Here is a 230,686-nt window from a genome sequence, read left to right as displayed (position 1 = left end):
GGTCAATCAATAACAAAGAAGGCGCCCTGAGAAGGCGCCTTTTTCATTTATGTTTAATTAGCAGAAGCCACCGTAGCCGCCGCCGCTGCCACCGCCACCGAATCCCCAACTGCATCCAATGATGATTAACAAAATGAATAATACGATCAGTAAAGCAAATCCGTTATCGAAGCCGCCGTAGCCGCCACAATCATTACCATTTCCACCCATTTAATTTCCTCCTCATACATTTTATAACTTACATACCTAGCAAAACATCTTCACCGGGAATACTTCATACTATGTATTCTAGGCCGAAGTGTTTGCTGATTCTTTAAAAATGGGCGTGTGCAGATCAGGGGAAATAAGCCCGAATATTTTTTTGATTCCGGTTTAAATGTTATAATATACCATACGGATGATGGGGGAAGGGGATGACATTAGTTATGAAAGTTGCGATTATTACGGATGTCCACGGGAATGCCTCGGCGTTGAATGCCGTCCTTAATGAAATAGATCAAATGGATGAAATAGATCATATCTATTGCTTAGGGGATATGGTGGGCATTGGCCCGGATACAAATGAAGTCCTTGAGCTTTTATTTTCAAGGAACGATCTATCGATGCTCACTGGAAATCACGATGAAGCTGTGCTGGCCATCATTAAAGGGGAGCCACATCCTGACGGACACATTCATGTCAGGGAGCATCATGAGTGGATAGCGAAAAGAATGCATCCAAATTTCATAACCAAGCTTGAAGAGTTGCCCCGCACAATTGAGCATATCATTCATGATCACTCCGTTTACCTCACTCATTATCACATGGAATCTAATAACATGGCTGAGCATATAAGTAAGAACCCATTTAGTAAAATCGTTGAACCCTCATTACACAATTTAGAAAAACTTTTTAAAGATCAACATCACGAACTAATCGGATTTGGACATCATCACCCTACACATCATTTCAAAAATGATCGTACAATATTCCTCAATCCAGGATCGCTAGGCTGTACGGTTGAACCAATGGCTCCGTACGCGATTGTCACGATTGAAAAAACAGGGATTCAGATAGATCTTGAAAAGGTTTCCTATGATAATTCATCGTTCCTGTTGTCATATAAAAGCATGCAAGTTCCAGAGCGAGACTTCATTATTCAAGCCTTCCATGGAGGGCAGAAGGTGTGATGCCTTTAAGCATTACCATCGGATAGGGGCAATTGTTAAAGCATAAAGGTACATGCCTGTGGATACGATAATAGGCAAAACATTGTTATGCTGGAGGTAGGTCATGAAGGAAAAAGGATCGGTAAGAAATTCAGAGCAAGAAGAGATGGAACAGCATAGTCTTGTCTGCAATAATGAATTGTTCAATAAAGATTTGTATGCCATAGTCGATGATACGATGAAAGAGGAAGAATAAATGGGTAGACAACGCTGCAGGAAATGTCTGTAGCGTTTATTTTTAACTTTTGAACGGTTGGAGGCAAAGTAATCATTTGAAACACTTCTGAATTTATCCCATACTATATATAAGTTTTAAATCCGGGAGGAGGGATGGGATGGGACAACATCATGGGCACTCTCATGAGCATGGGCACGGTCACCACCATCATCATTCAAATAATAAAAAAGCATTGTTGGCATCCTTCATATTGATCTCCACATTTATGGTAGTGGAGGTTATTGGCGGATTCCTGACAAATAGTCTGGCATTATTGTCGGATGCAGGTCACATGCTTAGCGATGCCGCAGCTTTAGGGCTGAGTTATACAGCCATAAGGCTTGGTGAGAGAAAAGCGACATCATCCAAATCATATGGATATAAACGGTTTGAAATCATCGCTGCCTGCTTAAATGGATTGACCCTGATCGTGATTTCCGTATTCATTTTTGTGGAGGCGATCAAGAGGTTCGTGAATCCACCTGAGGTGCAAAGCCTGGGAATGCTGATGATTTCAATTATTGGTTTACTCGTTAACGTCATTGCCGCATGGATTTTGATGAGCGGGGATAAAGAAGATAATTTAAATGTACGAAGTGCCTTTTTACATGTGATTGGTGATATGCTTGGATCTGTCGGCGCCATCGCTGCTGCACTGTTGATATATTTATTCGATTGGGGAGTGGCAGATCCGATTGCCAGCATCATCGTTGCATTTTTAATTATTATTAGCGGTTGTCGGGTAGTGAGGGATTCCTTCCATATTTTGATGGAGGGTACACCCTATCAAGTTGATGTTGATGATGTAAAAACATCCTTGCTTGGATTGGGCAGTGTAACAAATGTCCATGACCTCCATATTTGGACGATTACCTCGGGTTTTTTGACAATGAGCTGTCATGTTGTCATAGATAAGAGCGGCAATCACGATACAGTTTTAGCGGAAGCGCAAAAGCTGCTTCACGATCAGTTTGGAATTGAACATAGCACGATACAAGTGGAAAGGCAGGAAGCGGGCTGTCCGAATCCACACGAGACTTGCAATTAAACGGGTGGCTGGCTCTAACCTGAGCCGGTCTCTTAAAGTTGTCTTAAGTAATGGGACATGGAGTCACCTTGTACGATTTGTGTTTATTCAATAAATTTTGCCACGAACATATTCCTGACACATTAAAAGGATAGGATGGAGGAAAAAAGCGCAATCGTTACTATAAATAAAACGATTCCACTATAATTCAGGAAGGAGGAATCCTTAAGTGAAGAAAATTCTGATTGTAGAAGATGAAATATCCATTTCAATGGTGTTGAAAGCATATTTAGAGCGTGAAGGCTTTACTGTGATCCAGGTGTACGATGGGCTTAAGGCGATACCGGTTTTTGAGGAAAGTGATCCAGATCTTGTTCTGCTTGATGTCATGCTGCCAGGAAAGGAAGGCTGGGATATATTGAAGGAAATTCGCGAGGATGATACATGCCCGGTTATCATGTTGACGGCACTTAACGATGTTGATTACCGATTATCAGGATTCAAGTCAGGTGCGGATGATTATATCTCCAAGCCCTTTGTAGCAGAGGAAGTAGTTGCACGGGTGCATGCCGTTTTAAGAAGATCGCATATGGTCGCAGAGGATGCTGGACATGTCCAGCATGTACATGAATTTGGGAGTTTAACCATCGATGATCAGTCTTATACGGTGCAATTGAATCAGGAAGAGATAAACTTGACGCCACGTGATTTGTCGCTACTCATTTTTTTCGCTAAACATCCCAATCAAATCTTCACGAGAGAGCAGTTGCTCGATCAAGTATGGGGGATGGATTATGATGGCAGTGACCGTGCCGTCGACCTTGCGATCAAACGAATCAGAAAAGCCATCGATGCATGGCCTGCAACGGAGGGGGAAATCAAAACGTTGCGTGGATTGGGGTATCAATTAAGTGTCTATGAAAACTAAAAAAAGAACGACTTTACAACGCTATTGGACGAAAAGATACGTATTGACCTTGATTTCAGGTTTGATATTATTGTCTGTTTTTTCCTTGTGGTGGATGGAAAAAACAGCATTGGAATATAGGCTTAGCCTCCTTAAGTATTTAGCTGATGAAACATCCGACAGGGCGATAAAGGAAAATGGCCAAATCGTCGTGGGTCCGGTCCTTTCGGAGATTGTTGAGGAAAGGGAGAAAATCCTTCACTTGAACCAGCAGCCAATCATCTATATCGTCGACCCTGATGGCAGCATCATTTATACGATGCCTCAATTGTATATCGATCCAGATGAAAATAAACTTCCTGACGTCATCATGAAAAACAGGGAACTTATTCAGAAGGTCAAGATTTCCGACAATAAAGTGTATGTCGTCAAATCTCCGATCACCTTTGATGATGAAACGAGAGGTTGGGTGGTCATTGCCCAGGAAGAAGGAGCTTTAAAGGAAATTAACCAAGATCATGGCTTATTGGCAATCATGATTGGGGGGTTGTTAATTTTGGGGACGGGAGTCATTTATTATCTTTCGCGGCAGATTTCAAGACCTATCCAAGATGTAGCGAACGCAGCCGTCCAAGTCCGTGAAGGCAACTATGATATCCACTTCAAAGAGGAAGAGGAAATCAAGGAAGAAGAAATCTATGAACTCATAAAATCTTTCAGGGAAATGACGAATCGATTGAAGGTGATGGAGAAGTTGCGGGCAGAATTGCTTGCAGGTGTAACCCATGATTTAAAAACCCCGGTCACCTCCATCAGCGGGCTTATACAAGCGGTTAAGGATGACGTCGTCACGGGAGAGCAGAGTAAGGAGTTCTTGGATATTTCCTTAAAGGAAACCCAACGCCTCCAAGGTATGATTGAAGATTTGCTTAATTATAATGCCATCTCGGCAGGCGCATTTAAAATTCGGGTGCAAAAAGAAAACATAAATATATTCGTTCAGGAAATCGCCTATCGCTGGAAGGTGACTCAGGATGATGAGCAGGCCTTCTCGCTTGATATAAAAGTTCCTGATGAACCTCTCTTTGGTCAAATAGATTCATTACGAATGCAGCAGATCGTCATTAACCTTTTGAATAATGCGAGACATGCACTTGATGGCAACGGAAAAATAACGATAGACCTTTATGAAAAAGATGACAACCGAATTTGTATGGATGTACAGGATAGTGGTCGAGGAATCCCGGAACATGAACAGCAGTATGTGTTTGAACCTTTTTACCGAGGTGAAAACAAAAAGTTGAAGGTGCGTGGTTTAGGCTTGGGACTGCCATTCAGTAAGATGTTAGCCAAGGCACAAAAAGGTGATCTCATACTGAAGGATAGCAACCAACTGGGTACCACCTTTACGATCATCCTTGAGAAGGCGGATCAAGGATAAAAAAGGGTTGTCCAATTCAATGGACAACCCTTTTAGTTAAGTTATGGTTGTGGTGTGTTGCTTATGCCAGCTGGCTGATTGCCCTCCATAATTGTACATGTCTGACCTTCCTTGGGAGGAAGCGCCCCATTTCTTCTTCGTTATAACCTGCGTGCAGGTTCTTATGGTCGAAGATGATCGGACGGCGAAGTAAATCCGGGTTATCTTGAATGAGCTTGCAAAGATCATTTAGTGGAGTATTATTTATATCGATATTCAAGCTTTTGAATTTTTTGGACCGGGTCGAAATGATTTCATCTGTTCCGCCCTCCGTCTTACGTAAAATCTCTTTAATTTCTTCTATAGAAAGAGGTTGAGAATATAGGTTGCGTTCATTGTAGGAAATTTCGTTTTTCTTAAGCCAAGCTTTTGCTTTACGACAGGCTAAACTGCTTGGAGTAGTATAAATTGTTACCATATAAAATCGACTCCTTCAAGGTTTCAAAGTGTATTGGTTAAAAATTATTTTTGTATTTGTGATACTCTTACTTTAACGTTCCTATGTGTCAGTAAGATGTCAAGGAAAATAAACTTAAAAGTTATTTCAAAAAGAAAGGGAGAACTTGAAATGAAATCTGCTCTTACAGAACAGAATTCCGAATGGTCGGGAATGGCGTATAAGGACTTACATAAGCTGTTAATCATTGATATCAAAGCGTGGATAGAAGCATGACAAAGGAATTTTGGTCACCTGTTCAGCTATCGATACAGGTGACGGGTCTCTCTGGTATCCTTGTTTTCATTTTAGGGATTATCCTGGCTCGAATCATGGCTAGAAAGAAGTTCAGGGGGAAGGTCCTGCTGGAAACCGTATTTTTACTTCCGCTTGTTTTGCCGCCCTCTGTCGTTGGTTTTTTACTGATCGTCGTCTTTGGCAAAAATGGACTCCCAGGCAAATTCATTGAAACCATCTTCAATCAGCCTTTAATGTTCACGTGGTGGGCGGCGGTCATTGCCTCTTCGGTGGTTGCTTTTCCACTTATGTACCAATCCGCAAAAACAGGGTTTGAAGGTATAGATGAAGAAATTGAACATGCAGCAATGGTTGACGGGGCAGGGCAGTTGACGTTGTTCCTGTTCGTGACACTTCCCATGACGGTCAGATCGATCGTTACAGGAATGATATTGAGTTCTGCACGAGCATTGGGGGAATTCGGGGCGACGTTGATGTTTGCCGGAAACATCCCCGGACAGACACAAACGATTCCTACCGCGATATATATCGCCATGGATTCCGGGAATATGATATTAGCTTGGCTGTGGGTAGCCATGATCATTGTCATTTCCTTCATTATGCTTTTTGTCGTGACGTACATTAAATGAGACGAATTTTTCCTAAGCTTAACTAGAAAGAGGCTGTCAGTATCCGGAATTAAAGTTCCCGCTTACGCTTACCTGGAGGGAGATTATTGTTTCTTATCAGTCTGTGTTATAATCGACAAACAAGATGAACTAATGAAATGAGGAAGAAATTTGTTAACATTTGAAGAAAAATTAAGCATTATCGAAACTTTCCCGGAATTACAGCGAAAAGACGTTTCATTGGGGCGTGTGAACTTCCATTATCCAGAAAGCGTCCAGGAGAAAAAGATTGTCGTTCAGCACTTGCATCCCAATGGAAATGGTTTCGTTTACGCAGGACATATGAGAAAAAAAGACACAGACCGTAAAGGGTTTATCAATATACGTGACTATGATGAAGCGGAATTAAAAGAGTTGATCCAGAAAAGCATGGACTACCTTTCTGAACCTGCGGTTGAAATCCCAGAAGAAGAAAACGAGTTCGCTAGGCTTGAAGGAACATGGATTGGCAAGGACAAACAGGAGCTTACGCTTATTAGGGAAGATCAACTCTGGAACGTGTACTCTGGTTCGAATTTAGAGGAGTGTTTTGAGAGCCCGATCGAGGCAGAGCGCTACTTGCTCGACGAAGGCTTCCGTCAAAGCAGGAAGCGAAAAATGTAGAAAATTAGGATAATTTGTCGCTTGAATTACGGCGATAATCTTGTTTTTTTAGGAATTTCCATGATATAATATGGGTAATTATTTTTGTTTGTTCGGAATAAGTTTGATAGATGGATTTACTGTTATAGGATTCCTATTGAAACATATCCAGAACCAAAAATAGTAATAAAATGGATTTTTCCAAACACAGGAGGAACTATCATGGTACAAGGTAAAGTAAAATGGTTTAACGCAGAAAAAGGATTCGGTTTCATCGAAGTTGAAGGCCAAGACGATGTATTCGTACATTTCTCAGCTATCCAAGGCGAAGGCTTCAAAACTCTTGAAGAAGGCCAAGAAGTTTCCTTCGAAATCGAGCAAGGCGCTCGTGGACCACAAGCAGCTAACGTTCAAAAATAATTGAACGCCTATAAAAAAGACTCCGATACTGGAGTCTTTTTATTTTTTTTCCATGTTCAATCTTCTTTATTCCTCGACATTTCCTTTAATACTTTATCCAGTTTTTCTTCAATTCGTTTGGAGATTAAAATGTCCGGACAGGTAAAACACGATGAATATAACGAATACAACCAAAATTAGCATAAAAACGATCGGCAAAAACTGAACAATATTGGCAGCCATAAAATCTCCTTTTTCCTTTCATTATACATGAGATTGCCCTAAGTATTACCAAATGAAAGGGGGCATGCAAAACGCATGTCCCCTTTCATTCAATTTAGGAATAATGAGGCGAACTTTCGTAATCTGAGCAAGTCCGATTCTTGATACATTTGTTCTATCTTCAATGTAACCAATAACTGGCTCTTGGCAAATAACATGTCCCGAAAATGATCGACCGCCCCACAAAAATGATTGTAGTTCGTTTCGCCAGTTCCAAAGACCCCTGTTTTTAGGGAAGCAATCGGGAGCTGTTCGAGTTGTTCATAAAGGGCGGCCGATTTAGCCGGAAGCTCGCCATTTCCCCATGTATAGGTGCCGACGATCAAGGCATCGTAATCCGGCAAGGTTACTATATCGAATTCATTCATCCGATATAGGTCAGCTTCAGGTAGTAGGGAAGCGATGGCTTCAGCAAGCGCTTTTGTATTGCCGCCAGCAGAATGATAGACAATGGCAATCCTATAGCTCATCGAACCCATTGCTGGCATTTACTTGGCTATATGTCCTGGACTTCTGCTCGAAGAAATCGGTTTTCGTAAGGCCGATGGATTCATCATCGAATGTTTTGATCCATGGCATCGGGTTTTCGTCATACTCTTTGTATAGATTATCCAGTCCTAGCATGCGCAGCCGTTTGTTGGCGATATATTCGATGTACTCATTGAATTCTTCCAAGTCGAGATCAGCTTTCGTTTGGATGTCCTCAAGCATATATTCAGACCATTCCTTTTCAAGCTCGACGGCTTTTTCAATCGTTGTATAGATGAATTTCTTGTTTTCTTCATTATTCAATTCAGGGTATTCATACATCAGAATTTGAATGAGCATGCCAATGAAATCGAAATGGACCATTTCATCACGATGGATGTACGAAATCATCGTAGCAGACCCGGTCATGATGTTTTGCCTTCCTAAATTATAATAAAAGGCGAATGCCAAGTAGAAATAAATCCCCTCGAGGTTTGTTGAATGGATCAGTGCCTCGAAAAGATGCTGAGGGCTTGGATCGTCCACGAATGTTTGATAGGCATCCACAATCGGCTGATTACGCTTTATCACTTCCGGATGCTCTTTAATGCGGTCAAAAAGCTGTTTTTGCTTGCCTACCGGGATCAAGGAAGCAAGGATATACGAATAAGATTCATTATGGATCGATTCCTGCTGGGCCATATTGGCCAGGATTGCCTTTGCCGCAGGGTCCTTGATGTATCGAAGGATCTCTACCAAGGTAGGTGTTTGCAGGCTGTCCATACCGGCAATCATCGTCAAGATATCGAGAAAAGCATCCTGGATATCCTCATCCATTTCTCCCCACTGTTTTTTATCCTGAATCATGTTGACGCTCGAAGGCTTCCAAAAGTTATTGATGAGCTGTGTGTAAGTATCATAGAATTTTTCATACTGAATGTCATTCCAAAGGAGAAAGCCTGAAGCTTCTCCTTTGAATACACCGGTCGCTTTAGTTGGATGCGTAGGTTCGAGCATCCGGATTTTTTTTATATGGTTGGCCATTCGTGAAAACTCCTTTAAAAATAGATTACTGGATTAGATTGAATGTTAACTTGAGCAGCTTTCGCAAGCATTGTCATATTCGGAAGAAGTCGAACGAACGTAATACGTTGATTTCAAACCGCTTTCCCAAGCCGTTAAATGGATATCCAATAGAACCTTCGCCTTGATCGTGTTGTGAACATACAGATTAAAGCTGATCGCTTGGTCAATATGCCGTTGACGGGCCGCATTTTGCCTAATGCTTTCCAGTTGATCCAAATTAAAACGCGTCTTTTTATAATATTCATACGTATTGGGCGTCAATCCCGGTGCCGTCACCTTGAATTTGAAGTTTTTCTTTTCTTCATAAAATTCGATTTCGTACAATGGATCGATTCCATCGGTGGAATTACCGATTTTAGCGGTTGATGAATTAGGGGCAATGGCCATTAAATAACCATTACGAGTTCCATGCTCCTGCACGTTTGCTTTTAAGTCGAGCCATTTTTGATCCGTATAGTCACGCAGCTCGAAATATTCACCTGTATGCCAATCCGATCCTTCAAAATATGGGTATGATCCTTTTTCCTTTGCCAACTCGTTGGATGCCTTGATTGTTAAATAAGCGATCTTTTCGTACAAAGCATCGGCATAGTGAACGGCCTCGTCGGATTCCCAATAAATATTTTCTGTGGCAAGTAAATGATGCCATCCAAACGTTCCTAAACCAATTGCCCGGTACCGTTTATTCGAAATCGATGCCTGCTTGACCGGAAGATTATTCACATCAATGACGTTATCTAGCATGCGGACCTGAATCGGAATCAATCTTTCCAAAACATTGCTGCTAACTGCACGGGGCAAGTTAATGGATGAAAGGTTGCAGACAACGAAATCACCGCTTTTACGGACGACGACGACATCGCCATCTTCTGTTTCGTATTCATCCGTGATCGTCGAAGGACTTAGGTTTTGAGCAATCTCTGTGCAAAGGTTAGAGCAATAAATCATGCCTTTATGCTTATTCGAGTTTTTCCGGTTCACTTCATCGCGATAGAACATATATGGAACGCCTTCTTCTAATTGAGAAATCATGATGCTTTTCATGATGTCCATCGCATTAATTTTTTCAAAGCTATAGTTTGGCAGCATACCATTTTCTGCAGCCTCGACAGCAAGTGCATAATGATCCCTGAAGCTTCCTTCGCCTTTCTTCTCGTCATAAAAATCTTCAAGTGAGAAGCCAAGGGTTTGCTTGACGGTATGAGGATCGAAAAGATACCATTCTTTTCTGTCGCGTACAGCCTCCATGAACAAGTCAGGAATGCACACGCCTGTAAAAATATCATGGGCTTTTAATCTGTCATCCCCGTTCTGCGTCTTTAAGTCAAGAAAGCTCATAATATCTTTATGCCAAGCATCTAAGTATATCGCTATCGCACCTTTACGCTGACCTAATTGATCGACACTGACGGCTGTCTGGTTGAATAGTCGTATCCAGGGAGTCGTGCCTGAACTATTTCCCGAGAAGCCGCGGATATCGGAGCCAAGCGAGCGGATCTTCCCAACGTATAGGCCGACACCACCGCCGAATTTAGATACTTTTGCGGCATCGTAGTTAGCTAGATAGATGCCGTCGATGGAATCTTCAATGGCGTCGATAAAGCAAGAGCTTAATTGACCATGCGTTTTACCGGCATTTGATAATGTAGGGGTGGCAACGGTCATATAAAGATTGGACATGGCCCAGTAAGCTTCTTTTATAAGTTGCAGGCGATGCTCCGTTTCTTCCAAGCGCATGATTTCCATTGCGATGATCATGAAGCGCTCTTGGGGCAGTTCATAGACCTTGTCCTTTTTGGGGCGGGCCAGGTAGCGATCGTTTAGTAAGTAGATGCCTATGTAAGAAAATAGTTTATCTTTTTCAGGATCGATCACGGAACCCAGTTCTTGGATTTCGGCTTTAGTATAAGAAGCTAGCAGTTCAGATTTATAAATTGGATAGCGTTGACCTTCTTGCAGTTGCGACAGCTTCTCTATCAGTTCATAGAATGGGCCATAACTCATGCCTTCATAGCCTCGATTGGCTTGTGCATCCCGATACATGGTATTCAATAGCTCTGCCGAAGCAACGAATGTCCAATCAGGAGCATCGATGTCCACACTTTCAAGAGCGAGCTGAATCAGTTTTTTTGAAGCTTGTTCGTCGGATGAATCACTTTTGCGATCAAGCCATTTCGTAAAACGCTTTTTGAACTTCTCCATATCGAGGCGGCCCTCGAATTCCTTCGATAGCATCTCAAGCTGAAGGGAATTCGTTTCAGTGTCACTTTCGCTAATGGTAGAGTTATATGTTTGAGTCATTAATATTCCTCCTTGTAAACTTCCGGTAATAAAAAAAACCGCCCAACGAGTTGAGCGGATCAAACGACAGCATAAAGGAGCCATGAAAAAATAGGCGTTATACTATCGTTTCATCATCTCAATCCCCGAAGAATAAGAAACGTGAAAAATTCAAGGCAGGTCTCCTGACTCATGATCATCCTACTTTTGAGTCCTTCCCGTATAGAGAGCTATACAGTGGTTCCTCATTTCGTCACATTCACAGTTGCGGGGACAGTTCCGGGTTTACACCGGATTCCCTTTTCAGCCATCACTGGCACCTTGGATTATAAAATATTCTATATATAGTTATTTGTGTTGAATTAATAATCAATATCTAGTATTTCTGCTTATATTATCGTAAGCCATCTGCGGTGATAATTCAACTAATATATTTGAGAAAAACCAACCCTTATCTATTGACAAAGTGAAGCTAGGGGGAAGAAGAACGAAAGATTTTCTACGGGAAGTGGCAATTCAAGCACTGAAATTAACCAATTCTGTGTTAAAATAAAGTGTAGAGTTAAGGTGGCTTCCCCTTCATGCGATGAGGGGATTCCCGGAAAAATATTTATGAAAAAGGGGATAAAATCTTGGAAAAAGTATTAGTTTTTGGACATAAAAACCCGGATACAGACACAATCTGTTCAGCAATTGCTTATGCAGACCTGAAAAAGCAACTTGGTATCAATGCTGAGCCCGTTCGTCTGGGTGAAGTGAATGGTGAAACTCAATATGCGTTGGATCAATTCAAATTCGAAGCTCCTCGCCTTGTCGAAACAGTGGCAGGAGAAGCGGACGGCGTAATCCTTGTCGATCACAACGAATTCCAGCAAAGTGCTGATGATATCGACCAAGTCCGTGTGCTCGAAGTAATCGACCATCACCGCATCGCTAACTTTGAAACAAGCGAGCCTTTATATTACCGTGCTGAACCAGTTGGCTGTACGGCAACTATTTTAAATAAAATCTATAAAGAAAATGGAATTGAAATCCCGAAAGCGATCGCAGGACTTATGTTATCTGCCATCATTTCCGATTCTTTATTGTTCAAATCCCCGACCTGTACGGAACAAGACGTTGCAGCAGCTATGGAGCTGGCTGATATTGCCGGAGTCAACGCTGAAACCTATGGATTGGAAATGCTGAAGGCAGGAGCTGATTTGAGCGACAAAACGATCACCCAATTAATCACGCTTGATGCTAAAGAATTCAGCATGGGACTGGCTAAAGTGGAGATCGCCCAGGTCAATGCTGTAGACCCGAATGAAGTTCTTGCTAAGCAAGCTGAATTGGAAGCGGCCATTGAAGCGGTTATCACTGTGAAGGAATTGGATTTATTCCTATTCGTCGTTACGGATATCCTGACAAATGATTCCGTAGCCTTGGCACTTGGAAGCGCAGCGAATGCCGTCGAAAAAGCCTATAACGTTTCATTAAACAATAACATTGCCGTATTAGAAGGTATTGTATCGCGTAAAAAACAAATCGTGCCAGTCTTAACGGACGTATTCAGTAAATAAGTATGTAAAAAGGGTGCTTTTGCTCCCTTTTTACATGCACACAAAAAGACGCAAACATTACGAGTGATAATGTTTGCGTCTTTTTTGCTTAATTCAAGGCTTCCTTCTCTTTTTCATAAGCGATGACAATGAGCTCTTTATTCGCTTCCTCGCCAAGTTTACTTTCAAAGCTTTTCAATTCATTCAATAAATCTGGTGACAGATTCGCTGCCGTATAATCCTGCTCGGGTATCATGTTTTTTCGCTCCCTTCCAAAACGACATATTTCCTGTTATTTATTTTGTCGGTTTGAACAGTTTCTATTCAGCAGAAAGAACCTTCATCAGAGTATTTTACTTTTAGAAGTGGCAAGAGTATCAAGCAATATAGAGCTTTCCAGATCGAGGCCTTGTACATGGACGGCTATGCCTTGATGATGGTATTTAAGGACTACCTTATCGACAGCTCCGACTGCAGATGTATCCCATATTTTGGAACGGGAAAAATCAATGATGATCGTCTCTGCTTCATCATTAACATCGAATCTTGAAACAAAGTCTTGCACCGAAGCGAAAAAGACTTGTCCTCGGACCTCATAAACCATTTTCTTATTCGTTATGTCTGTCTTTTTTTCAACTGTCACCTTGGATATCTTGGCCGAGAAGAAAATCATACTCAATATCACCCCGGCAAAAACCCCTTTCGACAAATCATGCGTATAAAGGACGATGATGACCGTCACGATCATGACGGCTGCATCCGTCTTTGGAGCTACCTTGAGCCTCTTTAACGAAGACCAGTCAAATGTGCCGATGGAAACCATGATCATGACAGCGACAAGTGCAGCCATGGGTATTTTTATAAGGACGTCATTCAATGCAACAATCAATACCATAAGGAAAGCGCCAGCCACAAATGTGGAAAGTCTGCCTCTGCCACCTGACTTGATGTTGATTCCTGATTGTCCGATCATTGCACATCCAGCCATTCCTCCAAAACATCCGGCTATGATATTGCCTATGCCCTGGCCTTTAGCTTCCTGATTTTTATTGCTAGAAGTGTCAGTCAGCTCATCGACTATTTGGGCCGTCAATAAAGATTCAAGCAGCCCTACAAATGCAAGTGCTATTGAATAAGGGAAAATGATAGCCAGTGTTTCAAAGGTCAAAGGGATGTCTGGAAGCATGAATATCGGGAGTGCTTCGGTCAATTGCCCCATATCCCCAACCGTACGTACCGTCGCCCCGGTGGAAATGGCGGCAATCGTCATTAAAACGATGGCAACGAGCGGAGAAGGGATGGCCTTTGTTATCAGCGGAAAAAGATAAATGATCGCTAATGAAACGGCGGTCATGACATACATGATCCAAGATTCACCCACGAAATGGGTGAGCTGTGCAGTGAATATCAAAATGGCTAAAGAATTTACAAAGCCAGTCATTACTGGCTTAGGGATAAATTTCATTAATTTCCCAATTTTAAGGACACCTAATACAATTTGCAGCAAACCAGTCAATATGGTTGCAGCAAGTAAATAGTCAAGGCCGTGATCTTTAACAAGATTGACCATGACAAGTGCCATTGCTCCAGTGGCAGCCGATATCATTCCCGGCCTACCGCCGACAAAAGAGATGACGATGGCAATGCAGAATGAGGCGTATAGACCAACCATTGGGTCAACACCAGCAATGATCGAAAACGCAATTGCCTCTGGAATCAATGCCAGGGCAACGACAATACCCGAAAGAACATCTCCGCGAACGTTGCCGAACCATTCCTGTTTGTATGCAGATATATTCACTGAAACGCTCCTTTTGCTTTATAAATGGTTATTATTTTTTCACGCACTAAATTATAGCATGAGTATATCTTTCTATCTATTGATTATTAATCCGGATCAGGGTCTAGGGTTATTCTGAGCGTATTAAACCTAATGACTTAAGAAGGACATTAACAAAGGGGTGTAAGAAGCTCCACTAATGGAACAAAAAAATGATGGATTTAAATGGGAGTATTCTCTGGATGATTGATCCAATTTCGCCAATAGAAACTTGTTTTTTTGCAAGCAGGGGTTGCTTCCATGAATAGGAGTGAAGAGAGAACGTAATTTGAGGAAAGAATCATCATTTATTCAGGATTGCAAAAACCGGTGAAGCTGATGATCGTATATGAATAACTAAACATTTTCACAGGTGAGTTCACGAAAGCATTTGATGAGTGATCATTAAGGAGTAAAGTAACTAAATTCACGGCTAAGGCGCCCAGATTCAAAGAGAATTTCTGCATTTTTGCCTATGAAGTATCTGATAAGGTTACTTTACATACTGGATTTTAAAGATGTGAAACGCGAAGAAAGAATTATATCAACTCTTTATCGAGGGTAGTGAAACCTAAAGAAGATGCCGCCTGCAAAATACAGACAGCATCTCCTTCAAGTTGCCTAGCTTTCTTTAAGGTCCCGCTTTAAATGGGAAACAGGCCTTTATAGTGGTATTAATGGGAACGTGCCAATTCTGGATTTCGGTTCATCGCGAAATAAAGGACAAGTCCGGCGATGAGAAGCAAGGTGCTGGTCGTGATGAAAACGCTTGAGAATCCATAGAAGCCAGCAATCATTCCGCCCATTGCCGGTCCGATGATATTGCCTAAAAAGCGTAGACTCGTATTGTAACCAAGTACTTCACCCTGCATGGCAACGGGTGCTTCTTGGCGAATGTAGGCAATCCTTACGGGGATGATCCCGCCTATGGCTATTCCTAGAATGAATCGGACAAAAACAAGCTGCCAGAAATGATTGATGAAGGCACCAGGCAAGTAAACAAGTGCAGTTAGAAAAAGAAGCAGCACAAGAATCTTCACATGTCCATGCTTATCCCCTATCTTGCCCCAATGACGGGCCATCAATAAATTTCCTAGTCCTGCTGCAGAAAAAGCGATGCCGGAATACAATCCAAGGTTGGAGGTACCATGCAACTCGGCAACATATAAAGAAAGAATGGGCTGGATGCTAAAGTGGGCAACTTGAACGAGTGTGGAAATGAGCATGACATTCACCAGGATGGGATTCCGGACAATATGGGTGAGAACCTCTTTGCTGGTATAGCTCGATTTTGTTCCTTTTTGCCGTTCCATTTGGTATTCCTTGGTTGCAAAAACGAGCAGACCAGAAATGAAAATGGTGATTGAGGTGAATTTAAAGGCCGTTGAATAGCCTAGTGTGTCTGCTAGTATGCCACCAAGCAATGGTCCAAACAGTGAACCAGTTATATTTCCCGTTTGCAGTGTTCCGAGAACGCGCCCTGCAATTTCTTTTGGGGTCTGGGTTGATATGAAGGCCTGTGACATCGAAATGAAGCCGGTGAATATCCCCATGAACATCCTTAAGATGAATAGCTGCCAAACATTTTCAACAAATCCCATCAAGAAAATGGACAGGCCCATACCAAAGGCACAGGCGATCAAGATTTTCTTTCTTCCATAACGGTCACCTATCCGTCCCCAAACAGGAGAAAATAAAAAGGCAGTCACAAAAGTGATTCCGAATGTCCAACCGGACCAATGCTGGATATATTGGGTCGAATAATCTCCGAATGTACCGATGTATAAAGATATGAAAGGAAGAACCATCGTCATGCTGCCGCCGATGAAGAAGTTGGCAAACCACATGATGGACAGGTTTCGTTTAGCTATTTGATGTTGTTTCATTTACAATCAACACTTCTTTCCTCCGAAAAATACTTCGGGTTCCTAAATAATAGTATACAGAATTTAACTAATTTAATAAACAATTTTGATTTTGTTGTTAAAAAATGGTTATTTAATAAAAGTGCAAATGGTATAATGTGATATATTATTTTCAGAAAAGTCAGTTAAAAACAGGAGGTGTAGTATGTTAACGATTTTAGGATTTTGCATGATTTTAACGTTCCTTGTTTTAGTTATCACGAAACGCCTATCCGTAGTCGTCGCGTTTATTTTCACGGCAATCATTTTTGGTGTGATAGGCGGGTTTGCATCCGAGATGGGAGATATGATGGCGGCAGGGATTTTAAAGGTCGCACCAACGGCTGTCATGATCGTTTTTGCTATTTTATATTTCGGTTTAATGATTGATGTAGGTTTATTCGAGCCCATGATTGCCAGAATACTGAGTTTTGTAAAAGGCGATCCGCTTAAGGTAGTCATGGCAACAGCCATTATTACCATGTTGGTAGGTTTGGATGGAGACGGGTCCTCCACATTCATGATAACCGTTTCCGCCTTGCTGCCGCTTTATATGAAACTAGGGATGAATAGGCTTGTATTAGCCTGTGTCGTCGGCTTAGGAGCGGGTGTCATGAATATGATACCTTGGGGAGGTCCCTTGGTAAGAGCGGCAGCCAGCCTCCATGTTGAAGTAATGGATCTATTCATACCGCTCATTCCGGTTATGATTTGCGGACTATTATGGACACTTTTTTCGGCGTATATTTTAGGTAAGAAGGAAAGGGAGAGGCGGGGAGTTGGTACGTTGGAGGCGGACATGCCACCGGGAGTGAGTGAGCAGGCTGCATCCGTCGAAACCAGTTCCCTAAGACAAGCCAGGTTATTTTGGTTTAACTGGGTCTTGACGATTATATTGATGGCATTTTTGGTGATGGAAGTGCTGCCAATCCAAATCTTATTTGCCTCGGCGTTTGCGATTGCTTTATTCGTTAATTTCCCAAATCCGCAAGAACAGCAGGAAAGGATTTTAAGTCATGCAAATAGTTTCGTAATGATTTGTACACTCATTTTCGCTGCAGGGATCTTTACAGGCGTATTCACTGAAACTAAGATGATGGACTCAATGGCGGCTTCCATCGTAACCGTCATCCCTGATTGGCTTGGGGCACATTTGCCATTGGTGGTAGCGCTGACGGGCATCCCAATGGGGTTCATTTTTTCACCTGATGCCTATTATTTTGGGATACTGCCCATCATCAGTGAAACGGCCTTGAACTTTGGCATTGCTCCTGCAGAAATAGGAAGGGCGGCTTTGCTAGGTCATTCAACCACAGGGTTCCCATTATCCCCGTTGGTTCCTGCAACCTTCATATTGATTGGCCTTGTTGGCGTGGATTTTTCCGATCATCAAAAATTCCTGTTTAAATGGGCGTTTGGGACAACCATCATCATGACAATCGCAGCCATTACCTTTGGTGTCATCCCATTGTGAGCACATTAAGCTATGATGCAAAAGCTCTACTGAGAATTTAGTAAGGCATTTAGACTAACCTGCACAATCGATTTTACTATTTATCCCTCTTTTTGTTTATTCTTCCATAATAGTGGAAAGTAATAGAGAAAGAAACATAACGGAAAGAGAGGGACTGATCATGAACTATAAACGAAAACTTATACTGCCTATGTGTGCTTCCTTTTTACTGTATGGATGTAGTTCTGCGGATGATTCAAATCAGGCCGAAAACGCTGCCGAGGATATGAATACGGTTGGACAAGGAACAGAAACAGAGGTAGATCCGCAGGTTAAAGCGGAAGTTAAAGATGTAGAAGGTAAAACACTAGGCACTGTAAACTTCACGGCTGAAGACAATACTGTAGTGATCGAAACAGCTTTGGAAGGCCTTGAGCCAGGCTATCATGGATTCCATGTTCACGAAAACGCAACATGTGAGGTGGATGCGAAGGATGGTCCTTTCACAACAGCGGGAGGCCATTTCAATCCCACTGATGAAACGCACTCAAAACATGCAGGAGACATGCCCCCATTATATGTAAAAGCAGATGGGACGGCAAAATATACGGCAACATTGGATAACATGACGGTAGATCAACTGAAGAAGGAAGAGTTGGCTGTCATCGTTCATGCAAATCCAGACAACTTTGCCAATATCTCTGACCGTTATGAAGCAAATGGAGAAAAAGGGCCGGATGAAGATACAATGAAAACCGGGGATGCTGGCGATAGGCAAGCTTGCGGAATTATTGTGAGCGCAGAAGAGAAATAACCATTGTTTGAAGCAAGGTTTGACAAAAAGGCTTCGGAAAGTTCCCATTCCGAAGCCTTTTTGATGTAAAGCAGGTTTTTTCTATATTGATATAGAAGTAAGAGAGTAGTGTCTGATCTGAAAAAATTCACGAGATAATGCACCAAACTGAATGAAAAATACGCCATTGTCTTATTAAAAAACCCGAATAGGGATCATGTCCACTAATTCGGGTTTGCTTAATCACCTTGTCGTAATCGCGTCTTCGATTCGCTGTAATCTTTCAGCGACTTCTTCTTTAGAAAGGTTATGCTCGACTATATAGCGGTTACGCGGGTGCACTCGGCATTCGTGGGTACAACTGCGCATATGTTTGTGCTCGTTCTCTTCACTGCAAAGGATTTTCTTGTTGCATTCAGGATTGGCACAATTGACATAGCGTTCGCACGGTTCGCCGGAATAAATATCACGTCCGACAATGACATGTTCTTTTTGATTGATGGGAACGGCGATTCTTTCATCGAATACATACATTTGGCCATCCCAAAGATCACCTTGAACCTCAGGGTCCTTGCCGTATGTTGCGATGCCGCCATGCAGCTGGCCTACATCCTCAAAGCCTTCTTCGACTAGCCAGCCGGAGAATTTTTCACAGCGGATGCCGCCTGTACAATACGTTAGGATCTTTTTACCTTCGAACATTTGTTTATTTTCCCTGACCCATTCAGGAAGTTCGCGGAAATTCGTGATTTCTGGCTTGATTGCTCCCCTGAAATGGCCTAAATCATATTCATAGTCATTTCTGGCATCAAGGACGATTGTATCTTCATCTTGCATTTGTTCGAAAAATTCCTTTGGACTTAAGTACTTGCCCGTCGTCTCAGTCGGGTTGATGTCATCTTCCAAGCGAAGCGTGACAAGTTCATTACGTGGGCGAACATGCATTTTTCTGAATGCGTGGCCGTCCGCTTCATCTATTTTGAACACGATATCGGCAAAGCGGGAATCGCTTTTCATCATGTCGATATATTGGTTGGTTTGTTCAAGCGTACCTGAAACAGTACCGTTGATTCCTTCCGATGCCACGAGAATCCGGCCCTTTAGTTCAAGGGCTTTACAAGCCGCAAGATGCTCGACTGCGAATTGTTCGTGATTCTCGATAGGTACATACAAATAGTAAAGTAATACTCTATATGGTTTTGTTTCCATTTTTATTTACCACCTATGATTTATATTTGCAAGATATAAAGGGTGATCATCTAGACACTTTTCTCTTACAGACAATCATTATACCAAGAAAACGTAAAAATGATAAGAGCATGAAGAAAAATCAAAAGGAGTTGTGTGGAATGTTCAAAGCTTTATTGAGATCTCCCATCATCCAAGCACCGATGGCAGGAGGAGCATCGAATCCTAGGCTTGCGGCTGCAGTATCGAATGCGGGAGGGGTGGGGTTTCTTGCAGCTGGCTATAAGACGGCAAAAGAGATGAAGGACGAGATAGAACAGACTCAGCAAATGACAAAGCACCCATTTGGTGTAAATCTGTTTGTCCCGGGTAATGAGGAGGTGGATGAAACATTATTATTTGCCTATCGTGAAAAAATTGAAAAAGAGGCCAAGGGTTTAGGGGTTTCGATTGGGGAAGCAGAAATGGATGATGACGATTGGGAAAATAAATTGACTGTATTGAAAGTGGCTCAGGTTGATCTCGTCAGTTTTACATTTGGGTGTCCTGAATCAAGTGTAATAAAGGACCTTCGAAGCGCGGGATCGCTCATTGCCGTGACAGTGACCAACCTTCAGGAAGCAAAAAAGGCTGCAGGTGCAGGTGCCGATGCTTTATGTGTTCAAGGGATTGAGGCCGGGGGTCATCGAGCCAGCTTTGAAAACAGGACGGAGGACGATTATGGCCTGTTAGTATTAATAAGGATGATTGAAACGGAACTGAAGTTACCGATCATTGCCGCAGGAGGATTGATGCATGGCAAGGATATCGCAGCGGTGCTTGCTGCGGGAGCAGTGGCGGCACAATTGGGGACGGCATTCCTTCGCTGTCCAGAAAGCGGGGCAAGTCCCGTCCATAAGGCAGCCCTCAATAATCCCCAGTTTAACCAAACTGCCATCACCCGGGCATTCAGCGGCAGGAGGGCACGCGGGCTGGTGAACCATTTCATGAAGGAAAATGATCACGCTGCTCCAGCCGCCTACCCATATGTCCATCACATGACGAAGCATGTGCGAAAAGCGGCAGCGCAAAAAGGCAATCCTGACTTGATGGCTTTGTGGGCAGGACAAGGGTATAAGCTTAGCAGGGAGATTCCTGCAGCTGAATTGGTCGAGCTTCTTATGGAAGAACTGAAATGGGGAGGAGTGGATGGGAATGGAGATAAGGAAGTTATTCATTGGTGAATCCCCGCCATTGCATTTGTTGCTTTTGGCAGATCCTTCAAGGGAAATGGTGGAGGAATACTTGGAAAAAGGAACATGCTTTGTTGCGGAGCGAGATAGGCAAATCCTCGGGGTATATGTTTTAATGCAAAAAGGACCGGATATGATGGAGATAAAAAACATTGCAGTGGATGAAAACCATCATCGAAAAGGAATTGGAAGGCAATTGATAGGACATGCCGTTGGCTATGCAAGGGACCAAGGGTCTGAATTGCTGGAAATCGGCACCGGGAACTCGAGCATTGGACAGCTTGCACTATATCAAAAATGCGGATTCAGAATAGTTGGCGTCGATGTTGATTTTTTTACAAACCATTATTCGGAGGCAATATTCGAAAATGGGATTCAGTGCCAGGATAGGATTCGCTTATCACGAAGAATTCGATGAACGGTTACTGTCTAAATGTGAAGGCAAAAAAACTTAGATACACTTCCGGCATGGTTGTCCATTAGCAGGGGGGTTGTTAAATGAGGAGGGATAAGACTCTTTAACGAAAATCGACGAGGGGGGGTTCCGTCACGCTGCTCATTTGGATGCAAATGATGGACAGCCAATCTACTCCTCAACTTATTGAAAACCATTCATATAACCAAATTAGCGTATGATATATGGTATTTATTCAAAAAGCTGGCGCATTTATCAGGTAAACGGATACAAACAGACGGTTTCTGGAGTAACTCTGGAACTGTCTTTCTTTTTATGGCAAATGACATGAGGAGCGCCATCTGAATAAAAATACGTACGATTTATCGTTAAGAGAATTAAGTGTTGCAGTGAGCTAGCATCATCGTGCAGCTTGAAATGGTTAAGGCTTACACATTTTGTTAGGCGTATCCGACAGCAGCAGTGAGTCAGGGGCATTCATATGACTGCATTGTTGCGGGCAGGACTTGTGAATTCCGTTTTATCTTTCAAAGAAGCAAATATAAATCCTAGGTTTCAGTTTCTTATATTGTTGAGTATTTTAAGAACGGTCTGGAAAAATAGTTCCTGTTCTTCTTCCGTAATGCCCTCTAAGGCTTTTCCTTCAATCTTTTCTGCGATTTTAAGGCATTTTGTATGTACTTCCTTGCCCCGGGAAGTCAGTTCAATTCTTTTTTCCTGTTCATCTTTTCCAGGTACTTGCTTAATCATATTATTCTGTTCCATACTGTTGACCGAACGCGTGATGATAACACTGTCAACATCCAAGTAATTGCATATATCGGGTATGGTGGAATATCCACAGTTCTTTAAGTAATTCAATATTGTCCACTGATTATGATAAATTTCAAGAGATGTAATTTGCTCATTCATTTTGCTGACTAATGAGCGGGAAACTTGTAAATATTGATGAAATAATTGAGTAGGGTTCATATGATTCTCCTTTATAATGGTCGACCAATCCATTATATTCTTTAATTCTTAAAAGTCTATTGTAAAGAATCATTCATATCAGTCAATGTTTATTTTTGGAATAAAGGCAAGCAAAGGAGAGGGGATTTATGGGATCATTGAATTTGCTGGGAATTCAATCTCCTGAATCATTTCGAAATGGCGCTTAACAAAATGAGAACTGGAAAAATAGCTGGCGAATATTTATTTTTGCGTGTCAATGAAAAGCGAATGGCACGAAAAGGGCTAATGGGATGGAGAGACTATGACAAGCTCCTAGACCGGGCCTTAGAATGGTTTATTTCCTTCAAGGAAAAAAGGCAGCGAGAAGGCTGTTGGAATTGGCATGGACATACCGTGGCAGCAGAATTACGGTAAAATCAAAACCAGCCTGTAATCGGCTGGTTTTGGTGACGTATTAGAATTTCTCACTGGTGGAGCGATGCTTCGTTTCCTTTTTGTTTCGTTCTTCTTGTCGTTCATATTTAATTTCATCGATTGGTAAATCTTCGATGGGCATGACGACTTGGTCACGTTCTAGCTGCTTTTCTTTATTTTCTTTGAATGCCTTGGATTTATCGTTACGCTCTACAAGATACTTTTCCTTATCTTTGTTATCCATAGCCAATCCCTCCATCTCGTTTTAATTCTTTTTCCCTTAAATTAGAAAATAAAACGTGTAGGCGAAATATATGTGATCCCGTTTCATAAATATAAGGAGAACAAGAAAGTGCAAGGAGGGTTTGTTCCGTGAATGTTGCTGTTTTTTTTCGCTGGTTTTGGAGAGGTATTTTCCTCTTGGGTATAATAATCGTTATTCCGTATTCATGGGCTTTAGTTTTGGCGTTACTCACTGCGATTCTTTTGGACGGATCAGTCCGATTCATCAGTGAAACGGCAAAGCTGCATCGCTTATGGGCCGTCTTGATTTCATTCGTTATATATGTAGGCGGACTAATAGGCATCACTTATTTTGCCTTTTCGGTTTTAATCAAAAAAATCATTGTTTATTCCGAGGAACTTCCTGGATTGATACGCGAAATGTATTTGACGGCATTATTGCCTGTCATAAGGCAATGGGAGCAATATTCCCAAACGCTGCCGCCAAATCTCATTCAATCTGTAGAACAAACGATGGAAAAGGGCGTCAAGGCTCTTGAAGGGTTCACGGAGGGCTTTGTTCAGGATATGGTCCAATTCGTTACACTAATTCCGGGTTTATTCATTGATTTTCTCGTTTATTTAATCGCGTTATTCTTAATTAGTCTGGAATTGCCTAAGTTAAGGAAAAAGGCAGTTCAATACTTAAAGACTTCCACCTTTCAAAAGATATCGCTAGTTTATCAAGATTTAAGCATGGCAGCAATTGGCTTCATCAAAGCACAAATCTTGTTGAGCCTAATTACGTTCTCCATGGCATATGGCGGGTTATGGTTGTTGAATGTGAGATATGCAATCCCATTGGCTCTGTTAATAGTAGTAGTGGACATTCTTCCCATTTTGGGTACGGGATCTGTCCTCGTTCCTTGGGCAGCCATCGTTTGGGCGCAAGGAAATCATCATTTAGGGATTGGTCTGGTTATCCTGTTCCTGGTCATTACGATTATTAGAAGGACAATCGAACCAAAAATCTATGCAGCAAATATGGGGTTGTCCCCATTGGCTTCGTTGGTCAGTCTTTATTTAGGATTTAAAATGCTTGGCTTCGTTGGGCTTTTCCTTGGACCTTCGATACTGATTGTATATGATACGTTAAAGAAGGCAGGTGTCATCAAATCCAATTTTAAATTATAAAGTACTGGTTAGAGGTTTTTCGCATGGTTTCTAATATTGGACATATCTTTTACCGCTTTGCCTTGGCCTTGGCAATGAGAACAGTCCCGGGAAAAGAATTGCAGATAGCGGGTTCTCCCTTTCCCTTTGCAGTGCTGGCAAATGGTTATGAGTTTCATAATTCTTCACTCCTTCATAAATATTGCTTTTTTAACAGTATGAAACAATAAAGGTTGAACTATACTCGTTGTTATCAATCAATCTACATGCGATGGTTTTTTATATTATGAATCATGTGAACCGATTATAATAAAAAAATCCCCTCCGCCTCTCAAGTAAGATGAGGAGCGGGGGGGATTATCATGAAACGATTTCAGTTTGAGAGATCATTGGGAATTCTTTAACTTCGCTTACCATTTTTGCTGGCTTATATATTTCAATATAGCAAATATGGTGATCTTCCATTTCTTTTATCCTAAAATTATATGGTCCAAAAGTGAGGACATCACCTTGCTTTGCCTCGTAATTCTCGGTAAGGATCCATCCACCCATCGTATCGATATCTTCATCATTTATATCCAAACCGAGTAAGTCATTCACTTCACTGACCAATACCTTCGCATCGATAATATAGTGATCTTCTTTTAGTTTGCGTACATCAGGCACTTCATCCAGGTCAAATTCATCCCGGATATCACCGACGATTTCTTCAAGGATATCTTCAACGGTTACCAAACCTGATGTTCCGCCGTATTCATCCATGAGGATAGCCATGTGAATACGCTCCTTTTGCATTTTTAAAAGCAAATCGTGAATCGGGATGCTGTCAATGACGCGGATGATCGGACGAACATATCGGTTGATCGTTGCAGCCGCGTGATTGCTCTTGTCTATCATTTCAGTGAATAGTTCCTTGATATTGACCATTCCGATGACGTGATCCTTATCGCCATCAATGACAGGATAACGGGTGAAGTTATCTTCCGCCATGACGGTGAAAAACTGCTTGATCGTATCATCCTTGGATACCGTTGCGATTTCAGTACGCGGAACCATGATTTCTTTTGCAATTCGATCATCGAATTCAAAGATTTTATTCACGTATTTAAACTCAGATTGGTTAATTTCGCCACTTTTATAGCTTTCGGAAACAATGATGCGCAGCTCTTCTTCTGTATGAGCCAAATCATGTTCGGAAACTGCTTTTAATCCCAGCATTTTTGTCAGCGTCCTTGCAGAGCCATTCAGTACCCAGATGAAAGGATACATGATTTTGTTAAAACCTATTAAAGGTTTGGAAACCAATAATGTGACCTGCTCGGCTTTTTGAATCGCCAACGTTTTCGGTGCCAGTTCCCCAATGACGACATGGATGAACGTTATGGAAGTAAAGGCAATTGCAACTGAAAGTACATGTGAAGCCGAATGAAGGTTTAATTGAATGAAAAGTGGCCGCAAAATGTTTTCAACCGTCGGTTCTCCAAGCACCCCAAGCCCTAAGGCGGTAACGGTAATTCCGAGCTGGCAAGTTGAAAGGTATTCATCCAGATTGGATATGACCTTCCTTGCTGAAAGAGCATTCGGTTTCCCTTCTTCAATTAATTGATCGACCCTCGTGCTTCTCACTTTAACAATCGCAAACTCCGAAGCTACAAAAAATGCTGTTAAAGCAATTAAAATGGCAATAAGAACCAAGTTTATTATGTCCAAATAGTCTCCCTTACATCGTCTTCGAGACGAATAAGGAGTCCACCTCCTACATTTTTAAAATATACAAGTATATTTTTTTTGTCTTGCCGAATTTTTTGGGGCCAGCTTGAGGCCCAATTTCCATTTGATTGATGAAGAAAATAATAGTATATGCCGGGTAGCGATGCGTAGACGGGAAATAGAAGAATTCCTGCATAAAGGCTTGCATCCATTTATCAGAAGTATGCACATGTCCGTTACGCAAAATAGCGTCCGTCCGTCAAAACGAACATTCTTTAATGCCCCATCAAATCACCTCAATTAATTAATTTAAATACTTTCATTATAAAAAGAGATAATCATTCAGTCAAACAGCTTACAGCTCCTTAAAACAGGTAAATTGCTTGTAAAGAGTCATTTTGAGCTAATAATTAGCGGTTTTTGACTGTTTTCTCTACTTTATTGCATTATATGGTTGAATATTCTGAAAATTAATGGGCTTATTCATAAATAATTGTTGTTTTCATTATTTTTTTGACCTTATAATCATATTCTTTAGAAACGGGACAGGTTTTATGCCGCATAATAGGGGGACAGTGATGATAATAATGGAAAGGGTGGCGGCGGTTCTTGCCGGCAGCATGCTTGTAGGCGTGGGTATCAACTTCTTTCTGATACCATATCAATTAATGGATGGAGGCATGATCGGGATTGGTCTGATTTTTCATTACTATATCGGACTTCCGACAGGGTTGGGGATAATCCTGAGCAGTATTCCACTCTATCTGTATGCTTGGCACTTTGAGAAGAAACTATTTTTGAACAGCTTGCATGGCTTGCTATTTTCCTCATTATGCATTGATATTTTTTCCGATGCCATCACAGGATGGAATTTACCCATATATGTTAGTGCTGTAATTGGTGGAGCATTGATCGGACTTGGGATTGGCTTGATGCTTCGATATGGAACCTCTACAGGCGGAACGGATATGCTGGCACAGATCATTTCAAGGAAGAGTGGAATTAACGTCGGCTTGCTGATTTTCTTCATTGATGGGTGCGTTCTGCTTTTCGGACTGAGTGTTGTAGATACTTCTGTCTTTTTTTATTCATTTTTAACGATCATTACGGTAGCCATGCTGACTTCAGTCACAGTCATGCGAACGACTTAAAGTTAAGTCATGTATAAAAATTTGAATAAGGGAAAGGATGGGCAATATGAATAGGACGTAGTTTTAGTCTAATAATTGCTAAGGGGAAGGACTCATGAAAAAAATCTATATGTGTTCTGCTTTGTTATTTATGTTGGCTGGCTGTCAACAGACAGAAATGCAAGAGGATAAAGAAGTGAACAGTGCCGTTCCGGAATCCATGGAAGCATCGATCGCCATTAAAGGGACCTTGGATGAGGGAAAAGAAGTTATACTTGAAACGACAGTAAAACAAGGAAGCCAATTAGTCAATGAAGCTGATGAGGTTTTGTTTGAAGTGAGAAAGTCTGGACATGATAAACGGGATATGCTTGAAGCAAAGAATACGGGGAGTGGCAAGTATCAAGTGATGCATACGTTTACGGAGCAAGGGAAATATATTGTAGTTGCTCATGTAACGGCCAAAGGCCTTCATGTGATGCCTGAAAAAGAAGTTGTCATCCCAGAACATGAAGCACAAGGTGCATCGGTTCATCCAAGTACGGATGTATCGATTGAATTCCAAAGCAATCCTGTAAAAGCCGGAAGCAGTTCGATGTTTGCGGCGACCGTAGAATTGGATGGGAAGCCACTGACAAATGCAGACGTGAATTTCGAAGTGTGGAAGGATGGCAGTGAGGAAAGCCATTTCACCAAGGCTGAGGACGATGGAAATGGGAGATACGAAAATAAGGTATCATTCGTTGAAGCGGGTACCTATAAGGTGCAGGTGCATGTAGAGAAAGACGAGGTTCATGAACATCAGTTGCAAACGATTCAAGTGAATTGACAAAGAAATTGGAATAAAATGCTTTTGTTGAAAAAATCGATATAAATAGGTTTTATCCATATTTAATATGGGAAGGTAAAGGATAACGACGATATGAAGAAAAGGAGGGTGAGCATGAAGAACCGAATCATCAATAAGTATCGAGATCTCGGGATTCATATTGAAAAAACGAAATCACGTCAGGAGATATTCACCAATGTTTCGCAAACAGATTCATCCTTACTCACCACAGTTGCTTTTTCACAATTCTCCCCCAAAACGGGTGCTAAAGGAATATTGATGCAATAAGAGACCGGAGCACATATTTGCTGGTCTTTTTTTTGTACCTTAGACAAGGAAGTAGATGGGGCAGAATATGAAAAATCGAATAGATCGTTATGAGCTGAATAGGATATAAGGACAAACATTTTGAAATTGGCGCTAAGGGGAGTCCGATTGCATGGTATCACAGCTTATAATGACGATATTGGATTGGTTTGCTGAAATGGGGTATATGGGGATATTACTGGGGCTGATGGTTGAAGTCATTCCAAGTGAGCTTGTTCTCGGATACGGCGGATATTTGGTAGGCCTGGGAAAAATGAATTTTTGGGGAGCCGTCCTTGCAGGAGTAGCAGGTGGGACGATGGCACAATTATTTCTCTATTGGGCTGGGTACTATGGCGGACGACCTTTTCTTTTGAAGTATGGAAAATATATTTTAATTAAGGAAAATCATATTTTTATGGCCGAAGGATGGTTTCAACGTTATGGGGTAGGGGTCATTTTCACGGCCCGATTCATTCCGGTCGTTCGTCATGCCATTTCCATCCCAGCCGGAATAGCGCGGATGTCTGTATGGAAGTTCATCTTTTATACGATTGCGGCAGTGATACCCTGGACCATTTCGTTTTTATCCTTGGGCAGGATACTAGGCGAGAATTGGCATCAAATCAGGGAAATTACTGCCCCATATGTAATTCCGGCAGTCGGTTGTTCCTTTGTTCTCATCATGCTTTATATCATATGGAAAAAGAAGAGCCCCCCTCCGATCGTATCGGTCAAAAAAATAGGCAGGTTTCCCGATAAATGAATACAAAAAAACAGCCTCGTATTTTTCACGAGGCTGTTTTTCATCTATGCTTGGGGTAGGTTTTCTTCGAGTGGAAGCTTAACGATCTTTCTTGTCACCTCGATAGAACGAATGGCGCGATCTTCCATTTTAATCACCTTAAAGCAAAACCCGTCCTTCTCCATGATATCCCCGACATTCACATCGTAATTTTCTGTAAGTACCCATCCGCCTATAGTATCGACGTCGTCTTCTTCCAGGTGAATGCCAAGCAAATCATTCACTTCCTTTACAAGAAGCTTCGAATCTAAAATATAGTGTCCATCTTTAATTTTCCTAACGGATGCAACTTCATCGATATCGAATTCATCACGAATTTCACCAACGATTTCCTCGAGTATATCCTCGACTGTGACAAGGCCGGAGGTGCCGCCGTATTCATCCATCAAGATAGCCATATGGATGCGTTCCTTTTGCAGCTTCAACAGCAGATCATGTATAGGTATATTCTCCATGACGCGAATGATGGGACGTGAGTAATTTTCTATCGCTTTGGATTGGATTTCGGGATGGCGAATAAGATCCGAAAAAACTTCCTTCAAGTTCACTAACCCGATAACATGATCCTTATCTCCTTCGACAACAGGATATCGTGTATACTTCTCCAATTTTGCTACATCGACGAATTCCTGTACCGTTTCATCTTTGGATATGGTCATGATTTCTGTCCTTGGAACCATGATTTCTTTGGCAACACGGTCATCGAAGTCAAAAATGTTGCTTACATATTTAAATTCCGATTGATTAATTTCTCCGCTTTTATAACTATCGGAGAGGATGAAACGCAATTCTTCTTCTGTATGGGCTATTTCACTTTCGGAGGCGGGCTTGAAGCCAAATAACCCGACAACGAAACGAGAAGAATGATTCAAGACCCAGATGAAGGGAAAAGCAATCTTATGGAAAAAAATCAGCGGGCTGGCAATATTCAGGGCAACCTGTTCCGCCTTTTGGATGGCGACTGTCTTTGGAGCCAATTCACCTACAACGACATTCAGGAATGTTATCAGGGAAAATGAAATGACAAATGTCAGAATGCTTGTAACTTCTTGTGGTAAATGTAAGGCTTTGAATAAAGGTCCCACCAATGTGAGAACGGTCGGTTGTCCAAGCCACCCCAATCCTAGCGCAGTCACAGTAATGCCGAGCTGGGTCGCGGAAAGGTATTCATCAAGATCGGATGTAACCTTCTTGGCCGCAATGGCTTTTTTGTTTCCTTCCTCGATCAACTGATCGATCCGCGAGCTGCGAACCCTAATGATCGAGAATTCCGAAGCTACAAAAAAGGCAGTTAAAGCGATTAAAATAATGACTAATATAAGACTTAATATGTCCAAATAGTGTGGGATTCCGTTGAATCGTCCTTTTAGCCGGACGACTTAATTATCCCAGTCACCTCCCAAAACCAATAATGAATGAAATAATTGTCTTTTATGATTGATGATAAGTACCGGGTTATCTGTATGGAAATTTTTAATCTAGTAGGACATTCACCTCAGCCAGTAGTGGAGCCTATCTATTAGTATAAGTAAACTGACATCAATCAGTCAAAAATTTCACACGAAAAACCAAGGAAAATAAGGATAATTATTCATTATTTAGTTTGCAGTTGTATTGAAAAGGTCGTTAGGAAATCGGTTGAGTGACAAGATAAGGTTCCTTTATGTTTTAAAACGATTTCTTTACAGACGAATAGACCCAATCCCGTCCCCCTTTTTTTTGTGGTGATGAATGGTTCAAAAATATTCGGGAGGACCTCTTTAGGTATTTTCGGACCATTGTTGGAAATATTTAAGGTGAGAATGCCGGGTGGTGATTCAGAGCCGGATATATATATGGATGGGGAAGGCATCCCGGCAACTACATCAAGAGCATTTAAAATGATATTCAACAAAACTTGTCGGAATTCCTCTTCAGAACCGGTGATGACGGCATCATCGGCAACATTACATGTGATGGCAGCGTTCACTTCCAAAATGCTGGGATATAAAAATTCAATAACCTCATTAACCAGTTGAGAAATGGAAAACAGTTCAAATGGCGATTCTGAAGTTTCCTTTTTGGACATATTGAGGAATTGTGTAATCCGGTAATTGAGCTGATCCAACTCCTTTGAAATGATATCAAGGTATTTAATTTCAGATTGTTCCGCCTGTAACAATTGAATGAAACCCATGATGGAAGTCAAAGGATTACGGAACTCATGGACAAAGCTTGAAGTCATTTGGCCTAGTAGCGTCAGACGGTCTTTATGATTTGGGCTGATGAATTTATATCGTTCATCAAGCTCCTGCGTTTTCAACTCGGTATAATGGGATAATGCAAACTGAATGAGTTGATCGAAGTAAATGTTGATTTGTTTGATGAGGTCGGATATTTCTTCTTTAGGTACCTTGGAATTTAAGACGTGTTCAATGATAAGCGATCTCCCGATGGTTACTGAGGAGAAAAAGATTTCCATATTTAACTGCTTAGTAACTCGGTCGTACGCAATTTTTTTCCCAATTACCTTCAATACATCTTCTATGTCAGTATCTGATTTTCCAAGTTGATCCATCAGTAAATTAAAAATATTTTCAACTTCTCCCTTGAAGTAACCTATATATCCATCCGGTAAATGCATCAGCTCATCTTTCCATTTGGAAATGATCGTGATTCTTTGAGAAGATAAAAAGTGAATGGTCATTTCTCGATTAGATACCATTTTGCCCTCCATACTGTAGGAAAATGAATTTACTTTTAACCCAGTAATGTATTTTTTGGCTGTTTTCGCATACTTTTGCTATTCACGAAGTAATGCTGTGTGGTTGATTTCCCTCCGATGCTCAAGCTTATTTAGAGGGAGCCGTGAGCCTCCTCGACGCCTGTTAAGGTCCCACCTGTCCCGCTGAGTCTCGCAATCTGCTCCAATCAACCTTATATCGTTTCGGTTTAAAAACAATAATCCTTACGAAAAGAGCCATTTTTTTAGAAATTACAAAATATCAAAATAATTACATTATTTGTTTATGATAACAGATTAGTGAGGGTTATACATGTGTCAATTGGATAAATATTCGGCAATTAATCGAAGAATACCTTCTTTTGAGCTGGTTTTATCATTTCCCGTCAGAATACCTCTTCTTCAAGTGCCTGAAGTGAGAGAGCATGACGGCAAGGGGAGATGGATGGTGGTTGTCATAAGCCAGAGGGGATGCCAGGAAACGTAAGTTGTTTGGCAGTTACTACCTATGAGGGGGAAGGGGAACCCAATGGTCCTAAACAAAGCTTGAGAAATTCAACTAAAGGCTATATCCTTCCTTAAAACGATCCCATGCTGCCGTTTTTACTATAACCACCAAAGGTAAACAAAAGGACAAAGCTTTTGAGAAAGCTTTGTAAGTCAATGGCGGTTACCTTTTTTGTGAAAGGCAAACGGTTCGGTGTGTACGATTACATGCTGGATGTTATATTCTTTTAAAAGGTTCTCTTCAATTTTTACCGTAATATCATGACCTTGGATGACGGTCAAAAGAGGGTTGACGTGAACGGTGGTTTCGAGTAGGATTTCGTTTCCGTGCATACGAGCCTTAATTTGACTCATTTCTTTAACACCCTCTGTCAATAAAATGGTTTGACCAATCTTTTGCAGGAGTTGATCGTCGAAGCCATCGGTTAAAGAAATCGAGGCATCACGAAATATACCCCATGCCGTTTTGCAGATGATGATACCCACAACTGCAGCTGCTACCGCATCTAACCAAGCAACCCCCAGCTTAGTACCGAGGATTCCAATAAACGCACCGATACTGACAAGGGCATCAGAGCGGTTATCCTGTGCAACCGCGTAAATGGAAGAGCTGTTTATTTTTTTACTTAACGCTAAATTGAAACGATAGATACCGTACATGAAAATGGCAGAAAAAAGGGCGACATATGCGGTCAGCATATTGGGGACGGCTGTTGGATCTGACTGGAAGAAGGATTTAATCGCACTGAATACAACCTGCAGCCCCACGGTTATCATGATGAAGGCAGCCACTAGCGATGCTATCGTTTCCGCCCTTAAATGTCCGTATGAATGATTATTATCAGGTGGTCGCTTTGAAATTTTCAAACCGATCAATACCCCAATCGAGGCGATGATGTCGGTCGTATTATTTAAACCATCAGCCCATAGGCCTTTTGAATCACCGAAATAGCCAAACGACAATTTAAGAGCCGACAAGAATATGTAAGCGGCAATGCTTATGTAGGCGCCTTTTTCCGCCGAAATCGAATGTTTATCCATGTCTATCCCCTTCCGGATGTAATTAGGATTATCAAGATGCTACAACAAACCTTATTCAGCTATACAAACATGGTATTGAAAAGTTGGTTGGATGAAAGGGTATATCCAAACTGTTGCAATCATGTGTTGCTTTCATTCCTTTATGGAAACTAATAGTATATTCTAACCGAGGATCGAAAATTAAATACTTCGAGTTGTGTTGCCAAAAAGGCTGCGAGTGAACGGTTCTTCGTTCAGACGCGGTTTTGGTTACAAGAAATTTTTTGCTTGCTCATAAGGGTCAGAAAAGGGACAGGCTTAACGGTCCATTGATTAATGGGACTAACGAAGATGCCTTTGTTCGACAGCTTAATAGTCAATACAAAAAATACCAATAAAAAAACCGGATTCTCTATGGAATCCAGCTTTATCGGAAAAAGGCAAAATGAGTTGTTCATTTTGCAATGAATACCGAACAAGGGGCGTTTTTTGCAATGGAACTGCTTGTGCTGCCAAGAAAGAATTTTTCCAGCCCGCTTTTGTCGCTATTGCCGACGATGATGAGGTCAGCTCCAATTCTTTGAGCGTAGTCACAGATGCTATCTGGCGCATGTCCTTCCAATATTTCAAACTTCCCCTGCACTTGGTATTCACTTAGCAGCCTCAATGTATTGCTTTCAGCATTTTGGACACTATTATCGACGGTAGAGTGGGACACGGTTTCTTTATGTCGTTCCGGTTGTTCAACTTCAACGACGGGATGAGTTTGGAGGGGATCGACATAAAATCCAGCTGTAGGGACGAAGCCTGGAGCCGATGCATTTCCCATGATGCGCTGTTCCACCTTATTATTTAAGACGTGAACTACGGTAAGCTCAGTTTCCGGAAAGGCCTTTTTCAATGTTGCCCCATACTCAACAGCCCGTTTACTCTCCTCGTTACCATCAAAAGCGACGACAATATGCTTGAAGTTTTTCATCGATATCAACTCTCCCCATTTGGATGTCTTTAAAGTGTTATACCCACTTTCAGAACCATTAAGCCTTTTCACCGGAATAATGATTGACAAAGGTGGGTAAAGGATAGGTACGAACATTCTTTTTTTCGCTTGCCGGATCCTGGATACATAGCAAAATGAATAATCAATGAGTTTTCTTTCATAAAAAGGGTAAAATATTTTTAATGAATTATGACGCAGACGGGAAAATGGGGGTCCAAATGAGAGGGTTATTGAAATTAGGTCTACTGATTATAGTGGCAGCAGTGGTTGTGGGTGCCGGTTTTCTAATTTACTTCAGGCAGGGTGCAGATATAAGCCAGCTTGAAAATCACCTTCAGCAGCCTACGGGAATTTATGACTTGGATGGGAATTTAGCTAGCACGGTGACTGCCAATAAATCTGAGGGTGTTGCGATAAATGAAATCCCTGAACATATGAAACAGGCGGTGGTTTCCATTGAGGATCACCGTTTTTATGAACATCACGGCGTAGATTACCAAGGCATTTTGAGAGCCTTGGTCATAAATGCGAAGGCAGGCAGCGTAGTTGAAGGAGGGAGCACGCTTACGCAGCAGCTTGTGAAGATTACGATGCTTGAGTCGAATCGAACACTGAAAAGGAAGATGGAAGAATTCTTTCTCGCGCAGGAAGTCGAGGATGAATATACAAAAGATGAAATCTTGGAAATGTATTTGAATCAAGTATATTTTGGCCATGGGGCTTGGGGCATCAAAAAAGCAGCCAATGTTTATTTTTCCAAAGAAGTTTCCGAATTGAGCGTTTCCGAGAGTGCTTTACTGGCAGGCGTCATTAACCTGCCTTCCAAACTTGATCCATACAAGAATATGGATGGGGCAATGAAACGGAGAGATCTAGTTCTTTCAAGAATGGCGGAACATGGTTATTTGACGAAAGATGAAGAGGCAGCCGCTAAAAAAGATACAGTGACACTCATAATGGGGGAAAAGGAAACGGATCCACTTAAGGGGAGGTACCCTTATTTTGTCGATCATGTTTTAACGGAAGCATCCACTAAATACGGAATCAAGCTTGAGGATTTACTTACTAAAGGCTATAAAATTTATACGACATTGGATCAATCCATGCAGCAGGCGACGGAATCCGTATATGAGAATGATGCCAATTTCCCCAGCGGAACGAGTACGGAAGAAATGGTACAAAGCGGTTCCGTCCTTATGGATCCGAAAACAGGAGGAATAAACGCACTTGTCGGCGGGAGAGGAAAGCATCAATTCATGGGATATAATCGTGCTACCCAGCTGAGCAGGTCTCCAGGTTCAGCCATTAAACCACTTGTTGTGTACACGCCGGCAGTTGAAGCGGGTTATGATATAAACTCTCCTTTAAAGGATGAAAAAATGAGCTTCGGTGAATATGAGCCAACCAACTTGAACGGTCAATATAAAGGGGAGGTACCGATGTATGAAGCGGTGATGGACTCCTTGAATGTACCAACCGTTTGGCTATTGAATGAGATCGGCATCGATAAGGGTCTTGATTCACTTAAACGGTTTGGAATACCGTACGAAAAGGAAGATCGGAATTTAACGCTCGCTTTGGGCGGAATGAGGAAGGGAGTGTCACCGTTGCAGATGGCTGATGCCTTTTCCGCATTCGCCAACAACGGTGAAAGGATCGAGCCGCATGTTATAGTGAAAATTGAAAATCACGAGGGAAAAAAGACTGCCTCTCTGAAGGAGAACAGCACGAAAGTAACCTCTAAAGATGTTGTCGATAAAATGAATGCGATGCTGCTCGGTACAGTGGAATATGGCACAGGGAAAAACGCGGCGGTTTTTGGTCATGAAATCGCTGGGAAAACAGGGTCGACGCAAGTTCCGATAGAAGGAGTATCGGGGGTTAAAGATCAATGGTTCATAGGGTATACACCATCGTTGGTCGGTGCCGTGTGGGCTGGATACGATAAGACAGATGAAAATCATTATTTAACGACACATAGCAGCGAGGGAAGTGCGCTCATTTTTCAAAGGATAATGGCAAAAGCGCTCCAAAACCAAGCTGCGCAATCTTTTAAAGCACAAGACATCGGGCCGTTCATAGCTGAGCAGCAGGCGATCATAACGGAGCAAAAGGAAAAAGAAGAAGCAAAAGAAAAAGAAGATAAACGAAAGCAATATTGGATAGATAAAGGAAATGAAATAAGAGATGGCTTGAACAAATGGAGGGACTGGGAGGTACCGTGGTAATTTCCTGGCAAGGTGGATCGTTTGCATGCTTGACCTCGATGAAAGTAAACAACAAAAAGCCTGTAGGCAAGCTCGATCTTTATCGAGTTTACCTACAGGCTCTTCATCAGCATTAAAAAATGAAATTTACAATTATGCCGATCACGACGATCGCGCCAATCACCATTAAAATGGTTCTCATACTAAACACCTCTTCCATACGTAATGTAGTTCGAATCATTTATATATTAACAGTTTGGTTCGAATGAAAAGCGAATGAACTTTCATCATTCTCTTTACAAATATCCTGTACTTTTTCGAGCATAGCATGTACATTCTCGCCTTCAAGAATGACCTTCATGTTTGCACATTCCTGAAGGATGAGCACAAAAGATACAAATGTCGAAAGCTTCTTGGCATCGACCAATTTATGGTTGCAGATAAAATATATATTCCCTTTAAATTCTTTAGTAACTTGATATAAGTTCATGATTTGACGCATCGATAATCTTTTATTCGTTTTAATGTCAGAAGAAATCACTTTATTCATGTCGTTTACTCCTTTAGTTTTTATACTTTCAAAAAAAAGCATAATCAAGATGTCGGTTCAGCTACCATTTTTTTATGTAATTGTTAGCGTGTTATGTTGTATATTTACCCGTGTAAACGGATTTGAAACCTATTTGGCATGAACATTTTTGAAGGGAGAAGAAATGATGCTAACGCTTATAAAAAATGGGGAGGTTTATGGCCCGGAATATATGGGGCATAAAGACATCCTCTTGGTTGGAAGGCAAATCGGCTTCATAAAGGATAATATTGATGCACCTGCAAATTTCGTTGAATTGAAAGTGATTGATGCGAGCGGCCAAATCGTAGTTCCGGGGTTTATAGATGCACATGTACATATCATCGGTGGAGGCGGGGAAGGAGGCTTCAAGACGAGGACACCGGAAATCCAATTGACGGATGTGACGCTGGCAGGGATTACGACATTGGTCGGAGTGATCGGAACGGATGGAACGACAAGGACGATGCCAGCATTGATTGCTAAAGCGAGAGCGCTTGAAGAGGAAGGGATAAGCTGCTTCGTTCAGACCGGTTCTTATCAACTTCCAGTCAAGACGTTAACCGGGGGTGTCGAGGACGATTTGATTCTTGTCGATAAAATCATCGGTGTCGGAGAAATTGCCATAGCGGACCATCGTTCATCGCAGCCGACTGCTGCAGAACTTGCCAAACTTGCTTCACAGGCTCGAAATGGAGGTCTGCTTTCCGGGAAAGGCGGAATCGTGAACATTCATGTGGGCGACAGTCAAAATCTATTGAAGGTTATAGAAGAAGTCGTCGAAACCACCGATATACCGATAACTCAGTTTTACCCGACACATATTAATCGAAATCCGCACGTTTTCAAAGCAGGGTTGTTATATGCAAAAAGAGGCGGCTATATCGATTTTACGACAAGTACGGTCAAGAAATTCCTGGAAGAAGGCGAAGTGAAAGCAAGTACAGCAATAAAAATGGCACTCGAAGCAGGCGTTGATATCAAGCAGATCACCTTAACTTCAGATGGTCAAGCAAGCCTCCCCGACTTTGATGATGACGGGAAACTGCGAGGATTGGGCATAGGTACATGCAAGTCGCTTTATGAATCCGTGGTCGAGGCAATCCTGGAGGATGATGTGGCCACGGCTGATGCGATACAAGTCGTGACGGAAAATCCGGCAAATATCTTAAAACTCGCAAACAAGGGGCGGCTTAAGGCTGGGAATGACGCAGACTTGATCATAATGGATAAGCAGACGTTTGAAATCGATACCGTTATCGCGATGGGGCAAATCATGGTTAAAGAGGGAGCCGCGGTCGTGAAAGGAACATTCGAAAAATAGTTTTCTTCCATTATGAAGAAATCTAGTATATTAAGTTTCAGGTTGTTGAAAAAGTTTCGTAATGTCTCAATTCCGAATATTGGATATGATGCAGTTATAGCGAGAATACGGATAAAGCTGTAGGTCAATCGAGGTTTCAGCTACGTTTTCATTAAGATTGTAATGAAACAGTAAAATTCTACAAGCCTAAAAAGACCCATTATATGATGGGTCTTTTTAGGTTGGAAACGAACGAGGATATTTGGAGATATGCTTGTTCCACCCATGGACAGACAGTGTATTGGAGCAAGTTAAGGTCCCTATAACGCCAAAGATACACTTAAGTATGGATTGAGATTTCTTGAAGTTTTCCTGTTGATTTGGCATATTTTCAAAATGAAGGCGAAGCGGCAGAAAAGACATGCTAAAAAAAGGCAAAAAACGGAAAATTCATGCTATTTTACATATTATTAAAACGACCGATGTATTATCCTTTTATATAAGGAAATGCAATTTTCGAAAAAGCATTCATTTACAGCATAAAGGCCAATGAAACCGTTTTGGGCTGTTATTTCATGACTGTTCAAATCCTTGGTAAGGTTGCGAAACAAATCTATCTTAAGGGGAGAAATGATATGGAAAAGACGGGAAATCCAATAATGAAAGCGCATTCAAATGGTGACGAGCCAGAAATGTATCGTGTTTTGACTCCCGACGGAGAATTCATGGAAACCATTGATGAAAAAATCGATAAATCACTGATGCTGAAGATGTACGAAAGCATGCTTTTGCTCAGAACCTTTGACCGTAAATCAGTTAATCTCCAGCGACAAGGAAGAATGGGGACGTATGCGCCATTCGAAGGACAGGAGGCAGCCCAAGTAGGGAGTGCATTAGCGTTGTCGGCAGGGGATTGGATGTTTCCCACATACCGTGATCATGGGGCGGCAATCATCCACGGACAGGAATTGTATCGCGTTTTCTTATACTGGATGGCGCACTTGGAGGGATCGGTCTGCCCGGAAGGAAAGAGGATACTGCCCCCTAGTGTTCCCATTGCCACTCAAATGGTTCATGCGGTAGGAACAGCTTGGGCAAGTAAGCTTAAAGGGGAAGAAAATGTAAGCATTGCTTATTTTGGTGATGGAGCCACTTCTGAAGGGGACTTTCATGAGGCGCTGAATTTTGCAGGAGTCTATAAAACCCCGACGATCTTTTTTTGCCAAAACAATGGCTACGCGATCAGTGTGCCGTTTGAAAAGCAATCCGCCTCTAAAACAATTTCCCAGAGGGCTTCCGCATATGACATTCATGGGGTTCGAGTGGATGGGAATGATGTTATCGCCGTTTGGCTGACGGTGAAGGCGGCTGTCGAAAGAGCCCTCAAAGGCGACGGACCCACTCTGATTGAAGCGATTACCTTTCGCTATGGGGCCCATACTACGGCAGATAACCCGAACATATACCGGAATCAGGACGAAATCTCAGCATTTTGGAGGGAAAACCGTGATCCAATAACCCGTCTTAAAAAGTTTTTGTGTAAAGAAGGTCACTGGAATGAGGAACAGGAAGAAAAGATCATCAAGCAGTTCAATGAACAAATAGAAGCCCATCTACAAAAAGCGGAAGCATATCCGAAATCGGACCCTCTTGAAATGTTCAATCATGTATATGCAGGGGAGTCATGGCATCTAAAGGAGCAGCAGCAAGAATTGAGGCAAATCCTGAAGAAAGGTGTGAGGAAATGATGGGCAAAAGCTTAACGATGCTCCAGGCCATTACGGAAGCGATGAATCAAAAGCTTGATCAAGATGATCGTGTAATGATTTTGGGTGAGGATATTGGGGTGAACGGTGGGGTTTTTAGATCGACGGAAGGGCTTTATGAGAAGTATGGGAAGGATCGCGTTGTCGATACTCCATTGGCTGAGTCCGGAATCATCGGTTCTGCCATTGGGTTATCCCTTAATGGAATGCTGCCGATAGTGGAGATTCAGTTTCTTGCCTTTATTTATCCTGGATTCGAACAGCTCGTTTCACATGCAGCCCGTATGAGATATCGGACCCGCGGGCAATTCTCGGTGCCGCTGGTGATTCGTACGCCATATGGAGCGGGAATAAGAGGTCCGGAACTTCATTCCGAGAGTGTGGAAACCTTCTTTGCCCATACCCCTGGATTAAAGGTGGTTGCACCAAGCAATCCATACGACGCGAAGGGGCTGCTCATTTCTGCCATTGAAGATCCCGATCCGGTCATCTTCTTGGAACCGACTAAATTGTATCGGGCCTTTAAGGAACAAGTACCGGAAGAAATGTACCGAATACCAATTGGTCAGGCAAAAGTCGTCCAGGAGGGAAGTGACCTGACCATTTTTGCCTGGGGGGCCATGTTAAGGGAAGCGTTGAATGCCGCGAAAAAAATTGAAAAAGAAAAGGGCTGGAAGTGTGAAGTTGTCGATCTGCGGACATTGTACCCTTTGGATCGGGATACGATCGTACAATCCATTAAAAAAACAGGTCGTGCACTGATAGTTCATGAAGCCCATAAGACAGCTGGATTAGGTGCAGAAATCATCTCGATCATTAATGATGAAGCACTTATTTACCTGAAAGCACCGATTAAGCGTGTTACTGGGTTCGATGTACCGGTGCCACCGTTTTCAATAGAAGATCATTATCTGCCAACTGTCGAACGTGTTAAACAAGGGATTGTCGAAACGATTTCATTCTAATTGAGATTAGGAAGGAGAGGAAGATGCATGATTGAATTCAAACTTCCTGATGTAGGGGAAGGCATGCATGAAGGGGAAATCATCCAATGGCTAATCAAAGAAGGGGATGCGGTGACGCAGGACCAACCGATCGTTGAAGTGCAAACGGATAAGGTCAATGCCGAATTGACGGCCCCTATAACCGGAGTCGTCAAGAAAATCCTTTTTTCGGCAGGCGATACCGTGGAGGTGGGAACGACCATATTCACCATTCAAGAAGAGAACGAAATGTCTTTACCGGAAGCGGTCAGTGATGAAGGTGATAACAGCCTCGAGGAACCTGGTGATGGAATAGGAACAGATCGAATGAGTAAACGGCAACTTGAAGCAGGACGTGTATTGGCTACACCATTCGTGCGTCAAATGGCGAGGGAAATGAAGGTTGATATTCAGCAGGTTTCAGGTACGGGACCTGCTGGGCGAATAATCGAAAGTGACCTAAAGCAATTTGTAGAAACAAATTCGGTTTTGCAGGAACACCACAATCACGGCAATGACACGCTTCTTCGGAAACGGGACCCAATAAAGGATGCCAATCAGGCTAAGAATGCGGTAGCTGAGCCGGAGGAGCGCATCCTGCTCAAGGGGATCCGTAAGAAAATCGCTGAACATATGGTAAAGTCGGTTTCCACCATTCCTCATGTCACCCATGTCGATGAATTGGAAATGAATGCATTGAAGGAATTTAAGGATCAATTAAAGGCCTATTCCGAAGACAAAGAGATTAAATTGACTTTTTTACCGTTTTTCGTCAAGGCCATCGTCATTGCCTTAAAGGAGTTCCGCACTTTAAACGCTTCAATAGATGAAAAGACTAAGGAAATCATCTTGAAACACTATTATCATATAGGAATTGCCACGAATACGAATGAGGGTCTCATGGTACCAGTCATTAAACATGCAGATCAGAAAACGATTTTTGAATTGGCGGATGAAATCAGGCAGCTGGCAACCGATGCCAGGGAGGGAAAGCTGAGCCTGGAGCAAATTACAGGAAGTACCTTTACGATAAGCAATGTAGGACCGATCGGAGGGATACATGCGACCCCGATCATCAACTATCCGGAAGCGGCGATATTAGCGCTGCATAAAATGGAGCCGCGCATGGTCGTTCGGGATTTGGAGGGGGTGATCCGCTTGATGATGAATATGTCTTTATCCTTCGATCACCGCTTGATTGATGGTGTTATAGCTGTACAGTTTACCAATCGGATCAAGGAACTGCTGGAGAATCCAATTCGTTTAGTTGTGGAGATGAGATAATGGTAGTAGGGGAAGTTGCTGTGGAAACCGATGTTTTAATCATAGGAGGTGGTCCGGGGGGATATGCTGCGGCAATCCGTCTCGGACAGTTAGGGAAAACGGTCGTATTGGTTGAAAAGGATAAGCTCGGCGGAGTTTGTCTCAATAGGGGGTGCATCCCTTCGAAGGCTTTGATACACACGGCTGACCAATTCCACAAGCTTACCGATTTAGGAAAGATGGGAATCAAGCTTCCCGAGGAAAGCATCACGATGGATCTTAATGCGTGGCAGGGTTGGAAGGGTGGAGTTATTTCCCAGTTGACTCAGGGGATAGCCCATTTGTGTAAAGAAAATGGTGTAACCGTGGTTCAAGGTCAAGCGACCTTTTTATCCGATGACCGTGTTAGTGTGGAAACTGAGGGCGATTTTGAAACCTACAAGTTTGAACACGCAATCATTGCGACGGGGTCGAGGCCCTTCATTCCTTCATTCATCGAAGTGGATGGAGAGTATATACTGGATTCGACAGCCTCCTTGCAGCTGCAGGAAGTTCCAGCTAGCTTGTCGATCATCGGCGGGGGCTATATCGGAATCGAATTGGGCATGGCCTTTGCAAAGCTAGGAACTAAAGTGACCATCATCGAGATGGCTGACCGCATCCTCCCGCAGGTTGCCCAACACCTGGTCAAGGAGGTTATCCATAATGCGCAGAAGCTTGGTATGAATATAAAAACATCAGCCAGGGTAGAAAAGGCGAGTGTAGTCGATGGTCAGGTTTATCTTCATATTCACTCTGAAAAACTGGGTACGGAAATGATCGTCAGTGAAAAGTCGCTTGTTACAATCGGGAGAATTCCTAATACGGAAGAGTTAGGCCTGAATCGTGCAGGGGTCAATGTAGGTGGAAAAGGCCATATTACAGTAGATATGGAATGCCGGACTAATGTGCCGCACATCTTTGCCATCGGAGACATTACGCCTGGTCCGGCCCTTGCTCATCGGGCTTCCAAACAGGGAGTGGTGGCAGCGGAAGTGATCTGTGGGATGCCTAGTGCTAATGATTCACCCTATGTACCATATGTCATCTTCTCGGAGCCGCAAATAGCAGGAGTCGGTATCACTCGTGAAGAAGCCGAGCGACAGGGCTACAGCGTCAAGACCGGCAAATTCCCTTTCAGTGCGAATGGCAGGGCACTTGCAACGAATGAAATGAAGGGGTTTGCTGAAGTGATCGTGGATGAGGATAGCCACATATTGCTTGGCATGCATATGGTTGGTCCCGATGCCTCCAACCTGATAGGAGAAGGTGTTCTTGCCCTTGAATTGGCAGCACGGGTCGAGGACATAGCCCTTAGCATCCATCCGCATCCAACTTTATCGGAAGTATGGATGGAAGCGGCGGAGGCTACGTTAGGTCATGCGATTCATATCATAAATAATTAAAATATTCTTAATACATGGGGATTACCACTGTAGTCCCCTGCAAGACTAGTGAAATCAGCATTTTGACCCTGTTTTTTGGCGAATTAACCACGAAAAAACGATGTTTGTGCATACAGGAACTGTAAAAGCTTACAATGTTTCCTCTTGTAAAACTACCTGCATATTGATATATTTTTATCTTGGTGAAGAAGTGGTTTTCAAGCAAGCAGTGCCTGCTTCCACGCTTTTTCCATAACGGTTGATGAGAATCTAACCTATCAAGTCGCCATTCGCTTGTTGCATGGGGATTTTGACTTTTTATACGTAACATTATGGAATGAAGGAGGCAGATGCAAATGGAATCAAATGGTGGGTCACTTCAAAAGAGATTGCTGCCGCGACATATTAGCATGATGGCTATGGGAGGGGCAATCGGTACAGGGATTTTTCAAGGAAGTGCCGAAACCATATCATTAGCAGGACCAGGCGTTATTTTTACTTATATTTTTGCAGGACTATTACTTCTTGTCGTTATGGGAGCCATAGCGGAAATGGCAATCGCCTACCCAAATACGAATATGAAAGGCTTCATTCAAAAAGCATTCGGCAAGCGCAGTTCCTTCATTATCGGCTGGATGTATTGTTTCATGTGGCTGTCCGTGTGTGTCATCGAGGTAGTGGTGGCAGGAAGCTTCTTGCAATACTGGCTCCCGGGAATCCCGCTATGGGTATTAAGCTTGGCGTGTACAGCCTTGATCATTGGGGTCAACATGATGAATGTGAAAAACTATGGTGAATTCGAATTTTGGTTTGCCGGCATAAAAATTGCAATGATCATCTTATTCATTATTTTGGGAGCTTGTATTTTATTTGGAATCATCCCAAGCGGCGGATCTAATTATCTGCACAATTTTACAGGACATGGCGGTTTCTTCCCTAATGGGTGGCTGTCCATCCTTTCGGCCTTACTGATCGTAATGTTCTCATATGGCGGTTCCGAGTTAATCGGATTGACGGTAACGGAAGCAAAGGATGCAGAGCGCATCTTGCCGAAGGTCATCAAAAGCTATATTTGGAGAATCATTTTATTCTTCACCTTGCCGATACTTGTAATCTGCGGGTTGATCCCATGGAACGAGATTACCGACCAATCAAGTCCTTTTGTCCAAGTTCTATCGATGTCCGGCTTTCAAGGGTCTGCCCACATCATGAACTTCATCCTAATAACGGCTGTCTTATCTGCCGCTAATTCCGGAATATATGGGTGTACCCGGATGTTGCATTCATTGGCTGCAGAAGGGGAAGCGCCCAAAGCGTTCTCATATGTTTCTGAAAATGGCGTTCCCATGTATAGTTTGGTGCTAAGTGCCGTTGTTTTGGTGGCTGGTTCGATGATCACCTACGTTGCACAGGACAAAGCATTTATTTTATTAATGGCGATACCGGGCTTTGTCGTTTCACTAGTATGGATTAGCATTTGTTTAGCGCAGCTAAAACTTCGCCGTTCATATACTAAAATTCCGAGCTTTAAAGTGTGGGGGTTCCCATATGTAACCTCATTTGCAGCCATCACCTTAAGCATCATTAGCCTCAGCTTCGTGTTTAGTGAACAGAATCGGATCAGTATCATTACTTGTCTTTTAGTCTTGGCTGTCTTAACCGTTATTTCAATCTTTAAATTTAAAAGAGTGGATGGTAACCAACCATCTTAAAAAAGGATTCCATTAAATGAATCTATGTAAAAGATACGTCATGGACGACGAACGTCCATGACGTATCTTTTTTTAGATCAAACACTAGCCGTTTCATTGGTTGCATTTTGCAAGCATGTTATGAACTTCTCATTTCCAAGCGGAGTGCCGATGGTCACACGAATAGTATCGGCATAACCAAGCAAATGACCGGAGCGGGTTATGACACCGGAAGTCAATAGCTTCTCGAATACACTCTTGCCAGGCTGGTTCAGCTTAATCATTAAGAAATTGGCATGTGAAGGAAAGAATGCCAACCCCATCCTGCTCAGTTCGGTTTCCAAATATTTTCTTCCTTCCTCGTTCCTGCGGGCGCATTGCTCAACGAAAGCATCGTCGTCCAACGAGGCGAACGCTGCAGCTTGAGCAAGCCGGTTCGTATTGAATGGTTCTTTCACTTTATTGAGCTCTTGGATGATGGAGGCGTCCATTATACCGTATCCGATCCTTAATGCAGCCAAGCCATGGATTTTTGAAAACGTACGTAAGATGACAAGATTTTCATGATTAGCTAAAAGGGGCAAGGTTTCCAAATAGTCTTCATCATTGACATACTCATAGTAAGCTTCGTCAACAATCAGTAAAATATGTTTCGGTACGTTTTCGATAAAGGCTCTTAACCTTTCCTTTTCAACGATCGTTCCTGTCGGATTATTGGGATTACAGATAAAAATCATTCTCGTATTTTCCGTTATGGCACCGTACATCGCCTGAAGGTCATGCGCGCCATTCATGAGAGGAATCTTGACAGGCGTACCGCCGTCGATCAAAACATTCGTTTCATAGCGCGGAAAGGTAACATCAGCCATGATGACCTCATCTTTTTGTTGGATATACGTTCTTGTTAACAGGCGAATCACTTCATCCGATCCATTCCCCAAGATGATTTGATCTTGTTTAATGGATAATTTCCTTGCTAGTTTTGCCGCTAATGACGGAGCCGTACTTTCAGGGTAAAGTGATGCTTGCTCCATTTCGGCAATCATGGCTTCTTTTGCTAGAGGTGAGCAGCCGTATGGATTCTCATTGGACGCCAATTTGACGATCGTTTCCAGACCTAATTCGCGTTGCACTTCTTCGATGGGTTTACCGGAAACATAAGGGCTTAATTCCTCAATTTTTTTTCGAACCGGGATTTTGCCAAAGGTCAATGCATGTTCCTCCTTTTTTAAATTCAGAATTTTCTTTTTCTATTTTGGTAATTTTAATGATAGAATATTAACTGTCAAAATTATATACAAAAAAGAACGTATTTACTGCTTACCATCCACCATTTTAAAGAAATATAGCCTTATATTCCTTCATTATGAAAGGCGGTTTGTTTCATGGATGAAATAGATGTCAGTTTACTAGAACTTTTACAAATGAATGGACGGATGACGATAAGTGAACTATCAAAGAAATTGGCCTTAAGTCGACCTAGCATTTCTGAACGTATGTATCGCCTGCAAGAAAAGGGAATCATCGAGGGCTTCAGTGCAAGGGTCTCCCCACCCGCAATCGGAAGAGGGGTGCTTGTGTTCATTCAAGTGAGTGAACTTAAGGTTTCCGTTTCCGACTTTGAGCAATTAGTGATAAATGATTTTGATATAATTGAATGCCATCGGGTAACGGGGACAGTAGGCTATTTCCTGAAGGCGGCATTAACTGATATGGATAGCATGAGGTTACTGATAGATCGTTTAATTCCCTATGGGCACCTGAATACTTCCATAGTCTTGACATCCCCTGTACCTTCACGTTCCATACTTCCAAAAATCAGTCAATGAAAGGATGACATCAGAATGGAACAGGGTTAGACCACTGTTCCTTTTTGGTGTTATTTTAGCTCCATCAGTGCCCCGAAATATTGTTGGGCGGTTGTAAAGCAAATAAAAGCCAATAGTTCCGAAATTTCTTCATCCGTAAGCGCTTCTTTCAACACTTGGAAAAATTTATCCTCCGTTTTTTCACGCTGGGTTAGGAATACTTCTGCAAACCCAAGAGCATGGCTTTCTTTTACCTCGCTTGGCTTTAGTGGCGTTCCTTTTGCCTGACAGTAAGAGCAGCCGTTACCGAATGCCAGCACCCTCCTGACACTTTCCTTCAATTCCTTCGAGAGCTTCCCATCTACAGATACACACTCTGAAAGGTCTGACCATTTTTGCAAAATACCTTCGGAATGAAATAATCGTTGAAACGGACTGGTCCCAAGTTCTGAATTTATTATTCTTGTCATGAACATCTCTCCTTTGAGATAATCTTAATATAAAAATATCGTCATTTTAATTTCGTTTGTAATGTTATTTTGCATAAATATAATAGATTGTAAAGAAAAGAAAGGGAATGTTATTCAAATGAAAATCGATGAAAAAGATAGGCACATCCTTGCTGAATTAACGTTGAATAGCCGGGTCTCAATGAGGGAATTGGCAAAGAAGATAGGACTTTCTGCTCCCACTGTTACCGAACGGGTCCGGCAAATGGAGTCGTTCGGCATCATTAAAGGATACGTTGCCGAGATTGACCATAAGAAGATTGGTTTTCCGATTGAGTGTATCGTGGAAGCAACAATAAAAAATGGGGAATATGAGAAATTCAAAAAGTATATTTCCACGCTGCCGAACGTTGACTTTTGCTATCGGATTGCCGGGCAGGCTTGCTTTATGCTAAAAATTCGCAGTGAGAGCCTGGAAAAAGTCGAGGAATTCATCAATCAAACCATTCACTTTGCGGCAACGGTGACGCATGTGATCCTTTCGGAAGTTGAGCGGAAACATGAATGATGATTTTTTTCATCTTTCGTGAACGAATCCTTCTTCCCAAACGTCAAATTAATATAACGGGTAGGGAAATGAGAGTGGGTGATTCTAGGTGGACGAGAAAAATCTAATTAAAGCGGCAAAAAAGGGGGATGACGGAGCTTTGGCGGAATTGTTTCAAAGTTCCTATCCTTTCCTGCTTAAATATTTATTGAAATTGACCTTTAATCTCCAGAATGCGGAGGACTTGGCTCAGGAGACCTATTCGAAGGCCATCGAAAATCTTTCAAGATTCAAGGGGACTTCAAAATTTTCCACTTGGTTGATTTCCATTGCAACACGGCTATATTTGGATCAAGAACGGAAGCGGAAACGCGAATTCAACTGGATGAAACAAGAGCAGTCAGTGCGCAAGCTGAAATGGGAGGCACAAAGCAATAACCAAGTATGGGATGATGTGTTGGAGGCGTTAGGACAGTTGAATGATGGTTTGCGGGTGCCGGTCATATTGAAGCATTACTATGGTTTTTCTTACGAAGAAATAGCGGCAATAATCAGCATTCCGGAAGGGACGGTAAAATCCCGTGTCCATAAGGGCATCAAAGTCATAAGAAAGGAGTTGACACCGATTGATGAAGGATCAGTCAGGATATCCAAAACGCTCAGCCAAGAATGATCAGGATGTAGTCGACCAATTGAATCAGAGCCTGGAGAAATTTGATGTGGCGATTTCTTTTGAGACCCCACATCCGTCGCATTTTAAAGAGAAAATTAAAATTCAGCGTGCAGAGTCTAAAAAAAAGCGGTTGCGAGAGCTGCTTATCTTTACAGTAACTGCTGCAGTCATTCTATCTTTCCTGTTTTTTGCGCTATATCTTCAGCCGGAAATGTTCCTATTGCTCCAGGTGCTGACCGTGGTGTTCATTTGTTGTTATACGGTACATGTGAAAAGGAAGGTGAAGATGAGTCATGAGTAATCTTGAGATATTTGCTTTAGTTGTCTGTGGGCTGATTTTACTAACCCAAAGCATTTTTCTATTCACCGATGCCAGGAAGAATGGATTCAACCAATGGATGTGGGGGATTCTTGGGTTGATTCAAGCCCCGGTCCCGATAATTTTTTATATGATCGTTAAGAAAATCAGAAAAAAGGAAGAGGATGAATTATATGATTATCGTGACTACTAATACTGTTCCTGGTAAAGAAATCAAAGATTTAAAGGGGCTTGTTAAGGGGAACTGTGTTCAATCCAAACATATCGGAAAAGATATCCTTGCTGGATTAAGAACAATAGTCGGTGGTGAAATCAATGAGTATACCGAAATGACGAAAGAGGCCAGGCAAAAAGCAATTGGCAGGATGGTGGAAGAAGCGAAAGAAAGAGGAGCGAACGCCATCGTTGCCATGCGTTTGGAAACTTCAGCCATCATGCAAAACACTTGTGAAATCATCGCTTATGGCACTGCCGTTCATGTGATATGACAAAAAATATAGGTCCACTAAGATACTTTCTTTTGTTCTTTTTGCTATGTATCGTATATCCTTAAACTCATAAGAGGAGGAATGAAGAGTGGGTATTTATGAATTTTCAGCAACACGTATCAATGGGAAGGAAGTTTCTTTGGAGGAATATAAAGGAGACGTCCTCATTATTGTCAATACGGCAAGCGAGTGTGGATTCACTCCGCAATACGAAGATCTTCAAAAGCTTTATGATCGATATAAAGATAAAGGACTTAATATTTTAGGCTTTCCCTGCAATCAATTCGGTGGTCAAGAGCCTGGAAAAAATGAAGAAGTAGAGACGTTTTGCCAATTGAATTACGGCGTTAGCTTCCCATTATTCAATAAAGTCGATGTAAGAGGAACCCAAGCACACCCTTTATTCCAATATTTAACCGATCAAGCCCCGTTTACTGGACTTGACAAAAAACAAGGCGACGGAAAAATGATGCAAGCAATGTTGCAAGAGCATCATCCGGAATTTATGAAAGATGATTCAATTAAGTGGAATTTCACCAAGTTTTTAATTGATCGTGATGGAAATGTCGTGAAGCGTTTTGAATCGGTCGAAGCCCCTTTCGAAATGGAAAGTGATATTGAAAAGCTTCTTTAGGTCTTGATACGTAATTTGATCTGAATATAATTGGTCGGCAGGGTGTAGATAAACTTGAACTGCCCCGTACATGTTAGACACAAAACTAACATGTACGGGTTTTTTGGGTTTAAAATTGCCCGCAGTTTTGGAAGATTTGTACTTAGCCCGTTTCATTGCACTGCAGGTGCTTAGCTTTCCAGAGGCGGTCAGGGAGCCTTGCGTCTGTTGATGTTGAGATTGTTTCCTTACTCATGAATTTCGCTGCTTTACTCGCGAATTGAGTGCTCGACTCGTTTTTTAGCTGTTTTCTATCCAACTTAAAGGATAATTCGACCTGTGCGGAAATAATTCGACCAACTCAAAGAATAATAATGGTCTCCCGTGACGCGCAATTCCCGCAGGAGTCTCGCGCCTTGCATTGCATTCCACTTTGAGTGAAAACTAAGTTTGTAGACTGCTTGCACACAGTTGGAGAATTTGAACTTGAAGCGTTATTACCTTCCACTGCAGGTACTGAACTTTCCAGAGGCGGTCAGGGAGCCTACTAGGCACCTGCGGGGTTCTCCCTAGACGCGTTTTTTCTAACAAACTGATGTCCGAATAGATTCCAGGGTTAATTTAGATTGTACTTGTAAAAATTATTCGAATGCAAGTTTACCTTGAATAGGCTAATGGAATAATGGGTACAGGTAATAGTGAATTTGAATAGATGGGGTGAGATGCAATGGAGGGAAAGGACAACTTAAAACCAGAACTAGCCAGTGAGGCGGTTGATGCGATTGAAAAAGTAGTTGGAACATATCCGGGCTACCGTCGGGCACATGCGAGGGGATATATGTTTAAGGGGGTTTTTACGCCGAACGGAAAAGCATCGCCGTTAACGGTGGCTGCCCATCTTCAGGATGAAGCCGTGCCTGCGGTCATTCGGTTTTCCAATAGCTCACCGGTCCCAAGTCATACTGATGCCCATTCACCTGTAAAAGGCATGGCCGTCAAGTTTCAATTGCCAGGTGGGGAGGAAACAGATCTCATTACGGTGACCATTCCGCTCTTTTTTGCGAAAACGCCTGAAGCCTTTGTTGATATTGCTCACTTTATCAAATCTGCAAAAGACGGTTTCCCTAATCTGAAGGAGCTGGGGAAAATTCTGTTGGAATACCCTGAGAGCAAGGCAGGCTTGGAAATGCTTAAAGAAATGCGTTCTCCAGCCAGTTTCGCAACGTGTCAATATTACTCTATACATGCTTTCTACTTCATGAACGCACAAGGAAGGCGTCAGGCGATCAAGTATGAATGGGTACCTGATGCAGGCCTTAGCATGCTGGCTAAGAAGGAGGCAGCGGAGCATCCGGCGGATTATTTGAAAGAAGAAATGGAAGAAAGGCTCAAGCAAGGACCAGTAGGCTTTAAATTGAACATTCAAATAGGAGGAGAAAATGACCCGACTGACGATCCGACCATCGCTTGGTCGGAAGACAAACAGGTAATTACCGTCGGTCATTTAATGATTACTGATAGAGTGGAATCTTCTGTAGATCACCTGCTGTTTGATCCCACCAATATCCCTCAAGGAATTGAGTGCTCGAATGATCCAATCCTGCATTTTCGACATCGCGCATATGCCGTTTCATATGAGCGTCGCACACATGGCCAATGAATGACAAAGAGCAAAGCCCAAAATCAAGGGTTTTGCTCTTTCTTTTGTACGTTTACATTTTCCCCGATCTGAAAATGGTGTAAAGCATGAACAAAAACATCAGGGTGGCAACGACAAATCCAATTTCGATCACCGGGATTTTCCATAGCAGCAGCGTTTCCCCGCCTATCGCCGAGCCGATAATGAGACCGACCATGATAATGCTGAAGGCAAGCAGGATGATACTGAAGGAAAGGCGGTTCGAGATTTGATCAAGCTTATGTAAAAAAACTTGAAGTTCGGGAATGTTGATATCCAAGCGTAATTTCCCTTTTTTGATGATGCCTGTTACTTCCCTGATATCCTTCGGAAGTTCAGCGATGGCTTCAGCCGACTCGATAAATTGGCTCCACGTGTTCCTTGCAATGTTTTTCGGATTGTAGCGTTCCTTGAAAAGCCTTTCCCCAAAAGGTTCGGCGGCCTTCATGATGCAAAAATGAGGATCCAGCTCCTCGACTATTGCCTCCATCGTAAGCAAAGCTTTACCGAGCATGGTGAATTCCGGGGGAATTTGAATATGATGCCGATTGGCCACCGTGAACAGATCATTGACCGCTCCGCCTAAGCTGATTTGACTTAATGGGATATCATAATATTTATTTCGCAAATCATCAATATCACCCCTCAATGCAGCCATATCGGTTTCGTCCGTCAGAAGCCCCATATCGGAAAGCGTTTTGATCAGGCCATTGGTACTTCCGCGTTTCAGATTGATGACAAGCGAGGCAAACTGATACTTCATTTCGTCCTCCAATCGTCCCACCATACCGAAATCCATGAGTGTAACGACATTCCCCGGCAAAATGATGATATTGCCAGGATGGGGGTCGCCGTGGTAAAAGCCATCGATCAAAATTTGCTGAAGCATCGAATTCGTTAATCTTTCGGCGATTATTCTTCGATCATAACCTTGTTCATCAAGCTGTTTATAGTGATTGATCTTTATTCCTTGGATGAAATCCATCGTCAAGATTCTTTTGGTCGAATACTCCCAATGAATTCTCGGTATCTTCAGCCCCTGATCATGAATGAATTGCTTGGCTATCCTCTCCCCATTGCGGCCCTCTGAATTATAATCGAGTTCTGCGCGAAGAGATTTAGCGAATTCATCAATCATTTTCCTGATTTGGTAGCGCCTTGCCCAGGAAATGCGCGCTTCCATCAGTCTAGCCAGATCATCGAGGATTTCCAAATCCGTTTCCACTGTCGGCATAATATCGGGACGCTGGACTTTGATCGCTACAACTTCCTGTGATGGAAGCCGTGCAGCATGGACCTGTCCAATCGAAGCGGTTGCAAGCGGTTTTTGTTGAAATTCGAGAAAAAGGTTTTCCAAAGAGTCACCCAATTCTGCTTCAACTATTTTGCGAACCTTATCAAAAGGAAAGGGGGCGACCTGGTCCTGCAGTTTTTCCAGTTCCCGGACAATTTCTTCCGGAACGAAATCACGCCGAGTACTTGCAATTTGTCCAAGCTTAATGAAAGTAGGGCCCAGGCTTTGTAATATCGTTTGCAGCCTCTCTCCGATCGAGCGGAGGTTCAAGTTTTCATCGGGCTGGAGGTTCGATGCTGCCTTGCTTTCCGATAACCCGAGACGATAGATGAAGTATCCAAAACCATTTTTCAAAAAGGCATTAATGATTTCTTGGTAACGATGTGCGTGTTTGAGTCGTTTTCCAAACATTATAGTACCTCCAGATCATGGTTGTGTGTGTTGGTTTTGTTGCTCTAAAATGGCGATTCGCCGCTCCAACTCCCGAACTTCTTCTTTCGTTGCCAAATTTAAGTTGTTGAGTGCTTGAGTGACTTTGAGCTTGACGGACTCATCCAGTTGTTTTTGCGCTTGCTCCCCTTTTTCCACCCACTGCTTAACCAGAACCTTGGAGTCTTCTTTACTGATATCGCCCTTTTTTACAAGCGAGTCCACTGCTTTTTCAATTTGTTCCTTTGTAGCAGCGGCAGCACCTAATCCTAAAGAGAACACATTTTTTAATAAGTCCATTGTTCATCCCTCCATACATTGTTTACTATGTGGGCTACCTTCACCCGGGTTCATTCATGTAGTTACCATTATCATACATCATTGAAGCCCACTGCAAAAATATAATGGGTTCTACTGACCGAGTTTGAAGTGAGGAGTAAGGGATGATGGATAAATCTCCAAATTCGTAGATAAAACAGAAGAATTGATAGATAAATCTCCAAATTCGTAGATAAAACAAAAGAATTGATAGATAAATCTCCAAATTCGTAGATAAAGCAGAAGAATTGATAGATAAATCTCCAAATTCGTAGAAAAAACAAAAGAATTGATAGATAAATCTCCAAATTCGTAGAAAAAACAGAAGAATTGATGGATAAATCTCCAAATTCGTAGATAAAGTAGAAGAATTGATGGATAAATCTCCAAATTCGTAGACTAAGCAGAAAGATTGGATGATGAATCTCCAAATTCGTAGAAAAAACAGAAGAATTGATGGATAAATCTCCAAATTCGTAGATAAAATAGAAAGTTTGATAGATAAATCTCCAAATTCGTAGAAAAAACAAAAGAATTGATAGATAAATCTCCAAATTCGTAGATAAAACAGTGTTTTTCTTCGCTCCTGAACAACGGCAACATACCGAGTTGGGTGGAGCATCGTTACCTTGACATGCACTTGCCGCGTAACTAAGCAAAGCGAACATTACCGTTCATTCGATATGGGTTGAAACGGGAGAGTATGAAGCGTTATGGGATAGTTGACAGCATTTTCTAAACGGGACGGAAAACCGGGAGATATCCTATTTGATGGACGCGGAAAATGATTTCGTTACGGGTGTTAACTTTATCGTCGATGGAGGATGACTAGAAAAATGATGTACGAAGAGTGAGTTCATTTTTTTCGATAAAGATATTGCAGTTCAGTTCCAAGCTCCCTGTTGAGCAGTCGTTCCATTTCTTCGAGCTCTTCAATGCCGATTGGAGCATCGGCTGCTGTCCAGTGGATGGTATAAACAAAATAGTAATCTCTTATTTTTCGGAAAATAACAGGAGAATTCGGGAATGAATCAAAAATTGCCCTAATATTATAGCGTCGCATGTAGGACCACTTAACAAGCTGCATGTAGCTACCCATCCTTTTCAAAGAGATCAATGGCTGCCCTGGTGCAGCCATTGATCTTTTCCTTATTTATCGTTGAATAAATTGAATAAACCCTTAGCAACACTGCCTTCTTCAGAAGATCCCCCGTTCTGCGGCGCTGCCGCAAATACACGGCTTGCAAGGCGGCTGAAAGGTAAAGATTGCACCCAGACGGTTCCAGGACCTTTCAATGTGGCGAAGAATAAACCTTCGCCTCCGAATAAAGCGGTTTTCACGCCTTTTACGAATTCGATATTATAATCTACCCCGCCAGTCATTGCGACTAAACACCCTGTATCCACACGTAGAATCTCACCTGCAGCCAATTCTTTTTTGTGGATCGTGCCGCCAGCATGGACAAAGGTCATTCCGTCACCTTCGAGCTTTTGCATGATGAAACCCTCGCCGCCAAAAAAACCTGTTCCTATTTTTCTCTGAAACTCGATTCCAATCGAAACTCCTTTGGCAGCAGCCAGAAAGGCATCCTTTTGGCAAATGACTTTGCCGCCGAGCTCGCTTAAGTCCAATGGAATGATTTTTCCGGGATAAGGTGAGGCGAAGGAGGCATGCCGTTTATCTCTTCCTTCATTCGTGAACGCCGTCATGAACAGGCTCTCCCCGGTAAGAAGCCTTTTGCCTGCACCAAATAATTTGCCCATCATTCCGCCGTCACTATTATGTGAACCGTCACCAAAAATGGTTTCCATCTTGATTTGATCTTCCATCATCATCAAGCTTCCAGCTTCGGCCACCACCGTTTCCTGTGGATCCAATTCCACCTCGACAAACTGCATGTCATCACCATATATTTTAAAATCGATTTCATGATTATTCATTTGCCATTCCTCCCATCATTCTTGTTTCATTGTAAAAGAAAATCTTTCAACCTGCCAATATTTTTCAAGCTGCCTGTCTCTTATTCGGGAGACATTTAGCCGAATTCTTATCAAGTCTGGAAAAAGGCAGTTCAGACAGCAAGGGTTTTTAAATAGAATAAGTTAGGGTATGGAATAAGAACGTCGAATGTATAAAAAGGGGTGGTTGATTATGTTAGTGAAGGACTTGATGATACGCGAAGTTTACGTTGCCCGTCCTGAATTTACCTTAAAGGAAATTTTGCGAATCTTGATAGAAAATAAAGTGGGTGGGGTCCCGGTTGTCGATGAAAACGATAAACTATTGGGAATGGTGACGGACGGGGATATTCTTCGTTATTTGACACCTGCGGAAGAAGCCATCATCGGATATTTCACATACATCACAATCCTTCCCGGTGAGGAATTGGATGAAAAGGTCACATCCAAAATGAACGACAAAGTTTCACAAATCATAAGAAATAAAAGAATTGCTAAGCTATCTCCAGAAGATCATTTAGATGAATTGATAAAGGTGCTTTCCAAGCATCATTTCAAGAAAATTCCCGTCGTGGACAAAAATGATAAAGTTGTCGGAATCATCAGCAGGGGAGATGCACTAAGGGCCCTATATAAGGAATTCGTTCAAAAACTGGAATAGTGGCATGAAAAGGCCTACTCGAAATCGAGCAGGCCCAGCTAGTATTATTGAGTGTTTTCCGCTATCTTGTCTGAATCGGACTTACCTTTTGATCGATCTTCCTTTAATTTAAAGTAGGTGTCCATTACTTGCTCACCGATCCGTTTGTTGATATCGTCAGCTGGTTTGCCTTGATATACCCATGGCACGACGACAGAGAATGCCACTTCCGGATTATTGTTAGGTGCATACCCTGCAAGCGTCAGATTGATGGTCGGGACGGGAGCACTATATTGACTCCTCCGCGGTCCGTCGTAAAAGGCTTCCGCGGTCCCCGTTTTCGCTGCAGCACGGTAGGATTTGCCGCCGAAATAATTATACGCCGTCCCGCCAGGCTCCTGGGCAACCTGCCGGAAACCTTCCTGGACACGCTGAATCCAAACATCCTTCCCGCCTAATTCGTTCAGCACTTTGGGGCTCATCGATTTAAAAACGCTGCCCAATTCGCTGTGTTCATCGGATGGGTTCCTGATTTCCCTGACCATCCGCGGTTCCAGCCTTTTGCCGCCATTTGCAATCGTTGATGCGTATTGTGCCAATTGCATCGGTGTATATGTATCATACTGCCCGATTGATAAATCCAGCAGCAACCCGTCCGTTGACGTATCGACTCCTTTAAACCCGACCGATTCATTCGGCAGGTCGATGCCTGTACGGACACCCAATCCGAATTGGGCATAATGATTGCGCATAATCGCATAAGCTTCCCGGTTGATACCTAGCGGTTGATTTGGAATATAATGACCGCCGGCAATTTTGATTGCCGTCATGAACATATAGACATTCGACGATTTCTTTAACGCGGAGACATCGGTTACATATCCTAAAGGGCTATAAGATTTCTTGGGTTTGGCACCAGCTAATAAAAGTGGATGGTCAAAAAACGCTGACCCCGGTGAAATGGCTCCCGTCTGAAAGCCCGTGTATACGGTAGCCCCTTTAACGGATGACCCTATCGTGTACGAGGTCGTAATGTTCCCAAGGGCAAAATCATTCATTTCCGTCAAGCCGGTTTCACTGTTACGTCCATATTGCCGGCCGGCCATCGTGAGCACCTCGCCAGTGTTCGGGTCCATCAAGACGACGAAGGCGCGATCCAATAAGTAGGTATTTCCTCTGGCTTTCGCCCTCCACAGTTCGCTTTCGATGATTTTTTCGACCTTTTGCTGAAGCTCCATATCAATGGACAGGATCAAGTCTTTTCCGCTTTGCCCTTCCGTGAGGGTATTCGTTTGGATGACTTCCCCTTTGCTCATCACATTTTCTATTCGCGTCTTTTGACCACGCAGGACATCTTCATATTGTTTTTCGATATAACTTTTTCCGACCCGGTCATTCCTGGTGTAGTCACGTGCCAGATAATAGTCGATATTCTCACTCGGAATGCCCTCTTCGGAAGAAGAGACCTTGCCAAGGACCGAGCGAAGGGTCTCGTCATACTTATAGGTCCTTTCCCAGTCCGTCGTTACGTCCACGCCTGGCATTTCGTCCAAATGCTCACTAACCCTGGCGTATTCTTTTGTGGAGACATCTTTATTCTTCACGATGGAAGGTGTGAGGGCATAGCCGCTATTGAATTCCCGGAATATGGCTATCACTTCCAATTCATCCTTGGTGAATTCGTTGATATTCTCTTCGGTGACACGCTCTAACTGGAGCTTGTATAAATCCTTTTGCTCTAATTTCTTTTCGGTAACTTTCTTGTTCTCGGCCTTGGTGATCAGCGCCTCGGCTTCTTTCGGATGCTTTAAGATCCAAAAATCCTTTTTATCCGGTGTCGTTACCTTTTTCGTATCTTTTTCGATCAAGGTAGCAAGAACCTCAGCCGTTTTCACCATATCGGCGGTTTTCGTATTCGGGTATTTCGTATAAGTGATGGCATTGCGCGGCTCATTATCAACGACCGGATTAAAGTTACGGTCATACATCTTTCCACGCGGTACAGGGGTATTGGCCACATCGTTTTCCGTTCGGTCAACTTCACGAAGGTAGTCATCCCCATACACGATTTGGACGATGCCAAGCCGGATTATTAAGCTTGAAAATAAAATGAATATTAAAAAGAACAAGAAGTTCAGTCGGAAAGGAATTGGGTTTTTTTTCTTTTTTTCTTTGGCCATCAGTAACATTCCTTTCTAGTAAAAGTAAAAAATAAGAAAATTCCTATCTCTAATGATATATAAAATTAACTTATTTTTCTATGCTTTATCCGTAAATTTATCTATATTTCCAAAACAATGTTATATAGTTATATAATTCCTCATAATCTTAAGATTGGGAAAATTACTAGAGTGAAGATTCTGATAGAAGGGAAAGCGGAGGAGGTGCTATATGGAATGGCTCACGTGGAAAGCAAGCGGGAGAGCTTTGGTAAATGGCGAACCATAAGCTCCAACAAAATTGATAATTAGTTGGCTTCATATTTCTTGATGGGGGATGGAGTGGAAACACTGATGATCTCTTTGAAATATCTTCTTAGCTCAAGCCATTTTTCTGGGTAAATATAGATGAAACGTTCCATCGTTTCGATAGAGTGCAGCACAAGGCAATCGATTTGATCGGTTTTTTTATTCTGTAAGTTGGATAGCAGCTCATGCGGGATCGTGTAATAGAGATGGAGCTGATAAGGATTTAGTATGACCGGGGAAATATTGTTTTCTTCCAAATATCTGTCTGTCACAATCTTTTGGATTGCAAAGCTTTCCGTCATATGTAATTCTCCGATCGTATAGTTCGGATTCAATAATACGATGCCTCTCATTTGCTTCACCCATTCTTTTTGCTAACCATTCTTGCCAAATGAAGGGTGGGATATTCAAAGTAAGAGGCTTGATTCTGCTAGAAAAGGGCTTTCAGCTCGTTGATGGCTTTGAGTTGTTTGACATTTTCGAGCACCTTGTTGGTCAAATCCACCTTTTTTATGATTGGTTTGCTTTGTAAATCCTCGATAAAGCTTTCTTTTTTATACCAATCAATCGATGGGGTAGGAAAGAAAGTATGATCTGCCCATGCATCTTGAAGGAGAGGGCTATAGACTTTATCATCTTTTGCAAATGCATCGGAGGAATAAATGCTTTCCCAGTAATCCATTCTCGAGCCAGTGTGTGAAACATCGTTTGTAAATTCTTCAACACCATGAAAAACAGACGGGTGCTGAAAAAGAAGCTCATATAGGAATTTACCCGTTTCAATTCGCTGTCGGGGATTGGCAAAGCGTTCCACGGTAAGGCCAGTTAAGGAACGGAGTCCGTCTTGCTTATTTACGTAAGGGAAGATCACATTTGTGAAGCCTAGAAATTCTTGAAGCTGAAAATCGAGCCTTAAAAGGATTTCACCATGACGGGTACGATTTAATATCCGTTCTTGAATCATTCTTTGCTCATTTATGATAAGGGCTGTCGTCAAAAGGGGCGAATGGGGTTCATTTATGAAGTATTCCCAAATAGGGGCCATGAACCTTGATATATGGAAGAGGGGGAAATACTTTTTTAATCGAAGCTCCTTTTGTTTAGTTTGTTCATATAGAAGGAGCTGAGGAAAGGCATCGGCAAATATCGCTGAATTGGCACGTTCCAGGAAAAGGAAAAACTTCTGCCGTTCCGCTTGGCTAAGCAGCTGGGTCATGGACGAGCTTTTCAGGTCGGTCATATGGTATCCCCCATTTCTCGAAACCATATGTGCCAAAAACGCCCAATGAACCTCTGGGTTACGATGGTAAAAGTCAAAATATGCTTGCGTTCTCGTTATATTATTACGGTTCAAGGCAGCCGTTTCGGTCCGAATGCTTTTTACAAGAGCGGCTTCCTCTGGAAAAAATACCTTTGACTCTTCGTCAGGCTGAAAAAGTTCTTTTTGTAATTGAGTTTTTAGCAGGCGGAATTTTTCAGAATCAATGATTGGTTTCGTTTTGACAGGGGATGTTGCTAACAGCTTCTGTACAAATTGGGAGAACATACGGATCACCACGAGTGTTTTTTCGATCATTATATGCAGCGCGGTCAAGAAAGGGGCTTTGCATTTGCAACGCCCTAAAATTGATTGCTTATGAAAATTTTTTCTTCATCTTTTATTTTTCTTCTTCTTTTCCCTGTTCAATAAAATATAATAAACTATCCAGAAAAGTAACACGGGAATGAAAGATAACGGCCTATATTGAAGCGGTACGGCGAATAAGATGAAAATGGCCAGAAATAGGAACGGAACCGCCAGGAGTATATATTTTCTCCAATCCATACTAAAACCTCCTTATGTAATGTCATTCTTATAAGAATAAAGGATTAGTCAGCAATAATCTAGAAAAGTCACAATTGACAAAAATATACTCACGTAGTAATCTTTAAACACGAGTTAAAAATTACCATTATTAATGAGGAAGGAGGCGAACGTCATGACTAAATCAAATAAGCAAATAAAAGCTAAAATTGAATATTTTCATGCGTCCGCCTGCCCTGATTATACGTCTTTCTAGACACATGATCAAAATGAAGCTCATTAATCATTTTCAAGCGCAGGTTGTGGATTTTTTGCGGCCTGCGCCTTTATATGTGTTCTCTTACGCATCTAAAAAAAGCTTCCGCTAATTGGCGGAGGCTCTTTGGCATTGGGGATTTGAGGAGCATTAGCATCCTTTCCATATGATAGATAGGGGGAAATATGAATGAGACAAAATAATTTCGGAGTCATCCAGCAGCCAGGAGATCCAGAAAGCGGTTAGCGAAGAGAAAACAGATTTGAACAAAAGGGAGGGGAATCGATGTTTGCAATTTTCAAGAAGCTGTCCTGGTTCTTTAAAGAACAGTGGCAGCGTTATACCTGGGCGATTTTATTTCTATGCCTGGTGAATATTTTGGAGGTTATTCCGCCAAAGCTCGTCGGGAACGCCATCGATGATATGAACAATGGCAACATGTCTCAGGATGCAATCATGAAATATGTTATGTATTTGCTGCTGGTGCTGTGTGGTAGCTACCTGTTTGGGTATATATGGAGTTATCTGTTATTCGGCGGCGGAAACTTGGTTGAACGAAAATTAAGGTCAGGGTTCATGGGTCATTTACTGAAGATGACGCCGACATTTTATGAGAAAAACCGGACAGGGGATTTAATGGCGAGGGCTACCAATGATTTAAAAGCAATTTCGCTTACAGCTGGTTTTGGGATATTGACCCTTGTTGACTCGGTGCTGTTCACCATTACGGTCGTGGTCATGATGGGTGTAACCATCAGCTGGGAGTTGACGATTGCGGCGGTTCTGCCGCTGCCGATCATGGCAGTAATGATGCAAATCTACGTGAAGAAAATATATAAGCGCTTTACGGATGCACAGGAAGCATTCGGTACGTTAAATGACAAGGTCCTGGAATCGATTTCCGGTGTCCGTGTCATCCGCGCCTATGTCCAGGAGCGGGAGGATGAAAAAAGATTTGATGAAATGACAGAGGATGTCTATCGCAAAAACCTTGCTGTGGCAAGAATTGATGCCCTCTTTGATCCAACGATTTCAATCATCATCGGCATCAGCTATTTAATCGGGTTAGGCTATGGGGCCTATCTTGTTTTCCAGCAGTCGATAACTCTTGGCGGCCTTGTGTCGTTCAATGTGTACCTTGGCATGTTAATTTGGCCGATGATCGCGGTGGGTGAGCTGATCAATGTCATGCAAAGGGGAAATGCTTCGCTTGACCGAGTTCAAGATACGCTTTCATATGAAAGGGATGTAAAAAACCCATTGGGGCTGGAGAGTATTCCGAACCCGGAAGATATCTCTTTTCAACAAGTGTTTTTTACATATCCATCTTCATCAGTAGTGAATCTATCCAATATATCCGTGCACCTTGAACGTGGGCAAACGCTAGGGATCGTTGGAAAAACGGGAAGTGGAAAAACGACCTTTGTGAAGCAATTGCTCAGGGAATATCCTTTAGGTAAAGGGAAGATCTCTTTTGCCGGCATACCGTTGGAGCAATTGGATCTTGAACAAATTCGCTCGATGATCGGTTATGTTCCTCAAGACCATTTTTTATTCTCACGGTCTGTGCGGGAAAATATTTTATTCGGAAAAATGAATGCTTCTGAAGAAGAACTGGCTGAAGCAATCAGGCTTGCCGATTTTGAGAAGGACGTCATGATGCTGCCTGATCGGCTTGAGACGCTCGTTGGTGAAAAGGGTGTTGCCCTTTCTGGAGGTCAAAAGCAGAGGATATCGATTGCAAGGGCCTTGATCAAAAATCCGCAGATTCTTATCTTGGATGATTCCTTATCAGCCGTGGATGCCAAAACCGAAACGACGATCATCGAAAACATCCAAAATGAACGGGCAGGGAAAACAACCATCATCACGACGCATCGCTTATCAGCCGTGCAGCACGCGGATACAATTATCGTTTTGGACAGCGGAAAGATCATCGAAGAGGGTACTCATGCGGACTTACTTCAGAATGATGGCTGGTATAGGGAGCAATATGAGCGGCAGCAGGTTGACGAAGGAACGGAGGTGAGGGCATGACGGTCGTGAAGAAACTATTTCATTATGCTGCCCTTTATAAAAAATTGATCATTTGCGCCTTGATCATGCTGGCGCTTTCGGTAGCAGCCGATTTGACGGGCCCGTTCGTTGCAAAAAAAATCATCGATTCACATATCCTCGGCATCGAAACGTCCTGGTATGAAACGGAAAAAGGAAAAGATGCGGTTAAGTATAATGAAAATTGGTATAAACGTGCGGATTACTTTACGGAAGGGGAGAAGAAAGGCAGGGAAGTCCACGTGTTCCAGGTGGGCAATCAATTTGTTTTCGTTAATGAAGCTGTACCTACGGATGGGCGCAGAACTTTGGAAAACCAAACGTTAATCATCAACAAAGACGGGGATGAGCACCAAGCTCAAATAGTGAAATTGACGAGTCAGGAAGTGATGGGATTTTACCAGCCTGAAATTCCACGCATCATAAAGCTAGTCGCTTTTTACTTTGGGCTTGTGATCATTTCTTCGATCTTTCAATATGGGCAAAGTTTCTATCTACAGAAAGCGGCAAACCGGATCATTCAAAGAATGCGAAACGATATTTTCACGCATATTTCCCGTTTACCGATCCGGTATTTCGATAATATGCCAGCGGGGAAAGTGGTAGCCCGGGTCACTAACGATACAGAGGCGATCAGGGAATTGTATGTAACGGTGCTCGCCAACTTCTTTTCGAGCACGATCAATATCTTCGGGGTTCTCATCGCTTTGTTCATTCTGGATGCACGTGCAGGAATGATGGGCCTTTTACTTATTCCAATCATCGTTATCTGGACGAAAGTTTATCGTAAATTCGCCTCGAAGTACAATCACATCATACGGGAACGGATAAGTGACATCAATGGCATGATTAATGAATCGATTTCTGGAATGAGCATCATCCAGGCATTTGGACGTGAAAAGGAGACGAAGCAATCCTTTGAGAATTTGAACCGGGAGCATTATTCCTATCAAAATAAAATGCTGCATTTAAATTCATTGACAGGCGGAAACTTGATCGGTGTCATTAAGGTTTTGGCGTTAATTGCATTTGTCTGGTATTTCGGTGGGATGTCCCTAACCGCGAGCTCCGCCATTTCTTTAGGGATGATGTATGCCATCGTCGATTTGATCAGCCGGCTGCTCCATCCACTTCACGGAATCGTTAATCAATTCGCCAACCTCGAACAGGCACTTGTTGCAGGGGAGCGGGCATTCAGCTTAATGGATGAGCAGGGGGTGGCAGTCAGTGATGAAAGCATAACCAGATACAAGGGAAATGTAGAATTCGAACATGTTTCTTTTGGTTATAAGGAAAATGAATATGTGTTAAAAGACATTACCTTCTCAGCTAAGCAAGGGGAAACGGTCGCCTTGGTCGGGCATACAGGCTCAGGTAAAAGTTCGATAATGAATTTATTGTTCCGTTTTTATGATAGCAGTGAAGGGAAAATCAAAATAGATGGAAGAGATATATTGGATATCCCTCATCAAACACTCAGGGAGCATATGGGAATCGTCCTTCAAGATCCCTATTTATTCACTGGCACCATCGCATCCAATATTAGCCTCGATCATAACGGCATTACGAGGGAAATGGTTGAAAAGTCATTAAAGGATGTTGGCGGGGACAAAGTGCTGAAGCATCTTCCTTTAGGGTTGGATGAACCGGTTATTGAAAAAGGGGGAACGCTGTCTTCCGGACAGCGGCAGCTAATCTCTTTTGCCCGTGCTCTAGCATTCAATCCGGCGATATTGATTTTGGATGAGGCGACAGCAAGCATTGACACTGAAACGGAGGCAATAATTCAGCGGGGGATGGACGTGCTGAAAAGGGGAAGAACGACCTTCATCATTGCACATCGACTTTCCACGATCAAAAATGCCGATCAAATTCTTGTCCTTGATAAAGGAAGGATCACCGAGAAAGGCACACACGAGGAGTTAATGGAATTAAGAGGGAAGTACTACCAAATGTATGAACTGCAGATTGGTCCGCAAAAAGGGATGACAGGTTGAAATGAATAAGCGTAATCATTGAGATGAAAAAATGCTTGGGTGGGCCAATTTTGACCACCCAAGCATTTTTGTTGATAATAGTAATCATTACGTTTAAGATAGTGTTATCCTAACAATGAGGTGATAATAGTGAAACAAAATATTCATCCTGATTATCAACAAGTAGTATTTATGGATACGAACAGCGGATATAAATTTTTTACTGGGTCCACGAAAACGTCAAACGAATCGATTCAGTGGGAAGACGGTCAAACGTATCCATTATTAAAAGTCGAGATAAGTTCAGATACGCATCCTTTTTATACAGGGAAACAAAAGTTCGCTGAAAAAGGCGGACGAGTGGATCGCTTTCTGGAAAAATATAATAGGAAGAAATGATAGCAGGACCATCGATCACTCGATGGTCCTTATTACTTGTATTGGAATGAAACAAAGGGCTTCCATGAAAATAGGTGCCAACCATTCTTTCATTATTTTGCAGCAAGAACTTCCCCTTTGGGAATGGTTATAAGGGCGGCATCGAAATCCTTGATCAAATCGTCCGGGTTTTCAAGTCCGACCGAGAGACGAAGCAGGCTGTTGGATATGCCCCGCTTTTCCCTTTCATCTGCAGGCATCGCAGCATGTGACATTTTAGCCGGGTACGATAAGATTGATTCGACAGCTCCAAGACTTACAGCAAAAACAGGAAGTTCAACAGTGTTCACGAAGGAGCGGAAAATTTCCTCGCTTGCCAATTCAAATGACAGGACCGCGCCTGCACCAAGCGATTGACCTTTCTGGATGGCATGCTGTGGATGATCGGCGAGTCCAGGATAATAAACCTTTTTCACTAAGTGATGGTTCTCCAAGTAGGCAGCAATTTTTTCTGCTCCTTTTTGGGAGTGCTCCATTCTTACCGACAAGGTTTTCAGTCCTCTCATGACAAGCCAGGCGTCCTGAACGCCAAGTACAGCTCCAAAGGAGTTTTGGAGGGCACCGAGTCTTTGCGCCAATTCAGGATCCTTCACCACTGCAAGCCCCGCTACTACATCACTATGTCCGGATAAGAATTTCGTCGCACTATGAAGGACGATATCAGCCCCAAGTTTCAAAGGCTTTTGCAGTGCCGGTGTCAAGAATGTATTATCGACAAAGCTTAAGGCACCAATTTTTTTGGCGATATCACATACGGCAGAAATATCCGTCACTTTCAGCAATGGATTTGAAGGCGTTTCGATGTAAATGGCCCTCGTATTTGGCTGAACGGCAGCCTCAATGCTTTCAAGGTCCGTCATATCAACGAAAGTATGCTCAATATTGAAACGGCTCAGTACAGTGGTGACCATCCTGAACGTTCCCCCGTACACATCTTCGGAAATGATGATATGGTCCCCGGCAGATAACAGCAGAAAAGCAGTTGAAATGGCTGCCATACCTGAAGAAAAGGCAAAGCCATGTGTGCCTTCTTCAAGTTCGGCAATGATCTCTTCCAAGGCCTCGCGAGTCGGATTTCCGCTTCGGCTGTAATCATATTTGCCGAATTGATCGATATCGGATTGATGGAAAGTCGATGCATGTTGAATGGGTACGCACACACCGCCCGTTGCCGGATCGAATTTATGCTGATTATGAAGTAATTTGGTTTCGAAGCTAAAATCATGTTCCGTCATCGTAGCGCCTCCCTTTTTACCTGTGCGAATGCTTGCTGCAAGTCAGAAATCAAATCACCGCTATCCTCGATGCCAACGGAGAAGCGGAGCAGGCGATTACAAACCCCGTTTGCCGTCCTGACTTCAAGCGGAATATCGGCATGTGTTTGTGTGGCGGGATAGGTGATGAAGCTTTCAACTCCGCCAAGGCTTTCCGCAAAAGAGATTAATGAGAGCGATTGTAAAAATGGGTTGACCGCCGCTTCATCAATGATACGGAATGAAATCATGCCGCCCCTTCCGGGATATAATACATCCGTAACACAATCATGTTCCAATAAGTAATCTACAAGTATCTTCGCATTCTTTTCATGGCGTTCCATCCGAAGTGCCAGAGTCTTCATGCCCCTCATCAACAGCCAAGAATCGAAGGGACTCAACACAGCGCCAGTGCCATTATGATGAAAGGCGAGAGATTCACATAATTCATGCCCACTAGCCACAATCAGTCCGGCGAGTACATCATTATGACCACCAAGATACTTGGTTGCACTGTGAATCACGATATCCGCGCCAAGCAGGATGGGTTGCTGAATAAGAGGCGTATAAAAAGTGTTATCAACAATTAACAATACATTGAATCGTTTTGCCAGTGCGGCAACGGCGGCAATGTCCGTTTGCTGCATAAGAGGGTTAGTGGGAGTTTCGATGAAGATGGCTTTCGTGTGAGGAGTGATGGCATTTTCAATATCCTCCAAACAACAAGTGTTTACATAGTCACAGTGTAATCCCCATTTCTTAAAGCCTTGTTCCAGCAGACGATATGTACCGCCATAAAGATCTTCACTGACTATCCATGCATCACCAGATTTGAATAATGCCAATATCGTGGAAATGGCGGCCATTCCTGAACTGCAGGCATATCCTTGGTCGCCTTTTTCGAGATCGGCAATCGATCGTTCCAATAATTGGCGTGTCGGATTACCTGTCCTTATATAATCGAATCCAGTTGATTGGCCAATTCCTTCGTGACGAAAAGCTGTAGAGAAGTAGACGGGAGGATTGACCGCTCCTGTCGTTGTTTCACTGCGATTTCCTAATTGCGCAAGATATGTTTCAGTTTTATACATAATTTTCCACTGCTCCTTTTCGTTATTAAAATAAAAAAAGCCTTCTTGTAAGAAGAAGACTTTTGATTAAGTGAGGATGAGTCATTCTTCTTATCTTCCAAGTTCTGAAACTTGTGGAATTAGCACCTTTTCATTGGTTTTAAACAAATGAAGGTTGCTGAGGTGTCATCGGGCCATTCCCTCTACCTCTCTCGATAAGAGTTTAGATTATTCAATTTCTTTTGAATTTACTATATATACAAAAAACTGTCAAGGACTAGTTGGAAAGATATTGCTTGGTTAGGAAAGGGATTATCTTGTTATAGCCCAGCGTGTCAGCAATTTGCGTTTTCATAAAAAAATTTAAAACTGTATTAGCCGATCATAGCCATGTGACCAATTAGGAAAAAGAGGAAGTGCTGGCCGGTTATTTTTGCTTTAAAATCATAAAATTTGTACAATGAGTGGAGAGAAAGAATAATACGACATTATTCATTTCAAATACATAAGGTCTTCGATGAATAGTGCAAATATAGGAGGAGAACACATGGATTACAGAGTAGAACGAGATACGATGGGTGAAGTGAAAGTGCCTGCTGATAAATATTGGGGAGCGCAAACGGAGAGAAGCCGTAACAATTTCAAAATCGGAAACGAAAAAATGCCGCTTGAATTGGTACGTGCATTTGCTTATGTTAAACAAGCTGCGGCAAAGGTGAACTATGATCTTGGTGATCTCTCGGAAGTGAAAAAAGATGCTATCGTAAAGATTTGTGGCGAAGTCCTGGAAGGTACGCTTGATGAACATTTCCCGCTTGTGGTTTGGCAAACGGGAAGCGGCACGCAAAGCAATATGAACGTGAACGAAGTGGTCGCTAACAAAGGGAATGAATGGTTGCAAGAAATTGGGGAATCGGAAGCCCTTCATCCGAATGATGACGTTAACAAGGCCCAAAGCTCCAATGATACATTCCCGACTGCCATGCATATTGCAGCCTTCATGGAAGTTGCTGAAAAGTTGGTCCCTGCCATCAAGGTCCTTAGAGATACGTTGGATGTGAAAGAAAAAGAATTTTGGGATGTCGTGAAAATTGGTCGGACGCATCTTCAAGATGCAACTCCGTTAACGTTAGGACAAGAAATATCCGGTTGGAAAGCGATGCTTGATAAAGATTTGGCGATGATTGAGGAAAGCAGCCAAAAATTATTGAACCTAGCTCTTGGCGGAACGGCAGTAGGAACCGGAATCAATACAAAAAAAGAATTCCCGGAGCTTTCTGCAAAACAAATCGCAGCGGACACTGGACATCCTTTTATCACATCGGATAATAAGTTCCATGCACTGACAAGCCATAATGAAATTGTATATGCCCATGGAGCATTGAAAGCATTGGCAGCGGATTTAATGAAAATTGCGAACGATGTTAGATGGTTGGCAAGCGGACCTAGAAGCGGAATCGGTGAAATAGCCATTCCGGAAAACGAGCCCGGCAGCTCCATCATGCCAGGGAAAGTCAATCCAACCCAAAGCGAAGCGCTTACCATGATTGCTACACAAATCGTCGGTAATGATGCCACTATTGGCTTTGCAGCCAGTCAAGGGAACTTCGAATTAAACGTATTCAAGCCGGTCATCATCTATAACTTCTTGCAAACGGTTAAACTATTGACGGATGGCATTCACTCTTTCAACGATAATTGTGCAGTTGGAATCACCGCCAATGAAGAAAAAATCAAAGAAAATGTGGATCGTTCCCTTATGCTGGTAACGGCATTAAACCCGCATATTGGTTATGAAAAAGCGGCCAAGATTGCCAAAACTGCATTCAAGGATAACTCTACATTAAAAGAAGCCGCTTTGAAATTGGGATTCCTGACTGAAGATGAATTCAAAGCATGGGTCGACCCTGCTAACATGGTTAATAAATAATTCCATAAGAGTGCCCTTCCAATGTTTTTTGGGAGGGTGTTTCAATGTGTTAAAATGGTTGAAACAACCAATACTAAGGATCATAGGCTGGAAATGGAGGAAACATAATGTCTTTATGCCCGCTTTGCAACGGTCTGAGAAAAATCCATGTCAATTGCCCCAAATGTGGCAGTGATCTTGATGATAAAGGGAAATTCATGGATTACGCTGATGAATATAGTGCTTATATGGATATCGATACGCTTAAGCTCAATGACGGATACCCGCAATCCCTAAAAAAAGGCCAATGCCCGCACCTGATGAAATGTTCTGCATGCGGTCATGATGAAGTGGTGTTAGTGCAGGAATAGAACGGGGCATACATGCAAAAAAAGACCCATTTAAAAAACGGGTCTTTTTTGCGTTTAATTTGCAGACAACTTCAAGTCTTCAGCAATCATTTCATCTTGTTCAATTAGAATGCGATGTTCGGTGCCTTTATCAAAGAAGTGTGCTTTATTCATGTCGACGGCAAGGTCGATGATTTCGCCCGCTTGGATAATATTTTTCGCATCGACCCGTGCAACGAAGTTCTGTCCCTCTAGTGTGGAGTAAAGCATGATCTCCGCGCCCATGAGTTCGGATACATCAACTTGGGTTTTGAACATAGTATTAGGTGACTGCGTGAAGTAAGCTCCTTCATTATGGAAATCTTCGGGACGGATGCCAAGGATGATGTCTTTTCCGACATAGCCTTGGTCACGCAGCATTTTCATCTTCATTGCCGGTATTTCAAGCGTTTGCTGCCCGATTTTGATGCTGTCTTCTTTCAATGTTCCGGTGAAGAAGTTCATGGCAGGTGATCCGATAAAGCCACCGACGAAAACGTTTACAGGTTTCTCGTACACGTCTTTTGGTGCCCCCACCTGCTGGATGATACCATCCTTCATTACGACAAGGCGTGTCGCCATGGTCATTGCTTCTGTTTGATCATGTGTGACATAGATCGTTGTTGTATCAAGCCGTTTATGAAGTTTAGCGATTTCGGCGCGCATTTGTACCCGTAATTTGGCGTCGAGATTCGATAATGGTTCATCCATCAAAAACACTTTTGCGTCCCTTACAATGGCACGGCCAAGAGCGACACGCTGGCGCTGACCACCTGAAAGCGCTTTAGGTTTTCTGTTTAAATACTCTTCAAGTCCGAGGATCTTCGCTGCTTCAGTGACTCTTTGCTTGATTTCCGCTTTTGGCGTTTTCCGAAGCTTCAATCCAAAGGCCATATTGTCATAGACGGACATATGAGGATATAAAGCGTAGTTCTGGAAAACCATTGCAATGTCTCGATCTTTAGGAGGAACATCATTGACGCGCTTGCCGTCTATAAATAAATCCCCTTGTGAAATGTCTTCGAGACCGGCAATCATCCGTAATGTCGTCGATTTTCCGCAGCCGGATGGGCCAACGAAAACAATGAATTCCTTATCGTCAACACGAAGGTTAAAATCTTTAACAGCTGTCACCTTTTTATCATAAATCTTGAAAATATGATCTAATACTAACTCTGCCATGAAAAAATCCCCCTTTTAAACTTGATTGCTTGTACTAATTAACTATAGTCTAAGCTATCAGTTTAGAAAAAAGTATAGGCACATTGCACAAAAAAGGATGATAATTCCGAAAAATTAAATTAATCATTCAGTAATAGAATCAAATAAGATGTCAAGGCATGACGAAAGTTTCTTATATCGAGACCTGTTCTTTCGCTGAATTTATCTATTCTGTATTGTAAGCTGTTCCGATGGATATAAAGCTGCTTGGCCGCATATGTGGCATTGGAGTTGCACTCGATATACGTTTTAATCGTTTTGATAAGTTCGGTATCCTGCTGTGTCTGGCCGAGGATCTCATTGATATACCACTTTTTATTCAGAAAAGATTTGTCATGTAATAGTGAGTGAGGGAGGATGTCTGCCAAATCAGACACCTTTAAATCCGGCAGATGCACCTGTGCCAAATCAAAACATTTTTTCTCCTGGTTCCTGTGATGATGAAGGTCTAGATTTACAGGATGAAAGCGCCCGGTGAACATACGCGTCTTTACATAAAAATCACTTTCCAGCGTGGTTGATATGGCGATCAGGTCTTTTTTTGATAAAGATTCTTCCTTGTCGGTTTCCATTAAGATTCCTGACGTTTCATTTTCCCAGACGAAGGCTGCCTCAGCTGGTACGAAGGCAAGGAAAGCGTCTTCAAAATCGGTGATGGAAAAATCCGCATGAGACAGTTTGAAATGAATGAAGCGAATATTCTCCCAGCTTGTTAAAGGCAAGGGTGTATTCGGTTCGGATAAAAAAGTTTTCCAGGATGGTTCTGCCTGTGTTTTGAGGATATCTTGGTTATTTAAAGGAGCAAAAAGCAACTCCAATAAACGAATTTCTTCTGCCGTTATATCTGAACGGGGAATACCAATTGTACTTCCCATGAAGTCCTCGAACCATATATATTTATAATCTTCACCATTTTCCATCTTATTGGAAAGAGCGTTCGGGAATTTCTGTTTAAGCTTTTCAAGCACGGTTTCCACCTTCTTTCTCTCTCTACCTATCATTATAGCGAAAAAGAATAAAGTGGAAAAGAACAAGTATCATACTGAATTTCAGAAAAAAACGCTAAATGATATTCATCGTTAAATAATGGAAAAAGATGCATGTATTGTTAATTTTAGGAAAGGATACTGCGTATGCTTTATGGAATAGATTGATAAAAAGAGGAGGAGATTTTATGAAGATTTTAATATTGGGCGGGACACGGTTTTTGGGGCGCTTTTTAGTAAAAGCTGCGATAGAGAAAGGACATGATGTCACACTCTTTAATCGTGGAAGCGATCCAGATATTTTTCGCGAAATAGAACAGATAAGAGGGGACCGTGATGGAGGTCTGGAAACGTTGGAGGGAAGACAGTGGGATGCAGTCATTGACACGTCGGGTTTTATCCCTCGAACTGTATCAAAATCGAGCAGGTTGCTAAAACAGGTTAACCATTATACATATATTTCAAGTATCTCAGTTTATAAGGATCCAATTAACCCCGGTATAGATGAAAATGGGGAGGTTCAAACCCTAAAAGATGAAGATGTAGAAGAGGTAACCCGGGGCACAGCTGGACCAATATATGGTGAATATTATGGTCCATTAAAATCATTGGGTGAAAGAGCAGCTGAAAAAGAACTACCAGGAAAAGTCTTGTCAATTCGTGCGGGCCAAATAGTAGGTCCATATGATTACACAGATCGATTGCCGTATTGGATCAAAAGAATAGCGGAAGGGGGAGAAATCTTATCCCCTGGCCGCCCTGACCGTCCAATCCAGATTATCGATGCAAGAGATTTAGCGCAATGGATCATCCAAATGATTGAAAAAAATATAACAGGTGTATTTAATGCAACTGGACCAGATTACACACTTACTATGGGGCAATTACTTGAAAACTGCAAAAAGATAACCAGAAGTAATGCTGATTTTACATGGGTATCTGAAAAGTTTTTACTGGACAATAAAGTCGAGCCGTGGGGAGAGATGCCTTTATGGATACCAGAAGATTTTCCTTTAGCGGGAGGTAAGGAACCTTTGAATGGTTTTTTGGCTGTTGCTAACAAAAAAGCCATCAATAATGGACTGACTTTCCGTCCCCTTTCAGAAACCCTTGAAGATACTTGGAATTGGGAAAAAGGTCGTCCCGAATCTGCTAACAGAAAGGCTGGTATGCACATAAAATATGAGCATGATCTTCTTCGGTTATGGAATCAGACAGTTGGATGAAACGAATAAAGAAGGACAGCACATTTAGTTTGAGGTGCTGTCCTTTGTTGTTAATATAATTTAGTTAGAGATAACGATGGTTTGGGACTATTAGCAGTAGTCTTGGAACACGTATGAATTTGTAAATAGTCATAAGTAAACGCTCCAATTCACGAGTAATGGCGATACTATTTGTCATTGGGATTATTGTCAATGAATTCTGTAATTTAGGAATATATTTTTTTTGCTTATTTCATTTTACCTTGTCAAACGAGGGGAATGGTATTACATTTATTGTAATAACTAGAAATGACGGATTATGACTATCTTATACAATGAAGGGTGTGCAGCTTCATGATAGAGGTTAAGAAGGTAAATGATGTGGTTTGTGTGCACGGAACTCCGGGGGGAGTCAGGTCGGGGATGAGCGTTTATGTTTTTTTAACGGACGGTCTTTTGATTGATACGGGCGCACAGATCTTATTGGACGAACTTACTCCATTTTATGAGTCCGCCGACTTCGATTCAGTGGTCCTTACGCATTATCATGAGGACCATACGGGAGGCGCGTCCTGGATCCAGCAACATAAAGGCGTCCCGCTATTCATTCATCCGATGTCGGTTGAGGCTTGTGCTAAGGATGCTGATTATCCCGCTTATCGTAAAATGTTTTGGGGAAGGAGGGATGCTTTCAAAGCTGAGCCGCTTGGAGAGGCCGTTCATTCCCGCAGCCAGACATGGGAGCCGATTTACACCCCCGGTCATGCGCATGACCATATGGTGTATTTGAATCGCAGTACCGGCATGCTTTTTTCAGGTGATCTTTACGTCACACCAAAAACAAAACTTGTTCTGCGGGAAGAGTCCGTTCCCGTAATGATTAATTCCATAAAAAGCTTGCTTCAATATGACTTTGGTGAGATCTTTTGTTGCCATTCAGGGCATGTTAGGAATGGAAAGGAAATGTTCAGAAAAAAACTCGATTATTTGGAAAACCTCCGTGGTGAAATTTTGCTTTTGCATGGACAAGGGCGGACGGTTCATGAAATCCAGCAGCTCGTTTTACCCAATCGGTACCCTCTTATCGAGATCTCGGAGCATGAATGGGATTCGGAGCATATCATTACATCGATTTTGAATGAAAATGTTTTGAAGGGAAGCAATATTTAAAGAAAAAATGTCTATGAAAGGGTGACTTAAGAAATGTTCGGGGAAACAGGGGAAGCGTGTTCCAAAAAGAGCTCCCTTACAAGAGAGCTCTAGACATGCGGTCGTCTATTTATTGATGTTAGGATCTGTCTCGTCATACAAATCATGTGCTTCTTCAATGTTTCGAAGGTCAACGGTCTCATATACATTCCCGCCTGCCAATCCTTCATTGATATAGCGGTCAATATCGAGGAAGGCGGAGTCCCTTCCATCATACTCGCTATCCTTTAAAAAAGTCATTTTATCTTTGTCCAAAATAAATCCCTCCTAGCCTTTTCTATAGTTTAGGCAAAGAAGGGATTTTTATTCTTTTTCAGGTATTCCAAAAAGATATTTGACGATAAGGTTTATTCATAAACATGATAGACCATTAAGTCATGTATCATGGTTTTGAGCTTCGGTTCATCTTCTTTTGCAGGTGGGTTGGCTGTCCATTCGATGGTTCCATCTTTATGGTATAAGCCTTGGATAGCCTGCTTGTTGAAATAAAAGGAAATTTTCCATCCTGGCAAATTCTTATGCAGTGGTGCCCATTGAAAGTGACTGATCATATGTATTACCTCCATATATGCTGTCTCACATTACATTATAATGGAAAACGGCAGCAGGAGGTGTTATTTTATTATCCTGTTGGAAAAAGTTAATTCAATGAAAAGATTTTTTAAATGTAAAAGTCGATTAGCCTCTATTTCCTTTTCGTCAAACTGCATAGGCTTGGAGTTCACTTCGTATATGAATAACGAGCCAGATTCGTCTTCACCGATATCCATGGAAAACTCTCCGAAAAAGCCCGATTTTTTTGAAAGGATTTCCCCGCATTTTTGGGCAATCTTCGCCAATGTTAGATTCAGTCTTCGTGTTTGCAGGTTTTGATAAGGGTAAAGCTTACCACCTCGTGGAGTGTGTGTAGTGATTTCCTGTGTTTGTGACATCCTTACAGCATTGCCGGTCACTTTATAAAAACCTTTTTCATAATGGACGAGAATCCTGTAATCGTATCGATGACCAAGCAGTTTTTTTGGAATGACCGCCCGCTGAGCGAGGTAATTTCTTTTTAATAAGTCCTTTTTTTTTGTTTCCCAAAAAGAATCGAAATTCGAGAATGTCTCACTACGTATCAGGCTGCTAAACAAAAGGGTATCATCAGGATTTTTGCAGATGGTGTAAATGCCTTTTCCTTGGCTTCCTTTACAAGGTTTTAAGTAGATGTGCCGATGTGTATCAAGGAACGACTCAAGGCAAGCTCGGTTCTGCAGGATCGTTGTTGCCGGCAGGTGCTTGGCAAGGGAACCATCTTCCAGCAAAGTTTCATGCATTTCATATTTATCCAAAAAACCCGGGTTGAATATGGTCACATTGTGCTCATTAAAGTGTTTCGTGAGCGATTGATATTCTGCAGAAGCCTCATAGCCCCTTGAGGGGATACGATTATAGACAATGTCAGGAAGCGGCATCTTACACTCAATCCACTCGTTTGCATCGGATGAAAAAACATAACCTTTCATTGAACCAGAAGTAAGTTCCTTTCCCGTGAATGCATAAGCTAGGATTCCATGTTGAAAAAGATACAATGATAAATCCCGAAACAGGGACACGTTACCGCCCAAACCTGCTTCTTTTTTATGATTGAACGAAGTCAATATTCCAACAACAAGCACACGGTTGCCTGGGAATTTAGTGATTGGGCATAGAATTTGATCTGAAAGCTCTTTGTTATAGCTTAGCTCTTCTTCTTCGGCTCCTGCAAAAAGTACAGCATCCTTTTGATCATGGCACCACGTTTCCGAAGCGCTATCATAAAAAATATTCATCGCTGCACACTGATTGAATTTGTAATCGTCTGTTCTGTCAAATAAATGGCATAATCGAGGCTCAGCTTTCTTGTTAACAATTCGAATTCCTTAAGTTTAGGATGAGAGAAGATTGAGCGTCCTGGCTTGGAATTTGCTTCAAACATCCAGACCTGACCTTTTTTATCCAATCCGAAATCAAAACCGATTTCTGCAATAATGCCATCGAGATGCTTTTCGATGCTATCGCTTAATATCAGTGCTGCTTCAGATAGCTTGCGTTCGACTTCTTTTGCCTCATCGTCATCTCCAAACAATTCGGCAACGGTTTTGATGACTCCGCCACTTTTAATATGGGTCGTGACACTGCCTGCTCCGGCTATTTTTGCGGCAATCGCGGTTACCTGCCAAACTCCATTACTGTCCTTGTTCGTATGCACCCGGAAGTCGACTGGTCGCTTTTCGGAGCGAATGAGCGAGATGCCCTGCTGGACAATGAGATTTTCTAGCGGTCGATCATGAAAAAGGTGTTTAACGATCGATTCGAGTGTGGAGAATTTTTGTAATTTATTCTCCCTTGCTTCATTTTTATAGCGGCAATAGTAAACATTTTCATGCTTATCATAAAGAATTTGGTGAATGCCTAGCCCAAGGCTGCCATGGATGGGTTTGATATAAACTTGACGATAATGGGAAAGAAGCGTCTCTATGACAGATATGGATTGAAATGGATAGGTTTCAGGTAGATATGGCAGGGCCCGCTCATCTGCACATAACCTTTCGTTTACGTCCCATTTATTGAAAAAACCCGGATTGAACCATGGAATGGTATAGTCTTTTTGGAATTTCTGTTTCACTTCCTTAGGGCCGTCGCGGTTTTCGGTCAACCGATTGGGCAGCCGGTCATAGATGACGTTTGGAAACGGAAATTCATGAATGTGCCAATCATCGTCCTCGAACACATATCCCTTGATTGTTTCTTCATCCCAGTTGATGACATTTTCTCCGAAAACGAAGGGGATGCAGCCTGTTGTGCCGCTAAGGGATAGAAGCTTTGAAAAAAATGGCGACCTTTCACCTAATGGTTTGTTTGACAAGCCAGTGAAACCTGAAGAAAAAATGCCTACTAACGGGCCGATATGGATGGTCTTGCCGTATATGAATAAATGGAGGGGGATATCGGTGGGATCGAATTTCAGCGATTCCGCGAGACTCTCCGATAGGACAATGGATTGATTGATGGCCGGGTTTTGTTTCACACTGGCAGGACATGAATGCTGCCCGAAATAGATTAATTCGATTTCTCCCAAATCTCCAAGTTCTGAAGGATAAAAGAGAGCATTGCCAGGGATGACGGCAATCTCGGCAGGATAAGTCTTTCTCATTTTCATTCACCTGCCTTTTGAAGATGATCGGCTAAATATTGACTATATTGAAACGGTGCTCGGTGAATGTCCCTCATGGTCTCCGGGTGCAGTACCTGGATGATTTTCCTGCCGGGTTTTGAATTAATGTCCATGATCCATAACTGTCCCTTTTTATCGATGCCTAGATCGATGCCCAACTCGAATAGCCTATCAAAGACAGCCTCCGTTTCGGCAGGGAGGGAACGGAGAATATGCTGGATCTTTTGTTCGACAGCAATCGATATGGTTTCCGGGTTCTTTTTGATGAAGGCATCCAATGTAACGGCTTCCCCGCCTGTTGCTAAATTCGAGGTGATTCCAGCCTTTTGGCCAGTGCGAATCCCGCGGCCCCGTTCCATCCATTGGTTCTTCTCGTTTTTTTGCAGCAGGATGCGCAAATCGAATGGTTCATTTTCTAAGGTGCAAAGTTCCAAATATGGCTGACAAAGGTATTTGTATCGATTTAATAAATGCTGCAGCCATTTGTTCAGCTGTGATGTTGAGGTGAATTGACGATCGTATTTAGTTCCTTTTTTTGTCATGGATACTAAAGTGCCCTCATCGTTTTTGCAAAGAAGGTAAATGCCCGTACCGCCTGCACCGAATTCAGGCTTGATGATGATTTTATTCAGGCGCTCCAAATGACCGATAATATCTTCGGATGCCGATACTTGATGGGTCTCTGGAAAAAACGCTTGAAGAAGGGGGTGTTTTTTCAGGGATTGATAAACTTCCCACTTTCCAGGAAGTCCAAGTCCCAAGAAGGTAGAATGATCTTTTAACCAATTAATTTTAATTCGGGTTTCCGATTGTTGCCGAGAAAGTCCATGGAAACAACGATCATATATAAATTCAGGTATATCAAAAGATGAAGCAATCCACATTTCCCTTTCGGAATCAAATCGTTCGCCCCGTACTTTCTTAAGGTCACGATCGATATTTTCCGGTGTGAATTTACAAACGTTCATATTGAAAGATTTTGCCGTTTTGGCTAAATCGGTGAAATAGTGGTTTTCATGTGTATCCGCCGTTGCCATTAATCCAATTAACACGTGCTAGCAACTCCTTTTATTGATGTTTTTCGTAGTTAAGGGTCAGCATGAAATCTATGATGGATTTTACTGATGGGCGAAAGGTTTCATAATTGCCTTGAAATTTTTTCGAAGGTTTGGAATTTACCTCGATGATCCATGGATGGCCATCTTCATCAAGTGCTACATCTATTCCCAGCTCCCCGAAGGATTCGTCATGGTGTTCAATGATTGCTCTCGCTGTGTTTTTAGCAAGCCGGATCAGCTTTTGATACAAGCGGCCAGCCTCAGGGTAATCAAATACTTCCTTGAGGAAATCCGAGCCATTTTTCATCAAACCACCTTGAGCAAGATTGGAAACGATGGCACCTTGCTCTCCAATCCGGGCAACCATTGAAGAAATTTTCCATTTAAGCTGATCATTTTGGTGAAGGAGTATGCGGAAATCAACTTTCCTTTGGTCGGTTTCGAACAAGGAAATACCTTGTTGCAGAATGAAGACTTGTTTTTTGGAAAATCTTTTTAAAGTATTGAACAACTCCTCAACTGAGTCAGCAAAATAAAGTTCCTGTTTTTTCCCCGAGGGCTCGATTTTCCATTTTCCAGCTACTTGGGTTAACCTGCATATATTTTTACCTTGACTGCCTGAAGCAGGTTTAAAATATATAATTGAATGCTTTTCTATGAAGGGAAGGAATGCTTCCCTTTCGCCGAAAAGTATCGTATCAGGCAAACTTGGCAGTAACTCATATTCTTGGTTCAGTAGCTGATGAACACCATATTTGGAAAGGAACCTTCCATTGAACATCGGTATCGCTCGAGCCTCGAGTTCAATTTTAAACAGCTCGAATGAATGCGAAGCTTCAAGCTTTCGTGAATGTATCCGGTTATATAGTACATCAGGAATGGGGAGAGTTACTGTTTCCCAACCATTTTGTCCTGTCATCAAGCCTTCGATAATCCCTTCTTGAAGAGACTGCAGTTTCACTAAGTAAAAGGGGATGCCTTGCTGATTGCAGTAAGATGTCATTTCCTGATAAAACCTTTCCATCTCTCCTAGTGTCCCATCTTGCAACGGAGTTTGATTCGTCAGTGCAGCGAAGAAAGGGCCTATTTGAATAGTTCTTCCTTCCGGATGAAAAGAAACGGAAATTGAATCGGAAAAGGCAGGCAGGGATAAAAATTGATTCATGTCATATGAAAGTTTCAATGTAGGATTTGATGCAGGAAATGGTTGGACAAGGACTGGGATGGAACGACATCCAGCGATGATCCTAACGGGCTCTCCGAAATGCAGGCCCCATTCCCCAAATAGGTTTTCTTCAATAAACAGGAGAGCCTTCTTTCTAGTCTCTGCAGGGTTAACCGTAATGAAAACTCTCTGATGGTTCATGTTCATATTCATTCCCCGTTTGCACTAAGATTGTAATCGTTTTTCAATTAAATGATGGGCAAAAGTGGATAACACATTCTATGTTTTTGTTAATAGAAGGTGTCATTAGGCCATCGTTTCATACAATAAAAGCTAAAAATCACATGTCAGTGCCCGCTGATGTCCTCCAGCAAGGTATGCGATGCTTCTTTACAGAATATGAAAAAAACCGTTGAGACAGAAGTAAAGAAGCGTTTCCATCAGAAAATATTACCGCTTAAATGTCATTGTAGATTGAATCGGTGCCCTGAATCGAGAAGAGATTCTGCCTGATATCGTTTCCTTTTCGTTCGTTCACGAAAAACTTGTTATAGAATGTTCAAACGGTTGCTGCTACATATGGCGAATTTCTTTGAATCATAAACTGTTTTAATTCACATGCGGATTTGTTATAGTGGAAAAGGTGTAAGGAATACAACGATACCGGGAGGGAAAATACATGAGTAACGTATATGATGCGGCGTATGAAATGGAAAAGGCGATTCGGGCAAGTAATGAATATGCTGACTTGCAACGATTATATGATCTTGTCAATTCCGATGAAGCAACAAAAGGAATGTTTGAGAACTTCCGTAATCTGCAAATGTCATTGCAGCAAAAACAAATGATGGGCGAGGAGATCGCTCCTGAAGAAGTGGAACAAGCACAAAAAACGGTACAGCTTGTTCAACAAAACCCAACCATTTCTCAATTGATGGAAGCCGAGCAACGAATGAGCATGGTCATCGCAGACCTTAATAAAATTATCATGAAGCCGCTTGAAGATTTATACGGCTTGCCTGAACAACAGCAATAATATTCCAGTAGCTTCCAACCTTTAATTAAGGTTGGGAGTTTTTTTATGTGCACCACTATTTGTTCTACTCTTTAAATTTTAGTCATAAATTTGAAAGAGGATATTACAGATGGGGGAGAGATCAGCATGGTATATCGTCTACTTGCGGTCAATATCGACGGGACATTGCTCCAGACTAATGGCCGTTTAAATAAATCGACTAAAGAAGCAATCGATTATGTGCACCAAAAAGGTGTCCATGTTGCACTTGTGACATCAAGAAACTATCACTCAGCAAAAAAAGTGGCCAAAGCCTTAAAAATAAATCCGATGATCGTTGCCCAGCAAGGAGCTTTTGTGGGAGCTTCCATCGAGAAGCCCATGATGGTAAAAAGAATTTCAGAAGAACTGACGCTTGAGATTGTGCAAATGCTTGAAAAGACCGTATGCCAAATTTTGCTCATTCATGAAAAATACTCGCTTGGCAATCGAGTGAACCTTCCGGAGAATCTGCTTGGCAAAACGGTCATGTATTTGAATGAACAAAATATCTATGCTCAAAACTATGTCGATGATATCAGTGAAGAGCTGATGGCTAAGCCTATGGCCCCTACAAAAATGGATATTATATTCTCAGAGCAAAGCGATCGAAATGATATGCTGAAATTGATAAGAGAAATGTTCCCCGAGGTGGACGTGATGTTATATCCAGGCCATAAGATGACCATTGTTCCAAAGGGTGTTTCAAAATGGAGGGGTGTGCTATATCTGGCCGACCATTTAGAGGTGAAAAGAACGGAAATCGTCTCGATTGGCGATGGATTGGATGATATGGAGATGATTGCCGGTTCCGGACTCGGAGTTGCCATGGGCAATGCCGATGCGGAAGTGAGGAAAGTGGCCAAATGGGTCACTCGCTCCAACGACCAAGATGGTGTTGCTTATATGTTAAAGGAATTCTTCCGTAAGCAGCATCCAATCGAATTTCTGCAGAAGATGAATATGCTCAAATGAAACTTGAGGCCCCTTCATAAAAGAAGGAGCCTCATTCATATATTTATCTCAAAAAGCATTTAGTATTATTTCATAAATAATTCTCCTCACCTTTCCATAAACTATAGAAAATCAGCTAAGGAAAGGAAGAATCCAATGGGAGTTATCAATGCGAAAGAGGTACAAGTCGGAGATGAGGTATTTGTGATTTATAATAATCCACATGTTCCTACCGTTTCAAATATTAGGGCAGCGGAGATCGTTCCCCATCCGAAGGATCCCAATGCAGTCGCTTTATTCTTAAACGATACATTCCATACGATTGAGGATGATGATGCCTTGTTTTCCTCGGAAGCCGCTGCCGAACAAGCTTATAATGATTTTATCGAAAACCAGGATCAGTTGACTTAATGTAATGACTGAACAAAAACAGCCCCCTCCTTTCTTGGAGGGGCTGTTTTTGATCTGCTTAAAAAAGGGCCAACCTACGGATAGCGCACCAACTCGCGAGTTGAATCGTACCATTTTTTATATAAAAAAGCTGTCATTCATTTTGAGATAAATGAGTGACAGCTGGTCGTGTTATTGTTTAGTTTTGAATGATGAGTTTCATTGCGTGAATTTGGCCAATATGATTCGCTTCGTGTAAGACTACGAAATTGACGAATTCGCCAATTGTTTCCATTCCCATGAACGGTTGTGCTGCTTTTTCTGTAAGGCGTTCTTCGGGAATTTCAAGCAGGCGACCAAGTTGTTCTTGCAATTGCTGTGTCAGTGTATCCACGGAAGGTACTTCGCCGGTCCAGGCGGCAGGTTTTGAGCCATATCCGAATAGCTGGCTGTAATTGGCAGGCAAAGTGCTGCTATCATCCAATAAGAACTTTTCCGCTGCGGTAAGAACGTGTCCTAAATGCCAATGGATGGTATTATTAAAACCTTCAGGCTGTACATCCATAAGTTCTGGAGTGACTCCCTCAATTTCCTTCAAGAGATTTTTGCGCATCATTGTCAGTTGATTTTTTACATAATTCATTTTACATTCCCCTTTCGATCCTTTTTCTAGGTAACTTATAAAAGTATAACAAGGTTATTTCTATATTATCAAATTTGGTCTCCTCGGAAACATGCCAGCAACTGTAAGTCAGTGAACTATTCCTATGATTTTTGTGTTACACAATGAATTCAAGTGCCGTTCAGCGATAACTTTCCCTATTCTCTTTTTTGAGGAATAGTATAATGAAGAAAATATGGATAATTAATCCATGGTCTTATAGGGAGATGACATGAATGAAGAAGAAGCCATTTTTACTAGCACTTGGCTTATTGTCCATAGCGTTAGTGGCAGGTTGTTCAACAAAGCAAGAACATATTTCGATTCAAAAACTTAAAAACAAAACCTACCAATTCGAGGCCTATAAACAGGAAATAGAAGCGGGAGGTACAGAAAAAGCGAAGGAAATCTTAAAGAATGCGGAATGGCATCAATTCGTAATGGAGAAAGATCATCCTAAGGCGGATTATATCTTTTATTTCAATGACGATAAAAGTGAAGGAAAAATTGCGGTGTATTATGTTTGGGTCAATGACGATGAGCATGTAATCGAATTGACGAGGGATCAGCATAAAAAGCATGTTCAATTGAATCGTAAGGATTCAACAATTATATTAAGGCTGTTGAATGAATGATAAAAAACTTGTGTCCTGGCCTACAAAAGTAAAACGGACCTCCAAAAGGGTAGGTCCGTGAATGGCTGCGTTTTTTTTATTAGGCAAGCCCAGTCATTTTTTTCGTTGTCCGCAAAAGAGGCATCGTACAGCATCGGAAAGAGCCTCCTGACTTGATGATTTCACTTATATCGACTTCAATGACTTCATAGCCTCGTAGACGTAGCTGACGATTGACTTGTTCGTTACAAGGCAGACTGAATAATTTTTTATTACCAATGGAAAGTACGTTGGTTCCCAATGTAAATTGTTCTTCTTTGGTCACTTCAATTATGTCATAGCGGGACGCTAATAAATCCTGCTCTTTTTTTGCAAGTGCTTCAGGAAATAGAAGTGCCTCTGTTGGTGAAATTACATTGAAAACGCAGTCTAGGTGAAGAAACTTTTCAACGAAGGGAATCGCGATAATAGCATATTGCGGTAATAACGCCTGAAGGTGCTGGATAGATGTTTCATCCGTCCGATCACTTACCCCGATATAGATCGTTTTGCCGTCAATGATGACATCGCCGCCTTCTATGTGATTTTTGTGAAGGTTGAAAAACGGAATATCATTCGTCTCGAGCCACGATTTCAAGATAAGTTCTTCACCCTGCCTAATGTTTGTTGCCATCTCTGCTACATAAACTGTGTTTCCGAGAGTGAAGCCGATATCTCTTGTAAAGACTTGTTCTGGATATGTAATTTCAGGCGGTAATTTAATTACCTCAATACCTTCTCGTTCAAGTGTCTCGGTAAAGTGGGCGTGCTGCTCCAAGGCGAGTGCTTGATTTATATTTTCTTCTTTGAACTCTTTTTGCGTTTCATTGATGATTTCACGAATTTCCATATAGCGGGGTTCACAGACGATCACCCGTGATAGCTTTGAATATTCACTCGCGCAATACGCCTCTAATTCTTCGTTTATCTTATTTACCATTAGTGAGCTCCCTCTAAATATAATTGTATCTTTACTATTACCTTTTTTTTCTACAAAGAAACATGAAAATTAAGTTGTCTCAAAAAGATTCTTCGTTCATCTTCATGACATTTCACTACTTGAAAATTCATTCAAAATAAAACACTAGGAAAAAAGGATTATTTTTTTTCTGGTCGAATATATAATGAAGGCGTTTTCAATATAAGGGGGAGATAGTAATGATCGATACTCCGTTGATCATGACTCAAATCATTGAAAGAGCGGAAAAGTATTTTTCGAAAAAAGAAGTAGTTTCGCGTACGGATGGTGGAATCCACACTTTTACATATGCGGAGATTGCAGAACGCACAAGAAGACTTGCGAGTGTGTTGGCGAAATTAGGAATTAAGACGGGTGACCGTGTTGGAACGCTTGCCTGGAACCATCATAGGCATCTTGAAGCCTACTTTGCAATTCCTTGCTCTGGAGCAGTCCTGCACACCATCAATATGCGTCTTTCCCCTCAACACGTTTCTTATATCGTTAATAGTGCAAAAGATCGCTTATTATTAATTGATCCAGATGTAATTCCTCTATTGGAGGCGATTAAAGATGAGCTGCCTACAGTGGAAGGGTATATCGTTATGACCGATAAAGCGGAGCTTCCTGAAACGTCCCTGTCACCTCTATACCATTATGAAACGTTATTGGCCGAGGGGAATCCAAAACAGCCATTCATTCAAGGTTTAGATGAAAACGCTCCGGCAGGCATATGTTACACCTCTGCTACGACAGGGAACCCAAAAGGTGTGGTTTATTCGCATCGCGGGATATTGTTGCATGCGATTGCACTTGGTCTTGCCGATTCCACCGCAATTAGCGAAAGGGATGTAGCCCTTCCCGTCGTGCCTATGTTTCATGTCAATGCTTGGGGGATGCCTTTTGCCAGCGTTTGGTTCGGGACCAAGATGGTTTTGCCCGGACCGTATTTCACACCGAAAATATTGGCGGAGCTAATAGAAGCGGAGAAGGTCACCATTGCTGCAGGGGTTCCGACGATTTGGCTTGGATTATTAAAGGAGCTTGAAGAAACCAGCCATGATACGAGCAGCATCCGCGCTGTATTATGCGGAGGGTCGGCTGCACCAAAAAGCATGATTAAGGCATTTGAACAAAGGCATGGAATACCGTTTTTGCATGCTTATGGGATGACTGAAACAAGTCCGCTCGTTTTTATTTCCAAACCAAAAAGCTATCAGGAAGGCCTTCCTGAAGAAGAACTTTATGAATTGAAGGCAAAGCAAGGTCTTGTTGCGCCAATGATCGAGATTAAAGTGATTGGCCCGGACGGTGAAGTTTCACCTGATGGGAAAGAAATGGGCGAATTACTGATAAGAGGACCTTGGATTGCGAATGAATATTATCAAGATGAACGGACAGAGGATACGTTTAAGGACGGATGGCTGTATACAGGCGATGTCGTCACGATAGATGAGGAGGGATTCGTGAAGATCGTCGACCGGACCAAGGACCTGATCAAAAGCGGCGGGGAATGGATTTCTTCTGTAGATCTGGAGAATGCGTTAATGGCCCATGAAGGGATCTTTGAGGCGGCAGTCATTGCAGTGCCTCACGAAAAATGGCAGGAGCGCCCGATAGCATGCGTTGTTTTGAAGGATGCATATAAAGGGCAAGTGTCCGAGGAAAACATCATCGAATTTTTAAAGCCGCAGTTTGCAAAATGGTGGCTGCCGGATGAAGTGGTGTTTTTGGATGAGATTCCGAAAACGGGGGTTGGGAAGTTTTTGAAAAGGGCCTTGCGAGATCAGCTTCAGGATAAATACATCAAGAAATAACGGAATGATTTTATTAATTATAACTTTTCCCCCTATTCTGTTAATGATCGGGAATATATAATTAATTCATCGAATGAGAAGGAGGAAGAAAAAATTGAGTATCGAATCGACATCAACTGCAGGTACTGTATTAGTCACATATTCCGATCGGACAGCTACCGTTGCTATGAATCGCCCAGAGGCGATGAATGCTTTAAATCCGGAAATGCTGCATGATTTCATTAATGCGCTTAAAGAAGTAAGTGATAATGAAGAAGTGGACGTCGTCATTTTAAAAGGAAATGGAAAAGCTTTTTCCGCGGGCGGAGATATTAAGATGATGCTCTCTCCCGGAAAAGAAAACGCTTTCGATGACTTGATGGATGGCATCAGTGAATTGGTGACCACTTTATATTTCATGCCTAAATTGACCATTAGCGCCATTCATGGAGCTGCCGCAGGGCTTGGCTTGAGTATAGCTCTTGCAACGGATCACCTCATTGCGGATTCGGAAAGTAAGATTGCGATGAATTTTATCGGGATTGGACTGATTCCAGATGGCGGTGGACATTTCTTCCTTGAGCGCCGACTTGGTGAGGTGGGTGCAAAAGAATTGATCTGGGAGGGAAAAGTGCTTACAGCGCTCGAGGCCATAGACAAGGGCCTCATTCATAATGTGGCAGACGGAACATTGGAACAGGCGGTGGAGAAAAAGGTGCAAGCTTGGCTGCAAAGCCCGATTTCTGCCATGATCAAAACGAAGAAAATCCTTAGTGAAAAAAATCGTCCCTTATTAATTAAAATGCTTGAGATAGAAAAAGCGGCTCAAATGAAAATGCGTCAAACGGCCGATCACCAAGAAGGAATAAAAGCTTTCGTCGAGAAAAGAAAACCGAACTTCACCGGTAAATGAAAAATATCAATCGGAAGAGGCCGTCACGTTAGTGTGACGGCCTCTTGCGTATATTAAATGAGTGCGCTTCCATTACTGTCAGCGGTGAAAAAGCAAGAGCTTGCCTGCTGGAGATACGCAGCGGTGTGTTTGATCTTGGTAGTTTTTTTCATTTAGAAGATTTTGTCCTATTTCTTTTGCTTGCCCATCATTCTCTGCAGTAAAAGATTCATCCAATAGTTTTTCTCCTGAAGGTTCAAAAACGGTTAGCTTATATAGTATGGTCATTTTCAAAAACTCCCTTTTCGAATTTGTATACGTTTTCTGATGAACCGAACGGTTATGAAAATTCTATCATTATCTGTCAATTTTGACTATTATTATTTGAAAGAAATATATGAAAACGAAGGATATTGAATAATAGCAAAATAGTAACAAAATTGATGTGAAATAATTATATTAAACAAACTTTCTCTGCTCGTTTATTTAGAGTGGATGTGAACGAAGCCTATTTATGCAAGCGGTATTCTATCTTTAAAATTAAAAATCATAAATGATATAATAGTCTAGAAGAAAAGTGTATGGAGTATGTGTATAGGTTGAAGGGAGTTAGATGATATGACGGTGAAAATCGTGAATAATATAACGGAATTGATAGGGAATACACCAATTGTAAGGATTAACCATTTAACAGGGCGGGATGACGCGGAAGTCTTTGTAAAGCTTGAATATTTCAATCCGAGCAGGAGTGTGAAAGACCGGGCTGCATTTAACTTGATTAAGCAAGCGGAGCTTGATGGGGTCATCCAATCTGGTGCCACGATCATCGAGCCTACTTCCGGCAATACAGGTATCGGACTTGCGATGAATGCAGCGGCGAAAGGCTACAGAGCCATCATGGTCATGCCGGATAATATGTCAAAGGAAAGAATCAATATTCTTAAGGCATATGGAGCGGAAGTTGTCCTCACCCCGGCTGCGGAACGGATGCCAGGTGCGATTCGTAAAGCTCAGGAACTTGCTGCAGAGATTCCGAATAGCTTTATCCCCCAGCAATTCGAGAATAAAGCCAATCCTGATATTCATAGAGTGACGACAGCTGTCGAGATTTTGGAACAGATGGATAAAAAGCTGGATGTGTTTGTGGCAACGGCCGGTACAGGCGGGACGATTACAGGAACGGGTGAAGCGTTAAAAGAGCAGCTGCCACATTTAAGGGTTGTCGTTGTCGAGCCTAAAGGCTCGCCGGTTCTTTCAGGCGGGAAGCCTGGTCCGCATAAGCTGGTCGGAACAAGTCCCGGTTTTGTGCCTAGCATTTTAAACACGAATGTGTTCGATGAAATTGTCCAAGCGGCTGATGAGGATGCGATTTCAACGATGAAAGATATGGCGGCGAAGGAAGGGATACTAATTGGACCATCAAGCGGTGCTTCTGTTTGGGCTGCGCTCAAGGAGGCACGTCGCCTTGGTGCAGGTAAACGTGTCCTGTGCATTGCCCCGGATAATGGTGAACGTTATTTAAGCATGGATATTTTTCAATAGCTAGTAAAGACCGAACGCGGTGCAAGTGACAATGTACCGCGTTCGGTCTTTTTATTTAACAATGTGGCGATACTGTTCATTAAATGATGGGAAAGTACGTTCTGGTTGTGATAAAGTAAAAGAAATGACAGGTATACAGAGGTGAGGTAATGAGCAGTGTGAAATTCATTCATGCGGCGGATCTTCATCTGGATAGTCCCTATTCAGGGCTGAAGGATTTGCCGTCAACGATATTAAAGGAATTAAGGGAAAGCCCATTCAAAGCCTTTCAAAAGGTCATAAACGAGGCCATTTTCCATCAAGTTGATTTTATCGTGTTGTCCGGCGATTTGTTTGATGGGGAAAATCGGAGTCTGCGGACGCAGGTGCGCTTTCGGACCGAAATGATAAAACTACAGCAACAACAAATCCCTGTTTATATCATTCACGGAAATCATGATCATCTTAGCGGAACTTGGATTACTGTGGAGCTCCCCGATAATGTCAACGTTTTCTCAGGGCAAACGGAAGTGAAATTGTTTGAAAAAGCGGATGGGACAAGCGTCCACTTATATGGATTCAGTTACCCTCGCCGGCATGTAAAGGAGAGGATGATTGAAACCTACAAGAAGTCTGAAGGGGCCGATTATCATATAGGGCTGCTTCATGGGAATTTGGAAGGCAATGTGGAGCATAGCCCTTACTCCCCTTTTTCCCTAAAGGAGCTGGCTGACAGGGATTTCGATTATTGGGCGCTCGGTCATATTCATAAGCATCAGGTGGTTTCAGAGGACCCGCTCGTTATTTACTCAGGCAATATTCAAGGCAGGAACCGCAAGGAAACAGGGGAAAAAGGATGCTTGCTAATCGAACTCGATGGAGACATAAGACGACATTCGTTTATATGTACCGCCGAGGTGATATGGGATAGTGAAACAATTGAAGTATCCACAGATAGGGGATTCGATGATATCTTCAAGCGGTGCAAGGAACTCATCGAGCAAAAAAGCTCCGATGGCAGAAACCATCTTTTGGAAATAAAGTTGGATGCCGGGGGATATCCGGGGAAGGTCGGGGAATATCTTGACGAATTGATCCGGATATTACAGGAAGAAGAGCAAGGTGAGGCATTTGTCTGGGTGTATAAAATCAAGCTTATCCAGACCAAGCCAATGGCTAGGCCAGGTGAGAGCTTATCACCATTTATGGCTGAGGTCTCACAGCTTGCTTCTGAATTTGAGGATACGGAGGATGCTCTGGTCCCGCTTTATCATCACCCGGCTGCAAGAAGATTTCTTGATTCGATGGAACCAACAGAGCAGAAGTCACTTTTGGATGAAGCGGACAGGTGGCTTTTGCATCTGTTTGAAACGAACAAATAATGAGGGAGGAGGAGAAGCGGTGATCATTAAAGACCTCCATGTTTATGGCTATGGAAAACTCGAAAACCAGCGTTTTCCTGAACTAAGTCAGCTGCAGGTATTCTTTGGCGAAAATGAATCAGGCAAGTCCACCATCATGTCTTTCATGCATAGTATTTTATTTGGGTTTCCGACAAAAGTTCAAAACGAACCGCGCTACGAGCCTAAAATGCATGCCAAATATGGGGGAAGGCTCACCCTTATAACAAAAAAACATGGGGAAATCGTTATTGAACGAGTGAAGGGAAAAGCGACTGGCGATGTATCGATCACCTTTGAAAATGGGAGGGCAGGAGGTGAGGAAGAACTGAATGAGATTCTTCATGGTGTTGATAAAAACTATTATCAAGCCATTTTTTCTTTCGACCTTCAAGGACTTCAAGGCTTACATACGCTAAGTGAAGGAACCATGAGTAAATATTTGCTGTCAGCTGGTCTGGTCGGGAATGATAAGCTTCTTGAGGCAGAAACGAAATTGCAAAAAGAGCTTGATCGGCTATTCAAGCCATCAGGACAGAAACCGCTTTTGAATGTGAGAATAAAAGAACTTAAGGAACTGCAGAAAAAGGTAAAAGCATCAGAAGAGGAGCAGCGATCTTATACGACACTTTTGCAAGAAGAAACAGAATTTAAGGAGAGGATTGCTGAAATTACGGAAGCTATCCAAGAGGTAGAAGAAGAGCTTGTGAATGTGGGCACTTTCCTGCGCATTAAGCCCTTGATCGAGGAGCAAGCGAAAATTGAAGCGGAACTAAGTAAAGTAAAGGATGTTAGATTTCCTGTAGATGGTTTAAAAAGACTTGAGCAGTTGCAAGCAATTGGGAGGCCAATGAAGGCCCAGCTAGACGCATTGACAGAGAAACTGAACAAAATTGAAGAGAATCTCGTTGAAAGCGAAATCAATCCGTTCATCAAGGAGCACAAAGAGCAGCTTGAGCAGGCAGTCGACCAAGGTACTTTACTGGAAAAACTAGAGCTGGACATTCGTAGGGCGGAACACGAAAGGCTGATGGAAGAAAAGTATATTGAAAAGGTGAAGCGGGAACTATTCCTCGATCAACCTGATGATGAAATTAACAAACTTGATATCAGTACATATATGAAGGAAAAGGTTAAACGGACGGAGAGGGATAAGCATCAACTGCAAAATAATAAAAAACAGCTCGATGACAAATATGGGCTGCAAAAGGTAAGTCTGGAGACGGCAGAAGTCCGCCTGAAGGAGATAGAAGCCCAGATAATGCCAGAGGAAAAACGAAGCAAGCTGGAATCCTTATACAACAAGCAACATAACAGTGAATTTAAAGCAGTCAAAAGGCTCATTCTTGATGAGCAAATACTCGAACTTGAAAAACAATTGGCTCTAAAGAAGAACAAGAAGGCGCAGGCTCGCAAACGTTCACGAATCATGAATGGAAGTATAATAGCGCTACTAGGGTTAGGTGCTATCAGTTGTTATTTCAGTGATCAGCTGTTGCTTTCAATGATACTTCTGGCCGCGGCCGCTTTGTTTGCGGTTTCCAGGTATCTTTTCAAAGGAGAAGATCCATTATCAGGGCATATACGGCAATTGGATGATGCGAAACGAAAAAGGGCAGCACTTGGCAGTGAAACCAATCAGGATCATGATGGAGAGTCGATGGGAGAATTACTGGGACTGGACGACCGCCTCCAAAGACAGCTTGAAACGGAAAGAGTCAAATATGGGGAACGGGAGGAAGCATTTGAATCGACCATTCAGGAGTACGCGGCTTGGGAAGCTGCAAGGGACAGATTGGCTAAAGAAATGAAAAGCATCTTAAGCGAATGGGGCATGTCCTTTCCCGGCATGGAAATCAATCTTGAATCTGTATTTGACATGCTTGGAGATTGGAAGGAGGCGGTTGAAAGGAAATATGAAACAATCAAGCGGCACGATTATCTACATGAAGAATTCGAAGGTAAAGCGAATATTTTACTTCACTTTGCTCACCGCCTTGATTTTGACCCATCCACTTGGCGTGCAGCAATTACCCTTTTGAAGCGGGAATTGAACAATGCTGTAGAGTTATCCATCCAACGAACGCAATGGTTACAGGAACGAATCCGTTTGCGGGATGAAACCGAGCAGCTTTTGATTGAAAAAGACTATCTTGATGCGGAAATGGAACAGCTTTTTGAGTTAGCGATGGTCAATGATGAGGAAGAATATAGACATAACGCGGCATTATTCGAAAAAAAAGGAGCTTTGCAAAATCAACTTGATTTGCTTACCATTCAAGTTGAGCAATCCAGGATGCTTCCGGAACGAATACAAATGTATGTAAACAAAGGGGTCACCTCCTATACATTTGAAGGTTTGGAGCGGAAACAAAAGGATACTGCAAAACTGAAATCTGCATTATTAGAAAAACTGACTGACACGAAGCATAGAATTAAGCGCCTTGAGGCATCAGGTGTTTATGATGATTTGCTTCATCGGTTTTATGAAGAAAAAGCGGCATTTAACGAAGAAGCGAAAGAATGGGCCAAATTGGCAATTGCAAAAAGCTTATTGAATAAAACGTTGGACCGATATAAAAGGGAACGTCTTCCGAAGGTCATCGCTGATGCCGAGCGACACTTTTCCTTTTTAACGAATGGACGTTATACGAAAATCATTGTTGATCATTTGGGAGAAGGAATCATGGTACAGCGCAGTGACGGCTTGAGATTCGGGGTGGAAGAGGTCAGTCGCGGTACAGCCGAGCAAATTTATGTTTCCCTAAGGTTTGCCCTTGCTGAACATACTTTTGAGGATGATTCTTTTCCGCTCATCATCGATGATGGTTTTGTCAATTTTGATGCAATAAGGACAAAACGGATGCTTGAGTTATTGAAAAAAACTTCACGAAAACGGCAAATCTTCTTTTTTACATGCCATCGACATGTAATGGAGAATTTCGCAGAAGAGCAAGTAATCCATCTCTCCGATCTTATATTGAACAAAGATAATGATTTGATTATCCGTGGATTATAATCGGGTTGAAATAATGATTAAAGAGAGTGGAGGCATTGAATATTAATGAGATTGTCTGCGGTTTTGGAGGATTTGTACGTAGTCCGTTTCATTGCACTGCAGGCGCCTGTTTATCAAGAAGCTTACGTAGACGCGCATTTCCCGCAGGAGTGTCGTTGCCTTCCGTTCCAATCCACTCAGAATTATCAGATAGAAGAACATCTTTGTTCACAGTATTGAGGTTTATAGTTAGACTTAGACTGTTGTTTGCACTTCAGGGACTCTCTTATTCAGAGGCGGTCGGGTAGTGCACTGCCTCCTATAATTTGGACACCTTTTTACTAAGCAGCATGCCCAAAACTAGTTCTATAAGACACTGGACTTTTTCGTCTTAATCTTGACNNACACTTCAAGTTCTTTCTTGAAGTGGTCTATACTCTCGAATTGTTGTAAGGACAGAAATTCTGATTTCAATATTCCGAAGAAATTTCTATAACGGCGTTGTCGTAACAATTTCCTTTTCGAGTTATGCGATGCATTGAAGCCCTAGTTCTTTCATAATACGAAGTACTTTCTTCTTGTTTATCACATAGCCTCTGGATTGAAGAGTGTCTGTGATACGCAGATAACCAAGGCGTCCTTGGTGCTTACGGTAAATGAAGCGAATTCTCCTTTTCCACTTACGGTCGGGATCGGCTGTTTCCATGATTGAACGTGGTAATAGTAGGTACTTTTCGGCAAATCAGCTATCTTCACCAATTGGTTAACAGGAAATTCATGTCTTAGTTCATATACTACTTTCGCCTTGATTATTTTCGTGATTCTTCCTGAACTAAGGCTCTCAGCCTTTTTAAATACGCATTCTCCATACGCAGGTGGTCGATTTCTTTTTTCATTTCTTCTATTGATTGAGTAGAGGAATTTTCTTTCTCATTCCTTTTCTTTTGATCATGAGATGACATGGTAGATGCCCCCTTTTCCTTTATTTTAAGGGCATCTTCTCCACCTACGGACCATAGAGGGTCTGGTATGTGGAAAATGGCCGATGCCTCTTGAACAGAGTAATTCGTTTCTTTTATTCATTTTAAAGGCTGGCCTTTATTTTGTATAGGGGTAAGGAGAATGCTTGAATCACCATGGTGTTTAACAACATNGAACGGAGTGATCTACTCCAACCTCTTTAGCTAACTCTCGATAACTTACTAAATCATTCAAAAAACGTTATATGGCCTGATGCTTTACTACTAGAGTGAATTTACCTGCGTCTGTGAGGGCTCCCCATACCCATATTTCCCGCAGGAGTCTCGAGCCTTCCGTAGCATTCCACTGAAATACAGATTATCGCGATTTGCTTCATGAACGGACGATTTATCCAAGGTGAAGGGTGGAAAATTTTAAATATTAATGTTCCGGAATGGCTCATATCTATAATTGAATGCCCACTTTAATCAATCAATCGCAGGATGATGGATCTCGATATTTTTGGTTCATTATGCTTATAAAGATTGACAGTGATAATCATTTTCATTAAACTTGTATTATTAGAATAATAAGGGGAGTATTTTTATGCGACCAGTTATTAATACACAGTCTTTATCGCTCGGTTATGGTGATAAATTAATAATAAATGATATGAATTTAAAAGTACCCAAAGGGGAGATCACCGTTTTCATTGGTGCCAATGGTTGTGGGAAATCAACATTGCTGCGATCGGTCGCCCGTTTGCTGAAGCCGCAAGCTGGTTCTATTATCCTTGAAGGCAAGGCGATTTCTTCGATGTCATCGAAGGATGTAGCGAGAAAAATGGCGATTCTTCCACAATCGCCGACAGCTCCTGAAGGTCTTACCGTCTACCAGCTCGTGAAACAAGGAAGGTATCCGTACCAAAGTTGGTTGAAACAGTGGAGCTCCGAGGATGAAGAGAAGGTTCAAAAGGCAATTGAAGCTACGAACCTGTCAGAATTGAAGGATCGCGCGGTCGATGAGTTATCGGGAGGTCAGAGGCAGCGGGCATGGATTGCGATGACACTGGCCCAGGATACGGACATCATATTGCTGGATGAACCGACTACATATCTTGATATGACCCATCAAATTGAGATTCTTGACTTACTGTTCGACTTGAATGAGCTTGAGAATCGAACGATCGTTATGGTGCTTCATGATTTGAATTTGGCATGCCGTTATGCGGATAATCTGGTTGCGATTAAAGATGGGGCGATACATGCAGAGGGAAGGCCTGAGGAAATCATCACACCTAGGTTGGTACAGCAAGTATTCGGGATGGAATGCCAAATTTCCTTTGATCCGGTATTCGGCAGTCCGATGTGCATCCCGTTTGGGAAGGGCCGTTACGCTCAAAGTCGGGTAAAAATGAGGGCAAATGGTTAAACTCACACCAGCCATTGAAACAGAGCTCCAAGGTTTTCGCGTATCAGTTGTCGATGAAGGCAAATCTTCCAAAACCTTTAGCGATTTCGATGAGCTGATTTTGTATGCACAAGCCCGGACAGGGGCGGAGACGTCAAAAATAGCCATATCCATGTGGTTCAGACGGTATGCTTTTTTTATTACGGCACAATTGTATATGGTCAGCAAACACCGGCTTGCCTGGGAGGGTAAGCTGGGGGACATTGACGTTTTGGATGATCCGGATGATATACATTGGCAGCCGGTTTTTTTATTGAAAAAAAATCGGTGGAGAAATGTCACGGAGAAGGAAAGTTCCGCTGCCCTTCATTCGATATTAAGCAGGTTTGGTGGAGATGTTATTGGCCCGCTTTCCAAAACCACTAAAATATCGAAGCTTGTACTGTGGGAAACGATTTGGAGCTATGTGGTATGGATGTATAGCGAGTTACTGAAACAGACTGATAAAAAGACCAGAGTTGAAACGGACATAAAATGCTTGCTTGAAGATGAAGTATGGCTGAATATTGAAAGGCGTTCACCATTTAAGCGATTCATAGGGGGCAAAACGGTCCCCGAGTCGATGAATCCTTATAAACGAATGACATGCTGTTTATATTATCGAATTGAAGGACAGGAAAAGTGCACGTATTGTCCGAACAAAAACTGTTAATCAAATAGAATTAAAAGCTAGGCTAGGTTTAGAGCCTGGCCTTTTTGCGGGTGAAAAAGTGACAACGCAGAGTCCTTTCCTTACAATATGTCCAGCCCTTATTGACAAATCTAAACGCACTAACATGGTTCATATGTTATAATGTTGTTATTTAATCGAACGGGGGCACTCGCATGGGAAATGGGATCATTCACTATGGAATTGGTGAAATTGTAGATATATATATGTATATAAAAACGAGTACAAAGGCGGTTGCAAGTAATGGAAAGCCATTTTTAACATTGATCTTGTGTGATAAAACCGGAGAGATCGAGGCAAAACTTTGGGATGTTTCCGAGGCTGATGAGAAAACGTACTGTGCCGAAGCCACGGTCAAAGTTCAAGGGGAAGTCCAGAATTATCGAGGCCGAAGCCAATTGAAGATCCGTAATATAAGACTCACATCAGATGCTGATGGGATAACAAAGGCCGATTTAATTCAAACGGCACCTATAAGTCAGGAAGAAATGATGGAAACGATCACTCAATTCATTTTTGAAATGAGGAATCCGAATATCCAAAGAGTGACCAGGCACCTTATAAAAAAATATCAGAATGAGTTTCTGACGTTTCCTGCTGCGACCAAGAACCATCATGAGTATATGTCGGGCCTCGCTTATCACGTAGTATCGATGTTAGGTCTGGCTAAAGCGGTATCAACTCTTTATCCATCGCTTGATCGCGACCTTTTGTATGCAGGCGTCATCCTGCATGACCTTGGGAAGGTGCATGAGCTATCTGGACCTGTCTCAACCGTTTACACGGTGGAAGGGAACTTATTGGGGCATATAACCATCATGGTTAATGAAGTGGGTAAGGCAGCAGAGGAATTGGGGATTGAGGCAGAAGAAATCATGATCCTCAAGCATTTGATATTAAGCCATCATGGCAAAGCGGAATGGGGCAGCCCCAAACCTCCAATGGTGAGGGAAGCCGAAGTGCTGCATTACATCGATAACATGGATGCCAAGATAAATATGATGGACCGGGCCTTGGAGAAAGTGAAACCGGGTGAATTCACGGAAAGAGTCTTTGCGCTCGATAATCGTTCATTTTATAAACCTACATTTTGAAGAAATATGCTTCTTTCCGTTGGAGAAAGAAGCATATTTTTTTTGTTCACGCATATTCTCTAGTAAATGATTAGTAGATTTTTTGGGAGGGAATGGACATGCCGATTTGGATATGGTTTGTGTTTTTCGGAATAATTGTAAGTGCAGTCATGTCAATTTGGACAGCTAGGCAGGAGCGCCTCATAGATGATGCATGGATAGAAAAGGAAGGCCAGAAGTACATTGAACGTATGGAAGAAGAGCGTGAGAGGCGTAAAAAGGATATAAATCAGGGAGCATAGCTAATAAAGGCGACAGGACTTCGTCCTGTCGCCTTTAACGATCCAATTATTTTTCAGCTTTAGCTGCATCACCAGAAGTAATCGCATCTTTTAGATCTTTATCTTTAATCTTCACATCCGCTTTTTTCACTTCGGCATTCAAAATATCTTGAACCTTGGTTTGGTCAATTTGTGCCACTTTCAAATCATATTCTAGATCTTTTTTCATATCCTTGTACGATTTTTTTTCTTTTATATCTTGAAGTTGGATGATGTGGTAGCCATAATCGGATTTAACCGGTTTGCTGATTTCATCTTTCTTCATCTTGTATGCTTGCTCTTCGAAGGCAGGCACCATTTCACCTTTACCGAACCAGCCAAGTTCCCCGCCTTTTTCAGCTGAACCTGTGTCTGTTGAATATTCTTTTGCAAGTTTAGCGAAGTCTTCGCCTTTGTCCAATTTAGCCTTCACTTCGTCAGCTGTTTTTTGGTCTTTTACAAGAATATGTCTCGCTTTGATTTGTGGTTTATAATCTTCATAAGCTTTTTTCACATCAGCTTCTTTTACGGTAATATCAGCAACGGCTGCTTTTTCTTGAAGCATGCCAATTTTAAGTGCACGTTTAAGATCATCTTCACTCTTATATCCGGAAGATGCTAAGGCTGTTTGGAAATTATCACCCATTTGCGCTTTAAGCTCGGCCGTTTTAGCCTTCACTTCTTTATCTGTTACTGTATATTTTTCAGAAAGTACTTTTTCATAAACAAGTTCTTGAAGAACGGCGTCACCATAACGGTCTTTCATGACATTATAAAATTCTTCTTTGGATATATCTCCCGCTTTCGTTTCCACGACTGCTTCTTTGTCGCTGTTGCATGCTGTAAGTCCGATCAGCCCTGCAGTAACAGCAATCGATAATGCCCACTTCTTCATTAAAAACAACTCCTAGTTTTAAGTTTCTGGTTTGCACTTCTTTGTAATTCCACAAAATTAACTATAACATATTCTGGTTACTTTACAAAAAATAATATATTGATGTATGAATAAGAATTTTTGAGAAAATGGGTGGATGCCTACCCAGATCATAAACCTCTACATATGATAAATCGAGGACATCAAAAGGAGGTAGCATAATGAGTAATGGATTTAACGGAGGTTTCGCTTTGTTAGTAGTGTTATTCATTTTATTAATAATTGTAGGCGCAGCCTATTGCTGACCAATTGCAAAATTAATAATGGGAAGTGCCCACTCCTTTTGCCATGGAGTTGAATAGGATAGGGTAGCCGCTCAACAGAATAAGACTGAAATGTTTATCAAGCTACGAAAGGGATGAATTCCTTTTGGCGGATATAAGAGTGTGCAAGAAACTGCTATTACTTAAGAATGGAAAGGAGGAAGATCAATGTCTGGAGGAATAGGTGGAGGCTTTGCTCTAATTGTCGTTCTTTTCATCCTGTTAGTCATCATTGGGGCTTCTTGGTTATAAATGCATAATCAAAAGGCGAAGCAGATCGCTTCGCCCTTTTTCTTTATTTTGAAAAATGCTCCGGGTATCACCAATGTATGTAACAAATGATTAGTAATCATTCGTTGCTCATCTCTACGTATATAAAATTTCAATATAGGAGGATAATAACATAATAGTAATCAATACATTAATGGTCCTGAATACTTTAGGCTGCCGGTCTTCAGCAATTTCCTTTTGGATACATAAAGAGTTCGTCATTCTATTAATATTATAAAGAATCAAAATGGCAACAATAATAAACCAGAACGAGATCAAAACCTAAAATCCCTCCTTGCAAAACATCATGTATAAATACGATACCAAATTATAATCAAAAAAGATACTTAAAAATCTTTTCTGGCACCTTTATGAAAAGAACTGTCATGTCATATCCTTCTTGATGTTTCTCCATATAATCCGGTATGCAGGGATAATAACATGGTGAAATAATGAATGTAATGCCGAAAACCAAGTCCGCCCCCAAGTAAAATCACTGACACAATGAAGAAAGGTAAAACAAGGGAGAAGAAATATAGATGCTTTCGAATCGGATAAGTGACGTATACATTGCATGTAAGCATAAGTTTTCACTTTTTTACATAAAAATCGTTAAGGTAAATAGTGTAATAGTTTGTGAACAGGATATAATAAGACTAGTAGGCTAAAGAATAACAAAGGTTGGTCATCATACAAAACAACCCGGGATGAAACGGAACTTATAGATTAAATAAACTGAAAAAAGAACAGACGGCAACTTCCTTATTGCTTTACCACGTCAGCCATTTTCCACGAGTTGCTCTCTAAAGACTGTTGAATTTACTTACATACAATACGTTGAATGATTAAAATTAGTTGATTTAGTTAGTAGATTATCATTACCGCATTATGGACAAGGTCTACAGGCGTTTATCCATTAAGACGGTCAAATTTATATCGTGAAATCCCTAAGGTTTTACGGTTTATGTTAAATATGAATGATGGAATGGGGATTATGATGTATGAGAAATATGAATGAAGAAATAGACATACTCCGTTTTCATCAGGGGCTATTATTGAACCTGATTCGCAATCCAGAGGCAAAGTTGGACTATTTGTTTGTCGAAAAAAATTTCTCGAAGAAGGAAGCGGAAGATTTATTCGAAGTATGTGATAATTTGAGCAAACGCTACGAAATAGAAAAAGCGGAAGGATACATGAACTTTCGACCGCTTTTTAACCAATTTGCAAGAAGGGTGAATCCAAAAATAACTACAAAGGAATGCATCGATGCATGCCTCTCACAAGGTTTATATATAGCCTTCATGAGGGAAATGGATAGAGTGTGAGGCTATACTGGCTCAGTTTCTTTCTCTATCTTTTTTTTGGTGATTTTACCCTCCACATCAGTAAACTCCTGATCAATATTATCGAAAGATCGTTCAAAGATTTGCATGAAATCTTCACCGTATATATTCCGGATGACGGCCATCATTTCAATCATATCGGGGAACTTACCATAAAGCTCGCGAAGTGGAAGCGCACCTGAGAAAGCGGAATTTTTACTAGGATCGTAAGTCTCCATTAAATCTAGGAGGATCTTTTCACCTTCAGGGGTAATTTCAATATACGTATTCCTTTTGTCATTTTCTTTCTTCGAAAATGTTAAAAACCCGCGTTCCTCTAATTTCTTCGAAAAGTTAAATGCAGTGGAAACATGCATAACCCCAAATTTTGCAACGTCTGAAATGGAAGAGCCATTAAGGTGGTAGGCAATCCAAAGAATATGGTGCTCATTGATATTTAGATCATAGGGTTTAATCCATTGCTGCCAATCTTTTTCAATCGATTTCCATAATGCTTTGCTTAATTGTGCAATTCGTTGACTAAAAATCATTGCTTCTTTCATAGAATAATTTTTATTCTGCATATTATGAGCTCACCTACTTATAAGATTCTGTATATTTATTATGACAATAAAATAAAAATTAATAAAGATAATATTTGCGAAATTTTTAGAAAATTTTAGTTTTTTTAAGGGATTCTCCATTTTTCTCTTGTTTTAAATGTTATTTGTTGGGAAAAATGGAGAATCCGGCTTATGCATCCATGTTAACCATCATTTTTAGAAGACGGAATGGCCGTTTCCAATTGTTTTAATGAAGTCTCAATGTCTTGTACGTTCTTCAATAATTCATTCTTATTCGGTTCGATTTCCTGCTTCCAGTTCTCGATGACTACCTGAACGTCCGAAATAAACGTTTTTACCGTTTCTTTGCTGATTTGCGTGGCTTCCAACGAATCATCTTTAATATTTTGCATTTTTACCTTCAGTTCCTCAATGGTAGCCTTCATTTCTTCCGCATTCGTTTTGATGCGATTGCGTAAGTCCTTGCCTGTGCTTGGTGCTGCAAGCAAGGTTGCGGCACCCGCTACGACTGTTCCAGTTAAAAAGCCAATTAGCAATGATTTTGCTTTCATTAGGATCACCTCATTTAATAATATTGTTTTCGCGTTACATGGTCTGATTCCCTGCTGAAAAAAAACTCAATTGGAAATTTAAATAAATAGGGATGGAAATGCTATTGATAACAAAATACCATAATTTTCTTCTCTATGGAAGAGTATCTACCATTTTATCTTTATATCACAAAAATATTTTCTTAAACTTAGATTGTGAATATATAATATTTAAAAATAACTTGAAAATTTAGCGAAAACGCTTCATATAAAGGAAAGAGGAGCATATAGATAGTAAAAAACAAGCTGTCGCAACATGGATGGCACTGGTGGGTTATGAATGGAAATCATTTTTTTATTTGGCCTGATATGCTTGTGCGGGATGGGTTATTTTCTAAGAAAAGCAAAAACTCCAGGCATTTATCCGACTAAGAGGGTGCTCCAGGCTAGAGCCTACGCTTTTGGCCTGCCCGGTGGCTTGTTGCTTTTCATTTGGTTGATGTGGCTGTTCATTCATTGATGGTAGAGGTTGACTCTGGCTGACTCCAGATTCATAAGAGTGAAAAAAAAAGCACCGGGCATGCCGGTGCTTTTCAAGTATGATGATCTAGCTGGTTTAAGCATTAATGGATACATTTGATTTTCTGACGATGCCGTTCACAATTGGATAAATGATGACCATCGCAACTGTATTTAGCAGTACGGCAGGAAGCACAACAGCTCCGAAAAGGGCAACGAAAGGACCTGGAAGGGATACGATATAATATGCCGATCCAAGGAAGACAGCACCGGAGATGATTGTTCCTACGGCAGTCAAGATACTTACCGTCACTACGGATGTTGAAAACTTCTTAAGACCGATGAATAAAAGGTAAAACAGAAAGGCAGTTGCCAATTTGTCTATGATATTTGGAATCTGTCCTCCAGGAAATGTAGTTGTCATCGCAGAGATGGCTCCAGCAGCCAAGGCGACAATGAAGACATTCTTTTTCTCAGGAAACAAGGTAATCGCCAAAAACATCATCAACAGCATCATATCCGGTTTCATTCCCAGGAAGAAACCTGGAACGATGAAATGCAGGGCAGCTCCAATCCCGATTAATAGGGACAGCGATACAAGGGTTTTCGTTTTCATTTACTCATCTCTCCTATTCTCATCTCAACTAACATCTTTTCTTCAACAATGCACTATTGCTTGTTGCAAGAAGGTTAAAATATTATATCATAAGACCTATTTTTTTAGAAGTGGTTTTTTTTTGAAATTAAGAAATTTGAGCTTCCTTCGCTTTATAAGCTTCCTGGAATTTTTTCATGAAATCGGCAAGGTCTTGGCAATGGGATAGAGGGACAGCGTTATAGATCGATGCCCTGCACCCACCGATGGAACGGTGGCCGTTCAGTCCAACGAATCCAGCCTGCGTCACTTCTTTAAGGAATTGTGCTTCAGCTTCTTCTGACGGGAGCGTGAACGTTATGTTCATGAAAGAGCGGCTGTCAGATTGGGCATGGCCTTTATAAAAACCATCGCTTGCGTCGATGACGTCGTAAATGACTTTTGCTTTTTCTTCGTTATTTTCAGCGATCTTCTCGACTCCACCTTGTTCTTTTGCCCAATCCAATACAAGGGACAGTAAATAAATAGCCAGTGTCGGAGGCGTATTGTATAAAGAATTATTTTTTGAGTGGATAGAATAGTTCAACATCGTCGGAATGCTGTCGCTGTCCGTTATCAAATCTTTACGGATGATAACAACCGTGATTCCCGAAGGACCTAGGTTTTTTTGTGCTCCTGCATAAATGATGCCGAATTTACTTACATCAATTTTCTTGCTGAGTATATCACTCGACATATCCGCTATTAAAGGTACGTCACCGGTTTCGGGAAACTCTTTCCATTGCGTTCCGTAAATCGTATTATTGCTCGTAATATGAAGATAAGCGGCATCTCCACTCAGTTCAATGTCTTCAACTTTAGGTATGAACGTATATTTATCCTCTTTGGATGAAGCAACTACTGACGTTTCACCAACTTTTTTGGCTTCTTTTAGTGCTTTTTCCGACCAAGATCCAGTGAGAACATAATCTGCCCTTTTTCCATCATGTAAAATGTTCATCGGAATCATGGAAAATTGAAGACTTGCTCCTCCTTGCAGAAGAAGTACTTCATAATTTTCGGGGATTTCCATAAGCTCTGTTAATGATTGGATGGCATGGTTATGAATTTTTTCGAATTCAGCACTTCGATGGCTTAATTCCATCACGGACATACCGGAATCCTCAATATTCAACCATTCGTTTTGGGCTCTTTGTAAAACCTCTAAAGGAAGGGCAGCTGGCCCAGCGTTGAAGTTGCGTGCACGTTTCATTTTTTTTCCTCCTATACGACAAAGTGTTAAAGTATTTAAGACTATTTATATATCCTACCAGAAAACTAAATTCAATAGGAGGAAAATTTAGAATTTTACGTGGATAACCTGCAGGATGAAACGTCAAAATAAAAGGTCCTGCACTTTGAGTGAGGACCAAATTGGAATGTGTGTTTTAGATTTTTAACTGATTTCTAAATTTGCAATTTTTTATAGCCTGACGAATGAGGCAAACACAATGATTACAGGCTACCCTTAGTCTTTATTGATATGCTGGGCAATGGAATCGGCAATCTGCTTCAGATCATCAGGGGTATAAGCGCTGGCATTCGTTTTCCAAACAGCCCCAAATCCGTCACCTTCTCCATGTCGCGGAATTAAATGCATATGAAAATGGAAAACGGATTGTCCTGCTGCTTCGCCGTTGTTATTCAGAAGGTTAAGTCCTACGGGATTGAATTCCTGTTTCATAGCGCGGGAAATTTCCGGGACGACTTCAAATAAACTCTTTGCGATTTCCGGTGTTAACTCATAAAGATTTTCTTTATGTACTTTAGGAATTACGAGCGTATGACCTTTAGTTACTTGACTGATATCAAGGAAGGCCAGTACATGTTCATTTTCAAAAACTTTGGTGCTAGGAATTTCTCCATCGATAATTTTGCAAAAAATGCAATCACTCATTAAAACCCGCTCCTTTAGAAGTTAGTGTATATGGTTAATCGTACCATAGCAGCAATCGTTGCGAAAAGAAAAAACCATAAAAACAGGATGCAACATTAAGTTGCACCCTGTCCTAGAAAAAGGGGGATTTGCTTCAAAATTCGCATTAGCATAAATTCTCTGCGACAAACACCTCATCTACATTAAAGTAAAATATGGTTATCTGGTTAGAGTTTTTCCATTCAAAGCAACCATCTCCTATATCTTTAAAGTTTCATCAACTTATAAAGCATAATTGATAATGATTGAATGAGTTTTCTGCTTTTACGTGCAAGAGAACCATCTCCTTGCTCGAAACGATTTTTTTTAATGAAGCTTCTGGTTTAATTCAGTTATACGTCTTTAACTGACACCTCATTTACAATATGATATGAATCATTTGTAATAAAACATTTGGGCATTTCAGTGTAATACGTCTTTAACTGACACCTCATTTACAATATGATGTGAATCACTTGTAATGACTAACCCCTTCTTCCTTATTTATGATAGCCACTTAGCCGGAAAAATATAATTAGTTATTTATGGAAATTTATCTCCGGGAACACTCGACTATATAAATGCAGGAGAATTTGCTAAAATGGAAATAAGAACCCTATATATAGAAAGGATCGTTTATATGTCCTTATTGGAAATAAAGCAATTAGTCGGAGGATACACGAAAACGCCCGTTTTAAAAGGAATAAGTTTTGACATTCAACCAAATGAGCTGGTGGGGTTGATTGGGCTCAACGGTGCTGGAAAAAGTACGACGATCAAGCATATCATCGGATTGATGGAACCAAAGGGCGGGAGTGTATCGATACACGGTAAGACGCTTGCACAGGACCCTGATACATATCGAAAACAATTCACATATGTTCCTGAAACGCCCATCTTATATGATGAACTGACACTTGAGGAGCATTTAAAGCTGACGGCAATGGCGCATGGATTGGCTGAAGCCACATATAAAGAAAGAATGGATGCTTTGCTTAAGGAGTTCCATATGGAGAAGAGACTTAAATGGTTTCCGGCCCATTTTTCAAAAGGGATGAAGCAAAAGGTCATGATCATGTGCGCCTTTTTGGTGCAGCCCTCGTTATATATCGTGGATGAACCGTTCGTCGGTTTAGATCCATTGGGCATCCAATCGTTGCTGGACTTAATGAGAAAAATGAAGGAGAGCGGAGCGGGGATTTTAATGTCCACCCACATATTGGCTACGGCGGAGCGGTATTGTGACTCCTTCATCATCCTGCATAATGGCGAAATCCGTGCAAAGGGCAATCTTGAGCAGCTTCGCGAGCAATTTGCCATGCCGGGAGCGACGCTGGACGATTTGTATATTCAATTGACGAAAGAAGAAATTGGACATGAATAGTCAAAATCTCTGGAAGGAAAGATATTTGGGCTATATAAATGAAACTCAGAAATACCTTCGGTATATTTTTAATGGACATCTGGTTTTTGTAATGGTATTAGTTCTTGGTGGTCTGGCTTATTATTACAGCGATTGGGTGAAGACGCTGGATGGTGATTTTCCGGCCGAATGGATCATGGCCGTTGTTTTATCTCTCCTTGTAACGAGGAGTCCGATAAATACCTTTTTGAAAGAAGCCGATACTGTATTTTTGCTTCCGCTTGAAACAAAGCTGAAAAGTTACTTTAACAATTCGCTGCTGCTGAGTTGGGTTATGCAAGGCTTTATCTTGCTTGTTGTCCTAATTGCATTCATACCGATGTATACGAAGGTCACGGATGCTGGCGGTAGGGATTTCGGAATGATTCTTGCTGTGTTGTTGATATTGAAGTTTGTGAATTTAATCATGCGCTGGAACGTATTGAAATATCAGGATCCTTCAGTCAGCCATTGGGATTCCCTCATCCGCTTTATACTTAATGGAGTGATGCTCTATTTCATCTGTTCAGGGGCAAATATCCTCTTTGCCATAATTACGTTGTTCATATTAATAGGGCTATGCCTGTATTACCGAAGTGCAGTCAAAGATTTTGTTTTGAAGTGGGAGCGCCTTGTTGAATTGGAAAATAAGCGGATGAATTCGTTCTATCGAGTTGCGAACATGTTTACAGATGTTCCACATTTAAAAGGGAAGGTGGCAAGAAGGAAATGGATGGACTGGCTTCTATCATTCATTACATATGGTGAAAAATCCACTTATACCTTCCTATATGCTCGGACTTTGCTGCGGTCCAATGATTATGTGGGACTTTGTTTGCGTTTAACCATCATAGGATCCGTCATCTTAAGTGCATTCACTAATCTGTGGGCTCATTTGATCGTGACTTTTTTGTTCTTATTCATGACAGCCCTGCAGCTGCTGCCGGTGTGGAAGATTCATGAATGGAAAGTTTGGGTCTCTCTGTATCCATTGTCGGCAAAGATGAGAGAATCTGCAGTCATTAAGCTTATTTCATATTTCTTATTCTTTGAGGACTTCGTCTTTTGTATCGTCCTGCTTGTGAAAGGGGAATGGATGTCAGCTTTGGCCACTTTGTTGCTGGGGCTAGTCTTCTTAACTGGCTTTAAAGTTTATGCAACAAAAAAAATAAAAAACTTTTGAACGAAAAGCTGATTTTTTCATAAAATCAGCTTTTTCTTTTCAGAAATGAAAATGAACAATAAAAGCCTTGATGGAAGTATATACATATATAACGGGGGTGCGTAAATGAATGAATATGAACAAATGGCATTGGCGGAGCTAATAACATGGAAAAAGAAGGTGGCGAAGAAATCGGGCAGGTTTGAGCGGATGTCCAAAAAGGCGCAAACGAAAGTGAATGGCTACATTCCGGACCGTGTGCATAAAATGATCACCGATAGCATTAAAGCGATGATTGAGACAGTATTATCAGGATCTAAATATATGTCCAAAGAGAAAAACGTAATGCTTCTTTCCTTCCAGCAAAAAGAGGAATGGGTTGCGGAAACGGTAGCGACCTATCGCAAGACAGCTATTTTGGAGGGGGTGGGGACAGGGGCGGCAGGGCTTTTGATTGGTCTGGCTGATTTCCCTTTACTGCTAAGCATCAAGATGAAGTTATTATTTGAAATCTCAAGATTATACGGGTTCGATCCAAACAAGTATGAGGAACGTCTTTTTATCCTCCATATTTTCCAGATGGCGTTCTCAAGCGAGGAGAAAAGGCTGGCGACATTAAAGGTGATAGAAGAATGGGATACCACGGATGTGCCTGAGATTGACTGGCAGGAATTTCAGCAGGAATATCGCGATCACATCGATGTCATTAAGTTGTTCCAGCTCGTCCCGGGTTTGGGGGCCGCTGTCGGTGCATATGCTAACCATCAATTACTGGAACAGCTAGGGGAGACGGCTGTCAATTGTTACCGAGTCAGGCTGCTTAAAGAGTGAAGGGACGGGGAGGAACCCGTCCCTTTTCCATTACTGTATTATAGATTCGTTCGCCCTTTGCGATAATTGATCCTTATTATGATAAGTTATCGCTGCCGTACCTAAAATTTTTGCTGCAATGAGCATGGCCTTTTCATCAAAATCAAACAATGGGTGATGGTGGGGATATGCTTGTTCATTAGTTGGCTTGGCGCCTGTAAAGAAGAATGTTCCCTTCACCTTTTGTAAATAATAAGAAAAGTCTTCTCCTGTCATATCCGGATCAATCTCCTCCGTAACCTGAACTTCCTTGATCATCTTGGTGCTCTCGATAAGGAATTTCGTTTCTTCGTCATGTGGGATAACAGGCGGATAGCCTTGGAAGTATTGATAATCATAGGTACAGTTTGCAGCTATGCAGGTTCCTTTAACAACCCGCTCTATCTCTTCGCTTATAAATGAGCGGACATCGTCCTTGAAGGTGCGGACTGTCCCGATTATTCTAGCTTTATCAGCAATGACATTAAAGGCATTATCAGCTACAAATGAACCGATGGAGATGACTGCAGAATCTATCGGATTCAGGCGGCGGCTTACGATTTGCTGTAAATTCATGACTAGCTGGGAGCCGGTGACGATTGCATCACGGGTTTTATGAGGCTGTGCTCCATGTCCGCCCTGTCCTTGAATGATGATTTCAAATCGGTCAGCAGCAGCCATTAATGGTCCGTAGGTGTATTGAACAGTACCAGTCGGGACCGTAGCCCATAAGTGGGTTCCCAAAATGACATCCACCCCGTCAAGGCAGCCTGCCTCAATCATCGGCTTGGCACCACCTGGAGCATATTCTTCAGCATGCTGGTGGATAAAGAGATAACGACCTTGGAGCTCATCCTTCAGCTCATTCAGTTTCTTAGCTAGAACAAGGAGTGCCGCTGTATGTCCATCGTGTCCACATGCATGCATGACGCCTGGTACGGAAGATTTATACGGAACCTTCTTTTCATCTTGAATCGGTAAGGCATCGAAATCAGCACGCAATGCCACCGTTTTACCGGGTTTGTTGCCTGTGATCGTGGCAATGACACCATTTCCGCCTATATTGGATTGGTGTTCGATCCCCAGTTTTTCATAATAATCAGCGATGAAGGCCGCAGTTTGTGTTTCTTGAAACGAAAGCTCGGGATGTTGATGAAGAAACCTCCTGATGGAAACCATTTCATCATAAGAACCTTCTAGAAGAGCGTGTAATTGATGTATCATATTGCGCCTCCCAATGATTGGTTTAATTGTAAATAGTATATCATATTCTGAATAATCAGAGTCTATTAGTCGCCGAGGAGAGTTAAGTTATGATTAAACATTCATGGATTGCAGCAGTTTTGCTTTGCTTAATGCTATTCTTTTTGCTTGTGCATGAAGTCCGTAGTGAGCGAATTTTAGCACTTGATACATACTTGGCCTTTAAGGTTGATGAACATACATTTTCGTTCTCGTTTTTGAAGTACATCACCCTCCTAGGGAAGTCTGTGGTCATTGGTTTTGGAAGCATACTAATTATTCTCTATTTATGGATCGTAAAGAAGGATTATTTATTGATGGCCGTATTCTCGATTGGAATGGGTGGAGTCGATCTATTAAAAAGGACGATAAAAAATCAAATCCAAAGACAGCGGCCTGACGATCAGCTTGTGGAGGCATCAGGCTTCAGTTTTCCAAGCGGACATGCGATGGTTGGCCTAGTATTCTTCAGTATCTTGGCTTATTTGATCATTAAAGAAGTTAAGAGAAACACATTAAAATGGGTAGTGGGAATCGGATTCACTTTCCTTATTCTTTTAATCGGGCTAAGCCGAATATACATGAATGTCCATTTTCCAACAGATGTCTTGGCAGGATATGCATTAGGGGGCTCTTTCACTATACTCTTGATTAACTTATACAAGGTGTTAGGGAAATTCGGCTAAAAAATAATGATGCGTCAAGATAAAATATTTGTAACTATCCGCAGCATTTCCCCGGAAATAAACAAGGAATTTGTCGGAATGTTATGAGGTGATGCCAGCAACGGGCATCATTCTCCTTTTCTGTGCATTCACCTCAAAGTATTAACCGTTCTATTTTAAAATAATGAACTTAATTGGTAAAAAAAGTGGCATGGAATGAAGGGGGCGAGACTCCTGAGGGAAATGCGAGTCACGGGAGATTCCCAGGCGCATGCCGAGGGCGGACCGCCTCTGGATAAGCGAAGTGCCCGTAGTGGAAAGAAACGCTTGAAGTCCAAAAGCGAATCTAGAACCAAAAAAACTGCAGACAAACTTCGATTTTCCTCGAGAATGTCTACAGCATAAAGCGCGTTCTTAAAAGAACGGGCTTATTTTGTATCGATATGAACTATTCTTCTGAATCTTGTACTAATGTATATTGTGTTACATAGGCTTCACCAGAAAACAGCTTTTGACTGGAGTTCGTAACAGCAGCTTTAGCACCGCTGTCATGCGCCTTTTGGAAGGAAGCGGACTCCTTCCAGCTCATAAAGTCAGCTTGTTTCTCCCAAATTGTTAATATGACATACGTTTGCGAATTTAGTGGCCGCAGGATACGCAGTGCGACGAAACCTGGTTCATTTTCAATGAGTCCTGCCCTGTTTTTGAACCGATGCTCAAATACGGGCTGTTTTTCCTCGCTGACAGGAATATTGTTCATGACAACATAACCATGATTCTGTAGGTTTCCCTTCCCATCGACAACTTCATATTTTCGTGGTGAGCTAAAGAGCGTTTTGCCTGTTGTTTCATGTAAAAGGACGGCAGAATCTACATTCTGCATTAGTAATATGTTTTCATTCGGATGCTTATCTTTCTTGTTTTTCATAAATTCGTAAGTGCCGGACGTGATGAATACATTCATTAATTAATTCCCCCTCCAATTTCTGTATAGTACTTGTATACCCATTTTACCCAATCAATAGCGCTTTTACCATTTTCAATCTTTGAGATATTTTCATGCCACTTATCCATAAAAGGTGGAAATTCAGTGTGGCATCTAATTAAAAACGTCGAATTTCTGACAAATATATAGGTTGGCTATACTTCTATTATAGAAAAAGCTATAGTTGAAGGAGATTCAATTTGAAATTCAACATCCTTCTGATATTCTATGTAAGGAATGAATAAAAAATAGAAACGTGATTGCTTGAAAGGTGGATATAAATGTCTAAGGAAATTACGAATGATACATTTCTAAAAGCTGCGAGAGGAGAAAAAACGGATCATGTACCTGTTTGGTATATGCGCCAGGCTGGCCGTTCACAGCCGGAATATCGTAAACTGAAAGAGAAGTACTCCCTTTTTGAAATTACCCATCAACCCGAAATATGCGCGTATGTAACTAGATTGCCCGTAGAGCAATATGATGTGGATGCAGCGATTTTATATAAAGATATAATGACACCGCTACCAGCCATCGGTGTCGATGTAGAGATTAAATCTGGGATTGGCCCAGTCATTTCGAATCCTATCCAATCAGTCAAAGATGTTGAGAAATTAGGGGAATTGAATCCGGAAGAGGACATTCCATACGTACTTGACACGATCAAATTATTGACTACGGAGCAATTGTCCGTGCCTTTGATTGGATTTTCTGGAGCACCATTCACGATCGCCTCATATATGATCGAAGGTGGCCCTTCGAAAAACTACAATCGGACAAAAGCCTTCATGTACTCCGAGCCTGTTGCATGGTTTGCATTGATGGATAAATTAGCCGATATGATCATTGTTTATGTTAAATCCCAAATCAAAGCAGGCGTCAAGGCAATCCAAATCTTTGATTCATGGGTAGGGGCATTGAATGTTGAAGATTATCGTGTATTCATCAAGCCGGTCATGAATCGCATCTTTTCCTCATTACGTGAAGAGAATGTACCATTAATTATGTTCGGTGTCGGTGCAAGTCACTTGGCACTTGAATGGAATGACCTGCCGATTGATGTAGTCGGACTGGATTGGAGACTTCCGATCACTGAAGCAAGACAGATGGGTATCCACAAGACGGTTCAAGGTAACCTTGATCCTGCCCTGCTATTATCATCATGGGATGTAATAGAAGATCGGGCGAAGCGAATCCTTGATCAGGGCATGGAACAGGATGGCTACATCTTTAATCTTGGACATGGGGTTTTCCCTTCCGTAAAACCGGAAACACTGAAGAGGTTAACTTCCTTCATTCATGAATATTCATCGAAAAAGTAGTGACGAGTGAAGGTTTTGCTATAAAGACATGTAAAGGTGGACAATACAAAATTTTTAAATGAGGTGTAATTTTCATGTCAAGAAAAAAAATGGGCCTTCTAGTCATGGCATATGGTACTCCATACACAGAAGAGGATATTGAAAGGTATTATACACATATTCGTCATGGAAGAAGACCAAGTGACGAATTGATTGCCGATCTAAAAGGGCGCTACGAAGCTATTGGCGGATTGTCCCCACTTGCAAAAATAACGGCAGGACAAGCACAAGCCCTTGAAAAGCAATTGAATTCGATTCAAGAAGAAATCGAATTCAAAGCATACTTAGGGTTGAAACATATTGAACCTTTTGTTGAAGATGCTGTGAAGCAGATGCATGATGATGGGATCAAGGAAGCTGTCAGTATTGTATTGGCACCTCATTTTTCAACCTTCAGTGTCAAGTCCTATAATGGGCGTGCTCATGATGAGGCCGCTAAATTCGGTGATTTGCAGATCACTTCGGTCGAGAGCTGGTATGATGAGCCAAAATTCATTCAATATTGGGTGGATCAAGTAAAAGCAGTAATCGGGAGGATGAATTCGGAAGAACGCGATAATTATGCTTTGATCGTGTCGGCACACAGCCTTCCTGAAAAGATATTGCAATTGGGAGATCCTTATCCAGAGCAACTGAAGAAAACGGCTGAAATGATTGCAAAAGGTGCAGGAGTTACAAACTATGCAGTTGGCTGGCAAAGCGCAGGACAGACACCTGAACCATGGTTAGGACCAGATGTCCAGGATTTAACGAGGGACCTTCATCAAGCGAAAGGCTATAAAGCATTCATATACATACCTGTAGGATTTGTATCAGAGCATCTTGAAGTTCTTTATGATAATGATTATGAATGTAAGGTAGTGACGGATGATATTGGTGCGGCATACTACCGTCCCGATATGCCTAACGTTAAACCGGAATTCATCGATGCGATGGCGACAATCATCTTGAACCGCCTAAAGGAAAATTGATTAGCCTGTTCATATCGACAACAGGGCTTAATCACTTAAATTGAATACGTGTTTTGCGAAAAGGTGGCTGACCCGATATTGGACAGCCATTTTTTCTGCAGATAACGAAAAATGATTGAAAAGACTGAATATTTTTGGTAAGATATTATTGACTATTTTGTCCGTTTGGTCAGAATTGAGGTGGGAGATGTCTGTAGATCGCAAAAAATTAATTTTAGAAGCTGCGACCAAGTCTTTTTCACTTTTTGGCTACAAGGCGACGACGATGGACCAAGTCGCTAAAATTGCCAATGTAGGTAAAGGGACGATTTATACGTTTTACAAAAATAAGGAAGAGCTATTCAAGGAAATCGTTCAGCGAATGATAGAGGAAATGAAATATGAGGCTGAACAATCTTTGGACGAGAAACTTTCCTTTTTTGAAAATCTGCACCGGGCCGTTTATCGAATCCTGGAGTTCAGACAGGAACATCAATTATCTTTAAAGCTGCTTCAGGAAGAGCGGGAGATCGGTACCCCAGCCGTACAGGAAATGGTCAATGAAATGGAAGAGGCCATCGTATCCTACATTAAGGAAAAACTAAAAATAGCGATTGACAAGGACTATATTCAGCCTTGTGATCCAGAGATAACAGCTTTTCTGATGCTGAAAATGTACCTTGCCCTAATTTTTGATTGGGAGAGGAATCATGATCCATTGGGGAAAGAAGAAATTGCTGAATTATTCAAGGTATATTTGTTCAAAGGATTATCCTCTCCGTAAGCATTCTCTTATTATGAGCTACAAATACAGTGAATCATATTTGAATGAATGTAAAGAAGAGATACCGCTCGATTAGCGGTATCTCTTCTTTTTATGTGGGATGTTTTTTGCCGAGAAACCGAACAATTGGGAAATGGAGTTATAACCCTTCCTGATTACTCACCAGAAAGGCAATGGTCACAGTGATTACCATAGCATTCGTGCTGTTCATCCATTTTTTTTCCGCATTCCGTACATTGTTTAGGAGGCAGGTTTTTGAAGAACTCGACGCTGCTTTGAATCATGAACATCATCTCCTCAATTTTTTGGATCCTCTTTTCTATGGCTTTATTGTATTATAACAGATATATTGTGTCAACCATGTTTTATAACATAAGTAAAAAAGATGAAATAAGGGAAAGAATAGTTTATATTAATGGGGAAGTCCATGATAGATAAAAAGGAGTGCCTAAGCATGAAAATCACCGTAATTGGCTGCTGGGGCGGATATCCAGCTAAAAATGAGGCAAGCTCGGGCTATTTGCTTGAATATGAAGATTTTCGCATTCTGCTTGATTGTGGAAGCGGTGTACTATCACAGCTGCAAAACCATATGAAGCCAGAAGACCTCGGTGCAGTCGTATTATCCCACTATCATCCCGATCATGTAGCGGATGTTGGTGTCCTGCAACACACTGCGTTCATTCAGCAGATATTAGGCAGCGAAAAAAGGACCATTCCCATTTATGGTCATGATTTAGACGAAGCCGAATTTGGAAAGTTAACGTACAAAGACGTGACAAAGGGGATCGCTTATTCTGCCGATGAACCGTTGACCATTGGACCGTGCACATTCACATTCATGAAAACGAAGCATCCAGTCCCTTGTTTTGCTATGAGGATAGAGGCTGAAAATCATTCAATTGTATACACAGGTGACAGTTCTTATATGGAGGAGCTGGCCGATTTCGCTAAAGATGCCAATGTTTTATTGTGTGAAAGCAATTTTTACAGTGATATGGATGGTTCAAAGGCGGGGCATATGACGGCCAGGGAAGCGGGCATGCTAGCAGATAGGGCAGACGTACAGCTGTTGCTGTTGACCCATCTTCCTCATTATGGAGATATCAATCAACTGAAAAAAGAAGCATCAGAGGTATTCAAACGTGAAATAGCTGTAGCGAAAACCAATCTTGAATTCCAACTATAATGGGATTAATTGATGCGAATGAAGCATACAAGGAGGAGCAACTGTGCTTTTTATTGATAATAAGGGAATTACCGATCCGAGAATTAACCTTGCCATTGAAGAATATGCGCTTAAACAGTTAAATATTGATGAAACCTATCTTTTATTCTACATTAATCGCCCTTCAATCATCATCGGCAGAAATCAAAATACGATTGAAGAAATCAATGCCGATTATGTAGATGGAGAGGGCATTACTGTTGTTCGGAGGCTTTCCGGTGGCGGAGCGGTATATCATGACCTGGGTAATCTCAACTTCAGCTTCATCACGAAAGATGATGGGGAAAGTTTCCATAATTTTAAGAAATTCACCCAGCCTGTCGTGGAAACCCTTGAGAAACTGGGAATTCATGCTGAATTAAGCGGACGAAATGACATCCTCGCTGAAGGTAAGAAAATTTCGGGTAACGCGATGTTTTCGACTAAGGGAAGAATGTTCAGTCATGGGACATTGTTGTTTCAATCAGAAATGGACCATATTGTATCCGCTTTAAAAGTGAAAAAAGACAAAATCGAGTCTAAAGGAATTAAATCGATAAGAAGCCGGGTCGCCAATATTGCTGATTTCCTTAAAGAACCTATGTCTGTCGAGGAATTCCGTTCATTCCTTCTGCAAAATATATTCAAGGATAGCGGCGGTGTAACCGAGTATGTTTTAACGGAGGAAGATTGGGTGCAAATCCACAAGATTTCTGAAGAACGGTATCAAAGCTGGGAATGGAACTATGGAAAATCGCCCAAATTCAACTTGCAAAATTCGCATAGATTTCCGGTGGGATCAGTTGATATCCGTCTCGAGGTGAACAAGGGAATCATTGAGAATTGTAAAATCTACGGTGACTTTTTTGGGGTCGGCGAGATTGCGGATATAGAACGAAAACTTACCGGAATACGCTATGATAAGGACGCTATCATGAATGTCTTAGATGAGATAGACGTGCGACATTATTTTGGCAATGTAACAAAAGAAGAAATATTGACTTTAATCTATTAAGCCTGAAAAGCCGTCCGGACTTGTTAGGACGGCTTTTGTGTCTAATAATGACAGTAATTGCTTGAATATGGATAAAATTGTTGCTGTAATCAGTTTCTTTTACTATAATAAAAAGGTATTTAGTTTCGTTTAAAAATGAATGACTATTCATTCATGGTGTAGACAGGGGAGGGAGAACGATGAATTTATCCGAAAAGCTTCATCATACGGCGTCAAGACAGGCTGATAAGCCAGCTTATTATTTTATGGATCGATCCACCTCGTATGGAGAATTGGATAAAGCGGTTACAAAGTTTGCCGATGAACTACATAAGCTTGGTGTTTCGAAAGGTGATAATGTTGCGCTGGTTTTAGGAAATTCACCACATTTCATTATTTCATTGTATGGAGCCATACGAGCTGGAGCTACCGTAATACCCGTAAATCCGATTTACACACCTGATGAGATTGGGTACCTCCTGAATAACGGCGATGTTAAGGTCGTCGTAGCATTGGATAAGCTGGTACCCTTATTTGAGAAAATGAACTCCATTCTTTCACATGTAGATTACTATGTTATTTGTGAAACAGAGCCCCATACCAGGGATAGTAGCAAATTGAGCATTTACCCAAAAATGAAATCGTTTACAAACATGATTGAAAATGGGAATGCCAGTTTTGAAGGACCAGAATTGGGACCCGATGATACGGCCATCATCCTCTATACGTCCGGTACAACAGGTAAACCTAAAGGGGCGATGCTCTCTCACACCAATATCTACTCCAATGCAACCGATGTTGGCGAATATTTGAAAATCACGGAAAATGATCGTGTCGTCACCACATTACCGATGTTCCATGTTTTCAGTTTGACGGTCGTCGTCAATGCACCGTTACTGCAAGGAGCTACGCTTTTAATTGTTCCGCAATTCAGTCCAAAGGAAATTTTCAGGCAAATCAAAAAATATGATGCCACCGTCTTTGCTGGTGTGCCAACCATGTATAATTTCCTGTTCCAATATCCAGATGGACAAAAAGACGATTTAAGAACATTGCGTATCTGCATCTCAGGCGGATCCGCCATGCCGGTATCTCTGCTGGAATCATTTGAGCAAAAATTCAATGTTAGAGTTTCAGAGGGATATGGCCTTTCCGAAGCATCTCCTGTTACATGTTTCAATCCTCTTGATCGACCAAGGAAGGCGGGATCGATCGGAACATCGATTCTCAGGGTGGAAAACAAGATTGTCAATGAGCTTGGAGAAGAGGTTTCGACGAATGGGGTAGGCGAATTGATCGTCAGAGGCCCTAATGTCATGAAGGGGTATTATAAAATGCCTGAAGAGTCGGCAGCTGTGTTGAAAGATGGCTGGTTATATACAGGTGATCTAGCCCGGATGGATGATGAAGGGTACTTTTTCATTGTAGATCGCAAGAAGGAACTAATCATTGTCGGTGGATACAACGTATATCCACGGGAAGTCGAAGAAATCCTATATGCCCACCCTGAAGTAGTTGAGGCAGCAGCGATAGGCATGCCAGATCCAAATCAGGGAGAGGTGGTCCATTGCTTCGTTGTCAAGAAAAACGATGCATTGACCGAGGAAGATCTCCTGGACTATTGCTTGGAGCATTTGGCTAAATATAAAGTTCCGGCAAAAATAGAGTTTTTGGATGAACTTCCGAAAAATACAACAGGAAAAATTTTAAGGCGCTCTTTAAAAACCCATGTAATCCAAAACTAAAGATGATTGATCTGAAGACGACCATTGCCAAAACTGCAATGGTCGTCTTTGTACAAACAAAGCGTAATCCGCTGCATAAAATATATATCAAGTAAGCTTTAAGCCTTGATTCTTTATTCTAAAAGAGTTATGATTGACATTAAAAATTTCCACAAAATTGTAAGGAGGGGTTAGATGAGAGACGTAAAGCTGTTAGATGTTTTTACACATCCCATTGCTCAAAAATACTTGAACCGCTCAGGCCTTGCCCATGCGATTGCGGTAGCATACCATTCGTTTCACCTAGCCAACGAATATAACATAGATCCCGATATAGCGGCCAAAGCTGGACTTTTGCATGATATGGGTCATTTCACTTGGTATCGCAATGGAAAATGGGATTATGACCTGTACAAACAAAATGATATCCATCCGATTAAAGGTGCGGAAAGAGCACATAAACTGTTAATTCGCCTAGGAGAAAATCCGATTAAGGCAAAGACGATTTCCCTCGCCATTTTATTTCACACCGATTCATTTTTACCTTCAAATGATATTATCCGGACCCCACTGCAGCAGGTCGTCAAATGGGCAGACGAAAAAGATGAAGAAGAAGGTGGAAAACACCATTACCGCAAAATTGATTTTCCCCGGGCGAAGGAAAGCATCATGAACCTTGATAAACTCATTGATGAAGAACAAAGAAAAAGGCTATCATCCTGATGTCAAACGGGTTGATGGCATTTTTTGCATTCAGGAAACCCTTTTTTACGTGTTCTTACAGTTTGAATTTTGATTTTACATATAATTCACTTATATTGTTATCAAGTGAAATAAGAAGTAAAATATAGTTCAAATGAACTATGTGGTGGAAACATGAAGAAATTTAGCAAATAATGAAAAGAACAGGTGAATATATGAAGTTGATTAAGCTTTTGATAGTTAGTAAGCAAGGGGGGCTTAAGGGATTCATCGAAAATGAGGAAGACATTACGGTCATCGCGGCTACCGAAAGCGAAAGGGAGATCCATAGCCTTGATGTTTCAGCAGCAGTCACGCCTGATGTCATTCTTTTTGATGTCCGGTCATCGTGGACGCAAGGACAGGAAATGATGCTGATGCTAAAGGAAAAGCATCCTGCCATCCCGATAGTCATCCGTACCGCCTATCCAGAGGATCACTATCTCATTGAAGCGATATCCCATGGGGCTGCAGGTTACGTATTACAGAATGGAGGAATCGAACAAGTAGTGGCGGCAATCCGTCAATGCGCCAACGGACAAATCGTCTATCCAGCCTCTGTTAAAGCTTTTTTGATGAGGAAGCTCCAGGAAGGAATGGGGCAAGAGAATGTAGCTTTGGATAAGGTGATAGAAAAGGTGGGATCCTTTTCCAAGCGTGAGTATGAACTACTTGTCCTTCTCACTGAAGGAAAAACGAATCAGCAGATTTCCAAAAAACTATATTTATCCATAGGAACGGTGAAGAATTATATTAGCCGGCTTTATAGAAAAATGAATGTAAGTAATCGCCCGGAACTTTTGGCACTATTGTATAAATTCCAGAATAGGGGCATGAAGGGATGACTGTTCATCATCACTTCTCTTGATCTACTGAAACCTTGCGATAAGCAATGGTCTGTTCGATGCTTGTTAGCTGTAAGCTGCAAATGCCTTGTATAAAGGAGTGGATCATATTAATTGGAAATACGGTTCTAACCTGTCCATTTTGGATTAAACTATTATGAGGGAGATTCGGTTTAAGGAGGGTCATCATGGTTAGAAAATGGGCTGGGAGAGCTATTCTATTATATATCCTTTATGTAGCAGTGATGTATTGGTACATTTTTTATGGGGCAGATACGGCCATTCCAGACGGATTGCGTGGTACTGCAGCAGATCCTGCTACATTCTTGAACGCAAGGGAATTAAAGCTTAGCGAAGAGTATTCACGGTTGAGGAATTTTATTTTCTTCGTTTCTACACCGTATGAATGGCTGTTGTATTTTTTCGTTTTATTATTTGGCATATCCAGGATGTTTGAAAAGTCGGCATTGGCTGTTACAAGAAGAAAAATGATTCAAACGGGCATTTACTTATTCTGGCTATCCATCATTTCATACTTGGCGCTTTTCCCGATAAGCTTCATTGGCTACCGGCTGAGTAAAAGCTACCATATCAGTACACAAAGCTTCACATCATGGATGAAGGATGGAGTCATCGAATTCTGGGTGAATTTCGGAATGATGTTCATCATTGTATCGGTTCTTTATTGGTTAATGAAAAAAAGTGTCAAGAAGTGGTGGCTCTATGCGTGGATGCTGTCGATCCCGTTTACGCTGTTCATGATGTTCGTTCAGCCTGTAGTGATCGATCCTCTGTATAATGAATTTTATCCGCTCAAAAATAAAGAGTTGGAGACGGAAATATTGTCACTTGCCTCACAGGCGCAAATTCCAGCTGAACACGTCTATGAAGTTAATATGGCGGAGAAGACGAATTCCTTGAACGCCTATGTGACAGGGATAGGTTCCAACTCAAGGATCGTTCTCTGGGATACGACCTTGAACAAGCTGAAGGAAGACGAAATCCTTTTTATCATGGCACATGAAATGGCTCATTATGTGGAAAAGCACATCTATATCGGCATTGCCGGTTATTTAGGAATGACCTTGATCGGGCTGTGGCTGACATCGAAAATCATGAATCATATCATTAAGCGCTGGGGCCGGCTGTTAAAGGTGCATTCGGTAGGCAGCATCTCTTCACTGCCATTATTTCTTTTGATTACGGCAATGCTGCTGTTTGCTTCCAGTCCCCTCTCGAATTATGTGTCCAGATACGAAGAAACAAGGGCTGACCGGTATGCCATCGAATTGACTCGGGATAAAGAGTCCGCAATCACTACATTTCAGGAACTCACGAGGTCTGGGTTAAGCCAGGTGAACCCGCCATTTTTAGTGAAATGGCTTCGGTATTCACATCCAACCATGCTCGAGAGGATCTCGACGATTGAAAAGGCAAATACTAAGGGTGATTGACAACCAGCGGAAAAACAGCTGGTTTTTTTCTTTTTTCATATCGGGGGTAGTAGATAGCAGAGGGGATTTATCAGAAAAAACTTTTATTTTATAAATTGTCTTGTTCTCCACTATAATAAATTAAATTGTCAGCTCGTTTAAGGAGATCAGTTATGTATAATGTACTTTTCATCACATTAGGCTCAGTGCTTGTTGCAGTTGCCTATAATTTATTTTTGATACCTCATTTAATTTTGAGCAGCGGACTTAGTGGAATAGCGATCATGCTGGGAATCATTACTCCAGTGAACACAGGAATATTGAATTTTCTGTTGAACCTGCCATTGCTGATTCTAGGATATTTGAAATTGGGAAGGCGGTTCATCACCTATACAATATTGTCAGTTGTCGTAATTTCCGTCAGTTTATATGTGATCCCAATTCATGGAGTATCCACTGAACCGATTTTGTCCTCTTTATTCGGCGGGATCATTTCCGGGTTCGGCATCGGGATCATCTTTCGTGCTTCCGGCTCCTCTGGTGGGTTTGATATCATCGCCATGCTTTTGGCTAAGAAGAGCGACTTCCCACTTGGTTCATTGCTATCTGTGATGAATGCGGTCGTGGTGGTCATTTCAGGCTTCATCTTTGGCTGGGATGCCGCTTTATATACACTGATTTCCATATATGCAGCAGGAAAAGTGATTGATACGATTCATTCCAACCACATTAAATTAACCTTGATGATCGTCACGAAAAAGAGTGATGAGATGAAAACGAAGCTCCTGACCAACTTATATCGCGGGATTACAGTCATGGACGGTGAAGGTGCATACTCCGGAGAAAAGAGTAAAGTGATGATGACAGTCATCACCCGTTACCAATTAACCGATGTCAAAACGATGATAAAAGAAGTGGATCCGAATGCCTTTGTCAATATAACCGAAACTGCCGAAGTCATGGGAATGTTTCATAAGGAATGATTATAAATAGAAAAGCCTCCCAGCATATTGGGAGGCTTTTCATATTATTGAGCACACAATTTAATTTCCAAACTGTTTTAGTAACACGTTCATTTCAGAACTAAGTTTCAGGAATAAAGGTTTGTTTTTCATATCCAACGCTTCATCGATTTGCTTCGCAAGGATATTCTTTTTGGTAGTAAGGACGGCTTCCAGAATAATCATATCAATCAACATTTCCTGAACCACGGCATCGTTTTTCATTTCGCTCATTGATAAGGACTTCACTGACTCTGAATAAGATTTTTCATTTTTCAAAGTTACCACCCCTGACCCTTTTTATTAGTATATGGATTTGTAGAGATAAAATCAACTGAAAATTTAAAAAATTCAAATATTAGTAGGGAATGTGTCGTAAAGATGACGGAATGACCGCTTTTTGAGAGAATTTTTAATTTTATGTGAACTTTATTTATTCGATAATTTATTGTGCTATTATAATGAGGAAATTTACTTATATGGACTAACTATCTTCACTCATTTTACGGTGAATGTGGAGGTACAAGTACCTATGTTGAATATGTCAAATTTTAATGCAATGAGGAAGAGGTGGGTTAACATTGATGCAAAATAACCAAGGATTCATTGAAGAATATGAAATTACGCCCCATACACTTATGGTTGCACCGCTTAACTATGGCAGTAAAATTTATGCCCGTATTGTAGAAATGGAGGACGAGTTCATATCTCCTTTCAAACCTCTGGAAATTATCAAGAAAAGCTGTGAGTTCTTCGGGTCAAGCTATGAAGGTCGTCGGCAGGGGACAAGGCAGCTCATAAACATCACACATAAAGCACCGATCGCAATTGATCCGACCAGTTCAATTTTCTTCTTTCCAACCACATCTCCGCTGCGCCCTTCTTGCATCTGGTTATCACATGAGCATGTGGTTGCCTATGAGCGTCTGGATTCCAAGCATACAACCGTCACATTCCGGAACAAGCAAGCCATCGAATTGGAGGTATCATACAGCTCGTTCGAAAACCAGCTGCACCGGACATCCTTTTTAAAAACGAAACTGCTTCAAAGGATTGAGGAAACCAAGAGAAAGTCTTTTTATTTATTCACCGATGCAAATGGGGACAGGGCTTCAGAGCTGAAGTCAAAGTATATTCCACGTTAAAGGTGGGGAAGTGAATGTGAGGAAAGGATATGCCTAATTCAAAGAGATATGCTAGAGGGCGGCTTAAACGTTGCATCAATTCGCAGTGTATTAAACAGTCTCATAGACTCTAAAATCGAGTTAAAGATTGGTGAACTCACAGTCTTTATCATTGAGTGCGGAGAGAATAGCTGCAAAACTTACTAGTAAAGCAAAAAAAAGATCCTAAATAAATGCTTTTTTTGAAGTAGAACAATAGATAAATCTTCAATTTCGTAGAAAAACAGCAGTTTTGCTATTCTTTTGGCATACCCTATCAATCCATTTATCATAGAGATTATGGTTCGGGGCATTCTATGATTTTTTTAGGGTATGCCACTATTACTCCGCATATTATCTCTAGAAGAAAAGAGTGTGGATCATCTAATAACGTAGGGTTTATAGACGAGGAAGTTCAAGCTTTAAAGCCTGAAAAATTCCTGTGGCATTCTTGGGGTAAAAAAATAAGGCAAATTTCATTGTTACCGGAATGAAAGAAGTTAAGGGAAGTACTCATTTAAAGCGTTAAATTTAAAAGGAGAAAAGGTATGGGAAGTAGGTAAATTATTAGAATCCAATAGAAGCTCATATTCCAACAATATTGGAATTTCCGGAGAGAGGTAAATGCGGATTAGATGGGCGATTTCTCGATACAAGAATTTCGGTTGTACTTTGTTGCCTCAAACGCTTCGAAATTATGTGCTTTCCCTTTCAATTACACTTCAGATTATCACGATTCATTTCATCTTCCTTTAAAATCATTAATAACTTCATGCTTCTAATCTCGTTAAAAATAATTAATAAGATCTATTAATTATTATGTCCAAGCTTCTCTTTCACGCTTCATTGTTAACCCGACAAATGGAGGCAAGTGAGTTATATTGAATTTGATCAAAAAAATGAACCCCTTTTCCTTATGACAGGTAAGATAAGGGGGGATAATTTCTTCCTTACAATCAAGGTCGCATCTTGATGGGCTCTAGACTTCATCATCAACCATCAAACATGTATGGAGGATGTCTGTAACCGGCTAATTCCTTGAACGGTGACTTCTTTCGAAAAAGTAATAACATAGCAGGTCTTCGGTTTTGTTGCGAAGGCGTGGATTGAAATAATTGTGATGCTCTTCGTATCCTTTATATAAAAAACAGTACATCGTGAAGGATTCATCGCGTTTGATTTCACTTACCTTAATATTTTCCTTGCGCAAATAGCGACGAACCTCGGCAAAATCGTTCTGAACGACTTTTAGGGTATGTTCGACTAATTCTGAATAGGGCCTTCTTAATTTAAACGGACTGTTTTCGATGACTTTGAGATCCCGGTTTAAGACTGTAATCACCATTGGAAGGTAGATGGCTTTTTCAATCATATTCCGGTCATCCTCTGGAATGCGGGTCATCATGACCGCCCCTTTCTAATAAAGCACGTTTTACTATAAATATGTAATCTATATAAGAAACAGAACGTTTGTTCTTGTTTAATTATCCTAATGTATTTTCTATCGATATGCAAGATGTTTTGATAAATGGTGAAATTTTTGTTAACAAGATTATGTTTTCCTGAGATAGGGAAAGTATGAAGATATATGGATAATAATTCTTGCATTTTCAGAGGAAAGTGATATATCTAAAATAAACAGCTTTTTAATAAGTTTATGCTGCTTTGACGGCAGCATGTCGAGGGAGATATTTTATGGACTTGGAGACATTACGTGAGTGGTTTACACTTGAAAATATATCAGGGCTTATACAGCAATATCGCTCATTCGGACCAATTCCAGGAATCTTACTGCCGATGCTGGAAGCGTTATTGCCCTTTTTACCATTAGTGGTGTTCGTATTGGCCAATGCAACCGCTTTTGGTCTCTGGTGGGGATTTTTATTTTCTTGGATTGGTGCGGTAGCGGGATCATTTTTGATCTTTTTAGTCATTAGAAGGTATGGTCAATTGAGGTTTTTTCGATTTTTGCAAAAACATAAGCAGGTTCAGCGATTAATGGTTTGGGTGGAAAGTCATGGATTCGGCCCTTTGTTCATCCTGCTTTGCTTCCCTTTTACCCCTTCAGCCATCGTGAATATTGTGGCTGGACTTTCAAAAGTCAGTCCGTTGCAATATGGACTGGCAGTCGTAGGCGGGAAAGCGGTGATGATATTCACGATTAGCTTCGTAGGCTACGATTTAGTATCCTTAATACATAAACCTATACGCACAATCATTATCGGGATCGTCATATTCGTCTTATGGTATGTAGGGAAAAGACTGGAGGTCCGATTAAATAAAAGCATGAAGAGAGAAGAAGGACAATAAGTTAGAATATAAATGTAGTAGGGGTTGACGAGATGGGAAAAACAAACAAGAATTCTTTATCCGATTGGATAAAAGCAGCCATGATAGCTTTTGTTATTTACATCTTGATCCGTACATTTTTCTTTTCAAGCTATGATGTGGAAGGGAAGTCGATGCAACCGACCCTTGAAGATGGCAACAAACTGGTCGTGAATAAGATCAATTACCAGATTCATGATATTCACCGGTTTGACATTATTGTTTTTCATGCGAATTCACAAGAAGATTATGTTAAACGAGTTATCGGGACTGCAGGTGACCGCATCCGTTACAAGGATGATTGGCTTTACGTAAATGGCAAGAAAGTGGATGAGCCTTATCTTGAGAAATGGAAAGAAGGATTCCCGGAGGAGGATTTTACAGGTGATTTCACTTTAAAGGAATTGACGGACGTGACCACCGTTCCGGAGGGGAAGCTTTTTGTTATGGGGGACAATCGCCTTGAAAGTGCGGATAGCCGTCACTTTGGTTTTATACCAGTGGAAAATGTCGTCGGTAAGGTGGATGTTCGATATTGGCCGATCAAAGAATTCAATTATAGATTTATAGGCGAATGAGTGCCAAAGCCCGGAAATTTTAAGGGCTTTTTCTTTTGGGGAAAACACGAACGTACGATTGGTGTTTTAAGCTGGAAAACGGTAAAATGATTGAAAGGAAATCAATAGACAAGCGTATTTCTGGTATGATAGATCTAGATAATATGTTATATAAGGGGGAAAAGAGATGTCACTCCGTTTTTTACTGGGAAGATCGGGTGCAGGGAAGACGTCGAATATATTGGACGAAATTCGTTCCAAATTGGCAGAAGATCCCGGAGGCAATCCCATCATCTATCTCGTTCCTGATCAGATGACGTTTCTATCTGAATATAAATTAATTAAAACGCCAGGACTTGCCGGAATGATCCGGACACAGGTTTTCAGTTTTAGCAGGCTGGCTTGGCGCGTTCTTCAGGAAACTGGGGGAATGAGCCGACTGCATCTGGACAGCGTTGGTGTTAATATGTTGATCCGGAAAATAATGGATGATAAAAAAGATGAGCTGAAGATGTTTCGTCGATCTGCCGATAAACAGGGATTCGTTGCTCAGATGGAATTAATGCTGGCTGAGTTCAAGCAGTATTGCATCCAACCGGATGACATTCAAAGCTATTTGACTGATACATCACAGTCCGGCAGCGGAATTCAGGATAAACTGCATGACCTTGAGTTGGTCTATCAGGCTTTTGAGGATGAAATGGTCGGCAAATATCTGGATTCGGAAGACTATTTCACTTTATTGATCGAGAAAATGGCCGAGTCTTCATATATAAGGAATGCGGAGATCTACATTGATGGCTTTTATAGCTTAACGCCACAGGAATTATTGATTGTCGAAGAAATGATGAAGCTGTGCAAGAATGTGACGGTTTCTTTGACCTTGGATCGTCCCTACAAGCAATATGCCCCGGATGATTTGCAATTGTTCAGACAGACGGGAAACTTGTATCATCAGCTGTATCAAGCTGGATTGAGAAATGATATACCAATTTCAGAGGATCGCATTTTAAAAGGAACGGAAAGGTTTGTAACGAGTCCGGGGCTTGCTCATCTGGAAACTTATTTTGCGATTCGCCCTGTAAGGACGTTTGATCACTCACCTGATGTAACGATTGCCCAGGCTGTTAATCGCAGGGCAGAAATTGAAGGTGTGGCCCGGGATATCTTGACGCTTGTGAGGCAGAAGGGGCACCGGTTCCGTGATATTGCAATTTTAGTTCGGAACGGGGAAGCGTATGCCGATATTTTACAAACCGTTTTTCGGGATTATCAAATTCCTTTGTTCGTCGATTCAAAACGGACGATGCTGAATCATCCTTTAGTTGAACTGATTCGATCCACTTTGGAGATCATTAATGGCTATTGGCGTTATGAGCCGGTATTTCGCGCCATCAAGACGGAACTGCTCTTTCCGCTGCAAAGAAATCATGACAGGATGCGCGAGCAGGTGGATAAGCTGGAGAACTATGTGCTGTCCCGTGGCATCAAGGGGAGCAGGTGGACGTCCAAAGATCGTTGGACGTACAGGCGCTTCCGTGGTCTGGAACTGGAGGATCGGAACCAAACGGATAAGGAAATGAAGCTTGAGCAAGAGTTGAATGAGCTGAAGCAATTATTTACCGAGCCTATCCTGAAGCTCTCAAAACGAGTTAAAAAGGCTGATAATGGCAGGGAATTATGTGAGGCCCTTTATTTATATCTTGAAGAATTGCATGTACCGGAAAAATTGGAAAAGCAAAAACAGGAGGCCGAAGAAGCTGGCGATTTGGTATCGGCTAGAGAGCATGAACAAACATGGAATGCGGTTGTCGATCTATTGGATCAATTCGTTGAGCTTTTAAGCGGGGAGCAGCTTTCCATGAAACAGTTCGCCGTAATTATTGAAGCTGGTCTGGAGTCGCTTGAGTTTTCTTTAGTGCCACCGGCCATTGACCAAGTCCTTGTCGCTAATCTCGATTTATCACGTCTTGACGATGTAAAAACGGCTTTTGTTATCGGCCTGAATGAAGGGGTGCTGCCAGGAAAGGCTGTATCTGAGGGAGTTTTTTCCGATAGTGATCGTGAGGTTCTTTTGTCTGGTGGACTTAACGTCGCCCCAAGCTCCAAGGTTCGACTACTTGATGAGGAGTTTACCGCTTATAAAGCCTTCACTACACCGGCACAGTCCCTTTATTTATCATATCCGCTTGCCGATGAGGAAGGAAAGGCGCTGTTGCCATCCTCTTACTTAAAGCGGGTAAGAGATGTGCTGCCTAACGTTTCCGATGTGCATTACATGAATGACCCATCCGATCTGCCTGCTGAGGAACAGCTGAAATATGCCACGAATCATGATGTGGCCCTCTCATACCTGGCTGCCCAATTACAGCTCAAAAAAAGGAACTATCCCATCCATTCGCTATGGTGGGATGTATATAATGTCATTATAGAGGATGAATTGGTCGGATCTTTTGCAACTAAGGTGTTATCAAGCCTTTTTTACCAGAACAAAACGAAGAAATTATCCGAGGAAACGAGTAAGCAATTATATGGCGAAAGTATCCTTACAAGTGTATCGCGGATGGAAATGTTCAATAGCTGCCCGTTTTCCCATTATGCCGCTCATGGGTTGAAATTGAGGGAAAGGCAAGTTTTCCGTTTGGATGCACCGGATATCGGCGAGATGTTCCATGGAGCGTTGAAAATGATTTCGGATTACTTGAAGGAGCATGATATTCCTTGGTCTGCATTGACGAACGAACAATGCTTGGAACTTGCCAGGATTGCGGTTGAAAGACTCGCCCCCAAATTGCAAAACCAAATTTTGTTAAGTACGAACCGGCATCACTATTTACGCAGGAAATTGGAGCACGTGATCGGACGTGCCTCGATGGTATTAAGCGAGCATGCTAAGGTGAGCGGTTTTGCACCGATTGGTTTGGAGCTTGGGTTCGGTAAAAATGGAGAACTGCCGCCACTTACTTTCACATTGAAAAACGGGACGAAGATGGAATTGATCGGACGGATAGACCGTGTGGATAAAGCGGAAGAAGGGGAAGGGGTCTATTTGCGTGTGCTCGATTATAAATCGAGTGAAAAGGAACTGAACATGAGTGAAGTATATTATGGACTTGCCCTGCAAATGCTGACATACCTTGATATCGTCGTTACTCATTCGAATTCGCTTATCGGCAAGGAAGCGATTCCGGCCGGCGTTTTGTATTTTCATGTGCATAATCCGGTTGTCAAATCAAAAGGAATGCTCAGCTTGGATAAAATTGACGAAGAAATATATAAAAGCTTTAAAATGAATGGCCTTGTGCTGGATCATTCGAATGTCATCCAGATGATGGATCAAACGCTTGATCCTGAAAGTTCAGGGAAGTCGGATATCATCCCGGCAGGATTCAAAAAGGACGGATCGCTCCTTGCCGCTTCCAAAGTTGCCAGCAGGGAAGAATTTTCATTGCTGAATCGCCATGTACGCCGCGTATATCAGGAGGCTGGTGATCGAATGGTTGATGGTGACGTGAATATAACCCCATATAAATTAAAGGAAAAAACGCCATGTACCTTCTGCTCCTTTAAATCGGTATGCCAATTCGACCAGTCTCTGGAGGAAAATCAATTTAGGAATTTAGCACAAAAGAAACAAAATGATGTACTCGAACTATTGAGAGGGGAGGGAGAGAGCGATGAGTAAAACGAACATACCTGCTCTCCCAGGAGATGTGACTTGGACCGAAGATCAATGGAAGGCGATATGGGCCAAGGATCAGGACATTTTGGTTGCGGCCGCCGCCGGTTCCGGAAAAACGGCAGTGCTGGTCAACCGGATCATTCAAAAAGTGATATCGGAAGAAGAACCGATCGATGTGGATGAACTGCTTGTCGTAACATTCACGAATGCTTCCGCTGCCGAGATGCGTCATAGAGTAGGGGAGGCATTGGAAAAAGCGATTTCCGATAATCCGCAGTCACAGCATCTGCGTAAGCAGCTGAGCTTGATTAATCGGGCCTCCATATCCACACTTCATTCCTTTTGTTTAGAGGTGATCCGGAAGTATTATTACATGACGGATATCGACCCGGCTTTCAGGATTGCCGATTCTACAGAAGTCCAGCTGCTTCGAGATGAAGTAATGGAAGAGCTTTTCGAGGAGCAGTACGGACAAAGTGATAATGAAGCGTTCTTTCAATTGGTTGATGCATTCACGAGCGATCGAAACGATGATGCACTTCAGGATATCGTTCGATCACTGCACGATTTTTCGCAATCGAACCCCAATCCCGATCAATGGCTCGATGGCGCTGCCAGCATGTATGAGCTGGCTGATGATGAGGGGATTGATGACCTTTCGTTCATTGCTTCATTGAAATTCGATATAGGTTTACAGTTGGACACTGCAAGGGATCTATTGGAGCGGTCGCTCGCGCTGACAAAGGTGCCAGGGGGACCGGCGCCAAGGGCTGAGAACTATTTAGCTGATCTTTCGATGGTTGCCAACCTTGGGGAAGTCAAAGAGCAATCCTGGGATGCGCTTTACGAAGAAATTCAAAAAGTGAAATTTGAAACGGCAAAACGCTGCACTGGTGCAGATTTCATCAAGGAAATATCGGATGAGGCCACCAAATATCGTGATAAGGCGAAGAAAATCATAAAAGCGTTGCAGGAAGAGTTATTTTCGCGTAAGCCGGAAAGCTACCTGCGTGATATAAGGGAGCTCAAGGGATATGTCGATACACTCATCATGATTGTTAAACAGTTTGACGTGCGTTTCTTCGCGGCCAAAGCAGAGAAGAACTTGGTCGATTTCGCTGATTTGGAGCATTATTGCCTGCAAATATTGACTGGTGATACCGTGGCTGGTGAGCGAAAACCATCGGCGGCTGCGATCGAATACCGAAACCAGTTCAAAGAGGTGCTTGTCGATGAGTATCAGGATACGAATTTGGTTCAGGAATCAATTTTAAAACTGGTGACGGCCGATGGTGAATATAATGGGAATCTTTTCATGGTGGGTGATGTCAAACAGTCCATTTACCGGTTCAGGCTTGCCGAACCGAATCTCTTCCTTGGAAAGTATAACCGCTTTACTCGTGAGGGGATTGAAACTGGACTGAAAATTGATTTAAACCGCAATTTCCGGAGCCGGAAGGAAGTTCTTGATGGAACGAATTTCTTGTTTCAACAGTTGATGGGCATCACAGTCGGTGAGATAGAGTATGATGAGGATGCTCAATTGAAGAAAGGAGCGCCATATCCCGAAGATGTCCCAAACCCGATTGAACTCCATTTAATTGATGGGGCAGCCGATCCAAATGCTGATGCGGACACGGAGGAAGGGTTTGAGGCAGAGGAGCTTGAAAAAGCGCAGCTCGAAGCAAGGCAGATGGCCAAGCTCATCAAGAAGGCCATAAGCGAAAAGCATCCGATATATGATACGAAAACCAAACAGTACCGATCGGCCACTTATCGTGATATGGTCATCCTGCTTCGTTCAATGCCATGGGCACCGCAAATCATGGAGGAATTTAAAAAGCAGGGGATTCCGGTTTATGCCAACTTATCGACAGGGTATTTCGAAGCGACAGAAGTCGCGATCATGATTTCCCTATTAAAGGTGATAGATAATCCGCAACAGGATATTCCCTTGGCATCCGTTCTTCGTTCTCCCATCGTCGGGTTGGATGAAGAAGAAATGTCACAGGTACGTTTATTCCATACCGGGAGCTATTACGAAGCATTAGCCGATTTTTACAGAAAGAGTGATCCGGAGGAATATCCAGGGCTTTATGAAAAAACTTCGGCTTTTTATAAAAAACTGGTCAACTGGAGGAAGCTTGCCAGACAGGAAGCTTTGTCAGATTTAATCTGGCTATTGTACCGAGAAACCCAGTTCTACGATTTTGCAGGAGGGATGCCTGGTGGCAAACAGCGTCAGGCCAATTTAAGGGCGTTATATGACAGGGCGAGGCAATATGAAGCAAGCTCCTTTCGCGGATTGTTCCGTTTCCTGCGTTTCATCGAAAGGATGCAGGAGCGCGGAGATGATTTAGGGGCAGCTCGGGCGTTAGGGGAACAGGAAGATGTGGTCCGCCTAATGACGATTCACTCTTCAAAGGGCTTGGAATTCCCGATCGTGTTTATTGCCGGTCTTTCCAAGCAATTCAATATGATGGACTTACGCAAACCGTATTTACTTGATAAGGATTATGGATTCGCTGCAAAGTATGTAAATGCGGAATTACGGATTACTTATCCTTCCTTACCTCAGTTGGCATTTAAGAAAAAGAAGCAGCTTGAATTAATTGCCGAGGAGATGCGGGTCCTCTACGTGGCCCTTACAAGAGCTAAGGAAAAGCTTTATTTAATTGCCAGCATCAGTGATGCGGAAAAAACTCAGCAAAACTGGGCAAGCAATGCAGCACATGGAGAATGGCTATTGAAGGACTATGTACGGGCAGGTGCAAAAAGCTATCTTGATTGGATCGGCCCTGCGTTTATTCGTCATCGCGATTCGCTTGTGGAAGGTCAAGGATTTGAAATGGAGTCGCATCCATCGAACTGGTCGATAACGATCGTTTCAAGTGAAGAGCTTGCCGTTCTGGATGAGGAAGATGCACTTGTACAGGAGCAATTACTCGAGCATGTCCAAAAATCGGAGAAGGTCGCGATGGCTTCCGAGTTTTACGATGAAATCAAAGGACAGCTCGAATGGGAATATCCGGAGCATGAGGCGTCCGTGCATCGTTCCAAGCAATCCGTTTCTGAGCTGAAGCGTCAACACGAACTTAGGGATGAGGCTGGATCCACGGAATTGTTGCGGAAATTTAAGCGTCCCATCACGAAGCGCCCAACCTTCATGCAGGAAAAATCACTTACGCCTGCTGAAAGGGGTACGATTACCCATCTAGTCATGCAGCATATCGATCTATGTAAAGAGATCACCATTCCATCCATTCAAAAACTGATGCTTGACTTGATTCAACGCGAGTTGTTGACGGAGGAACAAAAAGAAGCTGTGGACCCCGGGGCAATCGTCGATTTCTTTGACAGTGAAATCGGACAAAGAATGCAAAAGTCCAGTAACATTCGCCGGGAAGTGCCATTCACGATGTCGTTACCGGCAAAAGAAGCATACAGCGATTGGGCAACTGGCGAAGAAGAAATCCTTATCCAAGGTGTAATTGATTGTATCTTTGAGGATGAACAAGGTCTTGTGCTTCTCGATTATAAAACGGATACAATTACCGGTAGATTTGCCAGTGGGTTTGAAGGAGCTAAAGACATCCTTGCCGACCGGTACCGGATGCAGCTCGAGCTTTATACAAGGGCTGTCGAAGGGATATTGAATAAAAAAGTAACCAGCCGCTACTTGTTTTTCTTTGACGGATCGCATTTATTGGAAGTGTAAGCGAGAAGAAGGAACAGTCGAGCAAGTATGCAGGGAAATTAGGAAAACTTTGAAAGCCTAGCTGGAATAAAGTGTAGCCATTGGGCATTCAAAAAAAGCTGGACTACCCGAAGGAAATGCTGTCTGTATTTTACAGGCGGCATTTTTTTTCATTGTTCTGGCTATTGTCACAGTGGACTCCTTGATCCGAATGAACACATGCATCTTTCACGAAATGCGAATGATTATGTTTTAATTGATGTGGCTTATGTGAGGCAATATCCAAAGTGAATTTATCGCTCTTAAGATAAATTTCGTATGGTCAACAGAATTATAAGTGCGTTCCAATGCAGAATGGACTGAGCGCCTGCAATGAAAAGCAACAGTCTAAGTTCAAATTCTCCAATTGTGGGCATTGACAATACCAAATTAATTTTCTCGTACGGTGGAGCGGAACCGTCAAATACACCAACGAAATCTGTAGGCAANTAGAATCTAACTTTTGTATTCACACTGAGTGGAAAGAAACGGAAGGCAGCGAGACTCCTGCGGGAAATGTGCGTCTACGTGAAACCCCGCAGGCAGAAACGTCGAGGAGGCTCACGGACCGCCTCTGGATAAGGGAGCGGCTGCATGCAGTGGAAAGGGCTTAGTACAACTCTAGAAAACTATGGGCGATGAAAGTCTAGCTTCATTTTCACTNCTGAGTGGAAAGAAACGGAAGGCAGCGAGACTCCTGCGGGAAATGCGTGTCTACGTGAGACCCCGCAGGCGCAAGCGCCTGCAGTGCAATGAAACGGTCATGATACAAATCCCAAAAACTGTAGGCAATAGAAAGTTCATCTTCATTTTCACACACAAAGTGAAGAAACCGTTAACTTTTCACTGGTTCATCCGATGTTTTTTTAAAATTATAAACAAATGTACCCTACAGGATAGACTTTTTTCATGTCTACTCTATAGGGTACATATTAAAAGCGGGTGGTATTTCCTTCGTTAATTATTCCCCGTAATAGGCTGGTCAATCCCATTGATATCAAGCACATTGCTTCCATTCAGTCCATTGGCGGTAAAGACGATAGCACCTGTGTTCCCTGAACCTGATCCTGTGACCGATTTGGAGGAAGATTTTGGGGAAATGACCGCTGCATCACCGAATAATAGATTTCCTGACCCTACATTGAATATTTGAATTGGGCCGACTATGGCTGGCATATGACTCCTCCTTCTAAAAAAAATCAAGCATTGTTTGTTGAATCCTCAGTTGAATCCTCAATGGATGTGTCTTCGGCCTGTTTAGGGACCTGCCGAATGTGTTTCACTCTGGATTCCATACGTATATGGCCGACATTGCCAACGCCAACAACAGATGAGGACGATATCCCGATTATATTGATATTGCCGACATGTATGAAGGGATTTGGATTTGAAAATCTTGTGTTAACGGGTTCATACAATCTGGGGATATAAATGGGCCTTTTAAAAATGTCATAGTCTCTGAATTGGATGTCCACTGCACCGAATGTTTCACTTTTCTTTTGAACGGCTAATGCAAGTGCATATCCGTCTATATAGGAAGTGTCCCCGATTTGCATGGTGGAACAGAATGAGACCGTATCGGATAATAGAGATTTCACTTTTGATATTCTAGAAAACATGTTGGTTACCCTTCCGGGGATACCGGCACGAATGGTCCGATGATAAGGGATTCAGGTGGGGTATCGAATGCGGAAGATAATTGGACCGTTTGGACATCCCCGATGAGAAATAAAGCAGAGCTGGCTACACCGGTGATTTTTATATCACCTACACAAAGTTGGTGATTCGTTACATTAAACTCCATTTGCATTTCCTCCTGTTTCGGCTTGTGAGTGGGTGATGAACTGAAACAAGGCCGCTTGAATATCGGATTTGACCTTTTCCCTGACCTTTTCCTTTACATTATCACGCTGCTGTGGTGCACGTTCGGGGTAAGAAAGGTTATCGTAATACATATTGATCCGTTGATGGAGCTGACGTTCGACGTCCTGTTTAACGAAGTCATGATAAGAAGGCTCCAATGATATTTTTAGCTGGGTTTCCGCCTCATCGATCATGCTTTCCAAGTCTGAAAGAATATCGTTATGAATTTCCTGGACAACGATTTCCCGGCCAGGGAATAAATTCGGAGTAGGCTGAACTGGTTGGTTATTAACGGCGAATTCATCGATGTTGTTTAAATCATTGGGATTTAAACCGATATTCAACGTACCGTCCAATGACTCGACTTTTAATTGATCAAATTTATATTCAATTTTATCAACATGGATTGGCGGCTTATTTTTCAGCTCGGCAACTTCGTCTGTCAGGCGTTTGAGTTCGTGCTCAAGTTTCATGATCCGCTTATTCTGGGCTTCTAGAAAACGCTGCATTTGTAACGAGTACGAATAAAGATCCTGATTCACGATTCAACACCTCACCTTCACCAAGTGATATTTTCATATATGACAGTATATGAAAAAGTTTTTGGTAGGTGAATGCCTATGAACTAGGAGGTGTAAATGGGACGAAGCTTGTCAATGGAATTACATCAGCTTCAATTTCCGGAGCAGGCTCAGTGAATCCACCGGTATTGGCTAATGTGGAATAGGGTTTAATCACTCCGGCACTTCCGATTTGGAAAACGGATGAATTGGCGATGCTTTCAATTTTTATCATATTGATTTGGATGGTCTGGTGTATATTGAAAATCATGCTGACTCCTTTCTTAAACACATTAGAGATTTAAGACCATTGGCTGATCAACACCATCTGTATCATTTGTATTTGTGGTGCTGTAGGCATTATAAAGTGATATGGATTCACCTGTATTAAACGAGCCAGCACCTGCAAACGTTTTTGAAGTGGAATATGGATTTATTTTAAAGACGTCACCAATATGGACAATTCCACTGCTACCGACGTTGATGACTTGAACGATTCCTACTATGGCTGGCAAGAAAATCACCCTTTTTATTCGGTTTTTCCCTGGGACAGGTGATTTACCTGCTCCTGAAGGGAGTATCACCGTATTGTATGTTTACCCAGGATCGATGTGATTGTTCGTTATAAAGTGAAAATGGTAATACTCCATATAAATAGGATATAACTTTAATACATGTAGGATTTGAAGCAATAAAGAGAATGGTTCATTTCAGTGTTGTAATCAAAAATGAAAAAAACGAAATATTTTATTGGAAGAATGGCAAGTCGTACAAATCGGATGGAAGGCCGAAAGGGTTCATCGAATAAGGCTCGTTAACGGTGTTGCTTGCCCGCACGCTATGAAGCTATATGTCTAGGGAAATGTAAGCTGGTAAGGGGACTTATCTGGTAGCTCCCTTTGTCCCTGGAAAAAGATAATCAGGTGTTTTGATAAAACCAGGTTTATATGAGAAATGATCTATTTTAGTTTTTTTAGTAGTGATTTCGATAAGGGGCTCCCGGTTTGACGATAAAGTGTTACGATTATAAGAGGTTTCATATTACCGGAATTTTCTTTTTATTCATGGCGAAACGTTTTAGGATTGGGGGAGGGCATTGAGACGAATTCATTATAGCTGGTTCATTTTGGCTATCACATTCTTTTCGATTATTGTAGCGGGAATCGTTAGGTCATCATCCGGCGTATTCATCGTACCATTGGAAAATGAGTTTGGATGGGACCGGTCCGTCATTTCTTTAGCATTTGCCATTAGTCTTTTTCTTTATGGATTGTCGGGTCCCTTCATGGCTGCCTTGATTGAAGTGTTTGGAATAAAGAAAATGATGGTATTGGGCATGTCCACTTTATTGGCAGGTATTTTCCTCACTTTTTTCATGAAGCATGAGTGGCAGCTGATGCTAATCTGGGGTATTATCATCGGATTGGGTTGTGGCGTGTTTTTGACGGTATTGAGCCCATATGTGGCGAATCGTTGGTTCGATAAGCGGCGGGGGCTGGCAGTAGGGATATTAACAGCAAGTACGGCTACAGGTCAGCTTATTTTGCTTCCGGTTTTAGCCATCATCATAGAGAACTACTCGTTTAAATGGGCGATTGGTTTAATCATGGTCCTTAGTTTTGTCATGCTGATAATCATCCTGTTATTCATGAAAAATACACCGAAGGAAGTTGGCGTCCTTCCGTATGGAGCGGAAGAAGAAATCCAGGAGTCGGCTGCAGTTCAGAAGAAGAACCCCATTGGCATGGCTTTTCGGTCACTGAATGAAGCGGTGAGAGTAAAGGAATTCTGGTTACTGGCTGGAAGCTTTTTCATATGTGGACTGTCGACGAATGGGTTAATCGGGACACATTTCATTTCTTACTGCATCAGTTTTGGCTTGCCGGTCGTCACGGCAGCGTCTTTATTATCCTTCATGGGCATCTTTGATCTGATTGGGACGACTGTATCCGGGTGGTTATCCGATCGTTTTGATAATCGCTGGCTGTTGTTTTGGTATTATGGTCTAAGGGGAGCTTCCCTCGTATTGCTTCCTTTTGCGCTGAAGGAAGGTACGATCACCTTGTTGATCATCTTCTCCGTATTTTACGGGTTGGATTGGATAGCGACGGTTCCCCCGACCATCAGCATTTCTAGGCAAGTCTTTGGGGTGGAAAAAAGCGGGATTGTTCACGGTTGGATATTTTCTTCACATCAGGCCGGTGCAGCAGTGGCGGCGTACGGCGGGGGGCTGATCTTCAAGATTTTCAATTCCTATACATGGGCATTTTTCCTTGCAGGGATCTTTTGCTTATTGGGTAGCTTGTTCGTCATCCTGATTAAAAGGCAAAAATCGGATTCAGTAGTTAAAGATGATGCAGTGAGGCTATGAAAGCAGTGTGAAATCCTGTGGATTAAAGAGGGTGAACCGATGAAAGGCACGATGATACCATTGCAGGATAATAGGCGGCTTGCAAGCATAGACATATTACGAGGGTTGGCCATTCTAGGGATTTTTTTAGTGAATATGCCTTCCTTCCACTCCCCCCTCTTGTACATGGACGCTGCTAGACCATGGTCCAGGGGTTGGGACGGGATTTTGTACAGGTTCAGTGATGTTGTGGCGCAAGCCAGTTTTTATCCGTTATTTGCGTTTCTATTCGGCTTCGGTGCGATCATCCTGGCTATCAGAAGTGAAGAGAAGGGAATAGCCTTTCCTTTCCTGTTTTCAAAAAGGCTATCTTTCCTGCTGGCACTTGGATGCATGCATGCTTTTTTCATCTGGCATGGGGATATCCTTATTAATTATGCTATGTTTGGGTTTGCATTATTGTTTTTTTATAAGATGAAGGGTAAAACGTTAATTTTGCTAGGGTTGGTATGTTATGTTCTTCCCTTTGCCATATTGGGTGCGCTTTTCCTGGTTATGGGCAGCATCGATAACGAGGGGATTGCGATAACGAAAGATTCGAAGATGATGGAACGTTCTGTTGAAGTTTATCAAACTGGCACTTTCCTGGAAATCATGAAACAGAGGGCACTAGATTGGTATATGGTGAATAACCTTGTTAATGCCGGAATTCTTTTTTTATCCATATTTCCGTTTTTCTTGATCGGGGCTGGGGTCGCTAAACAAGGGTATTTGCAAAACCCGATCCCATATAGGAAGAAATTGAAGGTAATCATGATCGTAAGCCTGCTATTGGGCCTGATGATAAAGTGTCTTCCATATGTTGGGACATTCGATTTTGGAACGATGTTCGTGCAGGATTATTTTGGCGGACCGTTACTGACAGTATTTTATATTACAGCCATCACGCTACTTGCAGGAAAAATTGGAGCATGTCGACTGTTAATGCCCCTTTCCTATGTTGGCAGGATGTCAATGAGTAATTATTTATTCCAATCGATCGTCTCTACAACGATTTTTTATTCATATGGCCTTGGTTTATACGGATCCGTTTCTTACACGACAGGGTTCATTTTCCTGCAGGCTTTGTTTTGTCTGCAAATCCTGCTATCCATCTTATGGATGAGCCTGTATAAATACGGACCGGTTGAGTACGTATGGCGTGTTGTTACATATGGGAAAAAACCAGTTATGAAGAGGTAGGAATTAGTTTAGAAAAAATATAAATGATGTTCATCAAATTGTTGATTTTAACCAATGTAAATGCAACCTTAGCTTTGTTTTTATGTAAAACCCTATGATATGATGAAAGGGAAACTGAACGAGGGGGCAAAAAAATGACACATATGCATATTACGGCTTGGGTTATCGGAATCATTCTTTTCTTCGTCACATATTCGATGCTTAAAGGTGGAAAACCGAAAGCGAAAATGCTACATATGATAACACGGTTGTTTTATCTATTGATTTTCATTACGGGCGGCATGCTGATCACTGATTTTGGTGCTTACGCCGTAAAAATGATTGTTGGAATCATCGTGATTGCGGCCATGGAAATGGTGTTGGTTCGTACGAAAAAAGGAAAAAGCATAAGTGCCATGTGGATATTGTTCATCGTAGCGCTTGTCTTCGTCATTTATTTAGGACTATCGCTGCCACAAGGGTTGTATATTTTTAAATAAATGAAAAACGGGTAAGTGAGGATATCTCATTTACCCGCTTTTTTTACTATCTATTGTGAATTCACTTTTTCAATGATGATTCTTTTTCCAGTATTCAAGGTGAATTCAAAACGATCGTGATCCTTTTTCCCATAAGAAAAGTGATGCTGAACGAGACATATTTGGCTCTCGTTATCGAAGGTGAAGAAGTTCACGCCTGACTGGTTAGGGACTGCCCTTAAAAAAGTGAGCTGGTTATAGCTATATATACAATCATATATTGAAAAATCAAGTGAATTCAATGTCGTTACAAATTGGAAAAATGAATCGTCGTTCAATTCTTCCAATAAGCGTTCAAAAGAGTAGAGCAGCTTTTTGCGAATCCGAATGGGCTCATTTTCCCTTAAGAAGGTGATTTCCCGGTGAAGCAGGATTTTCCCTTCTTCCTCGACGACTCCTTGCTGCCAACGCCCACCCCTGTATACTTCGATGACGCTATCAACATGGTCTTCGATGGAGCAGGCCTCATCTGTTTCATCATCGAAAAAAATCCATTGTTGATTGATATTTTCCACTGTTCCTTCGGTAAAAGCTCTCGTTTGCCTGTTCATTAGTTTGGTTCGTTGTTGCTGACTCATACATATACCTCCAATAGTGGAATCCTCACCTACTTTTTAGTCAAAATCCAATGAAAATATAACGGTATATTTTAAAATATTATGGACAAATAACCATCTCTCCGTCTTTGCATAGGCTATGTTTAAACACGGGATGCTTTGCTCAATGCTTCGTAATCACTCAGGGGCGGTTTGAGGGCAGGGATCCTACGAATGATGCAGAACGATACGTAAACTTTTCTGTGCATGTCTTCGAATTTGGAAATAAGGGACGGTAAATCTTTTTAAGACAGGAGCCAATATTCTGTAATAGTCCCGATGGAAAGGATGAAGTGTAAAATGTGTGGGATAACAGGCTGGGTGCATTTTCAAAAAGATTTACGGGCTGAAACGAAAACATTGGAAAGCATGACGAAAACTTTGGCAAAGCGGGGGCCTGACGAGGATAATGTCTGGAGCGAAGCCCATGTTGCCTTTGGCCATAAACGGTTAACGGTTGTTGATGCGGAAGGCGGAAAACAGCCGATGACGAAAAATCAACAAGACGGCAGATATACGCTTAGCTATAATGGGGAGCTATATAATACCGAAGATATTCGTAAACAGCTATTATTAAAAGGATATTCCTTTAAGGGTCATTCTGATACAGAAGTTTTACTAACTTCTTATATAGAATGGAAAGAAAAATGCATTGACTTGTTCAATGGGATTTTTGCGTTTGCAATATGGGATGAAAAGGAGCAAAAATTATTCGTTGCAAGAGATCGGATGGGGGTAAAACCATTATTTTACGCCGAACGAAACGGCGGGTTCATTTTTGGGTCGGAATTGAAGGCGATTTTAGCTCACCCGGATGTAAAGACGGAGATTGACCGCGAAGGACTGTCTGAAGTTTTCGGTGTTGGTCCTTCCCGAAAACCCGGTTCCGGTGTGTTCCGTAATATTCACGAATTAAGGCCTGCCCATGCGCTTACTTTATCAAGAAAGGGACTCCGGATTTGGCGCTATTGGAATGTGAAAAGTGAAGAACATCAAGATACCTTAGCTGAAACGGCCGAGAAGGTCCGCTACCTTGTCGAGGATGCCGTGACAAGGCAGCTCGTATCCGATGTTCCGCTTTGTACCTTCCTGTCAGGAGGGCTCGATTCAAGTGCAATAACGGCCATTGCAGCCAACTCCTATCAAAAAGAAGGGAAAGGACAGCTTCATACGTATTCGATTGATTACGAAGATAACGACCGCTATTTCAAGGCGAATGATTTTCAGCCCAACTCCGATGGCTATTGGATTAAAAAAATGTCCGATACCTTCAATACGGTTCATCATTCGTCGATTATCACCCAGGAACAATTAACGGATCATTTGACGGAGGCTGTGATTGTAAGGGATCTCCCAGGCATGGCGGACGTTGACTCTTCCTTACTTTGGTTTTGCAAGGAAATCAAGCAGGATTTTGTTGTAGGCCTATCAGGCGAGTGTGCCGATGAAATTTTCGGCGGTTATCCTTGGTTTCATCGCGAGGATGATTTGAATCGGGCAGGGTTTCCATGGATGAGGTCTACGGATGAGCGAGTGTCCTTATTGAAGGCGGGCTGGCGTGAGAAGCTGAAGCTGGAGGAATATGCACAGGAAGCTTATTTGACCACCCTCGCCGAAACACCTAGATTGGATGGCGAAAACGGTGTAGCCGCAAAGCGCCGGGAACTATTTTATGTAAATTTATTATGGTTCATGACCACGCTTCTTGACCGCAAGGACCGGATGAGCATGGGAGCGAGCTTGGAGGTCCGGGTGCCATTTGCCGATCATCGCCTTGTCGAATATGCGTGGAACATTCCTTGGGATATGAAAATGGAGGGCAACCGTGAGAAGGGGATACTGAGAAAGGCTTTGGAAGGCTTGCTGCCTGATGAGGTATTGTACCGCAAAAAAAGTCCCTACCCTAAAACTCATAACCCTCTATATACAGACCGTGTACAGGGGTGGCTGAAAGAACTGCTGAAGGACAAAAATTCGGTGCTGCATGAATTCTTTGATAAACAGAAACTAACGGATATTGTTGATTCCAAAGGTGCCGCATTTAAGGTGCCTTGGTTCGGTCAATTGATGTCAGGTCCTCAGTTACTGGCCCACTTGGCACAAACCCATGTATGGTTCAAACAATATGACATCCAAATCATTGAATGAAAGAACGGGGCAGGATATAATCCTAGCCCCGTTTTACTTGCTTCAATGATCGAAGGCAAGAATTTTATATTGATAGCCACCCAAATTAATTTGCCGTCCCGAAATTGTTGATTGGGTTCTTATATCCGTTATTGTACGATCTTTCAAATCAAAAGGGAGGATGAAGGATTGGGAAACATCGGTCGGATTAATGAGGATCACCACGGAACGGCTTTGATTATATTTCATATAGGCAACAATATTTTCGTTTCCGCTCGTATCAAGGAATTTGAACATCCCGTCATTGGCCAGTAACCGTTCTTCTTTTCGTAACAGAATCAATGCTTTAATTTCGGTTAAAAGCTCGCTATTTTGTTTTTCTTCATCCCAGATCATGCATTTACGGCACCCTGGATCCATGCCGCCGGTTAAGCCGATCTCATCTCCATAATAGATGCAGGGGCTGCCATTGAAGGTCAGCAGGATGGCGTGGATAAGTTTGGCTCGGTCCAGATCCTCCCCACAATCGGTGAAGATCCGCGGTGTATCATGACTCCCGAGCAAATTGAACGTAACATCAAAAACATTGGTCGGGTAGCTTTGATAAATGGCTGTCATTTCCTCAGTGAACTCACGAGCATTGATGGTTTGCGAAGCGACCAGGCGAAAAACTTGGTTGGTGAACGGGTAATTCATAACCGCATCAAACTCGTCACCGCGCAGCCAAGGCATGGAGTCATGCCAGATTTCTCCAAGGATATAAAGGTCTGGCTTGATTTCTTTGACCGTTGTTCGGAATTCACGCCAGAAGGGATGGTCGACTTCATTGGCCACATCCAGTCGCCAGGCATCTATGTCAAACTCCTTGATCCAATAGGTAGAAACCTCAAGCAGGTATTGCTTCACCTCCGGATTCGCTGTATTCAATTTCGGCATCGATTCAAAAAAGCCGAAAGTTTCATAATTGGGCCTCTCCCCTCCTTTAAGAGGAAAACCGTGAGGGTGGAACCAGTTCTTATATTTTGAATCCTCTCCCTTCTCGAGTAAATCCTGAAAAGGGGGAAAGTAGTAGCCACTATGATTAAAAACGGCATCCAGCATAACGCGGATACCACGCTTGTGGCACTCCTGTACGAGTGTTTTCAAAGTTTCCTTCGTTCCGAATTGGGGATCGATTTTTCGGTAATCGATCGTATCGTACTTGTGATTGGAGTGGGCCTCGAAAATTGGAGTGAAATAAACCCCGTTAATACCCAAGTTTTCCAAATAATCTAAATGTTCAATGATCCCTTCAAAGTCACCGCCAAAAAAATTATCCACCGTCGGTTCTTCGCTTCCCCAAGGCTTTGCACCTTCCGGGTCGTTGTCACGGTTGCCGTTCGCAAATCGTTCAGGGAAAATTTGGTACCAAATTGTATCCTTGACCCAATCGGGTGCGCCGAATACTTCATTGTGATGTACATATGGAATGGCAAAATAGCTACCTGGATCCGTTGGAGCTTCTTTGAAAAAGCCCTTTTCGGTATAAATGGCCGTTTCATCTCCCGAACTGACCTTGAAGCCATAGCGGATTCTCCGGTAGGGAGGGCTCACATAAATATGCCAATAATCATGGTGAGCATCACGGCCGGATAAGCTCATCGGCTCTTCCTCATAGAGCCATTGTCCCTTATCGGAAATGTAAGGATCTCCATAAATCAATCCAACTGAGGCGATATCTTGTCTTTTCGTACGGAGGCGTATATGTATGGTTTCGTTGTTGATGGTATAGGCGAAATTGTCATTAGGTCTATGATATACGGACGAAAATTCCATAAAAAACACTCCAATTCTATAAATGTATTTAGGGGATGTGAAATTGACACAGGAACTACAGGGTATGTTTGGAGGAGTGATCTAGTAGTTGAAATTAGCCTAGTTTAACTGTTCGTTTCAATATGGGTATGTACCCAATTATTAGTGAAAAAGCACCTATTAACTAAAAAATAACAAAAATTATCCATCACGACAAGTAAATAAATACGCAGAGGAAAATGTTGTAAAAACTAAAGGCGCTCATATAATGATAACAATAGCTTTGGTATCGCTTTCACGAAGGGGGATTTATTTGGTTTCCTAAACTGGCAAACAGGATGGTAAACAATTCGATGCTTTTGGACATGATAGAATAAACATTTTAAAAAGGAGAATGAAAGTGAAGAAGCAGATTTTTCATTTGTTCATGTCCATGTTCCTGATCGTTAGTGTAAGTGCTTGTGGAACCAGTTCAGATCCGGAAAATAAAGTCGTAAAGAAGAAAGTCGACAATGAAGCCGGCAATGAAGTGAAGCCGGAAAAACTGGTCATTTGGGAGGAGAAAGGTAAAGCGGAGGCCTTAAAGACGGCGCTTGAACGGTTTGAAAAAGAATATGATATCAAAGTTGAGTATGAAGAGCTGGGAATTGCGGAAGAAATGTATGATCGCCTACGCCATGATGGACCAATTGGAAACGGAAAAGCCCCGGATGTCGTAACGTTTTCTCATCAAAAAGTCGGGAAGCTCGTGAAAGAAGGCCTGATCCAGGAAGTAAAGGTGGAAAAAGATGTTTTGAAAGCCTTTAATGAATCGTCGATCAAGGCGGAAATGTATCAAGACAAGGTCTTCGGATTACCGAGATCAATTAACACGTCCGTTTTGATTTACAATAAAAAATTGATGCCCAAGGCTCCTGAAACGATGACTGACTTATATAAAACCGCGAAGAAAATAAGAAATGGTGACGTCTATGGATACCATGCCGAATGGAGTGGCTTCCATGATGCGTATGGTGTGATGGCTGGAATGGGAAGTTATGTGTTTAAGGATATAAATGGGAATTTAGATCCTTCAGACATTGGATTAAACGATAAGCGAGCTAGAAAAGCAGCTGCGTACATCCAAAAATGGTATAAGGCCGATTTAATCCCCAAAGGCGACAGTGCTAGGATCGAGAAAATGTTTAGGCAAGGAAAGTTGGCTTCATACTGGAGTGACGATAACTCATTTTCAGAAGGAAAGGATACAGGTATGGCGCCATTGCCGAAATTGCCCAATGGTAAGCCAGTGAAATCGTTCATGGAAGTCAACGGCTTGCATGTAACGGCATTCACAAAACATCCATACTGGTCTACAAAATTAGTCGAGTATTTAACAAACGATGAACAGGCCATCGAACGCTATGAAGCAACAGGGGATTTCCCTTCGAACAAATCGATCAGAAATGATAAAGCAATCAAAGGAAATGAAGGGGCACAAGCCTTAAGCATACAATTACAATACGCCGAACCTGTGCCGAATATTCCGGAAATGAAAAAAGTTTGGGGACCGATGAATTCTGCCATGAATGAGATAGCCTTCAAAAAAGCTAAACCAAAAAAGGCGTTGGATGAAGCGGTAAAGGCGATAAAAAAAGAATGATTTTCCAGCCTATCTGTTTCATTTTCAATTTGTTTCATCATTACCTCCAATTTGTTCCTTTAGTGTAAAGTTTTTTATAATTTGGATTTGACGTCAAGTGGGCAAAAGGCTAATCTTAAAGGCGTAAAGAGATAGCTAGGAGGAGAGCGGATATGAGAAAAGGAGTGTTATTACTCACTTTAATTCCGTTGCTTCTTTTTTACGCCTTTCCAGTAGGAGCAGCTGAAAAAGAACAACGAACTTGGACGGATGAAATCGTATATTCAATAATGGTCGACCGATTTTTCGATGGCAATATCCATAATAATGGAGATGCGAATGTTAATGACCCTTCTGCGTTTAATGGTGGGGATTTTGAAGGTGTCACGAAGAAACTGAATTATTTAAAAGACATGGGGTATACCGCTATCATTCTTTCACCGATTTTCGCTAATGAAGACAATGGGTATCATGGGGATTGGGTGACGGATAATTATAAAACGGATCAACACTATGGAACAATGAAAGAATTTAAAAAGCTTGTAAATGAGGCACATAATCTTGACATGAAAGTAATCCTTGATTTTCAGGCCAATAATGTGGGGCCTCATTCATCTTGGCTGAATGAAGCCGATAAAAAAGCTTGGTTCCATGAAGAAAAGAAAATCTCCGATGACGGCGATCAAATGGACCTGGAAACAAGCTGGGTCGACGGACTTCCCGACCTGAATCAAAACAATGAGGAAACAAGGCAGTATTTACTTGATGCTGCAAAATGGTGGATAACGGAAACGGATATTGATGGATACCGTTTAAATAAAGTTCAATACGTGGCAAAGGACTTTTGGAAGGAATTTGTGGATGCCGTCAAATCAGAAAAATCAAATTTCTATACAATTGGCGATGTACAGGGGGATGCCGGTTTGATTTCAAGCTACAAGAAGACGGGCATCGATGCTTTTATGGCCTATCCCCAAAATGATGAGTTAAGGGAAGCCTTTTCCGCTCCTGACAAAGCATTGAAGCCCGTGTTTGACGCCTTTGCGAAGAGTGAAGCAGAACTTGGAGTCAATGCTCCTCAGGCATTGTTCATGGATACGCAGGAGATGCCCCGTTTTACAAAGGATGCAGCAGATCATAACGAAAACCCAGGCTCCAGATGGAAAATGGCGTTGTCCTATCTTTATACGATGCCTGGAGTGCCTATCGTGTTTTACGGATCGGAAATTGCCTTGAACGGCAATCTTGCCCCGGACAATCATAAATTGATGAATTTTAAGACAGAACAGGAGCTGGTGGAATACATCACGAAGCTTTCTGATCTTCGAGACATGTATCCGGCTTTGACGAAGGGGAATATGGAACTTTTATATGAAAAGGGCGCAACCGCGGTTTTTAAACGAGTTTATGGTGAAGAGACGATGGTCGTCGTTATGAACAATACATCTGAAACCAAAACGATAAACATTGCTGCTGAGAAACTTGAAAAGAATAACGAGCTGAGGGGGATGCTGAATGGCGATCTGGTCCGCAGCAAGGACAACAGCTACACGATCGTAATCGACAGGGAGACGACAGAAGTGTATAAACTGTCACCTAAGTCAGTTATTAATATTCCTTACCTGTTGGTTATCGGATTGGTTCTTCTCATTTTTGGTATATTCATTGCTTTCGTCATTAAACGTTCAAAAAGGATTGAACAAAAATAATCACACATACTTTTCGAATAGTAGATGGCTGCAAAACATTGTCCCTAAGGCTATGTGAAAACAGGATCGGGGGGATACATCATGAATAGGATTTGGTGGAAGGAAGCCGTTTGTTATCAAATATACCCGCGCAGCTTCATGGATAGTAACGGTGATGGAGTGGGAGATTTGAAGGGAGTAATCTCCAAGCTCGATTACCTGCAGGATTTAGGGATCGATGTTATTTGGATTTGTCCATTTTATAAGTCTCCCAATGCTGATAATGGCTATGACATTAGTGATTATCAGGCAGTTTCGGAGGAGTTCGGATCCATCGAAGATATCGAACTATTATTGAAAGATGCTCACCAGCGCGGGATGAAGGTAATCCTCGATCTTGTTTTGAACCATACGAGTGATGAGCACCCATGGTTCATTGAGTCACGGTCTTCCCACGATAATCCGAAACGTGATTGGTATATATGGAGGGATGGACAGGACGGTAGCGAACCTAATAATTGGGAAAGTATCTTTTCCGGAAGTGCCTGGAAATTTGATGAAGGTACACATCAATACTATTTACATCTATTTGCTGAAAAGCAGCCAGACTTAAACTGGAAAAATGCTGATGTTCGGAAGGCACTGTATGAAATGGTCAATTGGTGGCTTGATAAAGGGATTGACGGCTTCAGGATAGATGCAATCACGCACATTCATAAGCGAGAAGGCTTGCCGGATATGCCAAACCCATATTGGCATCAATATGTACCTGCGTTTGAAATGCATACGAATCAGGATGGTATCCTTGATTACCTGCAGGAACTGAAAGAAGAGACTTTCTCTAAATATGACATCATGACGGTCGGGGAGGCTAATGGTGTCAGGATCGAGCAGGCTGAAGAATGGGTAGGGGAACGTACTGGGAAGTTCAATATGATTTTTCAATTTGAGCATCTTGGACTTTGGAATCGAGGCCACAATCACCATGTGGATGTGATTGGGCTAAAGCGTACCATGACCAAATGGCAAACGGGAATGAAAGACAAAGGCTGGAATGCTTTGTTTTTTGAAAACCATGATCAACCGAGAAGCGTATCCACATGGGGAAATGATCATCAATATTGGTTGGAGAGCGCTAAAATGATTGGGGCTCTATACTTTTTCATGCAAGGGACTCCTTTCATTTATCAAGGTCAGGAAATAGGCATGACGAATGTCCAATTTGATTCGATTGACGATTATGATGATGTGGGAATGAAAAACTTCTATCGAATCGAAACCTCCAAAGGCCGACCGCATGATGAAATCATGAACATTATATGGCATAGCGGCCGTGATAATTCAAGGACTCCGATGCAATGGAATGAGGCCGAAAATGGAGGTTTCACTCGTGGAACACCTTGGATGAAGGTAAACACTAATTATCGGGCCATTAATGTCGAACAGCAGAAGAATGATCCATCTTCCATTTACCATTTTTATAAAAAGATGATTGAGCTTAGAAAGAAACATCAGGTCCTTGTTTATGGACAATATGATCTATTATGGGAAGATCATCCCGATCTTTATATTTATACAAGAAGTATGAATGGTGATTCAGTCAAGGTGATATGTAACTTCAGTACGAATCATCATCAAATCGATCTGTCATATTGGGGAGAAATGGAACTTTTACTTGCCAACTATGAAGATTGTCCCGAAGAATCCGTAATTGATTTGCGACCTTATGAAACAAGGGTTTATCGTTATTGAACAAAATCAATTTACATTAGAAGCTTAAAGCGCCTTTATGGTTAGTCGTCTGACTTCTTTCTTTGGATAATCCCTTTCGTCCCTTGAGAAGCTGATATCCCTATCAGCTTCTTTTTTAAGGTGAAAAATAAAAAGGTCAAATAGTTAATGTTTTCTGAAAAAAACGGACAAACGATAAAAAAAGTATAGATATAACTATTGGACTGAGTGTATTATGGATACATATAAATGTATAAATATAAAAAATGGAATGTGGATGGTATTCATTCAATTATGGCTAAAGAGGGGAGAGGGGAATGCATGGCGATCACGATAAAAGATGTGGCACAGCTGGCAAATGTTGCTCCATCAACAGTTTCCCGGGTGATTGCAAATAATCCTAGGATAAGTGAAAAAACAAAGTTACGGGTACGAAAGGCGATGGAAAAATTAGGATACCATCCGAACTTCATTGCACGTAGCCTGGCTAATCAGTCAACCAAAATTATTGGCTTGGTCCTACCAAGTTCCTCGATTGGGTGTTATCAAAACCCTTTTTTTTCGAGGATTTTGCAAGGACTTAGTGAAGGGGCCCAGGAAAATCAGTATTCATTATTGCTGAGTACAGGGAAAACTGAAGGCGAAATCTACGATGGAGTCGTAAAAATGGTGCAGGGCGGAATGGTGGATGGTATCATTTTGATGTATTCAAGGGTGAACGATAATATTCTGACCTACTTGAGAGAAAGGGGCTTTCCCTTTGTCATGATTGGGAAACCGTATGATTTTATTGAGGAAATCATGTATGTCGATAATGATAATGTTCTAGCCGCCGATCAGGCAACGAATTACCTCATTCAGCATGGGCATGAAAAGATCGGATTCATCGGAGGAGATTTGAACCTGGTGATGACACTCGATCGATTAACAGGATTCCAAAGAGCGCTGAATAGGGCTGGTATCACGCCCAGGAATGAATATACCTTACATGATGAGTTTTTGCATGAAGGTGGACAAGCTGCGGCGAAAAAACTGCTATCCATTGATGAACCCCCAACAGCTTTGGTGGTCAGTGATGACCTTATGGCACTTGGTGTCGTGCAATCTCTTCGTGAATTTGGTATTCGCACCCCGGAAGAAATGTCCATCGTCAGCTTCAATAATGTGCTTTTCTCTGAATTATCCTTACCAGCCTTGACATCTATGGATATTGATATTTTTGCTTTAGGCTTTCAGGCGGCCAAGGGTATCGTTCAAATGCTGCAAACTGGAGATGCTCCGATGGCTGCCATCATTCCACATCAATTCGTAGAAAGGCACTCTTGCAGATCGATCAAGCAAGGCGCGATGGCGGCCATGAATTATTAAAAGGAGGGGCACCTTCTCCCAATGTCCATATTCACTTATGGCAAATGGGCTGACGTCCATTTCCTAAACGGTGAACGAGGGAGGATCGACAATGTTGTTCATATCCGTTTCACTCCTTGCCATAATTAAATTCCTAGGGGGAGACAGACAGTATCCTGCATAAAAAAGAAAAAGCAGTGGATTTAAATCCACTGCAATTGAAGTTCATGCTTTACCCGTTTACAACAGTTCCGCCGTTTACATGAATGACTTGTCCACTGACATAGGATGAATCGTCACTTGCCAAATAGACATAAGCTGGAGCTAACTCCTCTGGCTGTCCGGCACGGCCCATTGGCGTATCCTGCCCGAATTTGGCAACATCTTCTTCACCGAATGAGGCAGGAATCAGAGGCGTCCAAATCGGCCCTGGTGCAACACCGTTCACTCTGATGCCATCTTTTAAAATGGAGTTTGAAAGAGCTCTTGTAAAAGCTAAAATGGCACCTTTTGTAGACGAGTAATCGATTAATTTTGGATTGCCCTGATAGGCGGTGATAGAGGTTGTATTGATGATGCTGCTGCCTTTTTTAAGATGCCTTAGCGCAGCCTTTGTTAAATGGAACATCGAAAAGATATTTGTGCGGAACGTTTTTTCCAATTGCTCTGCAGAAATTTCAAGGATACTTGTTTGTACATGCTGCTCCGCGGCATTGTTCACGAGAATATCCAAACCTCCGAATTCAGCTACCGTTTTTTTGACGATATCCTGACAGAATGCCTCATCGCCGATATCACCGGCAAGGAGTAAGCATTTCTGTCCTTCATTTTCAATCAACTTTTTCGTTTGTTCGGCATCCTCGTGTTCATCCAAGTACGCGACTGTGACATTCGCTCCTTCTTTTGCATAGTAGATGGCCACTGATTTGCCGATACCGCTATCACCGCCTGTAATGATTGCCGTTTTCCCTTTCAATTTGCCGCTTCCTTTATAAGCGGATTTAACCGATTCCGGGTTTGGTTCCATTTTTGTTTCCAAGCCAGGTTGGTGTTGCTGATGTTGAGGGGGAAATCCTTGTTTGCTTTCGCTTTGATTAGTCAATGTAAAACCGCCTCCTGTTTAATGATCTACACTATTTCTATTCCTTATTGTTGCAAAAAGAAAACATGGTAAAATAAACCAAAATGGGATTAGCGTAGATTTCTGAATTTCAAGATTGCACATCCTTAGTCTTACCATGTTCAATGAAGCAGATTCATTCCGGGGGAAGAAGGCGAAGCGTATAAGCGAGGACAAAAAAAAGACCCACCTAAACCGGTAAGGTCTTTCTGTATATCATCGGTAATTCAAAAATTGAACGTCAATCGAGAGATCGGCGCCTCTAATTGCGGAGATGATCCCTTGCAAGTCATCCCTGTTTTTTCCGGTAACACGAATTTGGTCATCTTGAATTTGGCTTTTTACTTTAAGGCCGCTATTTTTGATGATCGTGTTGATTTTTTTGGCTTGTTCTTTATCAATGCCTTGAATTAGCTTGGCCCGTTGGCGAACAGTTCCGCCAGAAGCACCTTCTAACTTACCATAGTCCAGGTTCTTGATGGGCACGTCACGTTTAATGAGTTTACTAATGAGGACATCCTTCAGCTGTTCCAGCTTATACTCATCGTCGGACACTAAAATGAGGTCTTCTTTTTCAATGGTGACGCTGCTTATGCTACCTTTAAAATCATAGCGGGTCTGAATTTCTTTCATAGCCATGGTCACTGCATTCGTTACTTCTGAAAAGTCTACTTTGGATACAATATCAAATGAATTTTCCTTTGCCATCACTTACCTCCAGCAGGGTTTATTTCCTTTATTATAGAGAAAGTGTGTAAGGAAGACAACCATATTAACACTATGGTGAATAGGTGACTGCAGAATAAAAAAGCGAGAGGACAAGCCCCTCGCTTCATTTATGGTCCGTTTTCTTCGAATAGGTGTGTTTACCTGCAGCGAGGTTTTCCTCATAAGCGATATTTTTTTCCGCATTGATCGCTTGATTGTCTTTCGGTCTTTTATTGTTATCTTTCGTTTTGGACATAATGAAAACTCCCTTCCATAATCATGATCATATATATAGTTCACAATGATGGAAGGAAGTATGTATGTTTATGATTTCTCAGGGGTATCGTTTAAGAAGAAGAGGGCAATTGTACCAGGACCCGCATGTGCCCCGATCACGGAACCGATCGTGTGGATCATGAAATTGACCGTCCCGAATTCATTTTGGATGGCTTCCTTCCACTCCAAGGCCGTTTCTTCATCATCGCCATGACTGATGGCGATTGTTTGGGTTGTTAAGTTTTTGCCTCTTTCATGCATTACTTCAATGACACGTTTAATCAATTTCTTTTTGCCGCGAATCTTTTCAAGTGGGACCAGTTTCCCATCTTCTACGTGTAATAACGGTTTAATGTTTAATAATCCACCAACAAGGGCAGAAGTTTTGGAGATACGCCCTCCACGTGCTAAATATTCAAGGTTATCCACCGTGAACAGATGCTCCATATGATGGGTGCGGAATTCGATGTCAGCTAAAATAGCTTCTTTAGAAGCGCCGCTTGCTGCTAATTCAGCCGCTTTTTTAACGATTAAGCCGACACCCATCGAAGCGCATTTTGTGTTGACGATTTCAATATCAAGGTCGGGGTATTCTTCTTTCACCTGATTAAGAATCATCACAGCGGTTTGATAAGTCCCGGATAACTCAGAGGAAAAAGCAATATAAATCCCTTGTTTGTCCTCCTTGGCAAATTGTCTAAAAAGTTCTATTAAATATTCTGGGGAAGCTTGCGATGTTTTCGGGGCTTTTCCGTCAATCATCGCCTGATAGACTTCGTGAGAATCAATGGTAAGCAAATCTTCATAATTTTCCCCGTCAAGATGAACTTGTAAAGGGATTAATGAAACATTGTTTTCCTTATAGAAAGACAACGGCAAATCACATGCACTATCTGCAAGTATTGTGATAGCCATAATACACCTGCTTCCTTTTTACATTTTTTAGTGAATTAGTGGTCACTTCACTTTTTAGTGTAGCACGTAACCACAAAATTTCAATCTCTACATAATTAGAATAAAAAATTAAGGGTACAAAGATAATAGGATAAGGGTGAAATGGAGGTTTTTAGGATGTATAGTGGTGAATTCAAAAAAATCATCATAGTTGTGGTCGGGGCATTTTTAAATGCAATTGCGATGAACTTTTTTCTAATACCGGCAAATGTTTATGCAAGTGGCTTTACAGGGGTGGCGCAGCTTCTATCACGTATGATAGGCTCCTTTGCTCCGTTTAATGTTTCGACAGGGATACTATTGCTATTATTGAATATTCCTGTAACCATCATCGCTTGGCGAAAAGTTGGAAAGTCATTTACCTTTTATAGTTTTCTCAGTGTTGCCTTGATGACACTCTTCATGGAAGTGATCCCCATTACCCGGTGGTCACCTGACATATTATTGAACGCCGTGTTTGGCGGAGTCATAGCTGCAGTAGGTGTAGGGATCACATTGAAGTACGGCGCATCGACAGGTGGTATGGATATTATTGCCATGCTTTTATCAAGGAAGAAGGATAAACCTGTAGGTACATATTTATTCCTGCTTAATGGTGTGATCATCGTGACTGCGGGAGCTGTATACGGGCCTGAAAAAGCCTTGTATACACTTGTTACTCTATACACTTCGACTCGTGTTGTGGACGCGATACATACACGCCATGAAAAGCTAACAGCCATGATCATTACAAAGAAAAGCGAAGAGCTTAAACAGGCCATCCACGCCAAGCTGGTCCGCGGAATTACAAGGGTTCCAGCTAAAGGGGCATTTACTAATGAAAACAAAGAAATGTTATTGATTGTCATTACAAGGTATGAACTGTATGACTTGGAACGGATCATTAAAGAAGTCGATCCACATGCGTTCACAAACATTATTGAAACCTCAGGCATCGTTGGCACATTCAGAAGGGAATGAAAAGTAACGGCAAACATTAAGACCATTACACTTCTGTTACAAATGGGGATATATAGGCGTTTCTCGTTTACTGCTTGTACAAAGCGGTTAATTCTTATAGTGTAGCGCCAATTCAACAATCTACCGAAGGAGTGATGAAAATGGCTAACGATGAAAAAATGACGAGACAGGAAGCAGGACGTAAAGGCGGGGAAGCCACTTCAAAAAATCACGACAAGGATTTTTTTAAGGAAATTGGTCAAAAGGGCGGCAAAGCGACATCCAATAATCATGATAAGCACTTTTATCAGGAAATTGGCCAGAAGGGTGGAGAAGCCACTTCCGAATCGCATGGCAAGAAATTTTATCAGGAAATCGGAGTAAAGGGCGGAAAGGCACGTAGTACTAATAATTAAAGGTAAAAGCAAAAGCCTCCAGTAAACCTGGAGGCTTTTGCTTTATTTCGAGTGGTTTTCCAACTCTTCCTGGAATTCACGCAGTTGTTCTTTCTCGGCCTCGGTCGTGTTTGCAAAGGCAGATGAAAGAGCATTTTTAGCGATTTCCTCGGTTTTGTGCTGGTCACCATCATGCTCAGAGTGGAGGGCTTCTTCAACAAATTCTCTAGCTTTCTGGAATAATTTGTTTCCCATTAGAAGCCACCATAGCTTTGTTCAGACATAATTCTCAACCTGTCTTTTTCAGCTTGTTCAAACGTGGTGTGATAAGGAATTCTTTCGGCATGCTTGGCAACACTTTCTTTGCCCTGCTGTACAAATCGTTTAGATTTACTACCCATGCTTATCTCCTCCGATTCTGAGCGTTGTCGACAACAGAAACAAATTCGTTGTCGATATTAGTTTGGCTTCGATAGGAGATTTTATGAAGGTAAAAAATGTCGTATCAGGATTTTATATTAAATTTTTCTTCAAGAAAGACAGCTATCCCATCCTCTTCATTCGACAATGTCGTCATATTTGCCACCGTTTTTACTGGTGAGATGGCATTTCCCATAGCAACTCCGGTTCCTGCGTAATCAAGCATTTCCAAATCATTATCTTCATCCCCGAATGCAATGATTCGGTCTCGAGGGATTTCCAGATAGTTGGATACCCGTTTTAGACCGACGGCTTTACTTAATCCGCTCTTAATGATTTCGATGATATGGAAAGGCTCTGCCCAGCGGCGATGATCGACCAATTCTGCATGAACGTCTGATAAATGCTGACGAATTTGGCCCACATATTCACTATCTGTATGAATGAGCATCGATGTAGGTGAATCCTGAAGGAAATTACGCAAGTCACCAGTCTTCATGTTTGGATTCCCTATATTGAACATGTCCATTAATTTCTGATCATGGTGATGGACGTAGACGTCATCACGGACTTCGGCAATGATGTTATGGTATTTAAATTTATCACAAGCATCCACTATTTCCTTTGCAACACTTATATCGAGCGGAGAGTGATACACCCCCCAGCTTGTCTGTAATGGATGATGCACGAAAGCCCCATTGAAATTGACGATTGGTGTAGTCAAGCCCAATTCACGGTAATACAGTTCGCTTGAACGAAACGGACGACCGGTGGCGATCATGATTTCGTGCCCAGCTTCTTTTAGGTTGAGCAGTGTTTGTTTAGTCCTTGTAGAAATGGTTTTTTTATCAGTAAGTAAAGTACCATCAAGATCCAATACGATCAAATGTTTCTCAGCCATGTACACACCTTCTGTTCTTTTAGATTTCATTATATGCAAATATTGTTAAGTCTAGTTTAAAACAAATGTAAATCTTTTTCATTCTTTATGCATTGCTGTATGATATTACTATATCCAGGATTATAATACTTAGAGCGAAGTACAGGATTTATTAGTGACATCTTGAATCATTTTAGGGAAAATATTCGGAGGGGTTAACTTGATAATAATTGAAAAAGAACGAATAGGACAAATTCCAGTTTTACACTTGAGTGATCAGACCACATTCCATCAGGAATTGCCGCTTGTTATATTTATACATGGTTTTCAAAGTGCAAAAGAACATAATCTACACTATGCTTATTTATTGGCTGAAAAGGGGTTCCGTGTGCTTCTTCCCGATGTGATCCATCATGGGGACAGGGATTCTCGTTTAAGTGATGGAGAAATGATGCCCCTTTTTTGGGAAATGGTATTACAGACAATAAAGGAATTATCTTTGCTGAAGGATGACTTATTATCAAGAAAATTAATTGATCCCGACAGAATTGGCGTAGCCGGTACATCTATGGGGGGAATCGTGACGAATGGGGCGCTTGCCGCTTATGAATGGATAACGGCTGGAGTCAGTCTAATGGGAAATCCGTCATATGTCGCATATGCAGAGTTGCAAATGGAAGAGATTAAGAAAAGGAAATTGCATTTTCCTGTAACGGATGAGGAAGTCGGCAAAGTGATTGAGCAACTCAGACCATATGACTTAAGCCTGAATCAAGATAGGCTTGCCAATCGTCCGCTTCTTTTTTGGCATGGAGCTAAAGATCCGATCGTACCTTATCAGAATGCCTATCGATTTTATGAAGGAGTCAAACCTGGATACGATGAGGCAGATGAAAAAATCGAATTCATCCTCGATCCTAAGGCGGGCCATAAGGTCAGCAGGGAAGGCGTGCTTAAAACGGCAGGCTGGTTTGAGAAACATTTGCTGTCAACTGTGCAAAAAGCTTAAGTACTCACGCAAAATCTGTTATGATTCTAATACAGACATAGTATAAAGTCTAAATCGGACAAATTACGATGAAACCGATTATATAAAAAAATTCTTCATAGAAGGAGCGATTGAAGTGGATCAAGATACAAAAGACATTATTTTAGGAGCTTTGGAGCAGGTCATTGACCCGGAGCTTGGAATAGATATCGTGAATTTAGGCTTGGTGTATGATGTGGATATGGACGAAGCAGGTCTGACTACAGTGACAATGACATTGACTTCAATGGGTTGTCCGCTAGCTGGGACGATTGTAGATCAAGTGAAACTGGTTCTGGAAGATATTCCAGAAGTCAAGGAAACAGATGTGAAGATAGTCTGGAGTCCACCATGGTCCAAAGACAGAATGTCGAGATATGCCAAGATCGCATTGGGAATTAAATAATTACCAAGGAATAACGGGAAACCAGTCACACAACAGTGAAGCCTTTATAAGGCGAAATGTTTGTGGTCTGGTTTTTTCTGATACGCCTCGGTTAGGAGTGGTTAATTGAACAGACATATAAAAGATTCATTGGACAGGCCACTGAGGGATTTAAGGATTTCCGTCATCGATCGGTGTAACTTCCGCTGTCAATATTGCATGCCGGCAGAAATTTTTGATGAAGATTTTCAGTTCTTGCCTAAAAGTGAGCTCTTGTCTTATGAAGAAATCGTAAGGCTTTCAAAGATATTTGCTGACTTAGGGGTTAAAAAGCTCAGATTGACCGGTGGAGAACCACTGTTGCGGAAGAATCTTACCACACTGATAGCAGAGCTCGTCAAAATAGAAGGGATAGAGGACCTTGGATTGACGACGAATGGCGTATATTTGAAAAAACATGCCAAGAATTTGAAGGCAGCTGGTTTACAGCGGGTGAATATTAGCTTGGATAGCCTCGATGATAATTTGTTTAAGCAGATGAATGGCAGGGATATTGGGATAAAGCCAGTTATTGAAGGGATAACAGCTGCCAAAGAGGCCGGCCTTGGCGTTAAAGTGAATATGGTAGTGAAAAAAGGAACAAATGAAGCTCAGATTCTTCCTATGGCCCATTTTTGTAAAGAAACCGATATATCATTACGGTTTATAGAATTCATGGACGTTGGACATACAAACGGCTGGCAGTTGAAGAATGTCATGACAAAAAAAGAGTTGCATGCGTTGCTCCAAACGGAATTCGATCTGGAGCCTGTGGCAGAAGATTATTATGGAGAAGTCGCAAAACGCTACCGTTACAAGGGGACGATGACAGAAGTGGGCTTCATTACATCCGTTTCGGAGTCTTTTTGTTCCAGTTGCACTCGGGCACGTCTATCTGCCAATGGAAGTCTATATACATGCCTGTTCAATGGAAAGGGCCACGATTTGAAATCGATGCTCCGGTCTGACATGGCGGATGGGGAATTGACCAATTTAATCATCTCATTGTGGAACAATAGAGATGACCGATATTCAGATGAGCGGGCAGCGGGAACGGTGAAAGGACAGGAAAAAATCGAGATGTCATTCATTGGCGGCTAACCTTAGCGCCGTCCCGAATTTAATCTGTATACGTGTAAAAAACGAGGATGATTGCCAACAGCATTCATCTTTTTTTTATACAATTTTTATGCATCAAATAGTGTAAAGGATATTAATGAACCAACCTTTAAAAAAAGGACGTTTTTTTTAACCTGATCCTTCTCCGAACAAATGCGCAAAGTAAAATCTCGGCCGTCCGGAGCAACCTTGTTTCAGCTCCACCTTGCTGCTTAATATGTACTATAAATGCTGGGGTGCTTTCTTAAAAAGGAAGCGCCCTTTTTCCATAAGTTTAATGTGCCGCTCATTATCTAAAAGGATGTGCCAACGACTTAATGACGAAAAATCACTTTTGTTACAGCCCGACTTTATTGTGGGGTTATCCATTTACTACCTTTTGTTCAATGAAAAACCATCGTTTGAATGAAAGTGTGTAAATTTATAAAAATACATTTGATTTTATTTTTATTCAATCATATAATAATAGAATCAAAGAATGACAGGGACTTGAAAAATAGGAGATGGTTAATGTGTTTGTATCAATTGTAGGCGCAACAGGGTATGGAGGGCTGGAATTAATCAGGTTTTTGAATAATCATCCATATTTAAAAATAAAATCATTACACACTTCATCTCAATATGGTCGAAGTTTAAACGAAGAAAATGCACATTTAATGCATATGAAAGATAAATTGGAAGAAATCGATCCAGAGGCGATTGCAAAAAATGCGGATATTGTTTTTCTTGCTACCCCTTCAGGTGTTTCCTCACAATTAATTTCGCAATTTTCAAACCTTGATATAAAAGTGATCGACTTATCCGGTGATCTAAGGCTACAAACTCCAGGTGAATACGAGCACTGGTATAAAAAACCGGCAGCACCAAAGCCAATTATTGAAAAAGCGGTATACGGGCTGGCTGAATGGAATCGAAAAGCTATAAAGGAAGCGACCATTATTGCGAATCCAGGGTGCTATTCGACCGCATCACTTCTAGGCCTCGCTCCTTTGTACACGGCAGGATTGGCCGGATCCACTGCAGAAGTGATCATCGACGCAAAATCCGGAGTTTCCGGGGCGGGTAAATCTCCTTCAGCTATTACTCATTTTAGTGAAATGAATGAAAATTTTAAGATATATAAGGTGAACCAGCATCAACATATACCTGAAATTGAACAACAGCTGGGAGGATGGTCTCAAGATATGCAGCCTATACAGCCCATTACCTTCAATACCCATCTTGTTCCGATGACGAGGGGCATAATGGCAACGATTTATATAAAGGTGAATCGACAAACTTCATCTGCGGAATTGGTCGACTTATACAAAACAACTTACGAGGATCATCCATTTGTACGGGTACAGCCGCTCGGTCACTTTCCATCCACGAAACAAGTGTATGGGTCGAACTTTTGCGATATTGGCGTTACCTATGATGAAAGAACAGGTAAAGTAACGGTGGTTTCAGTTATTGATAATTTAGTGAAGGGCGCTGCAGGCCAGGCCATTCAAAATGCAAATCTTTTAATGGGACTGGAAGAAACGGCAGGGCTATGGCACAGTCCGCTATATCCTTAAAACTTGGAGGGAAATAATGAATACACTACAGACAGTTGAAGCAATCAAACAGATTAAAGACGGAAACATCATAATGCCTCAAGGCTTCAAAGCATCAGGTGTTCATGCAGGATTGCGTTACTCGAAAAAAGACGTTGGCATCATTTATACGGAAACTCCGGCTTCAGCGGCCGCGGTATATACCCAAAATATAGTTCAAGCGGCTCCAATCAATGTAACGAAGGACAGCATCGCCGTTACAGGGAAAATTAACGGCATCGTCGTCAATAGTGCATGTGCGAATGCTTGTACAGGAGAACAGGGTTTAAGGGATGCAATTGAAATGAGAAAGCTTGCAGCGACAAAATTTGGCTTGGAGGATCATACATTTGCTGTTGCTTCTACCGGTGTCATCGGAGAATACATGGAAATGGAAAAAGTCAAAAAAGGAATAGAGGCATTGGAGCCAGAAAATACCCTTGAGGGAGCCCGGGATTTTGGCACCGCCATTTTAACAACAGATATCGTCACGAAGAGTTGTGGGTATGAAGCGGTTATTGACGGCAAAACCGTGAAGATGGGGGGAGCAGCGAAAGGTTCGGGAATGATTCATCCGAATATGGCCACCATGCTTGGTTTCATAACAACGGATGCTGTCATTGAATCTGCGGATTTACATCTTGCCTTATCGTCCATTACCAATGATACATTCAATCAAATCACGGTCGACGGTGATTGTTCAACGAATGACATGGTATTGGTGCTGGCGAATGGAGAGGCGAATAATGAACCTTTGACTCCTGCCCACCCAGAATGGTCTATTTTCTTGAAATTATTGAAACAAACATCCGAAAATCTGGCCAAACAAATCGCCAAAGACGGGGAAGGAGCCACGAAACTGATAGAAGTGAATGTCCACGGTATGCATACGAAGCAAGAATCTCAGATGATGGCGAAGACGATCGTCGGTTCAAATCTAGTGAAAACGGCAGCATTTGGCGCTGATGCGAACTGGGGACGAATCATAGCTGCAATGGGAAGAAGCGGAGTTGAATTCCAGCCTGATCATACAACGATTATGTTTGGTGATATCCTCGTACTTAAAGATGGTGAGCCGATCCAATTTTCTGAGGAAGATGCTAAAGCTTACCTTGAGAATGAAAGTATCATCATTCATGTTTATTTGAAGGAAGGGCAGGAAACTGGAACGGCGTGGGGCTGTGACTTAACCTATGATTACGTAAAAATAAACGGAAGCTATCGTTCTTAAGGGGGGATAACGATGAACATATTGGTCATCAAGTGTGGCGGAAGCATCATTAATGAGTTATCGAAGTCTTTTTTTCATAGTGTTAATCAGCTGCAAAACCGCGGATACCATATTGTCTTTGTTCATGGCGGCGGTCCTGATATCAATTCGATGATGGAGAAGCTCGAAATCGAGCCAGTCTTCGAAGACGGCTTAAGAAAGACGACCTCGGAAGTGTTGGGAATTGTAGAGCTTATGCTGACTGGCAAGTCGAACCGCAGTCTGGTGCACCAATTGGAGGCACATGGAATTAAGGCGGTGGGGTTAAGTGGTTCTGATGCTGGAATTCTTACAGGCGAGTTTATCGATGAACAGAAACTTGGAGCTGTTGGTGAGATACAGCATGTTAATACGGAATTGCTTCGGCTCCTATTGGAAAAAGGGTATTGTCCTGTAATGACACCCATTTCGACAACGGAAGCGGGCATTAAACTGAATGTGAATGCCGATATGGCTGCAGGCTCTGTAGCTAGGGCACTGTCGGCAGATATGTGTTTATTTGTGACCGATGTTAAAGGGGTTTTAAAGGATGGTCAAATCCTTGACAAATTGACCGAAAGTGAAACATTGAGCTTAATCAAGGACGGAAGTATCCATGGGGGAATGATTCCAAAGGTCCATACAGCGTTGTCGGTACTCGATAAAGGGGTTGGAGAAGTGATGATCGTTAGCGGGAAAGATCAATTTTATCAAGCTGGACAATTCATCGGTACGAGATTTCTTCAGGAAGAAGGGGTCATTCAATGAGTTATTTATTTCCTACATATGCAAGGTGGAACATTGAGCCAGATACAGCCTTAGGAATGAAAATTACAAGTACGACAGGTAAAGAGTACCTGGACTTTACATCGGGAATCGGGGTTTTGAATCTTGGACATTGCCATGAGTCGGTAAAAACGGCGGTTACGGAACAGCTGAATAAATATTGGCATGTATCGAATATGTTTCACAGTTCCATTCAGGAGAGGACAGCAAAAATGCTGGCTGATGCCTCCGATTTAAGTCAGGTGTTTTTTGCCAACAGTGGTGCTGAAGCGAACGAGGCCGCCATCAAACTGGCACGGAAAGCTACGGGGAAAAGTAAAATCGTCACATGTCAGCAATCTTTCCACGGACGGACATTCGCAACGATGGCAGCAACTGGACAGGAAAAAATCAAGTCTGGGTTCGGACCGATGCTTGAGTGCTTCGAATATGTTCCGTTCAATGACAATGATGCATTGATAGCAGCCATTGATGAAAATACGGCCGCTGTCATGATTGAAATCGTTCAGGGAGAGGGCGGGATCCATGTCATAAACCAATCGTATTTGGACACGATTCAAACGCACTGCAAAAAACATGGAGCTCTCCTAATTATTGATGAAATCCAGACTGGAATAGGACGTACTGGAAAACCATTTGCCTTCCAGCACTATAATGTCCAGCCGGATATCATCACCTCGGCAAAGGGACTGGGAAATGGGCTGCCGATCGGCGCAATGATCGGACGTGATATGCTTTCGGACCATTTCAATCCTGGAAGCCATGGCTCCACTTTTGGCGGCAATCCCGTAAGTGTTGCGGCAGCGGAGGCTGTACTAAAGGAAATTTTCAAACCTAGTTTTTTAAAAGAAACGAAGAATAAGGCCGAATATCTTAAGCGTGCATTGGCAAAAGCATTGAAGGAATCTGATGAAGTAAAAGAGATTCGCGGGCTTGGAATGATGATCGGGATTGAATGTGAACAAGATGTTCAGGAGTTCCTGGCTGAGCTCCAAGAAGAAGGCTTACTTGTATTGAGCGCAGGACCTAAAGTACTTCGGTTACTACCTTCGCTTACGGTCACTGAGTCAGAGATCGATATGGCGGTAATGAAAATACAAAAAATATTGACCATGAAGCAAGTTATCTAAATTGATTGAATATTTATATAATGAAATGTATAATTATGCTATCATTCAAATAAATATACGTCTTCTGCAGAGGTGAAGAATATGAAAAACTATCTATATTTAGAGAATGGTTCCGTCTTTAACGGAGAACTGCTCACTAAATCGACTGAAGAAGCAATCAGTGGAGAGATTGTCTTTTTTACAGGAATGACCGGATATCAGGAAGTATTGACTGATCCCTCCTATAAGGACCAAATTATCGTATTCACATATCCCTTAATCGGAAATTACGGGATAAATGAAGAGGATTTCGAAAGTAAAAAGCCGCATGTTGCTGGCGTTATTGTATACGAAGGGAATATGAGTCATTCTCATTACCAGGCAAAATATTCACTTGAACAATATTTAGACAAGTGGAACATTCCCTTGTTAAGCCATGTTGATACCAGGGCGGTCGTTAAGAAGATTAGACAGGAAGGCTCGATGCAGGCAGTTATCACTTCAGAAGAAGGATTCACGGTCAAACCGAGTCAGGATGGTCTAACACCCCATGTCGCCGAAGTATCGACAAAGGAGATAGAGAGTTTTGGTGAAGGTGACAAGCACATAGTGATGATGGACTTTGGTTATAAGAAATCGATTTTGGATTCATTGATTGAGCAAGGCTGCAAAGTTTCGGTTGTGCCATTCGATACTGGATACGAGCAGATCAAAGAGATGCAGCCTGATGGCATTTTGCTTTCAAATGGGCCTGGGGATCCAAAGCAGCTGGAATATCTTTTAGGAAACTTAAAAAAGATCATTACAAAATTTCCGACGATGGGCATCTGTCTCGGTCATCAACTAACGGCCTTAGCCCTAGGCGGGAATACAAAAAAAATGCTGTTTGGGCATCGCGGTGCGAATCAGCCCGTGGTCGATTTGAAAACGAAAAAGGTTTATATGAGTTCTCAAAACCATAGTTATGAGGTGGATGAACCAAGCTTGCAGGGGACATCGCTTCAAGTTCGCTTCAGAAATGTGAATGATAGCACGGTCGAGGGCCTTATGCATAAAGACCTGCCAATCTTCACTACCCAGTACCACCCTGAGGCAAATCCAGGACCCATCGAGAGTTCACAATTATTTAATGACTTTTTACAAATGATAAATGATTATAGCGGGAGAGAAAAAGCCTATGCCTAAGGACAACACGATACAGACGATTTTAGTGATTGGTTCGGGGCCGATTGTCATCGGGCAGGCTGCCGAATTTGATTATGCGGGTACACAAGCCTGCCTTGCTTTAAAAGAAGAAGGATATAAGGTCATTCTTGTTAACAATAATCCGGCAACGATCATGACGGATGATATGAATGCGGATGCTGTCTATTTCGAACCTTTAACAGTGGATGTACTGGAAAGAATCATTGCTAAAGAAAAGCCTGATGGCCTGCTCGCTACTTTAGGCGGGCAAACGGGTTTGAATCTTGCTTATCAATTGGATGATGCAGGGGTGTTCCAAAAGTATGATGTGAAACTATTAGGAACACCGATCGATTCAATCAAAAAAGGAGAAGATCGTGAACTATTCCGTGAGCTGATGTTTGAAATTGATGAGCCTGTACCGGATAGTGCAATCGTCCATACATTGGAAGAGGCGCAAGCTTTCGCGGACAAAATAGGCTTTCCCATCATCGTTCGGCCTGCCTATACACTTGGCGGTACAGGTGGCGGAATTGCTGATTCATTGGAGACATTCAAGGAACTCGTTCGGGGCGGACTTCAAGAGAGCCCGATTACACAATGCTTGATTGAAAGAAGCATAGCTGGATATAAGGAAGTCGAATATGAGGTCATGCGTGATGGCAACAATACGTGCATCACGATTTGTAATATGGAAAATATCGATCCGGTTGGCATTCATACAGGCGATTCCATCGTCGTGGCACCATCACAGACCTTATCGGATGATGAATTTCACATGCTGCGAGCTGCTTCGATCAAAATCATCTCTGCTTTAGGTATCATTGGCGGCTGTAATATCCAATTTGCACTTGATCCGAATAGCAAACAATATTATTTAATCGAAGTGAATCCGCGCGTCAGCCGTTCATCGGCATTGGCTTCCAAGGCAACGGGTTACCCCATTGCCCGCATCGCGGCAAAGCTCTCTGTCGGCTACCATTTATCTGAACTCATCAATCCTGTAACGAAGAGTACCTATTCCAGCTTTGAGCCTGCACTTGACTATGTAGCCGTGAAGTTCCCAAGGTGGCCATTCGATAAATTCACGGGCGCAAACCGCAAATTGGGAACACAAATGAAGGCAACAGGTGAAGTGATGGCTTTACACCGCAGCTTTGAGGGCGGGGTCCAAAAGGCCGTTGATTCACTGGAATTGAAAACGAATGGACTGCAACTTTTATCATTGAGTGATCGAACCGTTCCAGAACTTTGGGAAAAACTTGCCGAAAAATCGGATGAACGAATTTTCATCATATTTGAAATGCTTCGTAAAGGAGTGTCAGTTGAAGAAATCCATGAAGCGACGATCATTGATTATTTCTTCCTTCATTCCTTCGCTTCGCTTATCGAAAAGGAAACTGAAATCACAAACAACTCAATTCAATCGGTCACAATAGAAGAACTTCAGTTATACAAAGAAAAGGGTTTCTCCGATCGTTACCTTGCGTCCGCATGGAATGTAAGTGAGATTGAAGTGAGGGCACACCGGAAAGCGCTCGGCATAACTGCTGTATACAAAACGGTTGATACTTGTGCTGCCGAGTTCAGCTCACATACGAACTATCATTATTCGACATATTTCGGTGAGAATGAACAGAAGAAAACGAATAAAAAGAAGGTATTGATGATTGGTAGCGGTCCTATCCGGATCGGACAGGGAATCGAATTCGATTACTGTTCCGTTCATGGCGTTTATGCACTTCAGGACGAAAATGTTGAAACAATCATGATCAACAATAATCCAGAAACGGTAAGTACTGATTTTGCCACAGCAGATCGCCTCTATTTCGAGCCGTTAACATTGGAGTATGTTCTCAATGTAATTGAAGCGGAGGATATCGAGGATGTCATCGTCCAATTCGGAGGACAGACGGCGATCAATTTGGCAAAGGACCTTGAAGATTACGGTGTGAATTTGTTGGGCACCACCTTCGATACTCTTGATCAATTGGAGGATCGCGATCGTTTTTATCAACTTCTGCAAAAATTGGATATCCCGCATGTACCAGGTTCGATGGCAAATAGTGAGCGGCAGCTACTTGAGTGTTCCCAAGCAATCGGCTTTCCAGTTTTATTGCGTCCCTCGTATGTAATTGGCGGCCAGGGCATGGAAATCATCCGTACGAAGGAAGCCCTGAACGATAGAATTCAAAAGGGGACGGCACTCGTTTATCCAGTGCTGATCGATTCCTATATTCCAGGAAAAGAAGCGGAAATCGATTTGATTGCGGATGGAAAAGACATATATATCCCTATTATTGCTGAACATGTAGAAAAAGCAGGCGTCCATTCAGGAGATAGCATGGCATTATTGCCAGCACAAACTTTAAATGATGATATGAAAGCTAAAATGACCCTTTATGCGCAAAAGCTAGTAACAGAGCTAGGGTATAAAGGACTTATGAACCTTCAATTCGTAATTGAAGGTAATAGCGTATATGTATTGGAAGTAAATCCGCGTGCCAGCAGGACAATTCCGATCATCAGTAAAGTCACCGATGTATCCTTAGTGCAAGTCGCGACAAAAATATTGCTTGGGAAATATTTATTGTCGAATGTGTTCGAAAAGACGGGATTGATGGAAGACATTCCGTATGCAGTCGTCAAATACCCAGTATTCTCAACGTTCGCCCTAAGCGGACTTGATTCAAAGGTAGGTCCGGAAATGAAATCGACAGGTGAGGGAATCGCCGTCGGAAAAACGGTAACTGAAGCTTTGGCAAAAGTATTTCATCCTCAAAAATCCAAAACTGCTTCAGGTGTTTACCAATCCGAATCAGTCCGATTAAGTGAAGATTTGCTGGCGCAAATCAATGAAGCCGGTTTGACGCTTTGTGATTCAGGCTTTGAAAAATGGCTGAAGGACGGAAATGCTGCGATCGTTTTGGCATATGGAGCAGCGGAAGAAGATAAGAAGCTAAGGCTTCTGGCCGCAAAATATCGGTTGCTTGCATTTACGGAAGAAGAAACCTTTAAGGCATATCTTCAATCATTGAATAATGATGAGTTAAAAGTTACCTCGCTACAGGAATGGCTTGCAACATATTCGAAAGGAGTGTCATACGTATGAGTGCAATGGTAGTGCCGGCACAGGAGAAGATTTTAGATGGAAAAGATTTTTTGACGATGAAAGAGTCTACACCTACAGCGATAGCAGATCTGTTGAAGCTAGCTCAGGAGATTAAGGGTAAATTACAGGCTGGCGAGGAGTATAAACCGTTAAAAGGAAAGACACTGGGGATGATCTTTGAAAAATCGTCGACCAGAACTCGTGTGTCCTTTGAAGTGGGTATGATGCAGCTTGGCGGTCACGCCTTGTTCTTAAGTGGAAATGACCTGCAAATAGGTCGTGGGGAATCCATTTCCGATACGGCAAAGGTCCTTTCGGAATATATTGATGGCATCATGATTCGTACCTTCGAGCATGAAAAAATCTTGGAACTGGCTGAGAATGCCTCCATTCCAGTCATCAATGGACTAACAGATCTTGCACACCCGTGTCAGGTACTGGCTGACTTCTTGACCATCATTGAAATTAAAGGGCAGCTTAAAGGTTTGAAGATGAGTTATATCGGAGATGGCAATAACGTTGCGAATTCATTGATGGTTGGCTGTGCAAAGATGGGAATGGACTTTTCGATTGGATGTCCAGAGGCCTACAAGCCTGACGAAAAGGTCGTCACATATGCGCAAAAAGTAGCTGAAACGACTGGAAGTAATATTGTCGTGACAACATCGGCTCAAGAAGCGATACAGAATGCGGACATCGTCTATTCCGATGTTTGGACGTCGATGGGCCATGAAATCGAGAATGGAATACGATTAGAAGCGTTTAAAGATTATCAAATCAACAATGAGCTGGTCAAACAGGCTAAAGACGACTATTTATTCATGCATTGCCTTCCCGCGCATAGGGAAGAGGAGGTAACAGGTGACGTCATTGATGGACCTAATTCCGTCGTTTTCCATCAAGCTGGAAATCGTCTTCATGCACAGAAGGCGGTTTTAGTGGATTTAATGTCTTAACAAATGAGGCGTCCGCTCACTGAGCAGACGCTTTTTTTACATGCGAATTTCCTTTTTGTCCTTTAATTTTCTGTCATGAAAGAATAGAAACGGGCAATAATAACAAGGAAAGCATGTAAAGGGGTGAAATCTATGGGGCAAAATCGTCAATTCAAGCCAGGTCAGAAGGCACCTAATAACGGGACTTACGTAGAAATCGGTGAAACGGGCAGTACAGTAGTCAATCCGAAGATGGTAAAGCTCGAAGTAGGAGATTCGTTTCCAGAAACATCCAATCATAACCGGATATGGACTTATCAGAGAAAGCCTTGAAGAAACGTAATGCAGGGAAACGGAGGAAATGCCTTCCTTTCCCTGCAGTTTTCTTAATGCGTAAATCATCACTACAGCATCTCTCTAAACAATTTGTAAAATATCAGGAATACGGTCATCAAAGTGCCGTATATCGAATTTCTGCTACATATGAAAATTTGGACAATCATGTTATGTCATTCTGGCTCAACCGTTCTTCCTCATGAAGAAAGGTTTTTTGTCTTTTTCCGGATTAGATTGGGCATTTATGATAACTTTTCTTTACATGGGGAGAATTAGAAGTATAATAAAAACATAAAGGTCAAAATTGGTCAAACTTTAATCGTTCATGAAGATGGGAGGTTTTTAGGATGGATATGAATAAAATGACCGAGAGAACTCAGCAGGCATTCATCGGCGGACAAGAGCTAGCTTCCGATAGAGGGAATCCTGAGCTGACGGAGCTTCATTTATTGAAAAACTTACTGAAACAGGATGATAGTTTATTGGTCAGGATTTTAGCGGAATCCGATAAGTCATTGGATCTATTTGAAATAGAGCTGAATAAGGAACTTGATCGTTTGCCTGAAGTGCGTGGGGGTGGTTCCCAGATTTACATGTCACCGTCGTTGCAGCAAATCGTGACAGCCGCCGAAAAGGAAATGCAAATGTGGGATGATGAATATTTGTCTGTCGAACATATACTGCTGGCGTCATTGAAAGGCAGTAAAATAAACAAACTTTTCTCATCATTTGGAATGGATTACGATAAAGCAAAAAAAATCATACAAGATATAAGGGGGAACCAGCGAGTGACCAGTCAAAATCCTGAAAGCACATATGAAGTATTGAAAAAATATGGCCGAGATCTCGTTGCTGAAGTTAAAACGGGGAAGGTCGATCCTGTCATCGGACGTGATACGGAAATCCGGAACGTCATTCGAATATTATCACGTAAAACAAAAAATAATCCCGTATTAATCGGAGAGCCTGGGGTTGGGAAAACCGCGATTGTCGAGGGACTCGCCCAAAGGATCGTAAGAAAGGATGTCCCGGAAGGATTAAAAGACAAAACCGTTTTTTCCCTGGATATGAGTGCGCTTGTCGCAGGCGCAAAATTCCGCGGCGAATTTGAGGAGCGTCTAAAAGCCGTATTGAATGAAATTAAGAAAAGTGATGGTAAGATTCTGTTATTCATTGATGAATTGCATACCATCGTAGGTGCAGGCAGAACGGATGGGGCATTGGATGCTGGAAATATGCTGAAGCCTATGCTTGCGCGGGGTGAGCTTCATTGTATCGGGGCAACGACCTTGGATGAATATCGAAAATATATTGAAAAGGATCCAGCTCTGGAGCGTCGATTCCAGCAGGTCCTGGTGCCAGAGCCGGATGTGGAAGATACGATCTCGATTTTGCGCGGATTGAAGGAACGGTTTGAAATTCACCACGGTGTCAGGATTCATGACCGGGCGATCGTCGCTGCCTCTGTCCTCTCCAACCGGTATATAACGGAGCGATTTCTTCCGGATAAAGCGATAGATCTTGTTGATGAAGCGTGTGCAATGATCAGGATGGAAATCGATTCAATGCCGTCAGAGTTGGATGAAATCACGCGAAAGATCATGCAGCTTGAAATTGAAGAAGCAGCCTTGAAGAATGAAGAGGATCTTCAAAGTATAGCAAGGCTTGAAGTGCTACAAAAAGAACTCGCGGAACTTCAAGATCAGGCGAATGGAATGAAATCCAAGTGGCAAATGGAAAAGTCAGCACTTCAAAAGGTTCAGGATCAGCGTGAAGAACTTGAGAAGCTGCGACATGAATTGGAGCAGGCAGAGAATGATTATGACCTTAATCGAGCAGCAGAGCTCCGGCACGGAAGGATTCCCGAACTTCAAAAAGAACTGCAAGCGATGGAAGACGAATTGGAACAAGAAAAACAGGATTCGCGATTACTTCGCCAAGAGGTAACGGAAGAAGAAATTGCTTCGATTGTGGCAAGGTGGACGGGAATTCCCGTTAGCAAGCTGGTGGAAAGTGAAAGGGAGAAACTGCTTCGACTATCCGATATCCTTCATGAACGTGTAATTGGTCAAGAGGAAGCGGTTGAACTTGTCTCTGATGCAGTTCTAAGGGCTAGGGCAGGAATCAAGGATCCGAACAGACCAATTGGTTCGTTCATTTTCCTGGGACCGACGGGTGTGGGGAAAACCGAATTGGTAAAAGCGCTGGCAGAAACGTTATTTGATAGTGAAGAACATATGATTCGAATAGATATGTCGGAATATATGGAGAAACATTCCGTTTCCCGCCTTGTTGGTGCTCCTCCTGGATATGTTGGTTTTGAAGAAGGTGGCCAGTTAACCGAGGCGATTAGGAGAAATCCATACTCAGTCGTATTGTTGGACGAAATTGAAAAGGCTCATCCCGAGGTCTTCAATATCTTGCTGCAATTGCTGGATGATGGAAGGATTACCGATTCCCAAGGTAGAACAATCAACTGTAAAAATACCGTAATCATCATGACCTCAAATATTGGTTCCCATTTCTTGTTGGAGTCTAGCAGGAATGATGGCGGCATTGAAGAAGAAATAAAAGATCAAGTATTCAAAGAATTGAGAGGGCATTTCCGGCCAGAATTCTTGAATCGCGTAGATGACATCGTTTTATTCAAACCTCTTACAAAACAAGAAATCGTTGAAATCGTAGAAAAAATGGTTCAGCAATTACAAGAGAGGTTAACCGAGCAAAATATTCGTTTGAACGTCACTGAAGCCGCAAAGGAATTCATTGCCGAACAAGGTTATGATCCGGTATATGGAGCAAGGCCCTTAAAACGATTCATCCAAAAGCATCTGGAAACAAAAATCGCCCGTAAAATCATAGCTGGAACGGACGGTCTAAAAGAAGCAATAACGATTGACCATGATCATGATCAATTGGTCCTCCTGTAAAAATTTTGTTTAAACGAAGGTAAAGGACGGTATAACAAAAAGGACATTCCAAAAGGATGTCCTCTTTTGCTTCTTAATGCTGATGGGTGTCTTCTGTTGGCCCAGCAGGCAAAACAGCAGGGATAATTAAAATCAGGATAGAAGCTGCGATTCCTAGTATCGATCCCTGTGCAGCATCGTATGAAACTCCCATCATGGAAGAAACAACATATACAGTCATATGAACTAATAAGAATGTCCAAAAAATTGTCCAAGCATAACGCATCGAATTTCACCTCATTCCACTACATTCATTTTTTATCTTACCATAATTAATATGCAGTTAAAACGGGTTTTTCATAATAACCATTAAATAAATCGATCATTTCACAGTTAAGCAACACTTCAACGAAAACAGCTGATGCTATAGGTCCTAACGAAAATCATTGCGGTTCTTGGATGAAAAGATTACCCCGGCTTGGTTAATTTAATAAGAAGTTAGGCGTTCCCACTGACCCTTTCTATTTTTCTTCATAAATTAATATAGTAGTAGTAATATTCCTTAAAGGAGTTTGACCGATGGAACAACGAACTTTTCAAATTGACGACCAATGGAATATCATCTATTATCCAGAGCGGCCGAGTGGTTTTTCCGTAATGGTCATTGGCGACCGCAGTCATTTTGTCGAAAAAGACAGTAGCTTTTGGCTTCAGCATCCCGGCAGGATGCGGATATTGGAATATTTAAAGGATTACGGATACACGTTATTTTCATCCAATTTATATGGAGCCAACTGGGGCAGTCCGAAAGCAATGGATCTTTCCCTTAACCTATATATCCTCTTCTTGAAAAAGGAAATAGTCAATAAAAGGGTTCATATATTGGCAGAGGGGGCAGGTGCGTTCCTCGCCCTGAAGCTAATGAATGAACTTGGCAACAAAATACGATCTGTCGTATTGATTGATCCGGTTTTCTCCTTGAAAGCGCAGCTTGAGAAGGAACAGGAAAATAAATTTTTCTATAAAAAATGGCTGTCCGAGGTGGCGGCTGCCTATGAGCTGGAGCCAGCAGAATGTGAACGATACATTTTGGAATCGGAAGATCCGATAATCGCGGAGAAAATCCCGATGAAGGTGATCCAGGTTTTTGGAAGCATGCGGAAAGAGCAAGCTTCCCTTTACAGACAAATCCAGCTGTCCAGAAAGGGCGACTTACAGTTGACGTATTTACTGCCCGAAAAACGTTATAAAATTCCCTATCAAATCCAGAAGTTTTTTAATGAAAATGAAGAGTCTTTGTGAGAATGGATATAATTCCACAATGGTTTGCATACGATACAGCATCTAAAAAAACGACGTGCCGGATGAAGCAGGCTTGATGGCATACGAGGAGGCTGTATTGATGCAAACATACATTGTCATTGGCACATATCAATTTATAGGTTTCTACGTGACTCAATATTTTTTGAACCAAGGTGAAGAGGTTATCGGGATAGAGTGGGCGGATAAGGAATCGAATCCTGAAATTATGGAAGAAAAAGAACTTGAAATAGGAAGAAGTGCCAATTATTTATCCTTTCCGTTAAATAAACTTAAATTATTGGATATAACCCATCAAGACACTGTGTTCATAAGTTGTTACGATATATATAACGGAAAAATGGGTAAAACCGATATTGTGTTAAGTGAAATCGTTTCATTTATTGAGAAATGCAAAAGGAATGGCTTAAGTAAAACGCCAAATTTTGTCCTTTTCATGCCAGTAGAAAAAGCTGAAAGTGTGTTTCAATCGATAATATCCTCAATCCAAGGCGTGGATTCTGCAAAAACCATATATTTACCGACGGTTTATGGACCTTGGCAATCGGAAGGAATGAGTTATGAAGCTGGAATCAATAAACAAGGATTGTCTGATATCGAAGCGGCCATCGCTAACGAATATAGGGGAGATGCTCTCTTCATTACTGACTTCGTGAATAATTTGGAAGGAATTCTTGCCTCTTCTTCCGATAGGATCATACAATTATCCAGCAATATAGAAGATCACTGGAATAAATGTGCCAAGTATGTTTTTGACGAAGGACTATCTTCAACATTTTCCCAATCAACGCCTAAAATCAATAAAGGCACCATAGTTGAGGTGCAATGTAACACGGATCCGCAAGAAGGCGTGGCTTTACAAAAAAAACATAATAAACGATTAAACTTACTTAAAAAGTGGAGAAAAGAGTAAGGCTATGTTTCCTATAATATTGGGGTTTTATCGGGGAATTGAATAACGGAGGTCTTTCGCTATTCACAAAGGACAAAAACTGTAGAGTTGCCTCACATCTTTTTGTCTAGTAACATAGAAGTTCATGAATAGGTTATCCATTGACGTAAATACCTGATTTTTATTTTACGCCCTTTACGTAAGGGACATGGCGAATTATGATAATATTGAGCATTCTTTAGGTCTCACAAAGATTTAATAGTAAGGAGGAAATGAAATGAGCTCAGACAAAACACTTGAATTTATGGGGATTGCAATGAAGTACTTCCCTGAGGCTAAAGCGAAACTTGAAGCGAGCGGGATTCCCTTCTCAATGGAGATGGCAGAGCCGTTCATGGAGCTTTTCAAAAGCGTCATGCAAGAAGCCTATGAGCTTGGCAAACAAGATGCCCAACGTTAATTAAAAAGGCAGGCTGTCCGGAGTTACGAACAGCCTGCCTTTTTATATTCACCCTTCAAATAGTGCTAAATATTTTTGGATCTTACCATTGATTTCTGTAATTAAAATATCGTCACGTTCATTTACAGAGTATATTTTAGTGCCTTTTGGCAGCTTGTTGGCCATTTCGTTTTGAAAGCGTTTAAGATCATTCGATGAAATGGCTGTAATTTCACTGATTTCTGTTTTCTTAGTCAGTTTACGTTTATCAACCCAATCAATATTAGCTTGATAGACAGTGCCATTTAATTGAAAAATATCGGCATGTGAATACTGTTTTAAAATTTCTTCAGGTGAAGGAATTTTAGAAGTAGTAACTGTAGAGCCATTATTTTTATCGCCACCAGTACAGCCGATCAAATAAAGTGATAATATAACAACAAATAAAACTTATTTAATTACACAATAGTCATTAAATGGGGGTAAAGTCGAAAATTAAAATGAGAATGTAAGCATCAAATATCTTTCTTTACTTAAAAAATTTAAAAATAACCTATCCGCCCTTGGGTGTTGAAAGCATCATAAAAATTAACGATCATCGTATCTCTATTTCTTTTTCAAGAACTTGTCGATTAGTGGGTTTATATTCAGTTTCTCGATAGCTGGCTTGTATTGACCGTATAGGCCCATCAATGTTTCGACGCTCTCCATCAATTTCATGTAATCTACTTTGGATTCATCTTCTTCCAATTCAGCTTTCTCCGTTTCAGCTTTCCTGCTGCCAAACATCAAATTCGAAAAATGATCATCCTCGGTTCTGCGGTTGTTGCGGTTGAAAATATCCACATTCGTTGCCTCCTTTTCACTCTTATTAATAATGTATGTCCCTAAAATCGCCTTGGGATAGGCTCATAACCGAATTCGGGAACGGTTTCTTTTATACTTTCAAACTGTTGGCTCTTGCAAGGAGGTGATTTTTTATATAAAATTAGTACCAGGTAATAATAGATACTTATAATAACTCATTAAATATAAGGGGATGGCAATATGAACGCTGGAATATTAGGGCTTGGCCGCTACTTACCCGAAAAAATCTTAACAAATGCGGATTTAGAGAAAATGATGGACACTTCTGACGAGTGGATCCGGACAAGAACGGGTATCGAGGAAAGAAGAATTGCCAGTGATGATATCAATACTTCTGATATGGCTTACGAAGCGGCAAAAGTTGCATTGGAAAATGCGCAAATTTCTGCTGAAGACATAGATATGATTCTTGTAGCTACAGTGACACCGGATCAATCGTTTCCTACTGTCGCTTGCATGATACAAGAGAAATTAGGAGCGAAAAAGGCAGCTGCCATGGATGTAAGTGCTGCATGCGCCGGTTTTATGTATGCTATGATTACGGCACAGCAATTCATTCAGACAGGTGCATACAAGCATGTTTTGATTGTGGGCGTGGAGAAGCTTTCAAAAATAACTAATTGGGAAGACCGTAATACGGCCGTTCTGTTCGGTGACGGAGCAGGTGCAGCTGTAATCGGTCCTGTGTCAGAAGGCAAAGGAATCCTTTCATTCGAATTAGGGGCAGATGGATCTGGTGGGAAGTACTTATTGCAGGAAGGAGACTTCCTTAGCATGAATGGCCGTGAAGTGTTCAAATTCGCTGTCCGTCAAATGGGGGAATCCAGTCTGAATGTACTTGATAAAGCGGGATTGACAAAAGAGGATGTCGATTTACTTGTCCCACATCAAGCGAACATCCGTATTATGGAGGCTTCAAGGGAACGCCTTGGCCTCCCGGTGGAGAAAATGACAAAAACGGTCCATAAATATGGAAATAACTCTTCAGCGTCCATTCCGGTTGCCCTTGTGGAAGAAATGGAAGCGGGAAGGATCAAGGACAATGACTTGATCATAATGGTCGGTTTTGGCGGAGGCCTCACTTGGGGAGCAATTGCCCTAAGATGGGGGAAATAAAAGAGCAAATAAACGTACGAACTTTTAATATTGGAAGGAGCCATTTCGAATGACAAATCGTCGTGTAGTAGTAACAGGTATTGGAGCCATTTCTCCAGTTGGTAATGATGCAGAAACAGGTTGGAAGAATATAATTGAGGGAAAATCGGGTATAGGGCCATTAACACGCTTGAACGCTGATGATTTCCCCGTTAAAGTGGCAGCGGAAATCAAGGACTTTGATATCGAGACCTATATCAACCGTAAGGAAGCACGCAAAATGGATCGGTTCACGCACTATGCTATTGCAGCATCCGTAATGGCTTATAATGATAGTAAGCTAGAAATAACGGATGAAAATGCAGCACGCGTAGGGGTCTGGATCGGTTCGGGTATCGGTGGACTGGAGACATTGGAAACACAGCATGAAAACTTCTTAAACAGAGGGTATAAACGTGTCAGCCCATTCTTCGTACCAATGATGATTCCTGATATGGCAGCTGGCCAAGTATCTATCCTGCTTGGAGCTAAAGGAATCAATTCATGTACCGTAACGGCATGTGCAACCGGAACGAATTCGATTGGTGACGCATTTAAGGCGATCCAACGGGGCGATGCCGATGTCATGATCACTGGTGGAGCGGAAGCGCCAATTACAAAGATGTCGGTTGCAGGCTTCTGTGCAAACACGGCCTTATCGACTAATCCTGATCCAGAAACGGCGAGCCGCCCATTTGATGCGGATCGTGATGGATTCGTAATCGGAGAAGGAGCCGGAATCATCGTTCTCGAAGATCTGGAACATGCCTTGAATAGAGGGGCGAAGATTTATGCCGAAATAGCGGGCTATGGCTCAACCGGAGATGCCTTCCACATTACGGCACCGGCGCCTGGTGGAGAAGGCGGGGCAAGAGCGATGAAAATTGCGATTGGCGATGCCGGTTTGAACCCTGAGGATATCCAATATGTAAATGCCCATGGAACGAGTACGCCATATAATGATAAATATGAAACGATGGCAGTCAAGGAAGTCTTTGGCGATCACGCGTATAAGCTTGCAATTAGCTCAACAAAGTCCATGACGGGACATATGTTGGGGGCAGCAGGTGGAGTCGAGGCAATATTCACCATTCAAGCGATCAGGGATAGCATCTTGCCGCCAACCATCAATATTGTAACGCCAGATCCTGAATGTGATTTGGATTATATCCCGAATGAAGCAAGGAAAGGCGAAATTAATGCCGCCATCAGTAATTCCCTTGGATTCGGTGGACATAACGCAACGATTCTTTTCAAGAAATATCAATAAATGATGTGGAGCAGATCTTTTTAGATCTGCTCTTTTTTGTGTGCAGTCGCAACTCCGAGAGGGATGAAATGTGTCAACCGCTTTACTGAAATCATAAGATGGTCAAAAAAGCGGGGTGTAGGAAAATGGGAGTTATTTCAACCGATGAATGGCTGAAGAAAGATTTCAACCGCCCGATCCAGATGATGGAGAAACTTAAAAGCACGTTTCACGATTCTTTGGATGGAGATGCGATATATCAGCAATTATTGAAGCACGGCATGTATTCTCCAAATCAAAGAACGAAACTGACGTGGGAGTATTTACAAGAAAATGATGCGTGGAAAAAAACACAAAATCTATTTACATCTTATAAGAAATTGTGGGGAGGGCCAGATGTGCCCATATATATTTTTCCGCTAATGTCTTCCTGGGGATGGAAGAAAACGAATGAAACGAAATCGGGGTTGGCATTTGAAGATAAACTGTTTCTTTTTTATGACAAAGAAATAGCTGACAAGGAAATGGAGGCCCTGCTGATTCATGAATATCATCATGTCTGCCGCTTGCATCGTTTAGAGAAGGAACCGAAGGAATTTACGCTTCTGGATACGATGATCATGGAGGGATTGGCTGAACGGACAGTGGAGAGATATTTAGGTGCAAACTATTTAGCTAGATGGACCAAGTTATATCAGGAAGATAAACTGCAGGAGTTTTGGAGCAAGCATTTGGAAGGGAAACATATGATTAAGCGAACGGACCCCCTTCATGATGTCCTACTCCTTGGCCAAAAAGGATTTCCACATATGCTAGGATACTGCAGTGGCTTTTATCTAGTGGGAAAATCCGAAAAAATTTCTGTAAAAAAGTCTTTCATCATTCAATCAGAAGAGTTCTTATAAAGAACGAATCTATACGTTCTTTTTTCTTAATCTGTTTTCTGGAATAGGAATAAATTGTATGGTTCCTGCCTATACTGAGTGACAAACAGAAATTTGTTTAAGTGAGGGATGAATGATGCTATATCTTCATGATGTATGGGTTAACTGGTTTGAAGGAGAAGAAAACGGCTATAATATTTGCCATTTTCACGAATGGAGGAAAGATGATGGGATTGAACTATTAGATCAAGTTCCTTTGTTGAAAGTGTCTGCAACATTGTTCGACTACATAGAAAATGACTTGTCGGAATTGCCTAAGCCGTTGCTGAATGATGTGTATCAAAAAGCATATGCGAGGAAAAACCATGAACGAATTCAGCTTGACTATTGTTTTATCGTAACCGATGGAAATGGAATTCTAGCTGTTGATACGATAGGTTATCATATTCCGATTAGGAAAAGCAGAATTATTCCCCGCCAGGAACAAATTGTTTATGACATGATAGAAAATCATGATGTCCTGGATTACACGTTTACTGAAAAACCATCATCTGAAAAAGAATATCATATTTTATCACCATCGCCCTTATTCATGAATGGATTGACTAGAAAGGAAAGACAGCTGAAGCAATTACTATTCATGGCGATGGATCAATTATTCACGGCCAAAAACACGGCTGAAATCCGTTATTGGTTTACAGAATGGGCTCCGGAAAGATATGAGAGCATCCAAGAGATGGATTTTCAAGTAGCATGGCTTGAGTTATATGAAGAAATGAAGGAAGGCTGGTCAGATAAGCATCTGCAACTTTGTGAAAATTTGGTGAAGGGGCAGCCTTTTTTTGAAAAGCTTTGGCAAGTGGAGGCTGGCGATAGCCCATCGATTTTATAGAAATAATTTCAAGAGAAGACGATCCGGTGTGGATCGTCTTTTTTTGTTAGAACTATGAACGTTTCATTGCACTGCAGTTGCTCGCTTTCCGCGGGCGGTCCGTGAGCCTCCTCGGCTTTTGGCCTGAGGGTCTAACGAAGACGCGCATTTCCCGCAGGAGTGTCACGCCTTGCGTTCCATTCCACTATGTGTGAAGACGAAAGTTGAATTCAAAATGTCCACATGTAGCTGGCGAGAGACGGCCTCAAATTTGAGGCAAAACCCGAACTCGCGAGCAAAAGCACGGAATTCACGAGTAGATGCGTCAAATTCATATTTCCACTAAATAACAAAAAGGTTTCGGAATGATATCATTCCGAAACCTTTTTGTCTACAGACAGGGATGGTTGGTTGAAGATTGTTTATTTCTTTTATCTCTTTCTGCCAAGTCCCATGCCATTATACATTTTTTTGATCATTTTATTGGCTTCTTTGTTCGCTTTTTCAGCACCACGATCCAAAATTTGATCTAATTCGGGCGAATTGATCAATTCATTATAACGTTCTTGGATAGGGACGATTTCACCGAGAACCACTTCAGCTAAATCACTCTTGAAGTCTCCATACCCTTTGCCTTCATACATCTCTTCAATCTCTGCATAGCTTTTCCCGCTGAAGATGGAGTATATCGACATCAAGTTGGAAACCCCGGCCTTGTTTTCCTTATCAAACCGAACGATACCTTCTGAATCGGTAACTGCACTCTTGATGTTTTTTTCAATTTGTTTCGGATCATCCAATAAGGCAATTGTCGCCTTTTTGTTAGGATCGGACTTGCTCATTTTCTTGGTTGGTTCTTGAAGAGACATGATACGTGCGCCAGCTTTAGGAAGGCTGATTTCCGGAATTTTGAAAATGTCGTTATGCTTTTTGTTGAATCTTTCAGCCAAATCCCGTGTCAATTCCAGATGCTGCCTTTGATCTTCTCCGACAGGCACCACATCCGTACCATAAAGGAGAATGTCGGCAGCCATTAGCGGCGGATATGTAAGCAGTGCAGCCGATACCCCTTCCTTACCGGTGGATTTGTCTTTAAATTGTGTCATTCTCTCTAGTTCACCGATATAGGAGATACTTTGTAATATCCAGCCTGCTTGTGCATGGGCAGGAACTTCTGACTGAATGAAGATCGTATTTTTTTCAGGGTCAAGACCAATGGCCAAATATAAGGCGGCTAAAGATTTAATGCTATTCCTCAACTTCAGGCGATCTTGTGGAACGGTTATTGCATGCTGGTCAACTATACAAAAAAAACACTCATATTCATTTTGTAGGTTAACGAATTGTTTCATGGCTCCGATGTAATTTCCTAAGGTTACGGAACCGGATGGCTGAATGCCGGAGAAAATCCTTTTCAACTGCTAGTCACTCCTCTAAATGCGATTATTGATCAATGGATATTCGCTCTTCATTATTGTAAGGATAAATAGAAAATGAATCCACTTTTCTTTGAAAGAAATGGCCGTCTATGAAGATAAACGCTCATTTTAATCTCGTCGAGGGCCCTCGTTGGCCTGAATCGATGCTATTTCAGAGAATACGAAATGTCCACTATATTTGTATTTTAGCATTTATTCATATTAAATGTATAATCCAATCGGCAAGAAGCTTCATGGCAAAGTATTCTGAATTGAGTGCAGGCTTCTCTTTTTCCACTTTTATGCTGAAATAGTGAATGAAAGGAAAATGAAACCGTTTTCTATATTTCACAATGCTCTGATGATTTTAGGGAAGGCTACACACAAGAGAACGCTTATCATGGGAAGTTTTTCATCGCGTTGAGGGTTATGCTTAGAGGATTAAACTTTTGCAGTGCAGTTTTTTATTTATTTTTTATAATACAGAGGAGTAATATTGGTTCATAGTGGTATTAAAGAAAGGGGTCTATGGAATTTGTTGAAAATTGATGACTGATGGCGAGTGAGGTGGAGGGTATGAAACCAATGAATAAATGGTTGATGACAGGTGTTTGTCTATTCCTGGTTCAGCAGCCCGTTCATGCACAAAGCATGAATGAAACGAGGCAGGTAGCATTAGTAACGAAAGAAATGCCTGAGAACGCACCGCGTTTTGTATTTGATTCGGGTTTGAAATTCGATTACCCGGATGCTGTACGCGGAATTTATGTAACTGGGCCCGCAGCGGGTGGCAATAAACTCAACGAACTTATTAAATATGTGGATGAAACCGATTTGAATGCAATGGTCGTTGATATTAAGGATGACTTGGGCAACATTACGTATAAGGCCAAGGATCCCGATTCTCCATATGCAGGGATTGGTAAAGACTACATAAAAGATCCAAAGGCCATGCTGAAGAACTTCGAAAATAAAGAAATATATCCAATTGCAAGGGTCGTTGTCTTCAAAGACTCCCTATTGGCTAAAGAGAAGCCCGAATGGTCCTTTCAACAAGATGGAGGAGAAGTCTGGAAAAATGGCCGGGGTGAGGCCTTCGTTAATCCTTTCTTAAAAGAGGTATGGGATTATAATGTTGGCATTGCCATCGAAGCGGCAAAGATGGGCTTTAAGGAAATTCAATTTGACTACGTCCGTTTTCCTGAAGGTTTCGAGAATAAAGAAGATGATCTGAAATATGATATGGGTGAATATGATGAGGCGAAAGTTAGTCATACAGCTAAGAGGGTCCAGGCAGTAACGGATTTCGTAAGTTATGCCAAGAAGCGTCTGGAGCCGTATGGAGTGAAGGTGTCGGTGGATATTTTCGGTTATACGGCTACGTTGCCTGAAGCTCCTGGCATAGGCCAAAACTTCACGAAAATCTCTGAGAATGTCGATGTCATTTCGTCTATGATCTATCCAAGTCATTGGACATCTTATTTTGGTATCGATAAACCTGATTTAGAGCCTTATGATCTCGTTAAGGAATATGCGAAATTGGAAAAAGGCAAGCTGAAGGAATTGAAAACCCCACCAACATCCAGACCGTGGCTTCAAGATTTCACCGCTTCGTATTTAGGAGAGGGAAATTATCAAAAGTATGGCAAGGAAGAAGTGGAAGCCCAAATAAAAGCGTTAAACGATAACGGAATTGATGAATATTTATTGTGGAATGCAGCAAATCGCTATACAAAGGGAGTCGACTATACCCCGTGAGAAAAAGGATGACCGAAAGGAACATGCTTTCGGTCATCCTTTTTCTCTCTGAATTACCGCTTTTTATTTCCGCCAACTTTATTCCAACCTGACTGAATTTGTTCCGATTGATCGAAAATATGAGAGTGACGTTTCCCGCCAAACCATTTTTCGCCGATGGCATTCGTCACAACGCCATTGACGGCTGTAATGCCAATAACGCAAGCGGCGACTAAAATGAAGTCCGTAAAGTAATTGATCATCAGACCCCTCCTAATATTTTCAAGATAGTTATATCTATTGTAGTGGATAAGTGAAATTATGGAAAGTGAAAACCAGTGAAAAAGGAGATGGAATCATGAATTGGTATGAAAAATTAAATCAATATTTCCCTATAGAAGAAATGAAGTCCAAAGAGCATATAGACGCCCTGCTGGAGGATAAGCAAGAAATATATATAAAAGATGAGGGGCCTGACCATGTTTTATTATATGTGGAGGGAGAAGAGTTTATATTCATCGATTATCTATTTGTTTCCAAGAATTCGAGGGGCCAGGGACTAGGAAGGAAATTGATTCGAAAATTGCAAAAGAAACAAAAAACGATCTTATTGGAAGTGGAGCGAATTCAAGAAAATGATGTTGATTCCTTTAAAAGGCTGCGGTTTTATAAAAGGGAAGGATTCCATCATGCTTCATCTATCACCTACAGTAGGAAATCCCTCGCGACTAAAGAGAATACCCCGTTGGAAATTCTATATTGGCCGTCAGATCCTTCAGTTGGAGAAGAAGACGTATTCGATTTCATGAAGGAGATTTATTCCGAAATCCATACGTACAAAGATGACGCCCTATATGGTAAGTCATATCAAGATGTCGAGGATGTGCTGAGCCTGAATGAAAATCAGGAAACGGATATTTTTAAAGAAATGGAAGTGTGAAACGAAAGGGCCGGTCATTAACCGGCCCTTTCGTTTGTCGAAAAAATCGAGGTACAGGTCGAATAAAATCGTGGACGGACGAAAAAACAGCTTCGTATGTTGAAAAAGTAGAGGAAAGCCGGAAAAAATGCTACAGCAGAAGAAAAATTGTTATAATCCAGTCTTAAAACAACAGTATTTTTTTCTTTTGTAGAAAAACCGTCATTTTTTTGCAGGAAACTGAATATGTATAACCTCTTGGAGGGGATTGTATCCTGCTTCTGGGGCTTTTGTTTTTCTTTTTTTTACTTTTGGAAGAGTATGTGCTAAAAGAATCGTTTTTGCCTGAAATGCAGGAATTTGTTTTTTATTAAAGAAAATATATGTACATGATTTTGTTTATTTATAGTGAAGGGGGGTACATGATAGTAACGCGCTAATCAAGGAAATATAAGTGCCGAATTGAGAGTTAAATGAGAATGATAGCCATGTATTTTCAATTAGAAAAAGTGATTGTTAATGTATTACATAAAAATAAGAAAAAGCTATAGTACAGGCAAAACAAGAAGTTTTAAAGGATTCTTTCTAATATTAAAAAGGGTATTCATTTTAAATAAATTAGTGTATAATAGGGTTCATGAAATACTTAATTAAAATTATTTCAAATTAGAGTGGTACTTATGAATACTAATAGTAGATTTCCCCTCATAGATCACCGATTCTATATTTAGGGAGTGTGAGTAAACATGGTAACATTATATACATCACCTAGTTGTACTTCATGCAGAAAAGCAAAAGCATGGTTAGAGGAACATGAGATTGGATATAAAGAACGAAATATCTTTTCAGAACCGTTAACGATCGATGAGATTAAAGAAATACTTCGAATGACTGAAGACGGCACCGATGAGATCATTTCAACACGATCAAAAACTTTCCAAAAGTTAAATGTTAATTTAGAGAGCCTGCCTCTTCAAGAATTATATAAATTGATCAAGGAAAATCCCGGGTTGCTGAGACGTCCGATTATCCTTGACGAAAAAAGGCTTCAAGTTGGTTACAACGAAGATGAGATAAGACGCTTTTTACCACGTAAGGTTCGTACCTTCCAGTTGCGAGAAGCGCAACGCATGGTCAACTAATAAAAGCTACTTCAAGCTCTGCCAGGAATTGTGCAGGGCTTTTTCTTTATACATATAGTATGTTTTTTTGCTTCTTCCCTTAATAATCGGGCACATTTAACTCATTCTTAGGCAGAAGTGGATGTTTGTTATTCCTAGGCATATCCTTTTAATCAGTCTTCATTTAAAGATTTAAAAAGAAGCGACGCACCTTCATCAAGCATATAATGGGGCATGATGAGGTAGTGAGATAAAATTGACATGATGCTTGGTGATAGTTGCATACGGATGAATTTTTTTATAGAATGTATGGAATATTAGGCAAACGATTGTTTTTTAGATAAGTAATGTTTTTTATTTCCCTTCTTCAAGGTTTTGTCATAAAATGATGTAAAATAGTCTGTTTTACTGACTAACATGATTTACAGTATTCACTTACGGGTAAAGAGCTTTTAAGGGCAATTTTCGCTTGGGGGTTATTATCCCTTCAAAATGAGAAAGGAAGGGAGAGGGGAATCATGGAAATCGAACGCATTAATGACGATACAGTTAAATTTTATATTTCCTATATAGATATTGAGGAAAGAGGCTTCGACCGCGAGGAAATTTGGTACAGCCGTGAGCGAAGTGAAGAACTTTTTTGGGAAATGATGGATGAAGTGCATCAAGAAGAAGAATTCATGATTGAAGGACCTTTATGGATTCAAGTTCAAGCTCTGGAAAAGGGTTTGGAAGTATTGGTCACAAAAGCCCAGCTTGCCAAAGATGGTCAGAAACTCGAGCTACCTCTTTCAGATGATAAGTTAAAGGATTTGAACGTATCGGATAAAATGGATACGCTGCTTGATCAACACTTTCATGGTAAGGATGAAGAAAGCGGACTAACATTCGAAGACGGGATGATCGATTTCATTACGACTTTCGAGGACTTCGAAGATGTCATTTCGTTAAGCAAACGTCACGGCTTGGATGACTGGACGACGAAACTTTATGTTTATCAAAATAAATATTATCTTTATATTGAATTTTCCGAAGCGGAAATTGACGAGGAAGAAATCGATAATGTTTTAAGTCTATTATTGGAATACAGCCAGGAATCACCCATAACAGTGCACATGCTTGAAGAGTACGGGAAAATAGTTATAGAAAATGACGTATTCTCAACGGTCGATAAATATTTCGCATAAATTGTTGAGGCCGATTTCAGTAGAAATCGGTCTTTTCGACCTATGTGCCTGCGTTTGTTAATTGGAGGTAGCTTATGTGAAGAATATAGTTGGCATTAGTCTGCTATTCCTCTTGTTGATCGGCCCTTGGTATTTCCTTATAAATGAGGCCAACGGCGAGTTTGTTTTTTATTCAAGCCTCATACTGACCCTTTTCTTGACGATAATCGGATTTGTCATCTTTCTGGAAAATAGGAACCCGGTCCAAACGATTGCATGGCTTGTTGTTTTTGGGGCTTTCCCATTCGTAGGCTGCATTTTTTACTTTTTGTTTGGCCGTAATTTTAGGAAAGAAAGAATATTTCACAAGAAGTATTTTTTGGATAAGCAATCTTTTGTGAAAATAAGCGGCGAAGCGGAACATCACGAACGAATAAAGGAAATGGGCGGAAGCTCACAGCAGTTATTCACTCTTGCGAATAGGTTGGGGAATAGTCCCATTTCTTTTACAACGGAAACGCGGGTTTTAAGGAATGGTCAGGAGACTTTTTTCAATATCATTGAACAATTAAATAAAGCGAGACATCACATCCATTTGGAATATTATATCGTTAGGGATGACGACATTGGCTGTGTGTTGAAGAATGTCTTGATGGAAAAAGCAAGAGAAGGGGTGGAAATCCGTTTTCTCTATGATGCGGTCGGTTCCTGGAAGCTCGAACGTTCCTATATCAATGACCTGAAGCAGGCCGGGGTGGAGATGGTCGCTTTCGGACCTTTGCATCTCCCATTATTAAATAATACATTTAATTTTCGTAACCACCGAAAGATCATTGTGATTGACGGCTCTGTCGGCTTCATGGGCGGCCTCAATATTGGGGATGAATACTTGGGGAAGAATCCGAAATTCGGTTCATGGCGTGACACACACCTGATCGTAAAAGGGGAAGCTGTAAGGACACTACAGCTCATTTTTTTGCAGGATTGGTATTATAGCACCAATCAAAGCTTTTTAACGGATGAGTATCTCATGAGTGGAAGCGAGCTTCATAAAGGGGATGGCGGAGTTCAATTGATTGGCGGAGGGCCGGATAGTGAGTGGACGATCATTAAGAGCATTTTCTTCAAGATGATCACTTCGGCAGAAAAGTCAGTCTGGATTGCATCTCCCTATTTCGTTCCTGATGACGATATCCTCCAAGCGCTGAAGGTGGCAGCTTTAAGTGGTTTGGATGTCAGGCTGCTCGTACCGAAGAACCCGGATAAACGGATTGTATACCATGCTTCGAGAACCTATTTCCCTGAAATGCTTGCTTCGGGGGTTCGTATCTTCCAATATAATGAAGGGTTCATGCATAGCAAAATCATCATTGTTGATGAACAATTGGCTTCAATTGGGACAACCAATATGGATATGAGAAGTTTTCATTTGAATTTCGAAGTTAATGCCTTTCTTTACAGGACGGAAAGTGCCCTACAGCTGGTGAATGATTTTAAGGAGGACTTAGTGTTATCTCAAGAGGTGGAAATTGATGCATTTTCCAAGCGGAATATCGGTTTGAAAGTACTTGAATCCACCTGCCGATTACTTTCACCACTTCTTTAAATGCTAGCTCTTCCATTTTGTGCCGATTAGGCATTTTTTTTTTTGAATCAAAGGAATCAATGGTGATTCAAGCGAATGTTTTAGGGAGAGGAGGAGATAGTATGCTAACTGCGATGAAACAAGATGGCACTTGGATTACTCTCCCTGAAAAGATGCCACCTAACCTGTTGATACGATTGAGGAGGTCGGGGAAATATTACTGCCCATGCTGCAAGACGGAAATGTCGATAAAAGCCGGTAGCGTCAAGATCCCCCATTTTGCCCACAAAAATAATCATTCGTGCCGTACATCTTCGGAACCGGAATCCGAATATCATTTAAAGGGAAAAAGAAAATTGTTTCAATGGTTTTCCTCACATGATTATCAAGTCGAACTGGAAGCCTATCTTCCAGAAATTAAGAAAAGGGCAGATGTTTTGGCAACGATAGGAGGCAATCGCTATGCAATCGAATTTCAATGCTCGAACATCCCGGAGATTGAATTCATTGAACGGACAAAAGCCTATCGCAGCATAGGCATCAAGCCGATTTGGATACTGGCTGCAAAATGCTTGAAAAGGAAAAATCATCATGAATTTCATTTATCCGCGTTTCACTGGCTCTTTGTCACTGGCAGCTGCCAGCACCCGTTCTTGTGGATGTTTTGTCCGGAATCCAACCAATTATCGGTGTTGAAGAACCTTACTCCTTTTTCCCCCAGAACCGTCTTTGCCGAATTGACGACCGCTCCTTTGAAACTTCTGCCCCCACATAGATTATCACCACAAAAATGCTCCAGTTTCCCTTTTCTGCTTGCTTGGAGACATAAACGTAAGAACTGGTGCCTGCATATTGTGAAAAGGGCACGTAGAGGCGACCCTTTTTTTGAAGGGCTCTACTTGCACCATATGGCACCTGCAACCATTCCTGTTGAAATAGGCCTGCCTGTTAGCGGGATGCTGTTAATCAAGACAGCCTCGATTGAATGGCAGGGCTGGTTTTACATGGACGTGTTTGGAAAGAAAAAAACAGGGGAAACCATTTATATGAAGGATATAATCCGTCACTTTAGGAAGCATGTAAAAACAGGAAAAATAAAATTCAGGACGTTACCATTGCTTCATGTAAAGCCCGTGGAATATCCAATAATGCAATATCTGCTACTATTGGAGAAAATGGGCTATATATCTAAGATGGCAGAAGGGGAATTCACAGTTGAAAAACGCATGTCCGTTCCTTCTGCCAGTGAAGCAGGTCGGATGGTGGAAAGAATTTTTTTTCATGAGCATAAGTGGATGATTGAAAAGGCGAATATCCAGTATAATCAAGGGTGATGATCATTTGTCCTTGAATTGACGAGAAAGGGCAGGATTATTTTTGTTAATGGAGAAATAGTAATAAGACTGGGGATTTTAACTCGGACAAAGCATGAGTGCCCTAGTATCGATTGAAGCGTTATATCCAGTTTGATGGCGATTGGCTGAGTGGCAAGTTTTCTATAGAATGGAGAGGGTTTTTTTATGGTGCAGGAAACAAAAGTGAGTACTTTACCGGCAAGAAACGAAATAGCTGCTGAAGATACTTGGAGACTTGAGGATATTTTCGCAACCGAGGAAGATTGGGAAGCTGCCTTCAAAGCGGTGAAAGATGATCTGAAAAAAGCGGATGCACATAAAGGTACGCTCGGGGAGAGTGCAGAAAAGTTATTTGCAGCCCTACAACTACAAGATGAAGTATTCGAAAAGCTAGGCAAAGTGTATTCTTATTCACATATGCGCAATGATCAAGATACGACCAATCCTTTTTATCAGGGGATGGAAGACCGGGCAAAAGCTTTATATGCACAGGCAGCAGCGGCATTTTCTTATATGGTTCCTGAACTGTTGAGTGTTGATGAAAGCAAAGTGGCGGGATTTTTGGAAGAAAAAGAAGAATTGAATCTTTATAAACATTCATTGGAGGAAATTAGCCTACAGAGGCCCCATATCTTATCTGCGGAGCAGGAAGAATTAATGGCACAGGCATCAGAGGTTCTCGATGCATCAGGCAATACGTTCGGCATGCTTAACAATGCCGACTTGAAATTCCCGACCATAAAGGATGAAGAGGGAAATGAAGTGGAGATCACTCACGGGCGGTATATCCGGTTTCTAGAAAGTGAAGACCGCCGAGTACGTGAGGAAGCGTTCAAAGGGGTATACAGCAAGTATGGAGAGTTTCGCAATACCTTTGCCTCTACCCTGTCAGGAGAGGTCAAGAATCATAACTTCAATGCGACGGTTCGAAAATATGATTCAGCACGACATGCGGCTTTAAGCGGCAATAACATCCCGGAGACCGTATACGATAATCTTGTCAAAACAGTTAACGACAATCTACCCTTGCTGCACCGTTACCTTGAATTGCGTAAAAAAGTTCTTCAATTAGATGAACTTCATATGTATGATTTATTCACTCCGCTCGTAAAAGAAGTGAAGATGGAAGTGACATATGATCAAGCTAAAGATTATGTGCTCAAGGGACTTGCCCCGCTAGGCGAGGACTATTCCAATGTGTTGAAAGAAGGATTTGAAAACCGTTGGGTCGATGTACATGAAAATAAGGGGAAACGAAGCGGCGCCTATTCCTCAGGTACATACGGCACCAATCCATATATCTTAATGAATTGGCAAGATAACATCAATAATTTATTCACGCTCGTGCATGAGTTCGGTCATTCGGTCCATAGCTACTATACGCGCAAAAGTCAGCCATATCCTTATGGGAACTACTCGATATTTGTAGCTGAGGTCGCATCCACTTGTAATGAAAACCTGTTGAATGATTATTTACTAAATACCATTGAAGATGAAAAGAAGCGTATTTATTTATTGAATCACTATCTAGAAGGCTTCCGTGGAACATTGTTCCGTCAAACGATGTTTGCAGAGTTTGAACATACGATCCATTTAAAAGCGCAAAATGGAGAAGCGTTGACAGCTGATATGCTCACGAAGGAATATTTTGAGCTGAATAAGAAGTACTTTGGCGAAAATGTGACCATGGATGAGGAAATTGGTTTAGAATGGGCACGGATCCCGCATTTCTACTATAATTATTATGTGTATCAATACGCGACGGGAATCAGTGCAGCAACAGCTTTGAGCAAGCAAATCCTTGAAGAAGGCGAACCAGCAGTCAAAAGGTATTTGGAGTTCTTGAAATCGGGAAGTTCCGATTATCCAATCGAAGTACTCAAAAAGGCTGGTGTCGATATGACTAAAGCGGAGCCTGTACAAGAAGCCATGAATGTATTCGAAGAGAAGTTAAACGAATTGGAAGAGCTGTTGAATAAATAGGATACAGAAAGGACCCAGGCAGCTGCGGGTCCTTTTTATTGTGGATGTCAGTCATAATCCCTTAAACCGATTCCTCTGATTTCTGCTATGAAGGATGATGAAAAAAACAAAAAATAAAATGGGGGAGGAGAAATAGAGGGGGATGAGGTCCATGATCCCGAGTAGCTGAACAAAAAGCGAACCTATCAAGAGAATCAGTAAAATAACGCCTTTCAAATGGGCACCTCCAAGCTGATGCAGAAAAAAGATTCTCTGCTCCTATACTAGATAGTATGCCTTGGAATAAGCAGTATTCTAAGAATATGACAATATTGTGAAATGAAGCACAAAGTTCTTGCAATTAATATGTACATTCTGCTATAGTACAGACATAGAAGTTCTCACATTCCAAACTTATACCCCTTTGTTTGAACGTCGTGAAATTTCTCCCATCCCCTTTGTTCGTATAAATAGATAGAAAAAAACCCTGACAGATTTCACGATTTGTCGGGGTTTTTCTTTTAAATTCCCTAAACAAACCACTGGTAGTTAGGTAAGCTAAGGATAATGGTTATGTGAAATTGTGATTGTTTTCACAATATTAATAGAGCGCGGTTTCTTAATCGTAAAGATTAAGAAAGGTTGAACAAAATTAGCGGGTACCATGCATCAAAGGGGTTGGCGGTTTTTGACATCTATTTTGTGAACAATTTGTGAAATTTTACACAAACAGTTGGTGCATTAATCGATTATCTGTTATATTAATTATTGTGAAGTAAATCACATACAAACTTATACCCCTTTGTTTGATCGTGAAAAATTTCTCCCATCCCCTTATTTCTTATATGAAAACCATGCAAATCGTTTGAATTGCATGGTTTTCTCTTTCACTGAAACAAAGAAGCAGCCCAATTTAGGGCTGCTTCTTTGTATATCGCCAAAACGTCCCATATTTTGCTGGGATTTTTTCTGCCAGCTGTTTTAATACAAGCTTTTTCATTTCCAGCTCGACGTTAGTTCTGTTCATATTGTAAACCGTCTCGATTTCCTTGGTCGCGACCAGTTTGAAGCAGCTTAAGAAATCTTCTAAAGAGGGCGGTTTGGCAGGGGACGGAAGTCCATTCAGCATATCTTCTAGAATTTGAACATATACCTCGTAAGAATAGACACCTGAAACCTTGATTCCCTCTTCTTCAATATTTTGATTGAAGAAGACAAGCGAGGGGATTTCCGTCACTTCCATTTCACTTGTGATTTTCATATCACATTGAAAGCCTTTGGCTGCACTTGAAGAATTGATGTCGTAGAGGAATTCCTCGACATCCAACCCAACCATTTCGGCACATTCCGTCAATACATCGATATCGGAAATATCCTTTTTCCCAATGAATACATACTCCTGAAGCTGCCTTAAAAAACGAATGGCCAATTTTCGGCCCTGCAACTCAGCTGCTTTTATGGCGATGGAAGCAGTGTAGGGAGAAGAGATTGGGTTTTCAGACCAAAGGCTACCGTCACAGGACATTCCTGATCGGCTGGCTGTCTTTTCCCAAACTTGAGCAAGGTTTTCATAATTTTTATTTTTCCCCATATTAAGAGAATCAATTTTACCGCTTAAAACATGGCGTAAACTGAATAACTGCCCATATTCTATCTGTAATTTTCTAATAATTGGTTCTAATCCCCAGCATTCGGGACATAGCGGATCAACAAAAACGTAAATCTCAATTGGCTTTTTTCCTATATCATAGCAATGCTGTGTTTTGATCCAATCGGAAATATTGAAAACTGGTTTATGTGCGCTCAAGTGTCTTCTCCTTTCCCGTCCGTACCGGATGTATTGATCATATGCTGTGCCGTCAAATAGAGGCGGTGATAGAAAAAATCCCTAATTTCACCCGTAAGGCCCACTTCATCCATTGCTTCATACATGCATGAAAGCCAGGCCTTCGCACGTTCAGGTGTAATTTCAAAAGGTATATGTCGAGCCCGTAACATGGGGTGGCCATGTTCTTCGGTATATAAAGACGGACCGCCTAAATATTGAGTCATGAATTGTTTTTGTTTACGGACCGTTTCTGTTAAATCGTCAGGGAAAATCGGCTTCAAATCAGGGTGTTGACTAACGTTGGAGTAAAACACATCAATTAACCTGTGTAATTGCCCTTCTCCAATTGTTTCATATGGTGTAGGGTTCCCTTGCATCATGTTGATTACTCCTTTAATAAAAAAATGGTTGATATTTAATCATATTTTAACAATGACGTCCTGATATAACAAATATATAGCTTATAGAAAATATTACATCTGTAGTATGACACAGGAGGTGCAAGGTAAAATCCTGATCGGGGATGCACTGCAGGAGTAATGGAAAATAAAAAACTGACCCCAAAAAATAGAAGGGTCAGTTAACATCAGGATAAAAATGTACCGTATACACTTTGAACATAATTCCGCGTTTCTTTAAACGGGGGAATGCCGTTATATTTATCTACATTTCCCGTTCCTGCATTGTAAGCTGCAAGGGCTAGTTGGATGTCTCCGTCATAACGGGCCATCATCTGACTTAAATACTTACTTCCGCCCATGATGTTTTGTTCCGGATCTGTGCTATCATCCACTCCAAGGCTTCTGGCGGTGGCCGGCATTAATTGCATAAGACCTGATGCTCCCGCATAACTGACCGCTTTAGGGTCAAAGTTCGACTCCTGTTTAATGACCGACTTTATCAGTTTTTCCGGGAGCTTATACAAAGTGGCCGCCTGGCTGATGATTTCGTCGTAATTTGTGCCGGTTCCGCTCGTTTCTCCTTTAGTTGGGGCAGGGGTGACAGGCGTCATCACCGTGTTCCTTGATTGAAGGATGGACGTCGCTTCCGTTTCCACAGTGGATAATAAGGAACCCAACCTTTGTGACGTGCCGTCTAGTGTATCACCGGATATCAGTTCAGACAGCATGTCCTGAAAAAGCGATTGCGATGAAGGCGTATTTGAACTATTTCTATTAGTAAATTGCTGGATGGCCTGCAATTCCATAAATGTTTTGAAATCCTGGATTTTCAAACTCTCCACCTCCGAATATGGTTCAAGCAGGATTAATCCTTGAATTTGGCACGATAAAACCGCTTAACTTTATTTTCGGTTTTTCTTTCAGGAATTTGAAGGGATCCAAGCAGAGATAAGAAAATAGTTTTTCCTGCCTTCGCGTCCGTCACTTCATATTCAAGCTCATAGTCCTCTTGCTCCAAATAAGAACTATGATCCAAAACAAGCAACCCTTCCTTGTAAGGGAATTCAAATCTGTCCGTCTGCAGCGTCCCGAAGCAGGAAAAGGCTTCAGGATCGATTCCATCTGCGGTGAGGAGTCTTAAAATCGCCCCTTCCGGGAAAGTGCCATGATTCAAAAACGCAGCAGCAGCTTCGGCGGTTATATCCTGATTCGTTTCCAATAGCCCCTCTGTAGCGGGCTGTTTTAAAGTCAATTCATAACGACTGTTTTTTTCCCGAACCCGAAGCGCAGAGCTTCTTTTTTTCAATTCGAATTCAGGTGTATCGAAATAATGGTTTTGCTGTGATGTAAAGCCCGCAACATCGATCTCGAAATGATCGATCAGCAGCTTGAATTCTTTTTCATCCAAGAGGTTTTTAAACTCGATTTCAATATGCTGGTTCATGTATTTCTTCCTTTCTTATCTTTATCTTACTTTAATCATATAAGAATCACTTCAGCTGTCAATTTGAAGGCAATAATTTTTTTGCTATTGTACTTGAATATTTAGGAATCAATTGCAGGTTATGATAAAATATAAACGACGAGCACGTGAAGTGGATTAGTATATTATAGAAATCATACATATCGATAGCGGTAAAAGTCTGTAAGGGATAAACAGTGGACCAGCGTGTCATAGGACCGCTGGATAAAGAGAGAGCGTTCTGCCCATACCAGAGTTGAACAGGCGCTTTTTAGATAGATATAGGTGGTGTGGCAATGGAGAGTTGGGACGACTTCTTGGCGCCTTATAAGCAGGCCGTAGAAGAATTGAAGGTTAAGCTAAAGGGATTAAGGAAACAGTTTGAGAGAGAAAATATTCACTCCCCCATCGAGTTTGTTACGGGCAGGGTAAAGCCGATTGTCAGCATTTTGGATAAGGCGAGTCAGAAGGACATTCCGATTGATAAATTGGGAACCGAGATTCAGGACATTGCAGGTCTTCGGATGATGTGCCAGTTTGTGGATGATATCGAACAAGTGGTTGAACTTTTACGAGGCCGCAATGATTTCGAAATCGTTGAGGAAAGGAATTATATTTCCCATAAAAAAGCAAGCGGTTACCGTTCTTATCATGTTGTCATCCGGTATCCGGTCCAGACGATACATGGCGAAAAAAATATTCTTGCCGAAATTCAAATCAGGACGCTCGCGATGAATTTTTGGGCGACGATTGAACATTCGTTAAGTTATAAATATAAAGGCGTTTTTCCGGAAGATATCCAACTGCGGCTGAAACGTGCGGCGGAAGCGGCTTTTCTGCTTGATGCAGAGATGTCGCAAATCCGGACGGAAATCCAGGAAGCACAGCGTCTTTTTTCAAGGAAGAAAGATTCTTGAACGCATGAATGGGTAAACAAGAAGAAATCTAAAGGTAGGTGGGATTAGATGAAATTTGCGATTACGTCAAAAGGAGATGCAAAATCGAATACCTTGATGCAAAGGATGCGAACGTATCTCCAAGACTTTCAGTTGGAATATGACGAGGACCAGCCGGATATTGTCATTTCGGTCGGCGGTGATGGCACATTATTATATGCTTTCCACCGTTATAAGAATCGTTTGGATAAAACGGCCTTTGTTGGCGTGCACACTGGACATCTTGGTTTTTATGCCGATTGGACACCGGATGAAATCGAAAAATTGGTGATAGCGTTAGCGAAAACTCCTTTTCAAATTGTGGAATATCCATTGCTGGAAACGATCGTGCGCTATCAGCATGGAGGACGTGAGACCAGGTTTTTGGCTTTGAATGAATCAACAGTCAAAAGCGTTGAAGGGACGCTCGTCATGGATGTCGAAATACGCGGCCAGCATTTCGAAACGTTCCGCGGGGATGGTCTATGCATTGCAACCCCATCGGGCAGCACGGCGTATAACAAGGCTCTTGGAGGGGCCATCGTCCACCCATCCATCGATGCGATCCAGATCACTGAATTGGCATCCATCAATAATCGTGTGTTCAGGACGGTCGGTTCGCCGCTATTGCTGCCGGCGCATCATACATGTATGTTCAGGCCTGTGAATGCGGTCAATTTTCAAATTACGATCGATCATTTAACACTTCTTCAAGAGGATGTAAAGTCGATTCAGTGCCGAGTGGCGGATGAAAAGATCCGCTTTGCCAGATTCCGCCCTTTTCCTTTTTGGAAAAGAGTGCATGATTCATTCATTGCTAATTAAGGAGATAAACTCACTTCATGTTAAATCAAAACTTTTCTTTGACTTGGTCGGTTTTTGAAGAGGATTCGGGTTCTTTATTGCGAGAGTTTCTCAGCAAATGCGATATTTCAAAGCGGGCATTAACGGATATTAAGTTTAAAGGTGGATATATCTTGGTAAACGGCGACATCGTCACTGTCAGGGAACGGATTGAAGCTGGAGATGTCGTGACGATAATATTTCCGCCAGAACAGGCAAGCGAGGGGCTTTTGCCGGAACCCATCCCCCTGGAAGTCAAGTATGAAGATGAATTCGTATTGGTGGTGGACAAGCCGCCTTTCATGAATACCATCCCGTCCAGGGAGCATCCAAACGGCAGTCTTGCAAATGGCTTGGCGGGCTATTATAAGAAAACGGGAATACATGCGACGATCCATATCGTTACAAGGCTGGACAGGGATACATCAGGCCTCGTTTTAATTGCCAAGCACCGGCATATCCATCACCTTTTGAGTGAACAGCAAAAAAGTGGACAAGTGAAACGGAGATACCAAGCCATTGCCCAAGGGCGTGTTGAAGGACCATATGGAGAGGTAACGGCGCCAATCGGACGAAAATCCACGAGCATTATTGAACGGGAAGTTCGCAGCGATGGCCGGTATGCCCGTACCTTATTCGAGGTATTGACACACACTGAATCCCATACATTTCTCAAATTGGAACTCCAAACGGGGCGGACGCACCAAATCAGGGTGCATATGGCCCATATCGGGCATCCCCTCGCAGGTGATGATTTATATGGAGGCAGCAGAATGGAAATCGGGCGCCAAGCCCTTCATTGCTTTGAATTGAAATTTTTGCATCCCATCACTAAGAAGATAATGCTGTTTCAGGAAGAACTGCCTGCAGATATGAAGAATTTGCTCGAAGGGAAGTAAGATTCCTTACATAGAGATGTATTGAAAACAAGTAAATGAAAGACATTTAAAGAAGTAAAAAAACTCACCAAGTTGGCGAGTTTTTTTGATTAATCGAAAGAAATCCTGAATTTTCCTGCTAGATAAGGCATGGACGAAGGCACGTCTTGAAGTTCCATTTCGGGATAACGGATAGCTGTCAATTTGCCGCCGAAGACGCAGCCGGTATCAATGTTGTATGTATGATTGACTTGTCTTGCCTTTGGAACTGGTGTATGTCCATACACAATCCAACAATCCCCTTCGTAGGATTGGGCCCAATCCTTTCTGATTGGAGAGCCGTCTGGATGTTTGGAGCCATTAATATCACCGTAAAGAACAAAGGTTTTTACCTTACTGCCATATTGGCCGATATAATCACTGCGGATGCCAGCATGTGCAATGATCAAGCGGCCATCATCCAGGTGTTGATAGAGAGGAGAACATTCGTACAATTCCATGAATTTCTTGCGGATCTTCTTTTGCTCCCGAATGCTCAAGGATTCATATTCAGCTACTGTAGTCTCTAATCCATGTGATATTTGGACTTTATTGCCTGAAAAATAGCGGTATAGCTTATTGCAGTGGTTTCCTGGAGCATATTTTGCCAGTTTTTGATTGATGACTAACTCATGGACAACCTCGATTACCTGGAGGGAGTTTGGGCCGCGGTCGGTCAAATCCCCTACAAAGCCAAGAATCCTTCCGGAAGGATGTATGGGTATCCCGGTCTCCCACGTATAGCCCATTTTTTTCGTCAACTGCTTGAATTCGGGGAAACATCCGTGAATGTCCCCGATGATATCGATGTTCATTAGTCACACCCTTTGTTTGTTTTGTATATGTTTATGGTATTAGTATAGTATTATTAAAAAAAATAAAATATAAACGAAGAAATAAAAAAGTGCGTTTTAGGAGGTGTATGGATATGGAGAAGATGAAGGAACTGGAAAAAGAAAGTAAACAAGCGAATCATGATCTTTTGCATGAAGCTCTTAAAACGGAGAATATGGATCAGTTCCGGACGGAGTTCTTGGAAATGCATCCATATGATCAGGCTCAATTTTATACAAGCTTGTCAGACGAATCAAGATCCGTCGTTTACAGGTACTTGTCACCTGAGGAAATGGCGGACCTTTTTGAAAATATTGAAATAGAGGAAGAAGATTACGAAAGCCTGCTTGCAGAAATGAATCCATCCTATGTAGCCGATATGCTATCGCATATGTATGCGGATGATGCGGCAGATGTGTTGAATGAGATTAATGATGAACAGGCCGTCACCTATTTGACGATCATGGATGATGAAGCAGCCAGTGAAATCCAGGAGCTTCTGAATTATGAGGAATCTACGGCAGGAAGCATCATGACCACGGAGTTCATCGCCATTGAGGCGAATGAAACGGCTCGTTCAGCATTGCAGATTTTAAAAAGGGAAGCCCCCCAAGCGGAAACGATTTATTATGTATTCGTCATAGATGGAGAAAAGAGACTGCTGGGGGTGTTATCGCTCCGTACATTGATTATTGCTGATGAAGAGGCTTTAATAAGTGATCTAATGGATGACCGGGTAGTGTCCGTCCCTGTCTCGGAGGACCAAGAAGAGGTGGCCCGTAAAATTCGGGATTATAATTTCCTTGCCGTACCTGTCGTCGATTTTCAAAACCATCTGTTAGGAATCATTACGGTAGATGATATCATTGATGTAATGGATGAAGAAGCATCCGATGATTATTCTAAATTAGCAGGTATATCAGATCTCGACCATGTGGATAAGAGCCCGTTCTCTGCTGCGAAAAAACGGCTGCCATGGTTGGTGATCCTTTTGTTTTTAGGCTTGTTGACAGCTAGTTTGATTGGCAGGTTTGAAGAGACGCTCAGCCAAAAAGCGATTTTGGCCGTTTTTATTCCATTGATCGGCGGTATGGCGGGTAATACCGGGACACAAGCGCTGGCAGTAGCGGTCAGGGGGATTGCAACAGGGGAATTGGAACAGGAAAGCAAATGGAAGCTGGTGCTCAGAGAGGCTGGAACGGGACTCATCATCGGACTTACATGCGGAATTTCGATCATTTTTATCGTCTATTTTTGGCAGCATGACTTAATGCTAGGTTTACTGGTCGGCATTTCGATTTTCATCACGCTGATCGTAGCTACACTAGCAGGTTCGATCGTCCCGCTTCTGATGCATAAAATGAAGATCGACCCAGCAGTAGCTTCCGGACCATTCATTACGACGATCAACGACCTTATCAGCATTCTGATTTATTTTGGCTTGGCGACATTGTTCATGGGATATTTACTGTAAAATACCCTTAGAAGTTACGAGCATTGTTTTAGAAAACGGTGTTGTTAACGAGGGAAATTTGATATACTGTCATTAGTAGCAGGTACTAATAACTTGTATTAATAATAGGAGGTCACAAGATGACTTTTTCACTAGAAGGAAAAACCTTTGTCATTATGGGCGTAGCGAATAAAAGAAGTATTGCTTGGGGAGTTGCCCGTTCCTTACATAAAGCAGGTGCCAAGCTGATATTCACGTATGGAAAAGAGCGTACGGAAAAAAGCGTGATCGAACTATCTTCCACATTGGAAGGTGAGCCTTCCATCATATTACAATGTGATGTAACGAAGGACGAGGCTATCGAGGAATGCTTTGCAACCATTAAGGAAAAGGTAGGCATCATCCATGGTGTTGCCCATTCCGTCGCTTTTGCGAACAAGGAAGAACTTGACGGAGAGTTCGTCAACACAAGCCGTGAAGGGTTCTTGCTTGCCCACAATATCAGTTCTTTCTCTTTAACAGCTATAGCCAAAGCTGCGAAGGAACTCATGCCCGAAGGCGGCAGCATCGTCACCATGACGTACCTTGGCGGTGAACGCGTCATGCCGAATTATAATGTTATGGGCGTGGCCAAAGCTTCACTTGAAGCCAATGTCCGTTATCTGTCAAGCGATCTTGGCAAAGATAACATCAGGGTAAATGCAATCTCAGCGGGCCCGATACGTACGTTATCGGCCAAAGGAGTCCGTGATTTCAATTCCATCTTGAAGAAGATTGAGGAAGAAGCACCTCTTCGCCGCACAACGACTCCTGAAGAAGTGGGCGATACGGCACTCTTTTTATTAAGCGATATGTCACGCGGTATTACCGGAGAAAATATCCATGTCGATTCTGGTTATCATATAATGGGATAACAACAGCATACTGCCTGAGGGGTTCGGAATAAAACATTCCGAACCCTTTTCGTATTTTCCTCATTCTCCGCCCAACTAGTAGACACTCTTTAAAATCAGTTTGAAACTGACTCCCTCCTCTCTGGATAAAAGCTCTAGTCAATAACCGAACGCAGGATCGTTTAAAGACAAAGGCTGTTTTCGCATACTTTGTTGCTAATCACCAAGTAATGCGATGTGGTTGATTTGCGCTCCAATCAACCCTAAATAGTTGCGTATTAAAAACAACATTCTTTACGAAAAGAGCCAAAGAAAAAGACCAGGTGAAGCCTTCTCAGGTGAAATTAGCCTAGGTAATGAAGAAAAATAAACAATTAGAAAAGGAGAATGATACATTAAAGCAAGCCTCTGCTAGCCATAGATCGAAAGGAAAACGACCCCTACATATAATGGGTATTAACAATGTGTAACTTCATTACAGTTCATTATTATGAAAAAATTTTCTCCTCAAAACAATGCAATGAAGTAACCCTCAAGAGTATTGGAATCAAAGTGCTCAACCAAAGTGGAATGAAACGGTCTAGATAAAACGGTCTAAGGTTCGTAGATAAATCGCCGAATTATGACGGAGACATGCTTGCCGGTTCCCTTTTTTGTCGAAAAATCGATAAATCGCCGAATCCGTAGATAAAAGGACCAGAATCGTAGATAAAATGCAGAATTTGCAGATAAAAGGACCAGAATCGTAGATAAAATGCAGAATTCGCAGATAAAAGGACCAGAATCGTAGATAAAATGCAGAATTCGTAGATAAAAGGACCAGAATCGTAGATAAAATGCAGAATTCGCAGATAAAAGGACGGTCTACATACAATTCCTTTTAATGTCCTATCCGAAGCATAGCTGAGGCCGTTTTTTTTTTGCAGGCCACATCCTCTGCATAAAAAAAGGTGGATTTCATATAAATGATACATAGAGCAGAGATTCTTTATTTAGTTACAACCAGCGTAAACCTGCTTTCAGCCCTATTCGGGCCAATGAAAACGGAGGAGGGGCATCATATGGACGTGAAGAAAGTCGATCTGCCTTGTGCTGTTGGGAACCGAAGTGTATATGACATGAAGTGCCATAAGCAGTTTAATGAAAAAAATAACAGCACGTCATATAGTGCCGAGGAATTGGTGGAGCTATTGTCCCGACTCCCAGCCTTTGCACCCAAGCCTGTATGTAAATTCATCATCAATGGTCATACATTATTTGGGAAATTGGAATTAAAAAAAGAATCCAGTTTGTATATAAGGCATAAATTCGGGAAAAAGGTTGTTCAGTACCGTATGGAGCAGCTCCAGTCTGTTGATATTCTGAAATATTAAGGAGGAAGTAGTATGGCAGAGAGTAATCGCGATAAAGAATCCAAACCACTTTTATATGTCGATTCATCTAAAATAGCCGATCAACGAGGAAATATGCAAAGTGATTTTCGAACGAAAAAAAGTACAGCTCCTGATACCGTAGAGCCTGAGCTTAAGGAAGAAAAGCATCATGAGGAAGACAAAAAGACAGAAAAAATAGAACAAATTAAACGTGAATTCGGGGTATATGATGCCATGAAGGAAATAGAAACGGAAATTACTTCTATCAGGAAAATTACCGAACAATATGTTCCTGAGCAAACCCCAGCCGAACAAATCGAACCTCCTGAACAAGCAGAAAAGGAAACGGTAAAGCCTGTGAAGAAAAAACGAAAAAAAATCGAGAAAAAAGAATCTTCTCGCGACATCATTTCCAGATTATCCAATCACCAAGGTTTTCCGAAGCCATTATGTGAGGCGGTAATTAACGGAGAAACGCTTCGGTTCCACGTATTGGGAATGAAGGGGGAATCAGTGAAGATCAAAAGGGGCACTCGTATTCATTTTGTCGCTCTCCCCGATATCCTCGAAGCCAAAATCATTGAAGAGTCCAAGTGAAGGGAGCAATAGCGAATGTTTCTCCCGCAAAATGAGTTCACTTTATTTGTAATATTAGGATTGGCCTCCTTCAGGCTGACTCGATTGATCGTGTTCGATAAAATCATGGAGCCACTGCGCCGCCCTTTTTTTAAAGAGATAGAGGAAAAGAATGAAAAAGGCGAAGTGGAAATATTTTTATTGCCAAAAGAAAAGGGTTTGCCAGGCTTGTTTGGACAATTGCTTAGTTGTTTTTGGTGCGTAGGTGTCTGGGGCAGTCTTTTTTTGGTTTTCCTGCACCTGCAACATTGGTTCATTGGGGACTTATTCGTGTTAATCCTTGCTGTAGCTGCTCTGGGAGCGATTATTGAGGTGATAATCAGCAAAATTATGGACATTTGATTGGAAACAACTTGTCTCTTTATTCATATAGTAAGTTATAGATTGTAAAGGAGGCGTCGTGAATTGATTAAGAAACAGAGCCCCTGGACTTATGCCAAACCAATTAAGAAAGATCAACCGATCAAAATCAAGAAAGACTGTGGCTGTAATAACAATAAAAACAAAGGCTATTGAATGGTAAAACCTTTCCGATCAGGGAAGGTTTTTTTTATTTCCTAATCCTACCATTCATAAAAAAGCAGTTATTCAAGAAAATACTAATAGAACGATTAATTAGGATGTGATTCTTTTGTTCAGAAAAAGAAAATATGTGCTTGGCAGCTGGATGGTCCTTTTATTTGCTTTATGTTTGCTAACAGCCTGTAGCAGCCAGGGAGACGGGAAAACGGAGAATCTGGCTTTGATTAAACGTACAAATCCAGAACCGATGGATATCATCAATGGGATGGATGAAGAAGATGAAAAAGGCCTGATCTCAAAGGTCAAGGAAACGGTTGCTAATGAGGACACCATTTATGACGTGATCGTCGTGAAAAAAGAAAAAAAGATTATCGTCGCATATAAGGTTAAGCATTTACAACGTTTCCATATGAAGAAGATCGAAGAAAAGGTAACAAAAAACCTCGAAGAAAGATTCCCAAAGTATGATTTTATCGTTTCGAGTGATTATAAAATCTTTTTGGAATCTGTAAGGTTGAATGAATTCCTTAAGCAAAAAGACGTTCCAGAGAAAAAGGCAAGGAAGAAATTCAAGGAAATTGAAGAACTTCAAAAGGAATTGATTTAGAAAGGGAGGTTTTAGAACGATGAGCGGCAAGGAAAAAACGACTCCCCAGCAGGATGCGTATAAACAGCTTCAAGGAAAGCATGAAATTAAAAGACCGATAGTGAAGAATTGTTTGAAGGCATTTTTGGTTGGCGGGATCTTTTGCATAGTGGGACAAGCCATTTCTTATTTTTATATTTACTTTTTCAATTTTACGGAACAAACAGCCGGCGGTCCGACCACTGCGACCATGGTATTCCTGGCATTGTTGATGACCGGATTCGGTTTCTACGACCGCATTGGCCAGTTTGCTGGGGCAGGTAGTGCCGTGCCGGTTACCGGGTTTGGTAACGCTGTCATTTCAGCAGCTATCGAACACCGGACTGAAGGTTTTGTACTAGGGGTAGGATCGAATATGTTCAAATTGGCAGGTTCAGTCATATTATTTGGTGTATTTTCTGCCTTTGTCGTGGCGTTGATTAAAACGATTTATTTAATGATTGGGGGCTAAGCGGTGTTAAAAGGAAAACAAACATGGATGTTTGCCAATAAACCAGTCATCCTGGAAACAGGAGTTACAGGAGGACCCTTTGAAGCAAATGGGGAAATCGCGGGTGATTTCGATATTCTGTACGGAGATTTATGGATGGAGCAGGATTCATATGAGAAGGCTCATCGTCATTTGATGGAGAAAGCGGTGGAGCTTGCATTGGAGAAAGGTGAAATCGATAAAGAGCAGGTGCAGTTTTTCTTGGCCGGTGATTTAATCAATCAGATTAGCCCAACAAGTTTTGCAGCAAGAACGAATGGCATTCCTTACTTCGGTTTGTTTGGGGCTTGCTCCACATCAATGGAGGGGCTAGCGTTGGCGGCTTTCATCACCAATTATGGAGGGGCGAACTACGTGCTGACAGGGGCCTCAAGCCACAATGCAGCTGTTGAAAAGCAATTCCGCTATCCCACTGAATATGGAGGACAAAAACCTCCTACAGCGCAGTGGACGATAACGGGGGCAGGAGTGGCGCTCGTCGCTCCGAATGGAAGCAGGCAAGGTGATTTTCCCCATGTTGTATCAGCCACGATCGGCAAGGTGATTGACATGGGGCTGAAGGATCCGTTCAATATGGGGGGAGCGATGGCCCCGGCAGCCGTCGATACGATTCTTGCCCATTTCAATGATACACAATCCAGCCCTGATGATTATGATTTGATCATTACGGGTGATTTAGGGCAAGTAGGCAGCGAAACCGCCCTGGATTTATTAAAGCAAAAGGGCTGCGAAATCAATCGGGAAAAATTCAAAGATTGCGGTTTGATGATTTTTAAAAAGGACCAGCCTGTTTTAGCGGGCGGCAGCGGCGCGGGATGTTCAGCAGTGGTCTTATATGGTCATATCCTCAATGAAATGATTGCTGGTAAATATAAAAAAATCCTGCTAGTTGCTACTGGAGCATTATTGTCACCATTATCCGTCCAACAAAAAGAAACGATACCGTGCATTGCCCATGCGGTGGCCATCGAGTATGGGATGAATTCATGAAAAAGGAGAGATTGGGATGTTAGCGATGTTTTTTTGGGCTTTTGTCATCGGTGGCTTGATTTGCGTAGTAGGTCAGCTTCTTTTCGATGTTGCTAAGCTGACACCAGCACATACGTTAAGCTTGTTCGTTGTAATTGGCGCGGTTCTCGCCGGGTTTGATTTATATGAACCGCTAATTGATTTTGCCGGCGCAGGAGCAACGATTCCGATCGTTTCATTTGGGAATTCACTTGTGAACGGTGCCATGATGGAATCGGAAAAACATGGTATCATTGGCGTGCTGACAGGAATGTTCGAAATTACAAGCTCGGGTATCTCTGCAGCCATCATCTTTGGATTCATCGGCGCTTTAGTTTTCAGGCCAAAAGGATAAAATGAGCGGAAATAGGCAGCCTGGACTAGGACATGGCCTATACATATTGTCCAGACCTACATATGTTATCAGTAAGCTTTTAGCGAAAGCGAGGTGATTCAATATGTTTGGTTTCGGTGGCTACGGTTGCTGCGGCAACAGCGGTTATGGATATGGCGGAGGCTACGGTGGTGGCGGTTCTACATTCGCGATAATCGTTGTGTTGTTTATCCTATTAATCATTGTAGGGGCTTCTTTCTGCTAAAGTAAATGGAATAGGCAGAAGAAGCCTATTCCATTTCTTTATTTTTATTATGGGCCTAGCACCATTTTTCTGTTTAAGCCATAGAATAGGTACAGAAAAGGGAGGGGCTTAGGTATGGATAACAATTTTTTTAAAAACATAGAAGGTAAAACGGGCGTAAATATGAAAGATGTATTAGAATTGGCAAACTCGCTTCAGGGAGCCAACTTCAAAGATGAATCAACCGTAAGGAACGTCATTAAACGCGTTTCAAAAATAGCGAATAAACCAGTCGATAAGGAAATGGAAGATAAAATCGTCCATTCCATCGTAGCTGAAGGCAATAAACTCGACTTTGGCACGATATCCAATATGATAAATAAAAAGTGATGAACCAAGGGCCTGCTCCAACTGCAGGCCTTTTTCATTTGATTACCTCAGCCTACTGTCGTGCAATCACGGTTAGTTTAAAGCTTTAAGAAACGCGACGGATGGGCGGTTCGTCCCCGTCTCGTTTGCAAGATGGAAAGGTAAAGATCCTTTTTGGCTCTTGTCGCGGCGACATAAAGCAGTCGTCTTTCCTCCTCAAGAGGGGAAAGTTCCCCTTTCCGATAGGATTCCAGGGCAAAATCATGAGGGATGCTGCCGTCGACTGCAGCAAGAACATAAACCGTATCATATTCAAGCCCTTTGGAACGATGTATGGTGGTAAGCTGTATCGCATCCTTAAAATGCTTCGATAGCTGCTTTATTTCTTGGACCATGGCAGTCATATGTTCGACATGTTCAAGAAAAGCGGCGACTGTAGGAAAACGGTTGGCTGCCACCTTAAGGTCGCGGATGTCATCGGAGCCTTTTTCCAGATTCGCTTCATTGCCGCGTTTCTTTACATAATCCTGGTATCCTAAATCCTTTTCGATAATTTCCAAAGCGACCAGCGGCGACATATTCTTTAAAGAGCGGATCTGTCCTGGGATCGTTTTTAATTTTCTTTCTTGAAATGCATGCCCCGTTTTAATGAAAGCAAATGCATCGATGAAATCACAGTCCTGCAATATCGTTTGTGCTTTTAATTCCTGCAATATACTTTGCCTTAAAAATAATGAGGAAAGAACATCGGCGGCTGCCTTGCTATCATGGGGAAACAAGCTTAAGCGCATAAAGGCTAGCATGCCGCGAATGACCCTGCGCTGATAAAATGAATCGGCATCTTTCTCAATCACAAAGGGCAGGTTGGAAGCGGCCAGCCTTTCGAATATGGCCCGGGACATTGTGTGTGTTCTGTATAATACGGCAAAGTCCCCAGGATTTGCTCCTTTGGAAATTTTTTCTTGCATATCAGAGACGATCATCGTTGCTTCCAATTCCTCATCATATGGATAAAATAACACAGGCGGATTTCCTGAATCATGCTGGGCCCGCATTTTCTTTTCCATCCGATTTTGATTACGCTTGATCAAACGGTTCGCAGTAGCGACGATTTCATGGGAAGATCGATAGTTTTCGGTTAGCTTAACAACTTGGGATTGAGGGAAATCATGATTGAAATTAAGGATATATTTCGGATCACTTCCCCTGAATGAATAGATCGATTGATCATCATCCCCAACTGCACATACATTTTTTGATTCAGCAGAGAGGAGTTTTATCAATTCGTATTGAACTTTATTGATATCCTGAAATTCATCCACCAAAAAATAATGAAACCTTTGCTGGTATTTCTTTAAAATATCTGGGTGATTTTTCAAAAAGACATAGCAGCCGACAAGCATATCATCAAAATCATATTTTCCTGTTTGTTTTTTGAACTCTTCATATTTCGTATATAAAAATAAACAGGACTTCTCCCATTCGTCTACCGGTTGAATATCTTCAGGGAAAGCCAATGAGTTTTTCCAGAGCCCAATTTGCTGGAGTGCTTGATCGTATGCAAATTCCTTTTCATCAAGTTCCATGTCCCTTCCAGCCTGCTTCAAAATCTTTTCTTTTTCCCATTCCCATTTCAATAGCAAATCGCGCTGCCATTTGGATGGCTCGTGAAAAATCAGGATTTTATAAAAAATGCTATGAAAGGTCCCGCTCACAACCTGGGAAACGAGGGAAGGAGTCATATTAGGATAACTGAGCAGGCGATGTTGCATTTCCTTAGCTGATTTTGCGGTAAACGTTACGAGCATGATGCTTCTTGGGTCGATTTTTTTCACCGTCAGCATATAGGCAGTACGTACTGTTAATACACGGGTTTTCCCGCTGCCTGCTCCTGATAGGACGAGAATCGGTCCATCGATCGTCCTTACGGCTTTGAGCTGCTCTGCATCGAGAACGACCCCGCAGGAGGACAATTCTTGAAAGTATGGTTCCTCTACTTTTGCCAGGGAGGAGATTTTATTTGTATATTGCGGATTTCCCGTTACCTGCCGGCTTTTAAGGAAAGGTTCCGTAATGGTTTTTGTTTCAGTGATGGTTCGTGACTTAGGAATCTTAAATCCATTCTGTTCCATATATTCTACTGGCTTGTCCTGATTCGCTGTTTCGGAATGAGGCATTTCACAGGGTGCCTGCGATGGGTCACTATGATAAAAATAGGGGGTTTCATGGATGCCAATAAACAATTTCACCGGCTTTTGACAAATGATACAAGAAAGCTGATCCCGTTTCCCTTTTTCAAATAGTGTCTGCAGCTCACCAGCTGAAACGGTATGTATAGGGACGATTTCATTGCCAGATTTTGCTTGATTCATATAAATGATACCTCTAATCTATTAAAAATATCGGCAATACCCATCATACCAGAAGATGAAGAAAAAAGAATGTGGAAATGGTGTTTACCTATGATCTCAGGCGGGTATTTAAATGACAGAATATGTACAAAAATAGGAGGGGTAACCATGGGATACATAGCTCCGGTAACACAATTTGATTATATTCAATATGCCAACAGGACGGTCGAGGCAGCAGGAAAAGTAAGAATTGTTGATGGAACGACACCCATTCAGCCTATCCATTTTGATCAAGTAATGCAGGAGAAAATGGCAAGATCCCAAGAATATGATTCAGGGCATCATCATCATGAAAGAACGGAAGGAACGGCCACATATAAAATGCAAATGGACATGAGGGCCACCAACCGATTAACGGCTTCAATGACGGGAAAAGGCGGACATTTCAACGAAATGATCTAAAATGCGATGAAAAACAAAAGAGGACACGTGAAGTGTCCTTTTTGTGTTGATTTATTAAAGGATGTCTATTTCAACGATTAGAGCTAACAATAGTTGCAGCAATAGTTGGATGTTAAGGGCGATTTGTGCATCCGTTGTCGTAATGTCGATATCCCGGCTGTTCTCAACGATTGTTTTTTGACGCGTGATTTGTTTGACATTAGAGGATTGGATCAATTCTTGAGTGATTCTTTCAGCATTATCTGCGTCCGCGATGGATATGCTTACGATAACCGCAATTGCAGCTTGTAGTGCAGCTTGAAGAGAAAGGGCAGCTTTAACATCTGTTGAAACGATATTTACATTACAGGAATCTTTAATGTAAATAAGTTCTTCAGAAAGCTGAACTTGATTATTGTCCTGTCTAGCCTCTTGGTCAATCCTTGTGTCATCGTTGCCGTTACAGAATCCAGTCAGGGGATGGTTGGAAGCGGAATCTAGAGCTGACCAAGATCTGTCACAGTTTTCTTGTGTGTTACAGTTGCTACGGTATACATTTTGGTTCATGTTGTTTTTTCCTCCTTAGGTTTTATTCCCTATTAAAATATGCGTCGATGGTCAATCTGGTTGGACGAATAAATCATTTATTCGTCTTTTTTTAAATAATTATGAAAGTAACAGTGTGTGTGGATGAATTAGAAAGAAGCTGGAGTTTTAGGAATGAAATGTATCGTTTGCTTTGTCTCGGCTTACTTAATTCTCGCCAGCAAGTAAGGTTTGATTAGATGATATGTTCAATCATTTTTTTTTGGAATTTTTGGAATCAGTGAATTTGTTATGAATGGAATTTGTAACTGGATTGACATCATGTTCCGTGATGTTCTTTTCCTGGTTTATCAGGATTTGCGATTGCTCCTGTAAATAGCGAATGGTTTCTTTTAGGTTGTTTCTCTCTTTATCGGTTAGATCAACATGCTCTTTTTTGAAACCATGTTTTCTCATCGTCCTTGAAACCAACAGCTCCATCAATCTTTTTTGTGACTCCTCCAGGTTAAATTCATTGTTACCCATAAAATTATCCCTCCTTCTTGCTTTCTATATATAGACTATGTATTTATGCGGAGATTGCCATTGAACGGAAAATGTTTTTTATAAAACGATAATCAAGGCACATGAACAAACAAAAAAAACGGTATCCAATCAAAAGACTGAACACCGTTTTTAGTATCATTATAAAGTTTTAAGCATCGTTTTATGAGGAATGCCCGCATCCATGAATTCATCGGACACGATTTCATATTCTAATTTTGAATAAAACGGAATGGCATGCACCTGCGCATCAAGCTTCAATTGAGGGATTCCCTGTTGGCTGGCATATTCCTCAATTGCGTTCATGATCATGGCACCGGCCCCATTCTTTCGACCGGAAGCCAGGACGCAAATGCGCTGGACTTTACCGATATTGTCGATGACCCTGAAACGACCTGCTCCAATTGGATGTTCCTGCTCATTATATAAGACGAAATGCGTGGAAACGTCTTCATATTGATCGATTTCTTCTTCAAGTGGTACATTCTGTTCTTGAACGAATACTTGCCTTCGTATCATATATGCTTTTTCACGCTCTTCGCTGTTTTCGGCAATTTTTACAAACACGGAATTACTCAGCTCCTAACCTAAATGTTTCGTAAACGGTCCAAGCACCGTCCTCTAGCTGATACAATAAGTGGATTCGTTTCACTTCTTCTTCATGGCTGATATCAAGCATGCTTAATTGGCCTAAAACATCTGAATGCTCATTATCGGATAAATCTTGAGCGATTGTAATGTGCGGAACAAAAGCATATTGCGTTTCACTTTTTATGAAGCTCTCACTGTCAAGCGCATCATGCAGCTCTTGAAGTCCTTCGGATAGCTCCACTTTGAAATAAATCGTATTACTTACCGGTTGGAAGGATTTAACTTTCGTTACATTCATCGTAAAAGGTCTGCACTTTTGGGCAATGCCTTTTAATTGTTCTGCAATCGTCGAAATTTCCATGTCCGTCGCTTCAAACGTTGGCTTAAGTGTTAGGTGCGGTGGAATGAAAGCATATTTCGTATCATATCTCTTTCGATAGGAGTTAGCTAAATCTTGAAGTTTTTTCGATGGGAAAATGGCAACACCGTATTTCATAATTAAAACCTCCTGATATTTTTAATGATTGTATGAAAGTTGGATATGTTTTTTAGAAACCTTTTTCAATGTAGATTAAAACATTTCCAATAGTGCTCTTTTTAAATCCGTCTGCCAATATTTCCAAGTATGATTACCTTCAAATTCTTCATAGAAGCATGGAAATCCTTTTTGGTTCAATAATTCATGTAATTTACGGTTGGGCTCAATGAAGTTTGCCCGTTTTCCATCCGTGGTGGGTACATCGGTTTCACCCGTCCCGATTACATGGTACAGCTCGAGGAGATGCGGATCCTCAAAACCACGAACAGCATCCATCACAGCTTCATTGACCAGGGGTGACTGCATGATGCACTTCCCGAATGTATGAGGATACTGCAGAGCAGCCAATAATGAAACCGTACCGCCAAGAGAGTCACCTATCAGGGCGCGGCCATGTCCCATTTGATAGGTCGGAAATTCATCATCCAAAAACGGGACAAGTTCATGGGCTAGAAAACGTATGTAAGCAAGGTTTTTTTCCCCGTCGGGATGGTATTTGCTTCTGCGGTCAAATCGATCTTTATACGGAATGCCGACAACAATTATATTCTCGATTTCATCGTTACCCAGCAGTTCGTCGGCTACGCGGCCGATTCGGCCCATTTGAAAATAATCACGCCCATCCTGAGCGATTACAAGCGAATATTTATACAATGGTGAATAGTTAGCTGGCAAGTAAACAAGCAGTTCCAATTCCTCGGCAAGCGCTTCACTTTTGAACATGTATTCTTTAATTGTGCCTTTGCGTACACTCATTTCCCGCACCTCAATGATCATTAATAATGAAATACTACTTACTTAGTTATTTTAGCATAGCCTTGCGAGTTTTTCCCGTCCCAAGAATTTGGAATAGAAGATTTTCATCATATTTTCTAAAAATTTGGAAAATATGATGCTATAATATAAGGATACATATTCATCATACTATAAAAAAGGTGGCGAATTAAATGGCAGATGTACACGTACACAGCAGGGAAGTAACAATGGCGGCTAAGCGGCTCTTATTGGAGCGCGGCGTCAGTGTGGAGGATATTGCAAAAATCGTATACGAATTGCAAATTCCCTACAAAGCTGACCTGAAATTTGAAGAATGCATCCGCAGCGTCGAGCGTGTCCTATTGAAACGCGAAATCCAGCATGCCATTTTAGTCGGTGTGGAGCTTGATAAACTGGCAGAGCAAAAGAAGCTCTCCGAACCGCTTCAATCTATTGTCGAATCAGATGAAGGCTTGTTCGGGGTCGATGAAACCATCGCCTTCGGTGCAGTCCTTGGATATGGAAGCATTGCTGTCACGACCTTTGGCCATTTGGATAAAAATAAAATAGGCGTCATCCACGAGCTTGATAAGAAGCGAGAAGGTGTCGTCCATACCTTCCTCGACGATATCGTCGCAAGCATTGCCGCAAGTGCCGCCTCAAGATTGGCTCATCGCCTGAGGGATGAAGAAGAATCGCTTACAGAACGGGAAAAGGACATTCAGGAAGAAGAAGAATTAATCGGATGAAAGCCTATGGGTCATAAAGGCTCAGCCGGATCGATCATATTTTGCCTTGATGAGGCGGGCAGAAAGGATATTATTCAACTTAAACGTGCGCTTAGTCTGCCTTAGAAAACAGAAAGCGTGTATATGGCCGGGATATATCTCAAGCACCTGGATTTTCCGCTGCGTAATCTTACCTTGCTCGGAGAGGTAAATGATTTCCAGAGGAGCTTTTTCTTCCATATGTTTACGAAGTATATATTTCATTTCCTAACACCCCTTTGCTAACTTACTTGGTTTTTATCATTATATGCGAACGTATGTTTTTTATGCAAGTTAAAAAAGAACATTCGTTCGCACTTTGCCGATGATAAAAAAAATTAAAACTTTTTTACTATAATGCGTTGACTTTTTATCAAAAAAACTTATAATAAATTATGTACTTAAGTAATTCACACGCAAGATCATACATACGACTTGTTAGCTCAGTGGGAGAGCACTTCCTTGACAGGGAAGGGGTCGTGGGTTCGAATCCCTCACAGGTCATCAACTAACAAAGGCTCAAATCCTTGATATAACAGGGATTTGGGCCTTTTTTTGTTCTTTTCGTAAAGATTGTTGTTTTAATAGGAAATGAATTAAGGTTGATTGGAGCAGCGGGCAGGTGAGACCTGCAGTTCACTTCGTGGAGGCTCACCGTTTGCCCTCTTGAAAGCTGAGCATTGGAGGACTCATCCCGTAAGACAAAATGCTAAAGCCTGTTTCCGCCTTCGTTGTTGCTATTCACCAAGTAATGCGGTGTGGTAGGTTTTAGAGTGGGCTAGTGTTGAAGCAAGCAATTAAGATGTTTCATTTTTGAGTTAATACTTGCATAAGTAATAACTCTCATTTATGTTCTGTTTTAACTTGAAACCGAGATATGCAACCCTGGTTGTTTCTAAATATGGTAAAATATAGATAGATTAATAACTAAGTAGAATTGGAGAATATAATAATGAAATCACTCTTTCTAAGAGCAGGATTGGCAACGTGTTTATTACTCGTTTTTTTCGGTTTGGATTATGAGGAAGCCTCCGCCGCGTCAGAATGGTCCTCCAAATGCTCTTCGTTGTTTGGTGTAGGTAAGCAAAATGAAAATCCTTCTTTTCAGCATATGAACTGCTTGCTAACGAACGCGGCTTTGGATGCAGATATTCCTCCTGAAGTTGTAAAAGCAGTGGCAAGGAAAGAAAGTGACTGGAGACAATTCAAAGAGAAGGACAAACCTAATATTTCATCTGATGGCGGAATCGGTATCATGCAGGTTACAGATATACCAAAGGAGTACGACGATGAAGAAAAAATTACATACAAAGAAAAACTAACATACGATATTACCTTCAATATTGAAGAGGGCATAAAAATCCTTAGTGAAAAGGTCGATTACGGACTTCCAAAAATACAAGGTGCAGCAAGACAGGAAATTGAAAATTGGTATTTCCCTATAATGGCGTACAATGGAACAAAATCTATTAACGCCCCGGTATACCAAAGTAATGGATTGAAAAATACGAAAGCGTATCAAGAAATAGTTCTTACATATATTGAAAATGACAGTTACTTAGGAGGTACGAAATTAGCTGAATTTCCTTTTAAGACAGATGACTTTTCATACGACGCTAACAACAATATTATTTTTTCAGAGGATACTTATACACTAGCGGACCCTTTGCATGCTTCTGTCTACCTTTTGAAAAAAGGTGACGATGTAGTTGTAACAGGAGGGAATGGGAATTTAAGGGAACAACCGGCCACTTCCAAAGTCGTGAATAATTTAGCACCCAAAAATACTGTATTGAAAATCACAGGAGAATTTACATATGACAAAGGATTAGGAAGTGTAAATCAATTTGTCTGGTTCCCTGTTAAAACGAAGGATGGGAAGTCAACTGGTTATATTTCCTCTGCTTATATTAAAAAGCTAGCGTCTTGGACACCACCTGTAGATAACGCAGCTCCTACAGTACCAATTGTGTCTGAAATTACGGATAAATCGACAAGTGTCACAGGAAAAAGTGAACCAGGTTCAACTCTTACAATTAAAGTTGGGGCGAAAGTAATGGGGACAGCGAAAGCAAGTTCCGCAGGCGCATATGTGGCTTCCATTCCAAAACAGAAAGCCGGAACAAAAGTAACCGTAACAGCAACAGACGATGCTGGCAACACAAGTGCTGCAAAAGAAATAACGGTTAAAGATGCAACAGCTCCGTCCACTCCAACTGTGAATGCCGTCTATGATCATGCGACAGCTATTACGGGTAAAGCGGAAACCAATGCAAAGGTATATGCGATGGTGGGAAGCAAGAAAATCGGGGAAGTAACAGCAAAAAACAGTGCTTACTCCATGAAGATTGCTAAACAAAAAGCCGGCATATCCATACTTGTTCATGCGGTTGATGCAGCGGGAAATAAGAGTGCAACCAAATCAGTAAAAGTAACCGATAAAACAGCGCCAACGGCTCCAAGTGTCAATACCGTTTATGATCATGCGACGGCTATTACGGGTAAAGCCGAGACCCATGCAAAAGTTTTTGCATTGGTGGGAAATAAGAAAATCGGAGAAGCCACATCAAAAAGCGGTTCGTATACGATGAAGATTTCGAAGCAAAAAGCAGGAACTTCCATTGCCGTTTATGCCATAGATGCCTCAGGAAATAAGAGCGCCGGCAAAACAGTTAAGGTGGTTGATAAAACAGCTCCACCTGTCCCGACAGTTAATAAAATAACGAGCAAGACCGTAACGGTTAGTGGTAAGACTGAAAAAGGCGCATCCATTTATATGTACAATGGAAGTAAGAAGATAGGGCAAGGTGTAGTAGATAGCCGAGGTAATTATAAAGTGAAGATCAAGGCACAAAAGAAGGGTTCCACAGTAGCGGTATACGCTCAAGACAAATCCGGTAATAAGAGTAAAAGCAAGACATTGAAGGTAAGCTAATCATAACGAAAGAAAACGGTAATGCTTGGCCAAGCATTACCGTTTCAGACTGTAGACAAACTCGGTGAAAATCGATTTTGTCTATATTTTTTTTATGAGTATGCACCATTTGAACGTTGATTATAACGAAAGGCATAATGTATTACGGTAATGAAGTTTTATATTGTTCCATTAAATCACCTGCATATAAGCTTGTTATCATTAAGAAAATGGCAAGCCCAATGTAAAATGAGAACCAGATGACTTTTGTTTTGAGACTCGATGAGTAATAGGAATTCTCTTTATCCCTAATTTCAGTTTGTTCTTGAATATTTTTATAGAACGTTGCTACGATTCGTTCATACGTGCCTATATTTTCGAAACCGGTCTGTCCGTACTGGTATTCATTCGAATTAGCAGCATCCATTAAGGATCTATAAATATTTAATTTTACCTCGGTCAGCTGTTTTTCTTTTAACTTATTATCATCCAATAGCGGGATATGCCAACTCCTCATGTTGTTAAGCTTTGCATATAATTGGCTAAGTTCCATATTCCAAATGTTAACCAGGCGAATCTTTTCTTCATCTGCTGCACCTGCATATCGTTCTACTTGCTCCAATCCAAATTTATTAAACTCAATGAGGTTGACTCTTTGATTTCTGGTTGTCTCGCTGCGGAATTCTTTCCACCACTTAGAAATACCCAATAATAAGAAAAGAATTAATAATGGATTTGGATGGTAAAACATATATACGACCATTCCGATAATCCCTAATATCCAAACCTTTGTGGAAATGACCCCCACTATACGACCTCCATCTAAAGGATGTACAGGCATTAGATTAAATAGGTTAATCAACGATCCGAGTGTAATGACTAAAAGCCAAAACGGATTTTCCGTTATCATAAATAGCGGGATGGCCGGAAGAAAGGCTAATGTACCTAATAAAGGACCTCCGAATGCAAGGTAAGCTTCTTGGTTAGCGTTCTTCGGTTCTTCTTTAAGGGCAATTAACGCTCCGACAAAAGGGATGAAAATGGCATTGGATGTTTTTATGCCTTTTCTCTTAGCGGCAAGTAAATGCCCCATTTCATGGATGTAAATTAGATAGACTAAGGCTACGGCAAATTTCCAACCGTAAACCAAGGCATATGCTCCTAATGAAACGAAAATAGAAAGCAGAGAACCTACTTTTGCTAATTTTAATAGCGCAAACAACCATTTCATTTTTCCAAGGAAAAATAACCCGATTGCCCCCAGACTTAACCATCCTTTATTCGTTTTAGATTGTTTCAAAATGTACCTCCTATAGTAAATGGGAAAACAGATGGCCCGAGTGACACTACGACTATCCCAGCTCCTTCTTGACTTATCATCTTCCTAATATCCTTATTATATAGAATATTAATTTTCAAGTATTACATTTTTTAAAAATTTAGAGTAATGAACATGATTTGAGATAAAGAAGCTGGTGAAGATCAATGGTAATAGTAAAAAGAACTAGAAGTAAGTGGTACGCTTCTCTTTGGTAATTTTTTTATGGAGCTGGAGGCATGGGGTAGTTCAACGAAGTATAATACATAATATGTTATAATTTCAATTGTTTGTAAAAATAGCTTGGGGGGATATGATTGAAAGTGAATTTTGGAAATGTGGCAAAAAATTACGCTCAATATAGAAATGATTTACCTGCTGAGTTACTGGAAAGTTTAAGGCTTAGAGGAATAGATTTTAACAATAAGAAAGTGGTGGATTTGGGTTCAGGGACTGGAGTATTAAGCCGTGCTTTACATAATGAGGGAGCAGTCGTTGTAGGAGTGGAACCTTCAGCAGAATTAATAGAACAAGCGAAAATAATTGATGAGAGTGAAGGTAATAGGATTGAGTATATAAATAAATGCGCTGAATCTACTACCTTAAAAAGTGGATTGTTTGATTATGTAACTGTTTTAAGAGCATGGCACTGGTTTAATCGAGAAGAAACTCTTGGTGAAATTAAAAGAGTTCTGGCGGAAAAAGGTATTTTGATTGTTATGGATTCAGGTTTTATATCCACAAGCAAAGTTATCGATGATACACTTCAAATAATAAAATCACATATGTCAAACGGAGAGTTAAAACCGGCTGGTAGTAAGGTTGAATCAAAACAGTTCGTCAATGGATTTCCTGTTGAGTGGTTTAGGGAATGGCAAGAACATAAATTTGACTTAAAAGAAACATATAAGTTCAAATACACAGTATCATTTACGAATGAGGAATGGTGTGGAAGAGTTGGTTCGCTATCATGGCTTGTCGGATTTACAGAAGGTGAGAGAAATGAAATACTGGCTGAAATTTCCACTCATTTGCTAAAAGAATTTGGAGACGAACAACATAATATCCAACATGGATGTTCTATAACTATCTTAAATCATTTATAAATGCCTCTTTGATGATTTTCTTTTGCAAAAAACAGGAGCTCTACTTCAATAACATGGGTTGGAGGCAGCATTCATTTTACGGCACTTAATGACGAAGTGTAGTTGAAGATTAGTTTTAGCTGATTACATATATTCCATTTTTTTAATAGTAATAGAAAATACAATGAAAGGTTTGTTAGCAGGTCGAGAAGTGGGGCAAATGATCATAAAAAACATCAGCAATGAGTGGGTTAATTCACTTTGCTGACCCAATGATTTCAAGTTATCCAGCGTAGCAGAGATAAAACAATATCCTAACTGTATCGTGGCAAAGGAAAGTGAATTGGAAGAGCTATATCTATTTTTCAATAATTTATAAACTTTGATTAGGTACCTTGATTCTGCAAAGACGCACAAAGGCTGTATTGACGCCGGCTCGTTCGTTGCATGACGCCAGTCTCTTTGGTACACTATGCAGAAGTGCCTTTTATAAGTGGTTTTCGATTTTTGATTTTTCGTCGTTTCGGGGCACAAAAAAAATGACATTGATGACAACTTAAATATGTAAAAAAGCGTTTCTAAGAAAAAATCATATGGTCCCTCATACAGCAGGCGTGTATGGGGGCTTATATTTTATCAGGTTTTTTTGTCTGAATGACTTTACGGTAGGAGGAAGCAATGAACAATTATAAGCTGACCATTCAATATGATGGCGGACGCTATAGGGGCTGGCAACGGCTCGGCGATAGTGACGATACGATTCAAGGGAAGATAGAAAATGTATTAACGGAAATGGCAGGGGTGAAAATCGAAATCATTGGATGCAGCAGAACGGATGCCGGTGTGCATGCTTTTGCCCAGATTGCCAATTTCAAGCTCGGTGGAAATTTGACTGAATCCGAAGTCATGAATTATTTGAATAGGTACTTGCCCCAAGATATTAGCATCAAAGAGGTCATGTTAGTTCCTGATCGTTTTCATTCCCGTTATAATGCTAAGGACAAAACGTATTTATATAAGATTTGGAACGAGCAATATACGAATCCTTTCATGAGAAAGTACAGTATGCATATTGAGGAAAAGCTGGATATAGAGCGAATGAAAGATGCATGTCAATATTTTATAGGTGCACATGATTTCACTGCTTTTTCAAATGCAAAGTCCAAGAAAAAATCAATGGTGCGTGAAATATATGCCATTGAAATAGAAGAAAATGACGGCTTCATCGAAATCAGTGTAAGAGGGGATGGCTTTCTTTATAATATGGTTAGGAAAATGGTCGGAACGCTGATAGAAGTTGGGCTCGGTGAAATAAACGCTGAACAGATCCCGGGCATTTTAGAGTCGAAAGAAAGAGTCCAAACAGGCCGTATGGCTGAAGCCGGCGGGCTGTATTTAGTAAAGGTTGATTTTTAGTTCGAATACGTTGGACTTCATGTCCTGGAAAACGGTTAAAAAAGCGTAGAAACAGGGAAGTATGGTAAAGTTGAATAGCATGTAGGAAGGGGAGGTTTTCATGAGGTTAGCCGGAAAGAAAGTTATCAGTCTTGTGCATCATGATTTTGAAGATTTAGAGCTATGGTATCCGATCTTACGATTACAAGAAGAAGGTGCGATCGTTCATCTCGCTGGAGAGAAGGCGAATGAAACATACATGGGGAAATATGGTGTTCCCGCCGTATCCGATTATGCGTATGGCAATATTAAAGCGGAAGATTATGATGCGATTCTTGTACCGGGCGGTTGGGCCCCTGACAAAATTCGCCGATTTCCTGAAGTGATTTCACTTATCCAGAGCATGGAAGAAACCAAAAAACCGATCGGCCAAATTTGTCACGCTGGTTGGGTGTTGATTTCCGCGAAAATCTTAGCGGGCAAGAAGGTTACGAGTACACCCGGCATCAAGGATGATATGGAAAATGCCGGAGCAACCTGGATAGACGAAGCTGTCGTAGTAGATGGAAACCTTGTCTCAAGCAGACGTCCGCCTGATCTGCCGGATTATTTAAGAGAATTGATAACCGTGATAGAAAAACGTTGATCCAATTAGCAAAATGAAGGCAAACCCAAAGAAAGACGGGTTTGCCTTCATTTTTTTTTTTATATATTTCCATTGAAAGCTTAGGAAAGCGAGACGGAGGACTAAGTTTGTTTAGGTGAAAGTATGTAAATCCATGGATATGTTTACTTAGTATCGAATATGAAGGTTTTTCGAATAATAGTAACAAAATACTTATGCGCGGGGGTATATTTTGAGAAATATTCGGGAGATTTTCTTGGACGATTTAAAAAGCATTTATAAAAATTTCATTGTTTGCATCGTGATTGTTTTTCTTATGTTCATCCCGTCCATTTATGCTTGGTTTAATATTGTCGCATCTTGGGACCCTTATGCAAACACGGAAGGGATCCTTGTCGGTGTTTCCAATAATGATAAAGGTGCCGAGTTGAATGGCAAAGCCGTGAACTTAGGTAATGAAGTCATAGAAGGGTTAAAGGGAAATAAAGATTTGGGCTGGAGATTCACATCGGAAAAGAATGCGGTTGCAAAAGTGAAGAAGGGGGAATATTATGCGACGATTATCATCCCCGAGAATTTTTCCGAGCATATTGCGACCATCATGACAGATGAACCAATAAAGGCGGAAATTGATTACTATGTCAATGAAAAAATCAATTCCATCGCCCCAAAAATTACGGCAGCAGGAGCCAACACGATTGTCGATAATGTGAGCAAAAGCTTTATTAAGTCCGCTAGTGGGAGTATCCTGGAAATCTTTAATGAACTGGGCATCACGTTGCAAAATGAATTGCCGACCATTCAGAAGATGAAGAATATGGTGTATTTATTGGAGGGAGAGCTTCCAGAGCTTGAAAAAAATCTAAAAATTGTCCAAACCCAAGTAAAAAGGGCAGAAGATATCATGAAAAAGGTCAATAAAGGTCTCGAATCAATAGAAGGGATATCGTCGCAGAAAGATAAATTGGTTTCAGGTGTTTCCGATTATGTGGACTCAACCAAACAGGCTTTCGAAGCAATTCACCCACTCTTGCAAAATGATATTGCGAAAATCAGGAGCGATAATGAATCGATTTTAGTTCTTGCGAGTAGGGTAACGGATCAGGGTATGCCCAGCGACGAGGTGAATCAGCTAGTTGAACAAGGGAGAACGAGGATAAATAAAGAGCTATATCTTTTGGACAGTATGTATAACTTATTGCTGAGCGTCAATCAATTTAGCGAAAAAAACCGCCTTCAGCCAGAAATAAAGCTAGTCGATGGTTTAAGGGATAGTGCCTCGGACCAACTTCAAGCGCTGAATGACCATTCCTTCGATTCACTTAGAGTTCTTGGGGAAAATAATGATCAAGCTTTGGGAAGCTTCCAGAATACCTTTTCAAAGGAAACAGGATCAAAAATCAATGAAATCTGGACTGAAGCTAATTCCATTTTACAAAAAGCTCAACTTACGCTCGAGGAGGGCAGCCAGGTTATTCCTGAAGTGAAGGCACTGTTAAATGAGACCAATCGAACGTTGGGTGCCCGCTCGGGAGATATTGATAAGTTACAGGATGAATTTCCGGAAGTTGAAGCAAAGATCAAGGCGCTGGCTTCTAAAATGAGAGAAATCGATAAGTCTTACAATATGGAAGAAGTCATTGATTTCCTAAGAAATGATATCGAACAAGAAAGTGAATTTTTCTCTGAGCCAGTACTGCTCAATAAACACAGTCTATTTCCCATTCCAAACTATGGATCAGCCATGTCCCCCTTCTTCACGGCACTGTCCCTTTGGGTGGGCGGGACCATACTGATATCCATGCTTAGCGTGAGCGTCTCGCAAAAGAGCTACAGCCCATATCAAATTTATATTGGCAGGTACCTTATTTTCTTCATCATTGGATTGATGCAGGCATTAACCGTTAGCATAGGTAACCTTTTTCTGATTGATGTTTATGCAGTCGACAAATTCGAATACGTCTTGTTTTCCGTTTTGATAAGTACAGTATTTACATTGATGGTCTACACCTTCGTATCGGTTCTGGGTAATGTTGGCAAAGGGATAAGCGTTGTCCTGATGGTACTTCAAATATCAGGATCGGGAGGTACCTTCCCCATTCAAGTAACACCGGCATTTTTCCAACATATCAACCCCTTCCTGCCGTTCACCTATGCCGTCGGCTTACTTCGTGAATCGGTTGGGGGGATAACCTGGAGTGTCGCTGGCAAGGATATAATCATCTTGTTCATCTATTTATTACTGACCATCGGCTTTGGCATCATTTTGAAAAAGCCACTGCATGACAGAACGCAAAAGATGAAGGATAAACTGTATGGAAGCAGGATATTCTGACCGTTTCATTCTGCAAGAGCTCCCTTTTCAAGGTGCGGTCCTGCTTGGCTTCACTTACTCTGTAATACAACGAATAAAGGAACCCCAATTGCTCACAGTACTGGACGGTAACTGCTTTGGCAGTTTTATGACACGGTATACCTTCAATTAAGTCCAATATAAAATCAAGTAGTATCTGGGTGGAGTTCGTCTTGATCCCAACAACCTATAGTCTGAATCCTTTTTAACGGATCAGGCTATTTTTGTGTTGTTAAGCGAAGGGGGATTAAACAGAAAGATACCGATAAGTTAGAATTTTTGCATTTTTATAGTTGACAAAAACCATTGGATTAATCATTATTAATAAATGATGTTTAGTAAAAAATGGGGTGACTTTATGTATTTAACAATTGATGGCATTGAAAAAAGTTTCTCAAATGAAAAGAAAGAAAACATAAAGGTGCTCGATGAGATTAATATAGAGGTCGAAAAGGGAAGCTTCGTTTCAATTGTTGGACCATCAGGATGTGGGAAATCGACATTGCTTTATCTAATTGCTGGACTTGATAAAGCTGATAAAGGTGAAATACGTGTTGCTGGTAAAAAGGTGATGAAGCCAGGACCGGAACGGGTCGTAGTGTTTCAAGAGGCTGGGTTATTTCCATGGTTAACTGTTCTGGAAAATGTTACATACGGATTGAAGTTAAAGAAAATGCCAAAAAAAGAGGCTGAATCGAAGGCATTGGACATTCTGAAAATGGTTCATCTCAGCCGCTATGTCGACTCTTATCCGCATCAACTCTCTGGGGGCATGAAACAGCGGGTGGCGATTGCAAGGGCGCTAGTGATGGAGCCGGATATTCTGTTGATGGATGAACCATTTTCTGCACTTGATGAGCAAACGAGGATGGTTTTGCACAAAGAGCTGCTCGAAATCTGGAGAAAAACAAAAGTGACGATTTTTTTTGTTACCCATAATATTCGTGAGGCCGTCCAGCTTTCCGAAAAAATCATCGTCTTCGCAACCCGTCCAGGGAAAATTAAAGAGACGATTTACGTCCCATCGATGAAGGATGGAGTCATGCCGGATAGTGTAACTTTGCATACGGAACAACGGGTTCTATCTATTTTGCAGGAGGAAATCGAAAAAGTGCTGAAGGAGGAAATGGGGAATGATTACAGCTTTAAGACGAATCATATTCATCGCGATGATAGCGGCGATATGGGAAGTCACATCTAGGTTTTCCAGTCTTCCGGATTTCATGTTTCCGAGTCTGACACAGGTTTTTCAAACGCTGTTCAATGGGCTGATGAGTGGACAAATAACAGAAGCTATTGGGAAAAGTCTAGGTCGTATTTTGATTGGATTCACGATTGCCATTATAGTAGGGCTAATCTTAGGCTATTTCATTTGGCGTTTCAAACTGGTTGAAGACACACTTGGTTTCGTCGTGACAGCCTTGCAGTCCATACCGAGTATCGTTTGGTTTCCGTTAGCGATCATTTGGTTTGGGTTGAATGATTTTTCAATTCTTTTTATCGTCACTATCGGTGCAACATGGACGATGACGGTAAATGCAACCAGTGGATTTCGGAATGTACCTCAATTGTACCAACGTGTTGCCAAAACATATGGATCGACAGGCTTTCATTTTCTCCGCACCGTGATTTTACCTGCTTCTGTCCCACAAATAATATCCGGGCTGCGAATTGCATGGGCATTTTCCTGGCGGGCATTGATGGCAGGAGAATTACTTGGCGGCGGAGGCGGTCTTGGACAATTGCTGGAAATGGGCAGATCACTTGGGCAAATGGATTTGGTTATTTCTGTAATGATCATTATCGCAATCATCGGAACAATTGTAGACAATGTTGTCTTCTCCCGACTTGAACGTAATGTACAACTTAAATGGGGAGTGAATCAACGGTAGTTTAATAGAATCATAATGTAAAAAGGAGAGAGAAATATGCTGAAAAAAACATTTTTTGCCCTCGTTACGTCTATATTGTTAATTGGGATCGTAAGCGGATGCACTCAATCCACTAGTAATGAAGAGGAAAAAGGCTCAGGGAAACAAACAGTGAAAATAGGCTATTTTCCTAATTTAACCCACAGTGCAACGATCATAGCCCTTGAGAAAGGCTTTTTTGAAAAAGAATTTGGCAAGAATATCAAGATTGAAACCAAGACAGTGGCAAATGGGGGATTATTCATGGAAGCGATGGCGACAAACGCCATTGACGTGGGAACGGTCGGGCCTGGACCTCTGCTTAACTTTTATGTGAAAAATCCGGAATACCACCTGATTTCCGGAGCCGTTAATGGCGGTGCCGTCCTTGTCGCAAGCGAAGGCAGCAAGGTTACCGATTTAAAAGACTTGGACGGTAAAAAGGTAGCGATTCCCGTCATTGGGAGCACACAGGATGTCATGCTTAGAAAAGCGCTTAAGCAAGTTAATTTAAAACCTACTACAAATGGGGGAACAGTTGAGTTATATGCCTCAGCGCCAGCTGACACCACGGCACTTTTCGTCCAAAAATCAGTCGATGCCGCAGCTACACAGGAACCATGGGGATATGTATTGGAAAATCAGGCAAAGGGAAAGTTAGTGCTTGATTGGGATCAATTTGCCTGGGGGAAAGATTCACCAAACACCGTAGTGGCCGCAAGCAAGAAGTTCATGGATAAAAAAGATCTCTCCGCTTCTTATTTGAAAGCGCATGAAAAAGCGGTGAAGTTTATACAAGACAACCCTGAAGAAAGCCAAGAACTTGTTATTAAACATTTGAAAAAACTGACTGGAAAAGAATTAAGCAAAGAAGAAGTGGCTTCAGCATTTTCACGCCTTGAAGTGACCACTGAAGTTAATGAGCAAGTCATCCAGGAAATGGCTGATATCAGCAAAGAAGCCGGGTATATCCCTAGCAGTGATATAAAAGGCATGATCGATTTATCGATTCTTAAAGAAGTGTCCAAATAAAAGCATAAGCAAGCGCCTCTGCCATCCTGGCTTTGGCGTTTTTTTTGTACTCATGTAATGGTCGAATTAATCCAAGGCCAGGTCGAATTAATGGAAGTTAGGTCGAATAAATGCCAGTCCAGGTCGAATTATCCCGTTGCAATGATTTTTGGGATTTAGAAACGTTCATTCTCCTCCTATAGACAGACTTGATTCAGTGCTTGAATAACCTGATCTACCTCCTCCCATGAATGGATGGTAGCACCTGAAGCGAGGGGGTGTCCTCCGCCATTGAATTGGCGTGCTACTGAGTCAATCGGGGTATTGCGTGCGCGAATTCTGATACGGATTTCAGAAGGATATTCGATGAAGAAAGCCCAAATCTTGTTTGCTCTTACACTTGAAAGCGTATTAACCAGATTCGAAGCTTCGTTTCGATCTATGTTATATAGTTTCAGCAAATCCTCGGTAATGATGAAGTATGCAACTCCTTGATCGGTAACCTTGAAGCTCATGAGAATGTCTTGTTGAAGTCTGGTAGAGTTTTTCGACTTTACATGGAGGAGGTTATGAATCCGTTCAGGGTGAAAATCATACTTTCGTAGGTACGAAACCAATTTTAATGTCCGTGGAGTGATATTCCCGTTCATGAAATTACCTGTATCACTGAGGATTCCTGCATAAAATGATGTAGCAGCTTCTTTATTCATCGTAAAATCCTCAGGAAATTCGACGCATAAATCAACGAGCATTTCACTTGCAGAGTTATATGAAGGGTCGACCCAAGAGAGGTCACCGAATGTCTCGTATTCGGGATGGTGGTCGATTTTAATCAACATATTCCCATAAGCATAGCGGGAATCGCTGATCCGGGAAAGGTTGGCCGTATCACAAACAATCACTAATGCTCCCATGTATGTATCTTCGGAAATGACATCCATTTTTCCAAGGAATTGAAGCCTATCGACATGCTCACCTACCACATAGACTTCTTTAGAAGGGTAGGAATGCTTCAATAGAGCCTTTAGCCCGATTTGTGAGCCAAGTGCATCCGGATCAGGATGAACATGACGGTGAATGATGATGGTCGAATGCTTCTTGATGGCTTCGACTATTTCTTTTTTTATGTTTTCCATTTTATCAACTCCCTTTATTATCATCACATGCATCACGGATAAAGGCAATTATGATCACAATGCCTTTTATGGAGCGGGGAATTTAAGCTCCCTGGGTATACCTATAAAATTAACCGCTTGTTATTGTTGAAAAATTCAAATAATTGTTTTATACTTACTATACCAAACCGATGACAGCAAGCTACCTTGCTGCATGACCGGCTTGATATAAAAACTGGAATATATAAAAATTGACTTCGTTCACTTGATCTTTCTTTGCAGGAAGACAGGGCGTGGATAAAGGTCAGTGAGACGTTCAATGTGATGGCATTGTTTGTTTTACTGATCCTTTTTGTGTATCCCGGTAATTTGAAAGGGGTGAAGGGATGAGCGGAGCTTTGGATGGTGTAAGGATCATCGATGTATCCCGTGTTTTGGCGGGGCCGTTTTGTTCGATGATTCTTGGGGATTTGGGAGCGGAAGTAATAAAAATTGAGCATCATGAATCAGGAGATGAAACGAGGGGATGGGGTCCTCCGTTCGCTCAGGGGGAAAGCGCTTACTATTTATGCGCCAATCGTAATAAGCAAAGCATGACTTTGAATTTGAAGTCTGAGCAAGGGAAAGAGATTTTTCGGAAGTTGGTGGCTTCCGGGGATGTTGTGATCCAAAACTTCAAGACGGGTACGTTGGGAAAAATGGGGTTAGGCTATGAAGATTTAAAAGAATTCAATCCACAACTGATCATGGCCTCTATTACCGGGTTTGGCTTAACCGGCCCTTATAAAGATTTACCTGGCTATGATTATATCATTCAGGCGATGAGCGGGCTGATGAGTATCACCGGGGAAAAGGATGGAAGTCCCGTGAAAGTCGGCGTGGCCATAGCTGACATCTTGACTGGCTTGTATACATGCATTGGCATATTATCAGCCCTCCATCATAGAAATGAATCGGGGGAAGGGCAGGAAATTGATATTTCGCTAATGGATTGTCAGGTTTCTTCGCTAGTGAATGTTGCTAGCAATTATTTATTCAATGGGATGACTCCAGAGCGAATGGGAAACCAGCATCCCAATATCGTTCCATATCAAACGTTTCGTACAAGCGATGGAGAGCTTGTCGTGGCGGTAGGGAATGATGAGCAGTTCAGGCGATTCACGGCTGTTATTGGCAAACCGGAGTTAGCCGAACAGCAACGGTTTAAGCATAATGAAAAGCGCTTGCTGAACAAGGAAGAGTTAGTACCTATATTGGAAGATTCATTGAAAAGGAAAACCAAAAAAGAGTGGAAAGTGCTGCTTGATTCGGCTGGAATACCAAATGGTCCAATTAATGATATCGCAGAGATGTTCGAAGATCCACAAATCAGCGCTAGAGGCATGCTTGTGGAAATGGAGCATCCAACCGTCAAGGACCTGAAAATGATCGGGTCGCCCCTCAATTTAACAAAAACGCCGGTCAGGATGCGCAAGCATCCACCGCTATATGGAGAGCATACCGATTCCATTTTGGCTGAAATGGGATATGATCCCGGCCAAATCGACAAATTCAAGCAAAATAAAATTATCTAGGAGGAAGATCGATGATGAATTTCGAATTAACAGAAGAACAGCAAAGTGTGAAAAAAGTGGTCAGGAAATTCGTGGATAAGGAAATCATTCCATATATCCAAGAGTGGGATAGGCAAGGGCAATTTCAACCACATATTTTAAAGCGACTGGCGGAATTACAATTGATGGGTGTTTGCATTCCCGAAGAGTATGGTGGGGTCGGAATGGATTATAATACCCTGGCCATCGTTTGTGAAGAGCTGGAGCGGGGTGATACAGCCTACAGAACTGCCGTATCGGTACATACAGGGTTGAATAGCATGACGTTGTTGCAATGGGGTACCGAAGAACAAAAACGGAAATATTTAGTCCCGCAGGCAAAAGGGACGAAAATTGGCGCTTTTGGACTGACTGAACCGAATGCAGGGTCAGATGTAGCGGCAATGAAATCCACAGCAAGACGAGTAGGGGATCATTATATTTTGAACGGATCGAAAACATGGATTTCTCTCTGTGATTACGCCGATCATTTCCTCATTTTTGCCAAGACTGATCATGATCTTGGTTCAAAAGGGATTACGGCATTTATTGTGGAACGGACTTTTGAAGGTGTGGAGTCCAAAGCCATTAAGGGGAAACTGGGAATTCGCGCAGGAAATACAGGGGAAGTTTTTTTTACGGATGTAAAAGTTCCGGTAGCGAATAGGCTTGGTGAAGAAGGGGAGGGCTTTAAAATTTCGATGTCGGCATTGGACAGCGGCAGGTTTACGGTGGCCGCGGGTGCTGTAGGATTAATTGAAGCTAGCCTTGAAGCCAGCTTGAAGTATTGCCATGAACGAAGTACATTCGGCAAAGAGATTGGCAGGCATCAGCTCGTCCAACAGATGATTGCCAAGATGACCGCAAATTTGGAGATATCCCGATTGCTCGTTTTTAAAGCGGGGACGTTGAAAAACCAAGGAAAACGGAATACGAAGGAAACATCCTTAGCTAAGTGGGTTTCATGTAATGCAGCTAACGAAGCAGCCAATGATGCCGTTCAAATCCACGGTGCTTATGGCTATTCCGATGAATATCCGGTCGAACGTTTTCTCCGGAATTCAAAAGCCCCGGTCATTTACGAAGGGACCCGTGAAATCCATACGATGATGCAAGGTGAATACGCACTGGGCTACAGACAGGATAAAGAGCTCCGTAAGAAATTGCCTGCATGGCCCTTCAAGCAAGCTTCCGTACATTAAACATAGATAGAGGAGATAAGAGATGAACACATATTTCATTGCAGGTCATGCAAAACTTCCGCAAGGGATGGCAGCGAGAAATTTATATGATTCGATTACGATCACATTGGAGCTGGACTTTAAGTATGGTGTGATCATCGAGGCTTCCTGTACACTTGCGACAGATCATGGCAGGGAATTCATTCGGCAGCTACTGCGCGGTTATTGCCTGAAAGATGGTATTGAGGAATTGATCGATCGTGTACAAATGCATTATCGGGGGAAGGCTGGCCAAGCCATTCAAGCAGGACTAAAGGATGTGTATGCACAGTTCGAACTGGCCTCAGATAAATAGGGAAAATTGAAGGGTCCTGCCGATAAATAAAGTCGGCAGGCTCTTTTTTTATTGGAAAATCTTATTGCTAATTTGCACAAATACATGAGGAAACATCACGAAACTTAGAAGCTCCCTTTCCATTTCTTATTGAAGTCATTGCTGTCGCTTCCGTGGCATCTGCGTTTGTGGCATGAACACCGTTTCCGGCAAGTGTTTCTTTTTTTGCAGCATGTAGTTTTCCTGTT

232 protein-coding genes, 1 tRNA gene, 2 pseudogenes and 2 riboswitches (1 of these 237 only partly in view) are annotated in these 230,686 nt (G+C 41.7%); of the genes and pseudogenes, 145 read left to right on the top strand and 90 right to left on the bottom strand.

Annotated elements, in window-relative coordinates; all coding sequences use genetic code 11:
• Window positions 1-13, top strand: partial view of a DedA family protein gene (locus ASU00_RS06335; RefSeq protein WP_057912586.1) — the 3' end only. Its footprint begins 599 nt before the window's first position; only the last 13 of its 612 coding nucleotides appear in the window; the start codon falls outside the window, past its left edge; the stop codon is at window positions 11-13.
• 44 nt (window positions 14-57) lie between these two features.
• Here the strand turns inward: ASU00_RS06335 and ASU00_RS24375 are convergent, their stop codons facing one another.
• A complete protein-coding gene (locus tag ASU00_RS24375; RefSeq protein ID WP_082630174.1) occupies window positions 58-210 on the bottom strand; it encodes a YjcZ family sporulation protein in 153 nt (50 codons plus the stop codon).
• 203 nt (window positions 211-413) lie between these two features.
• On the opposite strand from ASU00_RS24375, the gene ASU00_RS06330 reads away from it, so the two are divergent.
• From ASU00_RS06330 to ASU00_RS06315, 5 genes are all read left to right on the top strand, one after another.
• Complete coding sequence (locus ASU00_RS06330) at window positions 414-1,169, top strand: metallophosphoesterase family protein (RefSeq protein WP_236712597.1); 756 nt, start codon at window positions 414-416, stop codon at window positions 1,167-1,169.
• Window positions 1,170-1,272: 103 nt separating this feature from the next.
• Complete coding sequence (locus ASU00_RS26630) at window positions 1,273-1,404, top strand: hypothetical protein (protein ID WP_269085307.1); 132 nt, start codon at window positions 1,273-1,275, stop codon at window positions 1,402-1,404.
• Between the two features lie 139 nt (window positions 1,405-1,543).
• Entirely contained in the window at window positions 1,544-2,473 is a 930-nt protein-coding gene (locus tag ASU00_RS06325) for a cation diffusion facilitator family transporter (protein ID WP_057912585.1), read from the top strand.
• Window positions 2,474-2,681: 208 nt separating this feature from the next.
• Window positions 2,682-3,380, top strand: a complete 699-nt coding sequence (locus ASU00_RS06320; protein ID WP_057912584.1) for a response regulator transcription factor — start codon at window positions 2,682-2,684, stop codon at window positions 3,378-3,380.
• A complete protein-coding gene (locus tag ASU00_RS06315; protein ID WP_236712615.1) occupies window positions 3,370-4,800 on the top strand; it encodes a HAMP domain-containing sensor histidine kinase in 1,431 nt (476 codons plus the stop codon). Before ASU00_RS06320 ends, ASU00_RS06315 begins: the two co-directional genes overlap by 11 nt.
• A 61-nt stretch (window positions 4,801-4,861) precedes the next feature.
• Here the strand turns inward: ASU00_RS06315 and spx are convergent, their stop codons facing one another.
• Window positions 4,862-5,257, bottom strand: a complete 396-nt coding sequence (spx, locus tag ASU00_RS06310) for a transcriptional regulator Spx (protein ID WP_057912582.1) — start codon at window positions 5,255-5,257, stop codon at window positions 4,862-4,864.
• A 251-nt stretch (window positions 5,258-5,508) separates the two neighbouring features.
• On the opposite strand from spx, the gene modB reads away from it, so the two are divergent.
• The 3 genes from modB (at window position 5,509) to ASU00_RS06295 (ending at window position 7,203) form a co-directional block, all read left to right on the top strand.
• Entirely contained in the window at window positions 5,509-6,162 is a 654-nt protein-coding gene (gene modB / locus ASU00_RS06305; RefSeq protein WP_057912581.1) for a molybdate ABC transporter permease subunit, read from the top strand.
• A 150-nt stretch (window positions 6,163-6,312) separates the two neighbouring features.
• Window positions 6,313-6,804: a hypothetical protein gene (locus ASU00_RS06300; protein WP_057912580.1), complete on the top strand. Its 492-nt coding sequence runs from the start codon at window positions 6,313-6,315 to the stop codon at window positions 6,802-6,804.
• Between the two features lie 201 nt (window positions 6,805-7,005).
• Window positions 7,006-7,203, top strand: a complete 198-nt coding sequence (locus tag ASU00_RS06295; RefSeq protein ID WP_028393295.1) for a cold-shock protein — start codon at window positions 7,006-7,008, stop codon at window positions 7,201-7,203.
• Window positions 7,204-7,514: 311 nt separating this feature from the next.
• Here the strand turns inward: ASU00_RS06295 and ASU00_RS06290 are convergent, their stop codons facing one another.
• From ASU00_RS06290 to ASU00_RS06280, 3 genes are read right to left on the bottom strand one after another with little or no spacing between them, the layout of a single operon-like run.
• Entirely contained in the window at window positions 7,515-7,934 is a 420-nt protein-coding gene (locus tag ASU00_RS06290) for a flavodoxin domain-containing protein (protein ID WP_057912579.1), read from the bottom strand.
• Window positions 7,924-8,976, bottom strand: coding sequence for a ribonucleotide-diphosphate reductase subunit beta (locus ASU00_RS06285; protein ID WP_057912578.1), 1,053 nt, complete (start codon window positions 8,974-8,976; stop codon window positions 7,924-7,926). The genes ASU00_RS06290 and ASU00_RS06285 overlap by 11 nt, the downstream gene beginning before the upstream one ends.
• Before the next feature lie 45 nt (window positions 8,977-9,021).
• A complete protein-coding gene (locus tag ASU00_RS06280) occupies window positions 9,022-11,319 on the bottom strand; it encodes a ribonucleoside-diphosphate reductase subunit alpha (protein WP_082630173.1) in 2,298 nt (765 codons plus the stop codon).
• A gap of 137 nt (window positions 11,320-11,456) precedes the next feature.
• A riboswitch (cobalamin riboswitch) is annotated at window positions 11,457-11,637 on the bottom strand.
• 293 nt (window positions 11,638-11,930) lie between these two features.
• Here ASU00_RS06280 and ASU00_RS06275 point away from each other — a divergent pair.
• A complete protein-coding gene (locus tag ASU00_RS06275) occupies window positions 11,931-12,860 on the top strand; it encodes a manganese-dependent inorganic pyrophosphatase (protein ID WP_057912577.1) in 930 nt (309 codons plus the stop codon).
• An 88-nt stretch (window positions 12,861-12,948) separates the two neighbouring features.
• Here the strand turns inward: ASU00_RS06275 and ASU00_RS25345 are convergent, their stop codons facing one another.
• The 3 genes from ASU00_RS25345 to ASU00_RS06265 all read right to left on the bottom strand — a co-directional run bounded on the left by ASU00_RS25345 (window position 12,949) and on the right by ASU00_RS06265 (window position 16,544).
• Complete coding sequence (locus tag ASU00_RS25345) at window positions 12,949-13,095, bottom strand: hypothetical protein (protein WP_161809706.1); 147 nt, start codon at window positions 13,093-13,095, stop codon at window positions 12,949-12,951.
• Window positions 13,096-13,182: 87 nt separating this feature from the next.
• Window positions 13,183-14,640 carry a SulP family inorganic anion transporter gene (locus ASU00_RS06270; RefSeq protein WP_057912576.1) on the bottom strand — a complete coding sequence of 486 codons (1,458 nt, stop codon included), beginning with the start codon at window positions 14,638-14,640 and terminating at the stop codon, window positions 13,183-13,185.
• Window positions 14,641-15,332: 692 nt separating this feature from the next.
• Entirely contained in the window at window positions 15,333-16,544 is a 1,212-nt protein-coding gene (locus tag ASU00_RS06265; RefSeq protein WP_057912575.1) for an MFS transporter, read from the bottom strand.
• A 184-nt stretch (window positions 16,545-16,728) separates the two neighbouring features.
• Here ASU00_RS06265 and ASU00_RS06260 point away from each other — a divergent pair, with 184 nt between their 5' ends.
• Window positions 16,729-18,036: a CitMHS family transporter gene (locus ASU00_RS06260; protein ID WP_057912574.1), complete on the top strand. Its 1,308-nt coding sequence runs from the start codon at window positions 16,729-16,731 to the stop codon at window positions 18,034-18,036.
• Window positions 18,037-18,196: 160 nt separating this feature from the next.
• Window positions 18,197-18,829, top strand: coding sequence for a superoxide dismutase family protein (locus ASU00_RS06255; RefSeq protein WP_057912573.1), 633 nt, complete (start codon window positions 18,197-18,199; stop codon window positions 18,827-18,829).
• A 222-nt stretch (window positions 18,830-19,051) separates the two neighbouring features.
• Here the strand turns inward: ASU00_RS06255 and trhO are convergent, their stop codons facing one another.
• On the bottom strand, window positions 19,052-20,017 hold the full coding sequence (gene trhO / locus ASU00_RS06250) for an oxygen-dependent tRNA uridine(34) hydroxylase TrhO (RefSeq protein ID WP_057912572.1): 966 nt from the start codon (window positions 20,015-20,017) through the stop codon (window positions 19,052-19,054).
• A 140-nt stretch (window positions 20,018-20,157) separates the two neighbouring features.
• On the opposite strand from trhO, the gene ASU00_RS06245 reads away from it, so the two are divergent.
• Both ASU00_RS06245 and ASU00_RS06240 read left to right on the top strand, forming a co-directional pair.
• Window positions 20,158-21,219: a nitronate monooxygenase gene (locus ASU00_RS06245; RefSeq protein WP_057912571.1), complete on the top strand. Its 1,062-nt coding sequence runs from the start codon at window positions 20,158-20,160 to the stop codon at window positions 21,217-21,219.
• Window positions 21,191-21,646 carry a GNAT family N-acetyltransferase gene (locus tag ASU00_RS06240; protein WP_057912570.1) on the top strand — a complete coding sequence of 152 codons (456 nt, stop codon included), beginning with the start codon at window positions 21,191-21,193 and terminating at the stop codon, window positions 21,644-21,646. Before ASU00_RS06245 ends, ASU00_RS06240 begins: the two co-directional genes overlap by 29 nt.
• A 552-nt stretch (window positions 21,647-22,198) precedes the next feature.
• Here ASU00_RS06240 and ASU00_RS06235 read toward each other — a convergent pair.
• Entirely contained in the window at window positions 22,199-22,615 is a 417-nt protein-coding gene (locus ASU00_RS06235; RefSeq protein WP_057912569.1) for a MarR family winged helix-turn-helix transcriptional regulator, read from the bottom strand.
• 192 nt (window positions 22,616-22,807) lie between these two features.
• On the opposite strand from ASU00_RS06235, the gene ASU00_RS06230 reads away from it, so the two are divergent.
• Window positions 22,808-23,011, top strand: a complete 204-nt coding sequence (locus ASU00_RS06230; RefSeq protein WP_057912568.1) for a hypothetical protein — start codon at window positions 22,808-22,810, stop codon at window positions 23,009-23,011.
• A gap of 40 nt (window positions 23,012-23,051) precedes the next feature.
• Here ASU00_RS06230 and ASU00_RS06225 read toward each other — a convergent pair whose 3' ends face one another.
• Window positions 23,052-23,255 carry a hypothetical protein gene (locus ASU00_RS06225; protein WP_057912567.1) on the bottom strand — a complete coding sequence of 68 codons (204 nt, stop codon included), beginning with the start codon at window positions 23,253-23,255 and terminating at the stop codon, window positions 23,052-23,054.
• Window positions 23,256-23,383: 128 nt separating this feature from the next.
• On the opposite strand from ASU00_RS06225, the gene ytvI reads away from it, so the two are divergent.
• Window positions 23,384-24,427, top strand: a complete 1,044-nt coding sequence (gene ytvI, locus ASU00_RS06220; RefSeq protein ID WP_236712596.1) for a sporulation integral membrane protein YtvI — start codon at window positions 23,384-23,386, stop codon at window positions 24,425-24,427.
• Window positions 24,428-24,450: 23 nt separating this feature from the next.
• The gene (locus ASU00_RS06215; protein WP_057912566.1) at window positions 24,451-24,636 is read left to right on the top strand and encodes a hypothetical protein; all 186 of its coding nucleotides are present in this window, start codon (window positions 24,451-24,453) and stop codon (window positions 24,634-24,636) included.
• Between the two features lie 130 nt (window positions 24,637-24,766).
• Here ASU00_RS06215 and ASU00_RS06210 read toward each other — a convergent pair whose 3' ends face one another.
• On the bottom strand, window positions 24,767-26,116 hold the full coding sequence (locus ASU00_RS06210; protein WP_057912565.1) for a hemolysin family protein: 1,350 nt from the start codon (window positions 26,114-26,116) through the stop codon (window positions 24,767-24,769).
• Window positions 26,117-26,694: 578 nt separating this feature from the next.
• On the opposite strand from ASU00_RS06210, the gene ASU00_RS06205 reads away from it, so the two are divergent.
• From ASU00_RS06205 to uptA, 4 genes are all read left to right on the top strand, one after another.
• On the top strand, window positions 26,695-27,267 hold the full coding sequence (locus ASU00_RS06205; RefSeq protein WP_236712594.1) for a YitT family protein: 573 nt from the start codon (window positions 26,695-26,697) through the stop codon (window positions 27,265-27,267).
• Between the two features lie 94 nt (window positions 27,268-27,361).
• Window positions 27,362-28,075, top strand: a complete 714-nt coding sequence (locus tag ASU00_RS06200; RefSeq protein WP_057912564.1) for a FixH family protein — start codon at window positions 27,362-27,364, stop codon at window positions 28,073-28,075.
• 114 nt (window positions 28,076-28,189) lie between these two features.
• Window positions 28,190-28,363: a hypothetical protein gene (locus ASU00_RS25340; protein WP_161809705.1), complete on the top strand. Its 174-nt coding sequence runs from the start codon at window positions 28,190-28,192 to the stop codon at window positions 28,361-28,363.
• A 151-nt stretch (window positions 28,364-28,514) separates the two neighbouring features.
• Complete coding sequence (gene uptA, locus ASU00_RS06195; protein WP_057912563.1) at window positions 28,515-29,147, top strand: undecaprenyl phosphate transporter UptA; 633 nt, start codon at window positions 28,515-28,517, stop codon at window positions 29,145-29,147.
• 44 nt (window positions 29,148-29,191) lie between these two features.
• Here the strand turns inward: uptA and ASU00_RS06190 are convergent, their stop codons facing one another.
• From ASU00_RS06190 to ASU00_RS06175, 4 genes are all read right to left on the bottom strand, one after another.
• Window positions 29,192-30,523, bottom strand: coding sequence for a hemolysin family protein (locus ASU00_RS06190; protein ID WP_057912562.1), 1,332 nt, complete (start codon window positions 30,521-30,523; stop codon window positions 29,192-29,194).
• A 257-nt stretch (window positions 30,524-30,780) separates the two neighbouring features.
• Entirely contained in the window at window positions 30,781-31,890 is a 1,110-nt protein-coding gene (locus tag ASU00_RS06185) for a histidine kinase N-terminal domain-containing protein (protein WP_057912561.1), read from the bottom strand.
• Between the two features lie 678 nt (window positions 31,891-32,568).
• On the bottom strand, window positions 32,569-33,456 hold the full coding sequence (locus ASU00_RS06180) for a cation diffusion facilitator family transporter (RefSeq protein ID WP_057912560.1): 888 nt from the start codon (window positions 33,454-33,456) through the stop codon (window positions 32,569-32,571).
• A gap of 433 nt (window positions 33,457-33,889) precedes the next feature.
• Window positions 33,890-34,414, bottom strand: a complete 525-nt coding sequence (locus ASU00_RS06175; RefSeq protein WP_161809704.1) for a universal stress protein — start codon at window positions 34,412-34,414, stop codon at window positions 33,890-33,892.
• A gap of 203 nt (window positions 34,415-34,617) precedes the next feature.
• Here ASU00_RS06175 and ASU00_RS06170 point away from each other — a divergent pair, with 203 nt between their 5' ends.
• Together ASU00_RS06170 and ASU00_RS25335 are read left to right on the top strand one after the other, a co-directional pair.
• Window positions 34,618-36,663 (top strand): transglycosylase domain-containing protein, encoded by a 2,046-nt coding sequence (locus ASU00_RS06170; protein WP_057912558.1) that lies wholly within the window; start codon window positions 34,618-34,620, stop codon window positions 36,661-36,663.
• Window positions 36,664-36,688: 25 nt separating this feature from the next.
• Entirely contained in the window at window positions 36,689-36,832 is a 144-nt protein-coding gene (locus ASU00_RS25335; RefSeq protein ID WP_161809703.1) for a hypothetical protein, read from the top strand.
• 51 nt (window positions 36,833-36,883) lie between these two features.
• On the opposite strand, the gene ASU00_RS06165 is transcribed toward ASU00_RS25335, so the two are convergent.
• Complete coding sequence (locus ASU00_RS06165; RefSeq protein WP_057912557.1) at window positions 36,884-37,192, bottom strand: hypothetical protein; 309 nt, start codon at window positions 37,190-37,192, stop codon at window positions 36,884-36,886.
• A 166-nt stretch (window positions 37,193-37,358) separates the two neighbouring features.
• Between ASU00_RS06165 and iadA the strand changes: the two genes are divergently transcribed.
• From iadA to ASU00_RS06135, 6 genes are all read left to right on the top strand, one after another.
• Window positions 37,359-38,534 (top strand): beta-aspartyl-peptidase, encoded by a 1,176-nt coding sequence (gene iadA / locus ASU00_RS06160; protein ID WP_057912556.1) that lies wholly within the window; start codon window positions 37,359-37,361, stop codon window positions 38,532-38,534.
• A gap of 638 nt (window positions 38,535-39,172) precedes the next feature.
• On the top strand, window positions 39,173-40,261 hold the full coding sequence (gene pdhA / locus ASU00_RS06155) for a pyruvate dehydrogenase (acetyl-transferring) E1 component subunit alpha (RefSeq protein ID WP_057912652.1): 1,089 nt from the start codon (window positions 39,173-39,175) through the stop codon (window positions 40,259-40,261).
• Entirely contained in the window at window positions 40,261-41,244 is a 984-nt protein-coding gene (locus ASU00_RS06150) for an alpha-ketoacid dehydrogenase subunit beta (protein WP_057912555.1), read from the top strand. The genes pdhA and ASU00_RS06150 overlap by 1 nt, the downstream gene beginning before the upstream one ends.
• Before the next feature lie 27 nt (window positions 41,245-41,271).
• Window positions 41,272-42,546 carry a dihydrolipoamide acetyltransferase family protein gene (locus ASU00_RS06145; RefSeq protein WP_057912554.1) on the top strand — a complete coding sequence of 425 codons (1,275 nt, stop codon included), beginning with the start codon at window positions 41,272-41,274 and terminating at the stop codon, window positions 42,544-42,546.
• Entirely contained in the window at window positions 42,546-43,970 is a 1,425-nt protein-coding gene (lpdA, locus tag ASU00_RS06140) for a dihydrolipoyl dehydrogenase (protein WP_057912553.1), read from the top strand. The genes ASU00_RS06145 and lpdA overlap by 1 nt, the downstream gene beginning before the upstream one ends.
• A gap of 335 nt (window positions 43,971-44,305) precedes the next feature.
• Window positions 44,306-45,661 (top strand): amino acid permease, encoded by a 1,356-nt coding sequence (locus ASU00_RS06135; RefSeq protein WP_057912552.1) that lies wholly within the window; start codon window positions 44,306-44,308, stop codon window positions 45,659-45,661.
• A 77-nt stretch (window positions 45,662-45,738) separates the two neighbouring features.
• On the opposite strand, the gene hisC is transcribed toward ASU00_RS06135, so the two are convergent.
• Window positions 45,739-46,851 carry a histidinol-phosphate transaminase gene (gene hisC, locus ASU00_RS06130; protein WP_152983689.1) on the bottom strand — a complete coding sequence of 371 codons (1,113 nt, stop codon included), beginning with the start codon at window positions 46,849-46,851 and terminating at the stop codon, window positions 45,739-45,741.
• A gap of 174 nt (window positions 46,852-47,025) precedes the next feature.
• On the opposite strand from hisC, the gene ASU00_RS06125 reads away from it, so the two are divergent.
• Window positions 47,026-47,469: an Lrp/AsnC family transcriptional regulator gene (locus ASU00_RS06125; protein WP_057912550.1), complete on the top strand. Its 444-nt coding sequence runs from the start codon at window positions 47,026-47,028 to the stop codon at window positions 47,467-47,469.
• Between the two features lie 50 nt (window positions 47,470-47,519).
• Here the strand turns inward: ASU00_RS06125 and ASU00_RS06120 are convergent, their stop codons facing one another.
• Window positions 47,520-47,918, bottom strand: coding sequence for a carboxymuconolactone decarboxylase family protein (locus tag ASU00_RS06120; RefSeq protein WP_057912549.1), 399 nt, complete (start codon window positions 47,916-47,918; stop codon window positions 47,520-47,522).
• A 118-nt stretch (window positions 47,919-48,036) separates the two neighbouring features.
• Between ASU00_RS06120 and ASU00_RS06115 the strand changes: the two genes are divergently transcribed.
• The 7 genes from ASU00_RS06115 to ASU00_RS06085 all read left to right on the top strand — a co-directional run bounded on the left by ASU00_RS06115 (window position 48,037) and on the right by ASU00_RS06085 (window position 52,197).
• Window positions 48,037-48,465: an Lrp/AsnC family transcriptional regulator gene (locus ASU00_RS06115; protein WP_057912548.1), complete on the top strand. Its 429-nt coding sequence runs from the start codon at window positions 48,037-48,039 to the stop codon at window positions 48,463-48,465.
• 88 nt (window positions 48,466-48,553) lie between these two features.
• A complete protein-coding gene (gene sigY, locus ASU00_RS06110; protein WP_057912547.1) occupies window positions 48,554-49,117 on the top strand; it encodes an RNA polymerase sigma factor SigY in 564 nt (187 codons plus the stop codon).
• Window positions 49,074-49,418, top strand: a complete 345-nt coding sequence (locus ASU00_RS06105) for a YxlC family protein (RefSeq protein ID WP_057912546.1) — start codon at window positions 49,074-49,076, stop codon at window positions 49,416-49,418. Before sigY ends, ASU00_RS06105 begins: the two co-directional genes overlap by 44 nt.
• On the top strand, window positions 49,411-49,629 hold the full coding sequence (locus ASU00_RS06100) for a hypothetical protein (RefSeq protein ID WP_057912545.1): 219 nt from the start codon (window positions 49,411-49,413) through the stop codon (window positions 49,627-49,629). The genes ASU00_RS06105 and ASU00_RS06100 overlap by 8 nt, the downstream gene beginning before the upstream one ends.
• On the top strand, window positions 49,610-49,924 hold the full coding sequence (locus ASU00_RS06095) for a YbjQ family protein (RefSeq protein WP_057912544.1): 315 nt from the start codon (window positions 49,610-49,612) through the stop codon (window positions 49,922-49,924). The genes ASU00_RS06100 and ASU00_RS06095 overlap by 20 nt, the downstream gene beginning before the upstream one ends.
• Window positions 49,925-50,012: 88 nt before the next feature.
• Window positions 50,013-50,558, top strand: coding sequence for a glutathione peroxidase (locus tag ASU00_RS06090; RefSeq protein ID WP_057912543.1), 546 nt, complete (start codon window positions 50,013-50,015; stop codon window positions 50,556-50,558).
• A gap of 706 nt (window positions 50,559-51,264) precedes the next feature.
• Window positions 51,265-52,197 carry a catalase family peroxidase gene (locus ASU00_RS06085; protein ID WP_057912542.1) on the top strand — a complete coding sequence of 311 codons (933 nt, stop codon included), beginning with the start codon at window positions 51,265-51,267 and terminating at the stop codon, window positions 52,195-52,197.
• A 52-nt stretch (window positions 52,198-52,249) separates the two neighbouring features.
• Here ASU00_RS06085 and ASU00_RS06080 read toward each other — a convergent pair whose 3' ends face one another.
• The 4 genes from ASU00_RS06080 to ASU00_RS06065 form a co-directional block, all read right to left on the bottom strand.
• Complete coding sequence (locus tag ASU00_RS06080; protein WP_057912541.1) at window positions 52,250-53,920, bottom strand: ABC1 kinase family protein; 1,671 nt, start codon at window positions 53,918-53,920, stop codon at window positions 52,250-52,252.
• A gap of 15 nt (window positions 53,921-53,935) precedes the next feature.
• On the bottom strand, window positions 53,936-54,238 hold the full coding sequence (locus ASU00_RS06075; protein WP_057912540.1) for a phasin family protein: 303 nt from the start codon (window positions 54,236-54,238) through the stop codon (window positions 53,936-53,938).
• Window positions 54,239-55,112: 874 nt separating this feature from the next.
• Window positions 55,113-55,343, bottom strand: a complete 231-nt coding sequence (locus ASU00_RS06070; protein ID WP_057912651.1) for a hypothetical protein — start codon at window positions 55,341-55,343, stop codon at window positions 55,113-55,115.
• Between the two features lie 62 nt (window positions 55,344-55,405).
• Entirely contained in the window at window positions 55,406-56,197 is a 792-nt protein-coding gene (locus ASU00_RS06065; protein WP_057912539.1) for a TIGR00266 family protein, read from the bottom strand.
• A 211-nt stretch (window positions 56,198-56,408) separates the two neighbouring features.
• Between ASU00_RS06065 and ASU00_RS06060 the strand changes: the two genes are divergently transcribed.
• Window positions 56,409-56,876: a CBS domain-containing protein gene (locus ASU00_RS06060; RefSeq protein WP_057912538.1), complete on the top strand. Its 468-nt coding sequence runs from the start codon at window positions 56,409-56,411 to the stop codon at window positions 56,874-56,876.
• A 44-nt stretch (window positions 56,877-56,920) separates the two neighbouring features.
• Here the strand turns inward: ASU00_RS06060 and ASU00_RS06055 are convergent, their stop codons facing one another.
• The 4 genes from ASU00_RS06055 to ASU00_RS25330 form a co-directional block, all read right to left on the bottom strand.
• Window positions 56,921-59,035, bottom strand: a complete 2,115-nt coding sequence (locus ASU00_RS06055; protein WP_057912537.1) for a peptidoglycan D,D-transpeptidase FtsI family protein — start codon at window positions 59,033-59,035, stop codon at window positions 56,921-56,923.
• 287 nt (window positions 59,036-59,322) lie between these two features.
• Complete coding sequence (locus ASU00_RS06050; RefSeq protein ID WP_057912536.1) at window positions 59,323-59,676, bottom strand: hypothetical protein; 354 nt, start codon at window positions 59,674-59,676, stop codon at window positions 59,323-59,325.
• Window positions 59,677-59,753: 77 nt separating this feature from the next.
• The gene (locus ASU00_RS06045; RefSeq protein WP_152983687.1) at window positions 59,754-60,899 is read right to left on the bottom strand and encodes a DUF2515 family protein; all 1,146 of its coding nucleotides are present in this window, start codon (window positions 60,897-60,899) and stop codon (window positions 59,754-59,756) included.
• A gap of 75 nt (window positions 60,900-60,974) precedes the next feature.
• Window positions 60,975-61,148 carry a hypothetical protein gene (locus ASU00_RS25330; protein ID WP_161809702.1) on the bottom strand — a complete coding sequence of 58 codons (174 nt, stop codon included), beginning with the start codon at window positions 61,146-61,148 and terminating at the stop codon, window positions 60,975-60,977.
• A gap of 520 nt (window positions 61,149-61,668) precedes the next feature.
• On the opposite strand from ASU00_RS25330, the gene ASU00_RS06040 reads away from it, so the two are divergent.
• The 3 genes from ASU00_RS06040 (at window position 61,669) to ASU00_RS06030 (ending at window position 65,813) form a co-directional block, all read left to right on the top strand.
• Window positions 61,669-63,420: an ABC transporter ATP-binding protein gene (locus tag ASU00_RS06040; protein WP_057912534.1), complete on the top strand. Its 1,752-nt coding sequence runs from the start codon at window positions 61,669-61,671 to the stop codon at window positions 63,418-63,420.
• Window positions 63,417-65,435 carry an ABC transporter ATP-binding protein gene (locus ASU00_RS06035; protein WP_057912533.1) on the top strand — a complete coding sequence of 673 codons (2,019 nt, stop codon included), beginning with the start codon at window positions 63,417-63,419 and terminating at the stop codon, window positions 65,433-65,435. Before ASU00_RS06040 ends, ASU00_RS06035 begins: the two co-directional genes overlap by 4 nt.
• A gap of 129 nt (window positions 65,436-65,564) precedes the next feature.
• Window positions 65,565-65,813, top strand: coding sequence for a type B 50S ribosomal protein L31 (locus ASU00_RS06030; RefSeq protein WP_057912532.1), 249 nt, complete (start codon window positions 65,565-65,567; stop codon window positions 65,811-65,813).
• 92 nt (window positions 65,814-65,905) lie between these two features.
• Here ASU00_RS06030 and metC read toward each other — a convergent pair whose 3' ends face one another.
• A complete protein-coding gene (gene metC, locus ASU00_RS06025; protein WP_057912531.1) occupies window positions 65,906-67,087 on the bottom strand; it encodes a cystathionine beta-lyase in 1,182 nt (393 codons plus the stop codon).
• Window positions 67,084-68,196 carry a methionine biosynthesis PLP-dependent protein gene (locus ASU00_RS06020; protein WP_057912530.1) on the bottom strand — a complete coding sequence of 371 codons (1,113 nt, stop codon included), beginning with the start codon at window positions 68,194-68,196 and terminating at the stop codon, window positions 67,084-67,086. Before ASU00_RS06020 ends, metC begins: the two co-directional genes overlap by 4 nt.
• Window positions 68,197-68,283: 87 nt before the next feature.
• Window positions 68,284-68,397, bottom strand: a riboswitch (SAM riboswitch).
• A gap of 325 nt (window positions 68,398-68,722) precedes the next feature.
• Between ASU00_RS06020 and fumC the strand changes: the two genes are divergently transcribed.
• Entirely contained in the window at window positions 68,723-70,105 is a 1,383-nt protein-coding gene (gene fumC, locus ASU00_RS06015) for a class II fumarate hydratase (RefSeq protein ID WP_057912529.1), read from the top strand.
• A gap of 107 nt (window positions 70,106-70,212) precedes the next feature.
• Window positions 70,213-70,455 carry a hypothetical protein gene (locus tag ASU00_RS06010; RefSeq protein WP_057912528.1) on the top strand — a complete coding sequence of 81 codons (243 nt, stop codon included), beginning with the start codon at window positions 70,213-70,215 and terminating at the stop codon, window positions 70,453-70,455.
• 54 nt (window positions 70,456-70,509) lie between these two features.
• On the opposite strand, the gene ASU00_RS06005 is transcribed toward ASU00_RS06010, so the two are convergent.
• Window positions 70,510-71,655, bottom strand: a complete 1,146-nt coding sequence (locus ASU00_RS06005; RefSeq protein WP_057912527.1) for an ABC transporter ATP-binding protein — start codon at window positions 71,653-71,655, stop codon at window positions 70,510-70,512.
• 119 nt (window positions 71,656-71,774) lie between these two features.
• Window positions 71,775-72,662, bottom strand: coding sequence for a PucR family transcriptional regulator (locus ASU00_RS06000; RefSeq protein ID WP_057912526.1), 888 nt, complete (start codon window positions 72,660-72,662; stop codon window positions 71,775-71,777).
• A gap of 137 nt (window positions 72,663-72,799) precedes the next feature.
• Between ASU00_RS06000 and ASU00_RS05995 the strand changes: the two genes are divergently transcribed.
• Entirely contained in the window at window positions 72,800-73,906 is a 1,107-nt protein-coding gene (locus tag ASU00_RS05995) for an NAD-dependent epimerase/dehydratase family protein (RefSeq protein WP_330219522.1), read from the top strand.
• A 402-nt stretch (window positions 73,907-74,308) separates the two neighbouring features.
• The gene (locus ASU00_RS05990; RefSeq protein WP_161809701.1) at window positions 74,309-75,055 is read left to right on the top strand and encodes an MBL fold metallo-hydrolase; all 747 of its coding nucleotides are present in this window, start codon (window positions 74,309-74,311) and stop codon (window positions 75,053-75,055) included.
• 105 nt (window positions 75,056-75,160) lie between these two features.
• On the opposite strand, the gene ASU00_RS25660 is transcribed toward ASU00_RS05990, so the two are convergent.
• From ASU00_RS25660 to ASU00_RS05960, 6 genes are all read right to left on the bottom strand, one after another.
• A complete protein-coding gene (locus ASU00_RS25660; RefSeq protein WP_057912523.1) occupies window positions 75,161-75,349 on the bottom strand; it encodes a hypothetical protein in 189 nt (62 codons plus the stop codon).
• Between the two features lie 92 nt (window positions 75,350-75,441).
• Window positions 75,442-75,645 carry a YheE family protein gene (locus tag ASU00_RS05980; protein ID WP_057912522.1) on the bottom strand — a complete coding sequence of 68 codons (204 nt, stop codon included), beginning with the start codon at window positions 75,643-75,645 and terminating at the stop codon, window positions 75,442-75,444.
• 63 nt (window positions 75,646-75,708) lie between these two features.
• A complete protein-coding gene (locus ASU00_RS05975; RefSeq protein ID WP_057912521.1) occupies window positions 75,709-76,905 on the bottom strand; it encodes a YheC/YheD family endospore coat-associated protein in 1,197 nt (398 codons plus the stop codon).
• Window positions 76,902-78,269 carry a YheC/YheD family endospore coat-associated protein gene (locus tag ASU00_RS05970; RefSeq protein WP_057912520.1) on the bottom strand — a complete coding sequence of 456 codons (1,368 nt, stop codon included), beginning with the start codon at window positions 78,267-78,269 and terminating at the stop codon, window positions 76,902-76,904. The genes ASU00_RS05975 and ASU00_RS05970 overlap by 4 nt, the downstream gene beginning before the upstream one ends.
• A gap of 2 nt (window positions 78,270-78,271) precedes the next feature.
• Complete coding sequence (locus tag ASU00_RS05965) at window positions 78,272-79,342, bottom strand: YheC/YheD family endospore coat-associated protein (protein WP_057912519.1); 1,071 nt, start codon at window positions 79,340-79,342, stop codon at window positions 78,272-78,274.
• A 16-nt stretch (window positions 79,343-79,358) separates the two neighbouring features.
• The gene (locus ASU00_RS05960) at window positions 79,359-80,720 is read right to left on the bottom strand and encodes a YheC/YheD family endospore coat-associated protein (protein ID WP_057912518.1); all 1,362 of its coding nucleotides are present in this window, start codon (window positions 80,718-80,720) and stop codon (window positions 79,359-79,361) included.
• A gap of 472 nt (window positions 80,721-81,192) precedes the next feature.
• On the opposite strand from ASU00_RS05960, the gene ASU00_RS05955 reads away from it, so the two are divergent.
• From ASU00_RS05955 to ASU00_RS05945, 3 genes are all read left to right on the top strand, one after another.
• Window positions 81,193-81,549, top strand: coding sequence for a YlbF/YmcA family competence regulator (locus ASU00_RS05955; protein WP_057912517.1), 357 nt, complete (start codon window positions 81,193-81,195; stop codon window positions 81,547-81,549).
• A 126-nt stretch (window positions 81,550-81,675) separates the two neighbouring features.
• A complete protein-coding gene (locus tag ASU00_RS05950) occupies window positions 81,676-82,542 on the top strand; it encodes a Cof-type HAD-IIB family hydrolase (RefSeq protein WP_057912516.1) in 867 nt (288 codons plus the stop codon).
• 135 nt (window positions 82,543-82,677) lie between these two features.
• The gene (locus tag ASU00_RS05945) at window positions 82,678-82,932 is read left to right on the top strand and encodes a transcriptional regulator SplA domain-containing protein (protein WP_057912515.1); all 255 of its coding nucleotides are present in this window, start codon (window positions 82,678-82,680) and stop codon (window positions 82,930-82,932) included.
• 178 nt (window positions 82,933-83,110) lie between these two features.
• Here ASU00_RS05945 and ASU00_RS05940 read toward each other — a convergent pair whose 3' ends face one another.
• Window positions 83,111-83,554 carry a DinB family protein gene (locus ASU00_RS05940; RefSeq protein WP_057912514.1) on the bottom strand — a complete coding sequence of 148 codons (444 nt, stop codon included), beginning with the start codon at window positions 83,552-83,554 and terminating at the stop codon, window positions 83,111-83,113.
• A gap of 254 nt (window positions 83,555-83,808) precedes the next feature.
• Here ASU00_RS05940 and ASU00_RS05935 point away from each other — a divergent pair, with 254 nt between their 5' ends.
• Window positions 83,809-84,207 carry a hypothetical protein gene (locus tag ASU00_RS05935; RefSeq protein ID WP_057912513.1) on the top strand — a complete coding sequence of 133 codons (399 nt, stop codon included), beginning with the start codon at window positions 83,809-83,811 and terminating at the stop codon, window positions 84,205-84,207.
• Between the two features lie 79 nt (window positions 84,208-84,286).
• Here ASU00_RS05935 and ASU00_RS05930 read toward each other — a convergent pair whose 3' ends face one another.
• Complete coding sequence (locus tag ASU00_RS05930) at window positions 84,287-85,165, bottom strand: dimethylarginine dimethylaminohydrolase family protein (RefSeq protein ID WP_201786275.1); 879 nt, start codon at window positions 85,163-85,165, stop codon at window positions 84,287-84,289.
• A gap of 218 nt (window positions 85,166-85,383) precedes the next feature.
• Between ASU00_RS05930 and ASU00_RS05925 the strand changes: the two genes are divergently transcribed.
• Both ASU00_RS05925 and ASU00_RS05920 read left to right on the top strand, forming a co-directional pair.
• Window positions 85,384-87,000, top strand: a complete 1,617-nt coding sequence (locus tag ASU00_RS05925; RefSeq protein ID WP_057912512.1) for a long-chain fatty acid--CoA ligase — start codon at window positions 85,384-85,386, stop codon at window positions 86,998-87,000.
• Between the two features lie 100 nt (window positions 87,001-87,100).
• A complete protein-coding gene (locus ASU00_RS05920; protein WP_057912649.1) occupies window positions 87,101-87,892 on the top strand; it encodes an enoyl-CoA hydratase in 792 nt (263 codons plus the stop codon).
• A 78-nt stretch (window positions 87,893-87,970) separates the two neighbouring features.
• On the opposite strand, the gene ASU00_RS05915 is transcribed toward ASU00_RS05920, so the two are convergent.
• Window positions 87,971-88,159: a YhzD family protein gene (locus tag ASU00_RS05915; protein ID WP_057912511.1), complete on the bottom strand. Its 189-nt coding sequence runs from the start codon at window positions 88,157-88,159 to the stop codon at window positions 87,971-87,973.
• A 330-nt stretch (window positions 88,160-88,489) separates the two neighbouring features.
• Between ASU00_RS05915 and cysK the strand changes: the two genes are divergently transcribed.
• From cysK to ASU00_RS05900, 3 genes are all read left to right on the top strand, one after another.
• On the top strand, window positions 88,490-89,413 hold the full coding sequence (gene cysK, locus ASU00_RS05910) for a cysteine synthase A (protein WP_057912510.1): 924 nt from the start codon (window positions 88,490-88,492) through the stop codon (window positions 89,411-89,413).
• A gap of 149 nt (window positions 89,414-89,562) precedes the next feature.
• Window positions 89,563-90,774 (top strand): metallophosphoesterase family protein, encoded by a 1,212-nt coding sequence (locus tag ASU00_RS05905; RefSeq protein ID WP_057912509.1) that lies wholly within the window; start codon window positions 89,563-89,565, stop codon window positions 90,772-90,774.
• Between the two features lie 19 nt (window positions 90,775-90,793).
• Complete coding sequence (locus tag ASU00_RS05900) at window positions 90,794-93,811, top strand: ATP-binding protein (protein WP_161809700.1); 3,018 nt, start codon at window positions 90,794-90,796, stop codon at window positions 93,809-93,811.
• A gap of 505 nt (window positions 93,812-94,316) precedes the next feature.
• On the opposite strand, the gene ASU00_RS26885 is transcribed toward ASU00_RS05900, so the two are convergent.
• Both ASU00_RS26885 and ASU00_RS26880 read right to left on the bottom strand, forming a co-directional pair.
• Window positions 94,317-94,496, bottom strand: a complete 180-nt coding sequence (locus ASU00_RS26885; protein WP_413783507.1) for an IS3 family transposase — start codon at window positions 94,494-94,496, stop codon at window positions 94,317-94,319.
• A 103-nt stretch (window positions 94,497-94,599) separates the two neighbouring features.
• A complete protein-coding gene (locus tag ASU00_RS26880; protein WP_377361365.1) occupies window positions 94,600-94,752 on the bottom strand; it encodes a hypothetical protein in 153 nt (50 codons plus the stop codon).
• A 604-nt stretch (window positions 94,753-95,356) separates the two neighbouring features.
• On the opposite strand from ASU00_RS26880, the gene ASU00_RS05895 reads away from it, so the two are divergent.
• The 4 genes from ASU00_RS05895 to ASU00_RS05880 all read left to right on the top strand — a co-directional run bounded on the left by ASU00_RS05895 (window position 95,357) and on the right by ASU00_RS05880 (window position 98,265).
• On the top strand, window positions 95,357-96,181 hold the full coding sequence (locus ASU00_RS05895; protein WP_057912507.1) for an ABC transporter ATP-binding protein: 825 nt from the start codon (window positions 95,357-95,359) through the stop codon (window positions 96,179-96,181).
• Window positions 96,174-96,872 (top strand): (2Fe-2S)-binding protein, encoded by a 699-nt coding sequence (locus tag ASU00_RS05890; RefSeq protein ID WP_057912506.1) that lies wholly within the window; start codon window positions 96,174-96,176, stop codon window positions 96,870-96,872. Before ASU00_RS05895 ends, ASU00_RS05890 begins: the two co-directional genes overlap by 8 nt.
• A gap of 173 nt (window positions 96,873-97,045) precedes the next feature.
• Window positions 97,046-97,984: a 3'-5' exoribonuclease YhaM gene (yhaM, locus tag ASU00_RS05885; RefSeq protein ID WP_057912505.1), complete on the top strand. Its 939-nt coding sequence runs from the start codon at window positions 97,046-97,048 to the stop codon at window positions 97,982-97,984.
• Window positions 97,985-98,082: 98 nt separating this feature from the next.
• A complete protein-coding gene (locus ASU00_RS05880) occupies window positions 98,083-98,265 on the top strand; it encodes a sporulation YhaL family protein (protein ID WP_377361362.1) in 183 nt (60 codons plus the stop codon).
• A gap of 46 nt (window positions 98,266-98,311) precedes the next feature.
• Here ASU00_RS05880 and ASU00_RS05875 read toward each other — a convergent pair whose 3' ends face one another.
• A complete protein-coding gene (locus ASU00_RS05875; RefSeq protein WP_057912503.1) occupies window positions 98,312-99,178 on the bottom strand; it encodes a peptidylprolyl isomerase in 867 nt (288 codons plus the stop codon).
• 200 nt (window positions 99,179-99,378) lie between these two features.
• Here ASU00_RS05875 and ASU00_RS24365 point away from each other — a divergent pair, with 200 nt between their 5' ends.
• Together ASU00_RS24365 and ASU00_RS05870 are read left to right on the top strand one after the other, a co-directional pair.
• On the top strand, window positions 99,379-99,462 hold the full coding sequence (locus ASU00_RS24365) for a YjcZ family sporulation protein (protein ID WP_081092482.1): 84 nt from the start codon (window positions 99,379-99,381) through the stop codon (window positions 99,460-99,462).
• Between the two features lie 186 nt (window positions 99,463-99,648).
• The gene (locus tag ASU00_RS05870) at window positions 99,649-99,732 is read left to right on the top strand and encodes a YjcZ family sporulation protein (RefSeq protein ID WP_034314699.1); all 84 of its coding nucleotides are present in this window, start codon (window positions 99,649-99,651) and stop codon (window positions 99,730-99,732) included.
• Window positions 99,733-99,846: 114 nt separating this feature from the next.
• Here the strand turns inward: ASU00_RS05870 and ASU00_RS26025 are convergent, their stop codons facing one another.
• Together ASU00_RS26025 and ASU00_RS26875 are read right to left on the bottom strand one after the other, a co-directional pair.
• Window positions 99,847-100,029, bottom strand: a complete 183-nt coding sequence (locus tag ASU00_RS26025) for a hypothetical protein (RefSeq protein ID WP_057912502.1) — start codon at window positions 100,027-100,029, stop codon at window positions 99,847-99,849.
• Window positions 100,030-100,139: 110 nt separating this feature from the next.
• Complete coding sequence (locus tag ASU00_RS26875) at window positions 100,140-100,334, bottom strand: metalloprotease family protein (protein ID WP_413783506.1); 195 nt, start codon at window positions 100,332-100,334, stop codon at window positions 100,140-100,142.
• Window positions 100,335-100,751: 417 nt separating this feature from the next.
• Between ASU00_RS26875 and ASU00_RS05860 the strand changes: the two genes are divergently transcribed.
• The gene (locus ASU00_RS05860; RefSeq protein WP_057912501.1) at window positions 100,752-101,078 is read left to right on the top strand and encodes a DUF1878 family protein; all 327 of its coding nucleotides are present in this window, start codon (window positions 100,752-100,754) and stop codon (window positions 101,076-101,078) included.
• A 2-nt stretch (window positions 101,079-101,080) separates the two neighbouring features.
• Here the strand turns inward: ASU00_RS05860 and ASU00_RS05855 are convergent, their stop codons facing one another.
• Both ASU00_RS05855 and ASU00_RS05850 read right to left on the bottom strand, forming a co-directional pair.
• Complete coding sequence (locus ASU00_RS05855) at window positions 101,081-101,659, bottom strand: HTH-type transcriptional regulator Hpr (protein ID WP_057912500.1); 579 nt, start codon at window positions 101,657-101,659, stop codon at window positions 101,081-101,083.
• 182 nt (window positions 101,660-101,841) lie between these two features.
• Window positions 101,842-102,210, bottom strand: a complete 369-nt coding sequence (locus ASU00_RS05850; RefSeq protein WP_057912499.1) for a YtxH domain-containing protein — start codon at window positions 102,208-102,210, stop codon at window positions 101,842-101,844.
• A gap of 319 nt (window positions 102,211-102,529) precedes the next feature.
• On the opposite strand from ASU00_RS05850, the gene ASU00_RS05845 reads away from it, so the two are divergent.
• Window positions 102,530-102,709, top strand: a complete 180-nt coding sequence (locus ASU00_RS05845; protein WP_057912498.1) for a hypothetical protein — start codon at window positions 102,530-102,532, stop codon at window positions 102,707-102,709.
• Window positions 102,710-102,805: 96 nt separating this feature from the next.
• Here ASU00_RS05845 and ASU00_RS05840 read toward each other — a convergent pair whose 3' ends face one another.
• From ASU00_RS05840 to ASU00_RS05830, 3 genes are all read right to left on the bottom strand, one after another.
• The gene (locus ASU00_RS05840) at window positions 102,806-103,324 is read right to left on the bottom strand and encodes a tryptophan transporter (protein WP_057912497.1); all 519 of its coding nucleotides are present in this window, start codon (window positions 103,322-103,324) and stop codon (window positions 102,806-102,808) included.
• Window positions 103,325-103,451: 127 nt separating this feature from the next.
• Window positions 103,452-104,555 (bottom strand): 3-phosphoserine/phosphohydroxythreonine transaminase, encoded by a 1,104-nt coding sequence (gene serC / locus ASU00_RS05835; RefSeq protein ID WP_057912496.1) that lies wholly within the window; start codon window positions 104,553-104,555, stop codon window positions 103,452-103,454.
• A 255-nt stretch (window positions 104,556-104,810) separates the two neighbouring features.
• Window positions 104,811-105,239, bottom strand: a complete 429-nt coding sequence (locus ASU00_RS05830; protein ID WP_057912495.1) for an HIT family protein — start codon at window positions 105,237-105,239, stop codon at window positions 104,811-104,813.
• 658 nt (window positions 105,240-105,897) lie between these two features.
• On the opposite strand from ASU00_RS05830, the gene ASU00_RS05825 reads away from it, so the two are divergent.
• The 3 genes from ASU00_RS05825 (at window position 105,898) to ASU00_RS05815 (ending at window position 108,652) form a co-directional block, all read left to right on the top strand.
• On the top strand, window positions 105,898-106,641 hold the full coding sequence (locus ASU00_RS05825) for an ABC transporter ATP-binding protein (RefSeq protein WP_057912648.1): 744 nt from the start codon (window positions 105,898-105,900) through the stop codon (window positions 106,639-106,641).
• Entirely contained in the window at window positions 106,634-107,842 is a 1,209-nt protein-coding gene (locus tag ASU00_RS05820; protein ID WP_057912494.1) for an ABC transporter permease, read from the top strand. Before ASU00_RS05825 ends, ASU00_RS05820 begins: the two co-directional genes overlap by 8 nt.
• Before the next feature lie 105 nt (window positions 107,843-107,947).
• Window positions 107,948-108,652, top strand: a complete 705-nt coding sequence (locus tag ASU00_RS05815; protein WP_057912493.1) for an EcsC family protein — start codon at window positions 107,948-107,950, stop codon at window positions 108,650-108,652.
• A 30-nt stretch (window positions 108,653-108,682) separates the two neighbouring features.
• Here ASU00_RS05815 and ASU00_RS05810 read toward each other — a convergent pair whose 3' ends face one another.
• Window positions 108,683-109,894, bottom strand: coding sequence for a M20 family metallopeptidase (locus ASU00_RS05810; protein WP_057912492.1), 1,212 nt, complete (start codon window positions 109,892-109,894; stop codon window positions 108,683-108,685).
• Window positions 109,895-109,983: 89 nt separating this feature from the next.
• On the opposite strand from ASU00_RS05810, the gene ASU00_RS05805 reads away from it, so the two are divergent.
• Window positions 109,984-110,598, top strand: coding sequence for a phosphatase PAP2 family protein (locus ASU00_RS05805; protein WP_057912491.1), 615 nt, complete (start codon window positions 109,984-109,986; stop codon window positions 110,596-110,598).
• 427 nt (window positions 110,599-111,025) lie between these two features.
• On the opposite strand, the gene ASU00_RS05795 is transcribed toward ASU00_RS05805, so the two are convergent.
• On the bottom strand, window positions 111,026-111,541 hold the full coding sequence (locus ASU00_RS05795) for an antibiotic biosynthesis monooxygenase family protein (RefSeq protein ID WP_057912489.1): 516 nt from the start codon (window positions 111,539-111,541) through the stop codon (window positions 111,026-111,028).
• Window positions 111,542-111,843: 302 nt separating this feature from the next.
• Here ASU00_RS05795 and hemE point away from each other — a divergent pair, with 302 nt between their 5' ends.
• The 3 genes from hemE to ASU00_RS05780 all read left to right on the top strand — a co-directional run bounded on the left by hemE (window position 111,844) and on the right by ASU00_RS05780 (window position 114,657).
• Window positions 111,844-112,884, top strand: coding sequence for a uroporphyrinogen decarboxylase (gene hemE / locus ASU00_RS05790; protein WP_057912488.1), 1,041 nt, complete (start codon window positions 111,844-111,846; stop codon window positions 112,882-112,884).
• A 74-nt stretch (window positions 112,885-112,958) separates the two neighbouring features.
• A complete protein-coding gene (gene hemH, locus ASU00_RS05785) occupies window positions 112,959-113,894 on the top strand; it encodes a ferrochelatase (protein WP_057912487.1) in 936 nt (311 codons plus the stop codon).
• 187 nt (window positions 113,895-114,081) lie between these two features.
• Window positions 114,082-114,657 carry a TetR/AcrR family transcriptional regulator gene (locus ASU00_RS05780; protein WP_057912486.1) on the top strand — a complete coding sequence of 192 codons (576 nt, stop codon included), beginning with the start codon at window positions 114,082-114,084 and terminating at the stop codon, window positions 114,655-114,657.
• A gap of 155 nt (window positions 114,658-114,812) precedes the next feature.
• Here the strand turns inward: ASU00_RS05780 and yhfH are convergent, their stop codons facing one another.
• On the bottom strand, window positions 114,813-114,941 hold the full coding sequence (yhfH, locus tag ASU00_RS24360) for a protein YhfH (RefSeq protein WP_082630165.1): 129 nt from the start codon (window positions 114,939-114,941) through the stop codon (window positions 114,813-114,815).
• Window positions 114,942-115,111: 170 nt separating this feature from the next.
• Here yhfH and ASU00_RS05775 point away from each other — a divergent pair, with 170 nt between their 5' ends.
• The 7 genes from ASU00_RS05775 (at window position 115,112) to ASU00_RS05745 (ending at window position 122,584) form a co-directional block, all read left to right on the top strand.
• Window positions 115,112-115,846 (top strand): MBL fold metallo-hydrolase, encoded by a 735-nt coding sequence (locus tag ASU00_RS05775; RefSeq protein WP_057912485.1) that lies wholly within the window; start codon window positions 115,112-115,114, stop codon window positions 115,844-115,846.
• Window positions 115,847-115,889: 43 nt separating this feature from the next.
• Complete coding sequence (locus tag ASU00_RS05770; RefSeq protein ID WP_057912484.1) at window positions 115,890-116,879, top strand: lipoate--protein ligase; 990 nt, start codon at window positions 115,890-115,892, stop codon at window positions 116,877-116,879.
• 179 nt (window positions 116,880-117,058) lie between these two features.
• Window positions 117,059-118,603, top strand: coding sequence for a fatty acid--CoA ligase family protein (locus ASU00_RS05765; protein ID WP_057912483.1), 1,545 nt, complete (start codon window positions 117,059-117,061; stop codon window positions 118,601-118,603).
• Window positions 118,604-118,777: 174 nt separating this feature from the next.
• Window positions 118,778-119,305, top strand: a complete 528-nt coding sequence (locus ASU00_RS05760; RefSeq protein WP_057912482.1) for an HD domain-containing protein — start codon at window positions 118,778-118,780, stop codon at window positions 119,303-119,305.
• 194 nt (window positions 119,306-119,499) lie between these two features.
• A complete protein-coding gene (locus ASU00_RS05755) occupies window positions 119,500-120,168 on the top strand; it encodes a LuxR C-terminal-related transcriptional regulator (protein ID WP_161809699.1) in 669 nt (222 codons plus the stop codon).
• A 188-nt stretch (window positions 120,169-120,356) separates the two neighbouring features.
• Window positions 120,357-121,622 (top strand): M48 family metallopeptidase, encoded by a 1,266-nt coding sequence (locus tag ASU00_RS05750; RefSeq protein WP_057912480.1) that lies wholly within the window; start codon window positions 120,357-120,359, stop codon window positions 121,620-121,622.
• A gap of 152 nt (window positions 121,623-121,774) precedes the next feature.
• The gene (locus tag ASU00_RS05745) at window positions 121,775-122,584 is read left to right on the top strand and encodes a YitT family protein (protein WP_057912479.1); all 810 of its coding nucleotides are present in this window, start codon (window positions 121,775-121,777) and stop codon (window positions 122,582-122,584) included.
• Window positions 122,585-122,644: 60 nt separating this feature from the next.
• On the opposite strand, the gene ASU00_RS05740 is transcribed toward ASU00_RS05745, so the two are convergent.
• Window positions 122,645-122,881: an IDEAL domain-containing protein gene (locus ASU00_RS05740; RefSeq protein ID WP_057912478.1), complete on the bottom strand. Its 237-nt coding sequence runs from the start codon at window positions 122,879-122,881 to the stop codon at window positions 122,645-122,647.
• A gap of 305 nt (window positions 122,882-123,186) precedes the next feature.
• Here ASU00_RS05740 and ASU00_RS05735 point away from each other — a divergent pair, with 305 nt between their 5' ends.
• The gene (locus tag ASU00_RS05735) at window positions 123,187-123,747 is read left to right on the top strand and encodes a competence protein ComK (RefSeq protein ID WP_057912477.1); all 561 of its coding nucleotides are present in this window, start codon (window positions 123,187-123,189) and stop codon (window positions 123,745-123,747) included.
• 1,048 nt (window positions 123,748-124,795) lie between these two features.
• Here the strand turns inward: ASU00_RS05735 and ASU00_RS05730 are convergent.
• Complete coding sequence (locus tag ASU00_RS05730; RefSeq protein ID WP_057912476.1) at window positions 124,796-125,167, bottom strand: hypothetical protein; 372 nt, start codon at window positions 125,165-125,167, stop codon at window positions 124,796-124,798.
• Between the two features lie 293 nt (window positions 125,168-125,460).
• On the opposite strand from ASU00_RS05730, the gene ASU00_RS05725 reads away from it, so the two are divergent.
• The 4 genes from ASU00_RS05725 (at window position 125,461) to addA (ending at window position 134,050) form a co-directional block, all read left to right on the top strand.
• Complete coding sequence (locus ASU00_RS05725; RefSeq protein ID WP_057912475.1) at window positions 125,461-126,075, top strand: TVP38/TMEM64 family protein; 615 nt, start codon at window positions 125,461-125,463, stop codon at window positions 126,073-126,075.
• A 32-nt stretch (window positions 126,076-126,107) separates the two neighbouring features.
• Window positions 126,108-126,671, top strand: coding sequence for a signal peptidase I (gene lepB / locus ASU00_RS05720; protein ID WP_057912474.1), 564 nt, complete (start codon window positions 126,108-126,110; stop codon window positions 126,669-126,671).
• Between the two features lie 166 nt (window positions 126,672-126,837).
• Entirely contained in the window at window positions 126,838-130,335 is a 3,498-nt protein-coding gene (gene addB, locus ASU00_RS05715; RefSeq protein ID WP_057912473.1) for a helicase-exonuclease AddAB subunit AddB, read from the top strand.
• Window positions 130,328-134,050, top strand: a complete 3,723-nt coding sequence (gene addA, locus ASU00_RS05710) for a helicase-exonuclease AddAB subunit AddA (RefSeq protein ID WP_057912472.1) — start codon at window positions 130,328-130,330, stop codon at window positions 134,048-134,050. The genes addB and addA overlap by 8 nt, the downstream gene beginning before the upstream one ends.
• A 975-nt stretch (window positions 134,051-135,025) precedes the next feature.
• Here the strand turns inward: addA and ASU00_RS05705 are convergent.
• From ASU00_RS05705 to ASU00_RS05680, 6 genes are all read right to left on the bottom strand, one after another.
• Window positions 135,026-135,244 (bottom strand): spore germination protein, encoded by a 219-nt coding sequence (locus ASU00_RS05705; RefSeq protein ID WP_057912471.1) that lies wholly within the window; start codon window positions 135,242-135,244, stop codon window positions 135,026-135,028.
• A 23-nt stretch (window positions 135,245-135,267) separates the two neighbouring features.
• Window positions 135,268-135,687, bottom strand: coding sequence for a spore germination protein GerPE (locus tag ASU00_RS05700; protein ID WP_057912470.1), 420 nt, complete (start codon window positions 135,685-135,687; stop codon window positions 135,268-135,270).
• Window positions 135,688-135,692: 5 nt separating this feature from the next.
• On the bottom strand, window positions 135,693-135,872 hold the full coding sequence (locus tag ASU00_RS05695; RefSeq protein WP_057912469.1) for a hypothetical protein: 180 nt from the start codon (window positions 135,870-135,872) through the stop codon (window positions 135,693-135,695).
• Window positions 135,862-136,473, bottom strand: coding sequence for a spore germination protein GerPC (gene gerPC, locus ASU00_RS05690; RefSeq protein ID WP_057912468.1), 612 nt, complete (start codon window positions 136,471-136,473; stop codon window positions 135,862-135,864). Before gerPC ends, ASU00_RS05695 begins: the two co-directional genes overlap by 11 nt.
• Window positions 136,474-136,549: 76 nt before the next feature.
• Window positions 136,550-136,762, bottom strand: a complete 213-nt coding sequence (locus ASU00_RS05685) for a spore germination protein GerPB (protein ID WP_057912467.1) — start codon at window positions 136,760-136,762, stop codon at window positions 136,550-136,552.
• Between the two features lie 22 nt (window positions 136,763-136,784).
• Window positions 136,785-137,006, bottom strand: a complete 222-nt coding sequence (locus tag ASU00_RS05680; protein WP_057912466.1) for a spore germination protein — start codon at window positions 137,004-137,006, stop codon at window positions 136,785-136,787.
• Window positions 137,007-137,587: 581 nt separating this feature from the next.
• Here ASU00_RS05680 and ASU00_RS05675 point away from each other — a divergent pair.
• The 3 genes from ASU00_RS05675 (at window position 137,588) to ASU00_RS05665 (ending at window position 140,562) form a co-directional block, all read left to right on the top strand.
• A complete protein-coding gene (locus tag ASU00_RS05675) occupies window positions 137,588-138,862 on the top strand; it encodes an MFS transporter (protein ID WP_057912465.1) in 1,275 nt (424 codons plus the stop codon).
• A 39-nt stretch (window positions 138,863-138,901) separates the two neighbouring features.
• Window positions 138,902-140,083, top strand: coding sequence for a DUF418 domain-containing protein (locus ASU00_RS05670; protein WP_057912464.1), 1,182 nt, complete (start codon window positions 138,902-138,904; stop codon window positions 140,081-140,083).
• 134 nt (window positions 140,084-140,217) lie between these two features.
• The gene (locus ASU00_RS05665; protein ID WP_057912463.1) at window positions 140,218-140,562 is read left to right on the top strand and encodes a YisL family protein; all 345 of its coding nucleotides are present in this window, start codon (window positions 140,218-140,220) and stop codon (window positions 140,560-140,562) included.
• A gap of 50 nt (window positions 140,563-140,612) precedes the next feature.
• On the opposite strand, the gene ASU00_RS05660 is transcribed toward ASU00_RS05665, so the two are convergent.
• A complete protein-coding gene (locus ASU00_RS05660; protein WP_057912462.1) occupies window positions 140,613-141,179 on the bottom strand; it encodes a DUF2777 domain-containing protein in 567 nt (188 codons plus the stop codon).
• Window positions 141,180-141,497: 318 nt separating this feature from the next.
• Between ASU00_RS05660 and asnB the strand changes: the two genes are divergently transcribed.
• Complete coding sequence (asnB, locus tag ASU00_RS05655; protein ID WP_057912461.1) at window positions 141,498-143,345, top strand: asparagine synthase (glutamine-hydrolyzing); 1,848 nt, start codon at window positions 141,498-141,500, stop codon at window positions 143,343-143,345.
• Window positions 143,346-143,387: 42 nt separating this feature from the next.
• On the opposite strand, the gene ASU00_RS05650 is transcribed toward asnB, so the two are convergent.
• Window positions 143,388-145,139 (bottom strand): glycoside hydrolase family 13 protein, encoded by a 1,752-nt coding sequence (locus tag ASU00_RS05650; RefSeq protein WP_057912460.1) that lies wholly within the window; start codon window positions 145,137-145,139, stop codon window positions 143,388-143,390.
• Between the two features lie 379 nt (window positions 145,140-145,518).
• Between ASU00_RS05650 and ASU00_RS05645 the strand changes: the two genes are divergently transcribed.
• From ASU00_RS05645 to ASU00_RS05630, 4 genes are all read left to right on the top strand, one after another.
• Entirely contained in the window at window positions 145,519-146,760 is a 1,242-nt protein-coding gene (locus ASU00_RS05645) for an extracellular solute-binding protein (protein WP_082630164.1), read from the top strand.
• A 152-nt stretch (window positions 146,761-146,912) separates the two neighbouring features.
• A complete protein-coding gene (locus tag ASU00_RS05640) occupies window positions 146,913-148,448 on the top strand; it encodes an alpha-amylase family glycosyl hydrolase (protein ID WP_057912458.1) in 1,536 nt (511 codons plus the stop codon).
• 81 nt (window positions 148,449-148,529) lie between these two features.
• Window positions 148,530-150,179, top strand: a complete 1,650-nt coding sequence (locus ASU00_RS05635; RefSeq protein ID WP_057912457.1) for a glycoside hydrolase family 13 protein — start codon at window positions 148,530-148,532, stop codon at window positions 150,177-150,179.
• 300 nt (window positions 150,180-150,479) lie between these two features.
• Window positions 150,480-151,526 (top strand): LacI family DNA-binding transcriptional regulator, encoded by a 1,047-nt coding sequence (locus ASU00_RS05630; protein ID WP_057912647.1) that lies wholly within the window; start codon window positions 150,480-150,482, stop codon window positions 151,524-151,526.
• Window positions 151,527-151,737: 211 nt separating this feature from the next.
• On the opposite strand, the gene ASU00_RS05625 is transcribed toward ASU00_RS05630, so the two are convergent.
• The 4 genes from ASU00_RS05625 to ASU00_RS05615 all read right to left on the bottom strand — a co-directional run bounded on the left by ASU00_RS05625 (window position 151,738) and on the right by ASU00_RS05615 (window position 154,524).
• On the bottom strand, window positions 151,738-152,607 hold the full coding sequence (locus tag ASU00_RS05625) for an SDR family oxidoreductase (RefSeq protein WP_057912456.1): 870 nt from the start codon (window positions 152,605-152,607) through the stop codon (window positions 151,738-151,740).
• A 234-nt stretch (window positions 152,608-152,841) separates the two neighbouring features.
• Complete coding sequence (locus ASU00_RS05620) at window positions 152,842-153,333, bottom strand: YajQ family cyclic di-GMP-binding protein (RefSeq protein WP_057912455.1); 492 nt, start codon at window positions 153,331-153,333, stop codon at window positions 152,842-152,844.
• Between the two features lie 124 nt (window positions 153,334-153,457).
• Entirely contained in the window at window positions 153,458-153,589 is a 132-nt protein-coding gene (locus tag ASU00_RS24355) for a DUF3941 domain-containing protein (protein WP_082630163.1), read from the bottom strand.
• 68 nt (window positions 153,590-153,657) lie between these two features.
• Window positions 153,658-154,524, bottom strand: coding sequence for a DegV family protein (locus ASU00_RS05615; RefSeq protein ID WP_057912454.1), 867 nt, complete (start codon window positions 154,522-154,524; stop codon window positions 153,658-153,660).
• A gap of 156 nt (window positions 154,525-154,680) precedes the next feature.
• On the opposite strand from ASU00_RS05615, the gene ASU00_RS05610 reads away from it, so the two are divergent.
• A complete protein-coding gene (locus ASU00_RS05610; protein ID WP_057912453.1) occupies window positions 154,681-155,523 on the top strand; it encodes a YitT family protein in 843 nt (280 codons plus the stop codon).
• 140 nt (window positions 155,524-155,663) lie between these two features.
• Window positions 155,664-155,915, top strand: a pseudogene (locus ASU00_RS05605) (KGG domain-containing protein); the annotation flags it as partial.
• Window positions 155,916-155,960: 45 nt separating this feature from the next.
• On the opposite strand, the gene ASU00_RS05600 reads toward ASU00_RS05605, so the two are convergent.
• The 3 genes from ASU00_RS05600 to ASU00_RS05590 form a co-directional block, all read right to left on the bottom strand.
• Entirely contained in the window at window positions 155,961-156,152 is a 192-nt protein-coding gene (locus tag ASU00_RS05600) for a DUF3813 domain-containing protein (protein WP_057912451.1), read from the bottom strand.
• Complete coding sequence (locus ASU00_RS05595; RefSeq protein WP_057912450.1) at window positions 156,152-156,298, bottom strand: hypothetical protein; 147 nt, start codon at window positions 156,296-156,298, stop codon at window positions 156,152-156,154. Before ASU00_RS05595 ends, ASU00_RS05600 begins: the two co-directional genes overlap by 1 nt.
• A 104-nt stretch (window positions 156,299-156,402) precedes the next feature.
• Window positions 156,403-157,218 carry a Cof-type HAD-IIB family hydrolase gene (locus tag ASU00_RS05590; protein ID WP_057912449.1) on the bottom strand — a complete coding sequence of 272 codons (816 nt, stop codon included), beginning with the start codon at window positions 157,216-157,218 and terminating at the stop codon, window positions 156,403-156,405.
• A 199-nt stretch (window positions 157,219-157,417) separates the two neighbouring features.
• Between ASU00_RS05590 and ASU00_RS05585 the strand changes: the two genes are divergently transcribed.
• The 12 genes from ASU00_RS05585 to clpB all read left to right on the top strand — a co-directional run bounded on the left by ASU00_RS05585 (window position 157,418) and on the right by clpB (window position 172,986).
• Entirely contained in the window at window positions 157,418-158,206 is a 789-nt protein-coding gene (locus ASU00_RS05585) for an alpha/beta fold hydrolase (protein WP_057912448.1), read from the top strand.
• Window positions 158,207-158,321: 115 nt separating this feature from the next.
• On the top strand, window positions 158,322-158,630 hold the full coding sequence (locus ASU00_RS05580; protein ID WP_057912447.1) for a metal-sulfur cluster assembly factor: 309 nt from the start codon (window positions 158,322-158,324) through the stop codon (window positions 158,628-158,630).
• A gap of 105 nt (window positions 158,631-158,735) precedes the next feature.
• The gene (gene moaA / locus ASU00_RS05575; RefSeq protein ID WP_057912446.1) at window positions 158,736-159,749 is read left to right on the top strand and encodes a GTP 3',8-cyclase MoaA; all 1,014 of its coding nucleotides are present in this window, start codon (window positions 158,736-158,738) and stop codon (window positions 159,747-159,749) included.
• A gap of 530 nt (window positions 159,750-160,279) precedes the next feature.
• Complete coding sequence (gene argC / locus ASU00_RS05570; protein WP_057912445.1) at window positions 160,280-161,326, top strand: N-acetyl-gamma-glutamyl-phosphate reductase; 1,047 nt, start codon at window positions 160,280-160,282, stop codon at window positions 161,324-161,326.
• Between the two features lie 16 nt (window positions 161,327-161,342).
• Window positions 161,343-162,575: a bifunctional ornithine acetyltransferase/N-acetylglutamate synthase gene (argJ, locus tag ASU00_RS05565; protein ID WP_057912444.1), complete on the top strand. Its 1,233-nt coding sequence runs from the start codon at window positions 161,343-161,345 to the stop codon at window positions 162,573-162,575.
• 12 nt (window positions 162,576-162,587) lie between these two features.
• On the top strand, window positions 162,588-163,361 hold the full coding sequence (argB, locus tag ASU00_RS05560; protein ID WP_057912443.1) for an acetylglutamate kinase: 774 nt from the start codon (window positions 162,588-162,590) through the stop codon (window positions 163,359-163,361).
• Entirely contained in the window at window positions 163,358-164,509 is a 1,152-nt protein-coding gene (locus ASU00_RS05555; RefSeq protein ID WP_057912442.1) for an acetylornithine transaminase, read from the top strand. The genes argB and ASU00_RS05555 overlap by 4 nt, the downstream gene beginning before the upstream one ends.
• A gap of 81 nt (window positions 164,510-164,590) precedes the next feature.
• Window positions 164,591-165,673: a carbamoyl phosphate synthase small subunit gene (locus ASU00_RS05550; RefSeq protein WP_057912441.1), complete on the top strand. Its 1,083-nt coding sequence runs from the start codon at window positions 164,591-164,593 to the stop codon at window positions 165,671-165,673.
• Window positions 165,666-168,785, top strand: coding sequence for a carbamoyl phosphate synthase large subunit (locus tag ASU00_RS05545; protein WP_057912440.1), 3,120 nt, complete (start codon window positions 165,666-165,668; stop codon window positions 168,783-168,785). Before ASU00_RS05550 ends, ASU00_RS05545 begins: the two co-directional genes overlap by 8 nt.
• Window positions 168,782-169,741, top strand: a complete 960-nt coding sequence (gene argF / locus ASU00_RS05540) for an ornithine carbamoyltransferase (RefSeq protein ID WP_057912439.1) — start codon at window positions 168,782-168,784, stop codon at window positions 169,739-169,741. Before ASU00_RS05545 ends, argF begins: the two co-directional genes overlap by 4 nt.
• Window positions 169,742-169,873: 132 nt before the next feature.
• Window positions 169,874-170,053, top strand: coding sequence for a YjzC family protein (locus ASU00_RS05535; RefSeq protein WP_057912438.1), 180 nt, complete (start codon window positions 169,874-169,876; stop codon window positions 170,051-170,053).
• A 350-nt stretch (window positions 170,054-170,403) separates the two neighbouring features.
• Window positions 170,404-172,986, top strand: a complete 2,583-nt coding sequence (clpB, locus tag ASU00_RS05530) for an ATP-dependent chaperone ClpB (RefSeq protein ID WP_057912437.1) — start codon at window positions 170,404-170,406, stop codon at window positions 172,984-172,986.
• Between the two features lie 73 nt (window positions 172,987-173,059).
• Here clpB and ASU00_RS05525 read toward each other — a convergent pair whose 3' ends face one another.
• Window positions 173,060-173,251 (bottom strand): YjzD family protein, encoded by a 192-nt coding sequence (locus ASU00_RS05525; RefSeq protein ID WP_057912436.1) that lies wholly within the window; start codon window positions 173,249-173,251, stop codon window positions 173,060-173,062.
• Window positions 173,252-173,544: 293 nt separating this feature from the next.
• On the opposite strand from ASU00_RS05525, the gene ASU00_RS05520 reads away from it, so the two are divergent.
• From ASU00_RS05520 to ASU00_RS05510, 3 genes are all read left to right on the top strand, one after another.
• A complete protein-coding gene (locus ASU00_RS05520; protein ID WP_057912435.1) occupies window positions 173,545-174,267 on the top strand; it encodes an alpha/beta hydrolase in 723 nt (240 codons plus the stop codon).
• 100 nt (window positions 174,268-174,367) lie between these two features.
• Window positions 174,368-175,198, top strand: a complete 831-nt coding sequence (locus ASU00_RS05515) for a Rossmann-fold NAD(P)-binding domain-containing protein (RefSeq protein ID WP_057912434.1) — start codon at window positions 174,368-174,370, stop codon at window positions 175,196-175,198.
• Between the two features lie 256 nt (window positions 175,199-175,454).
• Complete coding sequence (locus ASU00_RS05510) at window positions 175,455-175,637, top strand: ComZ family protein (RefSeq protein ID WP_034314525.1); 183 nt, start codon at window positions 175,455-175,457, stop codon at window positions 175,635-175,637.
• A gap of 48 nt (window positions 175,638-175,685) precedes the next feature.
• Here ASU00_RS05510 and ASU00_RS05505 read toward each other — a convergent pair whose 3' ends face one another.
• Together ASU00_RS05505 and ASU00_RS05500 are read right to left on the bottom strand one after the other, a co-directional pair.
• Window positions 175,686-176,036, bottom strand: coding sequence for a hypothetical protein (locus ASU00_RS05505; RefSeq protein WP_057912433.1), 351 nt, complete (start codon window positions 176,034-176,036; stop codon window positions 175,686-175,688).
• 186 nt (window positions 176,037-176,222) lie between these two features.
• Entirely contained in the window at window positions 176,223-176,462 is a 240-nt protein-coding gene (locus ASU00_RS05500) for a hypothetical protein (protein ID WP_057912432.1), read from the bottom strand.
• A 201-nt stretch (window positions 176,463-176,663) separates the two neighbouring features.
• Here ASU00_RS05500 and ASU00_RS05495 point away from each other — a divergent pair, with 201 nt between their 5' ends.
• The 4 genes from ASU00_RS05495 to ASU00_RS05480 all read left to right on the top strand — a co-directional run bounded on the left by ASU00_RS05495 (window position 176,664) and on the right by ASU00_RS05480 (window position 180,642).
• Complete coding sequence (locus ASU00_RS05495) at window positions 176,664-177,599, top strand: beta-ketoacyl-ACP synthase III (protein WP_057912431.1); 936 nt, start codon at window positions 176,664-176,666, stop codon at window positions 177,597-177,599.
• A gap of 49 nt (window positions 177,600-177,648) precedes the next feature.
• Window positions 177,649-178,887, top strand: a complete 1,239-nt coding sequence (fabF, locus tag ASU00_RS05490) for a beta-ketoacyl-ACP synthase II (protein WP_057912430.1) — start codon at window positions 177,649-177,651, stop codon at window positions 178,885-178,887.
• 125 nt (window positions 178,888-179,012) lie between these two features.
• Window positions 179,013-179,771, top strand: coding sequence for a DUF2268 domain-containing putative Zn-dependent protease (locus ASU00_RS05485; RefSeq protein ID WP_161809698.1), 759 nt, complete (start codon window positions 179,013-179,015; stop codon window positions 179,769-179,771).
• A gap of 115 nt (window positions 179,772-179,886) precedes the next feature.
• A complete protein-coding gene (locus tag ASU00_RS05480; protein ID WP_057912429.1) occupies window positions 179,887-180,642 on the top strand; it encodes a YjbA family protein in 756 nt (251 codons plus the stop codon).
• A gap of 410 nt (window positions 180,643-181,052) precedes the next feature.
• Here ASU00_RS05480 and trpS read toward each other — a convergent pair whose 3' ends face one another.
• A complete protein-coding gene (gene trpS, locus ASU00_RS05475) occupies window positions 181,053-182,039 on the bottom strand; it encodes a tryptophan--tRNA ligase (protein ID WP_057912428.1) in 987 nt (328 codons plus the stop codon).
• A 576-nt stretch (window positions 182,040-182,615) separates the two neighbouring features.
• Between trpS and ASU00_RS05470 the strand changes: the two genes are divergently transcribed.
• Window positions 182,616-183,797 carry a putative glycoside hydrolase gene (locus tag ASU00_RS05470; RefSeq protein WP_082630161.1) on the top strand — a complete coding sequence of 394 codons (1,182 nt, stop codon included), beginning with the start codon at window positions 182,616-182,618 and terminating at the stop codon, window positions 183,795-183,797.
• A 53-nt stretch (window positions 183,798-183,850) separates the two neighbouring features.
• On the opposite strand, the gene ASU00_RS05465 is transcribed toward ASU00_RS05470, so the two are convergent.
• Entirely contained in the window at window positions 183,851-184,039 is a 189-nt protein-coding gene (locus ASU00_RS05465) for a hypothetical protein (RefSeq protein WP_057912427.1), read from the bottom strand.
• 95 nt (window positions 184,040-184,134) lie between these two features.
• On the opposite strand from ASU00_RS05465, the gene ASU00_RS05460 reads away from it, so the two are divergent.
• The 6 genes from ASU00_RS05460 (at window position 184,135) to pepF (ending at window position 191,905) form a co-directional block, all read left to right on the top strand.
• Window positions 184,135-184,716, top strand: a complete 582-nt coding sequence (locus tag ASU00_RS05460; RefSeq protein ID WP_057912426.1) for a GNAT family N-acetyltransferase — start codon at window positions 184,135-184,137, stop codon at window positions 184,714-184,716.
• A 725-nt stretch (window positions 184,717-185,441) separates the two neighbouring features.
• Entirely contained in the window at window positions 185,442-185,837 is a 396-nt protein-coding gene (gene spxA / locus ASU00_RS05455; RefSeq protein WP_034314502.1) for a transcriptional regulator SpxA, read from the top strand.
• A gap of 497 nt (window positions 185,838-186,334) precedes the next feature.
• The gene (gene mecA / locus ASU00_RS05450; protein ID WP_057912425.1) at window positions 186,335-187,003 is read left to right on the top strand and encodes an adaptor protein MecA; all 669 of its coding nucleotides are present in this window, start codon (window positions 186,335-186,337) and stop codon (window positions 187,001-187,003) included.
• Between the two features lie 76 nt (window positions 187,004-187,079).
• A complete protein-coding gene (gene cls / locus ASU00_RS05445; protein WP_057912424.1) occupies window positions 187,080-188,588 on the top strand; it encodes a cardiolipin synthase in 1,509 nt (502 codons plus the stop codon).
• 101 nt (window positions 188,589-188,689) lie between these two features.
• Window positions 188,690-189,901, top strand: coding sequence for a competence protein CoiA (locus tag ASU00_RS05440; protein WP_057912423.1), 1,212 nt, complete (start codon window positions 188,690-188,692; stop codon window positions 189,899-189,901).
• A gap of 186 nt (window positions 189,902-190,087) precedes the next feature.
• A complete protein-coding gene (gene pepF / locus ASU00_RS05435) occupies window positions 190,088-191,905 on the top strand; it encodes an oligoendopeptidase F (protein WP_057912422.1) in 1,818 nt (605 codons plus the stop codon).
• Window positions 191,906-192,797: 892 nt separating this feature from the next.
• Here pepF and ASU00_RS05430 read toward each other — a convergent pair.
• From ASU00_RS05430 to ASU00_RS05415, 4 genes are all read right to left on the bottom strand, one after another.
• The gene (locus ASU00_RS05430) at window positions 192,798-193,691 is read right to left on the bottom strand and encodes a ClpXP adapter SpxH family protein (protein ID WP_082630159.1); all 894 of its coding nucleotides are present in this window, start codon (window positions 193,689-193,691) and stop codon (window positions 192,798-192,800) included.
• On the bottom strand, window positions 193,688-194,092 hold the full coding sequence (locus ASU00_RS05425) for a globin domain-containing protein (RefSeq protein ID WP_057912421.1): 405 nt from the start codon (window positions 194,090-194,092) through the stop codon (window positions 193,688-193,690). Before ASU00_RS05425 ends, ASU00_RS05430 begins: the two co-directional genes overlap by 4 nt.
• Before the next feature lie 206 nt (window positions 194,093-194,298).
• Entirely contained in the window at window positions 194,299-194,955 is a 657-nt protein-coding gene (locus tag ASU00_RS26625) for a lytic transglycosylase domain-containing protein (protein ID WP_330219521.1), read from the bottom strand.
• Window positions 194,956-194,978: 23 nt separating this feature from the next.
• A complete protein-coding gene (locus ASU00_RS05415; protein WP_057912419.1) occupies window positions 194,979-195,557 on the bottom strand; it encodes a CYTH domain-containing protein in 579 nt (192 codons plus the stop codon).
• A 314-nt stretch (window positions 195,558-195,871) separates the two neighbouring features.
• On the opposite strand from ASU00_RS05415, the gene ASU00_RS05410 reads away from it, so the two are divergent.
• The 3 genes from ASU00_RS05410 to ASU00_RS05400 are packed head-to-tail and all read left to right on the top strand — an operon-like array spanning window position 195,872 to window position 198,252.
• A complete protein-coding gene (locus tag ASU00_RS05410; protein WP_057912418.1) occupies window positions 195,872-196,492 on the top strand; it encodes a GTP pyrophosphokinase in 621 nt (206 codons plus the stop codon).
• Between the two features lie 48 nt (window positions 196,493-196,540).
• Entirely contained in the window at window positions 196,541-197,335 is a 795-nt protein-coding gene (locus ASU00_RS05405) for an NAD kinase (RefSeq protein ID WP_057912417.1), read from the top strand.
• 17 nt (window positions 197,336-197,352) lie between these two features.
• Complete coding sequence (locus ASU00_RS05400; RefSeq protein ID WP_057912416.1) at window positions 197,353-198,252, top strand: RluA family pseudouridine synthase; 900 nt, start codon at window positions 197,353-197,355, stop codon at window positions 198,250-198,252.
• Window positions 198,253-198,341: 89 nt separating this feature from the next.
• On the opposite strand, the gene prpE is transcribed toward ASU00_RS05400, so the two are convergent.
• A complete protein-coding gene (gene prpE, locus ASU00_RS05395) occupies window positions 198,342-199,085 on the bottom strand; it encodes a bis(5'-nucleosyl)-tetraphosphatase PrpE (protein ID WP_057912415.1) in 744 nt (247 codons plus the stop codon).
• Window positions 199,086-199,198: 113 nt separating this feature from the next.
• Here prpE and mgtE point away from each other — a divergent pair, with 113 nt between their 5' ends.
• The 11 genes from mgtE (at window position 199,199) to spoVIF (ending at window position 207,093) form a co-directional block, all read left to right on the top strand.
• On the top strand, window positions 199,199-200,578 hold the full coding sequence (gene mgtE / locus ASU00_RS05390) for a magnesium transporter (protein ID WP_057912414.1): 1,380 nt from the start codon (window positions 199,199-199,201) through the stop codon (window positions 200,576-200,578).
• Window positions 200,579-200,697: 119 nt separating this feature from the next.
• The gene (fabI, locus tag ASU00_RS05385; RefSeq protein ID WP_057912413.1) at window positions 200,698-201,471 is read left to right on the top strand and encodes an enoyl-ACP reductase FabI; all 774 of its coding nucleotides are present in this window, start codon (window positions 200,698-200,700) and stop codon (window positions 201,469-201,471) included.
• A 1,040-nt stretch (window positions 201,472-202,511) separates the two neighbouring features.
• A complete protein-coding gene (locus ASU00_RS05380) occupies window positions 202,512-202,823 on the top strand; it encodes a hypothetical protein (protein WP_152983686.1) in 312 nt (103 codons plus the stop codon).
• A 12-nt stretch (window positions 202,824-202,835) separates the two neighbouring features.
• Window positions 202,836-203,420, top strand: a complete 585-nt coding sequence (locus ASU00_RS05375) for a hypothetical protein (protein ID WP_057912411.1) — start codon at window positions 202,836-202,838, stop codon at window positions 203,418-203,420.
• Between the two features lie 15 nt (window positions 203,421-203,435).
• Complete coding sequence (locus ASU00_RS05370; protein WP_057912410.1) at window positions 203,436-203,801, top strand: DUF1360 domain-containing protein; 366 nt, start codon at window positions 203,436-203,438, stop codon at window positions 203,799-203,801.
• Window positions 203,802-204,090: 289 nt separating this feature from the next.
• Window positions 204,091-204,588, top strand: coding sequence for a YhcN/YlaJ family sporulation lipoprotein (locus tag ASU00_RS05365; protein WP_057912409.1), 498 nt, complete (start codon window positions 204,091-204,093; stop codon window positions 204,586-204,588).
• Window positions 204,589-204,607: 19 nt separating this feature from the next.
• Entirely contained in the window at window positions 204,608-205,078 is a 471-nt protein-coding gene (gene spoVAC, locus ASU00_RS05360) for a stage V sporulation protein AC (RefSeq protein WP_057912408.1), read from the top strand.
• A gap of 3 nt (window positions 205,079-205,081) precedes the next feature.
• The gene (gene spoVAD / locus ASU00_RS05355; protein ID WP_057912407.1) at window positions 205,082-206,107 is read left to right on the top strand and encodes a stage V sporulation protein AD; all 1,026 of its coding nucleotides are present in this window, start codon (window positions 205,082-205,084) and stop codon (window positions 206,105-206,107) included.
• A gap of 16 nt (window positions 206,108-206,123) precedes the next feature.
• Entirely contained in the window at window positions 206,124-206,480 is a 357-nt protein-coding gene (gene spoVAE / locus ASU00_RS05350; protein WP_057912406.1) for a stage V sporulation protein AE, read from the top strand.
• 103 nt (window positions 206,481-206,583) lie between these two features.
• Window positions 206,584-206,724 carry a YjcZ family sporulation protein gene (locus ASU00_RS24350; RefSeq protein ID WP_082630158.1) on the top strand — a complete coding sequence of 47 codons (141 nt, stop codon included), beginning with the start codon at window positions 206,584-206,586 and terminating at the stop codon, window positions 206,722-206,724.
• 114 nt (window positions 206,725-206,838) lie between these two features.
• Window positions 206,839-207,093 (top strand): sporulation-specific transcription regulator SpoVIF, encoded by a 255-nt coding sequence (gene spoVIF / locus ASU00_RS05345; RefSeq protein ID WP_057912405.1) that lies wholly within the window; start codon window positions 206,839-206,841, stop codon window positions 207,091-207,093.
• Between the two features lie 77 nt (window positions 207,094-207,170).
• Here spoVIF and ASU00_RS05340 read toward each other — a convergent pair whose 3' ends face one another.
• Entirely contained in the window at window positions 207,171-209,444 is a 2,274-nt protein-coding gene (locus ASU00_RS05340; RefSeq protein WP_057912404.1) for an ATP-dependent helicase, read from the bottom strand.
• A 147-nt stretch (window positions 209,445-209,591) separates the two neighbouring features.
• On the opposite strand from ASU00_RS05340, the gene ASU00_RS05335 reads away from it, so the two are divergent.
• Entirely contained in the window at window positions 209,592-209,885 is a 294-nt protein-coding gene (locus ASU00_RS05335) for a hypothetical protein (protein WP_057912403.1), read from the top strand.
• A 54-nt stretch (window positions 209,886-209,939) separates the two neighbouring features.
• Here ASU00_RS05335 and ASU00_RS05330 read toward each other — a convergent pair whose 3' ends face one another.
• The 5 genes from ASU00_RS05330 to ASU00_RS05310 form a co-directional block, all read right to left on the bottom strand.
• Window positions 209,940-210,431 (bottom strand): spore coat protein, encoded by a 492-nt coding sequence (locus ASU00_RS05330; protein WP_057912402.1) that lies wholly within the window; start codon window positions 210,429-210,431, stop codon window positions 209,940-209,942.
• A 231-nt stretch (window positions 210,432-210,662) separates the two neighbouring features.
• Complete coding sequence (locus tag ASU00_RS05325) at window positions 210,663-210,935, bottom strand: hypothetical protein (RefSeq protein ID WP_057912401.1); 273 nt, start codon at window positions 210,933-210,935, stop codon at window positions 210,663-210,665.
• Window positions 210,936-211,094: 159 nt separating this feature from the next.
• Window positions 211,095-211,520 (bottom strand): GNAT family N-acetyltransferase, encoded by a 426-nt coding sequence (locus tag ASU00_RS05320; protein ID WP_057912400.1) that lies wholly within the window; start codon window positions 211,518-211,520, stop codon window positions 211,095-211,097.
• A gap of 4 nt (window positions 211,521-211,524) precedes the next feature.
• Complete coding sequence (locus ASU00_RS05315) at window positions 211,525-212,040, bottom strand: YjcG family protein (RefSeq protein ID WP_057912399.1); 516 nt, start codon at window positions 212,038-212,040, stop codon at window positions 211,525-211,527.
• Window positions 212,041-212,115: 75 nt separating this feature from the next.
• Window positions 212,116-212,838 (bottom strand): alpha/beta hydrolase, encoded by a 723-nt coding sequence (locus ASU00_RS05310; protein WP_057912398.1) that lies wholly within the window; start codon window positions 212,836-212,838, stop codon window positions 212,116-212,118.
• 191 nt (window positions 212,839-213,029) lie between these two features.
• On the opposite strand from ASU00_RS05310, the gene ASU00_RS05305 reads away from it, so the two are divergent.
• A complete protein-coding gene (locus tag ASU00_RS05305) occupies window positions 213,030-213,587 on the top strand; it encodes a phosphatidylglycerophosphatase A family protein (RefSeq protein WP_057912397.1) in 558 nt (185 codons plus the stop codon).
• A gap of 21 nt (window positions 213,588-213,608) precedes the next feature.
• Here ASU00_RS05305 and ASU00_RS05300 read toward each other — a convergent pair whose 3' ends face one another.
• Window positions 213,609-213,830: a hypothetical protein gene (locus ASU00_RS05300; RefSeq protein ID WP_057912396.1), complete on the bottom strand. Its 222-nt coding sequence runs from the start codon at window positions 213,828-213,830 to the stop codon at window positions 213,609-213,611.
• A gap of 207 nt (window positions 213,831-214,037) precedes the next feature.
• Between ASU00_RS05300 and ASU00_RS05295 the strand changes: the two genes are divergently transcribed.
• Together ASU00_RS05295 and ASU00_RS24345 are read left to right on the top strand one after the other, a co-directional pair.
• Window positions 214,038-214,109: transfer RNA gene (locus ASU00_RS05295), tRNA-Val, on the top strand.
• 448 nt (window positions 214,110-214,557) lie between these two features.
• Window positions 214,558-216,540: an Ig-like domain-containing protein gene (locus tag ASU00_RS24345; protein WP_082630157.1), complete on the top strand. Its 1,983-nt coding sequence runs from the start codon at window positions 214,558-214,560 to the stop codon at window positions 216,538-216,540.
• A gap of 142 nt (window positions 216,541-216,682) precedes the next feature.
• Here ASU00_RS24345 and ASU00_RS27075 read toward each other — a convergent pair whose 3' ends face one another.
• Window positions 216,683-217,141, bottom strand: coding sequence for a hypothetical protein (locus ASU00_RS27075; RefSeq protein ID WP_461786759.1), 459 nt, complete (start codon window positions 217,139-217,141; stop codon window positions 216,683-216,685).
• Window positions 217,142-217,226: 85 nt separating this feature from the next.
• Window positions 217,227-217,750 (bottom strand): annotated as a pseudogene (locus tag ASU00_RS27070) (site-2 protease family protein); the annotation flags it as partial.
• Between the two features lie 410 nt (window positions 217,751-218,160).
• On the opposite strand from ASU00_RS27070, the gene ASU00_RS05280 reads away from it, so the two are divergent.
• The 7 genes from ASU00_RS05280 to ASU00_RS05250 all read left to right on the top strand — a co-directional run bounded on the left by ASU00_RS05280 (window position 218,161) and on the right by ASU00_RS05250 (window position 226,237).
• Entirely contained in the window at window positions 218,161-218,943 is a 783-nt protein-coding gene (locus ASU00_RS05280) for a class I SAM-dependent methyltransferase (protein ID WP_236712612.1), read from the top strand.
• A 657-nt stretch (window positions 218,944-219,600) separates the two neighbouring features.
• A complete protein-coding gene (gene truA / locus ASU00_RS05275; RefSeq protein ID WP_057912393.1) occupies window positions 219,601-220,338 on the top strand; it encodes a tRNA pseudouridine(38-40) synthase TruA in 738 nt (245 codons plus the stop codon).
• Window positions 220,339-220,438: 100 nt separating this feature from the next.
• Window positions 220,439-220,963 carry a type 1 glutamine amidotransferase domain-containing protein gene (locus tag ASU00_RS05270; protein ID WP_057912392.1) on the top strand — a complete coding sequence of 175 codons (525 nt, stop codon included), beginning with the start codon at window positions 220,439-220,441 and terminating at the stop codon, window positions 220,961-220,963.
• A 235-nt stretch (window positions 220,964-221,198) separates the two neighbouring features.
• Window positions 221,199-223,277, top strand: a complete 2,079-nt coding sequence (locus ASU00_RS05265; RefSeq protein WP_161809697.1) for a YhgE/Pip domain-containing protein — start codon at window positions 221,199-221,201, stop codon at window positions 223,275-223,277.
• A gap of 376 nt (window positions 223,278-223,653) precedes the next feature.
• Window positions 223,654-224,496 (top strand): ABC transporter ATP-binding protein, encoded by an 843-nt coding sequence (locus ASU00_RS05260; RefSeq protein WP_057912390.1) that lies wholly within the window; start codon window positions 223,654-223,656, stop codon window positions 224,494-224,496.
• On the top strand, window positions 224,429-225,187 hold the full coding sequence (locus tag ASU00_RS05255; RefSeq protein ID WP_057912389.1) for an ABC transporter permease: 759 nt from the start codon (window positions 224,429-224,431) through the stop codon (window positions 225,185-225,187). The genes ASU00_RS05260 and ASU00_RS05255 overlap by 68 nt, the downstream gene beginning before the upstream one ends.
• A gap of 36 nt (window positions 225,188-225,223) precedes the next feature.
• A complete protein-coding gene (locus ASU00_RS05250; protein ID WP_057912388.1) occupies window positions 225,224-226,237 on the top strand; it encodes an aliphatic sulfonate ABC transporter substrate-binding protein in 1,014 nt (337 codons plus the stop codon).
• Between the two features lie 176 nt (window positions 226,238-226,413).
• On the opposite strand, the gene ASU00_RS05245 is transcribed toward ASU00_RS05250, so the two are convergent.
• Complete coding sequence (locus tag ASU00_RS05245; protein ID WP_161809696.1) at window positions 226,414-227,352, bottom strand: DHH family phosphoesterase; 939 nt, start codon at window positions 227,350-227,352, stop codon at window positions 226,414-226,416.
• Window positions 227,353-227,717: 365 nt separating this feature from the next.
• Here ASU00_RS05245 and ASU00_RS05240 point away from each other — a divergent pair, with 365 nt between their 5' ends.
• Genes ASU00_RS05240 through ASU00_RS05230 form a run of 3 tightly spaced genes read left to right on the top strand, consistent with a single transcriptional unit; the run spans window position 227,718 to window position 230,459 of the window.
• Window positions 227,718-228,905 carry a CaiB/BaiF CoA transferase family protein gene (locus ASU00_RS05240; RefSeq protein ID WP_057912387.1) on the top strand — a complete coding sequence of 396 codons (1,188 nt, stop codon included), beginning with the start codon at window positions 227,718-227,720 and terminating at the stop codon, window positions 228,903-228,905.
• 14 nt (window positions 228,906-228,919) lie between these two features.
• Window positions 228,920-230,125: an acyl-CoA dehydrogenase family protein gene (locus tag ASU00_RS05235; RefSeq protein WP_057912642.1), complete on the top strand. Its 1,206-nt coding sequence runs from the start codon at window positions 228,920-228,922 to the stop codon at window positions 230,123-230,125.
• 22 nt (window positions 230,126-230,147) lie between these two features.
• On the top strand, window positions 230,148-230,459 hold the full coding sequence (locus tag ASU00_RS05230) for a DUF3870 domain-containing protein (RefSeq protein ID WP_057912386.1): 312 nt from the start codon (window positions 230,148-230,150) through the stop codon (window positions 230,457-230,459).
• Window positions 230,460-230,686 lie beyond the last annotated feature (227 nt).

The sequence above is a fragment of the Peribacillus muralis genome (genome assembly GCF_001439925.1).
GTDB lineage: Bacteria > Bacillota > Bacilli > Bacillales > DSM-1321 > Peribacillus > Peribacillus muralis.
Note: the sequence above shows the minus strand (reverse complement) of the source record. Positions and strands in the feature narration are given on the sequence as shown.

Bases quoted from the DNA above. Each gene is read 5' to 3' on its own strand.
- ASU00_RS05970 (WP_057912520.1), bottom strand. From the start codon at position 78,269: ATGAGAAAGACTTATCCTGCCGAGATTGCCGTCATCCCTGGCAATGCT.
- ASU00_RS05520 (WP_057912435.1), top strand. From the start codon at position 173,545: ATGGAACAACGAACTTTTCAAATTGACGACCAATGGAATATCATCTAT.
- ASU00_RS05870 (WP_034314699.1), top strand. From the start codon at position 99,649: ATGTCTGGAGGAATAGGTGGAGGCTTTGCTCTAATTGTCGTTCTTTTC.
- ASU00_RS05635 (WP_057912457.1), top strand. From the start codon at position 148,530: ATGAATAGGATTTGGTGGAAGGAAGCCGTTTGTTATCAAATATACCCG.
- ASU00_RS05940 (WP_057912514.1), bottom strand. From the start codon at position 83,554: ATGAATTATGTAAAAAATCAACTGACAATGATGCGCAAAAATCTCTTG.
- addA (WP_057912472.1), top strand. From the start codon at position 130,328: ATGAGTAAAACGAACATACCTGCTCTCCCAGGAGATGTGACTTGGACC.
- ASU00_RS05725 (WP_057912475.1), top strand. From the start codon at position 125,461: ATGGACTTGGAGACATTACGTGAGTGGTTTACACTTGAAAATATATCA.
- ASU00_RS24355 (WP_082630163.1), bottom strand. From the start codon at position 153,589: ATGTCCAAAACGAAAGATAACAATAAAAGACCGAAAGACAATCAAGCG.
- ASU00_RS05415 (WP_057912419.1), bottom strand. From the start codon at position 195,557: ATGAACCAGCATATTGAAATCGAGTTTAAAAACCTCTTGGATGAAAAA.
- ASU00_RS05270 (WP_057912392.1), top strand. From the start codon at position 220,439: ATGAGGTTAGCCGGAAAGAAAGTTATCAGTCTTGTGCATCATGATTTT.
- ASU00_RS05665 (WP_057912463.1), top strand. From the start codon at position 140,218: ATGACACATATGCATATTACGGCTTGGGTTATCGGAATCATTCTTTTC.
- asnB (WP_057912461.1), top strand. From the start codon at position 141,498: ATGTGTGGGATAACAGGCTGGGTGCATTTTCAAAAAGATTTACGGGCT.
- ASU00_RS05525 (WP_057912436.1), bottom strand. From the start codon at position 173,251: ATGCGTTATGCTTGGACAATTTTTTGGACATTCTTATTAGTTCATATG.
- ASU00_RS06240 (WP_057912570.1), top strand. From the start codon at position 21,191: ATGGAGATAAGGAAGTTATTCATTGGTGAATCCCCGCCATTGCATTTG.
- ASU00_RS05425 (WP_057912421.1), bottom strand. From the start codon at position 194,092: ATGATGCAAGGGAACCCTACACCATATGAAACAATTGGAGAAGGGCAA.
- ASU00_RS06325 (WP_057912585.1), top strand. From the start codon at position 1,544: ATGGGACAACATCATGGGCACTCTCATGAGCATGGGCACGGTCACCAC.
- ASU00_RS05815 (WP_057912493.1), top strand. From the start codon at position 107,948: ATGAATGAATATGAACAAATGGCATTGGCGGAGCTAATAACATGGAAA.
- ASU00_RS26630 (WP_269085307.1), top strand. From the start codon at position 1,273: ATGAAGGAAAAAGGATCGGTAAGAAATTCAGAGCAAGAAGAGATGGAA.
- ASU00_RS06215 (WP_057912566.1), top strand. From the start codon at position 24,451: ATGGTTTCTAATATTGGACATATCTTTTACCGCTTTGCCTTGGCCTTG.
- ASU00_RS26885 (WP_413783507.1), bottom strand. From the start codon at position 94,496: ATGGAAACAGCCGATCCCGACCGTAAGTGGAAAAGGAGAATTCGCTTC.
- hemE (WP_057912488.1), top strand. From the start codon at position 111,844: ATGTCTAAGGAAATTACGAATGATACATTTCTAAAAGCTGCGAGAGGA.
- ASU00_RS05315 (WP_057912399.1), bottom strand. From the start codon at position 212,040: ATGAAATACGGTGTTGCCATTTTCCCATCGAAAAAACTTCAAGATTTA.
- ASU00_RS05875 (WP_057912503.1), bottom strand. From the start codon at position 99,178: ATGAAGAAGTGGGCATTATCGATTGCTGTTACTGCAGGGCTGATCGGA.
- ASU00_RS05730 (WP_057912476.1), bottom strand. From the start codon at position 125,167: ATGACCCGCATTCCAGAGGATGACCGGAATATGATTGAAAAAGCCATC.
- ASU00_RS24345 (WP_082630157.1), top strand. From the start codon at position 214,558: ATGAAATCACTCTTTCTAAGAGCAGGATTGGCAACGTGTTTATTACTC.
- ASU00_RS06290 (WP_057912579.1), bottom strand. From the start codon at position 7,934: ATGAGCTATAGGATTGCCATTGTCTATCATTCTGCTGGCGGCAATACA.
- ASU00_RS05545 (WP_057912440.1), top strand. From the start codon at position 165,666: ATGCCTAAGGACAACACGATACAGACGATTTTAGTGATTGGTTCGGGG.
- ASU00_RS05950 (WP_057912516.1), top strand. From the start codon at position 81,676: ATGGTATATCGTCTACTTGCGGTCAATATCGACGGGACATTGCTCCAG.
- ASU00_RS05840 (WP_057912497.1), bottom strand. From the start codon at position 103,324: ATGAAAACGAAAACCCTTGTATCGCTGTCCCTATTAATCGGGATTGGA.
- ASU00_RS06005 (WP_057912527.1), bottom strand. From the start codon at position 71,655: ATGGCAGAGTTAGTATTAGATCATATTTTCAAGATTTATGATAAAAAG.
- ASU00_RS05830 (WP_057912495.1), bottom strand. From the start codon at position 105,239: ATGAGTGATTGCATTTTTTGCAAAATTATCGATGGAGAAATTCCTAGC.
- ASU00_RS06230 (WP_057912568.1), top strand. From the start codon at position 22,808: ATGAGAACTGGAAAAATAGCTGGCGAATATTTATTTTTGCGTGTCAAT.
- prpE (WP_057912415.1), bottom strand. From the start codon at position 199,085: ATGAACATCGATATCATCGGGGACATTCACGGATGTTTCCCCGAATTC.
- ASU00_RS05895 (WP_057912507.1), top strand. From the start codon at position 95,357: ATGCGACCAGTTATTAATACACAGTCTTTATCGCTCGGTTATGGTGAT.
- ASU00_RS06035 (WP_057912533.1), top strand. From the start codon at position 63,417: ATGACGGTCGTGAAGAAACTATTTCATTATGCTGCCCTTTATAAAAAA.
- ASU00_RS05375 (WP_057912411.1), top strand. From the start codon at position 202,836: ATGGCAGAGAGTAATCGCGATAAAGAATCCAAACCACTTTTATATGTC.
- ASU00_RS05750 (WP_057912480.1), top strand. From the start codon at position 120,357: ATGGTTAGAAAATGGGCTGGGAGAGCTATTCTATTATATATCCTTTAT.
- ASU00_RS05640 (WP_057912458.1), top strand. From the start codon at position 146,913: ATGAGAAAAGGAGTGTTATTACTCACTTTAATTCCGTTGCTTCTTTTT.
- ASU00_RS25330 (WP_161809702.1), bottom strand. From the start codon at position 61,148: ATGGATTGGAGAAAATATATACTCCTGGCGGTTCCGTTCCTATTTCTG.
- ASU00_RS06050 (WP_057912536.1), bottom strand. From the start codon at position 59,676: ATGAGAGGCATCGTATTATTGAATCCGAACTATACGATCGGAGAATTA.
- ASU00_RS06055 (WP_057912537.1), bottom strand. From the start codon at position 59,035: ATGGCCAAAGAAAAAAAGAAAAAAAACCCAATTCCTTTCCGACTGAAC.
- ASU00_RS06150 (WP_057912555.1), top strand. From the start codon at position 40,261: ATGGGCAAAAGCTTAACGATGCTCCAGGCCATTACGGAAGCGATGAAT.
- ASU00_RS05755 (WP_161809699.1), top strand. From the start codon at position 119,500: ATGAAGTTGATTAAGCTTTTGATAGTTAGTAAGCAAGGGGGGCTTAAG.
- ASU00_RS06285 (WP_057912578.1), bottom strand. From the start codon at position 8,976: ATGGCCAACCATATAAAAAAAATCCGGATGCTCGAACCTACGCATCCA.
- ASU00_RS05620 (WP_057912455.1), bottom strand. From the start codon at position 153,333: ATGGCAAAGGAAAATTCATTTGATATTGTATCCAAAGTAGACTTTTCA.
- ASU00_RS06070 (WP_057912651.1), bottom strand. From the start codon at position 55,343: ATGCAGCTTGTTAAGTGGTCCTACATGCGACGCTATAATATTAGGGCA.
- ASU00_RS05880 (WP_377361362.1), top strand. From the start codon at position 98,083: ATGCCGATTTGGATATGGTTTGTGTTTTTCGGAATAATTGTAAGTGCA.
- ASU00_RS06105 (WP_057912546.1), top strand. From the start codon at position 49,074: ATGAAGGATCAGTCAGGATATCCAAAACGCTCAGCCAAGAATGATCAG.
- ASU00_RS05550 (WP_057912441.1), top strand. From the start codon at position 164,591: ATGAAAAACTATCTATATTTAGAGAATGGTTCCGTCTTTAACGGAGAA.
- ASU00_RS05535 (WP_057912438.1), top strand. From the start codon at position 169,874: ATGGGGCAAAATCGTCAATTCAAGCCAGGTCAGAAGGCACCTAATAAC.
- ASU00_RS06075 (WP_057912540.1), bottom strand. From the start codon at position 54,238: ATGGACTTATTAAAAAATGTGTTCTCTTTAGGATTAGGTGCTGCCGCT.
- ASU00_RS05460 (WP_057912426.1), top strand. From the start codon at position 184,135: ATGAATTGGTATGAAAAATTAAATCAATATTTCCCTATAGAAGAAATG.
- ASU00_RS05590 (WP_057912449.1), bottom strand. From the start codon at position 157,218: ATGGCTGAGAAACATTTGATCGTATTGGATCTTGATGGTACTTTACTT.
- ASU00_RS05820 (WP_057912494.1), top strand. From the start codon at position 106,634: ATGAATAGTCAAAATCTCTGGAAGGAAAGATATTTGGGCTATATAAAT.
- ASU00_RS06330 (WP_236712597.1), top strand. From the start codon at position 414: ATGACATTAGTTATGAAAGTTGCGATTATTACGGATGTCCACGGGAAT.
- modB (WP_057912581.1), top strand. From the start codon at position 5,509: ATGACAAAGGAATTTTGGTCACCTGTTCAGCTATCGATACAGGTGACG.
- fumC (WP_057912529.1), top strand. From the start codon at position 68,723: ATGGATTACAGAGTAGAACGAGATACGATGGGTGAAGTGAAAGTGCCT.
- ASU00_RS06115 (WP_057912548.1), top strand. From the start codon at position 48,037: ATGAAAATCGATGAAAAAGATAGGCACATCCTTGCTGAATTAACGTTG.
- ASU00_RS05370 (WP_057912410.1), top strand. From the start codon at position 203,436: ATGTTTCTCCCGCAAAATGAGTTCACTTTATTTGTAATATTAGGATTG.
- ASU00_RS06020 (WP_057912530.1), bottom strand. From the start codon at position 68,196: ATGTATAAAACTGAAACATATCTTGCGCAATTAGGAAATCGCAGTGAA.
- ASU00_RS05775 (WP_057912485.1), top strand. From the start codon at position 115,112: ATGAAAATCACCGTAATTGGCTGCTGGGGCGGATATCCAGCTAAAAAT.
- ASU00_RS05930 (WP_201786275.1), bottom strand. From the start codon at position 85,165: ATGGTAAATAAGATAAACGAAGAATTAGAGGCGTATTGCGCGAGTGAA.
- ASU00_RS06255 (WP_057912573.1), top strand. From the start codon at position 18,197: ATGAACTATAAACGAAAACTTATACTGCCTATGTGTGCTTCCTTTTTA.
- ASU00_RS05405 (WP_057912417.1), top strand. From the start codon at position 196,541: ATGAAATTTGCGATTACGTCAAAAGGAGATGCAAAATCGAATACCTTG.
- ASU00_RS05230 (WP_057912386.1), top strand. From the start codon at position 230,148: ATGAACACATATTTCATTGCAGGTCATGCAAAACTTCCGCAAGGGATG.
- ASU00_RS06060 (WP_057912538.1), top strand. From the start codon at position 56,409: ATGTTAGTGAAGGACTTGATGATACGCGAAGTTTACGTTGCCCGTCCT.
- ASU00_RS05255 (WP_057912389.1), top strand. From the start codon at position 224,429: ATGATTACAGCTTTAAGACGAATCATATTCATCGCGATGATAGCGGCG.
- fabI (WP_057912413.1), top strand. From the start codon at position 200,698: ATGACTTTTTCACTAGAAGGAAAAACCTTTGTCATTATGGGCGTAGCG.
- ASU00_RS05780 (WP_057912486.1), top strand. From the start codon at position 114,082: ATGTCTGTAGATCGCAAAAAATTAATTTTAGAAGCTGCGACCAAGTCT.
- mgtE (WP_057912414.1), top strand. From the start codon at position 199,199: ATGGAGAAGATGAAGGAACTGGAAAAAGAAAGTAAACAAGCGAATCAT.
- ASU00_RS05260 (WP_057912390.1), top strand. From the start codon at position 223,654: ATGTATTTAACAATTGATGGCATTGAAAAAAGTTTCTCAAATGAAAAG.
- ASU00_RS05705 (WP_057912471.1), bottom strand. From the start codon at position 135,244: ATGCCAGCCATAGTCGGCCCAATTCAAATATTCAATGTAGGGTCAGGA.
- spoVIF (WP_057912405.1), top strand. From the start codon at position 206,839: ATGGATAACAATTTTTTTAAAAACATAGAAGGTAAAACGGGCGTAAAT.
- pdhA (WP_057912652.1), top strand. From the start codon at position 39,173: ATGAAAGCGCATTCAAATGGTGACGAGCCAGAAATGTATCGTGTTTTG.
- mecA (WP_057912425.1), top strand. From the start codon at position 186,335: ATGGAAATCGAACGCATTAATGACGATACAGTTAAATTTTATATTTCC.
- ASU00_RS05250 (WP_057912388.1), top strand. From the start codon at position 225,224: ATGCTGAAAAAAACATTTTTTGCCCTCGTTACGTCTATATTGTTAATT.
- ASU00_RS06175 (WP_161809704.1), bottom strand. From the start codon at position 34,414: ATGAAAAACTTCAAGCATATTGTCGTCGCTTTTGATGGTAACGAGGAG.
- ASU00_RS06260 (WP_057912574.1), top strand. From the start codon at position 16,729: ATGTTAACGATTTTAGGATTTTGCATGATTTTAACGTTCCTTGTTTTA.
- ASU00_RS06135 (WP_057912552.1), top strand. From the start codon at position 44,306: ATGGAATCAAATGGTGGGTCACTTCAAAAGAGATTGCTGCCGCGACAT.
- ASU00_RS05735 (WP_057912477.1), top strand. From the start codon at position 123,187: ATGCAAAATAACCAAGGATTCATTGAAGAATATGAAATTACGCCCCAT.
- ASU00_RS05235 (WP_057912642.1), top strand. From the start codon at position 228,920: ATGAATTTCGAATTAACAGAAGAACAGCAAAGTGTGAAAAAAGTGGTC.
- ASU00_RS05325 (WP_057912401.1), bottom strand. From the start codon at position 210,935: ATGGGTAACAATGAATTTAACCTGGAGGAGTCACAAAAAAGATTGATG.
- ASU00_RS05745 (WP_057912479.1), top strand. From the start codon at position 121,775: ATGTATAATGTACTTTTCATCACATTAGGCTCAGTGCTTGTTGCAGTT.
- ASU00_RS05380 (WP_152983686.1), top strand. From the start codon at position 202,512: ATGGACGTGAAGAAAGTCGATCTGCCTTGTGCTGTTGGGAACCGAAGT.
- argJ (WP_057912444.1), top strand. From the start codon at position 161,343: ATGAATACACTACAGACAGTTGAAGCAATCAAACAGATTAAAGACGGA.
- pepF (WP_057912422.1), top strand. From the start codon at position 190,088: ATGGTGCAGGAAACAAAAGTGAGTACTTTACCGGCAAGAAACGAAATA.
- ASU00_RS06040 (WP_057912534.1), top strand. From the start codon at position 61,669: ATGTTTGCAATTTTCAAGAAGCTGTCCTGGTTCTTTAAAGAACAGTGG.
- ASU00_RS05515 (WP_057912434.1), top strand. From the start codon at position 174,368: ATGCAAACATACATTGTCATTGGCACATATCAATTTATAGGTTTCTAC.
- ASU00_RS06145 (WP_057912554.1), top strand. From the start codon at position 41,272: ATGATTGAATTCAAACTTCCTGATGTAGGGGAAGGCATGCATGAAGGG.
- ASU00_RS05960 (WP_057912518.1), bottom strand. From the start codon at position 80,720: ATGAACATGAACCATCAGAGAGTTTTCATTACGGTTAACCCTGCAGAG.
- ASU00_RS05630 (WP_057912647.1), top strand. From the start codon at position 150,480: ATGGCGATCACGATAAAAGATGTGGCACAGCTGGCAAATGTTGCTCCA.
- ASU00_RS05915 (WP_057912511.1), bottom strand. From the start codon at position 88,159: ATGACCATACTATATAAGCTAACCGTTTTTGAACCTTCAGGAGAAAAA.
- ASU00_RS05595 (WP_057912450.1), bottom strand. From the start codon at position 156,298: ATGGGTAGTAAATCTAAACGATTTGTACAGCAGGGCAAAGAAAGTGTT.
- ASU00_RS05300 (WP_057912396.1), bottom strand. From the start codon at position 213,830: ATGAAATATATACTTCGTAAACATATGGAAGAAAAAGCTCCTCTGGAA.
- ASU00_RS06080 (WP_057912541.1), bottom strand. From the start codon at position 53,920: ATGTTTGGAAAACGACTCAAACACGCACATCGTTACCAAGAAATCATT.
- ASU00_RS24365 (WP_081092482.1), top strand. From the start codon at position 99,379: ATGAGTAATGGATTTAACGGAGGTTTCGCTTTGTTAGTAGTGTTATTC.
- ASU00_RS05615 (WP_057912454.1), bottom strand. From the start codon at position 154,524: ATGGCTATCACAATACTTGCAGATAGTGCATGTGATTTGCCGTTGTCT.
- addB (WP_057912473.1), top strand. From the start codon at position 126,838: ATGTCACTCCGTTTTTTACTGGGAAGATCGGGTGCAGGGAAGACGTCG.
- ASU00_RS05495 (WP_057912431.1), top strand. From the start codon at position 176,664: ATGAACGCTGGAATATTAGGGCTTGGCCGCTACTTACCCGAAAAAATC.
- ASU00_RS05470 (WP_082630161.1), top strand. From the start codon at position 182,616: ATGAAACCAATGAATAAATGGTTGATGACAGGTGTTTGTCTATTCCTG.
- ASU00_RS06200 (WP_057912564.1), top strand. From the start codon at position 27,362: ATGAAAAAAATCTATATGTGTTCTGCTTTGTTATTTATGTTGGCTGGC.
- yhaM (WP_057912505.1), top strand. From the start codon at position 97,046: ATGGGAAATGGGATCATTCACTATGGAATTGGTGAAATTGTAGATATA.
- serC (WP_057912496.1), bottom strand. From the start codon at position 104,555: ATGAAACGTGCACGCAACTTCAACGCTGGGCCAGCTGCCCTTCCTTTA.
- ASU00_RS05440 (WP_057912423.1), top strand. From the start codon at position 188,690: ATGCTAACTGCGATGAAACAAGATGGCACTTGGATTACTCTCCCTGAA.
- argB (WP_057912443.1), top strand. From the start codon at position 162,588: ATGAACATATTGGTCATCAAGTGTGGCGGAAGCATCATTAATGAGTTA.
- ASU00_RS05980 (WP_057912522.1), bottom strand. From the start codon at position 75,645: ATGATCAGTCACTTTCAATGGGCACCACTGCATAAGAATTTGCCAGGA.
- ASU00_RS05555 (WP_057912442.1), top strand. From the start codon at position 163,358: ATGAGTTATTTATTTCCTACATATGCAAGGTGGAACATTGAGCCAGAT.
- ASU00_RS05485 (WP_161809698.1), top strand. From the start codon at position 179,013: ATGGGAGTTATTTCAACCGATGAATGGCTGAAGAAAGATTTCAACCGC.
- ASU00_RS05890 (WP_057912506.1), top strand. From the start codon at position 96,174: ATGGTTAAACTCACACCAGCCATTGAAACAGAGCTCCAAGGTTTTCGC.
- ASU00_RS05305 (WP_057912397.1), top strand. From the start codon at position 213,030: ATGGCAGATGTACACGTACACAGCAGGGAAGTAACAATGGCGGCTAAG.
- ASU00_RS24350 (WP_082630158.1), top strand. From the start codon at position 206,584: ATGTTTGGTTTCGGTGGCTACGGTTGCTGCGGCAACAGCGGTTATGGA.
- ASU00_RS05905 (WP_057912509.1), top strand. From the start codon at position 89,563: ATGAGCAGTGTGAAATTCATTCATGCGGCGGATCTTCATCTGGATAGT.
- ASU00_RS06085 (WP_057912542.1), top strand. From the start codon at position 51,265: ATGGAGGGAAAGGACAACTTAAAACCAGAACTAGCCAGTGAGGCGGTT.
- ASU00_RS06010 (WP_057912528.1), top strand. From the start codon at position 70,213: ATGTCTTTATGCCCGCTTTGCAACGGTCTGAGAAAAATCCATGTCAAT.
- trhO (WP_057912572.1), bottom strand. From the start codon at position 20,017: ATGGAAACAAAACCATATAGAGTATTACTTTACTATTTGTATGTACCT.
- spxA (WP_034314502.1), top strand. From the start codon at position 185,442: ATGGTAACATTATATACATCACCTAGTTGTACTTCATGCAGAAAAGCA.
- ASU00_RS05685 (WP_057912467.1), bottom strand. From the start codon at position 136,762: ATGATTTTCAATATACACCAGACCATCCAAATCAATATGATAAAAATT.
- ASU00_RS05660 (WP_057912462.1), bottom strand. From the start codon at position 141,179: ATGAGTCAGCAACAACGAACCAAACTAATGAACAGGCAAACGAGAGCT.
- fabF (WP_057912430.1), top strand. From the start codon at position 177,649: ATGACAAATCGTCGTGTAGTAGTAACAGGTATTGGAGCCATTTCTCCA.
- ASU00_RS24375 (WP_082630174.1), bottom strand. From the start codon at position 210: ATGGGTGGAAATGGTAATGATTGTGGCGGCTACGGCGGCTTCGATAAC.
- ASU00_RS05330 (WP_057912402.1), bottom strand. From the start codon at position 210,431: ATGAACCAAAATGTATACCGTAGCAACTGTAACACACAAGAAAACTGT.
- ASU00_RS05410 (WP_057912418.1), top strand. From the start codon at position 195,872: ATGGAGAGTTGGGACGACTTCTTGGCGCCTTATAAGCAGGCCGTAGAA.
- ASU00_RS05600 (WP_057912451.1), bottom strand. From the start codon at position 156,152: ATGGGAAACAAATTATTCCAGAAAGCTAGAGAATTTGTTGAAGAAGCC.
- ASU00_RS05340 (WP_057912404.1), bottom strand. From the start codon at position 209,444: ATGAATCAAGCAAAATCTGGCAATGAAATCGTCCCTATACATACCGTT.
- ASU00_RS05925 (WP_057912512.1), top strand. From the start codon at position 85,384: ATGATCGATACTCCGTTGATCATGACTCAAATCATTGAAAGAGCGGAA.
- ASU00_RS05695 (WP_057912469.1), bottom strand. From the start codon at position 135,872: ATGGAGTTTAATGTAACGAATCACCAACTTTGTGTAGGTGATATAAAA.
- lepB (WP_057912474.1), top strand. From the start codon at position 126,108: ATGGGAAAAACAAACAAGAATTCTTTATCCGATTGGATAAAAGCAGCC.
- cysK (WP_057912510.1), top strand. From the start codon at position 88,490: ATGACGGTGAAAATCGTGAATAATATAACGGAATTGATAGGGAATACA.
- truA (WP_057912393.1), top strand. From the start codon at position 219,601: ATGAACAATTATAAGCTGACCATTCAATATGATGGCGGACGCTATAGG.
- uptA (WP_057912563.1), top strand. From the start codon at position 28,515: ATGGTATCACAGCTTATAATGACGATATTGGATTGGTTTGCTGAAATG.
- ASU00_RS05510 (WP_034314525.1), top strand. From the start codon at position 175,455: ATGAGCTCAGACAAAACACTTGAATTTATGGGGATTGCAATGAAGTAC.
- ASU00_RS06245 (WP_057912571.1), top strand. From the start codon at position 20,158: ATGTTCAAAGCTTTATTGAGATCTCCCATCATCCAAGCACCGATGGCA.
- ASU00_RS06235 (WP_057912569.1), bottom strand. From the start codon at position 22,615: ATGAACCCTACTCAATTATTTCATCAATATTTACAAGTTTCCCGCTCA.
- ASU00_RS05990 (WP_161809701.1), top strand. From the start codon at position 74,309: ATGAGCGTTTATGTTTTTTTAACGGACGGTCTTTTGATTGATACGGGC.
- ASU00_RS05765 (WP_057912483.1), top strand. From the start codon at position 117,059: ATGAATTTATCCGAAAAGCTTCATCATACGGCGTCAAGACAGGCTGAT.
- hemH (WP_057912487.1), top strand. From the start codon at position 112,959: ATGTCAAGAAAAAAAATGGGCCTTCTAGTCATGGCATATGGTACTCCA.
- ASU00_RS06120 (WP_057912549.1), bottom strand. From the start codon at position 47,918: ATGACAAGAATAATAAATTCAGAACTTGGGACCAGTCCGTTTCAACGA.
- argF (WP_057912439.1), top strand. From the start codon at position 168,782: ATGAGTGCAATGGTAGTGCCGGCACAGGAGAAGATTTTAGATGGAAAA.
- ASU00_RS06265 (WP_057912575.1), bottom strand. From the start codon at position 16,544: ATGAAACAACATCAAATAGCTAAACGAAACCTGTCCATCATGTGGTTT.
- ASU00_RS05860 (WP_057912501.1), top strand. From the start codon at position 100,752: ATGAGAAATATGAATGAAGAAATAGACATACTCCGTTTTCATCAGGGG.
- metC (WP_057912531.1), bottom strand. From the start codon at position 67,087: ATGACGGAACATGATTTTAGCTTCGAAACCAAATTACTTCATAATCAG.
- ASU00_RS05610 (WP_057912453.1), top strand. From the start codon at position 154,681: ATGTATAGTGGTGAATTCAAAAAAATCATCATAGTTGTGGTCGGGGCA.
- ASU00_RS05465 (WP_057912427.1), bottom strand. From the start codon at position 184,039: ATGATCAATTACTTTACGGACTTCATTTTAGTCGCCGCTTGCGTTATT.
- ASU00_RS05845 (WP_057912498.1), top strand. From the start codon at position 102,530: ATGGAAATCATTTTTTTATTTGGCCTGATATGCTTGTGCGGGATGGGT.
- spoVAE (WP_057912406.1), top strand. From the start codon at position 206,124: ATGTTAGCGATGTTTTTTTGGGCTTTTGTCATCGGTGGCTTGATTTGC.
- ASU00_RS05810 (WP_057912492.1), bottom strand. From the start codon at position 109,894: ATGATACATCAATTACACGCTCTTCTAGAAGGTTCTTATGATGAAATG.
- iadA (WP_057912556.1), top strand. From the start codon at position 37,359: ATGCTAACGCTTATAAAAAATGGGGAGGTTTATGGCCCGGAATATATG.
- ASU00_RS06045 (WP_152983687.1), bottom strand. From the start codon at position 60,899: ATGATCGAAAAAACACTCGTGGTGATCCGTATGTTCTCCCAATTTGTA.
- ASU00_RS05650 (WP_057912460.1), bottom strand. From the start codon at position 145,139: ATGGAATTTTCGTCCGTATATCATAGACCTAATGACAATTTCGCCTAT.
- ASU00_RS25340 (WP_161809705.1), top strand. From the start codon at position 28,190: ATGAAGAACCGAATCATCAATAAGTATCGAGATCTCGGGATTCATATT.
- ASU00_RS06225 (WP_057912567.1), bottom strand. From the start codon at position 23,255: ATGGATAACAAAGATAAGGAAAAGTATCTTGTAGAGCGTAACGATAAA.
- ASU00_RS05975 (WP_057912521.1), bottom strand. From the start codon at position 76,905: ATGAATATTTTTTATGATAGCGCTTCGGAAACGTGGTGCCATGATCAA.
- ASU00_RS05805 (WP_057912491.1), top strand. From the start codon at position 109,984: ATGATTAAACATTCATGGATTGCAGCAGTTTTGCTTTGCTTAATGCTA.
- ASU00_RS05400 (WP_057912416.1), top strand. From the start codon at position 197,353: ATGTTAAATCAAAACTTTTCTTTGACTTGGTCGGTTTTTGAAGAGGAT.
- ASU00_RS06125 (WP_057912550.1), top strand. From the start codon at position 47,026: ATGGATGAAATAGATGTCAGTTTACTAGAACTTTTACAAATGAATGGA.
- ASU00_RS05670 (WP_057912464.1), top strand. From the start codon at position 138,902: ATGAAAGGCACGATGATACCATTGCAGGATAATAGGCGGCTTGCAAGC.
- ASU00_RS05480 (WP_057912429.1), top strand. From the start codon at position 179,887: ATGCTATATCTTCATGATGTATGGGTTAACTGGTTTGAAGGAGAAGAA.
- ASU00_RS05955 (WP_057912517.1), top strand. From the start codon at position 81,193: ATGAGTAACGTATATGATGCGGCGTATGAAATGGAAAAGGCGATTCGG.
- ASU00_RS06065 (WP_057912539.1), bottom strand. From the start codon at position 56,197: ATGAATAATCATGAAATCGATTTTAAAATATATGGTGATGACATGCAG.
- ASU00_RS06315 (WP_236712615.1), top strand. From the start codon at position 3,370: ATGAAAACTAAAAAAAGAACGACTTTACAACGCTATTGGACGAAAAGA.
- ASU00_RS05945 (WP_057912515.1), top strand. From the start codon at position 82,678: ATGGGAGTTATCAATGCGAAAGAGGTACAAGTCGGAGATGAGGTATTT.
- ASU00_RS05760 (WP_057912482.1), top strand. From the start codon at position 118,778: ATGAGAGACGTAAAGCTGTTAGATGTTTTTACACATCCCATTGCTCAA.
- ASU00_RS06165 (WP_057912557.1), bottom strand. From the start codon at position 37,192: ATGAATAAAGTGATTTCTTCTGACATTAAAACGAATAAAAGATTATCG.
- ASU00_RS05310 (WP_057912398.1), bottom strand. From the start codon at position 212,838: ATGAGTGTACGCAAAGGCACAATTAAAGAATACATGTTCAAAAGTGAA.
- ASU00_RS26875 (WP_413783506.1), bottom strand. From the start codon at position 100,334: ATGCTTACATGCAATGTATACGTCACTTATCCGATTCGAAAGCATCTA.
- ASU00_RS05335 (WP_057912403.1), top strand. From the start codon at position 209,592: ATGGGATACATAGCTCCGGTAACACAATTTGATTATATTCAATATGCC.
- ASU00_RS06185 (WP_057912561.1), bottom strand. From the start codon at position 31,890: ATGGTATCTAATCGAGAAATGACCATTCACTTTTTATCTTCTCAAAGA.
- spx (WP_057912582.1), bottom strand. From the start codon at position 5,257: ATGGTAACAATTTATACTACTCCAAGCAGTTTAGCCTGTCGTAAAGCA.
- ASU00_RS05240 (WP_057912387.1), top strand. From the start codon at position 227,718: ATGAGCGGAGCTTTGGATGGTGTAAGGATCATCGATGTATCCCGTGTT.
- ASU00_RS05700 (WP_057912470.1), bottom strand. From the start codon at position 135,687: ATGTTTTCTAGAATATCAAAAGTGAAATCTCTATTATCCGATACGGTC.
- ASU00_RS06170 (WP_057912558.1), top strand. From the start codon at position 34,618: ATGAATTATGACGCAGACGGGAAAATGGGGGTCCAAATGAGAGGGTTA.
- yhfH (WP_082630165.1), bottom strand. From the start codon at position 114,941: ATGATTCAAAGCAGCGTCGAGTTCTTCAAAAACCTGCCTCCTAAACAA.
- spoVAC (WP_057912408.1), top strand. From the start codon at position 204,608: ATGAGCGGCAAGGAAAAAACGACTCCCCAGCAGGATGCGTATAAACAG.
- ASU00_RS25345 (WP_161809706.1), bottom strand. From the start codon at position 13,095: ATGATACCCGAGCAGGATTATACGGCAGCGAATCTGTCACCAGATTTA.
- lpdA (WP_057912553.1), top strand. From the start codon at position 42,546: ATGGTAGTAGGGGAAGTTGCTGTGGAAACCGATGTTTTAATCATAGGA.
- ASU00_RS05935 (WP_057912513.1), top strand. From the start codon at position 83,809: ATGAAGAAGAAGCCATTTTTACTAGCACTTGGCTTATTGTCCATAGCG.
- clpB (WP_057912437.1), top strand. From the start codon at position 170,404: ATGGATATGAATAAAATGACCGAGAGAACTCAGCAGGCATTCATCGGC.
- ASU00_RS25335 (WP_161809703.1), top strand. From the start codon at position 36,689: ATGCTTGACCTCGATGAAAGTAAACAACAAAAAGCCTGTAGGCAAGCT.
- ASU00_RS05245 (WP_161809696.1), bottom strand. From the start codon at position 227,352: ATGGAAAACATAAAAAAAGAAATAGTCGAAGCCATCAAGAAGCATTCG.
- ASU00_RS05850 (WP_057912499.1), bottom strand. From the start codon at position 102,210: ATGAAAGCAAAATCATTGCTAATTGGCTTTTTAACTGGAACAGTCGTA.
- ASU00_RS06205 (WP_236712594.1), top strand. From the start codon at position 26,695: ATGATAATAATGGAAAGGGTGGCGGCGGTTCTTGCCGGCAGCATGCTT.
- ASU00_RS26880 (WP_377361365.1), bottom strand. From the start codon at position 94,752: ATGTCATCTCATGATCAAAAGAAAAGGAATGAGAAAGAAAATTCCTCT.
- ASU00_RS06100 (WP_057912545.1), top strand. From the start codon at position 49,411: ATGAGTAATCTTGAGATATTTGCTTTAGTTGTCTGTGGGCTGATTTTA.
- ASU00_RS06095 (WP_057912544.1), top strand. From the start codon at position 49,610: ATGATTATCGTGACTACTAATACTGTTCCTGGTAAAGAAATCAAAGAT.
- ASU00_RS05825 (WP_057912648.1), top strand. From the start codon at position 105,898: ATGTCCTTATTGGAAATAAAGCAATTAGTCGGAGGATACACGAAAACG.
- ASU00_RS06280 (WP_082630173.1), bottom strand. From the start codon at position 11,319: ATGACTCAAACATATAACTCTACCATTAGCGAAAGTGACACTGAAACG.
- ASU00_RS05855 (WP_057912500.1), bottom strand. From the start codon at position 101,659: ATGCAGAATAAAAATTATTCTATGAAAGAAGCAATGATTTTTAGTCAA.
- ASU00_RS05795 (WP_057912489.1), bottom strand. From the start codon at position 111,541: ATGAATGTATTCATCACGTCCGGCACTTACGAATTTATGAAAAACAAG.
- ASU00_RS06295 (WP_028393295.1), top strand. From the start codon at position 7,006: ATGGTACAAGGTAAAGTAAAATGGTTTAACGCAGAAAAAGGATTCGGT.
- ASU00_RS06180 (WP_057912560.1), bottom strand. From the start codon at position 33,456: ATGGATAAACATTCGATTTCGGCGGAAAAAGGCGCCTACATAAGCATT.